Annotated in this window: 172 protein-coding genes, 2 tRNA genes and 3 pseudogenes (1 of these 177 cut by a window edge); 104 read left to right on the forward strand and 73 right to left on the reverse strand. The window is 36.4% G+C overall.

Annotation, left to right across the window (positions count from 1 at the left end):
• The 3 genes from ftsZ to OQZ33_RS06405 form a co-directional block, all read left to right on the forward strand.
• Window positions 1-666 carry the end of a cell division protein FtsZ gene (gene ftsZ / locus OQZ33_RS06395; RefSeq protein ID WP_265798220.1) on the forward strand. 954 nt of this gene lie to the left of the window's left edge, so only the last 666 of its 1,620 coding nucleotides appear in the window; its start codon lies off the left edge, out of view; its stop codon occupies window positions 664-666.
• A 166-nt stretch (window positions 667-832) separates the two neighbouring features.
• Window positions 833-2,074 (forward strand): aminotransferase class I/II-fold pyridoxal phosphate-dependent enzyme, encoded by a 1,242-nt coding sequence (locus tag OQZ33_RS06400; RefSeq protein ID WP_265798221.1) that lies wholly within the window; start codon window positions 833-835, stop codon window positions 2,072-2,074.
• 257 nt (window positions 2,075-2,331) lie between these two features.
• On the forward strand, window positions 2,332-2,508 hold the full coding sequence (locus OQZ33_RS06405; RefSeq protein ID WP_056871440.1) for a hypothetical protein: 177 nt from the start codon (window positions 2,332-2,334) through the stop codon (window positions 2,506-2,508).
• Between the two features lie 54 nt (window positions 2,509-2,562).
• Here the strand turns inward: OQZ33_RS06405 and dapA are convergent, their stop codons facing one another.
• From dapA to OQZ33_RS06420, 3 genes are all read right to left on the reverse strand, one after another.
• The gene (dapA, locus tag OQZ33_RS06410) at window positions 2,563-3,450 is read right to left on the reverse strand and encodes a 4-hydroxy-tetrahydrodipicolinate synthase (protein WP_265798222.1); all 888 of its coding nucleotides are present in this window, start codon (window positions 3,448-3,450) and stop codon (window positions 2,563-2,565) included.
• An 88-nt stretch (window positions 3,451-3,538) separates the two neighbouring features.
• Window positions 3,539-5,551, reverse strand: coding sequence for an NAD-dependent DNA ligase LigA (gene ligA, locus OQZ33_RS06415; RefSeq protein WP_265798223.1), 2,013 nt, complete (start codon window positions 5,549-5,551; stop codon window positions 3,539-3,541).
• Window positions 5,552-5,605: 54 nt separating this feature from the next.
• Window positions 5,606-6,286 (reverse strand): hypothetical protein, encoded by a 681-nt coding sequence (locus OQZ33_RS06420; RefSeq protein ID WP_265798224.1) that lies wholly within the window; start codon window positions 6,284-6,286, stop codon window positions 5,606-5,608.
• Between the two features lie 119 nt (window positions 6,287-6,405).
• Between OQZ33_RS06420 and OQZ33_RS06425 the strand changes: the two genes are divergently transcribed.
• The 4 genes from OQZ33_RS06425 (at window position 6,406) to OQZ33_RS06440 (ending at window position 10,090) form a co-directional block, all read left to right on the forward strand.
• On the forward strand, window positions 6,406-7,698 hold the full coding sequence (locus OQZ33_RS06425; RefSeq protein ID WP_265798226.1) for a patatin-like phospholipase family protein: 1,293 nt from the start codon (window positions 6,406-6,408) through the stop codon (window positions 7,696-7,698).
• A gap of 61 nt (window positions 7,699-7,759) precedes the next feature.
• Window positions 7,760-9,046 (forward strand): tyrosine--tRNA ligase, encoded by a 1,287-nt coding sequence (gene tyrS / locus OQZ33_RS06430; RefSeq protein ID WP_265798227.1) that lies wholly within the window; start codon window positions 7,760-7,762, stop codon window positions 9,044-9,046.
• A gap of 109 nt (window positions 9,047-9,155) precedes the next feature.
• The gene (locus OQZ33_RS06435; RefSeq protein WP_265798228.1) at window positions 9,156-9,635 is read left to right on the forward strand and encodes an antitoxin Xre/MbcA/ParS toxin-binding domain-containing protein; all 480 of its coding nucleotides are present in this window, start codon (window positions 9,156-9,158) and stop codon (window positions 9,633-9,635) included.
• A complete protein-coding gene (locus tag OQZ33_RS06440; protein WP_265798229.1) occupies window positions 9,635-10,090 on the forward strand; it encodes an RES family NAD+ phosphorylase in 456 nt (151 codons plus the stop codon). The genes OQZ33_RS06435 and OQZ33_RS06440 overlap by 1 nt, the downstream gene beginning before the upstream one ends.
• Here the strand turns inward: OQZ33_RS06440 and OQZ33_RS06445 are convergent, their stop codons facing one another.
• The 3 genes from OQZ33_RS06445 to OQZ33_RS06455 are packed head-to-tail and all read right to left on the reverse strand — an operon-like array spanning window position 10,091 to window position 13,889.
• A complete protein-coding gene (locus tag OQZ33_RS06445) occupies window positions 10,091-11,071 on the reverse strand; it encodes an acyl transferase (RefSeq protein WP_265798230.1) in 981 nt (326 codons plus the stop codon). It abuts the gene before it with no gap.
• 22 nt (window positions 11,072-11,093) lie between these two features.
• The gene (locus tag OQZ33_RS06450; protein WP_265798231.1) at window positions 11,094-11,453 is read right to left on the reverse strand and encodes a hypothetical protein; all 360 of its coding nucleotides are present in this window, start codon (window positions 11,451-11,453) and stop codon (window positions 11,094-11,096) included.
• A 6-nt stretch (window positions 11,454-11,459) separates the two neighbouring features.
• Window positions 11,460-13,889, reverse strand: a complete 2,430-nt coding sequence (locus tag OQZ33_RS06455) for a penicillin acylase family protein (protein WP_265798232.1) — start codon at window positions 13,887-13,889, stop codon at window positions 11,460-11,462.
• A 202-nt stretch (window positions 13,890-14,091) separates the two neighbouring features.
• Here OQZ33_RS06455 and OQZ33_RS06460 point away from each other — a divergent pair, with 202 nt between their 5' ends.
• From OQZ33_RS06460 to glgB, 3 genes are all read left to right on the forward strand, one after another.
• Window positions 14,092-17,010, forward strand: coding sequence for a TonB-dependent receptor (locus OQZ33_RS06460; protein ID WP_265798233.1), 2,919 nt, complete (start codon window positions 14,092-14,094; stop codon window positions 17,008-17,010).
• A gap of 161 nt (window positions 17,011-17,171) precedes the next feature.
• Window positions 17,172-19,634: a glycoside hydrolase family 31 protein gene (locus tag OQZ33_RS06465; RefSeq protein ID WP_265798234.1), complete on the forward strand. Its 2,463-nt coding sequence runs from the start codon at window positions 17,172-17,174 to the stop codon at window positions 19,632-19,634.
• Window positions 19,635-19,733: 99 nt separating this feature from the next.
• Window positions 19,734-21,698 (forward strand): 1,4-alpha-glucan branching protein GlgB, encoded by a 1,965-nt coding sequence (gene glgB / locus OQZ33_RS06470; RefSeq protein WP_265798235.1) that lies wholly within the window; start codon window positions 19,734-19,736, stop codon window positions 21,696-21,698.
• 153 nt (window positions 21,699-21,851) lie between these two features.
• Here the strand turns inward: glgB and OQZ33_RS06475 are convergent, their stop codons facing one another.
• Together OQZ33_RS06475 and OQZ33_RS24460 are read right to left on the reverse strand one after the other, a co-directional pair.
• The gene (locus OQZ33_RS06475; RefSeq protein WP_265798236.1) at window positions 21,852-24,038 is read right to left on the reverse strand and encodes a TonB-dependent receptor; all 2,187 of its coding nucleotides are present in this window, start codon (window positions 24,036-24,038) and stop codon (window positions 21,852-21,854) included.
• 49 nt (window positions 24,039-24,087) lie between these two features.
• The gene (locus OQZ33_RS24460; RefSeq protein ID WP_416338744.1) at window positions 24,088-24,420 is read right to left on the reverse strand and encodes a DUF6660 family protein; all 333 of its coding nucleotides are present in this window, start codon (window positions 24,418-24,420) and stop codon (window positions 24,088-24,090) included.
• Window positions 24,421-24,617: 197 nt separating this feature from the next.
• On the opposite strand from OQZ33_RS24460, the gene OQZ33_RS06480 reads away from it, so the two are divergent.
• The gene (locus OQZ33_RS06480; protein ID WP_265798237.1) at window positions 24,618-24,938 is read left to right on the forward strand and encodes a hypothetical protein; all 321 of its coding nucleotides are present in this window, start codon (window positions 24,618-24,620) and stop codon (window positions 24,936-24,938) included.
• A 747-nt stretch (window positions 24,939-25,685) separates the two neighbouring features.
• Here OQZ33_RS06480 and gap read toward each other — a convergent pair.
• The 3 genes from gap to pfkA are packed head-to-tail and all read right to left on the reverse strand — an operon-like array spanning window position 25,686 to window position 28,526.
• Window positions 25,686-26,687: a type I glyceraldehyde-3-phosphate dehydrogenase gene (gap, locus tag OQZ33_RS06485; protein ID WP_056851723.1), complete on the reverse strand. Its 1,002-nt coding sequence runs from the start codon at window positions 26,685-26,687 to the stop codon at window positions 25,686-25,688.
• 7 nt (window positions 26,688-26,694) lie between these two features.
• Window positions 26,695-27,537 carry a hypothetical protein gene (locus OQZ33_RS06490; RefSeq protein WP_265798238.1) on the reverse strand — a complete coding sequence of 281 codons (843 nt, stop codon included), beginning with the start codon at window positions 27,535-27,537 and terminating at the stop codon, window positions 26,695-26,697.
• 2 nt (window positions 27,538-27,539) lie between these two features.
• Window positions 27,540-28,526: a 6-phosphofructokinase gene (gene pfkA, locus OQZ33_RS06495; RefSeq protein ID WP_265798239.1), complete on the reverse strand. Its 987-nt coding sequence runs from the start codon at window positions 28,524-28,526 to the stop codon at window positions 27,540-27,542.
• Between the two features lie 109 nt (window positions 28,527-28,635).
• On the opposite strand from pfkA, the gene OQZ33_RS06500 reads away from it, so the two are divergent.
• Window positions 28,636-29,325, forward strand: coding sequence for an NUDIX hydrolase (locus OQZ33_RS06500; protein ID WP_265798240.1), 690 nt, complete (start codon window positions 28,636-28,638; stop codon window positions 29,323-29,325).
• Window positions 29,326-29,456: 131 nt separating this feature from the next.
• Here the strand turns inward: OQZ33_RS06500 and OQZ33_RS06505 are convergent, their stop codons facing one another.
• The gene (locus OQZ33_RS06505) at window positions 29,457-30,317 is read right to left on the reverse strand and encodes an N-acetylglucosamine kinase (RefSeq protein WP_265798241.1); all 861 of its coding nucleotides are present in this window, start codon (window positions 30,315-30,317) and stop codon (window positions 29,457-29,459) included.
• 219 nt (window positions 30,318-30,536) lie between these two features.
• Here OQZ33_RS06505 and OQZ33_RS06510 point away from each other — a divergent pair, with 219 nt between their 5' ends.
• Genes OQZ33_RS06510 through OQZ33_RS06525 form a run of 4 tightly spaced genes read left to right on the forward strand, consistent with a single transcriptional unit; the run spans window position 30,537 to window position 34,198 of the window.
• Complete coding sequence (locus OQZ33_RS06510; RefSeq protein ID WP_265798242.1) at window positions 30,537-31,559, forward strand: threonine aldolase family protein; 1,023 nt, start codon at window positions 30,537-30,539, stop codon at window positions 31,557-31,559.
• A gap of 57 nt (window positions 31,560-31,616) precedes the next feature.
• Entirely contained in the window at window positions 31,617-33,131 is a 1,515-nt protein-coding gene (gene accC / locus OQZ33_RS06515; RefSeq protein ID WP_265798243.1) for an acetyl-CoA carboxylase biotin carboxylase subunit, read from the forward strand.
• 3 nt (window positions 33,132-33,134) lie between these two features.
• The gene (locus OQZ33_RS06520; protein ID WP_265798244.1) at window positions 33,135-33,719 is read left to right on the forward strand and encodes a riboflavin synthase; all 585 of its coding nucleotides are present in this window, start codon (window positions 33,135-33,137) and stop codon (window positions 33,717-33,719) included.
• A gap of 17 nt (window positions 33,720-33,736) precedes the next feature.
• On the forward strand, window positions 33,737-34,198 hold the full coding sequence (locus OQZ33_RS06525) for a DUF4268 domain-containing protein (protein WP_265798245.1): 462 nt from the start codon (window positions 33,737-33,739) through the stop codon (window positions 34,196-34,198).
• On the opposite strand, the gene OQZ33_RS06530 is transcribed toward OQZ33_RS06525, so the two are convergent.
• Window positions 34,191-35,339 carry a tetratricopeptide repeat protein gene (locus tag OQZ33_RS06530; protein ID WP_265798246.1) on the reverse strand — a complete coding sequence of 383 codons (1,149 nt, stop codon included), beginning with the start codon at window positions 35,337-35,339 and terminating at the stop codon, window positions 34,191-34,193. The genes OQZ33_RS06525 and OQZ33_RS06530 overlap by 8 nt on opposite strands.
• Before the next feature lie 114 nt (window positions 35,340-35,453).
• Between OQZ33_RS06530 and OQZ33_RS06535 the strand changes: the two genes are divergently transcribed.
• Both OQZ33_RS06535 and OQZ33_RS06540 read left to right on the forward strand, forming a co-directional pair.
• Window positions 35,454-35,750, forward strand: a complete 297-nt coding sequence (locus OQZ33_RS06535; protein WP_265798391.1) for a hypothetical protein — start codon at window positions 35,454-35,456, stop codon at window positions 35,748-35,750.
• A gap of 21 nt (window positions 35,751-35,771) precedes the next feature.
• Complete coding sequence (locus tag OQZ33_RS06540) at window positions 35,772-36,362, forward strand: porin family protein (protein ID WP_265798247.1); 591 nt, start codon at window positions 35,772-35,774, stop codon at window positions 36,360-36,362.
• Between the two features lie 47 nt (window positions 36,363-36,409).
• Here OQZ33_RS06540 and OQZ33_RS06545 read toward each other — a convergent pair whose 3' ends face one another.
• Complete coding sequence (locus OQZ33_RS06545) at window positions 36,410-37,336, reverse strand: YihY/virulence factor BrkB family protein (protein WP_265798248.1); 927 nt, start codon at window positions 37,334-37,336, stop codon at window positions 36,410-36,412.
• Between the two features lie 76 nt (window positions 37,337-37,412).
• On the reverse strand, window positions 37,413-37,811 hold the full coding sequence (locus OQZ33_RS06550; protein WP_265798249.1) for an META domain-containing protein: 399 nt from the start codon (window positions 37,809-37,811) through the stop codon (window positions 37,413-37,415).
• A 357-nt stretch (window positions 37,812-38,168) separates the two neighbouring features.
• On the opposite strand from OQZ33_RS06550, the gene OQZ33_RS06555 reads away from it, so the two are divergent.
• Window positions 38,169-38,708, forward strand: a complete 540-nt coding sequence (locus OQZ33_RS06555; protein WP_265798250.1) for a hypothetical protein — start codon at window positions 38,169-38,171, stop codon at window positions 38,706-38,708.
• A 325-nt stretch (window positions 38,709-39,033) separates the two neighbouring features.
• Here the strand turns inward: OQZ33_RS06555 and OQZ33_RS06560 are convergent, their stop codons facing one another.
• Window positions 39,034-39,555, reverse strand: coding sequence for a GNAT family N-acetyltransferase (locus OQZ33_RS06560; protein ID WP_265798251.1), 522 nt, complete (start codon window positions 39,553-39,555; stop codon window positions 39,034-39,036).
• A gap of 137 nt (window positions 39,556-39,692) precedes the next feature.
• Between OQZ33_RS06560 and OQZ33_RS06565 the strand changes: the two genes are divergently transcribed.
• On the forward strand, window positions 39,693-40,484 hold the full coding sequence (locus OQZ33_RS06565; RefSeq protein WP_265798252.1) for a hypothetical protein: 792 nt from the start codon (window positions 39,693-39,695) through the stop codon (window positions 40,482-40,484).
• Window positions 40,485-40,542: 58 nt separating this feature from the next.
• Here the strand turns inward: OQZ33_RS06565 and OQZ33_RS06570 are convergent, their stop codons facing one another.
• From OQZ33_RS06570 to OQZ33_RS06615, 9 genes and pseudogenes are all read right to left on the reverse strand, one after another.
• Window positions 40,543-41,151, reverse strand: coding sequence for an alpha-ketoglutarate-dependent dioxygenase AlkB family protein (locus tag OQZ33_RS06570; RefSeq protein ID WP_265798253.1), 609 nt, complete (start codon window positions 41,149-41,151; stop codon window positions 40,543-40,545).
• A gap of 15 nt (window positions 41,152-41,166) precedes the next feature.
• Entirely contained in the window at window positions 41,167-41,541 is a 375-nt protein-coding gene (locus OQZ33_RS06575; protein WP_265798254.1) for an iron chaperone, read from the reverse strand.
• A 101-nt stretch (window positions 41,542-41,642) separates the two neighbouring features.
• The gene (locus OQZ33_RS06580; protein WP_265798255.1) at window positions 41,643-42,209 is read right to left on the reverse strand and encodes a DUF4256 domain-containing protein; all 567 of its coding nucleotides are present in this window, start codon (window positions 42,207-42,209) and stop codon (window positions 41,643-41,645) included.
• A 166-nt stretch (window positions 42,210-42,375) separates the two neighbouring features.
• Entirely contained in the window at window positions 42,376-43,113 is a 738-nt protein-coding gene (locus tag OQZ33_RS06585) for an SDR family oxidoreductase (protein WP_265798256.1), read from the reverse strand.
• A gap of 76 nt (window positions 43,114-43,189) precedes the next feature.
• Window positions 43,190-43,759, reverse strand: a complete 570-nt coding sequence (locus OQZ33_RS06590) for a Crp/Fnr family transcriptional regulator (protein ID WP_265798257.1) — start codon at window positions 43,757-43,759, stop codon at window positions 43,190-43,192.
• Between the two features lie 136 nt (window positions 43,760-43,895).
• Window positions 43,896-44,326 (reverse strand): annotated as a pseudogene (gene arr, locus OQZ33_RS24465) (NAD(+)--rifampin ADP-ribosyltransferase).
• 411 nt (window positions 44,327-44,737) lie between these two features.
• Complete coding sequence (locus OQZ33_RS06605; RefSeq protein ID WP_265798260.1) at window positions 44,738-45,163, reverse strand: hypothetical protein; 426 nt, start codon at window positions 45,161-45,163, stop codon at window positions 44,738-44,740.
• 14 nt (window positions 45,164-45,177) lie between these two features.
• Window positions 45,178-45,402 (reverse strand): hypothetical protein, encoded by a 225-nt coding sequence (locus tag OQZ33_RS06610; protein ID WP_265798261.1) that lies wholly within the window; start codon window positions 45,400-45,402, stop codon window positions 45,178-45,180.
• Window positions 45,403-45,572: 170 nt separating this feature from the next.
• Entirely contained in the window at window positions 45,573-45,812 is a 240-nt protein-coding gene (locus OQZ33_RS06615) for a hypothetical protein (RefSeq protein WP_265798262.1), read from the reverse strand.
• An 893-nt stretch (window positions 45,813-46,705) separates the two neighbouring features.
• On the opposite strand from OQZ33_RS06615, the gene OQZ33_RS06620 reads away from it, so the two are divergent.
• A complete protein-coding gene (locus OQZ33_RS06620; RefSeq protein WP_265798263.1) occupies window positions 46,706-47,077 on the forward strand; it encodes a hypothetical protein in 372 nt (123 codons plus the stop codon).
• Complete coding sequence (locus OQZ33_RS06625) at window positions 47,074-47,373, forward strand: transposase (protein WP_265798264.1); 300 nt, start codon at window positions 47,074-47,076, stop codon at window positions 47,371-47,373. Before OQZ33_RS06620 ends, OQZ33_RS06625 begins: the two co-directional genes overlap by 4 nt.
• A 322-nt stretch (window positions 47,374-47,695) precedes the next feature.
• Here the strand turns inward: OQZ33_RS06625 and OQZ33_RS06630 are convergent, their stop codons facing one another.
• The 3 genes from OQZ33_RS06630 to OQZ33_RS06640 all read right to left on the reverse strand — a co-directional run bounded on the left by OQZ33_RS06630 (window position 47,696) and on the right by OQZ33_RS06640 (window position 49,119).
• Window positions 47,696-48,175 (reverse strand): CPCC family cysteine-rich protein, encoded by a 480-nt coding sequence (locus OQZ33_RS06630; protein ID WP_265798265.1) that lies wholly within the window; start codon window positions 48,173-48,175, stop codon window positions 47,696-47,698.
• Window positions 48,176-48,279: 104 nt separating this feature from the next.
• Window positions 48,280-48,717, reverse strand: coding sequence for a VOC family protein (locus OQZ33_RS06635; protein WP_265798266.1), 438 nt, complete (start codon window positions 48,715-48,717; stop codon window positions 48,280-48,282).
• A gap of 36 nt (window positions 48,718-48,753) precedes the next feature.
• Complete coding sequence (locus OQZ33_RS06640; RefSeq protein ID WP_265798267.1) at window positions 48,754-49,119, reverse strand: hypothetical protein; 366 nt, start codon at window positions 49,117-49,119, stop codon at window positions 48,754-48,756.
• Between the two features lie 237 nt (window positions 49,120-49,356).
• On the opposite strand from OQZ33_RS06640, the gene OQZ33_RS06645 reads away from it, so the two are divergent.
• Together OQZ33_RS06645 and OQZ33_RS24470 are read left to right on the forward strand one after the other, a co-directional pair.
• Window positions 49,357-49,578, forward strand: coding sequence for a single-stranded DNA-binding protein (locus OQZ33_RS06645; RefSeq protein ID WP_265798268.1), 222 nt, complete (start codon window positions 49,357-49,359; stop codon window positions 49,576-49,578).
• Window positions 49,579-49,597: 19 nt separating this feature from the next.
• Window positions 49,598-49,699, forward strand: a complete 102-nt coding sequence (locus tag OQZ33_RS24470) for a hypothetical protein (protein ID WP_265798269.1) — start codon at window positions 49,598-49,600, stop codon at window positions 49,697-49,699.
• A gap of 58 nt (window positions 49,700-49,757) precedes the next feature.
• Here the strand turns inward: OQZ33_RS24470 and OQZ33_RS06655 are convergent, their stop codons facing one another.
• From OQZ33_RS06655 to OQZ33_RS06680, 6 genes are all read right to left on the reverse strand, one after another.
• Window positions 49,758-51,806: a TonB-dependent receptor gene (locus OQZ33_RS06655; protein WP_265798270.1), complete on the reverse strand. Its 2,049-nt coding sequence runs from the start codon at window positions 51,804-51,806 to the stop codon at window positions 49,758-49,760.
• Between the two features lie 85 nt (window positions 51,807-51,891).
• Window positions 51,892-53,211, reverse strand: coding sequence for a PQQ-dependent sugar dehydrogenase (locus OQZ33_RS06660; protein WP_265798271.1), 1,320 nt, complete (start codon window positions 53,209-53,211; stop codon window positions 51,892-51,894).
• 177 nt (window positions 53,212-53,388) lie between these two features.
• Entirely contained in the window at window positions 53,389-54,729 is a 1,341-nt protein-coding gene (locus tag OQZ33_RS06665; RefSeq protein ID WP_265798272.1) for an ankyrin repeat domain-containing protein, read from the reverse strand.
• An 18-nt stretch (window positions 54,730-54,747) separates the two neighbouring features.
• Window positions 54,748-55,941 carry an ankyrin repeat domain-containing protein gene (locus OQZ33_RS06670; RefSeq protein WP_265798273.1) on the reverse strand — a complete coding sequence of 398 codons (1,194 nt, stop codon included), beginning with the start codon at window positions 55,939-55,941 and terminating at the stop codon, window positions 54,748-54,750.
• The gene (locus OQZ33_RS06675) at window positions 55,941-57,242 is read right to left on the reverse strand and encodes an ankyrin repeat domain-containing protein (protein ID WP_265798274.1); all 1,302 of its coding nucleotides are present in this window, start codon (window positions 57,240-57,242) and stop codon (window positions 55,941-55,943) included. The genes OQZ33_RS06670 and OQZ33_RS06675 overlap by 1 nt, the downstream gene beginning before the upstream one ends.
• Window positions 57,243-57,552: 310 nt before the next feature.
• Window positions 57,553-57,900 (reverse strand): hypothetical protein, encoded by a 348-nt coding sequence (locus OQZ33_RS06680; RefSeq protein WP_265798275.1) that lies wholly within the window; start codon window positions 57,898-57,900, stop codon window positions 57,553-57,555.
• Window positions 57,901-58,161: 261 nt separating this feature from the next.
• Here OQZ33_RS06680 and OQZ33_RS06685 point away from each other — a divergent pair, with 261 nt between their 5' ends.
• Complete coding sequence (locus OQZ33_RS06685; RefSeq protein ID WP_265798276.1) at window positions 58,162-60,381, forward strand: NADP-dependent isocitrate dehydrogenase; 2,220 nt, start codon at window positions 58,162-58,164, stop codon at window positions 60,379-60,381.
• A gap of 59 nt (window positions 60,382-60,440) precedes the next feature.
• Here OQZ33_RS06685 and OQZ33_RS06690 read toward each other — a convergent pair whose 3' ends face one another.
• From OQZ33_RS06690 to OQZ33_RS06705, 4 genes are all read right to left on the reverse strand, one after another.
• Entirely contained in the window at window positions 60,441-60,851 is a 411-nt protein-coding gene (locus OQZ33_RS06690; protein ID WP_265798278.1) for a transposase, read from the reverse strand.
• Window positions 60,841-61,035, reverse strand: a complete 195-nt coding sequence (locus OQZ33_RS06695) for a hypothetical protein (RefSeq protein ID WP_265798279.1) — start codon at window positions 61,033-61,035, stop codon at window positions 60,841-60,843. Before OQZ33_RS06695 ends, OQZ33_RS06690 begins: the two co-directional genes overlap by 11 nt.
• A gap of 122 nt (window positions 61,036-61,157) precedes the next feature.
• Window positions 61,158-62,576: a hypothetical protein gene (locus tag OQZ33_RS06700; RefSeq protein WP_265798280.1), complete on the reverse strand. Its 1,419-nt coding sequence runs from the start codon at window positions 62,574-62,576 to the stop codon at window positions 61,158-61,160.
• Window positions 62,577-62,583: 7 nt separating this feature from the next.
• On the reverse strand, window positions 62,584-65,028 hold the full coding sequence (locus tag OQZ33_RS06705; RefSeq protein WP_265798281.1) for a TonB-dependent receptor: 2,445 nt from the start codon (window positions 65,026-65,028) through the stop codon (window positions 62,584-62,586).
• Window positions 65,029-65,106: 78 nt separating this feature from the next.
• On the opposite strand from OQZ33_RS06705, the gene OQZ33_RS06710 reads away from it, so the two are divergent.
• The 3 genes from OQZ33_RS06710 to OQZ33_RS06720 all read left to right on the forward strand — a co-directional run bounded on the left by OQZ33_RS06710 (window position 65,107) and on the right by OQZ33_RS06720 (window position 66,590).
• The gene (locus tag OQZ33_RS06710; RefSeq protein WP_265798282.1) at window positions 65,107-65,658 is read left to right on the forward strand and encodes a hypothetical protein; all 552 of its coding nucleotides are present in this window, start codon (window positions 65,107-65,109) and stop codon (window positions 65,656-65,658) included.
• A gap of 69 nt (window positions 65,659-65,727) precedes the next feature.
• On the forward strand, window positions 65,728-66,099 hold the full coding sequence (locus OQZ33_RS06715; protein WP_265798393.1) for a helix-turn-helix transcriptional regulator: 372 nt from the start codon (window positions 65,728-65,730) through the stop codon (window positions 66,097-66,099).
• Between the two features lie 83 nt (window positions 66,100-66,182).
• On the forward strand, window positions 66,183-66,590 hold the full coding sequence (locus tag OQZ33_RS06720; protein ID WP_056851759.1) for a hypothetical protein: 408 nt from the start codon (window positions 66,183-66,185) through the stop codon (window positions 66,588-66,590).
• A 76-nt stretch (window positions 66,591-66,666) separates the two neighbouring features.
• Here the strand turns inward: OQZ33_RS06720 and OQZ33_RS06725 are convergent, their stop codons facing one another.
• The 4 genes from OQZ33_RS06725 to OQZ33_RS06740 form a co-directional block, all read right to left on the reverse strand.
• Window positions 66,667-67,191, reverse strand: a complete 525-nt coding sequence (locus OQZ33_RS06725; protein WP_265798283.1) for a hypothetical protein — start codon at window positions 67,189-67,191, stop codon at window positions 66,667-66,669.
• A gap of 1 nt (window position 67,192) precedes the next feature.
• On the reverse strand, window positions 67,193-69,019 hold the full coding sequence (locus OQZ33_RS06730; RefSeq protein ID WP_265798284.1) for a DNA polymerase III subunit gamma/tau: 1,827 nt from the start codon (window positions 69,017-69,019) through the stop codon (window positions 67,193-67,195).
• Between the two features lie 64 nt (window positions 69,020-69,083).
• Window positions 69,084-69,977: a hypothetical protein gene (locus tag OQZ33_RS06735; protein WP_265798285.1), complete on the reverse strand. Its 894-nt coding sequence runs from the start codon at window positions 69,975-69,977 to the stop codon at window positions 69,084-69,086.
• A gap of 52 nt (window positions 69,978-70,029) precedes the next feature.
• Window positions 70,030-70,902 carry an AraC family transcriptional regulator gene (locus tag OQZ33_RS06740; protein WP_265798286.1) on the reverse strand — a complete coding sequence of 291 codons (873 nt, stop codon included), beginning with the start codon at window positions 70,900-70,902 and terminating at the stop codon, window positions 70,030-70,032.
• A 177-nt stretch (window positions 70,903-71,079) separates the two neighbouring features.
• Between OQZ33_RS06740 and OQZ33_RS06745 the strand changes: the two genes are divergently transcribed.
• The 5 genes from OQZ33_RS06745 to rplI all read left to right on the forward strand — a co-directional run bounded on the left by OQZ33_RS06745 (window position 71,080) and on the right by rplI (window position 73,772).
• Window positions 71,080-71,673: a hypothetical protein gene (locus OQZ33_RS06745; RefSeq protein ID WP_265798287.1), complete on the forward strand. Its 594-nt coding sequence runs from the start codon at window positions 71,080-71,082 to the stop codon at window positions 71,671-71,673.
• A 133-nt stretch (window positions 71,674-71,806) separates the two neighbouring features.
• On the forward strand, window positions 71,807-72,505 hold the full coding sequence (locus tag OQZ33_RS06750; RefSeq protein ID WP_265798288.1) for a DUF1826 domain-containing protein: 699 nt from the start codon (window positions 71,807-71,809) through the stop codon (window positions 72,503-72,505).
• A gap of 190 nt (window positions 72,506-72,695) precedes the next feature.
• Window positions 72,696-73,052, forward strand: coding sequence for a 30S ribosomal protein S6 (rpsF, locus tag OQZ33_RS06755; protein ID WP_010599581.1), 357 nt, complete (start codon window positions 72,696-72,698; stop codon window positions 73,050-73,052).
• On the forward strand, window positions 73,052-73,315 hold the full coding sequence (gene rpsR, locus OQZ33_RS06760) for a 30S ribosomal protein S18 (RefSeq protein WP_010599582.1): 264 nt from the start codon (window positions 73,052-73,054) through the stop codon (window positions 73,313-73,315). The genes rpsF and rpsR overlap by 1 nt, the downstream gene beginning before the upstream one ends.
• 13 nt (window positions 73,316-73,328) lie before the next feature.
• The gene (rplI, locus tag OQZ33_RS06765) at window positions 73,329-73,772 is read left to right on the forward strand and encodes a 50S ribosomal protein L9 (RefSeq protein WP_265798289.1); all 444 of its coding nucleotides are present in this window, start codon (window positions 73,329-73,331) and stop codon (window positions 73,770-73,772) included.
• A 237-nt stretch (window positions 73,773-74,009) separates the two neighbouring features.
• Here the strand turns inward: rplI and OQZ33_RS06770 are convergent.
• The 3 genes and pseudogenes from OQZ33_RS06770 to OQZ33_RS06780 form a co-directional block, all read right to left on the reverse strand.
• Window positions 74,010-75,460, reverse strand: a pseudogene (locus OQZ33_RS06770) (IS1182 family transposase).
• Between the two features lie 235 nt (window positions 75,461-75,695).
• On the reverse strand, window positions 75,696-76,394 hold the full coding sequence (locus OQZ33_RS06775; RefSeq protein ID WP_265798291.1) for an SDR family oxidoreductase: 699 nt from the start codon (window positions 76,392-76,394) through the stop codon (window positions 75,696-75,698).
• Between the two features lie 30 nt (window positions 76,395-76,424).
• On the reverse strand, window positions 76,425-77,234 hold the full coding sequence (locus tag OQZ33_RS06780) for a 3-keto-disaccharide hydrolase (RefSeq protein WP_265798292.1): 810 nt from the start codon (window positions 77,232-77,234) through the stop codon (window positions 76,425-76,427).
• Between the two features lie 142 nt (window positions 77,235-77,376).
• Here OQZ33_RS06780 and mtgA point away from each other — a divergent pair, with 142 nt between their 5' ends.
• Window positions 77,377-78,099: a monofunctional biosynthetic peptidoglycan transglycosylase gene (gene mtgA / locus OQZ33_RS06785; RefSeq protein WP_265798293.1), complete on the forward strand. Its 723-nt coding sequence runs from the start codon at window positions 77,377-77,379 to the stop codon at window positions 78,097-78,099.
• A 63-nt stretch (window positions 78,100-78,162) separates the two neighbouring features.
• Here mtgA and OQZ33_RS06790 read toward each other — a convergent pair whose 3' ends face one another.
• Both OQZ33_RS06790 and OQZ33_RS06795 read right to left on the reverse strand, forming a co-directional pair.
• Entirely contained in the window at window positions 78,163-80,580 is a 2,418-nt protein-coding gene (locus OQZ33_RS06790; protein WP_265798294.1) for an AsmA family protein, read from the reverse strand.
• A 125-nt stretch (window positions 80,581-80,705) separates the two neighbouring features.
• Window positions 80,706-81,185, reverse strand: a complete 480-nt coding sequence (locus tag OQZ33_RS06795) for an ABC transporter ATPase (RefSeq protein WP_265798295.1) — start codon at window positions 81,183-81,185, stop codon at window positions 80,706-80,708.
• 50 nt (window positions 81,186-81,235) lie between these two features.
• Between OQZ33_RS06795 and OQZ33_RS06800 the strand changes: the two genes are divergently transcribed.
• On the forward strand, window positions 81,236-81,709 hold the full coding sequence (locus OQZ33_RS06800) for a hypothetical protein (protein WP_265798297.1): 474 nt from the start codon (window positions 81,236-81,238) through the stop codon (window positions 81,707-81,709).
• A 58-nt stretch (window positions 81,710-81,767) separates the two neighbouring features.
• Here OQZ33_RS06800 and OQZ33_RS06805 read toward each other — a convergent pair whose 3' ends face one another.
• The 3 genes from OQZ33_RS06805 to OQZ33_RS06815 are packed head-to-tail and all read right to left on the reverse strand — an operon-like array spanning window position 81,768 to window position 84,460.
• Complete coding sequence (locus tag OQZ33_RS06805; RefSeq protein ID WP_056851773.1) at window positions 81,768-82,556, reverse strand: (Fe-S)-binding protein; 789 nt, start codon at window positions 82,554-82,556, stop codon at window positions 81,768-81,770.
• A 46-nt stretch (window positions 82,557-82,602) separates the two neighbouring features.
• The gene (locus OQZ33_RS06810; RefSeq protein WP_265798298.1) at window positions 82,603-83,154 is read right to left on the reverse strand and encodes a TPM domain-containing protein; all 552 of its coding nucleotides are present in this window, start codon (window positions 83,152-83,154) and stop codon (window positions 82,603-82,605) included.
• Between the two features lie 13 nt (window positions 83,155-83,167).
• Window positions 83,168-84,460: a (Fe-S)-binding protein gene (locus OQZ33_RS06815; protein WP_265798299.1), complete on the reverse strand. Its 1,293-nt coding sequence runs from the start codon at window positions 84,458-84,460 to the stop codon at window positions 83,168-83,170.
• Window positions 84,461-84,719: 259 nt separating this feature from the next.
• On the opposite strand from OQZ33_RS06815, the gene OQZ33_RS06820 reads away from it, so the two are divergent.
• Together OQZ33_RS06820 and OQZ33_RS06825 are read left to right on the forward strand one after the other, a co-directional pair.
• Window positions 84,720-84,792: transfer RNA gene (locus tag OQZ33_RS06820), tRNA-Phe, on the forward strand.
• A gap of 125 nt (window positions 84,793-84,917) precedes the next feature.
• Window positions 84,918-84,990, forward strand: a tRNA-Phe gene (locus OQZ33_RS06825).
• A 43-nt stretch (window positions 84,991-85,033) separates the two neighbouring features.
• On the opposite strand, the gene OQZ33_RS06830 is transcribed toward OQZ33_RS06825, so the two are convergent.
• The 4 genes from OQZ33_RS06830 to OQZ33_RS06845 form a co-directional block, all read right to left on the reverse strand.
• On the reverse strand, window positions 85,034-85,480 hold the full coding sequence (locus OQZ33_RS06830; protein ID WP_265798301.1) for an SRPBCC domain-containing protein: 447 nt from the start codon (window positions 85,478-85,480) through the stop codon (window positions 85,034-85,036).
• A gap of 16 nt (window positions 85,481-85,496) precedes the next feature.
• Window positions 85,497-85,856, reverse strand: a complete 360-nt coding sequence (locus tag OQZ33_RS06835) for a DUF1801 domain-containing protein (RefSeq protein ID WP_265798302.1) — start codon at window positions 85,854-85,856, stop codon at window positions 85,497-85,499.
• A gap of 182 nt (window positions 85,857-86,038) precedes the next feature.
• On the reverse strand, window positions 86,039-86,641 hold the full coding sequence (locus OQZ33_RS06840) for a hypothetical protein (protein ID WP_265798303.1): 603 nt from the start codon (window positions 86,639-86,641) through the stop codon (window positions 86,039-86,041).
• A gap of 65 nt (window positions 86,642-86,706) precedes the next feature.
• Window positions 86,707-87,123, reverse strand: a complete 417-nt coding sequence (locus tag OQZ33_RS06845) for a hypothetical protein (protein WP_265798304.1) — start codon at window positions 87,121-87,123, stop codon at window positions 86,707-86,709.
• Window positions 87,124-87,220: 97 nt separating this feature from the next.
• Between OQZ33_RS06845 and OQZ33_RS06850 the strand changes: the two genes are divergently transcribed.
• The 6 genes from OQZ33_RS06850 to OQZ33_RS06875 all read left to right on the forward strand — a co-directional run bounded on the left by OQZ33_RS06850 (window position 87,221) and on the right by OQZ33_RS06875 (window position 92,238).
• Entirely contained in the window at window positions 87,221-87,703 is a 483-nt protein-coding gene (locus tag OQZ33_RS06850) for a GNAT family N-acetyltransferase (RefSeq protein WP_265798305.1), read from the forward strand.
• Between the two features lie 93 nt (window positions 87,704-87,796).
• Window positions 87,797-88,804: a sensor histidine kinase gene (locus OQZ33_RS06855; RefSeq protein ID WP_265798306.1), complete on the forward strand. Its 1,008-nt coding sequence runs from the start codon at window positions 87,797-87,799 to the stop codon at window positions 88,802-88,804.
• Window positions 88,801-90,006 (forward strand): serine hydrolase domain-containing protein, encoded by a 1,206-nt coding sequence (locus tag OQZ33_RS06860; RefSeq protein ID WP_265798307.1) that lies wholly within the window; start codon window positions 88,801-88,803, stop codon window positions 90,004-90,006. The genes OQZ33_RS06855 and OQZ33_RS06860 overlap by 4 nt, the downstream gene beginning before the upstream one ends.
• Before the next feature lie 9 nt (window positions 90,007-90,015).
• Complete coding sequence (locus OQZ33_RS06865; RefSeq protein WP_265798308.1) at window positions 90,016-90,738, forward strand: LytR/AlgR family response regulator transcription factor; 723 nt, start codon at window positions 90,016-90,018, stop codon at window positions 90,736-90,738.
• 158 nt (window positions 90,739-90,896) lie between these two features.
• Window positions 90,897-91,364, forward strand: coding sequence for a nucleoside triphosphate pyrophosphohydrolase family protein (locus OQZ33_RS06870; protein ID WP_056851782.1), 468 nt, complete (start codon window positions 90,897-90,899; stop codon window positions 91,362-91,364).
• A 10-nt stretch (window positions 91,365-91,374) separates the two neighbouring features.
• On the forward strand, window positions 91,375-92,238 hold the full coding sequence (locus OQZ33_RS06875; protein WP_265798309.1) for an alpha/beta fold hydrolase: 864 nt from the start codon (window positions 91,375-91,377) through the stop codon (window positions 92,236-92,238).
• Here the strand turns inward: OQZ33_RS06875 and OQZ33_RS06880 are convergent.
• On the reverse strand, window positions 92,235-92,954 hold the full coding sequence (locus tag OQZ33_RS06880) for an SDR family NAD(P)-dependent oxidoreductase (protein WP_265798310.1): 720 nt from the start codon (window positions 92,952-92,954) through the stop codon (window positions 92,235-92,237). The genes OQZ33_RS06875 and OQZ33_RS06880 overlap by 4 nt on opposite strands.
• 378 nt (window positions 92,955-93,332) lie before the next feature.
• Between OQZ33_RS06880 and rhaT the strand changes: the two genes are divergently transcribed.
• The 7 genes from rhaT to OQZ33_RS06915 all read left to right on the forward strand — a co-directional run bounded on the left by rhaT (window position 93,333) and on the right by OQZ33_RS06915 (window position 102,343).
• The gene (gene rhaT, locus OQZ33_RS06885) at window positions 93,333-94,427 is read left to right on the forward strand and encodes an L-rhamnose/proton symporter RhaT (protein ID WP_265798311.1); all 1,095 of its coding nucleotides are present in this window, start codon (window positions 93,333-93,335) and stop codon (window positions 94,425-94,427) included.
• 25 nt (window positions 94,428-94,452) lie between these two features.
• Window positions 94,453-96,573, forward strand: coding sequence for a bifunctional aldolase/short-chain dehydrogenase (locus OQZ33_RS06890; protein WP_265798312.1), 2,121 nt, complete (start codon window positions 94,453-94,455; stop codon window positions 96,571-96,573).
• Window positions 96,574-96,867: 294 nt separating this feature from the next.
• Window positions 96,868-98,148: a TIM barrel protein gene (locus OQZ33_RS06895; protein ID WP_265798313.1), complete on the forward strand. Its 1,281-nt coding sequence runs from the start codon at window positions 96,868-96,870 to the stop codon at window positions 98,146-98,148.
• Between the two features lie 17 nt (window positions 98,149-98,165).
• Window positions 98,166-99,545, forward strand: coding sequence for an FGGY-family carbohydrate kinase (locus OQZ33_RS06900; RefSeq protein WP_265798314.1), 1,380 nt, complete (start codon window positions 98,166-98,168; stop codon window positions 99,543-99,545).
• 179 nt (window positions 99,546-99,724) lie between these two features.
• Complete coding sequence (locus OQZ33_RS06905) at window positions 99,725-100,756, forward strand: GntR family transcriptional regulator (protein WP_265798315.1); 1,032 nt, start codon at window positions 99,725-99,727, stop codon at window positions 100,754-100,756.
• Between the two features lie 39 nt (window positions 100,757-100,795).
• Window positions 100,796-101,395: a histidine phosphatase family protein gene (locus OQZ33_RS06910; RefSeq protein ID WP_265798316.1), complete on the forward strand. Its 600-nt coding sequence runs from the start codon at window positions 100,796-100,798 to the stop codon at window positions 101,393-101,395.
• A gap of 6 nt (window positions 101,396-101,401) precedes the next feature.
• On the forward strand, window positions 101,402-102,343 hold the full coding sequence (locus OQZ33_RS06915) for a glycerophosphodiester phosphodiesterase family protein (RefSeq protein WP_265798317.1): 942 nt from the start codon (window positions 101,402-101,404) through the stop codon (window positions 102,341-102,343).
• 61 nt (window positions 102,344-102,404) lie between these two features.
• Here the strand turns inward: OQZ33_RS06915 and OQZ33_RS06920 are convergent, their stop codons facing one another.
• Window positions 102,405-103,172: a DeoR/GlpR family DNA-binding transcription regulator gene (locus tag OQZ33_RS06920; protein WP_265798318.1), complete on the reverse strand. Its 768-nt coding sequence runs from the start codon at window positions 103,170-103,172 to the stop codon at window positions 102,405-102,407.
• A 205-nt stretch (window positions 103,173-103,377) separates the two neighbouring features.
• Between OQZ33_RS06920 and OQZ33_RS06925 the strand changes: the two genes are divergently transcribed.
• Complete coding sequence (locus OQZ33_RS06925; protein ID WP_265798319.1) at window positions 103,378-106,755, forward strand: DEAD/DEAH box helicase; 3,378 nt, start codon at window positions 103,378-103,380, stop codon at window positions 106,753-106,755.
• A 184-nt stretch (window positions 106,756-106,939) separates the two neighbouring features.
• On the opposite strand, the gene OQZ33_RS06930 is transcribed toward OQZ33_RS06925, so the two are convergent.
• Together OQZ33_RS06930 and OQZ33_RS06935 are read right to left on the reverse strand one after the other, a co-directional pair.
• Window positions 106,940-107,728, reverse strand: coding sequence for an SDR family oxidoreductase (locus tag OQZ33_RS06930; RefSeq protein WP_265798320.1), 789 nt, complete (start codon window positions 107,726-107,728; stop codon window positions 106,940-106,942).
• Between the two features lie 59 nt (window positions 107,729-107,787).
• Window positions 107,788-108,369, reverse strand: a complete 582-nt coding sequence (locus OQZ33_RS06935; protein WP_265798321.1) for a thymidine kinase — start codon at window positions 108,367-108,369, stop codon at window positions 107,788-107,790.
• Between the two features lie 137 nt (window positions 108,370-108,506).
• On the opposite strand from OQZ33_RS06935, the gene OQZ33_RS06940 reads away from it, so the two are divergent.
• Window positions 108,507-109,757 (forward strand): tyrosine-type recombinase/integrase, encoded by a 1,251-nt coding sequence (locus tag OQZ33_RS06940; RefSeq protein WP_265798322.1) that lies wholly within the window; start codon window positions 108,507-108,509, stop codon window positions 109,755-109,757.
• On the opposite strand, the gene OQZ33_RS06945 is transcribed toward OQZ33_RS06940, so the two are convergent.
• Window positions 109,741-110,025 (reverse strand): hypothetical protein, encoded by a 285-nt coding sequence (locus tag OQZ33_RS06945; RefSeq protein ID WP_265798323.1) that lies wholly within the window; start codon window positions 110,023-110,025, stop codon window positions 109,741-109,743. The genes OQZ33_RS06940 and OQZ33_RS06945 overlap by 17 nt on opposite strands.
• Window positions 110,025-110,195: a hypothetical protein gene (locus tag OQZ33_RS06950; RefSeq protein WP_265798324.1), complete on the reverse strand. Its 171-nt coding sequence runs from the start codon at window positions 110,193-110,195 to the stop codon at window positions 110,025-110,027. Before OQZ33_RS06950 ends, OQZ33_RS06945 begins: the two co-directional genes overlap by 1 nt.
• A gap of 701 nt (window positions 110,196-110,896) precedes the next feature.
• Between OQZ33_RS06950 and OQZ33_RS06955 the strand changes: the two genes are divergently transcribed.
• The 3 genes from OQZ33_RS06955 (at window position 110,897) to OQZ33_RS06965 (ending at window position 112,504) form a co-directional block, all read left to right on the forward strand.
• A complete protein-coding gene (locus OQZ33_RS06955) occupies window positions 110,897-111,670 on the forward strand; it encodes a hypothetical protein (protein ID WP_265798325.1) in 774 nt (257 codons plus the stop codon).
• Between the two features lie 251 nt (window positions 111,671-111,921).
• Window positions 111,922-112,188 (forward strand): hypothetical protein, encoded by a 267-nt coding sequence (locus OQZ33_RS06960; protein ID WP_265798326.1) that lies wholly within the window; start codon window positions 111,922-111,924, stop codon window positions 112,186-112,188.
• A 7-nt stretch (window positions 112,189-112,195) separates the two neighbouring features.
• Window positions 112,196-112,504 (forward strand): hypothetical protein, encoded by a 309-nt coding sequence (locus OQZ33_RS06965; protein WP_265798328.1) that lies wholly within the window; start codon window positions 112,196-112,198, stop codon window positions 112,502-112,504.
• On the opposite strand, the gene OQZ33_RS06970 is transcribed toward OQZ33_RS06965, so the two are convergent.
• The gene (locus tag OQZ33_RS06970; RefSeq protein ID WP_265798329.1) at window positions 112,497-112,715 is read right to left on the reverse strand and encodes a helix-turn-helix domain-containing protein; all 219 of its coding nucleotides are present in this window, start codon (window positions 112,713-112,715) and stop codon (window positions 112,497-112,499) included. The two genes, OQZ33_RS06965 and OQZ33_RS06970, sit on opposite strands and share 8 nt — an antisense overlap.
• A 602-nt stretch (window positions 112,716-113,317) precedes the next feature.
• Between OQZ33_RS06970 and OQZ33_RS06975 the strand changes: the two genes are divergently transcribed.
• From OQZ33_RS06975 to OQZ33_RS07010, 8 genes are all read left to right on the forward strand, one after another.
• A complete protein-coding gene (locus tag OQZ33_RS06975) occupies window positions 113,318-113,527 on the forward strand; it encodes a hypothetical protein (RefSeq protein WP_265798330.1) in 210 nt (69 codons plus the stop codon).
• Between the two features lie 21 nt (window positions 113,528-113,548).
• Window positions 113,549-113,770, forward strand: coding sequence for a hypothetical protein (locus tag OQZ33_RS06980; protein ID WP_265798331.1), 222 nt, complete (start codon window positions 113,549-113,551; stop codon window positions 113,768-113,770).
• Window positions 113,771-113,914: 144 nt separating this feature from the next.
• The gene (locus OQZ33_RS06985; RefSeq protein ID WP_265798332.1) at window positions 113,915-114,424 is read left to right on the forward strand and encodes a hypothetical protein; all 510 of its coding nucleotides are present in this window, start codon (window positions 113,915-113,917) and stop codon (window positions 114,422-114,424) included.
• 64 nt (window positions 114,425-114,488) lie between these two features.
• Window positions 114,489-114,761, forward strand: coding sequence for a hypothetical protein (locus tag OQZ33_RS06990; protein WP_265798333.1), 273 nt, complete (start codon window positions 114,489-114,491; stop codon window positions 114,759-114,761).
• A 352-nt stretch (window positions 114,762-115,113) separates the two neighbouring features.
• Window positions 115,114-115,272, forward strand: coding sequence for a hypothetical protein (locus OQZ33_RS06995; RefSeq protein ID WP_265798334.1), 159 nt, complete (start codon window positions 115,114-115,116; stop codon window positions 115,270-115,272).
• On the forward strand, window positions 115,272-116,033 hold the full coding sequence (locus OQZ33_RS07000) for a hypothetical protein (protein WP_265798335.1): 762 nt from the start codon (window positions 115,272-115,274) through the stop codon (window positions 116,031-116,033). Before OQZ33_RS06995 ends, OQZ33_RS07000 begins: the two co-directional genes overlap by 1 nt.
• The gene (locus OQZ33_RS07005; RefSeq protein WP_265798336.1) at window positions 116,011-116,445 is read left to right on the forward strand and encodes a hypothetical protein; all 435 of its coding nucleotides are present in this window, start codon (window positions 116,011-116,013) and stop codon (window positions 116,443-116,445) included. The genes OQZ33_RS07000 and OQZ33_RS07005 overlap by 23 nt, the downstream gene beginning before the upstream one ends.
• Window positions 116,446-116,516: 71 nt before the next feature.
• Entirely contained in the window at window positions 116,517-116,750 is a 234-nt protein-coding gene (locus tag OQZ33_RS07010; RefSeq protein WP_265798337.1) for a hypothetical protein, read from the forward strand.
• Between the two features lie 263 nt (window positions 116,751-117,013).
• On the opposite strand, the gene OQZ33_RS07015 is transcribed toward OQZ33_RS07010, so the two are convergent.
• A complete protein-coding gene (locus OQZ33_RS07015; RefSeq protein ID WP_265798338.1) occupies window positions 117,014-117,604 on the reverse strand; it encodes a hypothetical protein in 591 nt (196 codons plus the stop codon).
• Window positions 117,605-117,647: 43 nt separating this feature from the next.
• Here OQZ33_RS07015 and OQZ33_RS07020 point away from each other — a divergent pair, with 43 nt between their 5' ends.
• From OQZ33_RS07020 to OQZ33_RS07040, 5 genes are all read left to right on the forward strand, one after another.
• Window positions 117,648-117,938, forward strand: coding sequence for a DUF5681 domain-containing protein (locus OQZ33_RS07020; RefSeq protein ID WP_265798339.1), 291 nt, complete (start codon window positions 117,648-117,650; stop codon window positions 117,936-117,938).
• Window positions 117,938-119,140, forward strand: a complete 1,203-nt coding sequence (locus OQZ33_RS07025) for a terminase large subunit domain-containing protein (RefSeq protein ID WP_265798340.1) — start codon at window positions 117,938-117,940, stop codon at window positions 119,138-119,140. Before OQZ33_RS07020 ends, OQZ33_RS07025 begins: the two co-directional genes overlap by 1 nt.
• Before the next feature lie 26 nt (window positions 119,141-119,166).
• A complete protein-coding gene (locus OQZ33_RS07030; protein WP_265798341.1) occupies window positions 119,167-119,706 on the forward strand; it encodes a hypothetical protein in 540 nt (179 codons plus the stop codon).
• A gap of 168 nt (window positions 119,707-119,874) precedes the next feature.
• Window positions 119,875-120,303, forward strand: a complete 429-nt coding sequence (locus OQZ33_RS07035; RefSeq protein WP_265798342.1) for a hypothetical protein — start codon at window positions 119,875-119,877, stop codon at window positions 120,301-120,303.
• On the forward strand, window positions 120,293-120,940 hold the full coding sequence (locus tag OQZ33_RS07040) for a hypothetical protein (RefSeq protein ID WP_265798343.1): 648 nt from the start codon (window positions 120,293-120,295) through the stop codon (window positions 120,938-120,940). The genes OQZ33_RS07035 and OQZ33_RS07040 overlap by 11 nt, the downstream gene beginning before the upstream one ends.
• On the opposite strand, the gene OQZ33_RS07045 is transcribed toward OQZ33_RS07040, so the two are convergent.
• Window positions 120,941-121,456, reverse strand: coding sequence for a hypothetical protein (locus tag OQZ33_RS07045; RefSeq protein ID WP_265798344.1), 516 nt, complete (start codon window positions 121,454-121,456; stop codon window positions 120,941-120,943). It abuts the gene before it with no gap.
• Between the two features lie 128 nt (window positions 121,457-121,584).
• On the opposite strand from OQZ33_RS07045, the gene OQZ33_RS07050 reads away from it, so the two are divergent.
• The 23 genes from OQZ33_RS07050 (at window position 121,585) to OQZ33_RS07160 (ending at window position 143,865) form a co-directional block, all read left to right on the forward strand.
• Window positions 121,585-121,836 (forward strand): hypothetical protein, encoded by a 252-nt coding sequence (locus OQZ33_RS07050; RefSeq protein ID WP_265798345.1) that lies wholly within the window; start codon window positions 121,585-121,587, stop codon window positions 121,834-121,836.
• A gap of 134 nt (window positions 121,837-121,970) precedes the next feature.
• Entirely contained in the window at window positions 121,971-122,264 is a 294-nt protein-coding gene (locus OQZ33_RS07055) for a hypothetical protein (protein ID WP_265798346.1), read from the forward strand.
• A gap of 36 nt (window positions 122,265-122,300) precedes the next feature.
• On the forward strand, window positions 122,301-123,614 hold the full coding sequence (locus tag OQZ33_RS07060; RefSeq protein WP_265798347.1) for a hypothetical protein: 1,314 nt from the start codon (window positions 122,301-122,303) through the stop codon (window positions 123,612-123,614).
• Between the two features lie 8 nt (window positions 123,615-123,622).
• Complete coding sequence (locus OQZ33_RS07065; protein ID WP_265798348.1) at window positions 123,623-125,425, forward strand: hypothetical protein; 1,803 nt, start codon at window positions 123,623-123,625, stop codon at window positions 125,423-125,425.
• 12 nt (window positions 125,426-125,437) lie between these two features.
• On the forward strand, window positions 125,438-126,655 hold the full coding sequence (locus OQZ33_RS07070; protein ID WP_265798349.1) for a hypothetical protein: 1,218 nt from the start codon (window positions 125,438-125,440) through the stop codon (window positions 126,653-126,655).
• Between the two features lie 150 nt (window positions 126,656-126,805).
• A complete protein-coding gene (locus OQZ33_RS07075; protein ID WP_265798350.1) occupies window positions 126,806-129,748 on the forward strand; it encodes a DUF5977 domain-containing protein in 2,943 nt (980 codons plus the stop codon).
• Between the two features lie 66 nt (window positions 129,749-129,814).
• Complete coding sequence (locus OQZ33_RS07080) at window positions 129,815-132,157, forward strand: hypothetical protein (RefSeq protein ID WP_265798351.1); 2,343 nt, start codon at window positions 129,815-129,817, stop codon at window positions 132,155-132,157.
• 30 nt (window positions 132,158-132,187) lie between these two features.
• The gene (locus OQZ33_RS07085) at window positions 132,188-132,814 is read left to right on the forward strand and encodes an XkdF-like putative serine protease domain-containing protein (RefSeq protein WP_265798352.1); all 627 of its coding nucleotides are present in this window, start codon (window positions 132,188-132,190) and stop codon (window positions 132,812-132,814) included.
• Between the two features lie 37 nt (window positions 132,815-132,851).
• Window positions 132,852-133,418, forward strand: coding sequence for a hypothetical protein (locus OQZ33_RS07090; protein ID WP_265798353.1), 567 nt, complete (start codon window positions 132,852-132,854; stop codon window positions 133,416-133,418).
• 13 nt (window positions 133,419-133,431) lie between these two features.
• Complete coding sequence (locus OQZ33_RS07095; protein ID WP_265798354.1) at window positions 133,432-134,331, forward strand: hypothetical protein; 900 nt, start codon at window positions 133,432-133,434, stop codon at window positions 134,329-134,331.
• Between the two features lie 72 nt (window positions 134,332-134,403).
• A complete protein-coding gene (locus OQZ33_RS07100; protein ID WP_265798355.1) occupies window positions 134,404-134,928 on the forward strand; it encodes a hypothetical protein in 525 nt (174 codons plus the stop codon).
• A gap of 89 nt (window positions 134,929-135,017) precedes the next feature.
• Window positions 135,018-135,371, forward strand: a complete 354-nt coding sequence (locus tag OQZ33_RS07105; RefSeq protein ID WP_265798356.1) for a hypothetical protein — start codon at window positions 135,018-135,020, stop codon at window positions 135,369-135,371.
• A complete protein-coding gene (locus OQZ33_RS07110; protein WP_265798357.1) occupies window positions 135,364-137,202 on the forward strand; it encodes a hypothetical protein in 1,839 nt (612 codons plus the stop codon). The genes OQZ33_RS07105 and OQZ33_RS07110 overlap by 8 nt, the downstream gene beginning before the upstream one ends.
• A gap of 2 nt (window positions 137,203-137,204) precedes the next feature.
• Window positions 137,205-137,759, forward strand: a complete 555-nt coding sequence (locus OQZ33_RS07115; RefSeq protein WP_265798358.1) for a hypothetical protein — start codon at window positions 137,205-137,207, stop codon at window positions 137,757-137,759.
• Window positions 137,759-138,259 (forward strand): hypothetical protein, encoded by a 501-nt coding sequence (locus tag OQZ33_RS07120; protein ID WP_265798359.1) that lies wholly within the window; start codon window positions 137,759-137,761, stop codon window positions 138,257-138,259. Before OQZ33_RS07115 ends, OQZ33_RS07120 begins: the two co-directional genes overlap by 1 nt.
• A 1-nt stretch (window position 138,260) precedes the next feature.
• Window positions 138,261-140,177 (forward strand): hypothetical protein, encoded by a 1,917-nt coding sequence (locus OQZ33_RS07125; protein ID WP_265798360.1) that lies wholly within the window; start codon window positions 138,261-138,263, stop codon window positions 140,175-140,177.
• Entirely contained in the window at window positions 140,177-141,610 is a 1,434-nt protein-coding gene (locus tag OQZ33_RS07130) for a hypothetical protein (RefSeq protein WP_265798362.1), read from the forward strand. Before OQZ33_RS07125 ends, OQZ33_RS07130 begins: the two co-directional genes overlap by 1 nt.
• Before the next feature lie 34 nt (window positions 141,611-141,644).
• Complete coding sequence (locus OQZ33_RS07135) at window positions 141,645-142,091, forward strand: lysozyme (RefSeq protein WP_265798363.1); 447 nt, start codon at window positions 141,645-141,647, stop codon at window positions 142,089-142,091.
• Window positions 142,091-142,468 (forward strand): hypothetical protein, encoded by a 378-nt coding sequence (locus tag OQZ33_RS07140; protein ID WP_265798364.1) that lies wholly within the window; start codon window positions 142,091-142,093, stop codon window positions 142,466-142,468. The genes OQZ33_RS07135 and OQZ33_RS07140 overlap by 1 nt, the downstream gene beginning before the upstream one ends.
• A 2-nt stretch (window positions 142,469-142,470) precedes the next feature.
• Window positions 142,471-143,094: a hypothetical protein gene (locus OQZ33_RS07145; RefSeq protein ID WP_265798365.1), complete on the forward strand. Its 624-nt coding sequence runs from the start codon at window positions 142,471-142,473 to the stop codon at window positions 143,092-143,094.
• A 28-nt stretch (window positions 143,095-143,122) separates the two neighbouring features.
• Complete coding sequence (locus tag OQZ33_RS07150) at window positions 143,123-143,296, forward strand: hypothetical protein (RefSeq protein WP_265798366.1); 174 nt, start codon at window positions 143,123-143,125, stop codon at window positions 143,294-143,296.
• A 102-nt stretch (window positions 143,297-143,398) separates the two neighbouring features.
• Window positions 143,399-143,632 (forward strand): hypothetical protein, encoded by a 234-nt coding sequence (locus tag OQZ33_RS07155; protein ID WP_265798367.1) that lies wholly within the window; start codon window positions 143,399-143,401, stop codon window positions 143,630-143,632.
• A complete protein-coding gene (locus tag OQZ33_RS07160) occupies window positions 143,623-143,865 on the forward strand; it encodes a hypothetical protein (protein ID WP_265798368.1) in 243 nt (80 codons plus the stop codon). The genes OQZ33_RS07155 and OQZ33_RS07160 overlap by 10 nt, the downstream gene beginning before the upstream one ends.
• A gap of 309 nt (window positions 143,866-144,174) precedes the next feature.
• Here OQZ33_RS07160 and OQZ33_RS07165 read toward each other — a convergent pair whose 3' ends face one another.
• The gene (locus tag OQZ33_RS07165; protein ID WP_265798369.1) at window positions 144,175-144,384 is read right to left on the reverse strand and encodes a hypothetical protein; all 210 of its coding nucleotides are present in this window, start codon (window positions 144,382-144,384) and stop codon (window positions 144,175-144,177) included.
• Window positions 144,385-144,725: 341 nt separating this feature from the next.
• Here OQZ33_RS07165 and OQZ33_RS07170 point away from each other — a divergent pair, with 341 nt between their 5' ends.
• Window positions 144,726-145,919: a hypothetical protein gene (locus OQZ33_RS07170; protein ID WP_265798370.1), complete on the forward strand. Its 1,194-nt coding sequence runs from the start codon at window positions 144,726-144,728 to the stop codon at window positions 145,917-145,919.
• Window positions 145,920-146,296: 377 nt separating this feature from the next.
• Here the strand turns inward: OQZ33_RS07170 and rodA are convergent, their stop codons facing one another.
• The 7 genes from rodA to OQZ33_RS07205 form a co-directional block, all read right to left on the reverse strand.
• Window positions 146,297-147,559 (reverse strand): rod shape-determining protein RodA, encoded by a 1,263-nt coding sequence (gene rodA / locus OQZ33_RS07175; protein ID WP_265798371.1) that lies wholly within the window; start codon window positions 147,557-147,559, stop codon window positions 146,297-146,299.
• Window position 147,560: 1 nt separating this feature from the next.
• Window positions 147,561-149,564 carry a penicillin-binding protein 2 gene (gene mrdA, locus OQZ33_RS07180; protein ID WP_265798372.1) on the reverse strand — a complete coding sequence of 668 codons (2,004 nt, stop codon included), beginning with the start codon at window positions 149,562-149,564 and terminating at the stop codon, window positions 147,561-147,563.
• Window positions 149,564-150,079, reverse strand: coding sequence for a rod shape-determining protein MreD (locus tag OQZ33_RS07185; protein WP_265798373.1), 516 nt, complete (start codon window positions 150,077-150,079; stop codon window positions 149,564-149,566). The genes mrdA and OQZ33_RS07185 overlap by 1 nt, the downstream gene beginning before the upstream one ends.
• Window positions 150,072-150,911 carry a rod shape-determining protein MreC gene (gene mreC, locus OQZ33_RS07190; RefSeq protein WP_265798374.1) on the reverse strand — a complete coding sequence of 280 codons (840 nt, stop codon included), beginning with the start codon at window positions 150,909-150,911 and terminating at the stop codon, window positions 150,072-150,074. The genes OQZ33_RS07185 and mreC overlap by 8 nt, the downstream gene beginning before the upstream one ends.
• A 74-nt stretch (window positions 150,912-150,985) precedes the next feature.
• Complete coding sequence (locus OQZ33_RS07195; RefSeq protein WP_010601761.1) at window positions 150,986-152,008, reverse strand: rod shape-determining protein; 1,023 nt, start codon at window positions 152,006-152,008, stop codon at window positions 150,986-150,988.
• Window positions 152,009-152,464: 456 nt separating this feature from the next.
• Window positions 152,465-153,991, reverse strand: a complete 1,527-nt coding sequence (purH, locus tag OQZ33_RS07200; protein ID WP_265798375.1) for a bifunctional phosphoribosylaminoimidazolecarboxamide formyltransferase/IMP cyclohydrolase — start codon at window positions 153,989-153,991, stop codon at window positions 152,465-152,467.
• Window positions 153,992-154,445: 454 nt separating this feature from the next.
• The gene (locus tag OQZ33_RS07205) at window positions 154,446-155,024 is read right to left on the reverse strand and encodes a phosphoribosylglycinamide formyltransferase (RefSeq protein ID WP_265798377.1); all 579 of its coding nucleotides are present in this window, start codon (window positions 155,022-155,024) and stop codon (window positions 154,446-154,448) included.
• 243 nt (window positions 155,025-155,267) lie between these two features.
• Here OQZ33_RS07205 and rpsT point away from each other — a divergent pair, with 243 nt between their 5' ends.
• The 8 genes and pseudogenes from rpsT (at window position 155,268) to OQZ33_RS07240 (ending at window position 160,483) form a co-directional block, all read left to right on the forward strand.
• A complete protein-coding gene (gene rpsT, locus OQZ33_RS07210; protein ID WP_010603296.1) occupies window positions 155,268-155,522 on the forward strand; it encodes a 30S ribosomal protein S20 in 255 nt (84 codons plus the stop codon).
• 73 nt (window positions 155,523-155,595) lie between these two features.
• On the forward strand, window positions 155,596-155,961 hold the full coding sequence (locus tag OQZ33_RS24190) for a UPF0758 domain-containing protein (RefSeq protein WP_322975020.1): 366 nt from the start codon (window positions 155,596-155,598) through the stop codon (window positions 155,959-155,961).
• A gap of 18 nt (window positions 155,962-155,979) precedes the next feature.
• Window positions 155,980-156,294 (forward strand): annotated as a pseudogene (locus OQZ33_RS24195) (JAB domain-containing protein); the annotation flags it as partial.
• Window positions 156,295-157,090: 796 nt separating this feature from the next.
• Window positions 157,091-157,927, forward strand: a complete 837-nt coding sequence (locus tag OQZ33_RS07220) for an endonuclease/exonuclease/phosphatase family protein (RefSeq protein ID WP_265798378.1) — start codon at window positions 157,091-157,093, stop codon at window positions 157,925-157,927.
• 10 nt (window positions 157,928-157,937) lie between these two features.
• Window positions 157,938-158,708 (forward strand): prolipoprotein diacylglyceryl transferase, encoded by a 771-nt coding sequence (locus OQZ33_RS07225; RefSeq protein WP_265798379.1) that lies wholly within the window; start codon window positions 157,938-157,940, stop codon window positions 158,706-158,708.
• The gene (locus tag OQZ33_RS07230) at window positions 158,701-160,095 is read left to right on the forward strand and encodes a radical SAM protein (protein ID WP_265798380.1); all 1,395 of its coding nucleotides are present in this window, start codon (window positions 158,701-158,703) and stop codon (window positions 160,093-160,095) included. The genes OQZ33_RS07225 and OQZ33_RS07230 overlap by 8 nt, the downstream gene beginning before the upstream one ends.
• A gap of 1 nt (window position 160,096) precedes the next feature.
• Complete coding sequence (locus tag OQZ33_RS07235; protein ID WP_056849478.1) at window positions 160,097-160,285, forward strand: hypothetical protein; 189 nt, start codon at window positions 160,097-160,099, stop codon at window positions 160,283-160,285.
• A 3-nt stretch (window positions 160,286-160,288) separates the two neighbouring features.
• Complete coding sequence (locus OQZ33_RS07240; protein WP_265798381.1) at window positions 160,289-160,483, forward strand: hypothetical protein; 195 nt, start codon at window positions 160,289-160,291, stop codon at window positions 160,481-160,483.
• 7 nt (window positions 160,484-160,490) lie between these two features.
• Here OQZ33_RS07240 and OQZ33_RS24265 read toward each other — a convergent pair whose 3' ends face one another.
• Both OQZ33_RS24265 and OQZ33_RS24270 read right to left on the reverse strand, forming a co-directional pair.
• On the reverse strand, window positions 160,491-160,613 hold the full coding sequence (locus tag OQZ33_RS24265; protein WP_323670572.1) for a DUF86 domain-containing protein: 123 nt from the start codon (window positions 160,611-160,613) through the stop codon (window positions 160,491-160,493).
• A 296-nt stretch (window positions 160,614-160,909) separates the two neighbouring features.
• Window positions 160,910-161,032: a nucleotidyltransferase domain-containing protein gene (locus OQZ33_RS24270; protein WP_265798382.1), complete on the reverse strand. Its 123-nt coding sequence runs from the start codon at window positions 161,030-161,032 to the stop codon at window positions 160,910-160,912.
• A gap of 252 nt (window positions 161,033-161,284) precedes the next feature.
• Here OQZ33_RS24270 and pheT point away from each other — a divergent pair, with 252 nt between their 5' ends.
• The 4 genes from pheT to rny all read left to right on the forward strand — a co-directional run bounded on the left by pheT (window position 161,285) and on the right by rny (window position 166,199).
• Window positions 161,285-163,684, forward strand: a complete 2,400-nt coding sequence (gene pheT, locus OQZ33_RS07250; RefSeq protein ID WP_265798383.1) for a phenylalanine--tRNA ligase subunit beta — start codon at window positions 161,285-161,287, stop codon at window positions 163,682-163,684.
• A 31-nt stretch (window positions 163,685-163,715) separates the two neighbouring features.
• Complete coding sequence (locus OQZ33_RS07255) at window positions 163,716-164,006, forward strand: hypothetical protein (RefSeq protein ID WP_056849482.1); 291 nt, start codon at window positions 163,716-163,718, stop codon at window positions 164,004-164,006.
• Between the two features lie 33 nt (window positions 164,007-164,039).
• A complete protein-coding gene (locus OQZ33_RS07260) occupies window positions 164,040-164,330 on the forward strand; it encodes a cell division protein ZapA (protein ID WP_056849483.1) in 291 nt (96 codons plus the stop codon).
• A gap of 297 nt (window positions 164,331-164,627) precedes the next feature.
• Window positions 164,628-166,199 (forward strand): ribonuclease Y, encoded by a 1,572-nt coding sequence (gene rny / locus OQZ33_RS07265; RefSeq protein WP_056849484.1) that lies wholly within the window; start codon window positions 164,628-164,630, stop codon window positions 166,197-166,199.
• Window positions 166,200-166,573 lie beyond the last annotated feature (374 nt).

Here is a 166,573-nt window from a genome sequence, read left to right on the forward strand (position 1 = left end):
TCTGAAGAGCGTGTTCATGAAGAGAAAAACAAAAAGAAGATTTCTTTATTAACTCCTGAAGAAGCGCCACTAGTTCGCCCAGTTGAGCCGATAAATTCTTTTATTCAGCCAAAAGCTGCTCCAAGTTACGAGCCGGTTTTGAAAGCTAAAGAGGAAGTTTCACAAGCTGATCTTTTCGGTGGAATGTTTGCGAAAGCTGAACCTCAAAAAGTTCAGGAGCCTGAAAATAATGTTGTTCGTCATACTTTAATTGAAGAAGAGCCTCAGGTAGAAGAACCACAGGAAACTGGTTTCGAGTTTGAAGTGAAATTGGCAGAAACCAATTTCGTGTTCGAAACACCAGCGGTACAACCTGCTCGGGAGCCAGAAGTGGAAATGTCTGTTGCGGGTTTGGATGATGACAAAAATGATGAATCAATGGAAGAGCAGTTGAAAAAATCTAAAGAACGTATCTTACGTCTGAAAGATTTAAGCATGAAATTGCGCACTACAAACGGCTTGCAAGAATTAGAAAATGAACCTGCTTACAAACGCAAACAAATGCAGTTACAGCAAGTTCAACATTCTTCTGAATCGCAGGTAAGTCGTTTCACTTTAAGTAACGATCAAGATGGTGGTACAGAGATTAGACCAAACAATTCTTTCTTACACGATAATGTTGATTAAATCAAACCAAATATAATTTTAAAGCCTCGATTTACTATCGGGGCTTTTTTGGCATAAATTTCGAGTGTTAGAAATCTTATTGACAAGCGGAAGATTAATCTGATTGATTTTAAGCCAAATAAACCGTAAATTCGCAAAATTTTTATTATCAAAAACACATAATACATTGGATATATTTGAAAAGATAGCAAAGCACATGGGCCCGCTTGGTCAACACCAAAAATGGTCTCATGGGTATTTCTCGTTTCCAAAATTAGAGGGAGAAATTGCACCTCACATGCAATTCAAAGGAAAAGAGCATTTGGTTTGGAGCTTAAACAATTATTTAGGTTTAGCCAACCACCCAGAAGTTAGAAAAGCAGATGCTGATGCAGCTGCAGAATTTGGTATGGCTTACCCGATGGGTGCCCGTATGATGAGTGGAAACTCCAAATACCACGAACAATTGGAGCAGGAACTTGCAGCATTTGTGGGCAAACCTGATGCATTTTTATTGAATTATGGTTATCAGGGGATGGTTTCTATCATCGATACTTTGGTGGATAGAAATGATGTGATTGTGTATGACGGCGAATCTCATGCTTGTATTATAGATGGTCTTCGTTTACACATGGGTAAACGTTTCGTGTACCAACACAATGATATTACAAGTGCGAAAAAACAATTAGAGCGTGCTACGAAATTAACCAAAGAATCTGGCGGAGGTATTTTATTGATCACCGAAGGTGTTTTTGGTATGAGTGGAGCGCAAGGTAAACTAAAAGAGATTGTTGATCTAAAGAAAGAGTTTGATTTCCGTATTTTGGTTGATGACGCTCACGGTTTTGGTACGATGGGTAAAACAGGTGCAGGTACGCACGAAGCTCAGGATTGTATCGAAGGTATTGATGTTTACTTCGGAACCTTTGCGAAATCGATGGCTGGTATTGGCGCTTTCGTAGCGTCTACTGAGGAGATTACCAACTTTTTAAGATATAATATGCGTTCACAAACTTTTGCTAAGGCGTTGCCAATGCCAATGGTTAAAGGATTATTAAAACGTTTGGAATTGTTAAAGAGCAAACCAGAACTTAAAGATAAGTTGTGGGAAATTGCGATGACTTTACAAAAAGGACTACGTGAAAGAGGCTTCGATTTAGGTGTAACTGATTCTGTGGTAACGCCAGTTTTCTTAAAAGGAGAGCTTACTGATGCTACAGCAATCACGTTCGATTTACGCCAGAACTACAGCATTTTCTGTTCGATTGTTGTTTATCCGGTAATTCCGAAAGGAATGATCGAGCTTCGCCTAATTCCAACAGCTGTACACACATTAGAAGATGTTCAACGTACCTTAGATGCTTTTAGCGAGGTTGCTGAAAAGCTTGAAAATGGCTATTATAAAGAGAATCAGTTTGCAATAGCTTAATCGATAATTATATTTTAAAAGCCCTTTAAACTAGTTTAAAGGGCTTTTTTGTGAGTGAGTTTTCTTAATATACTGTAAGTGAGCTTGTTGCTTTTTAATTTATAATTACTGATGTTCATAAAACGTTTCAGTGTGGAAAAAAACGGCATTAACGGCGATTTTTATTCAGTTAAAAATTTTTGTTTCTACAACAAACCTATTAAATTCGAGTTATATAATTAAAAATCAAACCTTTAAAATTGTAGGAGTACTAAAAAATGAAAAAATTTGAAGAAGTAAAAAGTCTGGTTGCAGCTTTAGAAGCTGATGCAGACAAATTTTATAACAAAGGAAACAGTGCCGCAGGAACAAGAATTCGTAAAGGCATGCAGGATTTGAAAAACTTAGCTCAGGCGATCCGTTTGGAGGTTCAGGACACTAAAAATAAAGCTTAAGCGATATAGATATTTAAAGAAGTCAAGTTTTTTGAACTTGACTTCTTTTGTTTTTTAAGCAAATTGACCTAATTTTTCAATCTCTTTGATAATGGATTGTTCTAGTGTTGAAGACACTTTAATCAATGGTAACCTTACTGTATCATCACAAAAACCCAAATGTTTAAGTGCAGCTTTTATTCCCGCTGGGTTTCCTTCTGCGAAAGCTAGACGGGTAAATTCTACCAAACTTAAGTGTGCAGGAGTAGCGCCTTTAAAATCGCCGGCTAAACATTTTCTCACTATATCAGAAAACTGTCGTGGTAAAGCATTTGCAATTACAGAAATAATTCCCGATGCACCTAAAGCAATCATGGGCAGGGTAATAGGATCATCACCAGAAATTAATAGAAAATCTTCTGGTTTATCCCTCATAATTTGATTAAATTGGTCAAAACTCCCCGAAGCTTCTTTAGTTGCAATGATATTTTTGAAATCATGCGCCAATCTGCAAGTCGTTTCCGGAGTCATGTTACTCATCGTTCTTCCTGGAACGTTGTATAGAATTAAATCCAAAGCTGAAACCTCGGCTAAATATTTATAGTGTTGATAAATCCCTTCCTGAGTTGGTTTGTTGTAGTAAGGACTTACAGATAAAATGGCACTATAGCCGGTTGCATCAAAGGATTTGATATCTTCTGCAACTGCCAAGGTATTATTTCCACCAATGCCAGCAACTAATGGTAATCTATTGTTGTTTATTTCAGCAGTATAGGCCCACACCTTCTTCTTTTCCTCCTTGGTCATCGTAGCGGTTTCGCCGGTTGTACCTAAAGAAACGAGGTAATCTATCCCTCCGTCGACCAAGTGATTAATCAGGTTTTTTAAACCATCATAATCAACAGATCCATCTGTGTTGAAAGGTGTAACCAATGCCACACCAGTACCCTGAAATTTGTTCATTTTAATTTATAATTATTGAATTTTGAATAAGAGATTAAATGAATGTGTTAAGCATTCTATCGTTCACTCATTCAATCACGCTCTTATTTTATTTTATCATTTCTAAAAGTTCTGCATCACTGATGATGGGAATATTTAGTTTGGTTGCTTTCTCTAACTTGGATGGTCCCATATTATCACCGGCTACCAAATAATTTAATTTACCTGATATTCCGCTCAAAATTTTTCCACCATTTGCCTCAATAATATCTTTCAGTTCTTCGCGGCCATAATTTTCAAAAACGCCCGAAATTACGAATGTTTTTCCAATAAGTTTATCACTGGCCAGTTCAATTACCTTTTCTTCAATTTCGAACCGCAAACCCGCTACTTTTAATAGTTGAACCTGCTCTAAATGCTCTTTTTTTGCGAAATATTCAACAATGCTTTCGGCAATGCGTTGCCCAATTTCATCTATGGCAATTAATTCGTCCATTGTAGCACGAGATAAGTTGTCAATATTTTTTACGCCAGCGGCTAGTTTCTTTGCTACCGTTTCGCCCACATAACGAATACCTAATCCGAAAAGCACTTTCTCAAATGGCATTTCTTTTGATTTTTCGATTCCAGCAAGCATGTTTTCAATGGAGCGTTCGCCAAACCGATCTAAGCTTTTTAACTGATCTGATTTTAAATGTAAAGTATAAAGATCGCTAATGTGATTGACTAAGCCATGTTTATAAAAAGTTTCAATAGTTTCATCACCGAGGCCATCAATGTTCATCGCTTTGCGTGAAATAAAATGTTGAATTTTTCCGACGATTTGTGGCGGGCAACCTTCATCGTTCGGACAATAGTGCACCGCCTCTCCTTCTTTTCTAATCAGTTCAGTTTCGCATTCCGGGCAGTTGTGTAGATAATGAACACGATTGGAGCCTTCAACTCTTTTATCTAAATTCACTTTTATTATTTTTGGAATGATTTCTCCGCCTTTTTCAACGTAAACCGTATCGCCCACATGTAAATCCAATCTTTCGATTTCGTTTGCATTATGCAAAGTAGCTCTTTTAACAGTCGTTCCTGCCAATAAAACAGGCTTTAAATTAGCTACGGGCGTTACTGCGCCAGTTCGACCAACCTGATAGGTTACCTTCTCTAAAACGGTTTCCACTTCAGCAGCTTTATATTTATAGGAGATTGCCCAACGCGGAGATTTAGCTGTAAAACCAAGTTCTTGTTGCTGGGCATAACTGTTTACCTTAATCACGATTCCATCAATATCGTAACTCAGTTTAAAACGTTCGGTTTCCCAATGGTGAATGAATGCCAGGACATCATCAATATTTTTGACCAAGCGATTGTGCTCGCACACATGAAAGCCCCAATTTTTAACCTCCTGCAGGCTATCCCAATGATTTTTAAATTCGTTTTTATCGGTGTATAGAAAATAGATGAAACCATCTAGAGGTCTCTTCGCAACTTCCTTGCTGTCTTGCATTTTTATCGTTCCGGAAGCAAAGTTGCGTGGATTAGCGTAAGGAATTTCTCCTAATTCTTCACGTGCAGCATTTAAACGCAGAAACGCGGCCTTATGCATAAAAATCTCTCCCCGAATTTCGAAATGCTCTGGTGCTTTTTCAGTTTTGATTTGATGCGGGATAGTATGGATGGTTTTAACATTATTTGTCACGTCATCACCTTTGGTTCCATCGCCACGGGTTACTGCTCTTAGCAATTTTCCGTTTTCATAAGTGAGGCTGATTGATAATCCGTCAAACTTTAATTCGCAAACGTATTCAAAGTTATCGCCGATTGCTTTTCGAATCCGTTCGTCAAAATCGCGAAGATCCTGTTCATTATAAGTATTACCCAGCGATAACATTGGGTATTTATGATTTACGGTAATGAAGTTTTTGGTAATGTCGCCACCTACGCGTTGAGTAGGAGAGTTTGGATCAGCAAAATCAGGATTTGCCTTTTCTAATTCAGCAAGATGCTTAAGCTTTTTATCAAACTCATAATCGCCAATGGTTGGCATAGCCAGCACATAATAATTGTAATTATGCTGGTTTAACTCGGCAACCAGCGCATCCATTTCTTCTTTAATTGCAAATAGCGACATAAGAGCAAATATAAAAAAAGGATGAGTTGCTTTAGGATTCGTTTGGAAAAATAATTAACTGCCGGATAATTGATCCGATATCTCCTCGAAAATTTTCATAAAATCTTTCTCCAGCGTTTCCTTAAATATTCCCAATTGAAATGTTAGCGCTGCCAATTGCTTTTCGTTTAAAGTTTCTGGCCACAAACGCATGCAAATTCTATTTAGCGCATAGCTGATGTTTTCTAATTTTTGATAGCTTAAAAGGTACTTGCTACTAATGAAACCTTCCATGAATTTAAAAAAAACCGACTGATCTTTCAAGCCACAATGCGTAAGGAAATCTCCTAGTGATTCCTTTTTCACCGCCGATAATTTGTCGTAAAAATGATTTACCTGAATGAGATTATGTTCTATTAGTAGGTGATCAAGTATCAGTTCTAACCCGATGTGTGCTAAAAACGAGGGTCGAACAGGCGTATCTTCGACAATTGGTTTTATAAGGAACTTCAATTCAGTAGTTTTTTCCAAGAAAAAATTGGAAGAGTGGAAAAGTAAATCAACTGCGAGATGTCTTTTCCAGCCTCTTAATAGCGATTCTTCATCAGGATTTCCTAAGAAAAGGAATTCGTTTTTTTGAGGGTATAAATTGGCTTCTTTGGAAGCGTTTTTTATTAAGTCAGGCAATACTGTTCCCAAAACCACATTGGCATCATCATTTGATTTATCGAAGTAGTAGTGGGACAGGAAATTCATGCTCACAAGTTAATGTTTTCTTTATTGCCTAAAAACTGAAATGGGTAAATGTTCGGGTTCGAACCTGTATTGTTTTGTAAGTTAATTATTTATAAATTTAATTACCATAATTGATCATCATGCCTCATCCCAAAACTTACAGGATTCTTTCTTTAGATGGAGGCGGATCCTGGGCGCTTATTCAAGTAAAATGTTTAAGAAAGCTCTTTGCAGAAACTTTTAATAATCCTGATCCAACAGGGCATGAGGTATTGTCAAAATTCGATTTGGTGGCTGCCAATAGTGGCGGGAGCCTCGTTGCCGCCGCTATGGCCGAGAACCTTCGTTTATCAGAAATTGAAAAGATTTTTGGCGATGAACAATTGAGGAGTAAGGTATTTTCCAGATTAAGTTTTTTTGAAAAAAGTTTGCTTTCCAGCGTAGCTCGAATTTTCAAAATAGGTGCAAAATATGCTACAAAACGAAAATATCAAGCCTTAAAAGATATTCTCCCAAAAATATCACAAATTGATCTGATGCACATTCCACAACATGTTGCGGTTAACGGAGATATCAAAACTCAGTTTTTAATTATCGGATACGATTACTATCGTAACCGGGCAGAAATGTTTCGAACAGATTGCGATAGCTTGGCATCTACATCGGTAATAGAGCGGAAACTTAAAAATTTGCCTGCTACTGCCAAAACGCCTTCAGATTGTTTAGTGAGTTTGGTTGAGGCCATTCACGCTTCGAGTACGGCACCCGTTAATTACTTTAACGAACCTGCGGCGTTCAAAGTAAATAATAAGCTCAAATTTTATTGGGATGGCGGCGTAACAGGTAATAATAATCCAGTTTTAGCAGCCGTTACTGAGGCCATTTGCAACCGCGAGCAGTATCAAATTGAGCACATTCAAGTTCTTTCAATAGGTACGGGATCGGTTTCGCAACTGCAATACGATGAAGAAATTCCTGTGCGTTACGATGAATTGAAAGCGAAACACGAAGCGCCTGGTTTGATCAAGGATATCCAAAAAATGGGAACCAGTATTTTGAACGATCCGCCTGATACAGCAGCTTTTATAGCTTACATGATTTTGAATTCATCGATGCCTGCAAAACCTATAGATTTTATCAGAATGAATCCTGTATTGCGCCCTATGATGGTTAATGATACAGCTGGTAAACATTGGGATTTGCCCGTAGGTATAAACAAAGATGAATATGTGGCGCTAAATGCCACTGATATGGATGCTGTTGAAGATAAGGAAGTATCTTTAATCATTAAATTGTGCGAGAATTGGTTGGGCAATTCAGGCGTTCCAAACCAGGCTATTCGCAGCGACATTGCGCTAAATTGTTTAATTGGCCATGCTGATTTTAACGCTGCCAAGGCTGATTTTAAAAGCTGGTTTACACTTACCAACTAATTTGCTTTAAACTAAGCTAAAATTTTATCTTTGCACGCACAATTATAAACGTGTTTGTACAATGACGAATTTTGTTGAAGAATTAAGGTGGCGTGGCATGCTGCATGATATTATGCCGAATACTGAAGAAAAGTTAAACGAAGGTATGACTTCTGGTTATATCGGATTTGACCCAACTGCAGATTCTTTACATGTTGGCCATCTCACTCAAATCATGACTTTAATTCATTTCCAGAAAGCTGGTCATAAGCCTTATGCTTTAGTTGGTGGTGCTACAGGAATGGTGGGCGATCCATCAGGAAAATCTGATGAGCGTAATTTGCAAACACCGGAGATGATTGAACACAACCTGAAAGGGATGAAGAAGCAATTGGCTAAATTCTTAACCTTTGAGGATGGTGGCAATGGTGCCGTGATGGTAAACAACGCCGATTGGTTTAAGGATATGAATCTTTTCACCTTCATTAGAGACGTTGGTAAACATATTACCGTTAACTATATGATGGCAAAGGATAGCGTAAAAAGACGCTTAGAAGGTGATTCTGGATTGTCATTTACCGAATTTTGCTACCAGTTGATTCAGGGATACGATTTTTATCATTTATGGAAAAACGAAAACTGTTTGGTTCAAATGGGTGGATCAGACCAGTGGGGAAATATTGTTACCGGAACAGAACTGATTAGAAGAAAAGATGCTGGAACAGCTTATGCGATTACTACGCAATTAATTAAAAAAGCCGACGGAACAAAATTCGGTAAAACCGAAAGTGGTGCGGTTTGGTTAGATCCCGAAAAAACTTCTCCATATAAATTTTATCAGTTTTGGTTAAATGCATCAGATGATGATGTTAAAAAATGGATCAGAATATTTACGCTAAAAACCAAAACCGAAATCGAAGCTTTAGAGGCTGAACATGATACAGCACCGCACTTGCGAATTTTGCAAAAAGCGTTGGCTGAAGACATCACCGTTAAAACGCACTCGGTAGAAGCGTTAGAAACAGCAATCAAAACTTCCGAATTTTTATTCGGAAACGGATCTCTTGAATTTTTGAAAACCCTTTCGGAAAGACAAGTATTAGAGATGTTCGAGGGAATTCCTCAATTCAAAATTTCGAAAGCAGAACTGGCTAATGGAATAGATGCTGCTACATTACTGGCTGAGAAAGCTTCCGTATTTCCTTCAAAAGGAGAAACCAAAAAGTTGATTCAAGGTGGCGGTGTTTCGGTAAATAAAGAAAAGGTTGGTGAAGCAACACAGATCTTCAATGCCGATCATTTGATTAATGATCAATTCATCGTTGTTCAGAAAGGTAAGAAAAACTATTTCCTGCTGATCGCGGAATAAGATTCAGTAAAATATTTTGTTTCAAAAAGTCTTAGATCATTCTAGGACTTTTTTTTGAGGCTTTTTTATTACCAGACAAAATGCATATATTTGGGTAAGATTGTCGGTTATGAAAAGGAAAGTTGAAGAGTCAAAAGTTGTTGAAGAGCGAATAATAGCTTACGGAAACGTCATGCATACACCTATGGTGGCCATGATGGGTAATTCCTTCGCCAATTATTCTGATTATGATTTGCTTAAACTCGCCCGTAAAGGGATTGCCAAAAAATCAATAACTGCTCTAGCAAAACAGATTTCTTTAACGATAGAAGAAATTGCAGCAGTATTACACATTTCGGATAGAACTTTACAACGGTATACGCCAGATACATTGGTTAAAACGGAGTATGCCGATCGGGCCATTGAACTTGCAAGGTTATACGAAAGGGGCATTGAGGTTTTAGGTAGTGCCAAAGCATTTAACAGTTGGATAAAATCTCCCAATTATGCATTAGGTGGCGAAATTCCTTTTGATCTTTTAGATACACATATTGGTTTCACCATCGTATCAGACATTTTAGGCCGAATCGAGCACGGGATATTTAGTTAATGTTAATCTATAGAATTTCATCTTCAAAATATATTGAAGATTTAAGTGGCGCTGGTGCTAAACAATACGGCGGCCGGTGGAATAATAAAGGAACAGCTGTTGTGTATTTGGCGGAAAGCAGAGCCATGGCAGTAATGGAAGTACTAGTGCATTTAAGTCCAGAGCAAGTAGACCGCCCTTTTGTTCTTGCTACATTTGATGTACCAGATGATAAAATATATGACATCAGCATTTTTGATTTGCCTGAGGATTGGAGAGATCCTCAGACAGCGGATGAACTAAAAAAAATAGGCGATAAGTTTGTTCGCGATGGAATTTATCTGTTGATGAAGGTTCCATCCATTATACTTGAGGAAGAATTTAATTTTATTATCAATCCTCACCATCCAGATAGTAAAAAAATTAATCTTGTAAACAGAAGAGACTTCGTTTTTGATAAAAGATTTAAAACTTAGTTACTGCACCAACAAATTACAACCTCTAATATCGGCATTATCAAACCTACCTAAAACTTCAAAACTGCCATCGCTGTTGACTCTGCCTAAATCCTGCGTAGCAATAAAAGAGCATGAATTTATATTTGCTAAATCGATTACATTAATGCCACCGGTTTTTCCGTTTTTTACTAACGATAATGGGTCATTCGTATCACGAATCAAAACTTTCATCCACTTGGGGCAGTTGAAAACCCCATCACCTAAAGAATAAGCCTGAGAGAGCAATTCCGTCATTCCGTATTCGCTATGGATGGTGGATACGCCAAAACCTTGAGTCAATTGTGCATGCAACTCTTCCCGAACCATTTCTTTGCGTTTTCCTTTCATTCCACCGGTTTCCATTACAATTAAATCAGGGAAATCGATATCGAAATTTTCAATAAAATCAAGTAGGGCATAGGTTACGCCAATTAAAACAGTTGGTTGGTTATTCGTTTTAAGGGCAAGCAAAGTTTGGTACAAATCATCATGATTATAAAGGAAATAACCGCTTTCAAGATGATTGCTTTTTTCGATTAAATCGTTAACCATATAAATTAAAGAAGAGCCCGACCGCTGTTGGTAGGAGGGAAGCAAGGCTAAAAAACAATAATTGCGAATGTTTCCGTAAAATTGATCAAAAGCTTGTAGATAGCTTTGCTCGTAAAGTTTTACATTGGTTACGTGATGACTGCTTTGAATCATTCCAGTGGTGCCCGAACTGCTAAAGGTGATTTCAACAGGAAGTTGACTGCTTAAAATACTGTGCGTTTTAAAAAAGCTGATGGGAAGAAAGGGAATTTCTTCCAGGCGCTTTACTTCCGCCACATCAACTTTTAAATGATGAACGTATTGCCTGTAAATTTCACAATGCGTAACCTGGTGGTTAAAAACGGACAAAGCATGAGCACTAAACTCATCATCATTGTGTATTGAAAAGATATCTTCAGTAAGCAGCATCACCCTGCAAAAGTACGAAGCATTATGCTAACTTCTCGTCAGTTTTTTTAGCAAGCATGGCCATTCTAAAATGATAGCCACAAAAACCGCTGATGCCGGCAACCAATCCGCTTAATATTCCGGTAACTAATAGTAGCGCCCACCAAATTTTAATTCCTGTCATTACTGCAACGCGACCCGCCAAAACGTTGTCGTTAGGTAAACTTTTAAATAAAGCATAGCCAATCCACAGTAAAAAAATGGCAAAGAAAGATTGCCAGAAGGCAATCTTAGCTGTTTTACCGATAATGCCACAGGTGGCAAACGCAACTACAATAATTACCCACCAAGGCGCAATCATTTGAAGTAAAAAACAAATTATGACGATAACGATAAATACCATTTTAAACTATTTTGAAATTTTTAAACGAGAGATTATTTTTCCGGATTTATCATCAGGAGTTTGCATGTAAAACAAGTCATACAGCTGACCACTTGCCCAGGTATCCACCATATTATCATAAAATTTACTGCCCGGATTTCCAGATTGACCGCCTGGGTAAACACCATGACCTTTTGGCGTTTTACCTAGTTCAATCACCATCCTCCATGATGGTCCGTTGGTTTCACTGATGGCATTAATGGTGCTTTTTGCTCCACCAATTTGGAGAATTTTAGAGCCGAAACCTGGAATTTTCGCAAGGTGTGGTACATTCGTTTGCTTTACATTGCTCCATCGCCAATCTTTATTTATCGGGCCAAAACGGCGTTCTAAACTATCGCAACTGTATTTGAAAGCTTCGTTTACCAAATCAGGAAGTGTTTCTTTTTGCTTGGTGTTGATGTTGTCATACCACTTGGCATTTGGTTCTTTCAAGATCATTTCCACGGTACGGTCTCTCGAAGGATAACGCATCGGAATGCCTTTCACTACAAATTCATCATTCCAGATATTGAAAGCTAAACGCTTGGTCCAGATTTCAAAAACGCTGGCTGCAATTTCATCCGCATCGTAACGTTTGCTCCACTTGTTTATATAGCTCAAGGCTTCTTTTTGTGTCGCATTTAAACTTTCTGGGTTTAACAACGGTACGACTGCCGGCAGAACGTTTTGAGCCAAAATGCTGTAGTTATCGGTTTGCATTAGCCTAATGCTGTCCATCGTTGCTTTGCTCATGGCACCTAAGCGATCATTAATTCTCTTTCCTCTTTCGTAGGGCGCAAATTCCCAATTGATGTAATAAGGGTAAGTTGGGTCGGTTGAGGATTGATTTGCCGAACTTACGAAGCCACGTGGTGGGTTTTTGACTGTTGGGTTTTGAGCCGCTGGAATCCATCCCTGCCAATCATAAGCCGGATCGGTTCCATTTAAAATAAACTTACCTTGTTCTTTCCATTTTAGTGGAAATTTTCCATTTGGTGTAATGGCGATATCGTTATCTATACTGGCGAACACAAAATTTTGAGCTGGTGCGGTATAAAATGTGAGTGCCTTGCGGTAATCGTTATAGTTACTTCCTCGATTCAGATAATAAAAAGTCATTAACTCGTTTGACCGATCGTGTGCAATCCATCTCAATGCATCTCCAACGGGCACGTTATCGGCTCTGCCATATTTAGGTTTTTGAAAGTAAACTACAGGACCATGGTGCGTATAGTAAACCGTATCGATTTCATCTTTGCTTCCACGGATTTTGATGTTTTCTAAACGCCTGGTTGTTTTGTTCCATTTGTTATTGTACCAATATTCATTGTGAGATGAATCCTTGAATTTAATCTGATAGAAATCCAGCACATCGGCAGCAACATTGGTTACGCCCCAGGCAATTTTTTGGTTAAAACCTATAATTACTCCTGGTGCACCAGGTAAAGAAACGCCATAGGTATTTACCCCAGGTGCATGTAGCTGAATCTGGTACCAGATAGATGGAAGCGTTAAATCCAAGTGTGGATCATTGGCTAGAATTGGATATCCAGAAGCCGTTTTCGAGCCAGAAAGTGCCCAATTGTTACTTCCAATACCTTCAATTTTTTCTTTTGTTTTTACATCGCCCGTGGTGGCATCGCTAAAGCTTTGAGGCGTTTTTGGAGTTGTTAAAGGGGTGAAATCCCACTTGCTACCCACGGGAATGATTGGGTCTTCTTTAAAAGGATAATCAGGAAAAAGATCTTTAGTGACTTCAGGTCCAAATTTTTTCAGAATGTTAGTCATGTAAAACTCGTCGGAACCCATTGCCAAAACGGCCGACATTTGTTTCAATAACAGGGCGCACTTAATAGGCGTCCAGTTTTCAGGTTTAAAATCCAGTAACTTATATTCCAGCGGGTAATTAGAATGAGAAAGCGTTTTGATATAAGCATTGATGCCTTCGGTATATGCTAAAATCATTTCTTTGGCTTTTGGGTCGGCCATCATTCCTTTTAGCGAATGTTCAGCGCCATAAACCATGCCCATTCTACGTTGGTAACGATCAACTTCAATTGCTTTTTCTCCAACCACTTCACTAATTCTTCCTGCGGCAAAACGCGTTTGAAAATCCATTTGCCAAAGGCGATGCATGGCTGTTACGTAACCTTGTGCCAAATAAAGATCGTGATCGTTTTGGGCGAAAATATGAGGGATCATTCTGTCATCAAAAACGATTTCGATTTTATCAATTGCGCCTTTAATTTTTGCTTTATGATTAAAAATAAAATGATTGTTTTCAGCATTTTGCCAAAACCCCATAAAAGGGTTCAGAAATTTCAGCAGCGGCGGATTTTGGCCAATTTTCGTATTAAATAAAAAGGCGAGTGTTATGGGAATTATTACACAGAATAGAGCTTTAATTTTATTCATAAATAATGGTTAGCTGAAAACTATCAGGTGACTAAGATAAAGTAAAATGGTGATTTTAATTGAATGAAAATACAACAAACTGATTATCAATCCAAATTATAAAATGAATCGAAATTATTATGCAAACATAATTTGTTTAATTCAAAAAAAGCATTTAAGTTTATCCTAACTAATAATACAACTAACCAAATTTTAATCATTTATGAGTAGGAACTTTACACAAATCTTATATGTGTTATTCTTTGTATTTGCAATAAATATTGCGGCAAAGGCACAGAACATCACGGTTAGTGGAACCGTTAAAGATAAGGAATCAAAACAAGGCCTCGCTGGAGTAAGTGTAACCATAAAAGGTCAAACTGGTGGTACTGCATCATCTGGTGATGGAAGTTTTTCTTTCAGTACATCTGCCAAAGTGCCATTTACTTTAGTGGCATCTTATGTAGGCTATGGCACAGTAGAGCGTCAGGTAACTGGCAACACTGCTGGAATTAACATCGAATTGGAAGGCGCTGTAGTTTTAGGAGGTGACGTGGTGGTTTCTGCATCGAGAACTCCGGAACGTATATTAGAATCGCCTGTTTCTATAGAGCGAATGAGCGCTGCTTCAATTAGAGAAATTGCTGCACCATCTTTTTATGATGCCTTGAACAACATGAAAGGTGTAGAAAGTAGCATGCAAAGCTTAACCTTTAAATCCATTAATACACGTGGTTTCAACTCAAATGGTAATACCCGTTTCAATCAATACATCGATGGAATGGATAACCAGGCGCCAGGTTTGAACTTTTCAGTTGGTAATATTGTGGGTATTACGGAACTTGATGTAGATAATGTAGAACTTTTACCAGGAGCTTCATCCGCTTTATATGGTGCTGGCGGTATTAATGGTACTCTACTAATGACTTCTAAAGATCCATTCAAATATCAGGGTGCTAGTTTTCAATACAAAACAGGCATTAACCACGTAAATGATGATAACAACAGCGTACAGCCTTTTAACCAATTGGATGTTCGTTTAGCAAAATCATGGAACAATAAGTTTGGGGTTAAAGCGGCTTTCTCGTTTTTACAGGCGAAAGATTGGATGGGTACCAACTATTCGAACTTTGATCGCAATGCAAGAACGTTCAAATCTGGAGACCGCAATAGCGACAACAACTACGATGGAATAAATGTTTATGGCGATGAGGTGAGTCAGAACATGCGTAATGTAGCTTTAAGCGTTCAAAATGCAACGATATCAGGAATCAATGCTGGTTCTGGTGGTGCTATTCCAAATATTAAAGCTTTGATGGATGGTGCTTTTGGGGCAGCTATTCCTAATGCGGCACAACAGGCAGGTTTTCTGGCTGGTTTGCCAGCTGGCTTACGTCCGGCGGTACAAAATTATCTTCCATTTTATGTGGGCTTAAAAGCAAACTTAATTCCAGATCAAAATGTATCGAGGACAGGTTACAATGAGCGTGATTTGGTTGATTATGATACCAAATCGTTGAAAGCTTCCGGTGCGGTGTATTACAACATCACCAATACCATTCAAGCAGTTGCACAGGCAAACTGGGGCACAGGAACTTCGGTTTATACAGGTTCCGATCGTTACTCTTTGCGAAACTTCAATATTGGTCAGTACAAATTAGAGGTTAAAGGGCAAGATTTCTCTATTAAAGGGTACACCACCCAAGAGCGTTCAGGCGATTCATACATTTCGTCTATTTTAGGAAGTTATATTAATGAAGTATCTAAAGCATCAACCACTTGGTTTCCACAATATATTGGAAATTACGTAGGTGCAAGAGCCGCCGGACAAAGTGATGCTGCTGCCCATGTAACTGCAAGAGGTGTAGCTAACCAGGGTAGATTTGAGCCAGGTAGCCCGCAGTTTGAAACCGCTAAACAAAATATTATGAACACCAACATTAGCACCACTAATTTCGGTTCGGGTGTTTACGGTGCTAAGTTTGACGACAAATCGAATTTATACCACTACGAAGGAATGTACAATTTTACCAATGCCTTTAACAATGTGGTAGAGTTTCAAGTGGGTGCTTCATATCGTTTGTACGATTTAAATTCGGCAGGAACAATCTTTAACGATTTAACCAGTTCTATCGACATTAATGAATATGGCGCTTTCGCTCAAATAGGTAAAAAACTATTTAATGATAAAGTGAAATTTACTTTTGCCGGTCGTTATGATAAAAGCATGAATTTCGAAGGCCGTTTTACCCCACGTATTACCGGGGTTTTCACCGTAGCTAAAAACAATAACATCAGGGCTTCTTACCAAACTGGTTATCGCAATCCAACCACTCAAAATCAATACATCGATTTATCAGTTGGAGGTGGATCGCAACGTTTAATTGGTGGTTTGCCTGAAGTTATGTTCGGTAAATACAATTTGAATACTAATAAAGCATTTACCGATGTGAGTTACCGTGCTTTCTTGGCATCAGCCGCAACAGGCACGCCAAACCCTGCTTTATTGCAGCAATATACCTTTGATGCGAGAGGTGTTCGTCCGGAAAGTGTGCAGTCTTATGAGTTAGGTTACAAAGGATTAATCTTGCCGAACCTATTGATTGATGCTTATGGTTATTATAATATTTACAAAGATTTTATTACCGCTGTAGATGTTTACCAGAACGTGGGCAATTTAGCCAGTCCAACTTTTGTTAAGTTTGGAGTTCCGGTAAATGCTGAAGGAGAAGTAACCTCTTATGGTGCGGCGTTAGGGTTAGATTATTTAGTGGGTAACTACAATTTTAGTGGAAACGTTTCATACAATCAAATTGGCGATCTTCCGGTAAATTATATTAACGATTTTAATACACCAAAAGTTCGCTTCAACCTGGGCTTTGGAAACAAAGAAATTATTAAAAACGTAGGCTTTAACTTGTCTTACCGTTGGCAAGATAAATTTTATTGGAACTCTTCATTTGCCTCAGGCGATGTGCCAGCTTATAGCTCTTTAGATGCGCAGGTGAGTTACAAAATACCATCAGTAAAATCGTCTATCAAATTGGGAGGTTCTAACGTGATGAACAAATATTACATTACATCTTATGGTAACCCAGCAGCGGGTGCTATATATTATTTGGCATTCTCTTTCAATCCATAGGGATTAAAAATGTTCGCGTTCGTGAAGCCCCCGGATATTAATATTCGGGGCTTTTTATTTATTATTTAATACCCCCCTTTTATAAAATATTTGTATTATAGTACTTTCTTAAGCACATCCCAGTTTAAGAGCTATTAAATTAAATTTTTGAATAAATAAGGATGGAAGAGAATAACGACAAAATAAACGAGGTAAGTGATCTGATCGATAAGGAACAAGAAATACAGCATCTAAATAACCCAGTTGATATATCTGTTAAGCCTATTGTTAAACAATATCTTGGCACAGTAAAGAAAGTTAAGAAAGAAGGTAACCGTTTTTATTTTTCAGATGGTGATGCTAAAGTAGAGATTCGGGTAGTGAGCGATGAAATTATTCGCGTTCGCCTGGCGCCACATGGTGTATTTTTGGATGATTTTTCTTATGCAGTGCCTGAAGTAGATCAAAAAGTTTCTGTATTTAAAATGCAGGAGCACGAAGATCATTACACCGTATCAACCCATTCGGTTACCTGTAAAATAGAAAAAGCCAATTTTCATGTTTCATTTCATGATAACATTACGAACTTGGTGATGGTTGATGAGGCGAATTCTATGCACTGGGAAGAAAACACCGATTTTGGAGGCTACTATATTTATGCCACGAAAAAATGCCATCCCGAAGAAAACTTCTTTGGCTTAGGTGATAAATCGGGTAATTTCAATTTACGTGGTCGCCGTTTCGAAAACTGGAACACCGATGCTTATTCTTTCGGCTGGAACCAGGATCCACTTTACAGAACAATACCTTTTTACATCGGGCTTCATAATCAGGCTGCGTACGGAATCTTCTTTGATAACACCTTCAAATCGTATTTCGATTTTGGTGGCGAAGATGTTTCTAAAACGAGTTTTTGGGCAGATGGGGGAGAATTGCAATACTATTACATACATGGTCCACATATCATGGATGTGGTTAAACGTTATGCAAGTTTAACGGGTACGCATCCTATGCCTCCAAAATGGACTTTAGGTTACCAACAGTGCCGCTGGAGTTATTACCCTGAGACTAAGGTTAAAGAAATAGCGAAACAATTTAGAGACCGTAAAATCCCATGTGATGCCATTTATTTGGATATCGATTATATGGATGGTTATCGTTGTTTCACCTGGAATAAAAAATATTTCCCAGATCCACGCAGAATGATCAAAGAACTGTCTGATGATGGTTTTAAAACTGTAGTAATGATCGACCCGGGAATTAAGGTGGATGATGATTATTGGGTTTTCAAAGAAGGAAAGGACAATAAATATTTCTGCCGCCGAAGCGATGATTATTTTATGGAAGGCCATGTTTGGCCGGGCCGTTGCCAGTTTCCTGATTTTACAAATCCTAAAGTGCGGAAATGGTGGGGCAAATTATATGAAGAATTAGTTGATATGGGTGTTGCGGGTTTCTGGAACGATATGAACGAACCTGCAGTTTTTGGTTCAGGCACTTTTCCTAACGATGTTCGCCACAATTACGACGGTTACCGTGGCTCGCACCGCAAGGCACACAATGTTTATGGCATGCAAATGGTGCGTTCAACCTACGAAGGTTTGAAAAAGCTGATGCGCAATAAACGTCCTTTTACCATCACCCGAGCTGGTTATTCAGGTATGCAACGCTATGCCAGCGTGTGGACAGGTGATAACATTGCCACTTGGGAACATTTAAAAATTGGTAACATTCAATGCCAACGGTTATCAGTTTCAGGCGTTCCTTTTTGCGGAACCGATATTGGCGGTTTTAGTGGGGAGCCTGATGGCGAATTATTCACCCGCTGGATTCAGTTGGGTACTTTTTCTCCTTTTATGAGAGCACACTCTGCAGGTGATACCGCAGAACGTGAACCTTGGAGCTTTGGCGAATTCTTCGAAGATATCAATAGAAAATTTATTGAGTTGAGGTATCGTTTAATGCCTTACCTGTACTCCGTTTTCTGGGAGCATCACCGTTACGGATTTCCGATTTTGCGTCCATTAGTGATGCTTGAGCAAGAAAATATCAGCAACAGTTTCCGCCAGGATGAATTTTGTTATGGAGATAAATTATTGATTTGTCCTGTTTTAGAGCAGGGGGCAATTTCAAGGAAAGTATATCTTCCAAAAGGAACCTGGTACAATTTCTGGACAAATGAAGTGTTAGACGGTGGCAACGAATACACGGTGGAGGCGAAGATTGATAGCATGCCAATGTTTGTAAGAGCAGGTTCGGTTATTCCAGAGTATCCGGTGATGCAGTATGTGGATGAGAAATCAATCACAGAAGTAACTTTAAATATTTACCAAAGCGATTACGAAGTGAACTCATACATGTATGAAGATCACGGCGATACTTTTGCCTTTGAGCAAGATATTTACTTGGAAAAAAAGTTTACTGTTAAAGCAGATAACCAACTTTTGAAAGTTAATCAACGGATAGAAGGCTTGTATACACCTAATTATGAGTTTTATGCTTGTAATGTAATGGGCGTTAAATTTAAGGTGAAAAAAATTATAGTGGATAATAAAGAGGTAACTGATTTTTATACTGATGATAAAAATGTTCTTCACTTTAAGTGCCTTAAAACATTTGCCGAAATACAGATTCTAAGTCTTTAAATCTTTTAGCCCCAAATGCTGTTTAGTTTTTGGGGCTAATGATTATTTGGGAGTTTTTAACTCCGATCTCACATCTAAATACGTCTAGCCAAAAAGATTATGTCAAAAACAAAGAAAGTTTCAGATACAAAAGCAGCTTTAACAAAAATCGACACCAGTAAATCAGTTTGGGTACACAGTTTGTTTACCGATTATGATATTGATCTTTTCTTGGTCGGAAAGCATTTTAGGTTGTATGAAAAAATGGGTTCTCATCTTGTTGTTCTGGAGAAAACCGCTGGAACTTATTTTGCCGTTTGGGCGCCTAATGCTACAAGAGTAAGTGTTGTTGGAGATTTTAATGATTGGAATAATACGGGTCATCCATTAAGTAAACGGTGGGATAAATCGGGCATTTGGGAAGGTTTTCTTCCTGGCTTGGCAAAAGGCGATGTATATAAATATTTTGTTAAAGGATTTGATGAATCTGAACATTTAAAAGGCGATCCTTATGCCCGTAAATGGGAACATCCGCCCCAAACGGCATCTATTGTGTGGGATACCGATTATACCTGGAAAGATAAATCATGGCTGGCAAAGAGGCCAAAGCTTAATGCACTCGATCAGCCTATCTCGGTTTATGAATTGCATTTAGGCTCTTGGGAACGCGATCCGGGCAATCCTGAAAGGGTGTTAACAGCCAGGGAGGTTGCGGGCCGATTGGTTCCATATATTAAGGAAATGGGTTTTACCCATGTAGAGTTAATGCCGGTTATGGAGTTTCCATTCTTTCCAAGTTGGGGATATCAAATAACGGGCTACTTTGGTGCAAGCTCCCGTTACGGAACACCTGAAGATTTGATGCACCTTATTGATGCACTTCACAAAGCGAATATCGCGGTCATTTTAGATTGGGTTCCATCGCACTTTCCTGGAGATAGACATGGCCTTTATGAATTCGACGGAACGCATTTATATGAGCATGCCGATATGCGTAAGGGGTTTCATCCCGATTGGAAATCTTATATTTTTAATTACGACAGGCCCGAAGTGCGCTCATTTTTAATCAGTAACGCGATATTTTGGCTGGATCAGTATCATGCCGACGGATTGCGTGTTGACGCGGTGGCATCGATGTTGTATTTTAACTTCTCTCGTGAGGAGGGTGATGCCGCAACAAATGATCAGGGCGGCCCTGAAAACTTCGGCGCAATTAAATTTCTTCAAGATCTTAATGTGGCTGTATATGGTGATTTTGAAGGGGTTCAAACCATTGCCGAAGAAAGTAGCACATATCCTGGCGTTACCCATCCGGTTCATGCGGGTGGTTTAGGTTTCGGTATGAAATGGATGATGGGCTGGATGAATGATACCTTAAAATATTTCAAGGTTGATACGCTGGGTAGAAAGCACCACCATAATCAATTAAGTTTTAGCATGACTTATGCTTTTACCGAAAACTTCATGCTTCCTTTTTCGCATGATGAAGTGGTTCATGGTAAATCGCCTATGCTTTATAAGATGCCTGGAGATGATTGGCAGAAATTCGCCAATTTAAGGGCACTTTACGGCTACATGTTTACCCATCCTGGAGCAAAGTTGCTTTTTATGGGCAATGAGTTTGCAGATACCAATGAATGGAACTTTACTAAATCATTAGATTGGCATTTGCTTCAATATGCACCACATAAAGGGATGCAAGAAACTGTTAAGGCATTAAATTTTCTGTATCGGAAAGAGCCTGCCTTATATCATTTTAATTTTAGTTATGAAGGTTTTCAATGGTTGGATGCCGATAATGCAAGCGAATCGGTTTTTGCATTTATGAGGAAGGGACCAAAGGCGAAAGATACTTTAATAATTGCCTTGAATTTTACCCCTGTAGTAAGGGAAAACTATCGTATCGGTGTGCCTTTTAAAACCAAATGGCAGGAAATATTTAACTCTGACGATATCATCTATTACGGAAGTGGCATCAATAATAGGGGAGATATTGTGCCTAACGCTGTTGGCTATAATCATCAAGAGTATTCGATTGATATTACGCTACCACCGTTGGCTGTTACCATTTTTAAAAGTAAATAGGAGCATCTAAAGCTTTAGATGAAGAAAACGTCTAAATAAGAAAAGCCTTTCATTGCTGAAAAGCTTTCTTAATCCTTGGAGTGGAAGCTTCCAAGGAGGGTGCAAAGATACGATAAGAGCTGATAGTTACAAGTTTATTTCTATAAATAAATATTATAGTTTAAACTTGATGCCGCAGTTGAAGGTTCTACCTTCTGTATGGGTCCAGATGTCGTCGAACGTAGGGTTTAGGTGCGATCCGTTAACTACACTTTTATATCTGCTTTGCCTGGTGTCGGTAAAATTTTCGGCGTTTATAAAAATTGAAAACTTTCCAAAAATCTTTTCGGCCATAAAACCAAACTCCCAAAAAGCGTTGGTTTGCTGGTTATTGTATAAGTATTGTTTATCGGTAAAATAACCTTCTAAACCCATTTTAAAGTTTCCTTCCTTTTCATAAAGTAAAGCCAGGTTAAGTTTATTTTTTGGTAGCAATCTAATATTCTGGATTACGGGTAGATAATCGGCCTTTGCATCGGTAAATGTATAACCGGCAAAAAGTTTAAAATATTCATGGAAAATTATTTTCGCATTGGTTTCAAACCCTAAACTTGTAACAGGTGCTTTGGTATTATCGAAAAAGAAACTGCCGTTTGCTTGTTGAAGTAAAATGGTGGAGTTATTAATTCGGGTATAAAAAAACATTTGATTGAAGCTAATTAGCCAATCGTCACCTATGCTTGTTCTATAATTTACATCGGCTGTCCCACCGTAACTTCTTTCTGCTTTTACATTATTTAGTGCTTGCAGGTTTTGGTATTGGAAAGTTTCTGTTTGCTCTGTAAAAAGGGTAGGCGTTTTATAGCCTAATCCACCCCCAATTCTCGAGCTCCAATGATCATCAAATTTATATAGTGCAGACACACGGGGTAAAATGAAGTTCTCATCTTCACTATAATTGGCGTTAAAGTAGTTAACGAAATCGGCTCGTAAACCGCTTTCCAACTTAAACTTATCCGAAATATCCCAGGTATGTTGTGCATAAACGCCAGCTGTTCTGGTTGTGAAATCCTTTTTAAAAAGCGTTTGGTCTTGCTCATTAAATTTATCATAAACCACATTACCGCCAAAAATTAAACTTTGATCTTTCAAAGTTCTTAAATAACTAATGTCAGTGTACGAGTTATAGTTCACCCCATTAAAATTATAATCGGGAATGGCTATTCCACGTTTAAAATAATTGAAACTAGTTTTTACTTTTAGCAAATCTTTTTCTGCAGTTTGATAGCTGAAATCTAGTGTGGTGGTGTTTCGGATGGTATTATTAGCCTCAAAGTAACGGTGATTCGCATCAACTCCATCGTTTACTACAAAAATGTCCCCTCCAGTTCTTTCACTCTTTGTAAACGCATTGCCAATAACAATGGTGGTTTTATCGCTTGGATAAATAAACAGCTTAGGGTGAATGGTGAAATCACTGGTTTTTGGCAGCTCGGTAAAATCGTCTCTGTCTACATCGTATGCCTTTTGAAAATTACTAAGTGCAAGTAGGCTGTAGCCAATTTTTTTGCTTCTCTGCATGGTAAAAGCTCCAATATTGGTTTGCCCAACGTTCGATTGGTTAAGGATGAAATTGAGATCGGCCTTTTCTCTCGGAGACCGTGATATAAAATTGACCACACCTGCAATTGCACCAGCACCAAAAAGGGTAGAAGATGGACCTTTGATAATTTCAACCTGGGCTAGATCCAGCGGCGGAATTTCTAAGATGCTCAATCCGCTGGCAAAATTTCCAAAACTGGCGTAACCATCTTTTAAAAGTTGGGTGTACCTCCCATCCAAACCCTGGATCCTAATACTGGCGTTTGCACTTGTTGCTGAAGTTTGTTGTACTGCAATACCGGTGCTTTCATGCAAAATCATGGACACATTTGCGGGGCGCATGTTGCTTTTCTCGTCTATTTCTTCCAGTTCAATGGTTTCTACTCTAGTAGGCGTATTTTGGATAGTTCTGCTTGTTCTGGTAGAAGATACAATCACCTCTTCGAGTTCCTCGTCAGCTTCTTCCATTAAAATTTCCAATGGTTGATCTTGATTATTAGGGAATAGAAGTGCTAATTGTTGTTCTTGAAAACCGACATTTCTGATAATCAGTGTTTGCTTTCCATTTGGGATATTGTTGAGTACTGCTATGCCATCGGCTGAAGTTTTAGCAACAATAGTGGTGTTTTTTAATAAGATAGTTGCATCACTCAAAGTGCCTTTGGTGTCCTTATTCTTGACTATTATTTTAAATGAATTCTGTGCATAAGCAGCTGTAATGCACAAAACTGTGCAGAACAATAAAATTATTTTTCGCATTGATGTATTTGTAAAATTGAATAAATGGATGTAGTCCTGAATTCAACGGTTACCCGTTAAAGTGATTATTCAACTTTGGCGGTTGCCAGATATTTTGTACGTAGCTGGAAATGAAATTACTGTTGTAAGCGTTTGACTCTTTTTTCGGAATTGATCTTTTCAGTATTTTAGGAATAGAAATCGGAACGTTTGCTATCAAAAGCTGACCACAACAGTTGCAGGTACATAATGGAGAGCAATTATCTTGCTCGGTTATGCCTTTAGATTTTTCTATACTGGCGCTCGATATTTCAGAATGACTAACCATAGCCATAACATCCTCACAATTGATGCAGGATAAACTGATGATTATAAAGCTTAATAAGTAGATTAAGATCTTCATTCCAGGCAAAGGTACAAATCATCTCTAAATACTTCTGGATTTTAATTTGTTTTAAATTTAGTAACAAATAATGCGCTCCATTCAACGAAAAATTTACTCGTTTAGGTTGTATTCCAACCAGTTGTTTGATTCTCTGAGCAGCAAAGAACAATATAGACATCGCTGTGTTATCAGTTTATTAGCCCTACAAAATGCAGTTGTCAACCACGGAAATTCAGGATTGCGAATCAGATCAAATCTTCAAAGTTTGGTTATCCGATGAAGTGGCATTCTCAGATCAGTTAAGAGCAAAAGAAGATGGTGCATTTAAGATGCTCTATGATAAATATGCTTCTGCTATTTACGGCAATATACTCAGAGCTTGTGTCGATCAAGATAAGGCAGCGGTGGTTTTGGAAAATGTTTTTATTGAAGTTTGGTATTCAATCCCGGCTTATGATGAAAACAAGATCAAGCTGTTTACTTGGATAAATCAAATTGCAGCAAAACATATCAATCTTTCAAAAGCTAACTCTTAGTTAAAGCTTATCAAAGCTGTCCAAAATAATAATGTTGAACAAAATTAAATAAACTTCTCAACTCCCCAACTTTTTTGCTTGATCCTCAATCTGTTCTTGTTTATAATCCTAAACGATTATTACAACTATTGTCTGTTGAAAAAAAAATCAATCAGCTATTTGGAATTTGCTGTAAAAGAAAAAGGAGACCTCATCCAAGCGTCTCCTTTTTTTCTAACCAAATATAAACCTGTTATGAGCCAGGCTTTGTCTTAAATCCTATTCGAAACTTAAGTTTCAGTAAGGATGTTTTTATCTTTTTTATTGTGAACAAACATCGTTCCGTTTATTACTCTACAAATATAGTAAAAAAATTCATAGTGTAAAAAATACACTAACAAATTTTTAAATATTTTTTTTGTCATTTTTTATTTACAATTGATTTTTTGAAAGATTGAGGCTTTAAAAACGACTTAAATGCAAATATAAGCTGAAATTATGTTAAGTAATTGTTAAATCGTGATTTTTTAAATTTGTTTAAGCTATCAAATTGTTAATTAAAGGTTAAAAATTAAGGATGAGCGAATTTTTTGGCCTTTTTATAGTGTATTCTTCATTTTTAAACGGAATAATAGGCTAAAAAAAATTTTATTAGCTAAAATTCGGGCAGAATAATTTTAATTTTATTAGTGAAATATTTTTTTATATAGAAAAAGCGGCTAATGTTTGAGACATTGCCGCTTTCCTAATTTTAATATTTATTTAAATTTATTTCAAGCTACCGTAGTATTCCACGAATTTAGCCAGGGCTGATGAATATCCCCATTCGTTATCGTACCAAGAAACAACTTTAACAAAGTTATCATTCAATGAAATACCAGCTTTTGCATCGAAAATAGAAGCATGATCATCGCCAATAAAATCTGATGATACCACTTCGTCTTCAGTATAGGCCAATACACCTTTTAATTCACCTTCAGAAGCTGCTTTCATAGCTGCCTTAATTTGCTCATAAGTTGCTGGTTTTTCTAAACGTGCTGTTAAGTCAACAACGGAAACATCGGCAACAGGAACACGGAATGACATACCGGTAAGTTTTCCTTTTAACTCAGGAAGTACCATACCTACTGCTTTTGCAGCGCCGGTTGATGAAGGGATGATGTTTGAGAAACCACCACGGCCACCTCTCCAGTCTTTAGCAGAAGGACCATCAACAGTTTTTTGCGTTGCGGTAACTGCATGGATCGTGCTCATTAAACCTTCTACAATACCGAAGTTATCATTTAAAACTTTAGCAATTGGCGCTAAACAGTTTGTAGTACATGATGCGTTTGAAACGATAGTTTGATCTGCAGTTAATTTATGGTGGTTAACGCCCATTACATAGGTAGGGATATCAGCATCTTTAGCTGGTGCAGAGAAAACAACTTTTTTAGCACCTGCAGCGATGTGTTTTTCAGCATCTGCACGTGTTAAAAATAGGCCAGTAGATTCAATTACTACTTCAACACCTACAGCATCCCATTTCAAATCAGCTGGATTTCTTTCTGCTGTTACACGGATTGTTTTTCCATTAACAACTAAATTTCCATCAACAACTTCAATTGTTCCGTCAAACTTGCCATGAGTTGAATCATATTTTAACATATAAGCCATGTAATCTGGCTCAATTAAATCGTTAATTGCTACAATATCTAATCCTCTTTTAAGGGCAGCTCTGAAAACCAGTCTGCCGATACGGCCAAAGCCGTTTATTCCAATTTTGCTCATTGTTTTGTTAATTAGTGTAATGTTTTAATAAATTTAGTATTGGTTCTTTAATAATCGTTTTTATTTTAATCTGATGCTTCGCTGCGGTAAGTAGCAATCTGTCTTCTAATTCTGCAGCAACTTTACCCACAAAATGGATATCTTCTTTTCCATATTTTTCTACCGTCGGTAAAATGTAGGTTTGAAAATATTTTTCAAATCCATTATCAATTAGCTTGATAATATATTCATGTTCAATATTTTGAGTGAAAAAATCAAAAAATGAAGTTAGAAAAATATTCGCATGTGGCTTATTGTATATTCTTTCTAATATCTGAGGGCGATCTAAATTGTAGTTTCCAATAAATTTTGCTTCCAAATCACCTGGCAATTTCTGACTCAAGAAATCTTTCAGAAGCATTTTTCCAAAATAATTTGATGACCCTTCGTCTCCAAGGATGTAGCCTAATCCAAAATTATTCATTATTGGTTTTTTGCCATCAAAAAAAGCACAATGTGAGCCGCTGCCCAACATCCCAACAATTCCTGGCTTATCATAGCATGCAGCTTTTGCCGCACCGAATAAGTCATCCTCAACAAAAACTTTACTATACCTAAAAAATGAAGATAAAGTTTTTGAGAGTTCTTCTTTACGACCAGGCGATGAAGCACCAGCGGCAAAGAAATAAATTTTCTTTATGTTTTCAGCGTTGTTAACTAAAACTACCTTTTTATTCAAAATCTGCAGCAGCATTTTCGAATCTACAAAAGTTGGATTAATACCAGCGGTATTGCAATGTCCTACAATCTGCCCATTTTGGGTTAATTTCCAAAATGCTGTTCTCGATCCACTGTAAACTACTGCTATCATGATTATATAGATAAAACTTCAGTCATTTCCATTAAATCTGGTTCCAGTTTGAAGCTGTGTGCTGTTAAAGCTTCCGCAATGCTGGTTAATTTTATCTCATTGCCTTTTAAGCCAACCATTTGCTCTGTTTGTCCAGCAATCAAGGCGTTAACTGCTGCAAATCCCAGTCTACTGCCCAAAATCCTATCAAAACTACTTGGACTTCCGCCACGTTGCAAATGGCCGAGGATGGTTACTTTGGTATCGTAATGATCAAAAGTTTCCTTCACCTTCTTGGCAATATCGTAAGCACCACCTTGCTTGTGACCCTCGGCAACAATAACAATACTCGATGATTTTTTTGTTGCAGCGCCCAAAGCGAGTTTATCAATTAATTCGGTTACGCTGGTTTCTCTCTCTGGTAATAAAACCGCTTCTGCACCACTGGCTATCGAGCTTCTTAAAGCAATACAGCCGGAATCTCTTCCCATTACTTCGATAAAAAATAAACGATCATGAGCATCTGCAGTATCCCGAATTTTATCTATTGCTTCAATAACGGTATTAATGGCGGTATCATACCCCAGTGTAAAATCCGAACCCACTAAATCGTTATCAATAGTACCAGGGATACCGATTACTTTAACGCCGAAAGTTTCTGAAAACCTCTTAGCACCAGTGAAGGTTCCATCGCCGCCAATAACCACTAATCCATCGATATTATTTTTCTTTAAGTTATTATAGGCTATTTGTTGTCCTTCATCAGTTTTAAATTCAAGGCAACGTGCGGTCTTTAAAATCGTTCCGCCCAAGTGTAAAATATTGCTTACAGATCGGGCATCCATTGGTTTTATATTATCGGTTATCAGTCCTTGATATCCTTGCATAACACCAAACATGTTAATGCCATGATATATTCCGGTACGAACAACAGCTCTGATTGCGGCATTCATTCCTGGGGCATCGCCACCAGAAGTAAGTACAGCTATATTTTTAATATTTGGCTCCATCTATGATACGAATATAGTGTGTAATTTTTACACTAAGTAATTTTTTTTATTTTTTTTACTTAATATTGAAAGTCATACCTTTATCTGCTTAAAATAACTAAATTTTACCTTGGAACAAATTTTACCTCATTTAGATTCAGTATTCTCGATAGATTGCGTTTTGTTTGGATTTGATGGAAAGGAATTAAAAATCCTTCTCATTGAAAGGAATGAAGAACCATTTAAAGATTGGTGGGCACTGCCCGGTAACATTGTTGGTGCCGATGAAAGTTTAGATCAATCAGCCTCTAGAATTTTATATGAACTTACCGGTCTCCGTGGCATTTATATGGAGCAATATTATGCTTTTGGCGATCCTAATAGGCACCCGCAGGGTAGGGTAATTACTTTGGCGTATTATGCTTTGATCCGTTTGGGGGGCGATAAAGAACTTCGTCCCATCAGTACTTATGCAAAAAGGGCAAACTGGTTACCCATTACTGATTTGCCAAAACTAGCTTTCGATCACCAAAAGATCTATGATAAAGGTTTAGAAAAAATTAAACGGAGAATTAAACATCAACCAATTGCTTTCGAGCTTTTGCCAGAAAAGTTTACGCTGACGCAACTGCAGCATGTTTATGAGCTGATATTGGGTAAAAAGCTTGATAAAAGAAATTTCAGAAAAAAAATTGTAAGTTTTGGTGTTTTAAAAGAATTGGATGAAAAACAAAAAGGGGTTTCATACCGAGCAGCTACTTTGTATCGTTTTGATAAAAGAAAGTACGCTAAACTTTTTGGTAAGGAGATTTCTTTTTAAGTTAAGAGTTGAAAGACAAAGTGTCAATAAAGAGCTCTTAACAAATAAGCCAGATTTGAAATTTCAAATCTGGCTTATTTGTTTTATAAAGATTGACTCTCGAGTCTGAACTCAAGACTCCCAACTCCAAACTATTTCTTTGGAGCTAACTCTAAGTGATAATGCACTAAATCATCTATAGGAGAGCGAATGATTTTTCCAACACCCATTTCGTATCTATCAGCTACAATACTTAAAATATCACGGAAACTATAACCTACTGATCCTACGCAGTTCAATTTGTGATCTTTATAGTTTGGATAGTGAATAACCAACGCCTCAAAAAACGAGGTAAAAGCATAATCGATTGTGCTAAATGCATAATCTTCATAATTATCTTTAAAATCGTATAAGAATTTACTAAAGCTAGCGCAGAAACGATTTGGCAAGGGCCTGTTGTAGATATTATCGAAAATATCCTCGTTTGTTAAAGCATAATTATCGTAAAATGCTTCACGCAATCCTTTCGGCATATACCCTTTCATGTAATCGCTCAAAATGCGTTTACCGATAAAAGAACCACTTCCCTCATCACCTAAAAAGTAACCTAGTGAATCGATGTTCAACGTAATGTCTGTTCCATCGTATAGACATGAATTGGTTCCTGTACCTAAAATAGCAGCAAATCCCGGCTCGTTTCCAAGAAGTGCTCTGCAAGAAGCAAGCAAATCATGACCAACGAAAATCTCGGCATTAGTAAAAACCTGTTTCATGGCATCAGCCACAATTTTTACATTGCCCGGGGTAGAACATCCAGCACCATAATAGTAAACTCCTGTTAATTTTTCTCTTTCCAAGTGGTCTGGAAGAGTTTCATTCAAAGACTTAACAATGTATTCTCCTTTGGAAAAATATGGATTGTAACCCTCGGTGTTAAAGTAAATTTTTCTGCCGGCCTCGTTAATCAAGCACCAATTTGTTTTGGTTGATCCACCGTCTGCAATTACTATCATTTTATTTATTTTTGGTTTTAGCACGATAAAAGTATAAAAACTCTTATATTTTGTATCTTTTTTTTTAATAATTTTTTAACAATTTGATGTTGGTTAAAATTAAGTGTGTAAAAAATACACTATATACATCGCTTGATGGGCTAAAAACCTTAAAATTATACCAGAAAAGGCATTGGTCTTTTTTTATAACCGTAAAAAATATTTACATTTCATACAAAAATGAAAAGCAGATTTTTAGATTTTAGAAGTGATACAGTAACAAAGCCAACTGCCGGAATGCTAGAGGCGATGATGAGCGCCAAAGTTGGCGACGACGTTTTCGGGGAAGATGAAACGGTAGCCGCACTCGAGCAGAAATTGGCATTGATGTTTAATATGGAGGCAGGCTTATTCTGTCCATCCGGAACAATGACCAATCAAATTGCTATTAAATGTTTTACGCAACCTATGGATGAAGTGATTTGTGATCAAACCGCTCACGTTTATCGATACGAGATTGGTGGCATTGCCTATCATTCGGGCGCATCTGTGAGGTTACTTTATGGCGATCGCGGGATTCTTACGCCTGAATTGATTGAGCCAGAAATTAACGAAGATAATATTCATTACCCAAATTCGAGCCTGGTGGTTCTGGAAAATACGGTCAATAAGGGAGGCGGGAAATGCTATACTTTGGATCAAATTGCGCCGATCCATCACTTATGTAACATAAAAGGACTAAAACTACATTTAGATGGTGCCCGGGTTTTCAATGCGCTCGTAGCCACCGGCGACAAGGCGAGTGCCTATGGAAAATATTTTGACGGAATCTCAATTTGTTTATCAAAAGGGTTGGGTGCGCCTGTAGGGTCAGTATTATTGGGATCACAAGATATGATTACCAAAGCCCGGAAAATCAGAAAAGCTTTTGGTGGAGGTATGCGTCAGGCAGGGTTTTTAGCTGCTGCAGGTATTTATGCGCTTGATCATCATGTAGAAAGATTGAAGGAAGATCATGCTCATGCAAAAGCATTGGCGGTTGCCTTGGCACGAACCGGTTTCGTTAAATCGATTATGCCGGTAGAAACCAATATTTTGATTTTCGAGGTAGCGAAAGGAACGGCTCAAAAAATCGTTGATCAGCTGCAAGAAAAAGGCCTTCACTGCAATACCACAAGTGCAAGCACCATCAGGTTGGTTACACATTTGGGCCTTAATCAATCGATGATTGATGAGGCTATCGAAATAATTTTACATTTGTAATAACAGATTGATTTTTCTTTAAGGATACTAAAAAATAACTTAATAAATTCTAGCCAGATGTCGATACCAGATAAAGAACAGCTTAAAATATCCAAACTCCTTATCGCCAATCGCGGTGAAATTGCCTTGAGAATCATGCGTTCGGCAAAAGAAATGGGTATCCAAACGGTTGCTGTTTTTTCAGAAGCTGATCGCAATTCATTGCATGTTCGCTATGCAGATGAAGCAATTTTTATCGGACCTGCACCTTCTAACCAGAGCTATTTGGTAGGTGAAAAAATTATCCAGGCTTGTAAAGAAACAGGAGCTGATGCCATTCATCCTGGTTATGGTTTTCTTTCTGAAAATGCAAGTTTTGCACAACAGGTTGCCGAGGCGGGGTTAATATTGGTTGGCCCTTCGGCGAAAGCGATGGAAATTATGGGAAACAAGTTATCGGCAAAGGCGGCAGCGCTTAAGTATAATATTCCAATGGTTCCTGGTACAGAAGAGGCCATAAAAGACGTTTCGGAGGCTAAAGCAAGAGCTGTTGAGGTTGGTTTTCCGATTTTAATAAAAGCTGCTGCGGGTGGAGGGGGCAAAGGCATGCGAATTGTAGAATCTGTAGATGCTTTCGAAGAACAAATGCAGGTGGCCGTAAGTGAAGCTACCTCAGCTTTTGGAGATGGAGCAGTTTTTATAGAAAGATATGTTACCTCACCAAGGCATATCGAAATTCAAGTATTGGGCGATGAGCATGGTAATATTGTTCATCTTTTCGAACGTGAGTGCTCAGTTCAAAGGAGACATCAGAAGGTGGTAGAAGAAGCACCGTCATCCGTGCTAACTGCTGAAATTAGAGAAAGGATGGGCAAGTGTGCGGTTGACGTAGCTCGATCTGTAAATTATACCGGTGCAGGAACGGTTGAATTTATTCTGGATGAAAACCTCGATTTTTTCTTCTTGGAAATGAATACCCGCTTGCAAGTAGAGCATCCGGTTACAGAATTGATCACTGGAATAGATTTAGTAAAAGAACAGATAAAAATCGCCTCGGGCGAAGCCCTTAGTTTTAATCAGGAAGATTTAACAATAAACGGTCATGCAGTTGAATTGCGCGTTTATGCCGAAGATCCTAATAATAATTTCTTACCAGATATTGGTACGTTGCAAATGTACAAAACGCCGAAAGGCAATGGCGTAAGGGTAGATGATGGCTTTGAGCAAGGCATGGAAATACCTATCTATTACGATCCTATGATTGCAAAACTAATTACTTTTGGAAAAGATAGGGAAGAAGCTATCCAAAGAATGATCAGGGCAATTGACGAATATGATATTACTGGGATTGAAACTACTTTGGGTTTTGGTAAATTTGTGATGCAGCATGAAGCGTTTAGAACTGGAGATTTTGATACTCATTTTGTTGGCAAATACTTTAATGCCGAAAGCCTGAAAAGCGCCGACGAGACAGAAGCTTTGATAGCGGCCCTGGTTGCAGTTAGGCTTTTTGATAATAAGAAAGAGGCTGAAAAGTTGCATAGCACAGTTGCAGAACCCTCCAATTGGAGAAAAAATAGAATTAAACTTTAAGTAATGTTTACTGGAATTATAGAAAACCTGGGCGAAGTAAAAGCCATCAAAACCGATCATACTAATATTCATTTCACTATTTCTTCGGCTATTAGCCACGAGCTTAAAATTGACCAGAGCGTAGCACACAATGGGGTTTGTCTTACCGTTGTAGGCTTAACAGAAGATACACATACTGTTACTGCAATTGATGAAACTTTAAGTAAAACCAACCTCGGTTATCTAAAGGTAGGGAGTAAAATTAACCTGGAGCGTTGCATGCAAATGAACGCCCGTTTGGATGGGCATATTGTTCAAGGCCATGTAGATCAGACTGCCGTTTGCGTGAAAAGGGAAGAATTGGATGGCAGTTGGGAGTATCGTTTTAAATATGATGCATCAGCTGGAAACGTTACGGTTGAAAAAGGTTCTGCCTGCGTAAATGGCATCAGCTTAACGGTTGTCAACTCCCAAGCTGATGAGTTTTCGGTTTTCATCATTCCCTATACTTTTGAGCATACCAATTTACATCAAGTTGAAGTGGGCGATACCGTAAATTTAGAGTTCGATATTATTGGTAAATATGTAGCCCGTTTAATGAATAAATAATTACGAACTTTTATAACATGTATAGTAAAGAGGAAGCGGCGAGGTTAAGGCAACAATTTTGGATCAGCTTTGGGCAGTATATGAAACCTGTTCCGTCGGCAAGCGGATCAACTGTACATTGGGTGAATTACAAAACTGGTGTAAAAAACATCTTTTTCAAAATGGATGTGACCAACAAACAGGCGATTATTGCCATTCAGCTTACTCATTCCGATCCTGATATCAGGCATTTGATTTTCGAACAGTTTGAAGAATTTAAGCTTATGTTTACTAATATCATGAATGAAGAATGGGATTGGGCAAAGGATTCTACCGACGATTATGGCAGAACAGTAAGTCAAATTTATACTTCGTTAGCCGCTGTAAGTGTTTTCAACCAACAGCATTGGCCAGATCTTATATCATTCTTTAAACCTCGTATTATTGCTTTAGATGAATTTTGGGATCATGTAAAGCCGGTCTTCGAAGATCTTATTTAGTTAAATCCATTTGCTCAATCCTTGCCTGTGCAAATTTAATCTCCTGCTCGTCTATCTTAACATCGGGTTTGCTTTTTAAATAAAGTTTATAATAATTTTTGGCGGTTTTAACCTGTTTTAATTTTGTATCATAAAGTATCGCAAGGCGATAATACAAAGTAGGGTGGGTATCAAAAAAAAGTCCCTTTTTATAAGCAACATTTGCCAATGAGTATTGCTGGTTCTCTTCGTAAGCCAAACCCAATAGTGCGTAATAGTTAGGAATATTGGGCGAAATGCCCTCCTCAATTGTTTTCTTCGCATACATTGCTGCCATTTTAAAGTTTTTTAAATAGCGATAACATAGAGTTGTATAATATAAAGTATTTTCATTCTGCATCTGCATTTTCTCCAATTGGGTAAACAACGCAATTGCTTTATCATATTTTTTTGTGAAGTAGTAAGCTTTTGCTACATCTTTTATCACTGCAGCGTCCGGGCCAATCTTTAATAGTGCTTCGCCAGCAACAATTACTTCATCATATTTCTTCAGATAATTAGCTATCGGCAGTTTTGTTCTCTGTAAAACAAAATTTTCACTATCGGCTTCAATAGCAACATTTAAAACATCGTAAGCTTTTCCATAATCTTGATATAAGGCATGAACTTCTGCCAGATCTACGGCAACATCGCCGTCATTAGGCATAAGTTTATTTGCCTTTAGTAAATAAACACGCTTTAAGGAGTCTTTATTGGAGTTATACAGGTTTGCCAAAAGCTTGTAAACGATAAAATTATTGCTATCAATTTTCACAATTTCGCCATAATACTGTTTTGCTTTATCGGTATTGCCTCTTCGGTTATTAATGCTGGCCAAATTAAAAAGGATAGGCAAACTTTTAGCTTGTAGCGAATTGGCCTTCAAATAATATTTTTCTGCGTCTACATTATTACCTGCCATTAAAAAACAATAACCCATTTGAGTTAAAGCTTTTAAGTCATCGGTATTTTCTCCGTAATTCTGTTTGAGGTATTCCGCAGCTTCTGCATAACGCTGATTTTGATAGAAATCGAATAGTTTGTCTTTATCTAACGCTAGTTGTTGGCCGAAAGTAAAGATGTTACATATCAATCCCACAGCAACCAAAGTGAATTTTTTCATACTCGAAAAGTTTTAAACTAATTTATTAGTTGTTTTTTGTAATTCCAAATAAATTGAATAAAAACAAAATGGACAGGTATGGGTTTATTAGGAAACAGTATAAAATCAAAAGCTATGAATACTTTAAAGAAGTTTGAATTAATGGAAAAGATTGTGCGTGAACTTGAGGATTTACAAAATTCGCAACAGGCACTTATTCAAAAGATTGGTAAAATTGAAGTTGATAATATTGAACTTGGCGATACAAGGTTAGAAAAAGATGCTGGCGATATGCATCAAAGACTGGCAGACAATTTGGATACTATTGTATCTATTTTAGACTATTTTGCTAACAACACAGAAAATTTTGGCAATAAAAACAATGTTGATGCTTTGAAAGAACAAGAAGCTATTAACAACGCAACAAGCTAAGAACTCTAAATCATCCCTATTATGAAATTTTTATCTTTAACAGCAGCATTCTTATTGGTTTGCTTTTTTGCAAGTGCGCAAATTTTACCCTCATTTCAGTTTGGTTTAAAAGCAGGAGCTAACTTCTCCAAGTTTGATTCGGAGAATACTTTTAGCAGTGATAACCGTGCTGGATTTTACGGAGGAGTTTGGGCCAGGATTGGTGCAGCGGGAATCCATTTTCAACCAGAACTGTATTTATCCGGCAAGAAAGCTGATTTAATTAGCGATGCAACGGGAGAGGTAAATAAAGTTCGCTTCACAAGCTTAGATGTGCCTTTGTTGGTAGGCACAAAATTCGGCGCTGCTGGTATCGGCGTTAGATTAAATACCGGGCCAATGTTCTCTTTAATTATTGATGAAAACCAGAGTTTCGGGCAAGCTGCGGGGAGCGTATTTAGAGCCGATTTTAAAAACCAGGCTTTGGCTTGGCAATTTGGGGCGGGAGTAGATATAAAGAAGCTTAGTTTGGAAGCAAGGTACGAACTTGGTTTGTCAAAAATTAACAAATCAGGTTATCCAGGAACGAAATTAAATTTGTTTACTGTAGGCCTTGGTTACAGATTATTCTAGAAAAAAGCATCCCATGTAAGAAAGCAAATCGAAAGGTTTGCTTTTTTTTATTCCGGTTTCTCTGTATCCACTTCTGTTAACTCGTAAGCGTAAGAGCCATTTTTTGGAATAATTGGTGTTTCTCGACCAATGCTTAAAGCCTTTATGTAAGATGCTCCGAAGTAAAAAATCAAGGAAGAATAAAATACAAACAGCATAATTACAATGAGCGACCCTGCAGAGCCATAAATGTTGCTGATATTACTGAGTGGCAACAAAATCCGCAAAATGTATTTTCCCGCAGTAAATAAGCAGCCTGTAAGTAAACCACCAGAAAATGCCGCTTTCCATGTTGGCCTTCCATTGGTTAAATACCGAAACAGCATGGTAAACCAGGTTGTAACGATAATTACAAATACAATCTGATTTAAAATTGATGTTAAAATCAATCCGAATGATGGAGAATTTGTTTTTAAATAAGCACCTATAATGGCTTGAACACTATCGGCAAGCAGGCCGATAAAAAAAAGAATGCCCGCCAAAAGGATAATTATCACAGAAATTGCCCGAGACTTTAATGTATTTAAAACTCCTTTTTTCTCTTTTTGTCCGATGTTCCAAATTTGTTCCAGCGAATTTTTGATCACGTTGAAAAGGGTAGTAGCTACGAAAAGAAAAAAAATAAAACTGAAAAGGGTGATGTACCAGGCTTGATCTACCCCCCGAATGTTTCTTAAGGTTGATCTAATTTGTTGGATACTGTCATCATCAAGAATGTTTGCCAAACGCTCAAACAGGTTAGTTGCCAACATTCTCCTATCGGTAAACATCCCAAACAACCTGATTAAAATAATCAAAATGGGAGGAAGGGCAAAGTTGGTGAAAAATGCGGTTGCCCCTGCTAAACGTAATGGGTCGTTTTTTTGAAACAAAGAAAAAGCATTTCTAGCAGTAGCAAAAAAGAACTTAAAATCCAGGTTGATTTTTAATGGCATTGTTTCAATATAAAAACTAAAAGCCCGAAAATACTAAAAAAGGTTTATTTCGGGCTTTTGAATTTTTAAAATGTTGCTAATCTATTTTTCTAAAAACCAACAACTTTTGTGTCCCGTTTAATAAAGTAAGTTGGTTGTTTTCAATTTTTGCGGCATTAACCTGATTAATTGCTTGTAAATAAGCACGTTCTGCAGCATCGGTTTCCTGACAAAACATTTTGGTGCTAAATAAGTTTCTAAGCATAATTTTATTATCAACTACCTCTGCCTTACCGCCATAGTTATTGCAAAAAGATTTACCAGTTACTTTTAAACTGTCGCCGAAGTTCAAAGTTGCCTTTGCGGTGGTTGGTAAAGTTAAACCTGGTAGTTCAGTGAGTTCCCATTTGGTTTGAGTCAATTTATTTTGGTCAAATTTTTCTAAACAAGCACTAAATAGGCACACTACCAGGCAACAAATAAGTAAATTTTTCATGGATTTTTATTTTTCAAAATTATATCAAAAACTAAACCAAGATCATAATTACAAAAGTAATATGGTTTGGTTTAAGAAAGCTGGATTCTAATTTGAAGCATACAAATCTGCAAAACCATACTGCGCAAAGATTACAGTTGATGTCGTTGCTTTAGGGTTGCCCAACAAACGGCTGAAATGATAAGCCTGCTAATCCGAATAGCCGTCAAGAATTTGTGGATGTTCCAGCTGAATATCTAAAATTCACTGCATTATAATTTCAAACTATAGAGAGATTAATTAATTTTGAGCTGATAAGGGTTGGTTCGAACATTTTTTAATTATACCCTTCAAAGCGCTCATTATAAATAATAAACAGTGATCGACATTAAATATATTTTAAAAGAAGAGGATTTTTTACAGGCCAATCTTTACTTCTTCAAAAAGGAAGGAAAACTAAAGCAAATCATCCTGAGAACTTGGCTAGCCTACTTGTTTATTATTTCAATTATCAATGGGTTTCTTGTTTGGAAAGAAGAAATGATGATGGCTTTAGTGCTTGTTTGTATTTTGGCAATCATTACATTTTTTCATTCGGGTAGGATGAGAAGACATTATTTTCACTATTATAAAAAGAAAGTAATGGTGTATGAGAGTAGATTTTTTAAGGAAGTAAAGTTGAAAGTTACGGATACTCACTTAAATAACGAAAGCGTTGCTGGGCAATCTAATGTGTTTTTAGCTCAAATCAGTTCCATCGATGAAACTCAAAATTATTTCTTTATTAAATTAAAATTTGAAGGGATAATCATTCCGAAAAGTGAACTAAAAAATGTTAGCGATTTCAGGAGTGATTTAATTGAGCTTGCCCGAAAAGTGAATGTACAATATCAGGAAGATCTAAAGTGGAAATGGTAAGCAATTGATTCGCTTGAGAAAGATTTTTTAGATAGGAAGTCAAATTAGTTTCCACTTATTTAAAAAACCTCAGTTGCAAAAAAATCAAGAGGCCTGATCCGATCACTACCATTATTATAAGCATGGTCAGTTGAACTTTTAATCTTGCATAATTCTTCATGTTATAGGCAGCCCGAGCGTCATTTGCTTTCTTCGCCAGCAGGATAAAAATGAATGGGATTAAAAGCAGCATAACAGATAAAGGTATTTAAACTAATATAGTCAGAATTCAAGAAATCTATCTTATCTATGACGCATAAATTTTTCAAGGGATATTTTAGAAACTTCATGGTTGTTCCACTTTCAACCAGTGATGCGCTCTCCCATGGTAATCAAAAATATTGATTTTTTGCAAGCCTAATTTTTCTAAAACTTTTATTGAAGCTATGTTTTCTGTATCGGCAATACCTATAATTTCGTTTAGTTTTAAGATATCAAAGCCGTATTTCATCGATGCTTGAGCAGATTCAGTAGCATAGCCTTTACCCCAAAACTTCTTGATGAAACGATAACCAAGATCATAATAATTGCAATGGTTATTATAAGTTTCTTTAATTAATTTTAAACCGCTCCAGCCCGCAAATTGATTGGAATCTTTTTCAATTACTGCCCAACGGCCAATGCCGCTTTCAATATACTGTTGCTGAATGTAGGCAATATCGGCCAAACTTTGTTCGATGGTCAACACTGGTTTGTTGCCTAAAAACTGATGTACGGCAGGGTCGCTGTCTAAGTCAAACATTCCTTTTGCGTCAGTTTCTTCCAATTCGCGAAGAATTAACCTTTCTGTTTCTATCGTAACACTCATTTTTCTGAATTTAGTTAGTTTTCAATAGAATACAATCATGTATTTTTTTTGTTAATCAGAAATTTATTCATTGGCTTTTTAATTTTAAAGCAACAAAAGATGATAAATTAGCCAAAAAATTAAAGGTATTCCTTTTTATGAAAAACACACTATTTGCTCTTTTTCTATCGGTTATTTTATTTGGCTGTACGGGCGGAGGGCTCGAAAAAACCCTAACATCAAAAGCATTTGCTGATCAAGATGATTTTAATGAATTTCCCAAATTCAAGGATAAGATTTTGTCTGTTGAAGATGTTTACGATAAGAATCCGGATAGCTCTGGTGGTTTTACGGTTAAATTAAAAGATACTGCGTTATACATTCAAGATGGATCGAAACCTCTGGCCAAAAAATATCAGGACGCCAGATTTATCAACTCACAAAAAACTGCAGTTTTGGTACAAATAGCAGATGGTGCCGGAAAAATTTCGCCATTCTATATCATCACACTTAAAGATGGCTTGCCAATGGCGGTAGCATTATCAATGCCATCAAATGGTGCTAAGGATAAAGATTTTGCCAAAGGTTTGGAAGAAATCACCCGGACAACGGTAGTGGTAAATAACGATTTTGTGGTGGCTACTGTGCGTGGAAAGGTTTATCCTATTAAAAGACAAAATCCATCAGAATTGATTCAGGGTAACTTCATTTTATATTCTGCTGATAAATCGACACTTGTTTTCGCAGTTGATAAAGGGTTATACCAGGTAAATTATTTAACGGGTGAAACCATGACTTTACCAGTTCCTGCAAAGGTGTTAAACTCTAAAACCATGGTGAGAGAGATTCAACAAAATTATAGTTGGGAGAAAAACAGTCGTGGCACTTCGTTTTTGAAAGCAAACCCAGATGATGACCGCATTGTAGACATCAGAGAATTTAAACACTAAGTTTTAATGGTTTCATCTGATGAAATAGATAACTAGTAATTTTTTATCAGATGATTCATTAAACAACCATCGTTCTAAAAGTTAAATTGATTCGGGGCTTAGTTACTTTCTTACTCGGAGGTAAGCGGTGTAACCAAAAGGTTTGGGTTTCGTCCTTCATCACCAGTAAACTGCCGTGTTCCAAAAAAGTAGTGATGGTTTCTTTGGTCTGCTTATGCTTAAATAAAAATCTTCTTTCGGCACCAAAACTCATAGAGGAGATGGCGGTATTTTTTCCCAAAGTTTTTTCATCATCGCTGTGGTAGGCCATTCCTTCATCACCATTATGGTATAAGTTTAACAGGCACGAATTAAATTTGGTGTCTGTTTTTTCTTCTGCAATGGCTTTAAGCTCCAATAAAGAATTAGTCCATGGAAGCGCATGTTTAGTGGCATTTGAATAGGTGTAAGCGTAACCCTCATCGCCATACCAAGCTACCTTTCGTTTGGTAATAATGTGTTTGCCCATAATAAAAGCTTCGTCATTTCTCCACTCGATGGTGTGCATTAACTCGCTAAAGTATTTGTTAGCAGTTTCAGGCGTAAATAACTTGCCGAAATAATTTACGGTACCACTATGGGGCAATAAATTTTGATCGGGATCGCTCTTGGTATTAAATAAATCCATTAAGTGCCACTCAGTTTATTTTTTAGATTTTAGCTTTGCTTTTGCCAAATTTTGGATAACGCTAAACTTGGTTATTCTGCTAATTAAATCCAAAGGTAAGGGTTTATCCAGAGGAAATTGAACTGATCCTTTTGCGCTTTTGTAGATTGAGATTTCCTCCTTAAAAGCTTCAATGCCACCATTTCCCGGATAAAAGCCTATATGGTTTTTATAACCTGCATAATGAACAAGATTTCCATACAGATCGAAGGTAGGAATGGCGTAGCTGATTTTTTCTTTGGCTTCTGGGGCGGCTTCCTTTATGGTTTCTCTAACTAGCTGTAGTTTTTCCTGGGTTTCTGTGGGAAAGTTAGCGATGTATTTGTCTATTTCTGGGTTAACGTTGCTCATTCTTTGCCAAATTTAATAGCTGAAGTTACAACCAATCGTAAATAAATAGATGGTGTAAAAATGGCAAATTTTATTGGCGGTTGCGACAAATTATACGTGACTTAAACCCTTAGCAAGCCACGAAATCCTCTGGCAGCATAGTACGATTCTGCTCCGTTGTGGTAGGTAAAAACTTTGTTGTATCGCCTATCGCAAAAAAGGGCACCACCAAGTTTTCTGATATCTTCAGGCGTTTTAATCCAACTGGAGGTTTTTAAATCGAAATTGCCCAATTCTTGTAACCGGCGATATTGATCCTCAGTTAATAATTCTATTCCCATTTCACTAGCTACATCCAAAGCGTTGTTTTGTGGCTTGTTTTCTTTCCTCGATTTCCAGGCTGTTAAATCATAACACAAACTTCTTCTTGCTTTCGGGCTTTCAGTAGCACAATCGACATAAAGGAACTCGCCAGTTTCTTCCTCATATCTAATAGCATCTGGCTCACCGCCAGTAACTTCCATTTCATTAAGCGACCATAGTTTTTCAGGTTGTGCATCAAGTTTCGATCTAACATCTGCCCATGATAAACCTTCATGTCTATTCATATTCTTTTCGAAGCGTAGTTTTAAAATATTTAAAAGTTCGTCACGCTGTTCTTCGGAAGGCTTTCTAGTCGAGGTGCTCATTTTATTTGGTCGTAATAGTGATTAGATTACAAATAAAATTAGTTAAATTATTATTTAGTGCAAAGGGGAAAATTCAGATGGTTAATAAAAATGAAGAGAACCTAAGAAAATAAAAAGTCCAATAGTTACACCTACCATTGGACTTAAAAACACTACTAAATGATGTTTACCATGGGCTTATGCCTTTTTCATTTTCAATATCATTACTGTAAAACTGACCAGTTGGTGCATCTTCATCGGTAAGGGTATGTTTAACAATAAAACTTGCTGCGCTTTCTACTGTACCTGGCCCATTATGATGGTTAAAGTCGGTAGCAGTATATCCTGGGTCAATTACATTTACTTTGAAAGGCAGGTCCTTTAATTCGTAAGCCAATACAATTGTGTAGGCATTTAAAGCAGCTTTCGACGTGCCGTACGCAGCAGTTTTTACCGGATAGTATTTCCAAGTTGGGTCGCTATGAAGGGTTAATGATCCAAGACCGGATGTAATATTGCTGATCCTCGGACCATCCGATTTTTTAAGGAGTGCTAAAAATGCTTGTGTAACCTGAATCACACCAAAAAAATTGGTATCGAAAACATCTTTGATTTCCGAAATTGAAGTTTCTGTGGCTGTTTGTGGGCTTACACCAAGAATGCCGGCATTATTGATCAAGATATCCAATTTGCGCTGTTCATTTTCTATGAGATCTTTAGCCGCAATAATAGAATCTGTATCTAAAACATCTATCTCGATGGCCTTAATATTTTGAAAGCCGTTTTCCGCAAGTTCATTTGCTATTGCTTCTCCTTTTTGAAGGGAGCGACTTCCTAAATAAACGAATATTCCTTGTTGAGATAACTGTTTAACAGTTTCCAATCCTATGCTTCTATTCGCTCCTGTAATTAATGCTGATTTCATTTTTATCTTTTTTAATTTGATGATGTAAAACTGCAGGTTTTATTGATGAAATCATTTGCCATTTGGCAAAAAGTAGCTACCGTATATGTTTTCTTATCCTACTTAGTGATGATTGGGTTATGCCAAGGTAGGAAGCAATATAAGAAAGCGGTACGCGGTTAACTAAAGTTGGGTAAATTTCCATAAATTTTAAATAACGGGTTGTACCGTCTTCTGATACCAATGGACTTCTTCTCTCTACTTTTAGCATCAGCGCTCTTGCAATAATTTTATGTACGATGGTATCCCAGCCCACAATGGTTTGTAGAAGTTCTAACCAGTCTTTTCTTTCAAAAACCATCATTTTACAATCTGTTACTGCCTGTACGTAAGCGCTTGAACAAATCTGATTATCAAAACTCTCCAAATCTACAACCAGATTATTTTCTTCGATGAAGTATTTGGTTACTTCTTCGCCCTTATTGTTGTAATAGCAAACTCTTAAAATACCCTCGGTAATAAAACCTACTTGTCGGGAAATTTTGCCAGCTTCAGAAAAATAATCATCCTTTTTGATTTCGACCACCACCAATTTTGATGCTATAAAATCTATTTGTTGTTGGTTCAGGTTGCCAAATCTCAAGATAAAATCAAAAAGTTGTTTCATGTGTGCAAGATAGATAAATCATGGTTCACAAGAATTGCCATTTGACAAAAATGACTGCCAGATATGGTTATCTTTTTGTATAATGACATTCTTAAATCCCGAAAGGGAAATAATTGGCTAAGGAACAATGTTCAAACTAATCTTCAATAGCATCTATTCCCTTTTCCTTCAAAGCAGCCAACGCTGTTTTCATTGCCACAACCTGCTCTTTTGGATGGCTTTGCCAAGTGACAACCTCTCCAACCACTTTGAAGGGATGTTTAGAACGATAGGATTTGGTTGTATTTCCCTTGAATTTTTTATCGGTTAAATTTGGATCATCTTCAATAGGTCCAGTTGGTTCTACCAAATAAATCATTTCTTTTCCATCACCTAAAGCAAGCTCTGCCCCCAAACCGCTGCATTTAGCGTAGCGGATAGATAAATGAACCTGGCTTCTTTTTGCTGGCCGTAATTGGAATTTAACCCAACTTTTATGAGGTCGCCAAGTTTTAAATCGCCCTTGGTTCCATGAAAAAATGTTTGTATAAATTCAGTATTAATAGTTTCAGATTTGATTGTTTCCATATAGTGAATGGCTTAAGCTAATTAAAATTAAAAATTTTTAATCTATTTAGTTAGTTTAAAGTGCTGCCTTAAAACGCACAGCTAACAATTTGGTACCTGCTGATAAGAGGCCAGCCTTACTGCCGCTACTTATGGATGCACAAAGCCTTGTGTAAGTACTAGGTTTTAATTAAAAAGATTCCGTTGAGCTTTCAGAGTTTTCTAGATATTTTTAGCTTTGTGCCGAAATATTAGCACAGCTAAACAAGGAAGTGAAGATTAAAATAATCAGTCTGTCTACATTTATTCAAGTTGGATTAGACGTTAAATCTTAATACATTTTAATTTTTTGAAGTATAGGACCGTTCATTTCAGCAAATTTTTGATACTTGTCCGATAAATTCTGTGTATCAATTCCTTTCATTGTATCACTTATTTTTTCAGACCATATTTGCCGATGACGTATTTGTCAGTCATACGATAAGCACCGATATAATCGTAGGTGTTAGTGCAAACGATTAATGTGTCGTTTTCTACTTTATACGAACCTTCAATAATAATTCTCCCGTTTCTTGTTGCATACTTTGTAATTTCTATTTCACTTGATTTTAGCTTATCAAAAGTGATTTTGTATACTTCTAACGTATCACCCTTGGCTTGTCTTAAATTTTGACTCAGATACTGATAACCTAGATACACATTGAATTTTTTCTTTTTAATTGTAAAGTTTTCTTTCCATTTGTCGGTTTTAGAGATATCGGAAGTTCCAACTGTTCTTAATTCCAATTTTGGTTTTTTTTGTGAAAACGCATTTGTAAAAAATGTGGTAAATAATATAAGTGTAAATATTTTTTTCATTGGTTGATTGTTAATTACGGTCGGTTATAAGTGTCGGCCAGGATTTTTCGGCTTTGCGAGGGTGTAGTAATCCCTGTCGGCAGGCGGATAGGCAGCGAAGCCCAACTATTCAGCGTGCACCAGGAATTTCTGAAATTGAAAAATTTGTTAGCATTTGCATCTCCACACAAGATAGCAAAAAGATATTCCACACTTTCTGTTCCGATGAATTTATGAGTGCTTTCATTTTCGCTAATCAATGTTTAGGCAGGTTCGTTTAAATTCAGTTCCAATAAATCTATTTTTTCTTGGCCACTTTGTTCAATTTTGCCATCAGGCGGCCTGATGCGAATCCCTTTTTGTGCAATTGTGCTTTTTCAAAATTTCCGTTTTTATCAAGTTCATTTTTTTTGTGGGCTCGGTTTTTTTATTAGTACTCACTTTTCTCTTTTGCATAAATAAAAGCATAACTAGAATCTTTTTCACTGCTTTTAGTTATCCGTAAAAACTTATCATCAATGTTTATCACTGTAAGAGTATCGATTTTCAATGTTTTACTTTCTCTTAATATGATAGTGTTATTTTTACCTTTAGCAAATGTTCCCGTGCTTTCAATATTACTACGTAACGTCTCTTCAAAAATGTTATCATTTTTGAATGATATTCTCATTTTCGAATTATCATATTTTACACTTTCGTATAATTGTTCCCAATTATAACTGTAGTTAATGTGTGAGTATTTTACGAAACACCAAGTGCCTAATAAATTTTGGTTTAATCTGGCCTGCAACAACTCTTTAAATATATAATCAATGTCGTTTCCACATATATACATCTGTTTTTTTTAGAAAACAGAACATGATATGACACTAAATGTTAACAAAAGGAGTGAAGTAGTTTTAAATGTTTTTTTCATCTGTCTTATTTCGTTTCATTTTGTGCAAGTGTTGTTTTAGCATATCGCACAACGTTCCGGGGCTTGGCGATGTGGCGGGATTTCGAAGCACAAAGACTGGTTTTATTACTAACGTTCATTTGAAAAACTGCTGTTGAATTTTGCACTTCAGCCCGCCTGACGCAAAGCACCCATGTAAAAGCAGTAATCCTGTTCCATCCAAAAAAGGTGTAGTCTAACGTTAACTAGCTACCAAAACAATTGAAATATTGCAACACAAACTACTGCTTTACCGAAGTTATACATTGGTATCGACATCCACAAGAAAAGTTGGTCCGTCCACATCCGTAGCGATATCATCGACCACAAAAGTTTTACCGTTCCGGCAGACGCTGCTGTGGTTTACGATTACGTTGAGCGGAACTTTCCCAGCTACGAGGTTAGTTTAACCTACGAGGCCGGCTGCTGTGGCTTCAGTGGCGAGGTATTTTATGCAGATGGGCTGGGCTGTTAGGGTTGTTAACCCTGCCGATGTGCCCACCAATAACAACCGGTACTATCAGAAAACCGATGCGCTGGACTGCCGTAATCTGAGCCGACAACTATCATTGGGCTAACTAAAGGCCATCCATGTTCCAACCGGGGCGGAAGATGAACTCAAGAGCCTTTTGCGTCACCGTGCAGCCATTACCCGTCAGCTCCGTAGTGCAAAAGCGCACATCAAGAGCTTATTGCTTTATCATGGTATAAAAATTCCTGCGGAGCACGATAACCCTAACTGGACGAAGGCTTTTATAAACTGGCTGAAAGAGGTGAAATGGTGTTCAATTACAGGCAAACTTTGTCTGGAGAGCAAGTTGAGGGTCTACGAATTTATCCATACAGAATATCTTCAGCTGGCCAATGAACTTCGTGCCCACTGCAGGAAGCACCATAAAAAAGATTATTACCTGTTGAAGAGTATCCCTGGCATTGGTGGCTATCTTGCCGCTGCACTCTTGCCGAACTTGGGGATATTAGGCGTTTTGGTAACGAGGTGAGCTTTGCGAGTTACGTCGGTCTTGTGCCGATGATGCGCAACAGCGGAGGAACAGAAAATGTATTTGGTGTAACGCCCCGTTGCCGTGGGCTGTTGCGCAGTTACATTATAGAAGCTGCTTGGGTTGCCCTGCGTTTGGACCCACAGCTGCAGGCCTATTACCGGAGCCATATCGGCAAGAACCCCAAGAGTATTGTGGTTAAGATCGCCAGAAAATTACTGAACCGTATTTTATCGGTTATCAAAACAGAAAAGCCATATGAGATCAATTATCAAAAACCACGGGCCATGGCATAAAAAAGGAGATTTATAAAAGAAAGCGTAATTGTTAAAAGCTCATCAAAAAAGAGATCCAGACTACAAAACATGGGTTGTGAAGCGTCAGGCTGTCACACCGCAAAGCAGGTAGCTGTATTTAAATCAATAAAACCATAGGGGTGCTTGTGGTGTCCTAAAAATGGGCAGCCACACATAGGAGCCTGAGCTTAATGATTATGGAGGTGTTTGAGGAGCATTAATTTAGCCCCCAAATGTCCATTTATTGGAATATTTAAAAGGATTGATTAACTTGGTTCTAGGAAAACTGCTTTACATAGGAACCCTTGTTAGCGGTTCGGCTTTATTTGTTGAATAGTTTTTCAATTCCATAAACTTTATTTTTTGTCAATAAGTCAAGTATTTCATTTTGTAATTTAATTATTTCATTTATGGAATTGTTTTGGTTGATGAAATTGTCAAGTTTAATAAAACTGCTTTTTAATTTTTCTATTAAATTGTTGTCATTAAATTTTGTGTTCAATAATTTACTTTTAGCTTCTTGGAAAATTAATCGTCCCTCTTTTAATGTCATATGATTTGGTCCGCTTTCTTCATTTTCTTCAAAGTCATCAATTCCATCGTCTTCCCAAAAGCAAATGCCACAAATATCAAATGTATTTCTTTCGTCCAATGTCAAATAACCGCAAACTGGGCAAGAGTTTTTTAAAACTTCAGCGCTATTCACATCTGTTCTTTGTAAACCAATTTTTAAGTCAAAATTTTTCTGAAAAAAGTCTCGTCGTACTCTAATATTGTCAATATGTTCTTCCGATTCTTTCATTTTGGTGTCGTCTTTTAAGCTGACCGCTAACATTTATCTTCACGCACCTTAAGCGTTTGTAAACGTTTATAATCGGTTAAATTAATCGGGTTGAGTCTTACTTCCTACATTGGATTTTCATCAAAATTCACCATCCAATTAATGCCAAATTGATCAGTAAACATCCCAAAATAAGCACCCCAAAAAGTGTGGTTCATTGGCATGGTTATTTGGCCAACCGTAGATAGTCCTTCAAAAAGTTTATCGGCTTCCGCTTTGCTATCTGCATTTATAGATATAGAATAATTGTTGCCCTGTTTAAAGCTCGCTGCCCATTCGCCACCCGTATCGCTACCCATTAAACAAGTTTCTTTACTTATCGGAAGCATAACATGCATCACTTTGTTGCCATCCGCTTCGTTCATAGCGGGTTGTCCTTCTTGTTGGGGCATCTCGTTAAATTTGCCAATGTATGCAAAATCGCCCCCAAAAACGGAGCGGTAGAAATTGAAAGCATCTTCACAATTGCCATCAAAAGTGAGGTAAACATTTACTGTTGCCATAATCTGAATATTTGATTGGATTATTAAATTAAGAGCTTAAGATAACCACAGCTTTTCTTCGCGTTTTACCAACAAAAGTTTTTCTTCGCTCAGAAATAAAAAGCCATACTCATAACAAAAATGATAAGTATTGCCAGTTTGGGTTTGGTAAGTATGGGTATGGTATTCGAAATTAAAACCTGCCGATGCCAGTTTCTTTTTCATAGTTTTTACTTTGCCATTTGGATTAAGTGCGGCTAAAATGGTTCGATTTTTTTTTAAAATCAGGTTAATTTTTTTAATTACAACCGTATCATCACTTTTGGTGTGATTATTATAATTATTTCTGCAAGCATCGTCGCAAAATTTTTTATCGGCCCTACCTACAAGAGGTTTGCCACAATCTAAACAGGAGCGGTCCATAATAATTTGTTAAGTTTATTACGGGATGATGTTTTAAAAGTACTAATTAATTACCTTTTAAATAAATAAATAATCCATTTCGATTGATTTCTATTGACACTTATCCATTTTTAAGCGTTTATAACCGACTATAATTATTTAAAAACCGAATAAATTTTGAGCACCTTCTCACCTTTGTTCTGTCGGTAGTCGTGGTGACTATTGTTCGTTAAACATCAATACTTAAATTTTATTATTATGGAAAGTGCAATTACCAAAGTAGTATTAAGCGGATTTGCAGGAGCAGATGCAGACTTCAAAAATTTATCAGGAAATCAAAAACTAGCAAAAGTTAACTTAGCTGTTAATGAGTACTTCAAAAATTCCTCAGGTGAGGAAGTGAAGAAAACGCAATGGTTCAATCTTACTTTCTGGAATGCAAAAGCAGAATTGCCTTTAGCTCAAATAAAAAGGGACTAAGATTACCGTTGGAGGTAGGTTGCAAACGGGAAGTTATGAAGCAAAAGATGGTTCAAAAAGATTTACCACCGATGTCGTAGTAAGCGGTTTAATAGTACAAGAAATAGAAATAACCAATTAGCATACAAAGAACTGAAATGCTGAGCTTAGCAAATCGGCGTTTCAGTTTTAATTTGCTACTAAAGTTTTAAAGCGGTGCCGATATAGAAATTTATGCCAGCAGCCGGGTTGTAAAATCGGTTACCTACTGCGTTTAAATCATTTCCTAGACTATATTTTTCGTTAAACAGGTTATTTATTCCTACAAAAAGATCAGAATCCAGTTTGCCAATTTTTAATTTATTGATGCCGGTTTTTATTTCTACGAGGTTATATTTTTCTGCAAAAGCAGCATTGCTATCGTTAAGCGGTATGGCGGAAGTGTAGTTATGTTGAGCAAAAAGATAAATTCCCTTTTTGAACTCCATCAGCAAACTGCTCACCAATATATTAGCAAATACTCCAGTCAATCTATTGCCAGAAAAATTTAAATTTCCATTTTGAAAATCCCTAAATCTGAAATGGTTGTAAGTATAATTGCTTCTAAATTGAATGCCGCTAACCAATGAAATATCGCTTTTCCATACCCAAAGTGATGTTTCCAATTCAACGCCTTGTTGTTTGGTTCCTCCAGCGTTAATAAAGTATTCCATATCATTTGCGTTTAACCTTCTTACGATGGCATCCTGTAATTCGAAATGAAAAATATTTGCACTGGCATAAAAACGGTTGTTTTTGCTGTTAAAGCGCATACCAGCTTCATAATTCCAGCCTAGCTCGGCTTGGAGGTTATTATTTATATTAGTATCTGATGCCCGAACTTCGGCAATAGTAGGTGGCGAATAACCTTTACTAACGGATGCTCTTAACGAAACTGACTTACTTAATAAATAGGAGGCTGCAATTTTTGGCATTACCTGGTTACGGAATTTACGTTTTTGTAGTTCTACAGGAATTGGGAAAACGCTTTCGTACTCATAATTGAAGAAATTAACACTTGTAGCCAGCTCCACCAAAAGTTTTCTCTTAATGTCAAAATTTATCCTGGCAAAGGCAAAATCCTGGTTCGCTTTTAACCGGTCAAATGCTTGCAGATTTGAAGGCTCGCCTGCGCTATTGTCAAAATTTTTAATTTGTGTTTTAGTTCCTGCAGCTTCGGCACCAAGCTGTGCATTCCATTTAAGGTCGTTTTCCGATTCTGCATATTCAACGAAAGTTCTTAATCCTAATGTACTTTCATAACGTTTTTCATAGTTAGTTATAAATGGGTTTTTGAAATCGGTATAAGAGGTAAAAAGGGAAATGACATGTTTAAATTTTGATGCAATTTGATAGCTATTGGTGAGGCCAGCTAGCGTTGATTTATTAAATATACCTGCTTTTTGGGCAATCGCTCCGGGTAATGTGGCTGTTGCGGGTCTCGCCGATCTGGGGTTTTGCTCCAGCTGCTGAAAGGTAAGTCCGCCAGGAGTATTGTAATTTAAGTCGCTGTAAAATGCAAAAACTTTTAAGCTCCCCTTATTGTAATTTAATTGATGTGCCGTTTGAAAGTACTTCCGGCTCATGTCGCTATTTTCTCTATATCCATCGCTCCGTTGATAACCCTGGAAAATATTGAAACTGTATTTTTTGAATTTGTGCTGAATTTGCGCAGTTTGATGAAATAAGCCATAAGACCCGGCAGTAACTGTTGCTTTAGCCTTATTTGTATTTTCATCAGTTAAAGAAATTAATATTGCCCCACCTGTATTGGCACCAAAAATATTGGCTTCAGGCCCTTTGTAAATTTCAACTGATTGCAAAGCCAAAGGATCAATTGAATTTAAATAAGTATTTCCTCCTGCATCTGTGAGTGGAATTTCGTCTAGATAAATTTTGATGTTCCTGATCCCAAAAGGTGAACGCAATAGACTTCCGCGTAGCGATAAGCGATAACTGCCAGGCGATCTTTCTTCCATCCGTACACCGGTAACGGAATTGAATGCACTTACCAACGAAGAATGTTGCTGGTTCTTCAGTTGGTTGCTATCGAGTAAATTTACCGCTGAAACCGATCTTAACAAGGGCTGCTTATTGTAATAGCCTTTTACAACAACTTCTTCAAGTTTTTTAGCGGTATCAATTGGAATGTTTTGTGCGCCAACTTTTAAGCTAAAAACTACTAAAATTAAAAATGGAAACGATTTCAATACGTGATGATTTGGAATAAAAAGCAATTCGCAGATAAAGCCTAATGTAGAACTTTAATCTGCGAATTGAAGATCAATACTTAAATTACTTGGCTGCAACCTTCCAAACTACACCGCTCACATCATCAGCAACTAAAATTGCACCATCTGGTGTTTGGGTCACGCCAACTGGTCTGCCATAAACTTCTGCTTTTTCTACATCAGCGATAAAACCTGTTAAAAAATCTTCTGGTTTCCCTGTAGGTTTACCATCCTTAAACGGAACAAAAATTACCTTGTAGCCTGCTAAAGCCGAACGGTTCCACGAACCATGCTGACCAACAAATGCACCTCCCTGGTATTTTGAAGGGAATTTATCGCCCTTATAAAATGCCAAGCCAAGTGAAGCCGTATGTGAACCAACTGCCACATCTGGCACAATTGTTTTCTTTACCAATTCTGGCTTTTGCCCTTTCAACCGTGGGTCTTCATTTTGACCGAAGTAGGCATAAGGCCATCCGTAAAAACCACCTGGTTTTACGCTGGTAATATAATCAGGAACCAAATCGTCGCCCAAACCATCACGCTCGTTAACCGCAGTCCATAACATGTTGGTGCCAGGCGCCCAATCTACGCCAACAGGGTTGCGCAACCCGCTTGCGTAAATTTTTTCCCCTGTCCCATCAGGATTTATTTCTAAAATATTTGCTCTTTTTACCTCATTTTCCATGCCGTTTTCGCCGACGTTACTACCAGAACCTACAGTAATATAGATTTTGCTTTTGTCCGCATTGGTAATTAAATTTCTGGTCCAATGGTTATTATATCCGCCAGCAGGAAGACTCAAAATTTTCTTGCCGGTGCCCGTAATTTTGGTGTCACCAGTTTTATATGGATATTGCAAAAGACCATCGGTATTCGCGACATAGAACGAATTTCCAATGATGGTTACGCCGTAAGGTTGATTGAGACCTGTTAAGAAGGTGGTTTTCAACTCTGCAACACCATCTTTATCCGCATCGCGATACAATAGAATGGTATTGGCACTTTCGCCAGCAACTTCAGATTTTGCTTTGCCAGTAACCGCATTTGCCACTTTTTCTTTTGTGCTGCGTTCGGAGTTGCTCAAAACAATTAACACATCTCCATTAGGAGCAATATAAGTGTTCCGCGGACTTTTAATATTTGATGCGAATTTGCTTACCACAAATCCTTCGGGTGCTGTTGGCATTTTATTCTCTGGCCAACCTATCACTTTGCTAAATTTATTTTTAGCCGCTGTTGTATCTGGAGCTGGTAAATTTACCTGTTGATTTTCTGTGCTTACCGTAGTGGAGTCGCCCTGCTTTTCTGATGTTTTGTTAGATTGGCAGCCGAATAATATTGTGGCTGAAAATAAAGTAGTGTAGAGAATCTGTTTTTTCATAATCTGTATTTTTGAGAAAGGGATGTGTTTCACGCAAAATATAACAGAAAATTAAAGCAGATGTTTTGCGGTGCTGGTTTAGCGTATTGCCTCGATAAGCTATTTACTTATCAAGGCAACTGTACTGCATGTTTTATTGAAGATTTTAACTATTGCAAACTCTTATAGCAAATATCACTATCCCTTTAAAATCTTTGCTTTTTCACCATCAAATTCTTCTTGCGATAAAATTCCAGCATCCAACAATTCTTTCAAATCAAGCAAGGCTTGCTTTTTACTTGCCATATCATTTTTGGCCGGTTCAGCCGTTTCTTGTAAAGGTGTTTTAGTGGCTTGCGGAGAAATGTTTGATGGTCCAAATTTCAATAATAACTCGGTAATCTCGTTAAAGCCTTTAATGTTTGAATAATCGATCGCTTTTTGCTCCTTAACATTTACAATGGTAGGATCGGCAGCTTTTTCCAGAAGAAATTTTACCACATCTTTCTTGCCATTTGCAGACGCATAGTGCAAAGCAGTGTTGCCGCTTTCATCTTGAATATTTACATCGGCACCCTTCTCTAAAAGTAATTTCAACATATTTAAATGGCCACTCTTAGCGGCAACATGTAGCATACTTTCGCCACCATATTCATAAGAACCATTGAAAGAAAAACTCGCCAAGATTGAAATATTGTTGGCGGTTTCCACCCAGTCGAGGTAAGAATACATCGAATCATCATTGTTGGTTAATGGCTTTGCATAATTTACATTTACACCATTGTTTAAAAAGAGCTCAACAATTTCCTTTTGATTATTGGCACAGGCATACCAGATAGGAGAGAGGCCGTTTTTTGAGGAGACAAAAATATCAGCACCTTTATCGACCAAAATTTTAGTTAGCATTCTGTTCGAATCGTAACAGGCAATTAATAAAGCAGATTCGCCCTGGTGATTTACGTGGTTAATGTTGCCGCCATTCTCCAAAATCAATTCTACCATTGGCGTGTTTTTCGATTTTACTGCAAAAAGTAAAGGTGAGTTTCCTTCTTTATCGGTGGTGTTGATATTTGCGCCATGGTTTAAAAGCATTTGTACCACGTCTTTATTTCGCCAACTGGCAGCAATAAGTAAGGCAGTTTGCGCTTCGTTGTTTTCTTTATCAACCTCCAAACCTTTTTCTAATAATTTTTCCAAAACCTCTATTTGTCCGTTTTGAGCGGTAATGTGTAGCAGACTGTTTCCTTTATAATCGTTAATGTCGATTTTTGCGCCTTGATCTAAAAGATACAGCGCCGTTTGTTTCTGCTTTTGTAAGCAAGCGAAGTAAAATGGTGTTTCACCTGCGTGATCGGCATAATCCAAATCAGTTCCCTCATTTATCAAGATCTGCACTAAATCCAAATAGCCGCGGTGGGCTGCATAGTGCAGCGCAGTTCTGCCCTTTTCATCAGTATAACCAACTTCAACTTCTTTGTTTGCCAATAAAAGCTCGGCAATTTTGCGCTTACCGCTTTCGCAGGCAATTATAAATGACATCGACATAATTTTTTTCTATTAAGCTTGTTTCATTAAAAGTTCTACTGTTTTTATTTTGTAATTATCATTCGATGCAAGCATCATTGGCGTTTGGTCTTGATCATTACTGATACTTGCATCGGCACCATTTTCGAGCAAAAGTTTGACCTTTCGGTAGGTTTCTTTCGCTTTTTCATGATCGTCATTTACATCATAAGCGCAAACCTTATGCAATAAAGTATTGCCTTTTTCATCTTGAGCATTGATATCAACAATGCCTGCGTCTAAAATCGCATGAATAATTTCGACAGATTTTCCTGCAGCCATATCTAAAGCTGTTTTTTGCTCTCCATAACGGTTACATGCTTTTTGTAAATCTGCACCATCATTTATCAACTGCTTAATGATAGCCTGGTTGGTTTCCAAACTATCAAAATTAATTTCTGTGATATAATTGAACAACGCTGTTTGGCCGACACCGTTTATCTCATTTAAATTTGGCGATGCATATTCGCTAAGTTTTAAGTAAGCATTAAGGTCGTGATTCCAGATGATGGCGTAGTAAAATGCGTTGTTTCCCTCATTGTCAACATGGTTTGGGTCAGCGCCATTGGCTAAAAGTACGTCGATAAAAAATGGCTTTCGAAACCTTAGCGCAGAAATTAAGGCAGTTTCATTTTTGATGTTTGGCGCATCTACATTTAATCCCATTTGAGCCAATGGACTGATATAATGATGCATGCGTTGAATATATTCATCGCCACCCAGCCCATGTGGTGCATTCGCTTTCACCAATTGATGAATGATGTTTTCATCCTCATGATTCATGAAATTAATGTCGCAACCATAATTAACTAAGCTTTGGATACAGCTTAAAGTAGCACCACGAAGAAATGCGAAGCTGAGTAAAGTTTCACCTTTTATCTCATCGTTTATATTCGTAAAATCACTGATGAACGTGTCAAAAAAAGCATTTATTTCATCATCAATTTTCCTGTAATTGAACAAAACATCGAAGAAGCTATATTGGAAACTGTCGTATTCATAAATATCAGTTTCGATTATTTTATTTTTTACAAAAAGATGTAGGATGTCGAATTGCTTTTGTTCAATTAAAATCTCCATCAGCATAGCTTTCACCTGAATATTTAGATCAGCTGGCAATTTTTCACCGTTCGCAAGTGCTGCAATTGTGCTGGCAAAATCTCTGTTTCGTATCGATTCTTCTAACATTATTGAGCGTTTTTCATTAACAATTCTACTGTTTTTATTTTTAAATTATCATCAGAAGCCAACATTAAAGCGGTTTTATCCTCGTCATTTGTAGCCTTGATGTCAGCACCATTTTCAATTAATAGCTTTACTTTTCGATAAATTTCTTTTGCTTTTTCAGGTTCATAATTGACGTTTTGCGCACAAACTTTATGCAGTAAACTGTTCCCTTGATTATCATTTCTATTCATATCCACTTTACCAGTTTCTAGAACGGCTTCTAAAATTGCCGCAGGTTTTTCAGCAATTAAATCCAGTGGTGTGGTTTCGGTACCGTAATAAACGGAAGGCTGGTAAAGATCTGCCCCATCTTCCAACAATTTAATCAGGAATGTACATTCAGTATCCGAATTGTACATCATTCTTACATACTCAAATAATAAAGTGACTTGATTTTTATTTATCATCTCGAAATTCGGTAGTGTAAATTCTCGCATGATATCGTACATCTTCATGCTTTGCACATGTGCTACCGCATAAAAGAAAGCCGAATTTCCTGTTTTATCTAAAAGGTTTGGATTGGCTCCATTTTCTAGTAGAAATGAGAGAAATTTTATTTTGTTAGATTCAACTGCATTTATCAATGGCGTTTTTTCCACTATATTTTGTGCATCGACTTCTAAGCCTTCATTTATTAATAAATTGAGATAACTTATTTGGAGTTCATGTAGTTGCTCCTCATTTAAATCAAATCTTTTTTGGTTGTTTTTTACCACCTGGTGGATGTAGCTTTCTTCTGCATTGGTTTTGAAGTTTACATCGCAACCAGCATCAATTAAAATTTGGATCAGCTCAAGAGGCACTAGCTTTTCAAAAAAATAGCCCATTAAGGTTTGTGCAGAAACCTCGTCATTTAGGTTGTCGAATTTTGAGATAAAATCCTTGAAAAACTCCAAACCTTTTTCATCGGTTTTTAAATACCTTACTACGGTTTGAAAAATGCTTCCATCAAAATTTTCGAACTCATAAACATCTGTTTCGATGGTTTTATCCTTAATCAAATGAAAAATAATTTCGTATTGCTCACCACGGAAAAGATTATCTAATATTTGGGATTTCTGATGGGGTTGCAATGTTTTTGAAAGTTTTTCGCCAGCTAAAAGTTTAGCATATGCATCTGTGAAATTTGCTGAATTAAAAAGTTGTTCTAAAGTCTGCTCACTCATATTAGTTGTAGTAGTCAAGTTTTTGTATACATGTTTTCTAAATAATAAACGTAAATGAGTCGGAGATTGTTCATTACTCAACCAACGAATATTCATTTATCGCCAATTATTTAGGGTAAAATAATAAAAATATTTAGGGCTGATTTTTTGGAGGGAAGTACTGAAGTAAGTGTAGAAATTTTATTTTGACTCGTCAATTCTGATGTTCTCTGGTTTAAAATAGAAATTGTTTGTCTCCTTTTTTAATGTATTTTTCAAAAGGTAAACCATTGGTTTTGTCAGGTACCTCTACTACAACATATTTACCAGTATCTTTGTATTTAGAATAAACAATATCGAAGGATAGTATGATTTTGTTTGCTAAAGGAATATGCTTTCCATCATTACCGATAGAGAACGATTTTTTTTAATCATAATCTTCATAGTGCAGATTATTTTTCTTTTCTGAATCACCTGTTTTGCCAAGGTTGATTGAATTTTTCTTGTCATTTTTTACATTGATGAAAAGAAGGTGCTCGCCCTTTTCATCAACCAGTTCACCGTAAATTTCGTCGCCTCTTTGTCTCCAGTTTTGAGTACTTAGAAATCCTTCGATGGCTATCCTTTGTCCATCATGGTTGTTGTTGGCATACAGTGTTTCGTAAACACTTTTAGCATCTTTGTTAGGAAGCAATTTTCCTTTGCCCAGTTCTGCTTTGCATGAAATTAACAGGAGTAGAAGATAAAATAAGGAAGTTGTAAATCTCGTTTTCATCAATTTTAAATTAAGTTCATGGAGGTTTAACTTTTGTAATTACGCAACATTTTGCAGTAGACAAATTGAAAGTTAAAAACTAAAATCATTAACTAGATCATTTTAGAAAAAATAGTTGCCACAATCTTATCGATGCTATAAATAACATTACAATGTTCCTTAATTCATTCGATTATTTTATCTTTAGGCGATTTAAAAAAACTCGGTTTGCAATCTTAATCGAGGTAATATTTAACTTATTAAAGCAAAATCAATTTAAACATGTCAAATACATCAAAAATTATCTACACCAAAACCGACGAGGCGCCAATGTTGGCTACTTATTCACTTTTACCTATTGTACAAGCTTTTACCGCATCAGCAGGTATTGATGTAGAAACCAGAGATATTTCTTTAGCAGGAAGAATTTTGGCAAACTTTCCTGAGTATTTAAACGACGATCAAAAAATTGGAGATGCATTAGCTGAACTTGGTGGATTGGCAACAACCCCGGAGGCGAACATCATCAAATTACCTAATATATCTGCATCTATCCCGCAATTGGTAGATGCCATTACTGAATTGCAATCGCAAGGTTATGCATTACCGAACTATCCTGACAACGCACAAACTGAAGAAGAAAAAGCCATCAAAGCGAAATATTCAAAGGTTTTAGGTTCAGCAGTTAATCCCGTTTTACGTGAAGGAAATTCTGATCGGAGGGCACCAAAGGCAGTTAAGAATTATGCAAAACAAAATCCTCATTCAATGGGTAAGTGGTCTGCAGATTCGAAAACTAAAGTAGTAAGTATGACTGAAGGCGATTTTTACGGATCGGAAAAATCGACCACAGTTGCAGAAGCTGCTCAGTTTAAAATTGAATTCGTGGCCGAAGATGGTGCTGTAGCTGAATTAAAAGGTTTATCTCCATTAAAAGCAGGGGAGGTGATCGACTCATCAGCTTTGAGTTTATCAGCCCTTAAAGCTTTTGTTGCCAAAGAAATTAAAGAGGCAAAAGCTGCGGGTGTATTATTATCTGCACATTTAAAAGCTACAATGATGAAGGTTTCTGATCCGATTATTTTCGGTGCCATTGTTGAAGTTTATTTTGCTGATGTATTCACTAAGTATGCTGATCTTTTTAAAGCATTGAATGTTGATACCCGCAATGGTTTGGGCGATGTTTATGCAAAAATTGCAGGCAATCCGCAACAAGCAGAAGTTGAAGCTGCATTAGCCGCGGCAATTGAAAATGGTCCGGCTTTGGCCATGGTAAATTCTGATAAAGGAATTACAAATTTACATGTGCCAAGTGATGTGATTGTTGATGCTTCGATGCCGGCAATGATTCGTACTTCGGGACAAATGTGGAATAAAGAAGGTAAACCTGAAGATACGATTGCGGTAATTCCAGATCGCTCGTACGCTGGTGTTTATACTGCTACAATTGATGATTGTAAAGCAAACGGCGCTTTCGATGTAACCACAATGGGTTCGGTGCCAAATGTTGGTTTAATGGCTCAAAAGGCAGAGGAATATGGATCGCACGATAAAACGTTCCAGGCTGCCGCTAATGGAATAATTCGCGTTACTGATGCTGATGGAAAAGTTTTCTTTGATCAAAAAGTTTCAACCGGAGATATTTTCCGGATGTGCCAAACCAAAGATGCGCCCATTCAGGATTGGGTTAAATTAGCGGTTAACAGAGCTCGTTTATCTGAAACACCTGCTGTTTTCTGGTTAGATGAAAACAGGGCGCATGATAGAGAAATCATCGCTAAAGTGAATAAATATTTAAAAGATCACGATACCGAAGGTTTGGATATTCGCATTCTTGCGCCAATTGAGGCTACCAAGTTTACTTTAGAGCGTATTCGTAAAGGCGAAGATACTATCTCAGTTACTGGTAATGTTTTAAGGGATTATTTAACAGATCTATTCCCGATTTTGGAATTAGGAACTTCTGCTAAAATGTTATCTATCGTTCCTTTAATGAATGGTGGTGGTTTGTTTGAAACTGGTGCGGGTGGTTCTGCTCCGAAACATATCGAGCAGTTTATTCACGAAGGTTACCTGCGTTGGGATTCTTTAGGTGAGTTTTTGGCTTTACAAGCTTCATTAGAGCATTTATCGCAAACACAAAATAATAGCAAAGCACAGGTTTTAGCTGATGCTCTAGATGAAGCAAATGCGAAATTCTTAGCTACAGATAAATCGCCAGGTAGAAAATTGGGAACAATTGATAACCGTGGTTCTCACTTTTATTTAGCCTTGTATTGGGCAGACGCATTAGCCTCACAAACGAAGGATGCCGAGTTGCAGGCAAGATTTGCGCCTTTGGCAAAAGCATTAACTGAGAACGAAGCGAAGATTACAGAAGAGTTAATCAGCTCTCAAGGTAAAGCGCAGGAAATTGGTGGCTATTACCATCCAAATGATGATTTGACTAGTAAAGCAATGCGTCCAAGTCCTACATTAAATACTGCATTAGCATCGTTATAAAATAAGCTTTTAAACATTAAATCCCCAGCTGCACCTTTTTCAGCTGGGGATTTTTTTTATCATTTTTTGCTGTGAAATTTATCGATCTCCCACTTAGTTACATTGTTTAAAATGTAATTAGAAATGTTTTCGAAAGCCCGGTTATCGCGGATTATATTGTCGTAAAAGCGGGTTTGCCATCCAAATTCAATGCCCAGTCTGTTGCAATGTTTGGTAATAGCAGATTTATAGCCCCCGACGAGAGAAGATATGGAGTTTTTGCCCTGGTTTTGAAAGCGTGATTGTCCGGGAGATTTTGGGATATCAACGGTGGGATGGGGGTTGTATTGTGGCGCTAGAGACAAGGCATGCCTTGTTTGTACCTCGGAGCCGGGATGAGACGCACTATTCCCATCCAAAATCAAAATCCCATAAATATGATTAGGCATTACGATAAATTCTCCCAGTTCGATATTGATGTTATATTTCATGCCACAAAATATCGGCAATTACGCCCGCATTTGTTAGTATCATTTTCCCACTCTTCACCTGGCCAAAGAAATGATGAAGGTCCATTGTACAAATGGTTATAAAATATGCGCCATCATTGGCATAATTCCAAGTTTGCAATCTTGCAGAAGGACTTCTGTATTTGTTCAGGTACTTTTCGTTCATCGGAGCGTTAAATCATCCTATGAATATAAATAAAATCAGGAGCTAATTTGAAATGTAAAAGGATTTAAATAACAAAACAGGGCAACCATAATGATTGCCCTGTTAGAAATAATTTAGTTTCGCTAGTAAGCACCCAGATAAAAGCTGCCCGATTGATTCTTTAATTTGGCACCCTTAGTAACTGTTTTGGTTTTGTAATTGATTACATATAAATTTCCATCAACACCGTTTGGCGTCATTGGAACATACACATTATCGCCTGCAAGGCCGATATTTTGAAACTGACCGAAGGTACCAGTTAATGCTGTTCCGCCATTTTGAGCAGCAGTTAAACCTGAGTAACCCCCATCAGTTTGTTTTTCTGTAGTTAACCGGGTTGCAGTTTTAGCATTTAAATCGATCAATGCCAAGTATCCGCCCTGAACGCCAGTTTCAGTGAATAATACGATGCCAACACCATCTTTAATATATCTCCATGCACTGATAGCAACATTATTGCCTGTACCTAAAGCAGTCTTTAAATTGAAATTATAAGTATTATCATATTCGTTAGTAGAAGCATTGATCCGCAAAATCTGAGAACCAGAAGTTGCTGTAGCCTGATAAACGTTTCCATCGGTACCCACATATTGCGTCATGGTGCGATAAGAGTGGTTGTTTACTTTACTGATATTAGGGTCTACAAAGATCAATTTAGGGTTGGTTAACGATGGGTAATCAACAACCAAGGTTGCTGTACCCAATTCTCTTACGCCTGTTGACCAGGTTTGCGCAGTACCAGCAGTATTTACACCAGATTTCTTAGTTACATCTGTTCTCGACACATTACAACCAATAAAAATTTTAGTTTTCGCAGCATTTAAAACCGGCACATCGATTCGGCCAATTTGATAACCTGCTTTGGTTTGCTCAGCAGTAAAAGGTATAGTAAACTCTGTTTGACGGGTAATTTGCGGATCATTTAAGTTAAGCACTGCAATTTTAGCAGTACTTTTTACATCAACAAATTCAGCTCCTGCGCCGGTAGCCGGAGCGCCAGTAATCACAGATGATGCAAATACACCTATGCCAATGCCGTCGCCAGCCACTACCCAACGAGGAGACGATCCAAGAATTGGCTCAGTATTTACCTCTTCACGAGTGTCTACAAAGTTTTTATCGCCTTCTACTTTATATTTATTGAAGATACCACCATCTGTACCTGTATATTGAATGTTATATAAAAAGTTTCCGTTTGGAGAACTTTGTACCCGGGCAGTACGTTGAGACCTTAATCCGTATCCATTCGCAAATACATTTACTTTGAAGTTAGGGTCAATAGCTTGTGCAAGCGTAATAGCAAAAGCTCTTGTACCACCATTTCCAGCGGTACCTTCAGCATCTGGAAAAGCAGCAGTCAATGTTATAAATTTTCTATCCCAGATATCTGGTCCCGAAACACCAGTTTCTGGTGAATCTCCACCATCTTTTTTACAACCTGTTAAGGCACTGATGGCCAATACTGATCCGAATAAGGCGGTTTTTAGTAAATTAGTTTTCATGTTATACTTATTTAAAGTTATTTATAGTGTAATTCAATTTGAAATAAAATGCCCTTCCTGGTCGCTGCACGCCAAAATTGTCGTATACTTCAGCATTTAGCAGGTTTTTACAATCTAAGCTCGCAACCAGTTTCCCCGTAGGGAAACGATAACTTGCTCCTAAATCATGAGTAAATTGATTCGGGGTAGTAAACCATTCTGATTCAATCCAAATGGTACTAAAAGCGGCTACATATCCGGCATTGTAGTAAACGTTCATTACAGATTTCTTTTGAAACAGGTTATCGAAGCGATACTGAATATTCCCGTTCACTGTAAAGAAAGGTTCATTCGGAACCTGTTTGTTGTATAAGCTGTTTGGATTTCCGCGTTCATCAAGCTCGACTTTGTATAGTGAATTGAATTTTGAGAAATTTACCATAACATTTAATTTGTTGTCATAGATGTAATTAAACTCGGCCTCAAATCCAATAGATTGTGTTTTTGATAAGTTAACAAACTGAGTGACCTGGATGTCTTCTACCTGATTTTCACGTCCTTCAATTACAGGATCTACACGAGTTTGTTGAATAATTTTATCGTAACCATTTCTCCAGAAAGCATTTCCATACAACGAGAATTTATGCTGGTTTGAGGTGTTGAAGTTGTATCGTCCACCCAAATTGGAGTTAATGGCCAGTTCTGGCAAAATATTTGGGTTAGCTAGCAAGTTGTTTTCTGGTTCACCATATATATGTCTATCAGTAGGCATGATAAATGATTTCTCTGCGGATAGAATCAAGAATCCGTTGCGAATTGCTTCATAAGAAACCGTACCGCCGAAGCCTTTATTATCTCTGGTAGTGCTGCTGTTTTGATAATTTAGTACACCATTTAATTCGCTTATTGGTCTTTGCTGGTCAGTTTTGTAGATGGCATACTTTCCAAAAATGTTGGTTTCTAATTTCCCACGAAGAAGTTCGGCCTCATAATTCATGGCAAAAATATTCGTAGTTAATCCGTTAAGTGTAATCCACTTACTGCGTTCTGGAATCAGCAGATCCTGGTCGTTCCGGTCAGATCGCTCGAATTTATGATTTAATGAGACACGGTGGCCAGACACGATGGTGTAAGCTAAATTCGAGCGTATGTTGGAAATTTTACGTTCGATATTACTCATTACCGCCACACCTTGCTGCCCCATGCCTGGGCTATATCCATAGGTTTCTGGCGGACCTTCGGAATTCTTAACCAGCAGCGTTCCATCCCAGTTATATTTTAAACTTACCGTATCTTCCAGATAAGTGCTTCTTCTGCTGTGAACTGCATTAACAGTAAGTGCTAAACCATGCAACAAAAAGTTATTCTTATTATAATTCAAGCTTAAAACATGCGCTTGATACTCGTTAAATCTGCCGAAGTAGGGCTTAGTCATCGTTATCCCATGTGGAATTTGTTTATATGAATCTGAAATGTTGTAGCCGATAAAAAATTGATCTGCCCATTTTACATTGGTGAAACCCGCTTCAAATCGGCCACCAATGGTTTCAAATTCATCATTAGGACGTTTGGTGCGATAGTTTCTAACAATTCTTCCGCCAGGCAAAGTATATTTTGAAAACTTTCCCCACATTTCATAATTATTGTCCGAATGACTATAAAATCCTGATGCTCTTGCTGTAAAGCCATTTTTCTGATTGCGGTATAATGCACTTACATCTGCTCTGTAGGTATTAAATGATCCATAAGAAACTGCCGCAGTTATGTTATTTGCTGAGGCATCTTTTTTCATGATCACGTTGATGGCGCCGCCGATGTAATTTCCACTTAAATGCGATGGAAGTACGCCTTTGTAAACCTCAATGCGTTCAATCATCGATGGAGGAATGTTATTCAGATTAAAGGAAGAGCCGTAGGTTGATATCTCAATTCCATCTAAGAACAAACCAATGGTACTGCCCGACATACCATTCAAATTATATTCAATCGGCGATCCTTCGCCACCATTCTGACGAACTCTGACACCAACTGCCCGGTCTAGAAGTTCATTTGTGGTGAGGTTTCTTAATGAAGCTTCTTTGGTTTCGATAATCGACATTGCAAAACCGCTGGTTTCCATTTTGCGTTTTTCGGTTTTGCCAGCTATACTCACCTCCTGCAAATCGCGATTAACATTTTCCTTCACTTTGGTATTGAATACAATGCTTGGTGAATCGATGTTTATATTTTGCGTTTTCTTTTCAGATACTATTGAACTGATTAACAGCGTGTAACTACCATATTTAACGTCTTTAAATTCATACCTTCCTTTGTCATCAGTCATTGTGCTTCTATTAAGCTCTTTGATAATAACTGTTGCACCATCCATCGGCTGTCCGCTATTATTAGTGATTTTCCCGGAAAGAGTGGCTGTTTGAGCGATAGCAACTATAGAAAAGCAAAGAAAGAATAGGGATAGCAGCGATATTTTCATCGATCATGTAACTTTTTTAAATTCTTCTTTAGAATAGGTCTTAATAAGAATAACTTTGCGCAAAGATAAAATCTGAATATGACGCAATCAGAAGAAATTGTAACGCAAAAAGGAGAATCTCGACAAGCGGTGGAGAACGTATTCTTGTACAATCAAAATATGGAAGTGAATTACAGCACTTCAACTAATGATAGGAATAAAATAGAAATCAGGTTGAACCATCCAGATGAGTTGGAAAAGGAAACCTATCAAATGATATTTGTGCTGAAGGGAAATATAAAGGTTACTAAATCTGGGTCTAACCATGAGTTTGTCGAAATAGAAAGTCAACAACATAATCTCTGTCGATTGCCTTTTAAATCTACGAGAATACTGGTTGATACTTCCGATGATGTGTTGTTCATCAACCTAAGTAAGTCTTTTTTAAAACGATTTCTACCTCATGACCACCCAGCCTTTAAGCTGCTGTTGAATGAAGATTTGGATAGTCAAATGGTATTATCAACCATTAATATGCCTATTACGCCAGAAATCAGTGCGATTTTGCAGAAGTTAGGCAATTCAGATCAATCCACATTTTCAGATCAGTTACTGCTTGAATCCAAAGCGATCGAGCTTTTTGCTCTATAAATCTCACAGTTTGAACAGCTACAGAATAGCGCCGCGCCGACAAAGCTTAAAAAGATAGAGGTGGAGAGGATGCACGAAGTGCGGGAAATTTTAATTCAACAATCTGGAGATCAGCTTTCGCTAAGAGCGCTTGCGCACTTAGTGGGCACAAATGAATTTAATTTAAAAAGAGATTTTAAAGCCTTGTTTGGAAAAACTGTCTTCGCCTATCTTAATCAGCATAAAATGGAAAAGGCCAAAAATATGTTGATTGAAGAAGATACTACAGTTTCAGAAATCTCTAAAAGAATGGGTTACAAACATGCCACTCATTTTACAAGTGCGTTTAAGAAATATTTTGGCTACTTACCGAATAAGATTAAAACCGGTAAATTATCACTATTAATTTTCTTTGAAGATTTTATTGCACTATTGGAAAACCTAAGTCTTTTAACGATTTAGATTTCAAATTATAAAACCCTGTTTTGCAAACCATCTCTTTGCATCTTTGTTGTATATTTATAAAACAATAGGAGACAACAGCCATGGAAAATAACGAAAATAAAGGCTCACAAGATAAGATACATAGCACAACGGAAAACGCTGAAATCAACAAAGAGAATTTAGCCTACGATGAGGTTAAAGGCAGTTACGAACTAGATGTTAATGGAACCGACAAAGATTATGATCACCCGATGGGCTATGAAACTGTGGCAGCAGGAGCGAAGGATGACGATTCTACCTATGACGAGGCGAACCCTTATATTGGTGATGAATATGCTAGTAATGAGGATATTGCCGAGGACAATTTAGAAGAGCTCGGCATGCATGTGGATAATGGAGAAAGCGTAAGACTGAATGCAGAGGATGAAATTTTAGCCCGTACACCAGAAGATAGCCGTGATGATTTGGACGAAGAAGGTTATCCCATCAACGATACGCCGCTAAAATAGCTTAACATAAAAATGGTTGATTGACTTAACAGTCATAATCAGAAAAGCAGGATACATATAATGAATCCTGCTTTTTTTATGCGGTTTGTGAATGGGGTTGATCAATTAATATCTGGATATTTTTTTTCCAAATATCTCGATGATTTACTACGAATTTCTCTTCCGCTCCGTCTTTTAAAATAATCTTCAAACCGTTTGGAATCAAGCCTAAAGTATTATAAGAAATAATATCCTGAATATCATTAATATTGATGGCGAAGGTATGGTTTTGTATATTGAATTGGTGTGATTTAAATTCTAAATGATTACTCAAAAGGTACAACTTGCCGCCAACGGCTTCCGCATTTTTGAAATGATTTGCCCCGCCAGAATAAATAATATCGTTGGCTACCACACCTTCAATTATTGTTTGTTCTTTTACTTTTTTAGAGTTAATAAATAGGTACATCAGCAAACCCCAAAGTGCACCTGTAATGGGGCCAGCAATTAGCGCATACCAAATGCCATTTGTAAATGCTATGAAAATGCCAAATAGCAAGGCAAAACCGATGGAGGCATAAACTAGACTTTTTATAGTAGCTTTTTTTTCAGCGATGATCATATTATGGATTAATATCTAAATTAAATCTTTTGCGCAATTCGTCGAGTTTTGGATTTTTGTTCACCAAATAATCATATTTTTCACGATTGCCATACAGTCTGTTTTCAATTTTTCGCTCCACTTGTTTAAAAGTGATATCAACAGCGAAATTTTGAAGTTCATTCCTCAGGTAGTTCATTAATTCTACTGACTCCTGAACAATTAACTGTTCTTGTGTTTTGCTTTCTACAGAGATTTCAATCAGCGTTGGATTGACAAGGGTAGGAGCAAAATTATTGAGAATTGTAAACAAATTAATTTTATCAGCTTTCTTAAGTATCTGAATGTAGCTGTTCCAAACTTCTAATAGTCTATCGTAGCTAAACTGTTGCCTGGCTTCACCGGTTACAGTTTTTGGCGTTCCATCATCTTCTCCTGTAGCAAGTCTTTCCAAATCATTTAATGAGGGAATTAATGTTCCAACATTTTTTTTCGGGATATTAATGCTAATGGAAGTAGCGGATGGAATGTTGGGTTTAGGAGATTCTTTCGGTTTTTCGTTTAATGAAATACTTACAGGAATTTCAGCTTGAGGCTTATCGGAAACAATTGACGAAGGATTTTCAGCCTCCACTTTCAACTTTGAACTTTCAACTTCAGGAGCCTTTTCGGCTACGACATCAGTTTTTTTTTTATCCTGATCTCCGTCAGTTGCTGTGTTACTTGTGTTTAAAGGTTGCTGTGCTAAATGAACTACTGATCGAATATGGCACATTTTAATCAATGCCAGTTCCACCTGTAAACGCTGATTTTTGGAGTTTTTATAATTTAAATCGCAGGTATTAGCCAGGTTTAATGCAGTTAACAAAAATGAAAGCTCGGTTTGCCTGCATTGATCTAAATACTTTTGTTTGATGTTCTCACTAACCTCCAAAAGTTTGATCGTTGCTGCATCTTTACCTACCAGCAAATTACGGAAGTGTGTAGCTAAACCATTAATAAAGTTGTTTCCATCAAACCCATTATTCAGAATTTCATCAAACAATAATAATGTTTCACTTACTTCTGCTGCGGTTAGGTGCGAGGTAAGCTTAAAGAAATAATCGTAATCTAATATGTTTAAATTATCAATTACAGCCTTATAAGTGATGTTTTTGTTTGCATAACTTGCAATCTGATCAAACATCGATAGAGCATCACGTAAACCTCCATCTGCTTTTTGAGCGATAATGTGTAAGCCATCAGTTTCAAAAGCGATGTTTTCACGTTGTGCAATTGCAGCCAAATGGCTCGAAATATCTTCAACCTGAATGCGGTTGAAATCAAAAATTTGACAACGTGATAAAATCGTTGGCAGAATTTTATGTTTTTCTGTAGTAGCTAAAATGAAAATAGCATAAGATGGTGGTTCTTCCAATGTTTTCAAAAATGCATTGAATGCACTTTGAGATAACATGTGAACCTCATCAATAATATAAATTTTGTATTTGCCAGCTTGTGGCGGTATGCGAACCTGCTCAATTAAGCTTCGGATATCATCAACCGAGTTGTTTGATGCCGCATCCAATTCGTGAACATTAAAAGAGTGTCCGTTTTGGAAAGAAAGGCAATTGTCGCAAGTTCCGCAAGCTTCCATATCTGCTGTAGGATTGGTGCAGTTAATGGTTTTCGCCAAAATCCTGGCGCAGGTAGTTTTACCAACGCCCCGTGGACCGCAAAAAAGAAAAGCTTGGGCCAGCTGATTGTTTTTGATGGCATTTTTTAGCGTGCCAGTAATATGCTGCTGCCCAACAACGGTTTCAAACGTGGCCGGACGGTATTTACGGGCAGAAACAATAAAATTTTCCATCGGCACGAAAATAGGAAAAATTTAGATGGAGTTTTATTGAAAAATGTGAATGTTGAAAAGTTGACTATTTGCTTAATTGCATCACTTTATCGAGCAACGGCGGTAATCCATTCTCCAATATTTTATCGTTATCCCAAAAGCTCATCACGCAGCTCACATAATTGTCTCTTACTTTATCGGCAACATAATACGCGATTAGCGTTTTGCCTCCAGATGTTTTTACCGCTAAATTGGTAAGCCCTGTGAAGCCATAAACCACTTTTAATGCGGTTGTTGGTGTGTTTTCAAAAATGACTTTTACCTCCGTCTTGGAAATAATTTTTAAACCTTTTCTCAATCCAGTTACAGTCAGTTGATTTTGAATCGCCTTTGTTGCACTTTGCAGTGTTTGGTGTAACGACCAATTCATTTCTCCTAAATAAGGACACTGAACGGTGTTTACATTGGTCCAATAGCAGCTGTTACTCAACTGAATTTTTCTGCCAGCAAAATCAATGCTGTCAATTTGATTGTCTTCAAAAACATTGGGAAGTAATTTATCTTCTACAATGAGGTTAATAAGTTCCCGCTCAAATTGCTGGTTAGGGGTATCAAAATAGGTGAAGCAAATTACAGTAGTCAGTTTTTGTTTATCCTCTATAAAATAATACGACGAAATTGCATGTAAACTATCAGATATTTTTTCGCGTTTAGTGATATGTACATTATTATAAGCCAGGCTATCATCTTTCGATTTGAGATCGTCGTTTGTAATGGAATATTTCCGGTATGCAAATTTTAAATCTTTATCTGTAAAGGGACTGGTAAAAGTTTGGCTGGTGAAATCAATTCCGTCTATGTTATAATAAGTTACAGATCTGTTTTTAACAGCTTTAAGTCTTTTTAAGTAATTGTTTTTCTCTTGAGATAATGCAACAAAAGGTATTATTAGGAGCAATATAATATATGCTTTTGTCATCTTGTAAATATTTTATTAAAGATAAGAATTCGAAATGGTTTATCTCTGCTGATTATTTTATTATCGATTTTAGTTCATTTCTGTATTCTGATGCACTTTTCCCTGTAAACTCATGGAAAATTTTATTGAAGTGACTAAAGTTATTGAAGCCACTCTCTAAAGAAATGGCGGTAATGCTAATGTGTTTTTCGGCCAAAAGCTTAGATGCATGTACAACGCGATATTCATTTACAAAACGGGTAAACGTTTTCTTAGTAATTTTTTTGAAATAGCGACAAAAAGAGGGTACCGTCATTGCCGACATTTCTGCCACATCTTCCAGGTTAATTTGTTCCTGGAAATGATCTTTAACATGATTGAATATCATATTGATTCGATCGTTATCCTGAATTTGCATTTCCATTGCAAAGCCCGAAGCATTCAAAATGGTTAAATCTTTCGATCCATCCAGCGTTTTTAAAACGGAGAGCAGTGTAACCAGTTTTTCAAATGGTTGTTGATCTTCCATAGCTTCTATATGAACACCAACAGCCTTTTTGGTTTTCTCACCGAAGGCGATGCCGCCCTTTGCTTTTATAAATAAGTCTCTTAAGAATTTATTCTCTTGTAGCTCAAGAAATTGCTGGCCTAAAAAATCGGCTTTGAACTGGATGACGGTTTCGTTTTTGTTTCCCGTATTATTATCCGTAAAACCGCAATGTGGCAGGTTACTGCCTACTAAAATCAAGTCGCCATCGGTATAATAAGAAACGTGACTACCAATTTGTCGCTTCCCCGAACCTCCGTTTACAAACACCATTTCTATTTCAGGGTGATAATGCCACACATGTGCTTTGTTATTTTCATTTTCCACATATTTGGAATAGTAAAATGAACTTCCAAAGGATGGTTCGACAACTTCAAAGCTTGGTTTTAAAGTTTTCATGACAATTTGATGTTAATTCTGGGTTAAATAATGTGCTTAATTGATGGTTTTCTATAAAATTAATTATAATGAGGGTAATTTTACATATATATCTGAAAATATAGCGTAATTTCTGTGTGTTTTCTTGAAGTAATTTAGCAGTATAAAATAATTGTACACACATTAAATGATTTAGTTATGAAAAAGTTCTTTAAAATCGGTTTAATTGCTGCCTTGTCATTCACTGTTTCGATTGCGCAAGCAAATGACAATGAATTTTCTTTAAAAGTTAAAAACGAAAAGCAGAAATCAATAAGTTTCTTAATGAGAAACAATAAAGAATTCAGCTTTTCTGTTTTTTCTGAGAATAATGACTTACTTTTTGATCAGAAGTTTAAAGGAACAGCTGGATTAACTAAAACATATGACTTAAATGCACTTCCTGAGGGGAATTATACGCTTAAAGTTGAGTCGGGCACTACAGTGGCAGAATATGCAGTTAAAATAGCATATGATAAAGCTCAAATTTTGACCAGCAAAATAACAGAGGTGATCAAGCCTAAAATTACCAAGGTAAAAGATTTAATTACGCTTGATTATCAGGTTAAAGATAATATGCCAATTGAGGTTGCCGTATTTAACGAGCGTAATGATGAACTTTATTCTCAAATTTTCAAAGATAGATCGAAACTGATCAAAAAATTTAACATCGGTAAAGCTGATGGAGACTCTCTAACATTTGTTGTAAAACATAACAATGAGTCGTTTACAAATACAATACAAACTCGCTAAAACAAACAACCAAACAAACTAATCAGGGAGATACTCACAGTATCTCCTTTTTTGTTTTCATAGCCTTTTAGTTCGAAGTGTATTATTCTTTATTTTTGTTTGACAATAGATTACTAAGCGGCTATTTTTGGATATGGACAATGAATTTTCTGATTACAAAGGTGCTGCAGTAGTATCAACGTTTGATCAATTAATTAACTCAGATTTTCAGGGCATAAAAAATGCAATCTGCTGGTACAGAAATTTAACTGGAGATTTTGTTGAGATAGTATCAAAGCTACAATTGGAGGGCAACTTGACAGAAGTTTCTTTAGAAACAATTAAATCGTTGGAGCTTTCCGAAGAGGGAAGTAGGGCAAGGGAGATTATTATAAATGACTTCAACTTATTAACGGCTTGTGGTGCATTGCCTTCACTTAATTTGATTAAAAATTACGAACGCGATGAAGAGTTGGATTTCATTTCAACAGATGTTTATTCATTCCATGTAGATCGCTCACCCGTTGGTATTAATACTTATTTATGTACATATTATGGTGCGACCAGTGAAATTGTGGCTAATGGTGAAGCAGAGCAAAAGATTTTAATTCCCGAAATTCGGCAGAAACTTAAAGCTATATATGATGGACCAGAGGAAGAATTTGAAACTTTTTTGATTGAAAATTATTTTGATTTGCACTATCAGCCTAAACCAAATGCGCAGCCACTAAGCCTCGGGCTAGGTCATATCTGGAGGTTAGCAGTAGATCATCCTGAAAAACCAGTTCCGCCGTGTATTCATCGGGCACCTGTAGAGAAAGATGGTGAATTTAGATTGCTAATGATTTGCTGAAAAGGACGTAAGGATAAGGAAGCTAAATCAGTCTAATTTTGTATTTAATGATTAAGAATATACTCCAGACTTCCGACTCTTTCTTATTAATTTTTTCTGCTCAATCATTTGATTTTAAGAAATATATTGCTACTTTTGCAACCCCGTAATATACCTCGGGATTAAAAAATTAAAAACATAATTTATAACAATGAATCAGTACGAAACTGTTATCGTTCTAACCCCATTGTTATCTGAAGAGGCTGCAAAAGAGGCATTAGCTAAATTTAAAGCAGTTCTTGTTGATAACGGTGCCGAAATTATCCAAGAGGATAATTGGGGTTTGAGAAAATTAGCGTATCCAATTGAGAAAAAATCAAACGGATTCTTCAATTTAACTGAATACAAAGCTTCAGGAGATTTGATCGCAAAATTAGAGCTTCAATTAAAACGCGATGAGCGTGTGTTACGTTTCTTAACTATCCGTTTAGACAAACACGCTGTTGCTTACAATGAGAAAAAACGTAGTGGTGCGTTTAACAAAAAAACTAAGGAGGTTGCAGCGTAATGGCAAGAGAACAAATTCAATACGTTACTGCCCCTAAAGTAGAGGATAACCGTAAAAAATATTGCCGTTTCAAGAAAAACGGAATTAAATACATCGATTACAAGGATGCAAACTTCTTGTTGAAATTTATTAACGATCAAGGTAAATTGTTACCAAGACGCCTTACTGGTACTTCGTTAAAATTCCAACGTAAAGTTGCTCAAGCTGTTAAACGTGCTCGTCACATCGGTTTGTTACCATTCGTTGCAGATCAATTAAAATAGGAGGCTCAGAGATATGGAAATTATTTTAAAACAAGATATTAAAGGCCTTGGTGAGAAAGATGATGTAGTAAATGTAAAAAACGGTTATGGCCGTAACTACTTAATCCCTCAAGGTTTTGGCGCTTTAGCTACTTCTTCTGCTAAAAAAGTTTTAGCTGAAAACTTAAAGCAAGCTGCTTTTAAACAAGATAAAATTAAGAAAGATGCTGAAGGTATTGCTGAGCGTTTAACTGCTGTTAAACTTTCTATCGGTGCTAAAGCTGGCGAAAGCGGAAAAATCTTTGGAGCGGTTAACACGATCCAAATCGCTGAAGCATTAAAAACACAAGGTTTTGATGTTGATCGTCGTCGTATTACTTTCGAAACTGAACCTAAATTTGTTGGCGAATACGTTGCTAACTTAAACTTACACAAAGAAGTTAAAGTTCAGGTTCCTTTTGAAGTAATCGCTGAATAAGCATTCTTAAACGAGTCATAGAAAAGTCCTTTCAGTTTTCTGAGGGCACTGAAAAAGTAGACATAAATTGGTCTTCAAACTCAACAGCGGATGAATAGCTTTTAAAAGTTGTTCATCCGCTTTCTTTTTTGAGACATTTCAGTTTCTTATTTGATAACGTACATTCCATTCGATATGGAGAGCTGGAGCAAACTGTTAGTTTGATCTATAGAATTATATAGATTATTATCCTTTTTTTCAAAATTTGAGAATTCTCTTAAGATTAACCACAAATATCGCAAGTGCACCTTGCATTCTCATGTTTTCCAGGCCATAGGAATTTGCTCTGTCATATCCATGAACATTTTTCAATTCACTATTTTTTGCTTCAATTTTATATCTATGTCTTGATTTTTCCCTGAAGTACTCGCTTTGCTGGAATATTTCCTGTTCTTTATGCTCATCTGGCTTTATTGAAACCGAGTACGTTCTGCTTTTAGCTTCTGCCTTGTAGCAGCCATCTCTTAGCGGGCATGTTTTACATTTTTCGACGTCGAAATAATAGGTCATTGCCTGGTTTCTCCTGTCTACCTTTCTGCCCTGTACCCGTTTGTACATAGCCAGGTGCCCTGCAGGACATACGAACATATCGGCATCTTTGTTATAATCAAACTTTTCTTCCTCTTTTCTTGCGCCATGGGTAATGGCAGGGTTCATCCTGGCAACTATCCTTAACTTATTTCCCTTCACATCACAGAGCTTGAGATTGTTCTTCCCGGCATAAGCTGCATCGCCTATGATGGTATCCACCACCATTCCGTTTGCCTGGGCCTGGTTCAACAGTTTTGGTAGTTCAGGCCCGTCTCCTTTCTCTGCTGATGTGACAACAGCAGCCGTTATAATACGCTCCTCTGTCATTGCCAAATGAGTTTTGTAGCCAAAAAAGCTGCTGTCGGCTGTTTTGTGGCCAGTCCTAGCATCCATATCTTTGGATATTGTATAATTCTCCCGGGTGTCTTCAATTGTTTCCTTTAACAGGTTCAGTTTCTCCTTTACTGCAGGGATCTCACTTAGTGTTTCATCAGACTCGATAAGTTTTTGCAGTTCGCTAGAGTATTCTATTTCCCTTAGGATATCGTTTGATTCATTCTTCTGGGGCATCCGGGTTTTGAAATCATCATCCATTGAATATACTGCTCTTCGAAGCAACTTCGAACGTTGTCTTAATACCTCAATAGGTGAATATGGGTTGGATCTGGAAAGTGAATGCGTAGCATCGACAATGATGGATTTGGATTTTATAATACCCTTCTCTAGGGCTAAAGAAACGGTTTTTCCAATCAACAGGTTTAAGAGATCCATATCCTTAAGACGAAGCTTTCGGAACTTGGTCAGCGAGCTTGGATTGATCACGTCTTCTTCAGGGGACATCTCCAGAAAATATTTAAAGGACATATCATAGCGGGAACGATCCACGACATCAACATCAGAAATGGTATAGATGTCTTCAATAACAAATATTTGAACATGCGCACCGGACTCTCAGCATTACGGCCATTGTCCGGGCAGTATTTGCCTATTAGCTCATCATAGATAAAGCTAAAATCTATTAGCTCATTAATCTTGCGAAGTAAATTCTCCTTAGGAATAATCAGGTCATAAAGCCTGGAAAACTCGCTAAACTGGATTTTTTGTTGTTGAAGAAGCATCTTAAAGGCAGTAATTATATAACTATAAAATACAAAAAAAGGAGCAGAAAAACTAATTTTCTACTCCTTTTATCCTTTTTAAAAAGGGACTTTTTCAGTGCCCTCAGTTTTCTGAAAGGACTTTTTTCGTTAATATAAAATTTAAAAAGAAGGGTTAGAATTGGATGTTAGACTTTGATTTTCACTTATCCATTTTCCATTTTCTTTTTCCTATTTTCTCCTCCTCAGTTACAACCTATCCTTTTGGCGTTGTTGGCCTGATTTCGATCTTACTTGGTAAAGTTCTTGCTGGCATGGCCAATAAATCGACAATCAACTTACCCATATCCTCTGGCTGGATTTTCCAGGAATCGTTTTCTGCATCTGGATGATGATCGTTAAAATGCGTGGCTACCGATCCTGGCATAATCGTACTCACTTTTACGCCGTACTTTCTTAAATCGAGCATAACCGATTGTGTAAAACCAGTTAAACCAAACTTACTGGCATTATATGCAGCACCGCCGGCAAAAAAGTTAGTTCCAGCTAAGCTAGAAATGGTAAAAATACTACCTTGAGATTTTTTAATTTCCTCTACACTGGCTTTTATACTGTAGAAAACGCCTGTTAAGTTGGTATCGATGATGTCTTGCCAATCTTCTATCGCCAGTTCATCAATAGGTGCAAAGCTACCCACACCGGCATTTGCAATTAGTGCATCCAATTGTCCCCATTTTTCTATTACCAAATTCACAGCCCCAGCTTGCGACTGATAATTTTTAACATCTGCCTCAATGGCGAGTACATCACCAAATTCAACAAGCTTGGCTGCAGCATCATTTGCAGCAGCTATTGTTCTGCTCGTAATGGCTACCTTGTATCCGTTTTTTAGAAGTGCCTCGGCAATACCGAAACCTATACCTTTACTTCCTCCTGTAATTAATGCAACTTTCATATTTTCTAAACGCAAAAAGGGTAGAAATGTTTATTTCCTTCGTTCAGCCTCTAGCTTCAAAATTTCGATATCTTTAAAATCTACCGGTTGTCCTTCACTCTGCAATGCGATGAACCCTTGTTGTAGTCGTTTTCCATCTATCTTTATTCTTGGGTTAAAGCCATTTGCAACGCCGCCACCAATTTGCGGCTTGCTATACTGAAGCACAGTATCGCCGTTGATGATATGTTTTACCAACGAATCGCCCAATACGATAAGCTCTGCCGAAACCCATTGGTCTCCATCGTAGGTTTTTGATTTGGAATCAAGGCAGTGGCCATCGTATAATTTGCCATTATAAATAATTTCCGTTCCTGGTGAACACATGTTTCCTGTCGGACGCGGCTTCCCATCACTTAAGCCACCCAAAAACTGCATCTCTACCGAGATAGGCCAATCCTGTTCTTTAAGCATAGTGGCAGGGTCTTGTGAATGAAACATGATGCCACTATTTCGTAACGTATAACTTGGTGCCCCTTTGTGTAAATCGCCAACAAAACGGTATTTCAGTTTCAAGTGATAATTGGAAAAAGGCGTTTTGTAGTAAAGATGACCAAACTGATCATTAAAATCACCGTATTGATCATATCTTACCTTGATTATTCCGCTGTCCACCCTAAACGTATTTCCGAAATTTACATTGTAATCGTGGTGATGAATTTTTACATTCCAATCTTTTATGTCTTTTCCATTAAATAGAGATATCCATTTCTCTTGATGCTGATCAGCATTTTTAATGCTGCTACAACTCAAAAACATCACGGCAGTAAGAAGAAAAAGTGTGGTTCTTATGTTAGTCATTGTAAATTCTTGTTTTTAGCAGGCTCCATATTTCTGAGGATGAAAGATAAGAAATGATTGATCGATAGCAAGGGGAACATATTTACAGTTGCTAAATAAAAATCGCCTCCATTACAAAACTGCTTTTTATTACCTTTGATGCATGGCTAAATCGCGTTCTACAAAAACGAAAACTAAACGTCCTTTACTTAAAAAGATTACCAATATTGCTACAAAGGTTTTTTTGTATTTCTTGATGGTTTCGGTACTCTGGGTTTTAGCCTACCGTTTTATAAACCCACCAATAACGCTGCTAATGGTTTTACGGAATATTGAACGCAAATCTGACGGAAAGCCTTTTAAGACAGAGAAAGAGTGGGTCGATTTTGAAGATATGTCTGATAACATGAAAAGGGCAGCGGTGTCTGCAGAAGATCAGCTGTTTTTAAAACATATTGGATTCGATGTTAAAGCAATAGAGAAAGCTTTTGCTGCCAATGCAAAAAGTAAAAAGGTAAAGGGGGGAAGCACGATCTCGCAACAAACAGCAAAAAATGTGTTCTTATGGCCGGGAAGATCGTGGATGAGGAAAGGTTTCGAAGCTTATTTTACGCTCCTAATCGAATTATTTTGGAGCAAAGAGCGGATTTTGGAAGTTTACCTAAACGTAATTGAAATGGGCGATGGTATTTACGGAGCGGAAGCCGCTGCCCAAGCTTATTATGGCAAATCTTGTCATAAGCTAACCAAAGCTCAAGCCGCACTTATTGCTGCTTGTTTTCCAAACCCAATAAGATGGACACCCAAAAACCCAACCCGCTATATCAGGCACCGACAATATTTAATTTTGAGAAATATGAATAGGTTGGGCCCGCTTGATTTTTAGTCCGTAGTTCCAAATCTTTAGTGTTCAGTCTATAGTTCAATAAATAGCATTAAAGACTCACGACTAATCATGATCCTTATTCCATCTAATTTTTATTCCACCTTTATCGTCGTCTATCGCTTTTAAGTGTAATACGATACCTTTCATTCTGGCCTCACGTTTTTCCTGCCTGGTTAAGTTTTCATCGCCTTTAGGATTGCGAAGCGGAATATCCAATTCTACGTTGGTACCAGTGCCAAGTGCATAAATTCCTTTTACGTTAAAATTCATGGCGCTGGAGTTGATCTGCATTGGGCTAATATCTACTTTATCGCCACGGATATTTAAGGTGCCGTCAAGATTTTTAATTTCAACATTTGACAGGTTTCTGTTAGCGAAGGCAAACTTTCCGACTTTAACCATAGGATCGAAATTAACAAGAGCTGCATTGCTTAAATTAAAAACCACTTTTCCATTTATGGAGCGGGGTAAAATTTTTGCAGAATGAGAAATCTTTCCTGCAATATTTACTGTGGATGATAAATAGCCTTTCAGATTTTTATTCGTGATCGTTTTCTGGCCGAAATTATCAAAGGAATAAAAAAAATCTTTCACACTTACATGGCTAATTTTTGAATTGATTTTGAAGCTATTTGAACCTGGCTGCTGAATGACACTTCCGTTTAATGAAAGCGTTCCGCCAGCATGGGCTACACTAATTTTATTAAAATAGATTCCTTCGCCTCTTAACGAGATATCAGCAATTAGGTTTTTGGCTAAAAATTTTTCGTAAATCGCTTTATCTACCCGAAGGTTCATGTTCATTTTAGAAAGTTCCAAAACATTACTTAATTGTTTTGATGCTGCTTTCATTGAGTTGCTAGACGGAGATTTCTTTTTGGTACGTGGACCTAAAAATGGCAGAAACTCGTTTAAATACAGTTGTGGACTGTGCATTTTAAGATTCACCAAAATTTTATCAGGATCGGTATAGTAAAGTTTAGCAAAGTTCTCAATGCTACAACTCACATTTAAAATGCTTTTACCCAGTTGGAAACGGCCATTTTGGATAGATAAATCGTTTTGATTGAAATTGATATTCAATGCACTTTTTACTAAGTGAAGTTTTCGAGGAATATATAGAATATCAGCATTTGCAATATTTATCTTTCCTGATACCACGGGTTTCGTAAACCTAAAATTGTCTATGTCGGCTTTGCAATATAGGCGCAAATCTGCAGTACCTTGTTTGAATTCAAAATCTTGTGTACCTAATGAATTATTCAGATTTGTGAGCGGAAACTGCGAAGTAACCAATCCTGTAGCGATGGGCCGCGATAAATTGGTCACTGTAAATGTATCTATTTTTAGGGGGGCATTATAATATTTAGCCGTTAAGCGGTGAAACTTAATGGCCGAATTTTCATCGCCAATAATGCCTCCAACAGTATCCTGGTTGGTAAATGATCCGTCGAAGTTTGCTGAAGTTAATTGTCCTGCAGGAATCGAAATTACATTATCTCTCACGGTAATCCCGACTTTAATTAAAGGGTCGCCGAATTTACCTGACCCATCATCCACTATATTTCCTCTGATATCAATAGGTTTCTCAATGCCAAACTTCAACAACTTCGAAGAAATATTGGGCGATAGCAACATCGCCACATCCTTAAATAAAATATCATCAACGGCAATGCTAATGGCAAATGCTGATTTATCTAATTCTATTTTAGCACCGATTTTGAATGGATGACCACCAATTTTCAACACTTCGGGATCAAGAATTACGGCATCCATATCCCTGCTATAATGTGCTGAAAGCGTTCCTTCTAGCGATTTGTCTTTCAAGAAACTTCCTTTCCGGGTATTGAAGGCAAAACTATTTACCTGTGTTTTGAGCTTAATTTTGCCAGTCCAGCCACTATCAGGATATTGCATCCTGCCCTGGATTTGGTTGATGTTAAAGTTAAAGAGCTTATGTCTTTTTTGGTTATCAATAATGAGGGAAACTCTATTGAAATCGATTTTTTTAACGGCAAGATCTGGCGATTTTGATGGCGATTCATTATCCTCAACTGCTTTTTTCTTTTTGAAAATGCTGGTATTACTATATCCTGTCGAATCTGTATAAAGATAAATAGATGCATCATTAATCGCGATCTGGTTGATGTTAACATTCCCTACAATTAAGGAAAGTACATTTAATGAAACATCAATATCCTGAGCTTTTAATAGATTATGCTTGTGCTGAATCCATAAACTATCGCGTAGCAATACGCCATTTAAAGAAACAGAAACCCCTGGAAAACTTTTCAGCAAGGTCGGCTCCATGCCTGTAGCTGTAATCTGGCCATTCAAGTTTTTATTTAACTGAGCCAATATCGTACTTAAAACTTCCTTTTTATTTCTACTGATGTAAAATGCAGCAGCCAACCAGGTTATAATTACCAAAATAATTAACCCTGATAGAATACCTAAAGAAATTTTGAGCCAGCGTTTCATAAACATGATTGGTTTGAAGCAATATAATGTTTTTTAACGCATAATTGTTTTAGCCTAACTGAAAATAAATAGGCTTAAAAGGTGTAAGTGAAAGCATTAGCTCCCTATTCTTTTAAAAAGAAAAACTATAGCAAATGTGCAAACACCGTTGAATGCCAACTTTGTTTAAATGGTACTTCCCATTTGGTTTCCAGTTCTGCTAATGTTTGTACCATGTTATTAAACACAATAGTATCTGGAGTGATTTGTTTAATATTGACCAAAGTTTCAAAGTCTTCTTTACTGTTCACGATTACTTCATCGCCAACTTTGTAGGCCATATTAAAACGGTTAAAAAGATCAACATTGAATTCTTGTTCAATTTCCTTTATTAATCTTACAGAGCTGTCAATAGAGCAACCGGTAACATTTGCTTGTGACTCATCAACAGTTAGGATAATAAAAAAACCATATCTAACCTCAGCTTTAGCAAGCAATTCATTTCCATGCGCCTTCCACTGGTTGGTAAACGAAGCCAGCTTACTTAAAATGTCACTTTGCTCAGCGGGCGTAAATTTGCGATTGCTTTGGTAGACCCAAACTCGTGATTGTGGAGAAAAACTCATATACAAATTTAGTATTTTAATTAAATTGGTGTGTTTAAAACGTCATCCCCATGAAAAAGTTTACAATCGGCTTGAAAATAGTGCTTGTTTCAGCGCTATGTACGTTATTTTGTGCTTTTTCCGATCCCGAATCTATTGAACAATACGTGGGATATTTACAAAAATCGCTAACAGATCATTACGATTTTAGTCAGGAAAGTAACCAGATAAAGCGCTATGAACTCAATATTACTAACAATGGTTTCTGCCGCTACAAGCGATATTTTAACAATGGAAAAACAGAATACTTTGCTTTCAAGTTGGCAAAATTTAAGGATATGGATTACCTGGGCAATGCGACTTCGGGTAAGTTATTTTTACGCACAAAAGGCGATGACGTAATCGTTCAAACTTATAAGGATAGGGGTGGAGATGTAGATTCAATGGCTACTCAGGTAGCTATTCCGCTTAAAAATATTGAGCCGGAAGAACTGAATCTGATCAGGGAAAATTTCACGAAGATTAGCCCTCAAACTCCCAACTAGTAAATCTCCTACAATCGCCTTGAATAAACGTTCGCAAGGCGATGTTTGCTTTAGGGGTTTAAAGACCATTTGCCCTTACCGTAATCTCAGCAATATCTAACACTTTAACTTCTTGTTCTTTGTCTTTTAGTTTTACACCATCACTTAACATTGTCATACAGAATGGACATCCCGCTGCGATAAACTGAGGATTGGTCTCCAATGCTTCATCAATGCGTTCTACATTGATATCTTTTTTGCCTTTTTCAGGTTCTTTAAACATTTGTGCGCCACCCGCTCCACAACAAAGTCCATTGCTTTTGCACCGTTTCATTTCCACAAGTTGGGCATCTAACACTTCTAATGCTTTTCTCGGCGCCTCGTAAATTCCATTTCCACGACCCAAATAACAAGGATCGTGATACGTTATTTTTTTGCCTTTGAAACTTTCTCCACCTTCAGCTTTTAGTTTGCCTTCATTTATTAAATCCTGAATCAATTGGGTGTGGTGAATAACTTCGTATGTTCCACCTAAACCTGGATATTCATTTTTAATCGTATTGAAACAGTGCGGGCAGCCTGTGACTATCTTTTTAATATTATAAGCGTTCAGCACCTCAATGTTAGTCATCGCCTGCATTTGAAAAAGAAATTCGTTTCCTGCTCTCTTTGCCGGATCTCCTGTGCAGCCTTCTTCGGTGCCCAAAACTGCATATTTGATTCCCACATGATGTAAAATTTTACAAATATCGCGGGTAATTTTTTGTGCTCTTTCATCGTAACTCCCAGCGCAGCCCACCCAAAATAATATTTCTGGTTCTTCGCCAGCGGCCATTAACTCGGCCATTGTAGGTACTTTAAATTCCATGTTTTAAGTATCAAGTATTTAGTATCAAGTCACAAGACTTGAATTACTAATTTTTTGTTTTCAGTAATTTAATTAACGCACTTAAACCATTAAAAGTTCCAGTGTAATAGTCATCCTTTTTGAAATACGGGATGATCGTATTCTCAATAATTTCTTTCGTTTCCCGATCAGAAATTAGCTTTTCTATTCCATATCCATTCACAATTCTTATCTGTCGATGCAATTTGGAAAAGGCAAATAAAATTCCATTATCCTTCACTTTCTCTCCAACACCCCATTGATTTGCAATCTTTAAAGCAAGATCATTAAACTTTTTTTTGCTCGTCATAAGCGAGTCAACGGTTACAATTGCAATCTGGATGCTAGATTCTTCCATAAAATTTACAATTGTGCTATCCAGCGAAGCAATCTGTTTTGGAGTAAAATCTTGTTCATAATCATTAACCCAACCTTTTGGTTTGGGTATGCTGTCCCAAAACTGTTTTCTATAATTTTCTACACTTTCTTTTGATAATTCTGTCTTTACTTGCGCTTCTGCTTTTGCAGTACATATTAGCGTAATCAATAAAACGAAAATATGAAAGATCCTAAACTTCATTCTCAAATTAATTTCATTCATTTGCCCAATTGAAACGATCTGCCGGAGAATATTTCCATGGCGCCTGGTTATTTTCGATATTGCCAAGCATGGCATTGATGCTTGCAGGCGCCTGAGATTCTTCCATTACTGCATATCGACGCAATTCGGTTATAATTTGTAGTGGATCGATATTTACAGGGCAGGCCTCTACGCAAGCATTACAGCTGGTGCATGCCCAAATTTCTTCCCTGGTGATATAATCGTCTAGTAAAGCCTTTCCATCTTGATGTTCAGGGCCATTCTTATCCATGTTTTTTCCGATTTCTTCAATTCGATCACGGGTATCCATCATAATTTTCCGTGGCGATAAAAGCTTACCGGTAATATTTGCAGGGCAAACCGATGTGCAGCGCCCACATTCAGTACAGGTGTAAGCATTCATTATATTTACCCAGGTAAGATCTGTAGCGTCTTTTGCCCCAAACTTACCAGCCTCTGTTTCTGCAGGAACAAACGAAGGATCCAGCATGGCTTTTACCTCGTTCGTAACAGATGCCATATTGGTGAATTCCCCCTTCGGTTCTAAATTTGAAAAGTACGTATTTGGGAAAGCAAATAAAATATGGAAGTGTTTTGAGTATGGCAAATAATTCAAGAAAGCCAGAATACCGATGATGTGAAACCACCAGCAACCACGTTCAATCATAACTAATGCGCCTTCACTTGAGGGTAACAAATTCATCAAATATTTGCTTACAGGGAAAGAGCCAGCAACTGTATAATGATTGGCACCCAGTATTTGTAATTTTGCATCAGCAGCATTCATCAGGAGAAACGCACTCATTAGTAAAATTTCCACAATGAGAATATAGTTCGCGTCTGATTTTGGCCAATTGGTCATTTCTACACCTTTGAAACGCTTTAATTTTAAAACGTTTCTACGAATAAGAAAAATAACACAGGATACCCAAACCGTTAAGGCTAGGATTTCAAAAGAGCCGATTAAAAAATTGTAGAGACCACCTAAGCCATTAAAGATTCGATGTGTTCCGAAAAGGCCATCAATCATGATTTCCAACACCTCAATGTTGATGATGATGAAGCCAATGTAGACAAAAAAGTGAAGGAATGCAGGGATTGGGCGTACCACCATTTTCGATTGTCCGAATGCAACACGAAGCATCGTCATTAACCTTTTTTGAGGCTGATCGCTTCTATCAGCAGATTTTCCTAAGCGGATATTGCGAATAATTTTGCGAAAATTAAAGGTAAACAGCGCAATTGCTGCAAGGGTTATTACTAGAAATAGGATCTGAGCCACCATGCAATATTATATTGTTTATGCTAAATTATGATATTAATCGAAATAAATTACTATGCATGCATAAAAAAAGTATAAAAATTTTTAGTTTGTATTCATTCTAAGCCATGCATTCATGCGTTTTTTGGTTGCTAAAAATTTAATTAATTGATTATCAGAGTTCAACTAAAATAATGAGAAAAAAGTTTTGCTTTTGGGAAAAGAACACTACATTTGTGCCTCCAAAACGGGTTATTTCATTGTAAATTATCCTAATGTAGGAGGTGCCATAGCTCAGTCGGTAGAGCAAAGGACTGAAAATCCTTGTGTCCCTGGTTCGAATCCAGGTGGCACCACTTCCAAAAGCCTTTCAGAGATGACAGGCTTTTTTGATAAAAAGATTCTCTGCGATGGGGAAATAAATTAAATTGGGTTGTTGCATTTGAAGAAAAGAATACTACATTTGCATTCCTAAACGAATGGTGCCATAGCTCAGTCGGTAGAGCAAAGGACTGAAAATCCTTGTGTCCCTGGTTCGAATCCAGGTGGCACCACAAAAAAGCCTTTAGATGAAAATCTAAAGGCTCTCGTTTTTTATCAGGTTTCGATGTGATCTTTTGCACTTCCTTCGGCCAAGTCTTTAACATTTTGTAAGGCTTTAGGCCAGGTTTCCTCAAAATAGCCTTTCCATTCGTCTATGATACCCATGTCTATCTTCAGCTCAGTTTTTCCGTCTTTTTCGCTAAGCGAATAATTTTCTAAAGGTTCTCCCCAGTCTTTAAGTTCCTCTTTACCATCTTTCACTTCGCCTAAATGTTTAATAGACATAAATTTGTTAGGGATATTGTCTTCAATAACAGCAAGCATTCCGTTTCCCGTTCCATCACCAAATATTGCTTTGCTGCCTTTTTGCCAATCGGTTTCTACTGAAGAATTTTCTGCAAAGGCTACAGTCCATTTTGGATAGGTATCCCCACCAAAAAGTACATTCCATACCTTTTCTGCGCTGGCATTAATTTCCGTTTTGAATTCAATCTTTTCCATATTATCTGAATTTTAATTAAGCGTTTTCCAGCAATGTTACCCAGGCATTAACCGCTTTTTTCAATCCATCAGCATGCTTTTCTACGTCTTCCATATTGTAAAATTTAGCATAAGCTTTGCCCTTAGTCTGTTCTTCCAACAAACCAAAATCATCATTAAAAAGTGATGCCTTGTGAAATATTACAATAACATATTTTTTGATTTTTGGATTTATCGTTGCCATATCGCCTTTGAAGCTAAAACTCGGTCCGCCCCATTTTATACTGCTTTCAATTTTAGGGTTGGCATTTTGTATAATCGTGATCACTTTAACCATTTCCTTTTTTAAAGGATGATCGATTGTATCAATCACCTGCTGTATTTTATCGTTCATCATTAAAAGTTCTATATTCAAATATGAGAACATGAAAATTTAAAGTTGCGGTGTAATAGCGACATTTTTCGGGTGTGATTTAAGAATTTCCTGAGTCAACCATTTTATAAACAGAAATAAAATTGTTTCCTGATAAAAAAGTAGCATAAAAAAACTCCCTTCATTATTTGAAGGGAGTTTCTTGTTTAAAGCAATATCTTGCTGCTAATATCTTTGTTGATGGTGATGTAACCAGGATATTTGACTGGCGTATTGCCAAGCATAAAAGTCGGTTTGATTTTTATCGTTAATAATCCCAACTTCTCATCTTTTGAAGAAGACCCTTTTTGAGCAGCCTTCACAATATCATTGAAAACATTTCCATTTGAAACTAAACCATAAATGTTGCTGATCAATTGAACAGGTACAGTCACGGTTTGTCCTTGCGCAATGCTCACATTCTGGTTCACAATTCCTTCTGCCAAATCGGTGTTATTAACTAAAATTTTATATTCAAACTGGTTAATTGCCGCCAAATTCGCTGATGGATTTGTAATCTCCAGGTTTAGATTTGCTTTTAACGGAATATCTTTTCTTAATAAACCCAAAGCCACCCCAGGCAAGCTGGTTAAACTAAAACTTTGCTGATCAATTAATTTTTTAACATCGGAACCGGCAATGGTAATCTGTTGAACATTTGTTATTTTATAAGTACAGTCTTCCAGCGCCTTTATTTGTTGCGCCTGCCTGTTTATGCCGCAACTAAAAAGGGTAATAGTTACCAGGCAAAGCAATAGTGTGTTTTTCATGTTAATCATAACGCCAATTTAGGCAAACTATTTCAGGAACAACATTTCTTTAACTAAAATTAGCATTACGGACTTACCGTTTCAATGTCATCACGTTTATCATCCCGGTTGCTATCATCTTGTTTTTCAGTTGCCTCTTCTGTAGCCTCTTCGTTTTCGCTAATTTCTTCCTTGATGGATTGTTCGCTTTGATCAGCGGTTTCTGCGCTTTTTTCACCTTCAGTTACTGGTAATCCTTCACTTGCTGGTGCTTTACTTTCAGATCCAGTTTGCGCTGCTTCAGCACTTTTTTCAGCTGTATCTTCGGCGTCTTTAGGCTGTTCTTGCGCCTCATTGGTATTTTCATCTACAGGCTTTGATGGATCGACTTCTTCTTTATGGGCCGAGGGAACAACTGTTTCAATATCCAATTGAACATCATCTGTCGGTTTCGGCTGTGTATTTGTGTTTTCTTCCGTTGTTTTATCTTTTTCGTTTTCCATGGTAATATCTTTTCTTTATTAAATGAATTCGACCACAATTTTGTTTCAAATTTCTTCAATGCTTTAGTCTGCGATTTCTACCTTTGAGGAAAAAGCTATGGCTATTACATACCGAAAAATAGAGGAGCGGGACGACGAATCGCTTGCAGATTTAATTAGAAAAATATTTAGAGAGTTTAAGATTGATAAGCCAGGTACGGTTTATACTGATCCAACAACTGACCATTTATCAGCAGTTTTTACTGCAGCGCAATCTGTTTACTGGGTTGCTGAAGAAGATGGACAATTGCTGGGTGGCTGTGGCATTTATCCCACCGCTGGTTTGCCAGAAGGTTGTGTAGAGCTGGTGAAACTTTATGCATCGGCTGAAGCACGGGGTAAAGGCGTAGGGAAGGCATTGATGCAGAAAAGTATAGAATCTGCTCAACATTTCGGCTACAATGAAATTTATCTGGAGTCGTTTCCGGAATTAACAACCGCCATTTCGATGTATGAAAACACTGGCTTCAAGTATTTATCAGCACCACTGGGCAATTCTGGCCACTTTGCTTGCAACGTTTGGATGCTACTTGTACTTTGATAAAATTATCCTCGAAATAGCCAGTTGGGATAATTTTTCAGCCTGTTGGCATAACAAAGTTTATCACTGATCAGGGTTAAACTACTTTTATTTATGAAAAGGACAAGAATCGTAATCATACACATTGTTTGCTGGCTAGTGGTATTGGCCTATCTGTATGGTGGGGCGCTGATAAAAGGGGTAACCTTGAGGCAATCGGCATTTGATATTTCGATGAATTTTATTCAAATAGTCGAATTTTATATCTGTTATCTATGGGTATATCCATATTTTTTAAAAAGAGATAAAATCCCTCAGCTTATTGGAGCAATGTTTTTTACCATTGCTGTTTTTATTGCTTCGCGATACCTCATTGAGCAGGTTTTTTACAAGCATTGGTTTGATATGCAAAACTATACAGATGATACACCAATATCGAAATACATTGCAGATAATATTTATTACAGTCTGGCATTTTTAGTTATGCCAGCAGCCGTTTACAGCGTGGAACAAAACTTTAAAACCGAAATTACCAATCGGAAGCTGAAAGCAGAAGTGGTTAAATCGGAATTGGCTTTTTTAAAATCGCAGATTAACCCACATTTTCTTTACAACACTTTAAATTACGTTTATTCGCTGGCCATTCCAGTTTCTGATCAACTTGCAAATGCGGTTTTGCGTCTTTCAGATTTGATGCGTTATACTTTAAATGAAAGTGTTGATGGCAAGGTGACGCTAAATAAAGAGGTTGAATATTTGGAAAGTTATATCGAGCTTTTTAGAATGCGTTTCGAGCCTAAATTCTATGTGATTTTTATTACTGAAGGCATAGCAGAACAAAAGTTAGCCGCTTTAATGTTAATTCCTTTTGTAGAAAATGCATTTAAGCATGGCGTTTTGAATGATGAGCAACACCCAGTCCGTATTAAGCTAAAAGTGCAGGCTAAACGATTGAGTTTTGAAGTGAGCAATAAGATAAATCGGGGGCAGAAAGACCATTCGAGTGGTGTGGGATTGGTTAATATTCAAAGGCGATTGGATTTAATTTATCCTGATCAGCATGAATTGCTGGTATCAAATAATGGGAATACTTATAAAACTACTTTGATACTGAATATATGATCCTGCAGATATTAAATAGACGAGCTAGCAAATTGATAGGTTTGGTCATCTTAGCTTTATACTCGTCTTGTGCTCCTATAAGAGCGGTGCGATGGTGGTCGCCAGATTTAAATGATAGTAGCAAATTTAAAAGTGCTAGGGTACGGCCGTCTAAATTACCCTTTCGATTTATCAACGGAAATGATCCTTCCAAATACCATGAATTAAAAATCTATTTAGATACATTTCTTAATCGCACAAATACCAATTCTTTTATAATAATTAAAAATGACACTATTGTATACGAGCATTTTGCAACTGGCGTAAATCAAGAGTCTTTACATCCAAGCTTTTCTGTTGCTAAATCGTTTGTAGCTACACTACTGGGTATCGCAATTGATAAAAAAGACGTTTTTTCAACAAAAGATTTAGTGATTAGATATTTACCAGAACTTGAAAAGAATGATGAGCGTTTCAAGAGGTTGACTATTCAGCATGTATTAGATATGCGCTCCGCTATTGATTATGATGAACACAAAGAGACCCCATTTTCTCCTATAACAAAATTATATTATGGTGCCTCTTTAAATAGTCAGGTTTCAAAACTCAAGATGAAAGGGGAGCCGGGCTTAAAATTTGAATATCAAAGCATAAATACTCAAATTTTGGCTGCAATTTTAGAGAAGGCAACAAATAGGAAACTGCAAGATTTACTAGCAGAATATTTATGGCAACCTTTAGGGGCAGAATCAAATGCCATTTGGAGTTTAGATAATCAAAAAACAGCAAAAGCATTTTGTTGTTTAAACGCAACTGCTCTCGATTTTGCGAAATTAGGGAGGCTTTATCTTAATCAAGGAAACTGGGAGGGCAAGCGCATTCTCTCTGCTAAATGGATTGAAGACACTACAAATCCCGATACACTCGAAAAACTTGGATATAAAAATCAATGGTGGGCTTGTTATGATTATCGTTATTTTAAGGATTTGAAAGGTGCCGAAGCTGCACTTAACAAGTTGAGTTTAAATACCGCTATTAAGAAAACTAAATACAATGGGTATTATTTCAAAGTGAAAGCTTTTGATTATACGGCTATTGGTATTTTAGGTCAATACGTATATGTCAATCCAAAAAATAATGTAATTATTGTGAGGATGGGTAACTATTCAAATAAACGAATTAACCTTGAAAATTTTATTCCTAAAATAGGGAGGCAACTTTAAAAACTACATATGGTAATCCGCTGTTTAGCTGTTGATGACGAATCTTACGCATCAGATATAATTGCAACCTTCATCTCTAAAACGCCATTTTTAGAATTGGTAGGAACCACAACTAATCCGTTTGAGGCACTAAGTTTAGTTCAGGAAGGCAAGGTTGATCTTGTTTTCCTTGATATTCAAATGCCAGAACTAACAGGTATACAGTTTTTAAAAATTTGTGGTGGAAAATGTAAGGTAATTTTAACCACTGCCTATCCTGAGTATGCATTAGATGGTTTTGATTTGGATGTTGTGGATTATCTGCTGAAACCAATATCTTACGAACGTTTTTATAAAGCGGCGATAAAAGCGCAACAAATTATTTCGCCTTCGCGGTACGAAGTCATCAATACCCCATCGCAAACAAGTGGAAACGATTTTGTTTTTATTAAGGGCGACACGAAAAATAAATTTATCAAAGTAAACTACGATGATATTTTATATATAGAAGGCCTGAAGAATTATGTGTCGGTTTACACCGCTACACAAAGAATCATTACTTATCAGGCCCTCAGGGAATTGGAAGTTGATTTGCCAAAGCCGCCATTTTATCGGGTACATAAATCGTACATCATTTCTTTGGAGAAAATCAAAATGATTGATGGAAATACAATTTACATCAATGATCAATCGATTCCGATTGGTGACACTTACAAAGAAGAATTTTTCAAAATTATAAAGGATCGAAAGTAGAATTGGACCCTGGATAAATAATTGACTGCGAATTTTCTAAAGATAAATTGAAAGCTGATGTTCGTTGGTATTGTGCGCAATTGACAGGCTAGCTTTAACAGGCCATTTAAGAATCGAACAATATTTGTTAAGTTTGCCGATACTAAATCAAACAAAAAATGCAAGAAACCAATTCGCTAAATCAGGTTGCTGAATTTCATACTACGTTTAAACATCCAATCTTAGAATCGCCTGTTATTCCTGCTAAACAAAGGGCAAACCTGCGTGTTGCGCTTCTGGCTGAAGAATTAAAAGAATTGCAGGAAGCAATTGAGAATGATGATTTGGTAGAGGTTGCCGATGCATTATGCGATTTGCAATACGTTTTAGCTGGAGCCATTCATGAGTTTGGTTTAGGTGGAAAGTTTAAAACGCTGTTTGATGAAGTGCATCGATCCAATATGAGCAAAGCTTGTAAAACTGTTGAAGAAGCAGAACTGACCATCAAACATTACTTCGATAAAGATCAAACAGAATCCTATTATAAAGAGGTTGATGGTTTGTTTTTAGTTTTTAGAAAAGCAGATGATAAAACGTTGAAGTCTATTAATTACTCTCCAGCTGATTTAAAATCACACCTGGTATAACATCTGAACATTGAAGATACTAAAACAGATAGTTGCAGATATTAAGACATCGGTTGTTGAACCAGGAGAAAATCGAGATGCACTGATTCGTAAATTCGTGCTTTACTCTCCAAAAATGCCGCTCCGATTACATCAGGAGCAGCTTATTGCCGAAGCGAAAAAGTTTAACTTATCTGTGTATGACGAATACTTTAAGTCAAGCGACATTGCGATTAACTGTTTTAGCTGGGGCGATGGCAAGACCAAAATATTGCTTACTCACGGTTGGGCTTCTAAAGCACTCGATTTTTACGAGCTGATTATGGTGCTCCGCAAATTAGAAGATGTAGAAATAATTGCTTTCGATGCACCCGGAAACGGAAGTTCGGTTTCAGAACTTTCCAATCTCATACTTTATAAAGATTCGGTTAAGGCGATTATAGAAAAATATGAAGTTGTCGATTTCGTAATTGGCCACTCCCTGGGCGCTATGGCCAACATTTTGGCGTTACAAGATTTAGCTATTCAACCAAAATTGTTAATGAGCATTGCTCCTTTAATCAAACTGAAAGAAAATTTTGTGCAGAGCTTGGAATCTATAGGTGTGAATCAAGCAGATCAGGATATTTTCTTTAGCAATTTTGAGCTTGAAGTGAAAGTCCCTGCCAACCATTTCAATCTGTTAAATCTGTATCATTTGGATGCGTCGATTAAGCATTTAGTAATTTACGATCCAGAAGATCACATCTCACCTTACCCTTATCTGCAGGATTTTTTAACTCAGAACAAAGAGATCACAGCAATTAAATTTGAGGATATGGGTCATTTCAAAATTATTAAATCGCCGGAGGTAATTTCATTAATTGTTGGCGAAATTACGACGAGAATAAATTAAAGGTTGGTTCGGAGGTTGCCCATACCGCCATCAATATTGATAATCTGACCAGTTACCCAGTTGCTTTCATCGTTTAATAAAAATGAAATTGCTGCGGCTATATCTTCTGGTTGCCCATATTTTCCAAGTGGATGTCTTTTTGCCGATGCTGTTTTTTTGTCGTCAGTGTTTAATAAGCTAGCTGATAAACGCGTATCGGTAAGTGACGGTGCTACTGCATTTACCCGAATGTTTACAGGCGAAAACTCTGCTGCTAAAGATTTTGTCAAACCTTCAATACCTGCTTTCGCAGTCGAAATACTGCTGTGAAATCCCATCCCCGTTGTTGCCGCAACCGAACTTATCAAAACAATTGAAGCAGAATTGGCTGCTTTCAGATTTTTAAACGCTTGCTGAATTACTTTAGCGGCTCCAACCACGTTTAGGCGGTAGTCATTCAAAAAATCATCTTCCGAGACCCTACCAAAAGGTTTTAAAGTAATGCTTCCTACAGAATACACCAAACCATGCAATGTTTCAGGTAAAAAATCAGCTAACGCATTTACGTCTTGCAAAACGTCTAATTCCTGATGTTTAACTTGTGCTGGCCATTCCTCGCTTATTGTTCTGGATGCGGCGTAAACTGTTGCCCCTTTTTCTGTCAGGCTTTTTACCAAAGCCAATCCAATTCCTGAGCTTCCTCCAACCACTAAAATGTTCTTATTATTAAAATCCATGATAGCTATACTTCAAAAAGGCCATTTTAGTTTGGTAGTTCGAATATTATAGCATAATGGAGAGGTTATGCTCTAAAAATCTTCACAGATGTGGATAAAGTAAATCACGTAAACAAAGCGACGAAATTTCCCGGAATAGAACTTTTGAAGTGGGAACAGGGAAATATCACTTCGAATACGAAGTAACAAATAAGTTGCTACAGATATCTTGCAAATGGGCACTATTAACCGTCGTAAGTCTACCCGAATAAACGATGGATTGTCGCCTTCCGGTTTAATCGGTCAGGTTTGAATTTTCAGCGATTAACATGACAGTGCATAACAGTAGAGGTATCCTTATTTTCTATTTTAGACCAACCAAATATTTAAAATTAGAGCATGCAGGCATTTTTAGGCGTTATTTTTCACTTCATCGGCGGTTTCGCCTCCGGGAGTTTTTACATACCATATAAAAAGGTAAAAGGTTGGGCCTGGGAAAGCTACTGGATAGTTGGCGGCATTTTTTCCTGGCTAATTGTTCCACCTTTAGCAGCTTATTTAACCATTCCGAACTTTGCTGATATTATTGCCACAGCGGAAGGAAAAACTTTAGCATTGGCTTATTTCTTTGGCATTCTTTGGGGCATTGGAGGTTTAACTTATGGCCTTGGTGTTCGTTACCTCGGCGTTTCATTGGGTAGCAGTATTATTCTTGGGCTTTGCATGGTGCTCGGTTCAATTTTGCCTTCTATTTATTTCGATGTTTTTCCGCAGGAAGGCAAAGATACTTTCACGATGTTTTTGCAAACCGATTGGGGCCGAATGGTATTGCTCGGGCTGATCGTTTGTGTACTTGGAATCGTGATTTGCGGTAAAGCCGGAATGATGAAGGAAAAAGAAATTAACACGGGTGTTACCGATCCACATGGTTTGGAAGTAAAAACGGAGTTTAAATTCGGGTTGGGTTTATTCGTTGGTATCGTTTCAGGTGTTTTAAGTGCTTGTTTTAATTTCGGTATCGAAGCCGGTAAGCCATTGGCTGATGCCGCAAATTCTATCTGGAAAGCAGCAAACCCATCAGAAACCGGTAATTTTCTTTTCTCCAATAATGTTACTTACATCATTGTACTTTGGGGCGGTTTAACTACCAACCTTATTTGGTGTATGATTTTGAACGCCAGAAATAAAACATTCGGCGATTATACCAACGCAAAAACACCACTCTTAAAAAACTATATATTTTCAGCACTTGCAGGTACCACCTGGTTTCTACAATTCTTTTTTTACGGAATGGGAGAGAGCAAAATGGGCAATGGCGCAAGTTCATGGATATTACACATGGCCTTCATCATCTTAATTGCCAATGTTTGGGGCTTGGTGTTAAAAGAATGGAAAGGCGTATCCAGAAAAACATTCATTACGGTGTTGGCTGGGATCATCACCATCATTGTTTCCGTGCTAATTGTAGGTTACGGTAATTCACTTAAAGGATAAATCACAAAAAATAAAAAATACGATAATGTCGATCGAAACGAAAAATTATAAACACGTAAGCTATTTGTGGAATGAAGAGGAAGCCGCGAAACTAGCTGGCGATGAAGTAGCTTTACTAATTTACCGTTCAAATTTATTAGGTGCCGATTTGCGCTTAACCAACTATGGTGGTGGAAATACATCATGTAAATTGATGGAGAAAGATCCTTTAACAGGTTCGGAAACCGAAGTAATGTGGGTAAAAGGTTCCGGTGGCGATTTGGGCACTTTGAAAAAAAGTGGATTAGCAGCGCTTTATGTTGACCGCTTGCGTAGTTTGAAAAATATTTACCGCGGTGTGGAGCATGAAGATGAAATGGTTGAATTGTTCAATCACTGCATTTTCGATTTGAGCTCAAAAGCACCATCAATTGATACTCCGTTGCATGGCTTTTTGCCTTTTGCACACATCGATCACTTGCATCCGGATGCAGCGATCGCGATAGCGGCAGCAAAAGATGGAAAGAAAATTACCGAAGAGCTTTTCGGCGGTACAATTGGATGGGTAGAGTGGAAAAAACCTGGTTTCGAACTGGGATTAACACTGAAAAAATGTTTAGATGAAAACCCAGGTATCCGCGGAATTATGTTGGGTTCTCATGGTTTATTTACCTGGGGAAATACTGCTTACGAAAGTTACCTGAACACTCTTGATGTAATCGAAATTTGTTCAGAATACCTGGCGCAAAATTATGGCAAAAAAGGTCCGGTATTTGGCGGACAAAAAATAGAAAGTGCTGATGCGGAAAGCCGTAAAAAACAGGCTGCTAGTTTAGCTCCAATTTTACGTGGATTATGTTCGTCAAAACAACACATGATTGGTCATTTCACTGATGACGTTCGTGTGTTAGAGTTCACCAATTCTAATGATCTTTCTCGTTTGGCGCCAATGGGAACAAGTTGCCCTGACCATTTTTTGAGAACGAAAATCAGTCCGCTGGTTTTGGATTTAAAAACTGATGCAGATTTATCGGATACAAAAGCAGTAAAAGAAATGCTTTTGCCGGCTTTTGAGGCATATCGGGCAATGTATACTGATTATTACGAAACTTGTAAACATGATAACAGTCCAGCTATTAGAGACACAAATCCGGTGGTAATCTTATATCCTGGAATCGGAATGTTCACTTTCTCGAAAGATAAACAAACGGCAAGGGTAGCTGCCGAATTTTACATCAATGCCATTAATGTAATGAAAGGTGCTGAAGCCATTTCAGAATATACTTCATTACCGCATCAGGAAGCTTTTAACATCGAATATTGGTTATTAGAAGAAGCAAAACTGCAACGCATGCCGAAGCCAAAGCCCTTAACTGGAAAAATCGCTTTGATTACCGGTAGTGCTGGTGGTATTGGAAAAGCAATTGCAAAAAAATTCGTTGCTGAAGGTGGCGTTGTTATTTTGAATGACATGAATGCCGAGCGTTTAGCAGAAGCCGGTGCTGATTTCGAAAAACAATTTGGAAAAGATTCATACAGTACTGCGGTTCTAAACGTAACCAGTCAGGAAGATATCGATGGCGCATTTGCTGCTGCAGCTTTGGCTTTTGGAGGTATCGATATCGTAGTGAACAATGCTGGTTTATCCATTTCTAAAACAATCGGCGATCACACTGAAAAAGATTGGGATTTACTATACGACGTATTAGTTAAGGGTCAGTTCTTTATTACGCAAGCGGCTACCAAAACGATGCAAAAGCAGGATATTGGTGGCGACATCATCAATATTGTAAGCAAAAACTCATTGGTGAGCGGACCAAACAATGCAGGTTACGGAAGTGCGAAAGCGGCGCAATTGCATTTAAGCAGATTAAATGCTGCTGAATTGGGTGCTGATAACATCCGTGTGAATGTGGTTAATCCTGATGCTGTAATTAGCGATAGTAATATCTGGGCTGGCGGATGGGCTGAAGGTAGAGCAAAAGCCTACGGAATTACCGTTGCCGAACTGCCTGCATATTACGCAAAACGCACGTTGCTAAACCAGATTATTTTACCTGATGATATTGCAAATGCATGTTTCGCATTTGTAGGTGGCTTGTTAAGTAAATCTACCGGCAACATGTTAAATGTTGATGGTGGCGTAGCAATGGCCTTTGCCAGATAAAAAAGACGCCGTTATTGCGAGGTACGAAGCAATCTCATTCTGGCTAAAATTTTAGTAAATATAAATTGCTGCCCCTCGATCTGTGTCCTCAAAGACCGAAAAAAGTAAGTGAAGTAAACGATCTTTGGAAACACATATCAAGAATCATATTTAAAATTAGTTTTAGTAAGTTGTTCTCTCGGTCTGTGGTTCGCCACAGACTGGAAATGACTTTAAAAATTCTCAATCTACATTGAGGATCAAATCAAAGCGATTTATCGCTTAATTATTAACCTAACAAAACCAAGTATTCTCATGAATATCGAGCAGAACCAAATAGAAAAACACAATGATTCCCTTATTAGTTCACATCAGCGCAAGCTCAACTTTCTAAAAGAAGATTGGTCGCATGTTGATTTAGAAAGTGTAATCCAGAAATTGATTGATTTTCAGATTGCGATTCCATCATGGGCTTTAGGTACTGGTGGTACACGTTTCGGTCGTTTCGCCATTACAGGCGGCGAGCCCCGCACAATTGAAGAAAAAATTGAAGATGTTGGTTTGCTTCATGCATTAAATGGGGCAAGCGGTGCTATATCGCTTCACATCCCTTGGGATATCCCGCAAAATGCAGAAAGTTTAAGAAGCCTTGCAGCGGGCTACGGACTGAAGTTCGACGCTATGAATTCAAACACTTTTCAAGATCAGGCTGGTTCGGCACATAGCTATAAATTTGGTTCCTTACAAAATGTAAATAAAACCATTCGCAAGCAAGCAATTGAGCATAACATCGAAGTAATTAAGCATGGTGTGGCGCTAGGTTCTGATGCATTAACAGTTTGGCTGGCCGATGGATCTTGTTTCCCTGGTCAGTTAAATTTCCGTAGGGCATTCGAAAATATATTAGAAAGTTTAGAAGAAATTTATTCGGCTTTGCCGGCAGATTGGAAATTGTTCGTAGAATATAAAGCATTCGAACCAAATTTCTATTCCACAACGGTTGGAGATTGGGGTCAGTCGCTGCTTTACGCAAGTAAATTAGGTAAGCAAGCTTATACCCTGGTAGATTTGGGTCACCATTTACCAAATGCAAACATCGAACAAATTGTTGCCTTGCTTTTGATGGAAGGAAAGTTAGGTGGTTTCCATTTCAACGATTCCAAATACGGTGATGATGATTTAACTGCCGGAAGTATCAAGCCTTATCAATTGTTCCTCATTTTTAATGAGCTAGTTGAGGGTATGGATGCAAAAGGAATGAACCATGCTAAAGATTTAGGATGGATGATAGATGCCTCTCACAATGTGAAAGACCCTTTGGAAGATCTACTACAATCGGTAGAAGCCATTATGATTGCTTATGCTCAAGCCTTATTGGTAGATCGTAAAGCTTTAAATGCTGCCCAGGATAATAACGACGTGGCAAAGGCACAGGAAATTTTACAAAATACTTTCCGTAGCGATTTAAGAGCTTTAGTGGCTGAAGCAAGGTTAAGAGCTGGAGCAGCTTTGGCTCCGATAAGCTTGTACCGCGATTTGAGTGTGAGATCAAATTTAGTTAACCATAGAGGAATTACTGTAGCAACAGGTTTATAAAAAAGGGAGCTAAAGAGATGCCAAAACCGGTTATTGCAATATTTGACGTTGGGAAAACGAACAAAAAACTTTTTCTTATTGATGAAAATTATCAGATTGTTTACGAACGTTCAGCCCGTTTCGTAGAAACTGTGGATGAAGATGGTGAGCCATGTGAAAATCTGGAGAGCCTGAAATCCTCGGTTTACGATTCTTTGCATCAGGTTTTGCAAATGAAAGAGTTTGACGTTAAAGCTGTCAATTTCTCTACCTATGGCGCCAGTTTTGTGTATCTCGATGAAAATGGATCACCCTTAACACCGCTTTATAATTATCTGAAGGAATATCCAGAAGAATTAAAAAAAGAATTTTATGCAAAATACGGCGGCGAGGAAAAGATCTCTTTAGAAACTGCCTCGCCAATTTTAGGCAGTTTGAATTCTGGAATGCAGCTTTACAGACTTAAAAAAGAGCGACCTGCTTTATTCGACAAAGTGAAGTATGCGTTGCATTTGCCACAATACTTGAGCTTCTTGATTACCGGTAAAGCCGTTAGCGATATCACCAGCATTGGCTGCCATACACAACTTTGGGATTTTAACCAAAATCAGTATCATCAATGGGTTACTTCAGAAAAAATTGAGGAGAAATTTGGTGAATTTACGCCTGCCGATTCAAGCATCGCAACCACGTTTAATGGCGCAACGTTTCAGGTTGGCGTTGGTTTGCATGATAGTTCAGCCGCCCTAATTCCTTACCTGGCAAACTTTAACACGCCATTTATTCTAATCTCAACGGGTACCTGGTGCATCAGTTTAAATCCTTTTAATCAAGGGCCGCTTACTAAAGAAGAATTGAAACAAGACTGCCTTTGTTACATGCATTACAAAGGCAAACCGATTAAAGCTTCCCGAATCTTTGCGGGCTACGAACATGAGGTGCAGTTAAAACGTATTGCTGAGCACTTCGATAGAGCCGCTTATTTATTTAAGCACCTGAAGTTTAATCCTTCCATGATTTTAAAGCTGGCCAATAAAGTACCAGAAAACTTAACTGCTCAAACAGAGTTTTCTGCCAATTCCGCGTTCCCGGATCGTGATTTGAATCTTTTTCAAACTGCTGAAGAAGCCTACCATCAGCTTATTTTTGATCTGGTAAAGCAACAGATTTATTCTTTAAACCTGGTTCTAAATTCAGGCGTAAAAAGAGTATTTGTCGATGGAGGATTTGGTAAAAATGCCATCTACATGCACTTGCTGGCCACCTCTATTCCTGATATTGAGGTTTATGCATCTTCGGTTTCGCAAGCCACTTCCATTGGAACTGCACTCGCGATTAACGATGCCTGGAATGAAAACCCGGCACCAACTGATATGATTCAGCTCAAATATTACTCTGCAATTCAACGGACGATATAGAGGCATCTCGGATGCGAAATCATTGGGGATGCAAATGGGTATCTAAAGCTCTTTAACACAGTAAGCTGAGTGGCTTAATTGTGTTAGGGTTACAAAAATGAGCGGAATGAAATAATCTCTAATTTACCCGACCTCAAACCACATTAATTTGCTATATTCGGGCTTAGAGCCAGCATATAGTGAAAACAGACGACCTAATTTCCTTAATTCAGATTGATGAATATTCATCAACGCCAAAGTATAAGCAACTTACTAATGCGATACTAAGTGGCATCGAATCTGGCAAACTAAAAAAAGGAAGTTTGTTGCCATCAATTAATGAGCTCAGCTTCAGTCTGGAAATGTCGAGAGATACGGCAGAAAAAGGTTATCGTAATTTACGTAAACTTGGCGTTGTCGATTCTGTTCCTGGTAAAGGATATTTTATTACCAACATAGATTTTTCCAGAAAACTCAAAGTTTGTTTGCTATTCAATAAACTGAGTACCCACAAAAAGATCATCTATGATTCGTTTACGAAAGCAATTGGAGAAAAAGCAGCTATAGATTTCTATATCTATAACAACGACTTTGCATTCTTCAAAAAAATGATCATCTCTAAAATTGACGACTACACCCATTTTGTCATCATACCGCATTTTTTAGAAGGGGGTGAAAATGCCCACGAAATTATCAACACCATCCCAAAAGAGAAATTAATTATTTTGGATAAGTTGCTACCAGGGATTACCGGCGATTTTGCAGCTGCTTATGAAAACTTCGCTCAAGACATTTATGCTGCCTTAGACCAGGCCTTGCCACGATTATCTCAGTACAGTACAATCAAAATTATTTTCCCAAAAAACAGTTATTTTCCACAAGAAATTTTAACGGGTTTCTATCGATTTTGCCAGCAATATGCTTTTGATCACAAAGTGATTCATAATATTAAGGAAGAAGAAATAAAGCCAGGCGAAGTTTATATCAACCTGATGGAAGATGATTTGGTAACGCTAATAGAACGATTAATTGTCCTTAAACTAAAAATCGGACGAGATGTTGGTGTAATTTCTTACAACGAAACCCCTCTCAAACGTTTCATTCTAGATGGAATAACCACTATCTCTACAGATTTCCATGAGCTTGGTACACAGGCAGCAGAATTTGTATTAAATGGAAAAACCGAAAAACTCGAAGTTCCATTCTACTTAAATCTTCGTAATTCACTTTAATTTTTTTGGTTGATTATTTGCTTAAACACGAAGAAATTTATGCTTAAAGTATATTTATTAAGGCACGGAGAAACTGCTTATAATGTAGATGGAAACCGCTATTGCGGTAGAACTGATATCGAATTGACGACAAAAGGGCTCAGGCAGGCAAAATTTATTTGCGATCAGCTGAGCGATATGAAAATTGATGCAGTTTATTCTTCTCCACTGCTTCGTGCAAAAAGAACCGCCGAAATTGCATCTGGAAAAAGAGAGGTGTTTGTAGATAATCGATTAATTGAAGTCGATTTTGGCAATTGGGAAGGCAAAACGAAAGCAGAATTCATTGCAGAAAATGCTTCATTGTGGAGCAATTGGATGGATGCTCCCGAAATCAATAAAGCAGGTGGAACCGGAGAATCGGCTATAGAGATTGTAGATCGGGTAACCAGCTTTTTTGATGGAATGATGTTGAAACATCGTAACCAAACCATCATGGTTGTTGGGCATAACGGCATCAACCGCATTTTTATGGCCAGCAAACTCGGAATGCCCTTAAAAAATTATCGCCAGTTGGCGCAGCAAAATTCATCGATAACGGAAATTGAATTTGATGATGACGGCGTAATGATGCTTAAACTTTTAAACAGCAAAATATAGTTCGAAATGAAAACTACCATAAAAGCAATCCTTTTGACCAAGCTTGTTTTTGCCACAACTATTTGTGTATTTGCACAAACCAATATCAACACGCTAAAAATTAAAAACGTAAACGAACTGCGTGAATTTTTTAAATACACAGGAAAAACTATACCCATTATTAGCGGCCACAGGGGTGGTACGGTTAAAGGTTTTCCAGAGAACTGCATTGCCACTTTTGAAAATACGCTGAAATTTACACCAGCTTTTTTTGAGATTGATCCGCGGCTCACTAAAGATAGCGTTTTGGTTTTAATGCATGATGCTACGCTTGACCGAACTACAAACGGTACTGGTAAGGTAGCGGACTATACTTTTGCCCAGCTTCAAAAATTTAGATTGAAAGATTCAGAAGGGCATGTTACGAAGTACAAAATCCCGACCCTGAAAGAGGTAATTGATTGGAGTGCTGGTAAAACAGTGGTTAATTTAGATCGTAAAGATGTGCCTTTGGAAATGCAGGAACGAATCTTAAAGGAAAATCCCAATAAAGTAATCATGATTACTATCCATGATGCCCAACATGCTAAGTTTTACTACGATCAAAATCCTGACCGGATGTTTTCTGCTTTTGTGAAAACTAAGAAAGCTTTATCGGAATACCAGGCTGTAGGCATTCCCTGGAAAAGCATGATTGCTTATATCGGGCCAACTAACAAACCTGAAAATAAAGAGCTTTTTGATATGCTGCATGCCCGCGGCGTGATGTGTATGATATCTGCAGCACCCACTTACGATAAGTTGGCGACAAAAGAAGAACGGGCTAAAAATTATAGAGAAACCTTTGAACAGGGAGCAGATATTTTAGAATCGGATTTGCCCATTGAAGTGGCTGAGGCCATTACAACGCTCCAGCCAAAAAATAATCCGAAAGCCAGGTTTATGGGCAAAGTAAACCTTAAAAAATAATTACCAATACATTGTCCCAGAATTAGCAAAACCCGAATGCGTAGATGTAAGCCCTAATTAATTAATCAGCAATGATGACTTTGACGCCCTTTTCTTCAATTTGATTCACGATAAATTCAGAAATGCCGTTATCGGTGATGATGTAATGAACCTGTTCGAAGCCACAAACCTTGCCGAGGCCACGCTTATCAAATTTGCTACTATCGGCCATAATTACAACAGTTTGGGCAGTATCTATCATTTTTTGGTTAAGTGTGGCTTCGGCTAAATTGGTAATCGAGAAACCAAAATCCATATCGATGCCATCTACTCCTAAAAATAGTACACCACAAGATATTTCACTTAGTACCCGTTCTGCATATGAGCCGGCTACTGATGAGGAGTTGGAGCGAATTAAACCGCCGAGCTGTAAAACCTCAACGTTAGGGCGTGTGCTCAACTCCAAGCCCACTTTTAGCGCAGGAGTGATGACCGTTAAATGCTGATTTGGGTATAGACATCTGGCCAATTCAAAAACCGTTGTTCCAGAACCTATAGTGATAGAATCATTTTTTTCAATTAAAGAAAGGGCTGCTTTTGCAATCTTTTGTTTCTCATCAGCGTTGATGAATGCTTTTTCATTAATCGTCCGTTCGTTTGCATAGGGATTGTTAATCGATCCACCTCCACGAGTTCTGAAAAGTAAATTTTTATCTTCTAAAAGTTTTAAATCTTTTCTAATGGTAACTCCAGAAACTTCCATCAAATCGGTAAGCTCGATGATGCTTACTTTTCCGTCTTCCTTTAATTTTTTTAAGATGAATTCGTGTCTGTCGGTAATGTTTTTCATGGACAATATTCGGTTTGGAGCTTAATTTATTTAATGTGAACAAACATAATTTAAAATCAGAGGATTCAAAATTATATTTAGTTAAATTACCTTTCAATGTGTTTATGTTAAATTAACTTTCGAACAGGCTGTTGGTAAAAACTTCCCAGCCTATTGCGTCATTATCGCAGGGTAAATGTATTTTTATCCATTATTTCCAATTTAAATGAGTGAAGAGAATCGCAGCGATCAAACGATAGAAGTAAATCCTTACGACTATATACTTGAGAATTTTAATCTCCAATATTTGAGTGCCATCGTAATTTTAAAGCATTTAAATCAACAGATACATACCGATGTAAAAGGGTTTTACGGTTTAGTTGCAGAACAAATTGAAATTGATTTTGCCGCTTTCAGTAGCTACGACTCTGCGGCAGTTTTCCCCATTGTTCAGGTTCAGCAGAATGAAAAAAATGTAAAACTTTCTTGCCGTTGCGAAACACCAAAAACTAAGTTATGTGAACATCAGGCGCAGGTTTTATACAACATTTTGTATCGACAAGAATTATTGATTTTTTTCGATAAAAACCTCAGAAAACAGCAGCTGCTCAAAATTGCAGTAAATTACGGGTTAGAATATGAGAAAGATCTGGAGTCGATTTTTAATTTGACTTTACAAGATGGTGAAATAAAAATCAAACCGAAAATTGAAGCACTGCAACCTTTCAATCGCGAAGCGAAAGAACAACTCGAGCAAATGTTGTTGCCAAAGGAGACAGGTAAAAAGCCGAACGTTGATGCTGGTAATCTGATTTTAGTTTTGGGGCAACACCGCTACTACAACAATTTAACTTTAGAGCTTTTTGAGGCGCAGATTACCAAAAACGGAAAGGTAAAAAATCCATTAAAAAGTGTAAATCCCAATACCCATATTTTTAAGGCGGAAGAAGGCGACGTATTAAAATTTTATAGTGGAGTTGCTGCTTTTCAACAAAATTATAACAACGAACAAAGTGAAGAAGAAATTAACGCTTTAAAGGCCGTTGTTAAAAATCCTTTAAATTTACCTTGCTATATTCAAAGCAATAAGCAATCTTCAGCCATTCAGGCATCAACAATAGCTGCCGTAACTGTTAAAGCAATGGAAGTTGATTTGCGCTTAACTGTTAATCAAAAAGGCGATTTCTTTGAAATTACCGGGCGCTTAAGCATCGAAGGGAAATCCTATGAACTTGATCAGTTAACGATGGTCCATCAATATTTTATCCAGCTCAAAGATCAGCTTTACCTCATTACCCGGTTGGATTTGTTGCGGATAATTGGATTTTTCAAGAAGCAAAGTAATCGCTTAATCCTTCATAAATCGAAATATCCTGAGTTCCAAAAAACAATTTTAGTGCAGTTGGAAGGAAGCATTCATGTAGATTATTCCTACTTAAAGCCTGCAACAAAAAAACAAATTGAAGAAAAGGGTTTTGATTTAGAAACCGAGCAGCTGATTTACCTATCCGAATCGGAAGATTTTATTCTCATCACTCCGGTAATGCGCTACGGAAATCAGGAAATTCCGGTACTTTCGAAAAAGCAGATTCAGGCACAAGATAAATTGGGAAATGTTTTTACTGTTCATCGTGATGATCATGCTGAATTACAGTTTATTGGCAATTTGTTAAAGCAGCATCCCTTTTTTTACGATCAGGAGAGTAATGATTCCTTTTACCTTCATCGGAAAAGATTTTTAGAGGAAGCCTGGTTTTTAGATGCATTTGAAACCTGGCGGAATAAAGGAATCCACATTCTGGGCTTCAATAAGCTGAAAAATAATAAACTTAATCAACACAAAGCAAATATTAACATTGAGGTTTTAAGCGGAACCGATTGGTTTGAAACCAAAGTGGAAGTAAAATTTGGAAAGCAAAAAGTCGCCTTAAAGCATTTGCATAAATCAGTCAGGAACAAGAGCAAATTTGTTACCCTCGACGATGGCACGCAAGGTATTTTGCCGGAAAGCTGGCTGCAAAAATTTACCGATTACTTTAACGCTGGTGAATTAACTGAAGATGCTATATTGACGCCAAAAATTAAATTTGCCACCATTAACGAGCTTTATGAAGATGCTTTGCTTGATGGTGAAGTTAAAAATGAGCTTCAATCTTATCGCCAGAAGTTTGAAAATACCGATTCGATAACGGAAGTTGAAGTTCCAGTGACTTTACAAGCCACTTTAAGGCATTACCAAAAAGATGGCTTAAACTGGCTCAATTTTCTGGATGATTTTAATTTTGGATCTTGTCTGGCCGATGATATGGGCTTGGGTAAAACGATCCAGATTCTCGCTTTTATCCTTTCTCAGCGAGATAAAGTAAAGCACAATACTAATCTTGTTGTTGTGCCAGCATCTTTAATTTTCAACTGGAAAGCTGAAGTAGAAAAATTTGCCCCATCAATAAAGGTAAAAACGATTTATGGCAGTGAAAGAACTAAAACTACCGATACTTTCGATCGCTTTGAGCTGATATTAGCCTCTTACGGGACTTTGCTTTCTGATATTCGTTTTTTGAAAGATTATCGCTTTAACTACATCTTTTTGGATGAATCGCAAAACATTAAAAACGCTGAATCGCAGCGATACAAAGCAGTTCGGTTGTTGCAATCGCGGAATAAAGTTGTGATGACCGGTACACCGATTGAGAACAATACTTTTGATTTATACGGGCAATTGTCTTTTGCCTGCCCGGGTTTATTTGGCAGTAAACAGCAATTTGCTGATTTATATTCTACCCCGATTGATCAGTTCAAAGATAAGCGACGAGCAGAGGAACTTCAGCAGAAGATCAGGCCATTTATTCTTCGAAGAACCAAAGAGCAGGTAGCTACAGAACTTCCTGATAAAACAGAAATCATTTTATACTGTGAAATGGGAGCGGAGCAGCGAGAAGTTTATGAGGCAAACAAAAAGGAAATTCAGGATTATATTTTAAATAAAACTGAAGACGAGCTGCCCAAAAGTTCCATGCACGTGTTAAAAAGCATTACTCAATTGAGGCAGATTTGCAATTCTGCAGCCTTGTTGGCCGATGGAAAATCTTACTTACAGGCATCATCAAAAATCGATGTGCTTTTGGAACAAATAGAAAACAAGGCGTTAAACCATAAAATTTTAGTGTTTTCTCAGTTTGTAACCATGCTCGATTTAATTAAAAAACAACTCGAAAAACGTCATATTAAATATGAGTATCTGACTGGACAAACCAAAAATCGGGAAGAAGTTGTTCAATCTTTTCAGCAAAATAATGATATTCCTGTGTTTCTGATCAGTTTGAAAGCAGGAGGAACAGGTTTGAATTTAACCCAGGCAGATTATGTTTATCTCGTTGATCCATGGTGGAATCCTGCGGTTGAAAATCAAGCCATTGATAGAGCTTACCGCATTGGGCAACATAATAATGTAATGGCAGTAAGGCTAATTTGCCCGGATACGATTGAAGAAAAAATTATGAAATTGCAAGCTACAAAAAAGGATCTGGTTAAAAATTTGATTCAAACCGATGGTGGATTTTTTAAGAACTTAAGCAAAAAGGAATTATTGGGGCTGTTGAGCTGATTAAATCTCGATCAACGCTTGGTCATTCTGAGCGCAGCGAAGAATCTGTTAAATCAAAGATCCAACATTAATAACTTATAGATTTTGTTTCAGGTGTTGCGGCAAGTTGAGATAGCGCTTTGTGTAGGTTAGGGATTCTTCGCTGCGCTCAGAATGACAGGTTTTTTGAAGCGTGAGCTAGAAACTAAATTAGAATCTGGAAATCGTATTTTAACCACTCAGGAACGTTAACACTTTCCACAACCTTCCAATCTTTCATTTCGTCTGTAAAAAAGGGTTCCATTAAACCAGATGTTTTCGCCGTCTCGGTGTAAAACTCCTTTTTTGTGGGATGGTGAGGAGAGCAAGCGTTATAAATCCGTCCGTAAGCCTGTTTGTCTAAAATTGCAACCGCAATACCAACAGCATCAGTTTGATGGATGAGATTAACAGGTGCTAAACCATTTGGAACATCAGTTTTGCCAGCAAAAAACCTGCCGGGGTTTCTATTAGGCCCAATCAATCCCGCGAAGCGAATAATGGTAAACTGATCTGGTAGAGAAGACTTTAAGATGTTTTCTGCAGACAATACTACCTTCCCCGAATCGGTATCGGGATGTGTCTCGCTGTTTTCGTTTACTGTTTTATTTTCATCAGCATATACACTTGTCGAGCTGATTAATACGACCTGTTTCGATTTATCTTTGGCGGCTGCCAAAATTGATTTTATCTTTTGAGGGTAATCAAGAAGTTCAGTAGAGTTTCTTTTTGGAGGAATGCAGATAAAAAGCGCATCCGCATCAAAGAATTCGTTGTCGGCTATAATTTGCTCAGCTGTGAAATTGATTAGGAACGGATTAATTTTCTCTTCTGCAAGTAAATCAAGTTTTTCGGCCGAAGTGGTAGATCCTTTCACTTCGTAACCAAGCTCAACTAATTTCTTTGCAAAAGCAAAACCAAACCAGCCGCAACCTAAAATGGAAATCGTTTTCAATTGAATTTTAGTATTTAGTATTGACTAACAATCGGATAAGAAAACAGTTTTGAAATCGGTTATCCCTTACCCAAATTGTAGCAAGCCCTGCATCGTGGCTCATAACTTTCTTTTTCGCCGAGTAAAACGGTAGCTTCATCAGCAACTGTCCGGTAACTGTAAAGCGCAGGGTTGCCACAGCAAACACAAACGGCATTTACTTTTGTAACATGCTCGGCAATGGCCATCAAAGCGGGCATGGGTCCAAAAGGTTTGCCCGTAAAATCCATGTCGAGCCCGGCAACAATAACTCTGATGCCTTTGAGCGCTAACTTATTACAAACATCCGGAAGTTCATTGTCGAAAAACTGGGCCTCATCAATGCCTACAACCTGGGTATTGGTTCCCAATAGTAAAATGGCCGAAGCGCTATCAACAGGAGTGGAGTTTATGGAATTTAAATCATGAGAAACCACTGCACTTTCATGATAGCGGGTATCTGTCCGAGGTTTGAAAATCTCTACATTCAGCTTAGCAATTTGGGCTCTTTTTAGTCGGCGGATTAGCTCTTCAGTTTTTCCAGAAAACATAGAGCCACATACCACTTCAATACTTCCTGAAAATTCTCCCCTTCTTCTAAAATTCTGTTCGCTAAATAACATGCCTTATTTTTTATAACCCGGTGGATTCTCTTTAATTTTAAACCGAACAAATATCATAAGATTGTACATATCGAGGTTATTACTATATTTGAGTCACATTGAGTGATAATTGAGTGACAAAATAAATAACGCTAAATATGGAAAACTTTAAATTTACTGCTCCGTTTTTGAGCAGTAAAGATAGTAAAAAATGGATGGTCAGGTATAAAATTGAGTACCCAAACCAGAAGCCAGAATACAGAAAAGAGTTTGGAAAACGCTACAATCTAAGTATCAACGGAAAAGATTTAAAACTATCTCAAAGAAAAGAAAATGCTGAACTTCTAATGGCTGCAATTCTTTCAGAATTAGAACTTGGGATTGACCCAGAAAATTCATCAATCGGCTATCAGCAGGTGAAATTGAAAGCACTTGAAGCGGAAAAGAAATACACGTTAAAGTACAATTTTGATTTCTATTTCTCAAAGATGGGATATGATAAACCCACCGAGAAACAAAAAGATAGTGCTAGAAATATCAGAATGTTTTTTGAAAACCAGTTTATCCCGTATTTCACTTCAATTAAGATTAATGATGTTAGGGAAATAACAAAGCAATCTTTAAGAAATTATTTAGACTATCAACATGCTACAGTATGGGAAGCATCCAGTGTGAATGTCAGAAAGGGTTGGATTAGTGCATTTTTAGGTAAGCTTGTTGAATTTGATATTTTACCCATCAATCCAATAGCTGGAATAAAAAACTACAAAACCAATGGCGTAAAGAAAACTAGATTCCAAACTTTCAGTGAAAAAGAAATTGAAACTATTTTTAGCTACTGTAAAGAAAATAAGCTAATTAGACTGGAATTATTTTTGAAAATCATTTACTATGCCTATATCCGTAAATCAGAAACCAGAAGATTAACATTTGAACATTTAAATTTAGTTGGAAAACAATTTGAAATTTCTGGTGACATCACCAAGAAAGGTGATGATGATAAAATCTATAAAGTCAAAATGCATCCAGAATTACTTGATGTATTTGGAAGATATATCAAGCACTATAACTTTAATCCCAATGACCCAACTAAGGTATTAATGAGCCTTACCAAGCGCAACAAACCTTTAGCAGTAAACTTTATCCAAGGGGATTTTGATAGTATGTTAGAAGCAGTTAAAATCGCTAATCCTAGTCTATTTAATAAACAAGGTCAAACAATTTATTCATTTAAGCATTCTGGTGTGCAGCACCGTTATAACAAATTGAAACCGGAAATAGGTGGTTCTAAAGCATTAGATTTTGTAAGGTCGCAGTGTAGACATCAGCATCAACATACAACAGAAATCTATCTACAAAATATAGGTTGTGACATTGCACCCGATGATAACACTAATTATTTTTTATAGCTGAATCTAAAGCCCTTTTAGCTAATATTCCATTAAGCCTTTCTTTTTTGGAAGGCTTTTTTGTTTTAGGTTCTTTATTTTTTATAACAGTTGAAGACATTGCTATTGTATGCAAATCATTCATCTGCTTCTGCATAAGACCTATCTGTAAACCTTTTAGTAAATTATTTTCAATTTTTAATCTATCTAATTGTTGAATTAATTCCTCTGAATTTCTCGATAGGTAGTCATTTTCAAAGATGTTGCCGACTAGGTAGTTTGGTTTCATTATAGTACTAATTTAGTTAAATCAATCCTTACTGGTTTGTTAGCTATGTCAAGCTTTTTTTGTGTTACTTGAATATGGTTATGCATCATGCCACATACTTCATAGTTTTCATCGATTTCTAGTAATTTTAAGGCATGTTGTAGTCCTGTTAATAGTTTTTCTTCAATCATTATTTTAAGTTGTTTGTGTTGCTGCAAATGAGATAATAAATGTGTGTGGAAACCAAATAAAAATTGAAATATCTTTTATCAACTATATGAATTTCAGATTTGCCTGACAAAACTGACCACAACCTTAGTGAAAAAACTAAGACTAGTGTAGTATCAATAAGTAATAAAAGATTGAAGAAAGAGAAAAACTCATTCAATAGTAATAAATACAATCATAGTAAAATCACTAAGACTATAAATTATATACAATAGCAATAGTAAAATTACTATGATATGGACATTAGTAAATTTTTTAATTAAAAAAACTACGATTAAGAATTATAAATACAATGGTCTTAGTGATTTTACTATGGGTGGGTGTGAACGAGGTTACGAGTGAATAATCTTCTCAACTTCTTTTATTACTTATTGATACTACACTAGTCTTAGTTTTTTCACTAAGGTATGGGTATTAGTAATTCTGCTTTTCAACTTGACTTTTCTAATCCTTGATATATACTTGATAAATAAGATATCAAAAATATTATTAAATAATCTGGTCACTTTTCAATTTGACTACTATTTATCAATATAAGATTACTTACAAATTTTTCTGGTAATTCTAGTTTTGGGTTGGTTGCTACCAAATTGACCAACCCAGAACATTAGTTGGTAGCTAATGAATGACCCAGAGACTAATAGAAATTATTAAGAAAAAAACAATGACAATTACATTAAACACACCGACAAATTTTGATTTAGCACTATGTGGTACATTCAATCACACAAAACAGATTCACAAGATAATTTGGTTAATCCATGAAACAAATTACCAAACAATACACAAAGGGAAGTTGACGATGCACAAAGAAACTTATTTCAAATTTTTAGGTCTTTCTGGTGCAGATTTAAATAAGATGTTAGCACTGCTAATCAACCAAAATATAATTACCCAAACCACAATCGGTAACAACGTAAAACAAACCTTATCCCAATTTATAATCAATAATCCCTTCAAAGCGGAAGATGCAAGAAAGCATCTCTATGATACAGATGATACCAAATGTCCTTTATTCATCAAACGCTGGGCTTTTGATAATTGCAGAGTAAAAGTAGATTCAAGTTTTGTAAAGCCAGAAGTGCAACCAAGAATAAAAAAATATGTGACCGTTGGCGGTAATGTAGATGAAAAAGATTTATTAATTCAAAAACTTCAACAAGAAATAGAAGAACTAAAGGCAAAACTAAAAGCTACAATTTTACCTAATGTAGAGCCACCAGTTCAATTATCTTCAACAAAAGATGTAACTATTTCATTAACAAAAATAATTGCAAGGAACGGTATAGAATTGAGTACAGACTTAACACTGGATGCAGACACTATAGACTTGATTAAAAAAAAATATTCAAAAGCACTACCTCATATCTTTATAAATGGCAAAATCTATGAAGTTAATGATGGTGTGTTGTCTCTTTATATGGCAAAAACAGCCTAGCTAGAAGTAAGCTTTGTCATATTAAATTACTATTCAAAGCTAATTTTAACAATAAAAATTTTGTCATCATTCTGGAATTCCAAGGTAAATTAAGAAAAATGCCTTGGCAAGCTGGAATCAAAGTTTTAGGTAATTGAAAGTTTGTTTTTACTTTCATTAAGATATTGAAAATTTGAGTACTTCCAAGTTTATTTTGATAACTTTTTTTTACACAAAACCCTAGTTATGTTTGCATTATGAAAGGAAAAAATATGAAAACATTACAAGAACAAGGTGTATCAGTTATCACCCAAACCAGAACTATTTTAAGTGCAAAATATGGTTACATCATCAATGCCCCATATACTGATGAATTTACTGAATTAACGAGTAAAGATAATGCAACCAGTATTTTATTGTATGAAGCCGATGGTGCTATATCATATAATGTTGGGTTACAAAAACCAAATGAAAAGAAACAAGCCGAGGTTATGCAATTAGTAAATGATGTATTAGATATTGTTCACATTTTAAATTAAAAATTATATGCAAAGTAAACTTACCTACGTGCCAAAAGACGAGATTAATACAATTGAAGAAACGTTTCAATTGATAAAGAAAATTGAATTTGAAGAACTGCAAAAAAGATGTAAAAGGTTAAGTGGTTCTTATAAGCTTGCCAGTGCTGGCTTAATAAACAATGAAAATACATTTGTAAATCGAGGTTTAACTATTAAACACTTTGCTGGATTTGTTTCAATTAGTGGTACATCTTTACAAGAAATAATTGAAGCAGCTTGGATTATTGATATAGGTATGAGTTTTGAAGAAAACCTACTTAAAGATATCAGTTAAATAACTTAGTTTCTTCAACTTCCAAAGCATTTGCAATACGTGCGACCATAGTGACAGTTGTGTTAACTAAAGCCCGTTCAATTCTGCTGATGGTTGTGTAATCAACTAAACAGATTTCTGCCAGTTGTAAGATAGTTAACCCTTTCTGTTTACGGTAAAGCTTAACATTAACCCCAAATTTTTTTATTGTTATTTCATCTTGTGGATTCATTAACCACAAAAGAATACAAAAAATACAGTAAAAAATATGGCGCATGTGCAGAAATTAGCAGAAATTATTATAGTTTTGTTTCCATAAATTAATTATCAATCGAGGGAAACAAAACCTGATTTTAGCCCAAAGGGGTGTTTAACCTTATTTTTATTCTTTGGTACAGCTTTATTGCTGTTTTACCTCTATTTCAAGAACAGTAATGATTGTATTAGGTCAATTCCAGATGGTACGGTGCGCTGCAAGTGTGATATGCCTAGTGAAGCTGCATGGGATGAATACATTGAAAATGCTAAAGGCAGTTATGAGTCGGTAATAGTAGAAGGGAAAGAATGTGATTAATAAAAAACTATGAAGAAGATAATATTAAGTATTTGCATTGCTACAACAATGTTAGCTTGCAAAAAAGAAGACCAGAATGATTGTGCTTTAATCCAACGTAAGGATGTTGTATATGGTAAATATATCTTATACTTGAAGCAAAATAATGTAAGCAGCTTTAGCTAAAAGGTAACATCAGACATCTACAATAGTCATGACGTCAACAATACTATTTGTGGTGTTGGCGATTTGAATAAACTTTATGACAGCAGAAAAAAGTAATGTACACGATTACTACTATCTACAAAAAGTGGAGGTTATCTAAATCAAAGATTATTGCATTGCTGGCAGAAAATAACGTTACACCAGTGCATGAAGCTTATGTTGAGTTATCTTCAGTGGTTTACCTAAAGAGATACAGCTTACAAGCCAAATACTATGATGCAGAAGTTGTTGAAGATTTATTTAAAAATATCGAGTTAAGAAGTTAATTTGGTCAAAAAATCTAAATTATGACAGAAGATATTATAATTAGCAATGTAGCTTATGATAAGGTATTTGAAGCCTTGTATGAAAAATATAAGTGGAATGCTACAGTACTTAACAGCTATGGTACAAGCAAGAAAATTCAAACTGAACTTCCAGTGTTAAAAGAAATGAAAGCTACTTTTCTATCTCATATTGAATATTTAAATCAGTTTATAACGCTGATTGATGAAAAAATAGAAGGATAAAATAAAATAACATTTACATATCTATTAAGCTATGGTATCATTACCATAGATGACCCTTACTGGTAAATCGGTAAGGGTTTTTTATTGGTAAAAAATGTTGATAACTTTTTAGGTCAACTTGCTACCAGCCCGATATTTATAGATATGAAAGCAATAGAAAATGGATTTTTAAAATTTGATAAGATTGGTTTAGACATCGTTAGCCAATTAATAAAATGGGATAGTTTTAATCCTAATGAAGCAGACAAATATGGTTGGTATGATGCCGATGCAACACGAGGTGATAAGAAATATAAAATTGAAATTAAGTGCAATGATAGTGTGCAATTGCAACACATGACCACCATTATAACTAAGAAAGACTTTGATGATTTAACCACTAATTCAACTGATGGTACACCGCTTTATTTCATCGTAACCAATAGATGCACGTTTGCATATAACCTAGCAGCAGTAGCAAATGATGCAGATGTATTTGAGGTAAAGCAAAAAGAAAACAGAAATACAAGCATGGGTAATAATGGATATTACAGGCTTGAAGAATGGGTATACATTGACAGAATAAAAGCCAGAAATAAAGGGTACATGAAGTTGATAAAAAGAGGTGGGAAGCACTTCAATTATAACATTGACTTATTACTTAAAGGAGGTTAAATTATGATACAGACGATACTAATAATTTTAATCTGCATTACTTACTGGAAATGGCTTGATGAAAATGACAAAAAGAAAAATTGATAAAATAAACAATAGGCTAGATGAGGTTTATGAAATGATGCTAAACGCTGGATATGATAAGGGAAAGTTAAACAGTGTCATTCTGGTAAATAACATCAGCACGTTATCAGATGAACACAATGCATTCAATGAAGCAATAGATTATTTACTAAAAATCAATGAACGACTTGAATTTTTTGAAATCTGTATTTACTTAATAGATATACAACATCAATTAAACAATAAAAGGACAAAAGAAAAAGTAAATGAGTAAGACTGCTTTTTGGTCAATGTTGACCATACAATTACTAACAACGATACTAATAATAGTCTCTGCAATTGCAGATTAAAAAATAAAGGTGTATTGATAAAATGACGATGGCAGAATGAGGGTTAAAGGCTTCCAAACCCTTGACAGACCACCAAAGGTAGCAAAAACCCCCGATTCAATATCTGGTAACCCATTCTCACTACACTTTTAAACAAGAAACATAGCATGGAACAGAAGCTACTAGAACTATACACATATTGGTGTAAAGAAACCAAACGCAGTGGTGCAATATTGGTTGGTGGTTCAATACGAGAGTTTCTAACATGGTGTGCAAATAAAATTTAACAACAAAAAATTGGAACAAAAACAACTAACTCCCCAACAAGCATTTGAGGTGCTTTATTCATTGACTGGTACATTAACACTTAACCGCCATGATGGTCAAGTTTTGGATAACTCACTTAGAGTATTAGCGCAATTATTGCCACAAGAAGAAATAGCACCAGAAGCCTAATGAATATAACAGCTTATGAAGGTTTAAGCAACAAACAAATACAAGATAAAGTATTGACTGAACTTTATTTAACTGGTAAGGTTGGTGGGGTTTACATGAAAAAGTTTTCTAAATCAAAAGAAAACCCTATTAAATTTTACATCCGAGGTTGGTTAAGATTATACCAAATTTATACCAACCAAGATGATATTCTTGATGATGTTTATCAACTGACTTTCACAGAACTATTTGCAATTCACCCAGACAAATTTGTTGAGGGTGAGAAAAATAAAAAAGGTGTTTTTGTGAAAGGGTTCTTTAAAAAGAATGGTGATTTAAATGTGCAAAAGCTAACTGCAACAGCCTGCACCATTATCTTCAATAAAGCCATGTACAAAAGAATGGCAATTGATAAGAAGACAGGTGAAGAATATGTGATGGTCAAACACTCATACATTACAAGGCTTCTACATGCATCTAGCTTGCAGGGCGCAATAAAAATCAGTCATACTGAAAATTTGAATGAGGTGTATGAAGACTATAATGAAGGTGATGGTATCATTCTTTATGATGAAGATTCAGAAGATGGTTTTTTCAACCGCTACAACTTCACACCTGATGACATATTGAAATACCTAACATCAGAAGAAAAGGAACAATTTAGAAAACACCTTTCAAGAAAATTCAACCCAGATAAAACGAGCCATGCAATGAAGGCTTTACAACAAAGAATCATTGAAATTAAAACCAAAATACAAAATGACAGAAATAGATTTATATAATTTAATGAAACCTCTCAATCACATTTTTGAGGGTTACAAAAATAAAACAGTGCATCAATTAACACCTGATGAATTAGAGGAAATGAAAGAGATTTATTCAGCAGTGCAAAGGGTTTACCCAAATGTATTACCACCAATATTTGTCACTACATGCCCTTCATGCGTTATTGAAGCCCTAGAACAATTCATCAGCATTTATGATAGATTATCTTCAACGCTGGCTGATGTGGTATTGGTGATGAAATTGGATGGTGAACCCGTAGCTATGAAAAATATAGTTGATGGTAAAATTGAAGCTTATAATTCTGATGAATTGGTTGGCGATGGTGATAACGATGCTGATGAAATGATTAAAGCTTATAATTCTACTTTAGATAAACCAGAGCCAGTGAAGAAAGGAAGGAAGAAATAATGGAAATTCTAAATGAAAAGGTAGTTACCATTCAATATGATGTACTAGCTAAAGAGTATTTCAAGCTGGCAATGTCATCGTTAAACCCGTATACACGAGAATCATTTACACCAAAGGAGGTGCTTGACAAAACAGTAGAACAATATAAAGCATCATTTGTGTCGGAAACTATAGATAAGCACATGAGAGGTATAAATAATAGATTACGGGATTTACTTATTCCATCATTAGAAAAATTGGTTCTTATTAAAGACTTCAACTATAATGAGGATAGCCTTAATTTCTATTTAGGAATATCATTATAAATATAAAAAGGTTTCAATTATAATAATTTTAGAGGGTTAGCACTGGATGGTGTTAGCCTTTTTTAGTTACTTTACAAAATGCAAAAATGGATAAGTTTAGCCGATGCAAAACCACCTTGTAGTGGTTTTTACAAAGTTGAAACTGAATATTGTGATTTTGATGATGTCTATTATAATGATGAAACTGAAATCTTTGATTACGCTTATTTAGTAAAGTATTGGTTGTATGATACATCTTGTCATCTATTAGCCAATGTTAATGGTTATTGAGAAGCATCTTTGCGAGAATTTGTCTTTAAAATTTCAATATTTTTACTAATTACAAAATCTGCTAATTCAACTAATAAGTCTTTTATAAGTTCAACATCTTTATCCGTAATTCTAATTTCTTTGTTCTTATTCAAAAATTTATTGAAGTAAACAACCTTATCACCTTCAGTATTTAATCTAATTGAATTTTGTAAACTTGTTGAATCCGGTTCAAATATATGTGCATTGGTCATATATGCATGAGCGAGGATGTTTCTTTGTTCAACTACATAGTTTAAATCGTGAACTATATTAAACGGTTTTTTATCATTCTTTCTAATTGATACATAGCTCTCCAACCAGTCTTTGTATTCAGATTTAGCAAGTGCAATAAATACTTCAAATTTACTCTTTGTATTCATTCTACTATCACCAAGAATTAAGAAGTGTAACAATTCCTGTTTGTGTCTAGTTTCACAAAAAAATCTTGTAATAAATACTTCAATAGCCTTTTCAAGATGAATCACATCATTAATTATAGTACCTCTATAATTGATACCGTTTTCATTTCTACGTTCTGTTAAACTCTTCTCTTTTTTATCCATTCAGCTAATATAATATCTATCTGCATTAAACAGATAAATACAGATGGCAAGATTTAAAAAAGGTGAAAGTGGTAATCCAAATGGTAGGGCTAAAGGTGCATTAAATAAACGTACCAAGGCGGAGAAAGAAGCATACGATACTATCATGAATTTGATAGAAAAAAGAATGACCGATGGTGATGACGTAATCAATAATCTATCACCAGCCAGAGCAGCAGAATTATATGTTAATCTTGTAAATTATAAGAAATACAAATTAAATGCTTCAAAAAATCAAAATGATACTACTTTAAGCGGTGGATTAAACGTGACAGTGAAGTATGATGATAAGTAATGCCAGATGTTTGTATAACATTACCCAGACCACACGCCCACCAACAAAAGATACTTGATTCCAATGCAAAGATTAAGGTATTAAAATGTGGTCGCCAGTCTGGGAAAAGTACCATAGCCAAAGTAAGTGCAATCAAAGCAATGTTGAAAGGCGGTAAAGTTCTTTACATCTGCCATGATTACGGATTATCTAAAAAGTTTTATGCTCAATTGTTAGAAGTATTACCAGCAGAATTAATTGAAAGTAACAATGCATCAACATTAAGTATCAAACTTAAAGGATTAGGTAACATTGAATTTTATTCTGGTCATGCAACACTAGCAATGCGAGGTACTGATAATGTTGCTTTGATGATTTGTGATGAATTTGCCTTTTGGAGAGACCCAGAGAATAGTTATTACAATGATATTCAACCAACGTTGGCAAGAAGTAATGGTGATACAATTATTCTATCATCGCCTTTTGGTAGAAATTTCTTTTGGCAATTATGGATAGAAGCAAGCCAATGTACAAATGGGGAGATGGAAGCATTTTACTTTACCATTTTAGATAACCCATTCATATCACAAGAATTTATAGAGCGTACCCAAAGGACTGTACCAGCAAATACTTGGTTACAAGAATACCTAGCACTTGAAACAGCCAGTGAAGATTGTATTGTTGAAGCTGATGTAATAACCAGAAATACAATTGATGAATTAGCTACTGGTGAATGTGTGGTAATCGGTATTGACCTTGCAAAATCACATGACTATACTTCAATTACTGGATTAAACAAGCAAGGTGAAATGGTCTTACATCATCGTTTTCAAAAGGATTGGAATAGTACCATTGATTTTATTACAACGCTACCAGCACATGTATTAAAGGTTATTGATAGTACAGGCGTGGGTGATGTAGTCTTTGACCAGTTATGTTCTAAAGGTGTACAAAACTTAGTTGGTTTCAAGTTCAATTCTCAAAGTAAGCCAGAACTAATTAAAGAATTAATACTTGCTTTAGAACGGAATGAATTAAAGTTTACCAAGACTACAGCCGATGAATTGGGTAATTACCGTTTTCATTATTCATCCAAATCTGGTTACATTAAGTATGAGGGTTTACCCTTTGACGATACAGTTATATCATTGGCATTGAGTAATAAGTATAGAAAGCAAGTAATCTATAATAACAACTTTGCTAACTCATTTGCAGTGTTCTAAATAATATTTATCGTCAAAAATTGAAGATGAATTATATTAAACTATTACCTTCCAACTGGTCAGAAGTAACTTGGAAAGACTATCTTAAAATTGAATCACTAAAAGAAGATGATGAAGTAGCCAGCAACATTGAAACTTTATTCTATGTATTTACCTCAAAGAATATCAATGTATTAAAGCCTGTTGAATTTGAAGCAGTCATGAGGCGGTTATCATTTATGTATCAACTACCTACCAAGAATGAATCTAAGCTATCATTTAAAACAATCAGGAAGTTAAATTTCCAAGAATACATCAATTATCAAAAGCTAATTGAAAGCCCTGATGACCTATTAGATAATCTTATCCATATAGTTAAGATTTTTGCACCTGATGCAGATGAAGATTCACTAACCGTAATTGATGTTATGGGGTGTTTTTTTTTGCAACAGAAGAAAATGAAACCACGATTAATATTTTCAATGGCTTCTTTGACTTTGAAGATTCTGAAAGGAAAAGTGGAAACATTTTTGAAGAAGAAGCTAAAGCTTTTGAAGCGGAACACAACAAGAAATTTGCATGGTTAAAAATTTCTAAAGAGGTTGCAGAATGGTTAAGAGATTCAATGTTAACTGTTTTAAATATGGATTGTTACAGTGTGCTTAAATATGCAACAATCATCAAGGGTGATGTTCAAATCGCCCAAAGTAAAAGCTAAGACTTGATTTTTTTAGGTCTTGGTATATAGTTGTTTAATGTGGTACTTTAATAACAAAGAATGTGATAAGATAGAAGATACTAATGCAGTAGGTTTCATTTATAAAATAACCAATATGTTGACTGGTAAGATTTATATTGGTAAGAAAATTCTTTTCAATTCCATAAAAACCAAGATTTCAAAGAAAGAAAAGCTGGAAACTAAAACCAGAAAAACATTCAAGGTGGTGAAGAAAGAAAGTGACTGGTTAAGTTATTACGGTTCATCCAAAGAACTAACTGCTGACATTGAATTACTAGGTGTAGTTAACTTTAGGCGTGAAATAGTACAACTATGCTATTCAAAAAAAGAAATGTCCTACATTGAATTGGAATGGCAAATAAAGCATGATGTATTACGGAATGATACTTATAATGCTAACATCTTATGTAAGTTTTTTAGAAGGGATTTATTGCATGGCAGGTAATTTAAACAGTGCATCTCGAGCATCACAGTTTCAAAACCAGATTGACCAAATAGGTTCATTGGGTACAAGTGTAGATGAATTTATATATGATTTATCACCAGTTGAAATTGTGGTTGGGGACTTTATAGAATCAGTAAAAAAATCAATACAAGAAGCAGATTTACCAGTAACTGGTGCAATTGAAGATTTATCTATGAGTATTGAAGATAATAAAATAACCATATTTGGAAACGAGCATTTAATCTATACCGATAGGGGGGTGCGTGGAATGGAATCATCAGCATTAGCTCCAGACAGCCCACATACCTATTCTGAAGAGGGCGGACATCCACCTGTAAATGTCTTTGTGGAATGGATTAACCGTAAAAATATCAACCTAACAAATAATGAATTTTTCTATGGTAATCCATCACCATTTCAAGACATTGAAAACCAAAATGATTTAATTCAAAAAGCTGCATGGGGAATGGCAATCAACCGCCAAAAGTATGGGGTAGCACCTGTTCCTGTTTTTTCAAAGCATATACCTAAACTTTTAGAAGATGTAAAGACTATTCTGAAAACAAGCGTTAAAGCAAATATTATTTCAACGATAAGAAATAGATATGGTCAAGATGTTTACAACAAAAAGAAATAATTAAAATGGTTCAGTCTTGAAATCAAAATTATCCTTGTAATTATAAATATCCTTGGTTGCCTGCTTTATACGCTCAATTATTTGGTTGATTTCAATTAAATTATAATTTATATACTCAAAAGTATCTCGATATCGTGTCAGTGAAACGACTGTATCATCATTTAAATTAGTGGCAAAATTATTTGATGGGTAATGGGCAAACATATTTCTCAAGTCATTAAGAAGTGTCAATTCATTTATCAAAGTTTTACATGGGTAGCTTTTCTTATTAGTTTTTATAAAACCTGCTTTTCTAAATTTATCTTCAAGCAGTTTCCTTAAACTTTGTCTTTTAGCTTCAAAAGTTAATCTATCTAAGATAATTGTTTGCATCTCATAACCACATAATTCAACAATCTTTAAATCCTCTAAAATAAATGATTCTATTTCCTTATCTAATTTAGCAAACTCATTTATAATCCATCCTCGATAATAATGTGATTTTTTAGTAAACCTTTCTAATTCTACTTTCTTCATATTAATTAAAAGTTTTGCAAATATAAACAGTTATGGTCAAGACATCTACAATAAGCAGAGATAACAAATAAATTAGCAAGTTTAATTGACCAATCTTAACAAATTAGTTATTTTTAATAAAAAAAAATATGGACTTATCGGAATTAGAAGAATCTCTTAAAGGCAAGAAAGTAAATGTTAATAATTTAACATTGGAAGGATTGTTTATTACAGTAGAAAATAAAGCTTTGCTGCACACACTACTTGATTATCAAATTGAAATTTTATCAAAGCTAAGAAATGAGGATTTAGAGCAAGTTAAAAAAGAAGTTGATAGTAAGTTTTCAGCAAGATTTAAGGAATTTTCAACGCAGTTATTAGCAGAAATCAATAGCAAGTAACTATTAACACAAAACATTACTAGCATTATAGAATAAAACCTATAATGCTTTTTATTGACATTTTATTTATTTAACAATAATAAAAATTCATAATAAACTGATTTCTACAGAATCTTAATTAACATTCTTATGATATGAATTTATTTCTCTCAGCATTAGTATTGGCAATTGGTGCATTGCCGTTTGCAATCGTATATTCATTTGCTATTTATTCAATAATGAAATGGCTTATAGGATTAACTACAATTAGTTGGTTTAGAACCTTTCTAACTGTTTGGATTTTACAAACCATCATTAATGGATTTCTATTTCCAAAACATGTAAATGATTATAAAGAAGTAATAGCAATCTATGGATTTATCTTAATTCTAGGTTTGGGTGGTTGGATTAAATCTTTGTTTGGTAAAAAGACTTCACAACTTAAATAAACCCCACTTATAATATTTATCTGGCAAATAAACCCAATGATAAATATTGTAAATGCACCTTTTCCTTATCAACCAGTAGGTAATACCAACGTATTTCAAATTACGTCATCAGATGAAAGAATTGTTTATTTTCTGGTTGAAGTTATAAATGCAGTTTCCAACCAAATCATTGCATCTTTAAAATTCCATGTAAGACCAGATACACCAAATGGTGTAAGCTTCAACCTATCTGATATTTTATCATCACAAGTTGAAACTAAAATCAATAATTCAAATGAAGCTATTGCGCTGGCAATTGATGATGCTTCAATCACCTACAGGTTAGCAATAACAGAATATATTAACGTTGATGGTAAAATCATTCAGGGTGATTTTTATTCACATACTAATGATAAATATACAGTTTGGGATGCTTCATTTGACAGATTACTATTCACTGCTTACATTCAAGATAAGCACGTTACTAACTCTAATTTCAAGGCTAAATTCTTATCTCTAAAGGAACAAATATCAAATCAAACTGGTACTTCATCCGAGCATTTATATTTCATCAACCAGAATAATTTAGCGGTTAAAACAAGGATAAGAGTATATGATACTAATGGTACACAAATCAATTTATTTGAGGCTAATTTACCATCTGGTGTAGTCATCCGTTTGAATGTTTCACCCAAAACTATCTATCATTTATTCAATGCTGATTTTTCCAACGTAGGTCATTACCGAGTTGATTTAATTGATATTAATGGTCATGTTGTTTCTGAAGAAAAAGTGTATAAATACACATCTGATGCTTGTAATCTTCAACCTATTAATTTATTGTTCACAAACTCATTAGGTGGTGTTGAAAGCTTTACTTTCTTTAATCCCATTGAAAGTATTCAAGTAACTAAAACAAGCCTTAAAACTAATGTAATACAGTTGGTTAACGGGGTTTATAGTGATAACCAGAATGGTTTAGTTAATCCAACAGAAAGAATTATTTCATCTTCAGCAGTATCTACATTCAAAGTATTTAGTGATGTGTTATCAGATAATGAAACAATCATGCTGAAAGAATTAATCACAAGCAAATCAGTGTGGGTTGAACTGAATGATAATAAAACATTAATTCCGATTACAATTACCAATTCTAGTTATAACGTTAATCTACGCAGAACCAACGGTTATAAACTAAATCGCCCGGAAGTATCATTTACAACACAAACTGGTTTTATTCCATCTTCATCAGATTTATTTGGTGAGGGTAACAACAACGTAATGATACAATTTCAAGATATGCCATTAGCACCTACTTATAACAATGGTGTAATCTATCATAGTGGCGATAATGGTGTAATATCAATTTAAGGAAGGTAATGAACAGAAATCTACATAAAGTAATTTTAACTCGAGATACTACATTAACACAATCTGATGTATCATCAATATTAAAGCGTAAACAGCTAATTGTCAAACAAAATGCTGTTGGCGGTTGGAAAGTACTATTAGGTGCAGGGATGGTGGGTGATGTGCCGATTAATTTAGAACCCAATTCTGAGACGTTGATAGTTACATTAGTTACTGATACTAATGTTTACGTTTACTCAGAGTTATCACCAGAATATTCAAATAATAATGGTGGAAGCGGTGAGGTTAATCTCGATAACTATTTCACTAAACCACAGAGTGATACTAGGTACGTTTTCAAAGATGCTCTTAATGGATATGCAACACAGAATTGGGTACTAAATTTAGGTAATGTTACAGGCGATGGTACTTCAATAATAGGTTTCATTGCTGATAATAAAGACCAACCTTATTTTAGGCATAAAACATCTAATGACGTAATTGGAATTGCTAGAACTAGTGGTATCAACATCGATGTTGATGCTTATAGAACAAGGTTAGGATTAGGTTCTAATGCTTATGAAAGTAAAACGTTACTATCTCAATTTACAAATGATAGTGCATACGTTACAGCTTCAATTATAAATGGCTTAGCAAAGAGTGTTGACGTATATACAAAAACAGTATCGGATAGTAGATTTCAACCTATTGAAAACCAAAGATTATCTTCTAACAATGAAGTAACCTTCAGCAAAGTTAAGGCGGTAAATGAGTTGGTAATTCCTACAACAAGCTCAAACGTAAATGGCGCAGTATGGATAGGTAATGCTAATACCACTGGTCATACAGCGCCAACAGTAACCACTTTATCTAGTTTACAAGATGTTGCATTCTCCAATTTACAGAATGGTCAAAGCATAGCCTTTGATTCAGCGTCTGGTAAATGGATAAATAGAAGTTATTTAACTAGTGTTACTTGGAATGATATATCTGGAAGACCTACTTCACTATCTCAATTTACTAATGATTTAGGTTTTGTGAATGGTGATGGTACATCAACTGTTGGATTTATAGCCAACGATAAAAACCAACCTTATCTAAAATATAATAGTACAGATGAAATAATAGGTATAGCTAAAACCAGTGGTATTAATATCGATGTTGCTGCCTATCGTAACCGATTAGGGTTAGGTTCTAATGCTTTTGAAAGTAAAACAAACCTTTCACAATTCAATAATGATTTGGGTAATTATGGAGGTTACTTATTATCAGATGGTGCAACATATGCTGGATTTGCTGGTAATGAAGTTTCATTCCCATATATGAGACATACCGCAAGTAATGATATTGTTTATTTATCTCGATGGGATGCTGCAAATATTGATGTCAATGCTTACAGAACAAGGTTAGGATTAGGTTCAAACGCTTATGAAAGTAAAACATTACTTTCTGAATATAGTAATGATTTAAAATATATTCAAGCTGAATATAATAATGGTGGTTCAGAACTACCTAGTTATTTTGGGTCAAATAAATTGAAGCTTAATATGCTTTGGGTGAATAATGAATGGATGGATGCTTTGTGGGTGTCATCTTATGCAGGTGGTGATGTAAAGGTTAGTAATCAAATATTATTTGGTAAAACTAATCCAAATGTTGCTGGATTCAGAAGTCAGGATTTTGACTCAAATACTTGGGGTACATTCAATGAATTTTATCATACTTCATCACCCAAAATTGCAGCACCTATTTTGCAAGCTTCAAATAAACTAATCATTCCAACATCTATACCAAGTTCACCAGAAAATGGTTGCATTTGGATTTCTTCATAATATTTATTTAAAATGGCAGCACCTAGTTCAAGTTTTCTTAATAAAAATATACATACAATTAATGCATCTGGTCAACAGGTTGGTAACAGCAGAGCGATACCAAATGATACACCAGAAGTTTTGAAGAAACGCTTCTATCTTGATGATTTACTAATCACCAAAGATTCAGATGGTAATGAAGGTTTTACTGGCTTGGTTAACTTCAATGGCGCAAATTATAAGTACCACAATCCTAACAGAATGGGTTCATTACGTTCATTTAATGGTGATTATCAATGTAATTACACAGATGCAGGATTGAATACTTTTGCTCACGCAAAAGTTTCTGAAACAATAACAACACCAGCTAACAGGATTAAATTATTAACCAATTTCAAATCAAGTTTTTACGATAATTCAACTTTACGGGGTTACCAATGGAGGGCAATTGGTGGTACTTGGTTTACCACCACTACAACCGCTGATACACTAACAGCACAGCAAACACTGGATATAATTGATACTATTTATACATCACTGGGTGAACCGCAATTGGTTGAAATTAGACCTTGGATAGAAAATCCAGAAGGTAGGTTTTATGGTGATATTCATATTGTTTCCGTTAGTGAACCAATTGAACCATTGAGAGTTGAATTTAGGCAGATAAGTAGTGGAGCGTGTTCAAGTGGGGGTGAATTAAGAGATATATTTATGCGGATTCCAGAGTTTAATAGGCTTGAAACTGATGTGCAGGAATTTGCTACCTCTACAGGGATTTTTGCATATGCAAATGAAGATATGATTTTACCTGCAACAAGTGGTTATTATGCATCTTTAACTGGCAACATCAACAAAGTATTTTATTTAACACCCGATGGTGAGTTTGTGCAGTGGATTTATTGTCAACCAACATCTGTTATTAAAGTTTCAATCTTGGTTCAAGTGTTTGCATCTGGTTACTATTCTGTTAGTGCCGTAAGAACAGCGCAAGCTGGATTTAATCAATCAATCACAATTAGTGGTGGTGCATCTGCTTTTATTGGAAGTAATCCAAATCCAATAGGTTCAATTTTTTTCAGCGTAACTATACCAGAAAATGAATCACAAGGTACTTATGTTGGTAATCACAGTATTGACTATGTTGACCAATTAAGCTGGGAAAAAGGAGTTTTCTCAGTTACTGATGGTGGTGATAACCAGACTACAAATGATAACATTTCCGTAAACGTTTTTTCTGCACAGGAAAGTTAATTTATATTATAAGTAAGTATTCTTGAATAGAATAAATCATATTATCTTTACAATGTTTGATTTATAATTTGTTAGTACTTGTTAAAGGCAATCATTTATTTGGTTGCCTTTTTTATTATGCATAACCTATAATATTTATTGGTTAAAAACATGAATCAATCTATATACTTATTAGGTAATGATGGAAGCTGGGGTAAATTGGATATTGAAGATTTATCCCTAGCTGAAACAACATTCTCAATATCTGATATTAATGACATCACAGCGAGAAAAGATACTGTAACCACTAATATTACAATCAAAGCAACTAAAAACAATAATAGAATACTTGGTAATATCTATAATTTAAACGTTACCAATAATCAGAATAATCCAAAAAACATTTATAACAATTTCAATTTAAACGGGGATGTTGAATGCTTATTATTTGAAAACGATTCTCTAATCTGCAAAGGATTATTTAAAATAATTGAAGTCATGTTTAAGGGTGATGTCATCAGTTATGAATGTATGATAACTGGTTACAGGAATAACTTTTTCTCAAAGTTAGGGGATAAACTTTTATCTGATTTAGATTTTACTGAATTTAATCACCAATATTCTGTTGCCAATATTTTAAATAATTGGGGTGGTGACGTTGAAACGGGTAAAGGTTACGTTTATGGTTTAGCAGATTACGGTAATTCAACTTGGGTTGATGAAGCCACTGTTAACAACATTGAGTTTAAAAATCTGAGACCATCGTTTTTTCTAAATGAGTATTTCAAAAAAATATTTGCTCAGACTGATTATTCTTTTGAAGTTGTTGGAAGTAATAAATTTAAATCATTTTTCAATTCTTTAGTTGTACCCAATAATTCTGATGTACTAGCTAATTTCTTGAAAAAAGAGAAACTTACATCTGCAACAAAAACATCTACGCAAAGATTCAGAACTGGTAAATATCAAACCGTTAATGATAGTGTACTTGTTCCTAACATCAAGTGGGATAACGTCACCAAGTATTCCAATGTTATCAACATGAATGATTCAGCGTATTTGGATTACACCAGTAATGTGTTTTTAGTTGATAGAGATTTAAATACCTCAATTGAAGTATCTGCAACTATTCAAGGTGATACTGATTTTTTAAGCAATGGGAGGTCACAGGATGTTTTGGATACAACAATTACTATGCATGTAATGACCAGACCCAATGACCAAACAGCATGGAACAAAACAGCTTCATCTACACCGCAAAGAATACATACTGATGGTATGAATTGGCGTACTGGATTACATAAATTCAAATTGAAATCTAATTTGGTTTTACCAAATGGTGGGCAAATGTATATAGCATTTGAATGTACAGATTATCACACCGAGTATTATGACTTTATGAAACGTCCTAAAGATGATATGTTTTATGTCTCAATTTTACCCAATGATACTTTTATCAATATAGGTGATGTTTCAACTGATTCTAAAATCACTTTAGAACTGAATGATACAATTGATTTCAAGAATAACCAAAGCATAAACACTTATAAGCAACAAGATTTTATAAAGTCAATAATGGCTTTACTGAATCTAATGATTTATACCAAAGCAGATAACCCAAAGCATATCATATTTGAAACTTACAATGATTTTTATAGTAAATGTTTAACTACCAATATTAAAGGTAACGCTGTTGACTGGTCTTCAAAGATGGATTTTAAAGAACTTTCAACGTTACCATTTGCAAACAATTATAAATCCTATAATTTCACCTATAAAGATGATGCTGATTACCTTAATAAGTACATCAAAGATAGTTATGGTGTAAATTATGGCTCTTTTAAATATAAGAATGCCAATGGCAGTACTGATAAATCTATTGAGGTAATATTTGCGCCAACACCTATTATGGGTGATAAAGGGAAAAAACAATTTCCAGCATTCTATCAACTAGATAATAATAACAATAAAGTAGCAAAACAAACGGTAATTAGGTTATTAGCTTACAATGGCACAAAAAGTTGTGATACATTCAACGTTGGAAAATGGTTTCAAAATCCAAATGATAATAATAACTGGACTTTCCAACCCTTTATTACTGACTTAAACTATTACATTCAGTTACATCATACACATGATGTGACCAATATGGATTTAAATTTCAATACACCTAATGAAATTTTCTACACCCAAAACCAAACACCAGATTATATTTATCCATCATTATATTTTGACCAGATACGAGAATTTAATGATAGCAATACTGCAATTGTAGATGCTCGAGTGCTTGTTAATGAAATTGATGTAGCTAATCTAGATTTTAAGACACCAATTTACTTTGATTCACCTACTGGTGATGGCTATTTTAAATTAATAAAACTTGAATATGGTTCATCGGGTACATCTTCAATAGCTAGTTTTCAAAAGATTTTTCTTGCTGAAAGTTATGGTCAAAATACTTTTGAAAATAAACCATTATCAAAATATATTACCAATTCAAACTGTACAACATCCGAGAGCAGATATATTACAATCCCTGCTGGAAAATACACTTCATTGATATCTCAATTGGATGCAGATAATTTAGCGCAAGCAGAATTTAATGAACTGGAAAATACATTAAGTCCTTTAAACATTTGTGTAAATACTGGTAATTCATTTCAATTAAGCTATAGCGATACTAATGCGACTGCATGCTCAATAGCTGTTGATGGATTTGAATACTATACCCAAAATGGTGGGTTAGCCAACGGTGATATCTTATTTAAGAAAACCAGTAATATATACTTGAGGTGTAATAAGGGTTTTTACTCTAATAGTACCAACTGGTATGCTGCTGATGAAAATGGGCAAATTTATAATTCTGGCAGTTGCAATAATGTTGGTTTAAATGAAGTAACTATGGCTTATTCAATAACCAAATCATCTTCATGTAACTATGCAAACCAAGGTATTCAATTGGATACATTCTTTTTCTCAACGTATTTAAATATAGGTGAGAAAATTTATTCAGATAATGGGAATACACCAGTTGGTGAAGGGTGGTATAGCGATGCATATTACAGCTATCAAACAGATTCAACTGGCACTATAATAAATCAGCAATACTGCTAATTATAAGGGTAATCATTAAGTTGGTTACCCTTTCTGCTTTATAATATTTATCGCCAAACACCCAACATGGCAGATAACAACCAAGAGAGAATTTTATTTGATATTGAAGTTCAATCAAATAACAGTCAAGTCACTCAAACAATTGAATCTATTGACCAATTAAACGATAAGTTACTTTATTGGAAAGACCTTCAAAAGGCGGCAGCAAACCCAAAAGACCTAGCTGAAGCAAACCAAAAAATAAAAGAGATTAAAGGAAGTATTGACCAGATGAATAAGTCTGGTAATGCTGCACCTTTCAAGTCTTTTAAAACCCAAATGAGGGAAGCGAGGGAAGAAGCGTTAAGGCTTTCAATGGCAGGTGATACTACAAGTGCAGCATATCAAGCAGCAGCACAAAGAATTGCAGATTTGCGTGACCAGATGGATGTTCTTAACAGAACAACAGCGAGTTACGATAGTGGGAATAAATTTATGGGTGCATCCAAAGCAATTGGACTTATAGCATCTTCAGCACAAGGTCTTCAGGGAACTATGGTCACATTAGGTTTAAGTTCTGATACGGCTGCTGATTCCATAAATAAACTTATGGCACTTCAAAGCATTATTGAATTGAGCGATACGTGGGCAGATTCAGTGGAGTTCTTAAGACCAATGTTAACTAGATTAGGCATTTTAAAAGCAGTTCAAGCTGAAGTTACAGTAGCTACAGAAGCATCAACAGCAGCCACAATTACACAAAGTACAGTTACTACAGCAGCTACAACAGCAACAAATACATTTTCAAAAGCATTAATAGCTATTCCTTTACTGGCAATAGTTGCTCTAATTACTTATTTGGTCGCAAACTTTGATGATATTAAAAAATCTGTTAAGTCATTATTACCAGAAATGTCTGGTGCATCTGACACTTTTGATAAGTTCAAAAATATCTTAGTAGGCGTTGGAAATGTGATAGTACAATATTTCTTAATTCCAATTAAAGCAGCAGTAGCATTAATTAAAGGTGATTTCAAAGGTGCTATTAATGAAATGAAAAATGGTTTGAACGTTGTTAAAAACTTCAAAGATGGTCAAGCCAAAGGTGAAGCAAACGACAGAGCAGCAGCAAGAAAAAAAGAGCTTGAAGATGATATTAAATTATATGATAACAAAATTGAAATCCTCAAAGCATCAGGTAAGAAGACAGAAAAGTTTGAACGTGACCAGTTAATCAGAAAGTTAGCCCTAGCTGCAGATGATACAGAAGCAACTAAGAAAGTATTACAAGAAAGAGCGGTTTTTGAGGCTTCAACCGCTAAAAAGAATGCTGATGAAGCTGATAAAATAGCAAAGGAAAAAGCAGCTAAAACTAAACAAGCTGCTGAAAAAGCAAAAGCAGAAAGAGATAAATTAAAGCAGCAAGAAGATGCTGAAATAAAGAAAACAGAAGAAGCTATTACTGCTGCAAACAAAGTAATTGAAGATGCTTCCAGAACTGCACGAGAGAAAGAAGTAAATGAGGTTTATTTGAAGTATTCAACATTGATTGATGGTGCAATGAAGCATGGTCAAGATGTTATTGCTCTTCAAAGTGCTCAAAACACTGAAATTTTAGCACTTAATAAAAAGCATGATGAAGAGCAAGCTAAAGCAAAAAAAGAAGCTGCTGATAAAGCCTTAATTGAGGAAAACAATAGATATAAAGCATTAGCAGAGGCAAAAGTATTAGAAGTTGAAAATGCTAATGTCATCAATGATGGTGATTCACCCGATACTGTCAGAGGTAAATTACAAGCTGTTGCAGATGTTAAATTCTTGGTTTCAGAAGCTATTTTTCAAAGAGAATTAGAACAATTAAAAGGTCAGGATGAACAAATTAGACTTCTGAAGGCAAAACATGAAAAGGAATTAACTGATAATGAAAAAGCCAATGCAGAAGCTAGGGCTAATATAGCTAAGGGTGAAAAAGAATCAAAGTTGTTAATGGCACAAGCTGTTGGTGATGGTTTATCAGCAGTAGGTGAAATAGTAGGTGAGCAAACAGTCGCTGCAAAGGGATTAGCAATTGCATCATCAGCAATTAATACATATAGTGCAATTGCAGGTCAATTGGCAGCATTCTCAAAAGTACCAATTCCTGGTTATGCGATAGCACAGGCAATAGCAACTGGTGTATTTGGCTTGGCAAATATTAAGAAAATTGCATCAACAAATGTACCTACTAAGGGTGGTTCTGGTGGTGCAAGGGTTGCCATTCCACCAACCATCAATTCTACTGTACTTAGACAAAGTGAAAATGGTACTACGGCAATGGTTGGTGCAATTACTGATTCAAAATCTGGACCAGTAAGAACTTATTTGGTTAATAAAGATTTGCAAACACAAGCGCAAAAAGATGCTTTAAAAGAAAAGTATTCAAACGTGTAAACGATATAATATTTATGGGGTAAAAGTATAATGATAAAGAAATTACCCCTTATTGAATTACTTATTGACCCCGACAAAGAATCATTTGTATCAGCTATTTCACTGGTTAGTCAACCAGCAGTAGAAAGTTCTTTTATTGTTTTTTCAGATGATAAAACAGGATTCAATAACTATCAGCAATTCAAATTTGATAGTGATGAGAAGAAAGAATTGATGGGAATCGCAATGAGAGCCGATACACCAATTTACAGAAATGACCCTGCAATGGGTGAATTTCTAGTTACGTTTTCTAAAGATACTATTAGACTGATTACACAAACATTTGCTAAAAAAGGCTTTAACAATAATATGAACCTTGAGCATTCTACAGTAGATGCAGAATCATTTGTTTTTCAATCGTATGTAGTTGATGATGAAAAAGGTATTACAGCTCCAAAGAATATTGATGCAAAAGATGGTGATTGGATAGTTGGAGTTAAAGTAGAATCTGATGCTGTTTGGAATGACATTAAAGGTGGTTTAAGGTCGGGATTTTCTGTTGAAGGAATTTTTGATTTGATTGATACTAAAACCATTATTGACTTTCAATTTGCGACTTCACAACCTCTAACATTTGAGCAAGAATTGGATGCTTTAATCTCAAAATACAACCTGTAAAACGTGAATAATATTTATCGCCAAACAACGATAAAACATGTTCAATAAAAACTTAATCACCAAATTTTTCAAAGTGCTGAATTTCCATGCAGAAAATTTCACTATTGAAAAAATTAAAGATTCAGACCAAAGTCTTGAATATGCTGAATTAGTGGTTGGTGCTGATATTTTGATTAGTGGCGCAAACGGTAGTGAAGTAGCACCTGATGGTGATTACGCATTAGCAAATGGCGCAGAAATCAAAGTTGCAGAAGGTAAAATTGCAGGAGTGGTTAAGGCTGCTGATGAAGAAAAACCAGAAGCAGAACAAGAATTAGCAGAAGAAGAAAAACCAGAAGATGCACCTGCAAAAGATGAATCAAAAGAAGCTGAATTACAAGCTAAAATTGATGAATTGGAAGCAGAAATCAAACAAATAAAAGAAGGTTTTTCTGCATTACCAACCAAACAAGATTTAGCAAAATTCCAAAGCGACTTAGAAGCTGAATTTAAAAAATTAGAAAAAATTCCCACTCAATTCTCGACAGTGGATAAGCGAGTTGAACTACAAGATTCAACCCCAGAAGACAAATTCAAAGCAATCGCTAAGAGTTTCTCAAAATAATTAGAATACAAAAATGGGATATAATATTTCTCAACTACCTGAATATACCTCTGAACAGTCACGTGAATTCATGGTTAAATCAATTTTAGGTGCTCAAACTTTAGATTTATTATCAAGTGCTGGTTCATTCAACCCTAATGCTAAAGGTTCAGAAGCAGTACAATTAATGGCTAATGATGTTGTTTTTCAAGATGGAAATGCACATGGTCGTAACCCACAAGGAAACACAACTTTATCACAAGCAATTTTGACTGTTAAACCTATCAAGATGCAAATGAATCTTTATCCAAGAGATTTGGAAGCTACTTATGGAGTTGAAGATTTAAAAGCAAAAATGAAAGGTCAAGTTTACGATGATGCTTTATTTGTAGAATCAATAGGTAATGACGTAGCTGAACAAGTTAAACATGAAATTGAAAAATTAACATGGGTTGGTGATACTACTGCAACTGGTAACATGAAATTTGCAGATGGATTTATCAAAACTATCAAAGCTGGTACACACATCGATTTAGCATCAGCAACTGGTACAACTGTAACTAAAAAACTTCAAGGTGTTTTTGCTAAAATGCCAGTGGCTATTACTTCTAAGCCTGATTTCAGAATCTTCATTGGTACTGATATGTACAACGCTTATATAGCAGAACTTGCAGAAAAGAATTTATTCACTGCACAAGCAGAAGGAGTATTATTTGGTACGACTGCAAAATTAGCTGTTGTAGATGGTTTAATTGGAACTAACACAGTTGTAGCTTCACGTTTACGTAACCTCCGTGCTGGTGGAGAATTACAAGATGCTGCACTTGATAAATGGTACAGTAAAGAAACTGAGTCAGTGAATTTAGATTCACGTTTTTCAATCGGTTATACTGTTGTTTATCCATTTGAAGTAGGAATTGTAACCTACGCTTAATCAATCATCTAAAAGGATATAATGAGGGTAATCAATCGGTTGCCCTCTCAAAAATAATTAATACAAACAAACATGGCATGTGAATCAATTGACCCTTATTTAAGGGAATGTGGTAAGGTAGATGCAGGTATTAGAACTAACTATTTAATTGCATTTGCTGACTTAGCTAAAATTGATGCAACTGGTGAGGTTTATTCAACATCTGTCAATGGTATCGTTTCCAACATTGCTTTAGCATCAGGTAAGAAATTTGTGCAGGTAGATAATACATCTAAAACTGGTGCATTCAAAGCTAGTTCAACCAGAGCGGATAATGGTGTAATCACTTCAACACAAGAATACACAATGGGAATCGACAACTTTTCAGCTAAATCAAACACCTTCATTGATAAATTATTGGGCAATCCGGTAGTGATTTTAACCAAGATGAAATCTGGTAAATATGGTGCTTTAGGTCTAGATGGAACGTTGTTTTTATCAACTGCAGAAACAACTGTTGATGATGCAACAAATGGTACATCTCTAACCTTTACTGGTGACAGTTCTAAACGACCAGCAGAAGTTGATGCAACTATTGTAGCGTCTTTAATCGCTTAATCAAAAAAATACAGTCTTCATTTTTCAGCCTTTGCCGTTCTGGTGAAGGCTTTTTTATTGGCTTATAATATTTATTCACCAAAAAACAGATGATTTTAATTGATAAAAAAGCCAGCATTCAAACGATAATTTTTTACACTGATAAGTTTAGTGATGACTTGGTGTATCTATTAAAAATCAACTCAGATTCTACTAATGAATCACATCAATTTGAACTTCTTGAAAATAATAGTACTGATAAATATAGGTATTTAAAATACACTATTCCAACGACTGATTTTAACGAGGTTTCCAATGGCTTTTATAACTATTCAATGATTAATCCTGATACCAATATGGTTATCAGGCAGGGTAAATTATTGATTAGAGATGAAGCAAATGACGATGTGATTATTCAACCAGAATCTGATGGAAATGAGAATTGGATAGAATACAATGGATAGAAATAATACAGATTTAGGTCTTGCAATAATGAACTTTGCTAAGGAGGTAACACCGATTTTCAAAGAGATAATTAACAAAGATTCAGAGAAATTTACAAAGTGGGGGGATGATAATCTATACCCTAACTTTTTATTGAAAATCTATAATCAGAGTGCTATTCATAAAGGCATTTGCAACAGAAAAGTACAGTGGATATTTGACGATGGTTTAGTTGATAAAAATGGGAATGATATTTCAACCATCAAAGTAAATGCTATTGATACATTAGGCGATTTTGTAACCAAAGCGGTAACTGATTATGTTATCTTCAATACGTTTGCCAGTGAAGTAGTTTATTCATTTGCTGGTACACCTGTAAATTATTACCACACTCCACTTCATAAAATTAGACCTAATAATATTAAATCAAAGTTCTTTGTTGCTGAATGGTTTTCAAATGCAAAGAATCTTGTGTCATTTGATAGGTTTGTACCCTTCCAAAATGAAGATGGTTTAAGTAAACTATTTTGGTCAGCACCTTATACTCCATCAGTAAATGAAATTTTTGCAGAAGTATCTTATTCTGGTGCAATTACAAGTATTGTTACTGATATTCTAATTGATGAATTTTTCCAAAATAATATCACCAATGGCTTTTCTGCTGGTCACATCATTTCAACCTTTAAAGGTATGGCAAGTGATGAGCAGTTACGGTTAGCCACCAAAAAATTAGAACGTGCCATATCTGGTGTTGATGGCGTTAAATTCATCCTTGATACCAATAACCAAAGTGATAAGGGCATGGAAGTTAAAACCATTGAATCACCTGATTATTCTGGAAAATTAGTTGAAGTCCTCAAGAAAATTGAAAGAAATATTGTAGCTGCACATGATGGTTCATCTAGTCTTTTATTTGGAATTGAAAAAGAAGGTTCTTTAGGTAACAGTTCCGAGCTTGAAAACGCTTATCAAATCATTAAAGATAACTATGTAAAAAAGGCTAGAATACATATTGTATCAGCTTTGAACAGGCTTTTCAGTGATAACGATTCAATTCCACAAATCGGTGGATTCAAGGATAAAGAAAAGTTATTCAGTGAACCAATGGCAGACGCTACCAAGGAGAAAATCTACACCATCAATGAACTACGTGCTTCTGTTGGATTACCAAAATTAGCCGATGGTGATAAACTTCTAGGTTCATCTGCACCAGTACAATCAAACTTTAATTCTGATAAGGGTGAACTATTCCAACTCACTGAAGATGATTTTGAAAAGGTAGCTGACAAAGGTGAAAACAAAGAGGATTTTATCATCCTTCAAGAATATTCTGCACAAAATTTCACTTCACAAAAGCAGCTTGAATTAGCATTTGATGCTGATGAAGATATCACAAATTACATCATTGAAAAGGATATTGCAGATAAACCAGAAGCTGAAATTAAAGCAGAAATCAAAAAAGAATTAGGACTTGATATCACCAAAGAAGACGTGTCTAAATTGATTAATAGGTTAAAGGAAGGTAACATTATCAATGATAAAAATAAGACCATCAAGCAGCCTAAAAACGAGCCAGAAAGAAAGGTTGAAGTTATGTATAGCTATGAAAAAAGACCAGAACTGGATGGTGCTAAAATCATCAAAACATCAAGGGCATTTTGCAAAAAAATGTGTGAAACTCCAAAGCTATATAGTATGACCGATATCATGACCCTATCCTCAATTTTTGGCTATAGCATCATGGATTATGCCGGTGGATTTTATAGAAATCCTGATACTGGAAAGACTACACCGTTCTGTAGGCATTATTTCAAACGAGTGCAAGTAATCCGTAAACCAAAATCAAACTAAACATGAAAAACATAGCATTTGTAAGTATTGAAAAAATAAAAGAAAAATCAATCATCAGTGGTAATACCGATGAAAAGATAATTAGGTCAGCATTGATTGAAGTTCAAGATTTGGAGCTGCAGCCATTGATTGGTAAAACTTTCTTTAATGTACTGGCAGACCAGATTGAGAAGAAAGAAGTTACTGAAGAAAATAAGGTAATTCTTGATGAAGTTATACAACCTTATCTTGTTTATGGTGCTTTGATTTATTCAGTTGTGCCATTACATTTTAAATTGAATAATAAGGGTTTAAATACTTCAACAGATTCAAATTTATCTTCAGCTTCAAAAGCTGAACTTGATGCATTCAGAGGATATTATAAAGAAAAATTTGATGGTTACAAAAGGCGTCTGATTGAATACTTTGAAAATGATGAAAGTAAAGAAACTTCAACATCCCCAAAAGAAGATACTACCTCAAGCTTTCTAGGTTTTCATCTCCCAGATATCCATGATTACAGCAAAGAATGGAATGAAAGTAAAGCCTACAAAACAGGCTATTTAAGGCGTAACTAATGGTAAGCTTAAAAACATATCTTAATTTTCTTAAAGATTTCTTCAATTCCCATGAGCAAATCAACACCTTATTAGTTGGTGATAAAAAGGATATTACTGGTCACAGCGACATAGTTTATCCATTAGCTAATATTGAATACTTGGATAAGGCTATCAAAGGCAATGATGATGTGTACAGATTTGAAATTATCATTGCTTCACTCTCTACTAATGATATTGAGTTAGATGTAATAAATGACTGCAATTTAATTGCTGATGACCTCGTAACCTACTTTTCTGACATTGATAAATTTGAAGATTTAGAATTTTTCAACTCGGTAACCATGAAACCATTTACTGATTCATTTGGTGATAGGGTATCAGGTGTAACATTTGTAGTCAGCATGACAGGCTTTAGAAAAGCGTGTATTACCTCAATCCCATTAAAGGGGATAATAATAGCACCAGAAGAAGATGTTGAATCTTATGTATTGGATGCAGTATTAAATTTCACATTCTAAAATGAAAATAAATTATTCAAATAAACAAAAGGCAAACAACCCTAAAAATCCTAATGCAAATGAGGTATTCTCTGCACAAGATGCAAATGAAATAAAAAATGTAGTCAACCAAAACGCTGATAAACTAGATGCTGTTGATAGTAAAGTAATCGCTTTAGAGAGTCAGTTAAATAACATTGATTCCACTGTTACAGCTATAGATTTGCAAATTGATGTACTTGATTCAAAAGTTACTGCCTTAGATACTCAAATTGATGGTGTTGATGATAGTATATCACAAGTTGAAGATAAAATAGATACAGGATTAGCTACACTAAACGCAGCTTTACTTACCAAAGCATCTAAAATTAATGGTGTAGTTCCTTTATCAGAATTACCACCAGTATTTTTTAGTGGTGAAATCACTGGAACAGGTACTGAATCAGACCCTTTTGTTTTTAGTGGTGGTTTAAGTGCTGAACAATTATCTGCTTACTTTCAATCATTACCCAATTGGGCTGCTGATAAAGTTTTACAAGGGAATTTAGAATGGATAGACCCACCACAAGGTGGAGATATGCAAAAGCTTGAAACAGCTATTATCGTATTTGGTGTTGCAGGTGGTGATTCAGTACCTGTTAGCTGGAATACAGTTCCATTTGGAATAACTTATTCATTACAGAGAGATAGAACCATTTCATTTGCAAACCCTGTTACTATTTATTCTGGTGCAGGAACTTCATTTATTGATACGGGTTTATCACCAGTTACCCAATATTTTTACAGATTAAGAGTTACTGCATCTGGATTTGCTAGTTCAAATTTTGATGTTGATAACATCACTACAGATGTTGCAGGTAATGTTACACCAGCACCGCCAACAGTTAATGCCAATGATACCAATAATACACTTTCTGCAACCCACGCTTTAACTGCATCTGAAATTTTAGTAAGTTTTAATGGTGGTGCTTATGTAGCATACACCGGAGTTATCAACGTTGGTAATATCAATTTACCAGCAGGTTATTACAAATTCAAAATAAAAGCTGCTGCTGGTAGAAATGAAAGTGCAGCAGTTGATTCACCTGCATTTACAGAAGCACAATTACCTAAACCTAATGCACCTACAGCAGGTGTAGTAAACGATACCGCAAACACATTCAACTTTACTTATACAGCAGGTTACACAACACCAGCAGCGTATGAGCGCAGAATCAGAAGTACTGATACAGATACTTGGGGTGCTTGGACTACGTTGACAGCAAAACCTATTGTTATTGGTGATATAAGCGTTCCAGTTGGATTTTTAGAAGTAAGGGTAAAAGCGGTAAACAATGTTAGTCAAGCATCTGAACCATTAACAAATACTGTTGCTTTTGTTGAAAGTGAACCAGATTTATCAGTTCCTGTAGTTAACTATCAAACATTAGATAACGTTATTAAATACAATGATGAGGATAACTCTTTATTCAATGTGGAAGGAAATTATGGACAATTCAACACTGGATTGGTTGTAAATCCCGGTGATACTGGATATATTCAATTCAACGGTGAATCCAACGTAAAATCTTCAATGATTCAGGTTACTGGTGCTGGTTTTGATTATAATGGTTTGCCAACAAATGGTATGAGCTTGAAATGGGATTATTATAATCAGGATGGTGCATTTACCAACAAAGCATTCTCAACTGGAAAAGATAATACTGGTGCTGCTTTCTATGTTGGAGGTGTAAATATTAATGCACCAGCAGGTACTGTAATCAAGTGCAGAATTAGATTTGATGGTGAATTTATGATAGCAGAATACTTCTATAATGCTTGGGTTGAAGTAACCAAAAAACCACATACAGTACCAGTTAGTGTTGGTGGTGTATTTGCAGGTGACAGTGGTGCAGAAAGACCAAGATTAAGATTCATCAAACAATACAATCTACTATAATGATAATTAAAGGCAGAAGATTTATTTTAAAGGATAGTGTTATCATTCCAGAACCGGAAGAAAACAAAATAGTATTACGTATTGGCTTAAATGCAACGACTACACCAAGTCTTGCATTTGCCGATATGAAGTACAATAAACAAGCTGGTATAATGCTGGTAAGTGATGATGGTTATGCATCAGATTTTGATATCTACAAATTTCTGGAAGGTGGATTGGTTGATAAATATGGAAATACACACACTGGTATTAGAGGTACTGATGGATGTGGAAATCCATTGAATTGGCGTATGACGTGGGCTTTAACATCAGCACCTCGAGATGTTGAAAAAGCATCAGACAGAACTTTATGGTCTGAATATGCTGATACAATTGCAGCAGGATATGGTTATAGTAACCACACACACGACCACACCGGATATGATAAGTATTACCAATTAAAGCAAAACGAGAAATACATTTTTGAAAAGACTGGATATAGAACCAGAACAATGGTTATTCCCACTGCTGATGCTGGTTATTCTGATACAGCTCCAAATGTTGGTTATCTGATGGTAGGTAGTCAATTTGGTCTTGATTCACCGGATGATTACGCTGATTTGGTAATTTTCAATGGTAGGATTGATGTTAAAACAATCAACCAAACCAGACTTGATAGATTCTTGATGGGTAGAAATTTCTATGTAACATTCAATAATGATGATACTATGGGTATCAGAAATGCCTTGATTAATCCGACCTTGGATGGTTCATCATCTTCTGGTTCTAAATTTATGGGGATGATTGGGATGCACGGTGCAGCAGATGGTGATTTTACCATTTTTCAACGAGAAATGAATTATATTAAGAATCATCCAAACGGAGGTGATAAATTATGGATGCCATCTATGCAGGAATTTGTAGAATATTATGAAACCAAGCTTGATGTAGTAAAGACTGAAAAAATTGAAGGTAATACTTTAGTTGTTGAACTAGATTTATCAACGTTAGATACTGCTGGTTTGAATAGGGATATGTCATTTTTACTGAATGGTGCAACCATCACTGGTATTGAATATGCTGGTGCAGATAATGTAACTTACAATTCAACTACTGGTTTAATAAATGTATTCAAGAAAAATCAATCGGTTAGAAATCCTTATCTAGATACACCACCACCGCAGATAATTGAAGCGACTAGAAATGGTAACAAAGTAAATCTGCTTTACGATAGACCAATTACGCAAAGCCAATTTAGTAATGCTAAAGGTGCTGCTTATAGTGTTAGTGGTAATACTGTTTTATCTGTTACTGGAAGTGGTATTGATTGGACAATCAATTGTTCAATTCCTGTAGCGGTTGGTAGTGAATTTAGTTACAAGATGGGTAGAGGTAATGCTAAAGGTGTTGATGGAATGCTAGTGTGTAGCTATTTGGGTTTCCCTGTAGGTTAATTTTCTCATGTCATAATATCTATCCATCAAAACGATGGAATTAAACGATAAAGGAAAAGCATTTATACACAATGAAGAAGGCTTGGTTTTAGCTGCCTATTTATGCCCTGCAAACGTCTGGACGATTGGTTTTGGTAACACTTATCATCTTAACAATACACCAGTTAAAAAAGGTGATAAAATCACACTGGAACAAGCGCAAGACTTATTCAACAAGAAAATAAAACTGTATGAAAATGCAGTTAATAAGGGTGTAAAGATTTCTTTATCCCAAAATCAATTCAACGCTTTAACCTCATTTTGCTACAATATTGGCATATATGGTTTTCTCAATTCAACTTTACTGAAAAAAGTAAATTCAATTGCACCTGATGCAGAAATTGAAACTCAATTCAATCTTTGGAAAAGGGGAGGTGGTAAAGTATTACCAGTACTGGTCGCTAGGAGAAAGCGTGAATTTAAATTATACACTACAAAATAATGGCTATTAAACCTGATGGTAAAAATTTGAGAAACTTTAAAAATTTCCCTTGGCAATATGCATTGATTGTCATGCTTAGTGGTATTTCTTTACTTTTTGGGATTATTATTAAAAGCAATGCCGATGATAAAAAATATCAAAAAGAGAGAATAGAGTATCTAAGAAGTTATATCAAGAAATCTGAAAATGACAAGGCGGTTTGGCTTAGAGAACAAACTTCCAAAGATGATGCTGAAATTGAAAGGCAGCAAATTCTGATAGATTCTTTGCAAAAATTACTTCTTACCAGAACAGATAAAAATTTTGAGGAATTGAAGAATATTTTGGATATCAAAAGTAAAAACGCAACCATCACTATCAAGCCTAGGATAAGATAAATATGAAAAAATTAATAATTCTGGCAATTATCATCATGACGTTTGGTGGTTGCAGTACACAAAGAAAAATATCAAAAAATGAATCTTTAGTAAGAGTTCAAAATGATGATGAAATTAATAAGGCTTTTGAATTAGAATCAACTAAAAGTAAAGTTGGTAAAACCGATGTTATTGAATTATCAGCAGTTGAAGAAATCAAAATCAAACAACCTCATCAAATTGAACTAACAGCCAATTTTAGGATTGATAGTGCTGCAACTTTAAGAGGCGATACAGCCCTTAAGCTAGTAGATATAAGTGATAAAAATGTATCGGTGACGATTTACCAGAATGGAAAAAACGGACAGCTTACAGCGCAAATTAGAAGTAAAAACTCAATTGAAAATGTGCCATTTAGTGAAATTTCAATAAAGAAATCATCAACAAATAAAATAGTTAAAGTTGATACATCTAAAGTTGAAAATGTAAAGGTGAAAGAACAAATTCAAATTAAGGACAAATCTAAGACAGAGGTAAATGAATCAAGCGTTCAAAAAGATGTAAAAAAAGCAAATTACCTTGTTTTAATTGGTCTAGGTTTATTAATAGTTATTGTATTCTGGATTTTGAATAAAAAATGGTTTTAAAACTTATAGGAATTTATTATCTTGCATTATGGAGAAGGATAACGATAAACTTTTCAAGATTATTGAAGATAATCGTAAATGGGATGCCAAGCGTACCAGAATTATATTTGTACTGATTTTACTTTTATTTTTGATATCATTTCATCTTATCACTTATATCTTAATGGGTGATAAATATTTTACCGACTTTTTAGGAAAATAATTCTCTCAAACTCATAATGTTAGATGCAGTCGGTAATTCTGGCTGCATCTTTTGTTTATAACTCATTTTGCAATTGCTAATATTATTAGTAAGCTTTGTTTTATGAATAATATTAAAGCAGCAACAGAAACAAAAAACATTAAAATCGGTGCAGACCTGATTTCCATTGAACTAGTTAAGGGAGATGTAAACCTATTCAGGATTAACATTAATAATGCGTTCAAAGGTTATGTGATAAGAAAAGATGGTGAATACTCATTGACAGGTGAAAATAAAATACACAGTTTAATTTACGCAAGAATCATAAACTGTATAAAAACTGGTGAATGTACTTAGTTTCAATTACATTCATTGGTGCATTTCCCGATGGTAATAAGATAGTTTCAATTACCTCACCTAATGGTGGTGGTGGTAGAACTTATCATCTTATGGTTGATAATAGTTATTGGGGTATTATAGGTTATTATACAACGGGGTGGCAGGTACGATTGCAAAATCCAAATCCCGATTATTGTGCTGGCGATTTAGAGCCATTGTTGGATTATATAAGATACCAAGCTATTGATTAACTCAAAAGAAAAAAATTAGGCATAAGACCATTTGTAATTGCAAGCCTTACAATAACCAAACTGAACTTTTATATAGAAGTATTTGAATGTATACCAGCAACAGAAGATAAGGGATGCGACAGCCAATAGAACGTATCCACCAAAAAATTCTTCTATTAAGCACCCTACAAAAAATACAAATGCTATTCCACTAATAACTAGACCTGTTAATCTTCCTTTTTGAGTTTCTGATTTAGTGTGAAAACTTCTGCAGTTAGGACACTGTTTTTCATTCTGCATATGGATACGATATCTAGATTTTGAGTAAAACTAACCAATTATTACAATTTTAAATTCTCCAGTCAGGTTAGACAGTATTATTTCATTATCATCAATAATTCCAACAGTGTAATCCCACATTATTGAATTGTGCTTATAGATAGAAATCGTAAAATTTGGTGTATTGAGGTTATGTTTTATATGAATATTATTACCATCAACGGCTACTGTTTCAACATATTTTTTAACGCTATTATCCATGAAATTAAATTTAGATACAAGATAGATTAAATTCCTTTATTTAAATAAGATATCCTGCAAATTGTTAGGATTTTTATTTACACTAAAAATTTTAATTAGCTCTTGATTATCATTTAGTATACTTATTTTAGCAAAAAGTTGCTGGAATAAAGTGACAAAAACATCCAAAATTAGTGACAAAAACAATAAATAATTAAAAATATTTAAAGACCAATATGGTTTTAGCAGCGTTTTAATGCGTATTGTCAGTTATTATTATTAAAAATTAAATATCATAATTATGTGTTATTTTTGAATACATAGTTACCAACATAAATCGACCAAAAAATCGTTATCACTTCATGATGAACCAACAAAATATCTTTAAAAAAGTAGGCAATATTCTAAATGAATTAAATGAGCAATACCAGTTCTTGGCTCAAAATCCTGAACAATTAAACGATTTAGAAGTGGAGCTGTTTTTAGCGAATGCCGATTTTTTAGCTGATCATGTTCGTATTGTTCAAAAGTTAAACAGCACTTCGCAACAGCGAAATGTAACTACGCATGAGGTGCCGTTTGCGGCTCGACCAGAAACTTTAGAAGATGAAATTTGGGCGGATAAAAGTTATTTAGAGGAAGAGGAAAGTTTCGACACCGCTGAGCTGGAAGAAATTGCCACTGCAGAGGAGGAGGAAGAAAGAGTGGACGTAAAGCAGGAGCAAGAAGTTTTGGATGACGAAAAAATTCATGAAGATGTTGCAGACGAAGTTTTACAAAAAGATTTCTTTAAACCCGATCAGGATGATCATTCTTTTGAGTTTGTTTTAGGTAATCACAGTACTGATGATAAATTCGATTACGAAGAAAAGTCGGTTGAAGATATTTTCGATCGTCCGCTGAGTAAAGATGAAGAGCAGGTACTTGCTCAAAAGAAAATGATCCATGAAAAAGAGGAGCAGCCAAATTTTGTTGAGGAAGAAACCGTAACGAATGAGGAAGATGAAATTGGTCCGGAGCCATTTTTAATTCCTCATGATGATGAACCAGAAGTTAAAGAGGAAGCGGTTGAGGCTAAGAAAGAGATCAAGAAAGAGGTTGAGGCTCAGATTGATGATTTTAAACCTATCGAAGCATTAAGAGATGTAGAAATGGACGATCCTATTATTTCGCCGCCAGTGGTTGAAGAAAAACCCATGTTTATTCCGGAAGCCATTCCGGTTAGACCTCCAGTTCAGCCAATCTCATCAACGCCAGCACCTAGTTTAAATGATTTATTGGCCAAAACACATGCAAACAACGAAGAGCCAATTAAAGCACCAATAGCTGATTTAAAACAAGGCATCAGTTTAAATGAAAAATTACTATTCGTTAAAGATTTATTTAAAGGATATAATCTGGCCTATTCAGAAGCGATTGATATTGTAAATAAGATGAATAGTTTTGAAGCAGCAGATAGCTTTTTGCAGACAAATTATGCTGCTAAAAATGATTGGGCCAGCAAACAGGCAACAGTTGACCAGTTTTACGAATTGTTGAATAGAAGGTTTAAATGAGTTGCCTATTACGGGTTTAGGTGTCAGGGCTTTTTATTGAGTTGTAAGTTATAGGCTATAAGTTTTAAGCCTGATCGCATCAAGGCAAAACCCCTTAACTCGCAGTTAGTTCCAAAGATCGTCATGGCGAAGCTAATCCATCATTACCTGTAGCAATCTCATTCTTGTCAATTGTGATTTGCAATCCCGTTCCAACGATTTTCAGTGTGATTCGGACCCTTCAATAGCTTCGCAATCTCATTCGTATTTTCGTCAGGATTTGCAATAACATATTTTGAGTCGAGATTGCAAATCTCGACTAGCAGCGAACTAGCCCGCTGACCGTACGACTATATCCTTACTCCTTGATCTTTACTCTTTGATCCTTACTCTTGCTCCTAAAAAAATCCCATTCTATTCGAATCCAGCTTCAGAAAGATAAATAGCAAAATGGTGAAGCTCCATAGCGAAGAACCTCCATAACTAATTAGCGGCAGGGGGATTCCAATCACCGGAATAATTCCAATGGTCATCCCTATGTTAATGAAGACGTGGAAAAAGAGAATACAGGCTACACTGTAGCCGTAAACTCTGGAAAAAGTAGATCGCTGTCTTTCGGCTAAGTTAATCAGCCTCAACAGTAAAAAACTATATAAACCAATGACTACAGAACAGCCCAAAAATCCCCATTCTTCACCAATGGTTGAGAAGATAAAATCGGTACTCTGTTCCGGCACATAGCCATATTTAGTTTGTGTTCCTTCTAAAAATCCTCTACCGGTAACCTGTCCAGAGCCTATGGCAATTTGAGATTGAATTACGTTATAACCGGCACCTCTGTTATCTGTTTTTAGGCCAAGCATCAGCTCAATACGACTTCTTTGGTGTGGTGCCAAAACCTTTTCGTAAGCAACTTTAATTAGGAAGAGGTAACCAATAGCAAAAACGGTAACGAAAACTGTAGAGAAAATAATCTTCTGTTTCCTGCGGTTATTGTAAATAAATAAACCTGCAATTACGGTGATAATGGTAATCAAAATCCATGTGGGTACCAGGAAATCGGCTACAAACAATACGATCATTCCCAGAAATATCAAAAGGAAATAACCAGATAAACCTTCGCGATAAAGCGGGAACATAAAGGCTAGAAAGACCAAAGCCGAGCCTGTATCGGGCTGAAGCATAATTAATAGCAACGGTGCACCAACAATTAATGCTGCTATGGCTATTGATTTAAAATCGCGGAATTTAGGATTAAAACTACCCACGTATCGGGCCAAAAGTAGAGCAGTTCCAAATTTGGCGAATTCGGCAGGCTGCAGTTTAAAGGAGCCAATGGCGATCCAGGCCTGATTACCTGCCACTTTATTTCCGATAACTAATACCGCGAGAAGCAATAATAACGTACCTCCGTAAATAAAAGGAGAGAAGACGTTAAAAAGCCTGCCATCAAATAACAAAATGGCTAAGCCTAAAATTAATCCGGAAATCACATAAATAAGCTGCTTTCCGTAAAGTTCGTTAAAACCAAAGGCCATCGTTTTCTCTGGAGGAACAGAAGCGTAAATGTTGACAAACCCAATGGCGCATAAGGCAATATAAATCAAAACGGTAATCCAATCGACATTGAAAAAGAAACGGTTTCCCTGTTGTTGCTGCATCTTACTTTTGGGTTACAGGGTTTTCTGATGGAACGGTTTTGTTTCCTTTTGGCTTGGTAGCCACACTTTGTTTTATAGTTGCGGCCCTTATGCTCAAGCTATCTTTTACTTTTTTAGTTGAATCCGCTTTTTTAATTAATAAGCTATCTGCTTTGGTCACGCTCTTAACTGGCTTCGTTTTATCTTTTAAAACCGGCAAAAGGTTTTGGCTTTTCATCCATTCCACTTGTGCAGCTCTTGAGCCTGTTACTTTGCCTTTTAAATACTTTTCAATCATGTAACTGGCGATGGGAGCGGCATAAGTACTTCCAAAACCTGCATTTTCTACAATAACCGCAATTGCAATTTTCGGATTATCGCGTGGGGCAAAACCGATAAAAACAGAGTGGTTTTTGCCATGCGGATTTTGCACTGTACCTGTTTTACCACAAAGCACCACATCAGGTATTCTGGATAATATTGCGGTTCCCCAAGGACTATTCACACAGTCCTGCATGCCATCGATAACGGGTTCGAAATGTTTTACATCAATGCCAACATAGTTTTTATCTACATATTCCTTTTTAATCTTATCGCCCATGGCTCTTATTAAATGCGGCTTAATGTAATAACCTCGATTAGCAATAATCGCCATTGCATTGGCAATTTGAAGTGGGGTCGCTGTAATTTCTCCCTGGCCAATTGCTTGCGAAATTACCGTAGTATAACCCCAACGGTTTTTGTAAATTTTATCGTAATGATCGGCGTTATAAAAATATCCAGCTTTTTCAAAAGGTAAATCAATGTCTAACTTTTCACCGAAGCCGAATTTAGCAATTTTATCCCGCCAATCCTGATAGGTTTGACGTTGCTTTTTCATTCCATTTTTGGTAATCAATTTTTGAAACACATGGCAAAAATAGGTGTTGCAAGATCTGGCAATGCCTCTGCGCATGCTGATGTTTCCATCTACGTGCTCGCATTTTACCTTGTGATTTCCGGCCATGTAATAACCTGGGCAATTGAATGTTGAGTTTACGTCGATTACACCTTCCTGAAGACCCAATAGGGCATCGATAGGTTTAAATGATGAGCCTGGCGGGTAGCGGCCCTGAATTGGACGAACCATCGAAGGTTTGTAAGGATTACCAATCAAGCTCATGTAATTGTTACCTTGGCTTCGACCCACCAACAAGTTTGGATCATAACCCGGACTACTAATAAATGCCAACACCTCCCCAGTGGCTGGTTCAATAGCGACCACGGCACCAACTTTATTTGTCATCAGTTCTTCACCTAACTTCTGGATTCTCATGTCAATCCCGGAAATTAATCTTTCGCCCGAAACTGCATTAATATCATACTTGCCGTCAGCATAACTGCCCTGGGGCGTATTATGAGCGTCGTAAACGGTATTGACTACACCTTTTTCTCCACGCAATATTTCTTCATATGATCGCTCAATTCCGCTCTTTCCTTTATAATCTCCAGGTCTGTAAAAACCTTCGGATGATGCAATATCAGCACTATCAACTTCTTTTACATAGCCAAAAAGCTGCCCGCCAACACTATCTGGATAATGTCTTACCGTTCTGTCTTGTGTTCTAAATCCTGGAAAACGGTATAGAATTTCCTGCAAACGGGCATAACTTTGAACAGATATTTGTTTGAGAAAAGGGGTCGATTGATAGGTAGATTTTCCTCTGGCTTTGCGTAAGTTTTTACGCACATCATCAATGGGAATTTCCAATGCTTGGGCAAGCGCCAGCGTATCGAATGCCTTAACTTCGTTTGGCGTAACCATTAAATCGTAAACAGGCTCATTTTGAACGATAACATTTCCATTGCGATCTAAAATGGCGCCACGGGCAGGGTACTTATAAATCTTGCGCAAAACATTACTTTCAGCAGAAAGAAAGTATTTATCACTAACAATCTGGATATAAAATAATTTACCCAATAAAATCAGGGCGATTACAATAAATAATCCTTGAACGATATATTTTCGGTTAAATAATTGATCCATTAGCGGGATGTTCTTCTATAGAATATAAACTCTACCAATAAAATAATAAGCAGTGTAAAGATACAACTTAAGCCGCATCTCATTAAGGTATAGCCCATTTCGGTTAACCTAAACGTTTCTAAAAAGAACAGCACCAGGTGATGTGCAACAACACAGAGTAAAGCGTATAGCGAAAACCATTGGAAACCCATATAACTTAACGAAGGTTCCGGGTCGTCAATTGCATCGCGGTTTAAACTAATTGAAATAAAAGATATTCTAACAAAGGCCAAAACGATACAGGCCGTAGCATGAACGCCCATCGTATCGTAAAATGCATCGAGTGTTAAGCCAGTTGCAAAAGCCAAAACGTAAAGTAAAATGTTAGGTATGCCAAAGGGCAATAAGAGTAAAAACAAAACGTAAACGAAGGGGGTAGAAAGATCGTAAAAGCCCATGTTTTTGAGCAGAAATATCTGAACAAAAAGGAGTAAAATCCACCTGATAATATTTACAATGACTATTCTACTATTCATTTGGCTTAATTAAGCTCTCCAAAGCTTTCTGCTCTTCAGCTCTTTTGTCTTTTACCACGTAAACGTATTGTAACGTACTAAAATCGGTAAATAGATTTAACTCACCAGATAAAAAATTATCGTTGGTTGCTACATTTGGTTTAATAATCCTCCCCACTAGAATCCCCTTTGGAAATGAACCAAAGCCCGAGGTTACCACAGAATCGCCCACCAGCATTTTAATGTGATTGGGAACTTCCTTGATCAATGCTTTTTTGATATCGAAATTTGAATCTCCCCAAACCAACGAACCCAAAGCCATATTCTTTTTAAGCATTACGCTAATTCGGGTATCCTTGTGCAATAACGATTGAATGGTTGCCAGGTGTTCAGAAACATCACGAACTAAACCTACTACGCCACGCTGTGGCGCAATTACCGCCATGCCACTTTTTATCCCATCCAAACTGCCCTTGTTAATAGTCATTACGTTATTGCGAAGGGTAATGGAGTTTTTAATCACCTTTGCAGCCAAATAGGTGTATTGCTGATCGGTAAGGGTATCAATTACTTTTACATCTTTAGTAGTATCAACTGTAGTCAGGTTTAATAAATGTGTCTTCAGTTTAGCATTTTCGGCCGCTAAACTGTCGTTTACCATACCCAGATTCATGTATCTTTTAAAAATATTAAGCCTTTCGTATGCAGTACCCACAATTTCATTAGATGAATTTAAGGTTACGCTTCGCTGATAGGCATTATTTTTTACCGTAAGATAAATGCCAATGATGAAAAAGATGATAAACAGGAAAAATGCGTTGTATCTGCTGATGAAAATCCAAAGGTTACGCATTTAGTGATAAGTTATAAGTATTACGTTGTAAGTTACAAGACTTAAAACTTATAACTTACAACGTATAACCTGATTTATTGCATTAAAAATTTATAACCGCCAATGTTTTTAAGGGCGATACCAGTTCCGCGAACTACTGCACGAAGTGGATCTTCTGCCACGTGAACAGGTAGCTTCGTTTTGGCAGCAACACGCTTGTCTAAACCTCTTAATAGAGCACCACCACCGGTTAAATAAATACCAGTTTGATAAATATCGGCAGAAAGTTCTGGAGGGGTAATCTCTAATGCTTTTAATATCGCTTCCTCAATTTTAGAGATCGACTTATCTAAACAATGTGCAATTTCAGTATAAGAAACCGTGATCTGCTTTGGAACACCAGTCATTAAATCACGACCTTGAACAGCAAAATCGGCAGGCGCATCCTGTAACTCTGGTAAAGCTGCACCCACTTCAATTTTAATTTTTTCCGCAGTACGGTCGCCAATCATGATGTTGTGCTGGCGACGGATGTAATTTACGATATCAGAGTCGAAGTTATCTCCCGCAACGCGGATAGATTGATCGCATACGATACCAGATAAGGCGATAACCGCAATTTCTGTCGTACCGCCACCTATATCAATAATCATGTTACCCATTGGTTCTTCCACGTCAATTCCAATCCCTACTGCAGCAGCCATTGGTTCGTGAATTAAATAAACTTCTTTAGCACCGGCAATTTCAGCAGAGTCACGTACAGCACGTTTTTCTACTTCAGTAATACCTGATGGAATACAGATTACCATCCGTAGAGATGGAAACATCCACCCTTTACCGCCATTTAGCATACGGATCATGCCCTTGATCATCGCCTCAGCTGCATTGAAATCGGCAATTACACCATCTTTTAAAGGGCGAACAGTTTTAATATTATCATGAGTTTTACCTTCCATTTGCATCGCCTGACGACCTATAGCGATAACTTTGTTTGTAGTGCGATCAAAGGCAACAATAGAAGGTTCATCTACCACTACTTTGTCGTTATGTATAATTAGGGTATTCGCAGTGCCTAAATCGATGGCCACTTCCTGCGTAAACCAATTGAATAATCCCATGTATGAGTTATATTTTCTTTAATTTGTTAAATCTATACTATTCCTAATGTAAAAATAGGTTTTTTATTGTTTTAAGTTTTATTTTCTTCGTTCATTAAATTGTTTTTAAGGCAATTAAATTATTCTGAAAATCAAAACCTGCAATCTTTGGTTTAAATAGTCCCGCTTTTTGTTCAATTTTTTGCGAATGTCAGTTTAAGATTGTCGAAGACCGTTATCAAAAAGTATTTCAATCAATCGCCTGCCTACCGCAGGCCAGGGTTTATTACTCGCGTCTGGTTTTTCAAACCAGCTTCTCTCTTTTTAAAACGATCGTCTTTGCGAGGTACGAAGCAATCTTATTACCAAAGCTTTTTAACGCTTAAGATTGTCAGCCTGCGAGAAGCAGGCTTCATGCTGGCAATGATGGTATAATGCATCACCTTGAACCTCTAAGCCTTCAACCTTTTACTTTACCTAGTGTTTAAAGTGTCTTACTCCGGTAGTTACCATAGCAATACCTTTTTCATTTGCTTTCACAACGGAATCTGCATCTTTAATTGATCCACCTGGTTGTAAAACTGCAGTAATGCCTGCATCTGCAGCAATTTCTACACAATCAGGGAAAGGGAAGAAAGCATCAGATGCCATCGCACTTCCTTTTACGCTAAAACCAAAAGAAGCTGCTTTTTCAATAGCTTGTCTTAGCGCATCAACCCGGGAAGTTTGACCCACGCCACTTGCAATTAACACATCATCTTTAACCAAAACAATGGTGTTAGATTTAGTATGTTTCACAATCTTATTTGCAAAATGCAAATCTTTTAATTCTTGAGCAGTTGGCGCCTTATCGGTTACGGTTGTCATTTGTTCCGGACCTTCGATAATTAAATCTTTATCCTGCTCAATTACGCCGTTTAACAAAGTTTTAAATTGTTTTTTGCTCAACTCTACATTATTGCGTTGTAAAATAACGCGGTTTTTCTTTTTGCTGAACAATTCCACCGCTTCTGGTTGGTAAGAAGGTGCAATTAAAACTTCGAAAAACAAGTTGTTAATCTCTTCAGCTGTTGCTAAATCAACTTCAACATTGGTAATTAACACACCGCCGAAAGCAGAAACCGGGTCGCAAGCTAATGCATCCATCCAAGCTTGTTTAACGCTAGGGCGGGAGGCAATGCCGCAAGCGTTTGTATGTTTTAAGATTGCAAAAGTCGGATCTTCAAATTCGTCTATTAACGCCACGGCAGCATCCACATCTACCAGGTTATTATAGGAAAGTTCTTTACCGTTTAACTTCGTAAACATGGCATCTAAATCGCCATAAAATACTGCACCTTGATGTGGATTTTCACCATAACGCAAGGTTTTAGCATCGGCCACACTTTGTTTAAAAACATCAAGTGGATCTTCCTCATTAAAATAATTGAAGATTGCCGTATCATAGTGAGAAGAAGTATGAAAAGCCTTTTTAGCATATGCTTTACGTTGTGCCAAAGTGGTTTCACCATTTTGTTCTTCTAATTGAGCTTGTAAAGTAGGGTAGTCGTTTTTCGAAGCGATAATCACGACGTCATTAAAGTTTTTAGCTGCGGCACGGATTAATGAAATTCCACCAATATCGATTTTCTCGATAATTTCTTCGGGTGTTCCAACAGCTTTTACAGTTTCTTCAAAAGGATATAAATCAACAATAACCAAATCAATTTCCGGAATTTCGTATTCGGCAATTTGTTTCTGATCGCCTGCTAATGCTCTGCGATTTAAAATGCCACCGAATACTTTCGGGTGTAAAGTTTTAACGCGACCGCCTAAAATAGATGGATAGCCCGTCAAATCTTCAACCGCTGTAACAGGTAAGTTTAAGTCTTTGATGAATTGTTCAGTTCCACCGGTAGAAAATAACTGCACACCCTGAGCGGCTAGCAATTTTACTAATGGCTCCAAACCATCTTTATAATATACTGAAATTAAAGCGTTTTTGATTTTAATGGGCTGACTCATTCTACTGTAAATTTTGAGCCGCAAAGGTAGTAAAACATGATGATTTTTTTGGTATGCTAAGGCTGTAAAAATGGATTATCTTATTTTAGACTGGGCAATCTTATTGTTTACAAGAAGATTTTGTTCGGAAACCGCTTCGGTTATCGTCATCCTCGCTTAGGCGGGGATCTTAAAGCGCCTTGAAGGCTTCGCTTATGATTTTTTTTTGCCTCATCGGCGGCGGCAGTCTACTTTTTCCTTGATGGAAAAGTAGCAAAAGATCGAGGCTTGAGTCTAATGCTGGGTGAATTCGTCAAAGCTTTTATATTGGCATCACAAGCTGCGATGATATGGATTGTGGTTTTTGAACGTTGCCGCATAAGCTTTAACGTTTTCCTCTTCCATCAGTTCTTATGCAGGATAGTAGGGTGGCTACAGCGAGCGCTTGGATTTATATTTTATGAGGTAGCCTTCACTACTTCTTTATTTTTTTTACAAGACTTTCAACAACCTTCGGATAATGTAGATGCTCCAATTGTTGTCCCTTAAATTTTATCATTTCCAGGTTGTCGCCTTTGTCTATTTTATATCTGGCCTGATAAATATATTCTCCTTCATCATAGTTTTCATCTATATAATGAATAGTGATGCCGCCTTCAGTTTCACCGGCAGCCATTACGGCGTTGTGTACATGGTCGCCATACATTCCTTTTCCTCCGAACTTCGGTAAAATTGCAGGATGGATGTTGATGATTCTTCCTGGGTAAGCGGCTATTAAATTTTGAGGGATTAACCAAAGGAAACCGGCCAGAACAATGAAGTCGATATCTAAGTTTTTCAGTAAATCGATCACTTCTTCCGTTTTGTAGAACTCTTGCTTATCGAAAATGTGAGACGGAATTTCAAAGTTGTCTGCTCTTTGGAGTACGTAAGCATCAGCGTTGTTAGTTAATACCAAAGAAATTTCGATGTCGTTACTGCGTTTAAAATGCTCCATTAGCTTTTGGGCGTTAGAGCCTGAGCCGGATGCGAAAATGGCTATTCGTTTTTTCACTCAAAAATCGTTTTCCCCAAAAATAGTATTTTTAAGCAGGTTTTCTCAATAGAAGTTAATTTTTATTAGCCTGGGTTAAAGTGTTATTAATGAATAAATTTAATGTATTTTTGCTGTTGGAAAATGTGTTGCAATGTATGTGGATAAAAAAGTTAAATTGTTTTGTAATTTAAAAACATAAACTCTATATTTGCAACCCGAATTATAGGAAACGATTAAGAAAAAATAAAAGGCTAAATAGAAATGGCAAATCATAAATCTTCATTAAAAAGAATTAGAGCAAACGCTACAAAACGTTTACGTAACAGATATCAGGCAAAAACTACCCGTACTTTCATCAAGAGATTACGTGCTGCAGAAGATAAAAAATCTGCTTCAGATTTATTGCCTAAAGTGATCTCTATGTTAGATCGTTTAGCTAAAAAGAACATCATTCACAAAAACAAAGCAGCTAACAACAAATCGAAATTAACGAAATTCGTTAACGGTTTAGCATAAGCTAAGTTTTTTTTACGATATTAGTAAAAGGCATCCCAACCAAAAGTTGGGATGTTTTTTTGCGTAAAAAATTATGGATGAATACGATCAAAAGTTAGGAATCAAATTATGGGCTGAAGAAGATCGGCCAAGAGAGAAGCTTTTACAGCATGGTCGCAGGCATTTAACCGATGCCGAACTGATCGCAATTTTAATGGGATCGGGCAACAGAAATGAAACAGCTGTAGATTTAAGTAAACGAATTTTAGCCTTCTACGATAACAACCTGACCAAACTTGGAAAAGCATCTATCCAAGATCTTTCGAAGTTTAAAGGCATAGGGGAGGCGAAAGCAATTTCGATAGTGGCCGCTTTGGAACTTTGTTTGCGAAGAAGGGAAACACAGCAAGAGCAGCTTACCCAAATTACCGCATCCAGCGATGTCCATAAATACCTTTAACACACCTTTGCTGATCTTAACCATGAAGAATTTTGGGTTTTATTGCTAAACAGATCTAATCACATTATTGGCAAACATTTAATTAGCAAAGGCGGGCAAGCTGGAACGGTAGCCGACCCAAAAATTATTTTTAAAGTAGCCATTGAAAATAATGCTGCCTATATAGTTCTGGCGCATTATCATCCATCGGGAAATTTAAAACCTAGTGAAAGCGATAATAAACTTACCAGAAATGTTGTCGCATCTGGAGCTATGCTAGGGCTATATGTGGTTGATCACTTGATTTTTGCGAACGATTATTATTATAGTTATAAAGATGAGGATTTGATTTAGGATTTTCCCATCAGCTGCTATGCCGGAAAACTAGGTGCCAAATCCGTCATCCTCGAGTATGCGGGGATGTTTTAGAAAGTTTCAGCCAAAAGTGTGTGTCATCCTGAGCGTAGTCGAAGGATCTATTTTCAGTTGTTCTCTTTCGCCTCATCGGCGGCGGCCTCTTACCTTTTTCTTGACAAAAAAGGTAACTAAACCGAGCCATTCGGCGAGCCCATTAATACATTTAAAAGACAAAAATAAACTATTAATAAAGTCAAGGCTTCCCGATGAATCGAAACATGTGGATCTGATGTCGGCTATCCTCGTTGAAACTATCATTGCGGCAACGCGTTCTGTTCCGACCCTTCGTCGGAACAGAACGCGTTGCCTTGTGCTTGATAACTGAAAGTTCGTGCACAAGTTTCAACGGTATAACCTTCTATCATATCCTATGCCAGCAAGCGGGGCGGCTATAGCAATGAGGTGACAGGTGCCGATAGGCGGATAGAGGTTTTTTTCTTCCATCATCTCCTATGCCGGAAGCAGGGGGCTATAGCAAGCGAACTATTGTAGGGCGTCGTCATTTCGGCCGTAGCGAAGATATCTTTTAAAGTAGAACAAAGCTACAACGAGGTTCAAGGATCTCTCCGCTTCGTTGCACTCCGGTCGAGATGACGCCCTTGGTAATGTTTTGTGTTCAAGAAGATGAATGCATCGATTAATCTCAGCCAGGATATTTATAACAATTTGACTACTTAAAACTGAATTAACACTAAATTAGTAATATTGGCAAATTGAAAAAATAACCCATCTTATGAAATTCTTTAAAACCTTATTCTGTTTAATACTTATTTCTGTTGTAACCTTTGCCCAAAAGAAAGGAGCGCCAATCAACATTATTACCTATAACATTCGTTTGAATGTCGCTTCCGACGGTGTAAATGCCTGGCCTAACCGTAAGGAAAATGTGAAAGCGCTGGTAAAATTCCACGATGCTGATATCCTTTGCGTACAAGAGGCTTTGCCTGAACAATTTGATGCCTTGCTTGAAAACTCTAATTTTCATGTAGTTGGTGTGGGGAGAGAGGATGGAAAACGCAAGGGAGAATTTTCTGCGTTATATTACGATAAAGATCGCTTTACCAAAAAAGACGGAGGGACTTTCTGGCTTTCAGAAACACCAGATGTGCCATCGAAAGGTTGGGATGCCGCATTAAATCGGGTATGTAGCTGGGTAAGGCTTTACGATAGAATCAACAAAGAAGAATTTCTGGTATTTAATACCCATTACGATCACATTGGTGTGAAGGCGAGAATTGAATCTGCCAAGCTGTTAAAACGGAAGATACAGGAAATTGCCCCTGCTTTGCCGGTTGTTTTTACAGGCGATTTAAATGTTACTCCAGAAACCGAAGCTATTGCCACTATAAAATCTTTTTTAACTGATGCAAAAGAAGTAAGTATAGAGCCTGCGTATGGTCCGAATGGGACGTTCAACGCTTTTGATTTTAACAGCGATTTGAAAAATAGAATCGACTATATCTTTGTAAACAAAGGTTTTAAAGTTCAAAAATTCGCTGTACTGTCTGACAGTAAAGATAAAAGATATCCATCTGATCATTTACCAGTGTTTGCAAGATTATGGTTCTAACTGAAAGCTATTGAAATCTAACTCCCCCTTTCCTTTTCAGTTCGAACTTTTTGGTAATCAATATCATTATCATTATCTGTTTGAAACCCTGGCCTTCATTGTAGGTGTTCGGGTATATTATTATTTAAAGAAGGGGATTGTTGATCCCATTTCTGATGAAAACAGGTTATGGATCATGCTTGGAGCGATGGTGGGTGCTTTGATCGGCTCGAGGGTGGTGGCAGTTTTAGAAACTCCGGCGCTATTAGCACAGCTCAATTTTTCCATTCTTTATCAAAGCAAAACCATTATTGGCGGCTTGCTTGGAGGTTTGTTCGGAGTAGAGCTTATTAAAAAAATCATCGGCGTTCATATTGCTTCGGGAGACATTTATGTTTTGCCGATTATAATCGCATTATTCATCGGTAGAATCGGTTGTTTTTCAATGGGAATAGATGAGCCGACTTTTGGTATCGCTACCCAATTATTTACTGGAATGGATTTGGGCGATGGGATAAAGAGACATCCGATTATGCTCTATGAAATGTTTTATTTGATAGTCCTTTTATTTTTCTTTAACGCACTAAAAAATAAGAATCTGATCAATGGAGATCGTTTTAAATTATACATGGTGTTCTATTTTTTATTCAGATTTCTCATCGAATTTATCAAGCCGTATCATTCATTATTCCTAAATTTAAGCAGCATTCATTGGTCTGCTTTGCTGATTTTTGCTTATTATTATAAATTCATCATCAGAATATCAAAATCAGTTTTTACTAAAAACGTTCAATATGGCTAACACCAGGGATTATATTTATTACGATTATACCAAGAGTCTTTGTCCGGAATGCCTGATGCTTTGCGATGCGAAAATTGTTTTTCAGGACGCGAAAGTCTTCATGCTTAAAAATTGTAAAACGCATGGCGATAGTAAAGTAATGATTGCTGATGATGTGGAGTATTATAAACAAATTAGAAATTACAACAAACAATCGGAAATGCCGCTGAAGTTTAATACGAAGGTACATTACGGTTGTCCGTACGATTGTGGTTTATGTACCGATCACGAGCAGCATTCCTGTTTAACCGTTCTCGAAGTAACCGATCGTTGTAACCTGGCCTGCCCAACGTGTTACGCCATGTCGTCGCCACATTATGGTCGTCACCGTACACTAGAAGAAATTGAACGAATGATGGATGTGGTGGTTGCAAATGAAGGAGAGCCAGATGTGGTTCAGCTTTCTGGTGGCGAGCCCACCGTGCATCCAGAGTTTTTTAAAATATTGGATCTGGCGAAAACAAAGCCCATTAAACATTTAATGGTTAATACCAATGGAATCCGGATAGCTAAAGATATTTCCTTCGTAGAAAAACTGGCTTCATATATGCCCGATTTCGAAATCTATTTACAGTTTGATAGTTTTAGTTCGGAGGTGTTAACCAGATTAAGGGGAGAAGATTTAACCGAAGTAAGGAAGAAAGCGATAGACCATTTAAATCAATTTAATGTATCGACAACTTTGGTGGTCACTTTACAAAATGGCCTGAACGATCACGAAATTGGAGCTATTTTGGAGTACGCACTTAAACAGCGTTGCGTTCGTGGGGTGACTTTTCAGCCTACCCAGGTTGCCGGGAGGAATGATGATTACAATGACCAAAAGGGAAGAATTACGTTAACGGAGGTTCGAAGGAAGATATATGAACAATATCCTACTTTTACTCCGCAAGATTTGATTCCGGTTCCTTGCAATCCAGATGCGCTTTGTATGGCTTATGCGCTCAAAATTGGCGACGAAGTGATCCCGATGACACATTTAATCAACCCTGAAGATTTACTGAACAACTCCAAAAACACTATCGTTTTTGAGCATGACGAAAAGTTGAAGGAGCACATGTTAAATTTATTTAGTACCGGTGTTTCTGTAGATTCTGCAGAAGATACTTTTGGAGAATTGATGTGTTGTTTACCGAGGGTGAAATCGGATAATTTAAGTTACGATAATCTGTTCCGCATCATCATCATGAATTTTATGGATCCGCTTGACTTTGATGTAAGAGCTGTGAAGAAATCTTGCGTTCACATTGTTAGTGATAAATATAAGATGGTGCCTTTTGAAACGATGAACATTTTTTATCGTGATCATAAGATCGACACTATTAGAGAAAAACTAAATATGAATTGATATGATCATCATCCTCTTATTTCTTTATGGCCTCGCCATTGTCGGACTGTTTATCGGCGGGATCATCACCATCATTGTAAAATCATCTAACAACGAACCTACAAAGTTGGGTGTTCAAATGTTAATCGCGTCGATTATACTGGTTGTAATTGGTGGCGGCGCTTGTGCGGTGTTACTCGCTAACGGATAAGCAATGGGGCTAATTATTTTTTACTGGCTTGCGGTGGCGGTATTGTTTATCGTAGGTTTAGTTCAGGTGATCATCAGATCCTCCAGAAACCAACCCGTAAAGCCAGGATTAATGCTGATTATTATATCGGTAATTATGATCGTGATCGGCGCCGGAGCTTGTGCCATCATTTTATCCAATTTAAGCATCGGGCGGTAGACTAACCTCAACCGATGGAATCTGTTAACGAACGTTTGAGGTTTGGTAGCTTATTGATGATAATATCCCAAACGATATCATAATCTACTCCAAAATAATCGTGAATAAGCTTATTTCTTGTATTAATAATTTTTCTCTATTCAATTTGAGGGTATAACGCACGAAAATCGTCCTCTAATTTAGAATTAGCTTCTCCTTTAATTTTTAAACTCCTGATCAAAGCTCTTGAAAGAACATAATCTGAAATTACACTTCTTTACCTTTGTAGCTTGTTTGCTTAAGAATGAAGTCCATTTCATCTAAAATGTGTTTAATCAACTCACGATTAGATGCTAACATATTGAGTCTGTTGTAAAATATAAGGACCACTATGTTTACTCAATGATTGTGGTGTTACCAATTCGACTTTGCGATTCAATAAATCCTCTAGGTAGAAAGACAGCTCAATAAAATTATCAAAGCTTTTTTGGAGGGATCAAATTCCACAAGAAAATCGATATCGCTATCTTCAGTAATTCGATCGGTAGTAAAAGAGCCAAATACACCCAACTTTTCTACTCCGAAAGACTTTATTTTCTCTGCGTTTTTCTGAAGTTGATTAAAAAAGAGTTGCTTTGTTATAAACAGTGGTGCTCATAAACAAATATAGTCTTAATAAATAAAATTATTAATCATTCAATGTTTTTCAATTTCTAAAACGTTTCATCTTTAAATATTATCTTTGCGTTTTATAATTCTTGAACAACTGTTTTAGACATCGTATGTCTAAAACCTCTTGTCTGGAATCTCAAAGCTCAATAAATGAAAATATCATATAACTGGTTAAAACAATTTGTTAAAACAGACAAAACGCCGGCAGAACTTTCCTTAATCTTAACTAATGTAGGTTTAGAGGTAGAAAGTGTAGATCAGGTTCAGCCTGTTGTTGGCGGACTTGAGGGTTTGGTTATTGGCGAGGTTTTAACCTGTGTGCAACATCCTAACGCCGATCGTTTACGTGTAACTACGGTAAATGTGGGCGGCAAAGAAAATCTTCAAATTGTTTGTGGTGCGCCAAATGTGGGCGCCGGGCAGAAAGTTGTGGTTGCTACCATTGGAACAACCGTTTATCCTCTGGAGGGTGAGCCATTTAAAATTAAGGAATCGAAAATCAGGGGCGAGGTTTCGCAGGGAATGATTTGTGCGGAAGATGAAATCGGTTTAGGCAAATCTCACGATGGAATTATGATTTTGGCTGAGGATACCAAAATCGGTATTCGTGCTAAAGACCATTTCAAAATGGATGATGATTTCGTTTTCGAGATCGGGTTAACGCCAAATCGGGCAGATGCAGCCTCACATTTAGGCGTTGCGAGAGATTTAGCTGCTTATTTCAGAAGCGAATATGAAATGCCGGATCTGTCGGCGTTTGAAGTTGATAATGAAAATCTGGTTATTCCTGTTGAAGTGGAAGATGCTACTGCTTGTCCGCGTTACAGTAGCCTAACCATTTCTGGTGTTACGGTTACCGAATCTCCAGATTGGTTAAAAGATAAATTGAAAGTAATTGGTCTTCGCCCAATTAATAATGTGGTAGATATTACCAACTACGTGTTACATGGCTTAGGGCAGCCTCTACATGCTTTCGATGCCGATAAAATTGCCGGCGGAAAAGTAATCGTTAAAAAAGTTGCTGAAGGAACGCCTTTTGTAACCCTTGATGATGTAGAGCGCAAATTAAGTGCTGATGATTTGATGATTTGCAATGCCGACGCACCGATGTGTATTGCCGGTGTTTTTGGGGGCAAAACTTCAGGTGTTGATACCCAAACAAAAAACATCTTCTTAGAAAGCGCTTATTTCAATTCGGTTTCGGTACGTAAAACGGCAAAAAGACATGGCTTAAAAACTGATGCGTCTTTCCGTTACGAGCGGGGTACTGATCCGGAAATTACGGTTACAGCGTTGAAATACGCGGCCTTATTGATTACAGAATTGGCTGGTGGCGAAATTTCATCTTCCGTTTCTGATATTTATCCTAATCACATTCGTCCCTTCGAGTTTGAAGTGAGTTATAACAACATCAATAAGCTCATTGGGGCAAATATTCCATCTGCAGAGATCAAGCATATCATTACCGCTTTAGGAATTACCGCAACTAGCACGTCTGATGATACTCTGGCTTTGAGAGTGCCATCTTTCAAAGTAGATGTAACTCGCGAATGTGATATTACCGAAGAGGTTTTACGCATTTATGGCTATAATAATATTGCTATTCCTTCAAAAGTAAATGCTTCTTTATCTTACAGCTTAAAGCCAGAGAAAGAAAACACACATAACACTGTTGCAGATTTATTAAGTGCCAACGGTTACGCTGAAATTATGTGTAATTCGCTAACAAAGTCGACTTACTCTAAAAATCTTGATGAAGCGGTTTTTATTTTAAACCCGCTAAGCAGCGATTTGAATGTAATGCGCCAAAGCATGTTAATGCCAGCACTGGAAAGTGTAGCTCATAATCAAAACCGTAAAAATGCTGATGTTAAATTTTATGAATTTGGTAAAACCTATCATTTAATTAACGAACAATATGTAGAGCGCCCGCGGTTGTTATTACTAATATCTGGCGCAAAACAAAGTGAGCAATGGAATCAAAACTCCAAATCTGTAGGTTTTTATAATTTGAAGTCGGCTGTAGATGCGATTATCAGCCGTTTAGGGATTTCCAGTTATCAAACGGATGTTTTAAATGATGAAAACTTCGCATATGGAATTAAATATTTCCGTGGAGATAAAACGCTGGTTAGTTTTGGGGCAGCAAGCAAGGCCGATCGTAAAGTTGCAGATGTGAATGCGGAGGTTTTTTACGCTGATTTTGATTGGGCAGGGATACTGGACATTGTAAGGAAAAACAAGATCATCAATAAAGAGGTTTCGAAGTATCCGCAGGTGCGAAGAGATTTATCGTTGCTGATTGACCAGGCCGTAACTTTTGATACCTTAAAAGGGATTGCCTTTAAAACGGATAAAAAGTTAATTAAAGAAGTAGGTGTTTTTGATGTTTACGTGGGGGATAAGTTGCCAGAAGGGAAAAAATCTTATGCGTTGAATTTCATTTTGCAGGATGAAGAGCAAACCCTGACTGATAAGCAGATCGAAAATACTATGCAAAAATTAATCGCGAATTTAACCCAGCAAGCGGGTGCAGAAATTAGGAAATAAAATATAAATTCGTATTTTTAGAAATAAATTCATGACTTCTGTTGCAGATCAATTAGATAAGGTATTACAAAAAACAGCTCGATTAATTGAGTTATGTAATGCATTACAAGAAGAAAATGATTTATTAAAGCTTGAAAATCAATCGTTAAAAGTGGCGCTTGATACTTCGAAAGCCAAAAATGTAGAACTTGAAGAAAAATTAAGGGTTACTAAATTGGCCAAAAGTATTGAGGGTACAAGTGAAAAGTCGCTTGACATTAAACAAAAAATTAACGATTTTGTGCGGGAGATTGATAAAAGTATCGCATTACTTAAAAAATAAATGATGCGAAGAAATCAGAAACTAAGCTAACAAATGGGAGAAATCTCGATTAAAATAACCATTTCCGACCGTATTTACCCACTTAAAGTGAATACAGAAGAGGAAGAAATTGTGAGACGGGCAGCTAAAATGATCAATGAGCGCATAAAAGATTATCAAGATAATTATGCGGTTAGAGATAAGCAGGATCTTCTTTCTATGGCAGTTTTGCATTATGCAACCGCTGTATTAAGAACGGAAAATAAAGTGCAAAACCAGGATACTGCCGTTGCTGATAAAGTTGAAGAGTTGGATATTTTACTCAACGGTTTTTTTACAAAATAAGGTTCGTTCTTTGGCGATTTGTCACTTTGAACTTGTTTCAAAGTCTTAACAATTAAGTTCCTGGAATAAATTCAGGATGGCGTCGCTCTAATTAGCATAAAAACATAGCCGCGGCTAGTTTTTTGAGTTTCAAATTTATAAAACTTAACACTTCAATATCTATGGGGTTAAGAGGGCGTATTTCATCTGCTTTATGCACCTGAAAATGGCTTAAATCCCAATATGCTTAGTTGAGGTTTAAAATGATGAGACTTTAAAAAAATTAGTTGCGGTTTTTTTTTTTACTTAAAAAACAAAATGGAGATAACGGAAATTCTAGGATACATATTTGCCTTAATAGCAGGCTTAGGTATCGGTATAGCGGTAGGCAGGTTCCTACTGCGCAACTTGTTAAAAGGGCAGGAAATTGCAGCCCAAAACAAGGTGAAAAAGATTTTAAAGGATGCAGAGAACAATGCAGAAATCTTAAAAAAGAACAAACTTTTAGAAGCAAAAGAGAAATTTTTGCAGTTAAAAGCAGAGCATGAACAAGAAGTGAATGCCAAAAATAATTCAATCAATCAGCGTGAGAATACCATGAAGCAGAAAGAGCAATCGGTAAACCAGCGCATGGAAAACTTCAACAAAAAAGAGCAGGAACTAGATAAGCAAAAAGCCAATTTAGAAAAGCAAACTGAGCTCGCAGTTAAAAAACAAGAAGAAGTTGAGGTGTTAAAAAATCAACACCTGAAACAATTAGAAACTATTGCTGGCCTTTCTGCTGAAGAAGCTAAAGCGCAATTAGTAGAGAATTTAAAGCAAGAAGCCCGCACGCAAGCGATGATGCAGGTAAAAGATATTGTTGATGAAGCAAAGTTAACTGCAAGCAAAGAAGCCAAAAAAGTGGTGATCCAAACCATTCAACGTACGGCTACAGAAGCTGCGATTGAAAATTCGGTTTCTATTTTCCATATCGAGAGTGATGAGATTAAAGGTCGTGTGATTGGTAGAGAGGGTAGAAATATCCGTGCTTTAGAGGCTGCGACTGGTATTGAAATTATTGTTGATGATACTCCTGAAGCGATCATTTTATCTGGTTTCGATCCGGTAAGAAGAGAGATTGCCCGTTTAGCTTTACACCGTTTGGTAACTGATGGTCGTATTCACCCTGCCCGTATTGAAGAAATTGTAGCGAAAACCAAAAAGCAAATCGAAGATGAGATTGTAGAGATTGGCGAGCGTACGGTAATCGATTTAGGGATTCATGGTTTGCACCCTGAATTAATCAGAATGGTTGGCCGTATGCGTTACCGTTCATCTTATGGTCAAAACCTTTTACATCACTCACGTGAAGTGGCTAATTTCTGTGCTACAATGGCGGCTGAGTTGGGCTTAAACGCAAAGATGGCTAAACGTGCCGGTTTATTACACGATATTGGTAAAGTGCCTGATGATAACCCGGAATTGCCTCACGCAATTTTAGGAATGCAACTGGCCGAAAAATATAAAGAGCATCCAGAAATTTGCAATGCAATCGGTGCCCACCACGACGAGATAGAAATGACTTCGATGATCTCTCCAATCGTTCAGGCTTGCGATGCCATTTCAGGTGCTCGTCCGGGTGCACGTAGAGAGGTAGTGGAAAGTTACATCAAACGTTTGAAAGATCTTGAAGAATTGGCTTTATCTTATCCTGGCGTAGAGAAGACTTTCGCCATCCAGGCAGGTAGAGAACTTCGTGTGATTGTAGAAAGCGAAAGAATTACAGATGCACAGGCAGAATTATTAGCTGCAGATATCTCGACCCGTATTCAAACGGAAATGACTTATCCTGGGCAGATTAAAGTTACTGTTATCCGTGAAACACGTTCGGTAGCATTTGCGAAGTAGTCGTCTATCCGTCATTGCGAGGTTTTTAAAGCCGAAGCAATCTCATTAATAAATTAAGCGATGGAATTTTTCTATCGCTTTTTTGGTTTTTAGGGTTGACATGTGATAGGCGATTTGAACTTCTTTTAATCTGCGAAAATCACCGTGATCTGCGGGGGTTTTTTTTAGCCCGATGCAATTATCTATTTAGGTTTCCCGCAGATTAAGAAGATTAACGCAGATCTTATTTGATGAATTGTCTTTTATATCGTCCTTTAGATTTGTATCAGTATCTTATTTAGGGGTTAATTGAATTTTACAATTAGTTTAGCTTTGAATAAAATATTTAAAAGATTACCTAAATCGGTAGCGGCACATTAATGATTCGTCAAGGT

It is taken from the genome of Pedobacter sp. MC2016-05 (genome assembly GCF_026239735.1).
Classification (GTDB): domain Bacteria; phylum Bacteroidota; class Bacteroidia; order Sphingobacteriales; family Sphingobacteriaceae; genus Pedobacter.

Bases quoted from the DNA above. Each gene is read 5' to 3' on its own strand.
- OQZ33_RS07065 (WP_265798348.1), top strand. From the start codon at position 123,623: ATGAACAGAAATCTACATAAAGTAATTTTAACTCGAGATACTACATTA.
- OQZ33_RS06520 (WP_265798244.1), top strand. From the start codon at position 33,135: ATGTTTACTGGAATTATAGAAAACCTGGGCGAAGTAAAAGCCATCAAA.
- OQZ33_RS06705 (WP_265798281.1), bottom strand. From the start codon at position 65,028: ATGAAAATATCGCTGCTATCCCTATTCTTTCTTTGCTTTTCTATAGTT.
- OQZ33_RS06945 (WP_265798323.1), bottom strand. From the start codon at position 110,025: ATGAAACCAAACTACCTAGTCGGCAACATCTTTGAAAATGACTACCTA.
- OQZ33_RS06585 (WP_265798256.1), bottom strand. From the start codon at position 43,113: ATGAAATCAGCATTAATTACAGGAGCGAATAGAAGCATAGGATTGGAA.
- OQZ33_RS06955 (WP_265798325.1), top strand. From the start codon at position 110,897: ATGACAATTACATTAAACACACCGACAAATTTTGATTTAGCACTATGT.
- mreC (WP_265798374.1), bottom strand. From the start codon at position 150,911: ATGCGTAACCTTTGGATTTTCATCAGCAGATACAACGCATTTTTCCTG.
- OQZ33_RS07120 (WP_265798359.1), top strand. From the start codon at position 137,759: ATGGTAAGCTTAAAAACATATCTTAATTTTCTTAAAGATTTCTTCAAT.
- OQZ33_RS06665 (WP_265798272.1), bottom strand. From the start codon at position 54,729: ATGTCATTTATAATTGCCTGCGAAAGCGGTAAGCGCAAAATTGCCGAG.
- rpsT (WP_010603296.1), top strand. From the start codon at position 155,268: ATGGCAAATCATAAATCTTCATTAAAAAGAATTAGAGCAAACGCTACA.
- OQZ33_RS06925 (WP_265798319.1), top strand. From the start codon at position 103,378: ATGAGTGAAGAGAATCGCAGCGATCAAACGATAGAAGTAAATCCTTAC.
- OQZ33_RS06745 (WP_265798287.1), top strand. From the start codon at position 71,080: ATGAAAAAGTTCTTTAAAATCGGTTTAATTGCTGCCTTGTCATTCACT.
- glgB (WP_265798235.1), top strand. From the start codon at position 19,734: ATGTCAAAAACAAAGAAAGTTTCAGATACAAAAGCAGCTTTAACAAAA.
- OQZ33_RS06440 (WP_265798229.1), top strand. From the start codon at position 9,635: ATGTTAATCTATAGAATTTCATCTTCAAAATATATTGAAGATTTAAGT.
- OQZ33_RS06805 (WP_056851773.1), bottom strand. From the start codon at position 82,556: ATGGAATTTAAAGTACCTACAATGGCCGAGTTAATGGCCGCTGGCGAA.
- OQZ33_RS07160 (WP_265798368.1), top strand. From the start codon at position 143,623: ATGTACTTAGTTTCAATTACATTCATTGGTGCATTTCCCGATGGTAAT.
- OQZ33_RS07045 (WP_265798344.1), bottom strand. From the start codon at position 121,456: ATGAAGAAAGTAGAATTAGAAAGGTTTACTAAAAAATCACATTATTAT.
- OQZ33_RS06530 (WP_265798246.1), bottom strand. From the start codon at position 35,339: ATGAAAAAATTCACTTTGGTTGCTGTGGGATTGATATGTAACATCTTT.
- OQZ33_RS07040 (WP_265798343.1), top strand. From the start codon at position 120,293: ATGGCAGGTAATTTAAACAGTGCATCTCGAGCATCACAGTTTCAAAAC.
- OQZ33_RS06975 (WP_265798330.1), top strand. From the start codon at position 113,318: ATGTACACGATTACTACTATCTACAAAAAGTGGAGGTTATCTAAATCA.
- OQZ33_RS06795 (WP_265798295.1), bottom strand. From the start codon at position 81,185: ATGAGTTTTTCTCCACAATCACGAGTTTGGGTCTACCAAAGCAATCGC.
- OQZ33_RS06525 (WP_265798245.1), top strand. From the start codon at position 33,737: ATGTATAGTAAAGAGGAAGCGGCGAGGTTAAGGCAACAATTTTGGATC.
- OQZ33_RS06935 (WP_265798321.1), bottom strand. From the start codon at position 108,369: ATGTTATTTAGCGAACAGAATTTTAGAAGAAGGGGAGAATTTTCAGGA.
- OQZ33_RS07195 (WP_010601761.1), bottom strand. From the start codon at position 152,008: ATGGGATTATTCAATTGGTTTACGCAGGAAGTGGCCATCGATTTAGGC.
- OQZ33_RS06615 (WP_265798262.1), bottom strand. From the start codon at position 45,812: ATGAGAATATCATTCAAAAATGATAACATTTTTGAAGAGACGTTACGT.
- OQZ33_RS06590 (WP_265798257.1), bottom strand. From the start codon at position 43,759: ATGAAACAACTTTTTGATTTTATCTTGAGATTTGGCAACCTGAACCAA.
- OQZ33_RS06640 (WP_265798267.1), bottom strand. From the start codon at position 49,119: ATGGACCGCTCCTGTTTAGATTGTGGCAAACCTCTTGTAGGTAGGGCC.
- OQZ33_RS07060 (WP_265798347.1), top strand. From the start codon at position 122,301: ATGATAAATATTGTAAATGCACCTTTTCCTTATCAACCAGTAGGTAAT.
- OQZ33_RS07030 (WP_265798341.1), top strand. From the start codon at position 119,167: ATGAATTATATTAAACTATTACCTTCCAACTGGTCAGAAGTAACTTGG.
- OQZ33_RS07125 (WP_265798360.1), top strand. From the start codon at position 138,261: ATGAAAATAAATTATTCAAATAAACAAAAGGCAAACAACCCTAAAAAT.
- OQZ33_RS07255 (WP_056849482.1), top strand. From the start codon at position 163,716: ATGACTTCTGTTGCAGATCAATTAGATAAGGTATTACAAAAAACAGCT.
- gap (WP_056851723.1), bottom strand. From the start codon at position 26,687: ATGAGCAAAATTGGAATAAACGGCTTTGGCCGTATCGGCAGACTGGTT.
- OQZ33_RS06965 (WP_265798328.1), top strand. From the start codon at position 112,196: ATGCAAAGTAAACTTACCTACGTGCCAAAAGACGAGATTAATACAATT.
- OQZ33_RS06420 (WP_265798224.1), bottom strand. From the start codon at position 6,286: ATGAATTTCCTGTCCCACTACTACTTCGATAAATCAAATGATGATGCC.
- OQZ33_RS07240 (WP_265798381.1), top strand. From the start codon at position 160,289: ATGGGGCTAATTATTTTTTACTGGCTTGCGGTGGCGGTATTGTTTATC.
- OQZ33_RS07010 (WP_265798337.1), top strand. From the start codon at position 116,517: ATGTCATCGTTAAACCCGTATACACGAGAATCATTTACACCAAAGGAG.
- OQZ33_RS06545 (WP_265798248.1), bottom strand. From the start codon at position 37,336: ATGCCATTAAAAATCAACCTGGATTTTAAGTTCTTTTTTGCTACTGCT.
- OQZ33_RS06845 (WP_265798304.1), bottom strand. From the start codon at position 87,123: ATGGAAAACGAAAAAGATAAAACAACGGAAGAAAACACAAATACACAG.
- OQZ33_RS07185 (WP_265798373.1), bottom strand. From the start codon at position 150,079: ATGAATAGTAGAATAGTCATTGTAAATATTATCAGGTGGATTTTACTC.
- OQZ33_RS07015 (WP_265798338.1), bottom strand. From the start codon at position 117,604: ATGGATAAAAAAGAGAAGAGTTTAACAGAACGTAGAAATGAAAACGGT.
- OQZ33_RS07150 (WP_265798366.1), top strand. From the start codon at position 143,123: ATGGAGAAGGATAACGATAAACTTTTCAAGATTATTGAAGATAATCGT.
- OQZ33_RS06985 (WP_265798332.1), top strand. From the start codon at position 113,915: ATGAAAGCAATAGAAAATGGATTTTTAAAATTTGATAAGATTGGTTTA.
- OQZ33_RS06970 (WP_265798329.1), bottom strand. From the start codon at position 112,715: ATGAATCCACAAGATGAAATAACAATAAAAAAATTTGGGGTTAATGTT.
- OQZ33_RS06540 (WP_265798247.1), top strand. From the start codon at position 35,772: ATGAAATTTTTATCTTTAACAGCAGCATTCTTATTGGTTTGCTTTTTT.
- pfkA (WP_265798239.1), bottom strand. From the start codon at position 28,526: ATGGAGCCAAATATTAAAAATATAGCTGTACTTACTTCTGGTGGCGAT.
- OQZ33_RS06835 (WP_265798302.1), bottom strand. From the start codon at position 85,856: ATGATGAACGATAAAATACAGCAGGTGATTGATACAATCGATCATCCT.
- OQZ33_RS07105 (WP_265798356.1), top strand. From the start codon at position 135,018: ATGATTTTAATTGATAAAAAAGCCAGCATTCAAACGATAATTTTTTAC.
- OQZ33_RS06670 (WP_265798273.1), bottom strand. From the start codon at position 55,941: ATGTTAGAAGAATCGATACGAAACAGAGATTTTGCCAGCACAATTGCA.
- OQZ33_RS07145 (WP_265798365.1), top strand. From the start codon at position 142,471: ATGAAAAAATTAATAATTCTGGCAATTATCATCATGACGTTTGGTGGT.
- OQZ33_RS06575 (WP_265798254.1), bottom strand. From the start codon at position 41,541: ATGAGCAACGTTAACCCAGAAATAGACAAATACATCGCTAACTTTCCC.
- OQZ33_RS06800 (WP_265798297.1), top strand. From the start codon at position 81,236: ATGAAAAAGTTTACAATCGGCTTGAAAATAGTGCTTGTTTCAGCGCTA.
- OQZ33_RS07115 (WP_265798358.1), top strand. From the start codon at position 137,205: ATGAAAAACATAGCATTTGTAAGTATTGAAAAAATAAAAGAAAAATCA.
- OQZ33_RS24190 (WP_322975020.1), top strand. From the start codon at position 155,596: ATGGATGAATACGATCAAAAGTTAGGAATCAAATTATGGGCTGAAGAA.
- rplI (WP_265798289.1), top strand. From the start codon at position 73,329: ATGGAAATTATTTTAAAACAAGATATTAAAGGCCTTGGTGAGAAAGAT.
- OQZ33_RS06535 (WP_265798391.1), top strand. From the start codon at position 35,454: ATGAATACTTTAAAGAAGTTTGAATTAATGGAAAAGATTGTGCGTGAA.
- ligA (WP_265798223.1), bottom strand. From the start codon at position 5,551: ATGTCGCTATTTGCAATTAAAGAAGAAATGGATGCGCTGGTTGCCGAG.
- OQZ33_RS06890 (WP_265798312.1), top strand. From the start codon at position 94,453: ATGTCGATCGAAACGAAAAATTATAAACACGTAAGCTATTTGTGGAAT.
- OQZ33_RS06580 (WP_265798255.1), bottom strand. From the start codon at position 42,209: ATGAGCACCTCGACTAGAAAGCCTTCCGAAGAACAGCGTGACGAACTT.
- OQZ33_RS06855 (WP_265798306.1), top strand. From the start codon at position 87,797: ATGAAAAGGACAAGAATCGTAATCATACACATTGTTTGCTGGCTAGTG.
- OQZ33_RS07050 (WP_265798345.1), top strand. From the start codon at position 121,585: ATGGACTTATCGGAATTAGAAGAATCTCTTAAAGGCAAGAAAGTAAAT.
- OQZ33_RS06960 (WP_265798326.1), top strand. From the start codon at position 111,922: ATGAAAACATTACAAGAACAAGGTGTATCAGTTATCACCCAAACCAGA.
- OQZ33_RS06635 (WP_265798266.1), bottom strand. From the start codon at position 48,717: ATGGCAACAGTAAATGTTTACCTCACTTTTGATGGCAATTGTGAAGAT.
- tyrS (WP_265798227.1), top strand. From the start codon at position 7,760: ATGACGAATTTTGTTGAAGAATTAAGGTGGCGTGGCATGCTGCATGAT.
- OQZ33_RS06465 (WP_265798234.1), top strand. From the start codon at position 17,172: ATGGAAGAGAATAACGACAAAATAAACGAGGTAAGTGATCTGATCGAT.
- OQZ33_RS06750 (WP_265798288.1), top strand. From the start codon at position 71,807: ATGGACAATGAATTTTCTGATTACAAAGGTGCTGCAGTAGTATCAACG.
- OQZ33_RS06980 (WP_265798331.1), top strand. From the start codon at position 113,549: ATGACAGAAGATATTATAATTAGCAATGTAGCTTATGATAAGGTATTT.
- OQZ33_RS07110 (WP_265798357.1), top strand. From the start codon at position 135,364: ATGGATAGAAATAATACAGATTTAGGTCTTGCAATAATGAACTTTGCT.
- OQZ33_RS06660 (WP_265798271.1), bottom strand. From the start codon at position 53,211: ATGAAAAAACAGATTCTCTACACTACTTTATTTTCAGCCACAATATTA.
- OQZ33_RS07000 (WP_265798335.1), top strand. From the start codon at position 115,272: ATGAATATAACAGCTTATGAAGGTTTAAGCAACAAACAAATACAAGAT.
- rpsR (WP_010599582.1), top strand. From the start codon at position 73,052: ATGGCAAGAGAACAAATTCAATACGTTACTGCCCCTAAAGTAGAGGAT.
- rhaT (WP_265798311.1), top strand. From the start codon at position 93,333: ATGCAGGCATTTTTAGGCGTTATTTTTCACTTCATCGGCGGTTTCGCC.
- OQZ33_RS07220 (WP_265798378.1), top strand. From the start codon at position 157,091: ATGAAATTCTTTAAAACCTTATTCTGTTTAATACTTATTTCTGTTGTA.
- OQZ33_RS06715 (WP_265798393.1), top strand. From the start codon at position 65,728: ATGCACGAAGTGCGGGAAATTTTAATTCAACAATCTGGAGATCAGCTT.
- OQZ33_RS07020 (WP_265798339.1), top strand. From the start codon at position 117,648: ATGGCAAGATTTAAAAAAGGTGAAAGTGGTAATCCAAATGGTAGGGCT.
- OQZ33_RS24460 (WP_416338744.1), bottom strand. From the start codon at position 24,420: ATGAAGATCTTAATCTACTTATTAAGCTTTATAATCATCAGTTTATCC.
- OQZ33_RS07085 (WP_265798352.1), top strand. From the start codon at position 132,188: ATGATAAAGAAATTACCCCTTATTGAATTACTTATTGACCCCGACAAA.
- OQZ33_RS06605 (WP_265798260.1), bottom strand. From the start codon at position 45,163: ATGAAAAAAATATTTACACTTATATTATTTACCACATTTTTTACAAAT.
- OQZ33_RS07075 (WP_265798350.1), top strand. From the start codon at position 126,806: ATGAATCAATCTATATACTTATTAGGTAATGATGGAAGCTGGGGTAAA.
- OQZ33_RS06815 (WP_265798299.1), bottom strand. From the start codon at position 84,460: ATGGTGGCTCAGATCCTATTTCTAGTAATAACCCTTGCAGCAATTGCG.
- OQZ33_RS06900 (WP_265798314.1), top strand. From the start codon at position 98,166: ATGCCAAAACCGGTTATTGCAATATTTGACGTTGGGAAAACGAACAAA.
- OQZ33_RS07170 (WP_265798370.1), top strand. From the start codon at position 144,726: ATGATGAACCAACAAAATATCTTTAAAAAAGTAGGCAATATTCTAAAT.
- OQZ33_RS06550 (WP_265798249.1), bottom strand. From the start codon at position 37,811: ATGAAAAATTTACTTATTTGTTGCCTGGTAGTGTGCCTATTTAGTGCT.
- OQZ33_RS06700 (WP_265798280.1), bottom strand. From the start codon at position 62,576: ATGAAAACTAATTTACTAAAAACCGCCTTATTCGGATCAGTATTGGCC.
- OQZ33_RS06950 (WP_265798324.1), bottom strand. From the start codon at position 110,195: ATGATTGAAGAAAAACTATTAACAGGACTACAACATGCCTTAAAATTA.
- OQZ33_RS07095 (WP_265798354.1), top strand. From the start codon at position 133,432: ATGGGATATAATATTTCTCAACTACCTGAATATACCTCTGAACAGTCA.
- pheT (WP_265798383.1), top strand. From the start codon at position 161,285: ATGAAAATATCATATAACTGGTTAAAACAATTTGTTAAAACAGACAAA.
- rodA (WP_265798371.1), bottom strand. From the start codon at position 147,559: ATGCAGCAACAACAGGGAAACCGTTTCTTTTTCAATGTCGATTGGATT.
- OQZ33_RS06560 (WP_265798251.1), bottom strand. From the start codon at position 39,555: ATGAGTGTTACGATAGAAACAGAAAGGTTAATTCTTCGCGAATTGGAA.
- OQZ33_RS06695 (WP_265798279.1), bottom strand. From the start codon at position 61,035: ATGAACGAAAAGTACCTGAACAAATACAGAAGTCCTTCTGCAAGATTG.
- OQZ33_RS06870 (WP_056851782.1), top strand. From the start codon at position 90,897: ATGCAAGAAACCAATTCGCTAAATCAGGTTGCTGAATTTCATACTACG.
- OQZ33_RS07080 (WP_265798351.1), top strand. From the start codon at position 129,815: ATGGCAGATAACAACCAAGAGAGAATTTTATTTGATATTGAAGTTCAA.
- OQZ33_RS06840 (WP_265798303.1), bottom strand. From the start codon at position 86,641: ATGAAAAACACACTATTGCTTTGCCTGGTAACTATTACCCTTTTTAGT.
- OQZ33_RS06880 (WP_265798310.1), bottom strand. From the start codon at position 92,954: ATGGATTTTAATAATAAGAACATTTTAGTGGTTGGAGGAAGCTCAGGA.
- mtgA (WP_265798293.1), top strand. From the start codon at position 77,377: ATGGCTAAATCGCGTTCTACAAAAACGAAAACTAAACGTCCTTTACTT.
- OQZ33_RS07055 (WP_265798346.1), top strand. From the start codon at position 121,971: ATGAATTTATTTCTCTCAGCATTAGTATTGGCAATTGGTGCATTGCCG.
- OQZ33_RS06405 (WP_056871440.1), top strand. From the start codon at position 2,332: ATGAAAAAATTTGAAGAAGTAAAAAGTCTGGTTGCAGCTTTAGAAGCT.
- OQZ33_RS06565 (WP_265798252.1), top strand. From the start codon at position 39,693: ATGAAAAACACACTATTTGCTCTTTTTCTATCGGTTATTTTATTTGGC.
- rpsF (WP_010599581.1), top strand. From the start codon at position 72,696: ATGAATCAGTACGAAACTGTTATCGTTCTAACCCCATTGTTATCTGAA.
- OQZ33_RS06940 (WP_265798322.1), top strand. From the start codon at position 108,507: ATGGAAAACTTTAAATTTACTGCTCCGTTTTTGAGCAGTAAAGATAGT.
- OQZ33_RS06910 (WP_265798316.1), top strand. From the start codon at position 100,796: ATGCTTAAAGTATATTTATTAAGGCACGGAGAAACTGCTTATAATGTA.
- OQZ33_RS06445 (WP_265798230.1), bottom strand. From the start codon at position 11,071: ATGCTGCTTACTGAAGATATCTTTTCAATACACAATGATGATGAGTTT.
- OQZ33_RS06570 (WP_265798253.1), bottom strand. From the start codon at position 41,151: ATGGATTTATTTAATACCAAGAGCGATCCCGATCAAAATTTATTGCCC.
- dapA (WP_265798222.1), bottom strand. From the start codon at position 3,450: ATGAACAAATTTCAGGGTACTGGTGTGGCATTGGTTACACCTTTCAAC.
- OQZ33_RS07135 (WP_265798363.1), top strand. From the start codon at position 141,645: ATGGAATTAAACGATAAAGGAAAAGCATTTATACACAATGAAGAAGGC.
- OQZ33_RS06630 (WP_265798265.1), bottom strand. From the start codon at position 48,175: ATGAAAGAATCGGAAGAACATATTGACAATATTAGAGTACGACGAGAC.
- OQZ33_RS06920 (WP_265798318.1), bottom strand. From the start codon at position 103,172: ATGAAAAACATTACCGACAGACACGAATTCATCTTAAAAAAATTAAAG.
- OQZ33_RS06685 (WP_265798276.1), top strand. From the start codon at position 58,162: ATGTCAAATACATCAAAAATTATCTACACCAAAACCGACGAGGCGCCA.
- OQZ33_RS06730 (WP_265798284.1), bottom strand. From the start codon at position 69,019: ATGGAAAATTTTATTGTTTCTGCCCGTAAATACCGTCCGGCCACGTTT.
- OQZ33_RS06850 (WP_265798305.1), top strand. From the start codon at position 87,221: ATGGCTATTACATACCGAAAAATAGAGGAGCGGGACGACGAATCGCTT.
- OQZ33_RS07070 (WP_265798349.1), top strand. From the start codon at position 125,438: ATGGCAGCACCTAGTTCAAGTTTTCTTAATAAAAATATACATACAATT.
- rny (WP_056849484.1), top strand. From the start codon at position 164,628: ATGGAGATAACGGAAATTCTAGGATACATATTTGCCTTAATAGCAGGC.
- OQZ33_RS06510 (WP_265798242.1), top strand. From the start codon at position 30,537: ATGAAAAGCAGATTTTTAGATTTTAGAAGTGATACAGTAACAAAGCCA.
- OQZ33_RS07035 (WP_265798342.1), top strand. From the start codon at position 119,875: ATGTGGTACTTTAATAACAAAGAATGTGATAAGATAGAAGATACTAAT.
- OQZ33_RS06450 (WP_265798231.1), bottom strand. From the start codon at position 11,453: ATGGTATTTATCGTTATCGTCATAATTTGTTTTTTACTTCAAATGATT.
- OQZ33_RS06720 (WP_056851759.1), top strand. From the start codon at position 66,183: ATGGAAAATAACGAAAATAAAGGCTCACAAGATAAGATACATAGCACA.
- OQZ33_RS07165 (WP_265798369.1), bottom strand. From the start codon at position 144,384: ATGGATAATAGCGTTAAAAAATATGTTGAAACAGTAGCCGTTGATGGT.
- OQZ33_RS06865 (WP_265798308.1), top strand. From the start codon at position 90,016: ATGGTAATCCGCTGTTTAGCTGTTGATGACGAATCTTACGCATCAGAT.
- OQZ33_RS06645 (WP_265798268.1), top strand. From the start codon at position 49,357: ATGGAAAGTGCAATTACCAAAGTAGTATTAAGCGGATTTGCAGGAGCA.
- OQZ33_RS06735 (WP_265798285.1), bottom strand. From the start codon at position 69,977: ATGACAAAAGCATATATTATATTGCTCCTAATAATACCTTTTGTTGCA.
- OQZ33_RS06455 (WP_265798232.1), bottom strand. From the start codon at position 13,889: ATGAATAAAATTAAAGCTCTATTCTGTGTAATAATTCCCATAACACTC.
- OQZ33_RS07260 (WP_056849483.1), top strand. From the start codon at position 164,040: ATGGGAGAAATCTCGATTAAAATAACCATTTCCGACCGTATTTACCCA.
- OQZ33_RS07130 (WP_265798362.1), top strand. From the start codon at position 140,177: ATGATAATTAAAGGCAGAAGATTTATTTTAAAGGATAGTGTTATCATT.
- OQZ33_RS06915 (WP_265798317.1), top strand. From the start codon at position 101,402: ATGAAAACTACCATAAAAGCAATCCTTTTGACCAAGCTTGTTTTTGCC.
- OQZ33_RS07005 (WP_265798336.1), top strand. From the start codon at position 116,011: ATGACAGAAATAGATTTATATAATTTAATGAAACCTCTCAATCACATT.
- OQZ33_RS06895 (WP_265798313.1), top strand. From the start codon at position 96,868: ATGAATATCGAGCAGAACCAAATAGAAAAACACAATGATTCCCTTATT.
- OQZ33_RS07100 (WP_265798355.1), top strand. From the start codon at position 134,404: ATGGCATGTGAATCAATTGACCCTTATTTAAGGGAATGTGGTAAGGTA.
- OQZ33_RS06830 (WP_265798301.1), bottom strand. From the start codon at position 85,480: ATGGAAAAGATTGAATTCAAAACGGAAATTAATGCCAGCGCAGAAAAG.
- purH (WP_265798375.1), bottom strand. From the start codon at position 153,991: ATGAGTCAGCCCATTAAAATCAAAAACGCTTTAATTTCAGTATATTAT.
- OQZ33_RS06810 (WP_265798298.1), bottom strand. From the start codon at position 83,154: ATGAAGTTTAGGATCTTTCATATTTTCGTTTTATTGATTACGCTAATA.
- OQZ33_RS06740 (WP_265798286.1), bottom strand. From the start codon at position 70,902: ATGAAAACTTTAAAACCAAGCTTTGAAGTTGTCGAACCATCCTTTGGA.
- OQZ33_RS06790 (WP_265798294.1), bottom strand. From the start codon at position 80,580: ATGAAACGCTGGCTCAAAATTTCTTTAGGTATTCTATCAGGGTTAATT.
- OQZ33_RS06425 (WP_265798226.1), top strand. From the start codon at position 6,406: ATGCCTCATCCCAAAACTTACAGGATTCTTTCTTTAGATGGAGGCGGA.
- OQZ33_RS07235 (WP_056849478.1), top strand. From the start codon at position 160,097: ATGATCATCATCCTCTTATTTCTTTATGGCCTCGCCATTGTCGGACTG.
- OQZ33_RS06775 (WP_265798291.1), bottom strand. From the start codon at position 76,394: ATGAAAGTTGCATTAATTACAGGAGGAAGTAAAGGTATAGGTTTCGGT.
- accC (WP_265798243.1), top strand. From the start codon at position 31,617: ATGTCGATACCAGATAAAGAACAGCTTAAAATATCCAAACTCCTTATC.
- OQZ33_RS06725 (WP_265798283.1), bottom strand. From the start codon at position 67,191: ATGATCATCGCTGAAAAAAAAGCTACTATAAAAAGTCTAGTTTATGCC.
- OQZ33_RS06505 (WP_265798241.1), bottom strand. From the start codon at position 30,317: ATGATAGTAATTGCAGACGGTGGATCAACCAAAACAAATTGGTGCTTG.
- OQZ33_RS06435 (WP_265798228.1), top strand. From the start codon at position 9,156: ATGAAAAGGAAAGTTGAAGAGTCAAAAGTTGTTGAAGAGCGAATAATA.
- OQZ33_RS06475 (WP_265798236.1), bottom strand. From the start codon at position 24,038: ATGCGAAAAATAATTTTATTGTTCTGCACAGTTTTGTGCATTACAGCT.
- OQZ33_RS06460 (WP_265798233.1), top strand. From the start codon at position 14,092: ATGAGTAGGAACTTTACACAAATCTTATATGTGTTATTCTTTGTATTT.
- OQZ33_RS07230 (WP_265798380.1), top strand. From the start codon at position 158,701: ATGGCTAACACCAGGGATTATATTTATTACGATTATACCAAGAGTCTT.
- OQZ33_RS07140 (WP_265798364.1), top strand. From the start codon at position 142,091: ATGGCTATTAAACCTGATGGTAAAAATTTGAGAAACTTTAAAAATTTC.
- OQZ33_RS06680 (WP_265798275.1), bottom strand. From the start codon at position 57,900: ATGAAAACGAGATTTACAACTTCCTTATTTTATCTTCTACTCCTGTTA.
- OQZ33_RS07090 (WP_265798353.1), top strand. From the start codon at position 132,852: ATGTTCAATAAAAACTTAATCACCAAATTTTTCAAAGTGCTGAATTTC.
- OQZ33_RS06710 (WP_265798282.1), top strand. From the start codon at position 65,107: ATGACGCAATCAGAAGAAATTGTAACGCAAAAAGGAGAATCTCGACAA.
- OQZ33_RS06490 (WP_265798238.1), bottom strand. From the start codon at position 27,537: ATGATAGCAGTAGTTTACAGTGGATCGAGAACAGCATTTTGGAAATTA.
- OQZ33_RS07025 (WP_265798340.1), top strand. From the start codon at position 117,938: ATGCCAGATGTTTGTATAACATTACCCAGACCACACGCCCACCAACAA.
- OQZ33_RS06690 (WP_265798278.1), bottom strand. From the start codon at position 60,851: ATGAAATATAACATCAATATCGAACTGGGAGAATTTATCGTAATGCCT.
- OQZ33_RS06780 (WP_265798292.1), bottom strand. From the start codon at position 77,234: ATGACTAACATAAGAACCACACTTTTTCTTCTTACTGCCGTGATGTTT.
- OQZ33_RS06675 (WP_265798274.1), bottom strand. From the start codon at position 57,242: ATGAATATTCGTTGGTTGAGTAATGAACAATCTCCGACTCATTTACGT.
- OQZ33_RS07155 (WP_265798367.1), top strand. From the start codon at position 143,399: ATGAATAATATTAAAGCAGCAACAGAAACAAAAAACATTAAAATCGGT.
- OQZ33_RS06860 (WP_265798307.1), top strand. From the start codon at position 88,801: ATGATCCTGCAGATATTAAATAGACGAGCTAGCAAATTGATAGGTTTG.
- OQZ33_RS06990 (WP_265798333.1), top strand. From the start codon at position 114,489: ATGACAAAAAGAAAAATTGATAAAATAAACAATAGGCTAGATGAGGTT.
- mrdA (WP_265798372.1), bottom strand. From the start codon at position 149,564: ATGGATCAATTATTTAACCGAAAATATATCGTTCAAGGATTATTTATT.